This window comes from Loktanella sp. M215 (assembly GCF_021735925.1).
Taxonomy (GTDB): domain Bacteria; phylum Pseudomonadota; class Alphaproteobacteria; order Rhodobacterales; family Rhodobacteraceae; genus Loktanella.
Map to the genome: position 1 here is coordinate 284,248 of NZ_WMEA01000004.1, position 171,935 is coordinate 456,182.

General features: G+C 59.3%; 167 protein-coding genes, 9 pseudogenes and 1 other annotated feature (1 of these 177 running past the window's edge). Of the genes and pseudogenes, 72 read left to right on the top strand and 104 right to left on the bottom strand.

Going from position 1 to position 171,935, the window contains the following annotated elements:
* Positions 1–777 carry the 5' portion of a TRAP transporter substrate-binding protein DctP gene (dctP, locus tag GLR48_RS21465; protein ID WP_237065375.1) on the bottom strand. The gene continues 195 nt to the left of window position 1, outside the view, so the window shows 777 of its 972 coding nt (coding positions 1–777); its start codon is at positions 775–777; its stop codon lies beyond the left edge, outside the window.
* Between the two features lie 379 nt (positions 778–1,156).
* Here dctP and GLR48_RS21470 point away from each other — a divergent pair, with 379 nt between their 5' ends.
* A complete protein-coding gene (locus GLR48_RS21470; RefSeq protein ID WP_237065378.1) occupies positions 1,157–1,768 on the top strand; it encodes a flavin reductase family protein in 612 nt (203 codons plus the stop codon).
* 13 nt (positions 1,769–1,781) lie between these two features.
* Here the strand turns inward: GLR48_RS21470 and GLR48_RS21475 are convergent, their stop codons facing one another.
* Genes GLR48_RS21475 through GLR48_RS21520 form a run of 10 tightly spaced genes read right to left on the bottom strand, consistent with a single transcriptional unit; the run spans position 1,782 to position 10,397 of the window.
* Positions 1,782–1,937 (bottom strand): hypothetical protein, encoded by a 156-nt coding sequence (locus tag GLR48_RS21475; RefSeq protein WP_237065380.1) that lies wholly within the window; start codon positions 1,935–1,937, stop codon positions 1,782–1,784.
* Positions 1,934–2,896, bottom strand: a complete 963-nt coding sequence (locus GLR48_RS21480) for a D-2-hydroxyacid dehydrogenase family protein (protein ID WP_237065381.1) — start codon at positions 2,894–2,896, stop codon at positions 1,934–1,936. The genes GLR48_RS21475 and GLR48_RS21480 overlap by 4 nt, the downstream gene beginning before the upstream one ends.
* Before the next feature lies 1 nt (position 2,897).
* Complete coding sequence (locus tag GLR48_RS21485; RefSeq protein ID WP_237065383.1) at positions 2,898–3,674, bottom strand: enoyl-CoA hydratase/isomerase family protein; 777 nt, start codon at positions 3,672–3,674, stop codon at positions 2,898–2,900.
* Complete coding sequence (locus GLR48_RS21490) at positions 3,671–4,585, bottom strand: acyl-CoA dehydrogenase family protein (RefSeq protein ID WP_237065386.1); 915 nt, start codon at positions 4,583–4,585, stop codon at positions 3,671–3,673. Before GLR48_RS21490 ends, GLR48_RS21485 begins: the two co-directional genes overlap by 4 nt.
* Complete coding sequence (locus tag GLR48_RS21495) at positions 4,582–5,751, bottom strand: acyl-CoA dehydrogenase family protein (RefSeq protein ID WP_237065388.1); 1,170 nt, start codon at positions 5,749–5,751, stop codon at positions 4,582–4,584. Before GLR48_RS21495 ends, GLR48_RS21490 begins: the two co-directional genes overlap by 4 nt.
* Before the next feature lie 4 nt (positions 5,752–5,755).
* Positions 5,756–6,514, bottom strand: coding sequence for an ABC transporter ATP-binding protein (locus tag GLR48_RS21500; RefSeq protein ID WP_237065391.1), 759 nt, complete (start codon positions 6,512–6,514; stop codon positions 5,756–5,758).
* A complete protein-coding gene (locus GLR48_RS21505) occupies positions 6,514–7,686 on the bottom strand; it encodes an ABC transporter substrate-binding protein (RefSeq protein WP_237065393.1) in 1,173 nt (390 codons plus the stop codon). Before GLR48_RS21505 ends, GLR48_RS21500 begins: the two co-directional genes overlap by 1 nt.
* 28 nt (positions 7,687–7,714) lie before the next feature.
* Positions 7,715–8,758: a branched-chain amino acid ABC transporter permease gene (locus GLR48_RS21510; protein WP_237065395.1), complete on the bottom strand. Its 1,044-nt coding sequence runs from the start codon at positions 8,756–8,758 to the stop codon at positions 7,715–7,717.
* Positions 8,758–9,630, bottom strand: a complete 873-nt coding sequence (locus GLR48_RS21515; protein ID WP_237065399.1) for a branched-chain amino acid ABC transporter permease — start codon at positions 9,628–9,630, stop codon at positions 8,758–8,760. Before GLR48_RS21515 ends, GLR48_RS21510 begins: the two co-directional genes overlap by 1 nt.
* Entirely contained in the window at positions 9,630–10,397 is a 768-nt protein-coding gene (locus GLR48_RS21520; RefSeq protein ID WP_237065401.1) for an ABC transporter ATP-binding protein, read from the bottom strand. Before GLR48_RS21520 ends, GLR48_RS21515 begins: the two co-directional genes overlap by 1 nt.
* Before the next feature lie 202 nt (positions 10,398–10,599).
* Here GLR48_RS21520 and GLR48_RS21525 point away from each other — a divergent pair, with 202 nt between their 5' ends.
* Positions 10,600–11,484 (top strand): MBL fold metallo-hydrolase, encoded by an 885-nt coding sequence (locus GLR48_RS21525; protein ID WP_237065403.1) that lies wholly within the window; start codon positions 10,600–10,602, stop codon positions 11,482–11,484.
* Positions 11,485–11,494: 10 nt separating this feature from the next.
* Here the strand turns inward: GLR48_RS21525 and GLR48_RS21530 are convergent, their stop codons facing one another.
* Positions 11,495–12,406 (bottom strand): LysR family transcriptional regulator, encoded by a 912-nt coding sequence (locus GLR48_RS21530; protein WP_237065406.1) that lies wholly within the window; start codon positions 12,404–12,406, stop codon positions 11,495–11,497.
* 152 nt (positions 12,407–12,558) lie between these two features.
* Between GLR48_RS21530 and GLR48_RS21535 the strand changes: the two genes are divergently transcribed.
* The 4 genes from GLR48_RS21535 to GLR48_RS21550 are packed head-to-tail and all read left to right on the top strand — an operon-like array spanning position 12,559 to position 15,923.
* Positions 12,559–13,005 carry a hypothetical protein gene (locus GLR48_RS21535; protein ID WP_237065408.1) on the top strand — a complete coding sequence of 149 codons (447 nt, stop codon included), beginning with the start codon at positions 12,559–12,561 and terminating at the stop codon, positions 13,003–13,005.
* The gene (locus GLR48_RS21540) at positions 13,002–13,451 is read left to right on the top strand and encodes a MaoC family dehydratase (RefSeq protein WP_237065410.1); all 450 of its coding nucleotides are present in this window, start codon (positions 13,002–13,004) and stop codon (positions 13,449–13,451) included. The genes GLR48_RS21535 and GLR48_RS21540 overlap by 4 nt, the downstream gene beginning before the upstream one ends.
* 4 nt (positions 13,452–13,455) lie before the next feature.
* Complete coding sequence (locus GLR48_RS21545; RefSeq protein ID WP_237065413.1) at positions 13,456–14,694, top strand: CaiB/BaiF CoA transferase family protein; 1,239 nt, start codon at positions 13,456–13,458, stop codon at positions 14,692–14,694.
* Positions 14,691–15,923: a CaiB/BaiF CoA transferase family protein gene (locus GLR48_RS21550; protein ID WP_237065414.1), complete on the top strand. Its 1,233-nt coding sequence runs from the start codon at positions 14,691–14,693 to the stop codon at positions 15,921–15,923. The genes GLR48_RS21545 and GLR48_RS21550 overlap by 4 nt, the downstream gene beginning before the upstream one ends.
* A 20-nt stretch (positions 15,924–15,943) precedes the next feature.
* Here the strand turns inward: GLR48_RS21550 and GLR48_RS21555 are convergent, their stop codons facing one another.
* The gene (locus tag GLR48_RS21555) at positions 15,944–16,729 is read right to left on the bottom strand and encodes an alpha/beta fold hydrolase (protein ID WP_237065416.1); all 786 of its coding nucleotides are present in this window, start codon (positions 16,727–16,729) and stop codon (positions 15,944–15,946) included.
* 80 nt (positions 16,730–16,809) lie between these two features.
* On the opposite strand from GLR48_RS21555, the gene GLR48_RS21560 reads away from it, so the two are divergent.
* From GLR48_RS21560 to GLR48_RS21570, 3 genes are all read left to right on the top strand, one after another.
* Positions 16,810–18,423, top strand: a complete 1,614-nt coding sequence (locus tag GLR48_RS21560) for a GMC family oxidoreductase (protein ID WP_237065418.1) — start codon at positions 16,810–16,812, stop codon at positions 18,421–18,423.
* Positions 18,424–18,450: 27 nt separating this feature from the next.
* A complete protein-coding gene (locus GLR48_RS21565) occupies positions 18,451–18,759 on the top strand; it encodes a Mu transposase C-terminal domain-containing protein (protein ID WP_237065420.1) in 309 nt (102 codons plus the stop codon).
* Between the two features lie 908 nt (positions 18,760–19,667).
* Positions 19,668–21,998, top strand: coding sequence for a multicopper oxidase family protein (locus GLR48_RS21570; protein ID WP_237065423.1), 2,331 nt, complete (start codon positions 19,668–19,670; stop codon positions 21,996–21,998).
* Between the two features lie 286 nt (positions 21,999–22,284).
* On the opposite strand, the gene GLR48_RS21575 is transcribed toward GLR48_RS21570, so the two are convergent.
* From GLR48_RS21575 to choX, 8 genes and pseudogenes are all read right to left on the bottom strand, one after another.
* On the bottom strand, positions 22,285–22,782 hold the full coding sequence (locus GLR48_RS21575) for an RES family NAD+ phosphorylase (protein ID WP_237065426.1): 498 nt from the start codon (positions 22,780–22,782) through the stop codon (positions 22,285–22,287).
* Complete coding sequence (gene parS / locus GLR48_RS21580; protein ID WP_237065428.1) at positions 22,779–23,273, bottom strand: type II RES/Xre toxin-antitoxin system antitoxin; 495 nt, start codon at positions 23,271–23,273, stop codon at positions 22,779–22,781. The genes GLR48_RS21575 and parS overlap by 4 nt, the downstream gene beginning before the upstream one ends.
* A 209-nt stretch (positions 23,274–23,482) precedes the next feature.
* A pseudogene (locus GLR48_RS21585) lies at positions 23,483–23,785 on the bottom strand (integrase core domain-containing protein); the annotation flags it as partial.
* A gap of 4 nt (positions 23,786–23,789) precedes the next feature.
* The gene (locus GLR48_RS21590; protein ID WP_237065430.1) at positions 23,790–25,196 is read right to left on the bottom strand and encodes an IS30 family transposase; all 1,407 of its coding nucleotides are present in this window, start codon (positions 25,194–25,196) and stop codon (positions 23,790–23,792) included.
* Positions 25,197–25,242: 46 nt separating this feature from the next.
* Positions 25,243–26,180 (bottom strand): annotated as a pseudogene (locus GLR48_RS21595) (IS3 family transposase); the annotation flags it as partial.
* Positions 25,777–25,893, bottom strand: a sequence feature (AL1L pseudoknot). It overlaps the preceding pseudogene by 117 nt.
* 307 nt (positions 26,181–26,487) lie before the next feature.
* On the bottom strand, positions 26,488–27,525 hold the full coding sequence (gene choV / locus GLR48_RS21600; RefSeq protein ID WP_237065438.1) for a choline ABC transporter ATP-binding protein: 1,038 nt from the start codon (positions 27,523–27,525) through the stop codon (positions 26,488–26,490).
* Positions 27,522–28,352: a choline ABC transporter permease subunit gene (gene choW, locus GLR48_RS21605; RefSeq protein ID WP_237065450.1), complete on the bottom strand. Its 831-nt coding sequence runs from the start codon at positions 28,350–28,352 to the stop codon at positions 27,522–27,524. The genes choV and choW overlap by 4 nt, the downstream gene beginning before the upstream one ends.
* Before the next feature lie 96 nt (positions 28,353–28,448).
* The gene (gene choX / locus GLR48_RS21610) at positions 28,449–29,369 is read right to left on the bottom strand and encodes a choline ABC transporter substrate-binding protein (protein ID WP_237065461.1); all 921 of its coding nucleotides are present in this window, start codon (positions 29,367–29,369) and stop codon (positions 28,449–28,451) included.
* Positions 29,370–29,447: 78 nt separating this feature from the next.
* Here choX and betI point away from each other — a divergent pair, with 78 nt between their 5' ends.
* From betI to betA, 4 genes are read left to right on the top strand one after another with little or no spacing between them, the layout of a single operon-like run.
* Entirely contained in the window at positions 29,448–30,005 is a 558-nt protein-coding gene (betI, locus tag GLR48_RS21615) for a transcriptional regulator BetI (RefSeq protein ID WP_237065821.1), read from the top strand.
* Positions 30,002–31,510 (top strand): choline-sulfatase, encoded by a 1,509-nt coding sequence (gene betC / locus GLR48_RS21620; protein ID WP_237065463.1) that lies wholly within the window; start codon positions 30,002–30,004, stop codon positions 31,508–31,510. The genes betI and betC overlap by 4 nt, the downstream gene beginning before the upstream one ends.
* 45 nt (positions 31,511–31,555) lie before the next feature.
* A complete protein-coding gene (betB, locus tag GLR48_RS21625; protein ID WP_237065466.1) occupies positions 31,556–33,010 on the top strand; it encodes a betaine-aldehyde dehydrogenase in 1,455 nt (484 codons plus the stop codon).
* Entirely contained in the window at positions 33,010–34,668 is a 1,659-nt protein-coding gene (gene betA, locus GLR48_RS21630) for a choline dehydrogenase (protein ID WP_237065469.1), read from the top strand. Before betB ends, betA begins: the two co-directional genes overlap by 1 nt.
* Before the next feature lie 97 nt (positions 34,669–34,765).
* Here betA and GLR48_RS21635 read toward each other — a convergent pair whose 3' ends face one another.
* Complete coding sequence (locus tag GLR48_RS21635; RefSeq protein ID WP_237065471.1) at positions 34,766–35,005, bottom strand: hypothetical protein; 240 nt, start codon at positions 35,003–35,005, stop codon at positions 34,766–34,768.
* Between the two features lie 44 nt (positions 35,006–35,049).
* Entirely contained in the window at positions 35,050–36,234 is a 1,185-nt protein-coding gene (locus GLR48_RS21640; protein ID WP_237065480.1) for a ParB/RepB/Spo0J family partition protein, read from the bottom strand.
* Between the two features lie 47 nt (positions 36,235–36,281).
* On the opposite strand from GLR48_RS21640, the pseudogene GLR48_RS25805 reads away from it, so the two are divergent.
* Positions 36,282–36,548, top strand: a pseudogene (locus tag GLR48_RS25805) (transposase); the annotation flags it as partial.
* 370 nt (positions 36,549–36,918) lie between these two features.
* On the top strand, positions 36,919–37,239 hold the full coding sequence (locus GLR48_RS21650) for an H-NS histone family protein (RefSeq protein WP_237065482.1): 321 nt from the start codon (positions 36,919–36,921) through the stop codon (positions 37,237–37,239).
* Here GLR48_RS21650 and GLR48_RS26010 read toward each other — a convergent pair.
* From GLR48_RS26010 to GLR48_RS21675, 5 genes are all read right to left on the bottom strand, one after another.
* Entirely contained in the window at positions 37,236–37,688 is a 453-nt protein-coding gene (locus GLR48_RS26010; protein WP_336886670.1) for an SOS response-associated peptidase family protein, read from the bottom strand. The genes GLR48_RS21650 and GLR48_RS26010 overlap by 4 nt on opposite strands.
* Positions 37,689–37,711: 23 nt before the next feature.
* A complete protein-coding gene (locus GLR48_RS21660; protein ID WP_237065492.1) occupies positions 37,712–38,296 on the bottom strand; it encodes a hypothetical protein in 585 nt (194 codons plus the stop codon).
* Between the two features lie 465 nt (positions 38,297–38,761).
* Complete coding sequence (locus GLR48_RS21665) at positions 38,762–39,061, bottom strand: hypothetical protein (RefSeq protein WP_237065494.1); 300 nt, start codon at positions 39,059–39,061, stop codon at positions 38,762–38,764.
* A complete protein-coding gene (locus GLR48_RS21670) occupies positions 39,058–42,114 on the bottom strand; it encodes an efflux RND transporter permease subunit (RefSeq protein ID WP_237065496.1) in 3,057 nt (1,018 codons plus the stop codon). Before GLR48_RS21670 ends, GLR48_RS21665 begins: the two co-directional genes overlap by 4 nt.
* Positions 42,111–43,400, bottom strand: coding sequence for an efflux RND transporter periplasmic adaptor subunit (locus GLR48_RS21675; RefSeq protein ID WP_237065497.1), 1,290 nt, complete (start codon positions 43,398–43,400; stop codon positions 42,111–42,113). The genes GLR48_RS21670 and GLR48_RS21675 overlap by 4 nt, the downstream gene beginning before the upstream one ends.
* Positions 43,401–43,547: 147 nt before the next feature.
* On the opposite strand from GLR48_RS21675, the gene GLR48_RS21680 reads away from it, so the two are divergent.
* The 3 genes from GLR48_RS21680 (at position 43,548) to GLR48_RS21690 (ending at position 45,980) form a co-directional block, all read left to right on the top strand.
* Positions 43,548–43,994, top strand: coding sequence for a GbsR/MarR family transcriptional regulator (locus GLR48_RS21680; protein WP_237065499.1), 447 nt, complete (start codon positions 43,548–43,550; stop codon positions 43,992–43,994).
* A gap of 80 nt (positions 43,995–44,074) precedes the next feature.
* Entirely contained in the window at positions 44,075–45,433 is a 1,359-nt protein-coding gene (locus GLR48_RS21685; protein ID WP_237065501.1) for an efflux transporter outer membrane subunit, read from the top strand.
* An 82-nt stretch (positions 45,434–45,515) separates the two neighbouring features.
* Positions 45,516–45,980 (top strand): GbsR/MarR family transcriptional regulator, encoded by a 465-nt coding sequence (locus tag GLR48_RS21690; RefSeq protein WP_237065502.1) that lies wholly within the window; start codon positions 45,516–45,518, stop codon positions 45,978–45,980.
* A 125-nt stretch (positions 45,981–46,105) separates the two neighbouring features.
* Here GLR48_RS21690 and GLR48_RS21695 read toward each other — a convergent pair whose 3' ends face one another.
* From GLR48_RS21695 to GLR48_RS21720, 6 genes are all read right to left on the bottom strand, one after another.
* Positions 46,106–46,669, bottom strand: a complete 564-nt coding sequence (locus GLR48_RS21695) for a PqiC family protein (protein WP_237065504.1) — start codon at positions 46,667–46,669, stop codon at positions 46,106–46,108.
* Position 46,670: 1 nt separating this feature from the next.
* Positions 46,671–49,115 carry a PqiB family protein gene (locus tag GLR48_RS21700; RefSeq protein ID WP_237065506.1) on the bottom strand — a complete coding sequence of 815 codons (2,445 nt, stop codon included), beginning with the start codon at positions 49,113–49,115 and terminating at the stop codon, positions 46,671–46,673.
* Positions 49,112–49,747, bottom strand: a complete 636-nt coding sequence (locus GLR48_RS21705; protein ID WP_237065507.1) for a paraquat-inducible protein A — start codon at positions 49,745–49,747, stop codon at positions 49,112–49,114. Before GLR48_RS21705 ends, GLR48_RS21700 begins: the two co-directional genes overlap by 4 nt.
* Complete coding sequence (locus tag GLR48_RS21710; protein ID WP_237065516.1) at positions 49,714–50,352, bottom strand: paraquat-inducible protein A; 639 nt, start codon at positions 50,350–50,352, stop codon at positions 49,714–49,716. The genes GLR48_RS21705 and GLR48_RS21710 overlap by 34 nt, the downstream gene beginning before the upstream one ends.
* A gap of 655 nt (positions 50,353–51,007) precedes the next feature.
* On the bottom strand, positions 51,008–51,460 hold the full coding sequence (locus tag GLR48_RS21715; protein WP_237065518.1) for a hypothetical protein: 453 nt from the start codon (positions 51,458–51,460) through the stop codon (positions 51,008–51,010).
* 173 nt (positions 51,461–51,633) lie between these two features.
* Positions 51,634–52,575 carry a LysR family transcriptional regulator gene (locus tag GLR48_RS21720; RefSeq protein WP_237065520.1) on the bottom strand — a complete coding sequence of 314 codons (942 nt, stop codon included), beginning with the start codon at positions 52,573–52,575 and terminating at the stop codon, positions 51,634–51,636.
* A 415-nt stretch (positions 52,576–52,990) separates the two neighbouring features.
* On the opposite strand from GLR48_RS21720, the gene GLR48_RS21725 reads away from it, so the two are divergent.
* The 5 genes from GLR48_RS21725 to GLR48_RS21745 all read left to right on the top strand — a co-directional run bounded on the left by GLR48_RS21725 (position 52,991) and on the right by GLR48_RS21745 (position 55,541).
* Entirely contained in the window at positions 52,991–53,737 is a 747-nt protein-coding gene (locus GLR48_RS21725) for a TetR/AcrR family transcriptional regulator (RefSeq protein WP_237065528.1), read from the top strand.
* On the top strand, positions 53,734–54,156 hold the full coding sequence (locus GLR48_RS21730; protein ID WP_237065530.1) for an SRPBCC family protein: 423 nt from the start codon (positions 53,734–53,736) through the stop codon (positions 54,154–54,156). Before GLR48_RS21725 ends, GLR48_RS21730 begins: the two co-directional genes overlap by 4 nt.
* 66 nt (positions 54,157–54,222) lie before the next feature.
* On the top strand, positions 54,223–54,705 hold the full coding sequence (locus GLR48_RS21735) for a VOC family protein (protein WP_237065532.1): 483 nt from the start codon (positions 54,223–54,225) through the stop codon (positions 54,703–54,705).
* Entirely contained in the window at positions 54,698–55,237 is a 540-nt protein-coding gene (locus GLR48_RS21740; RefSeq protein WP_237065534.1) for a GFA family protein, read from the top strand. The genes GLR48_RS21735 and GLR48_RS21740 overlap by 8 nt, the downstream gene beginning before the upstream one ends.
* Positions 55,230–55,541: a DUF6958 family protein gene (locus tag GLR48_RS21745; protein ID WP_237065536.1), complete on the top strand. Its 312-nt coding sequence runs from the start codon at positions 55,230–55,232 to the stop codon at positions 55,539–55,541. The genes GLR48_RS21740 and GLR48_RS21745 overlap by 8 nt, the downstream gene beginning before the upstream one ends.
* Before the next feature lie 1,144 nt (positions 55,542–56,685).
* Here the strand turns inward: GLR48_RS21745 and GLR48_RS21750 are convergent.
* From GLR48_RS21750 to GLR48_RS21765, 4 genes are all read right to left on the bottom strand, one after another.
* Positions 56,686–58,890, bottom strand: a complete 2,205-nt coding sequence (locus GLR48_RS21750; protein ID WP_237065544.1) for a hybrid sensor histidine kinase/response regulator — start codon at positions 58,888–58,890, stop codon at positions 56,686–56,688.
* Complete coding sequence (locus GLR48_RS21755; protein ID WP_237065554.1) at positions 58,887–60,035, bottom strand: FIST N-terminal domain-containing protein; 1,149 nt, start codon at positions 60,033–60,035, stop codon at positions 58,887–58,889. Before GLR48_RS21755 ends, GLR48_RS21750 begins: the two co-directional genes overlap by 4 nt.
* Positions 60,036–60,071: 36 nt before the next feature.
* Positions 60,072–60,767 (bottom strand): LuxR C-terminal-related transcriptional regulator, encoded by a 696-nt coding sequence (locus tag GLR48_RS21760; RefSeq protein WP_237065555.1) that lies wholly within the window; start codon positions 60,765–60,767, stop codon positions 60,072–60,074.
* A 103-nt stretch (positions 60,768–60,870) separates the two neighbouring features.
* Positions 60,871–62,634 carry a PQQ-dependent methanol/ethanol family dehydrogenase gene (locus GLR48_RS21765; protein WP_237065558.1) on the bottom strand — a complete coding sequence of 588 codons (1,764 nt, stop codon included), beginning with the start codon at positions 62,632–62,634 and terminating at the stop codon, positions 60,871–60,873.
* Between the two features lie 210 nt (positions 62,635–62,844).
* Between GLR48_RS21765 and GLR48_RS21770 the strand changes: the two genes are divergently transcribed.
* Together GLR48_RS21770 and GLR48_RS21775 are read left to right on the top strand one after the other, a co-directional pair.
* Entirely contained in the window at positions 62,845–63,813 is a 969-nt protein-coding gene (locus GLR48_RS21770) for an ABC transporter substrate-binding protein (protein WP_237065560.1), read from the top strand.
* Positions 63,810–64,421: an ABC transporter ATP-binding protein gene (locus tag GLR48_RS21775; protein WP_237065562.1), complete on the top strand. Its 612-nt coding sequence runs from the start codon at positions 63,810–63,812 to the stop codon at positions 64,419–64,421. The genes GLR48_RS21770 and GLR48_RS21775 overlap by 4 nt, the downstream gene beginning before the upstream one ends.
* 18 nt (positions 64,422–64,439) lie before the next feature.
* Here GLR48_RS21775 and GLR48_RS21780 read toward each other — a convergent pair whose 3' ends face one another.
* From GLR48_RS21780 to GLR48_RS21800, 5 genes are read right to left on the bottom strand one after another with little or no spacing between them, the layout of a single operon-like run.
* Positions 64,440–64,964 (bottom strand): sel1 repeat family protein, encoded by a 525-nt coding sequence (locus tag GLR48_RS21780; RefSeq protein ID WP_237065564.1) that lies wholly within the window; start codon positions 64,962–64,964, stop codon positions 64,440–64,442.
* A 3-nt stretch (positions 64,965–64,967) separates the two neighbouring features.
* Entirely contained in the window at positions 64,968–65,756 is a 789-nt protein-coding gene (locus GLR48_RS21785) for an ABC transporter permease (protein WP_237065565.1), read from the bottom strand.
* Positions 65,753–66,472, bottom strand: coding sequence for an ABC transporter ATP-binding protein (locus GLR48_RS21790; protein WP_237065573.1), 720 nt, complete (start codon positions 66,470–66,472; stop codon positions 65,753–65,755). Before GLR48_RS21790 ends, GLR48_RS21785 begins: the two co-directional genes overlap by 4 nt.
* The gene (locus tag GLR48_RS21795; RefSeq protein ID WP_237065582.1) at positions 66,469–67,425 is read right to left on the bottom strand and encodes a PQQ-dependent catabolism-associated beta-propeller protein; all 957 of its coding nucleotides are present in this window, start codon (positions 67,423–67,425) and stop codon (positions 66,469–66,471) included. Before GLR48_RS21795 ends, GLR48_RS21790 begins: the two co-directional genes overlap by 4 nt.
* 2 nt (positions 67,426–67,427) lie before the next feature.
* Positions 67,428–68,465, bottom strand: coding sequence for an ABC transporter substrate-binding protein (locus GLR48_RS21800; protein WP_237065584.1), 1,038 nt, complete (start codon positions 68,463–68,465; stop codon positions 67,428–67,430).
* A gap of 267 nt (positions 68,466–68,732) precedes the next feature.
* On the opposite strand from GLR48_RS21800, the gene pedF reads away from it, so the two are divergent.
* The 6 genes from pedF (at position 68,733) to GLR48_RS21830 (ending at position 74,819) form a co-directional block, all read left to right on the top strand.
* A complete protein-coding gene (gene pedF, locus GLR48_RS21805) occupies positions 68,733–69,428 on the top strand; it encodes a cytochrome c-550 PedF (protein WP_237065592.1) in 696 nt (231 codons plus the stop codon).
* Positions 69,428–70,330, top strand: coding sequence for a substrate-binding periplasmic protein (locus GLR48_RS21810; RefSeq protein ID WP_237065594.1), 903 nt, complete (start codon positions 69,428–69,430; stop codon positions 70,328–70,330). The genes pedF and GLR48_RS21810 overlap by 1 nt, the downstream gene beginning before the upstream one ends.
* Positions 70,331–70,349: 19 nt before the next feature.
* Positions 70,350–70,898, top strand: a complete 549-nt coding sequence (locus GLR48_RS21815; RefSeq protein ID WP_237065823.1) for a CoxG family protein — start codon at positions 70,350–70,352, stop codon at positions 70,896–70,898.
* A gap of 23 nt (positions 70,899–70,921) precedes the next feature.
* Positions 70,922–71,404, top strand: coding sequence for a (2Fe-2S)-binding protein (locus GLR48_RS21820; RefSeq protein WP_237065596.1), 483 nt, complete (start codon positions 70,922–70,924; stop codon positions 71,402–71,404).
* A gap of 159 nt (positions 71,405–71,563) precedes the next feature.
* On the top strand, positions 71,564–73,927 hold the full coding sequence (locus tag GLR48_RS21825) for a xanthine dehydrogenase family protein molybdopterin-binding subunit (RefSeq protein WP_237065598.1): 2,364 nt from the start codon (positions 71,564–71,566) through the stop codon (positions 73,925–73,927).
* 103 nt (positions 73,928–74,030) lie between these two features.
* Positions 74,031–74,819 carry an FAD binding domain-containing protein gene (locus tag GLR48_RS21830; protein WP_237065606.1) on the top strand — a complete coding sequence of 263 codons (789 nt, stop codon included), beginning with the start codon at positions 74,031–74,033 and terminating at the stop codon, positions 74,817–74,819.
* Positions 74,820–74,873: 54 nt separating this feature from the next.
* Here GLR48_RS21830 and GLR48_RS21835 read toward each other — a convergent pair whose 3' ends face one another.
* Together GLR48_RS21835 and GLR48_RS21840 are read right to left on the bottom strand one after the other, a co-directional pair.
* Entirely contained in the window at positions 74,874–75,737 is an 864-nt protein-coding gene (locus tag GLR48_RS21835; RefSeq protein ID WP_237065621.1) for an FAD:protein FMN transferase, read from the bottom strand.
* The gene (locus tag GLR48_RS21840; RefSeq protein WP_336886666.1) at positions 75,734–77,695 is read right to left on the bottom strand and encodes a 4Fe-4S binding protein; all 1,962 of its coding nucleotides are present in this window, start codon (positions 77,693–77,695) and stop codon (positions 75,734–75,736) included. Before GLR48_RS21840 ends, GLR48_RS21835 begins: the two co-directional genes overlap by 4 nt.
* Positions 77,696–77,873: 178 nt before the next feature.
* On the opposite strand from GLR48_RS21840, the gene GLR48_RS21845 reads away from it, so the two are divergent.
* Positions 77,874–78,713, top strand: a complete 840-nt coding sequence (locus tag GLR48_RS21845; protein WP_237065625.1) for an ABC transporter permease — start codon at positions 77,874–77,876, stop codon at positions 78,711–78,713.
* A 331-nt stretch (positions 78,714–79,044) separates the two neighbouring features.
* Here GLR48_RS21845 and GLR48_RS21850 read toward each other — a convergent pair whose 3' ends face one another.
* The 11 genes from GLR48_RS21850 to GLR48_RS21900 all read right to left on the bottom strand — a co-directional run bounded on the left by GLR48_RS21850 (position 79,045) and on the right by GLR48_RS21900 (position 91,838).
* Entirely contained in the window at positions 79,045–81,201 is a 2,157-nt protein-coding gene (locus GLR48_RS21850) for a DEAD/DEAH box helicase (RefSeq protein ID WP_237065627.1), read from the bottom strand.
* Complete coding sequence (locus tag GLR48_RS21855) at positions 81,198–82,508, bottom strand: ATP-binding protein (protein WP_237065629.1); 1,311 nt, start codon at positions 82,506–82,508, stop codon at positions 81,198–81,200. The genes GLR48_RS21850 and GLR48_RS21855 overlap by 4 nt, the downstream gene beginning before the upstream one ends.
* The gene (locus tag GLR48_RS21860; protein ID WP_336886667.1) at positions 82,496–85,063 is read right to left on the bottom strand and encodes a TerB N-terminal domain-containing protein; all 2,568 of its coding nucleotides are present in this window, start codon (positions 85,061–85,063) and stop codon (positions 82,496–82,498) included. The genes GLR48_RS21855 and GLR48_RS21860 overlap by 13 nt, the downstream gene beginning before the upstream one ends.
* Positions 85,064–85,112: 49 nt before the next feature.
* Positions 85,113–85,328, bottom strand: a complete 216-nt coding sequence (gene brnA / locus GLR48_RS21865) for a type II toxin-antitoxin system BrnA family antitoxin (protein ID WP_237065633.1) — start codon at positions 85,326–85,328, stop codon at positions 85,113–85,115.
* Positions 85,315–85,596, bottom strand: coding sequence for a BrnT family toxin (locus GLR48_RS21870; protein WP_237065635.1), 282 nt, complete (start codon positions 85,594–85,596; stop codon positions 85,315–85,317). The genes brnA and GLR48_RS21870 overlap by 14 nt, the downstream gene beginning before the upstream one ends.
* Positions 85,597–85,803: 207 nt before the next feature.
* Positions 85,804–86,280: a hypothetical protein gene (locus tag GLR48_RS21875; protein ID WP_237065637.1), complete on the bottom strand. Its 477-nt coding sequence runs from the start codon at positions 86,278–86,280 to the stop codon at positions 85,804–85,806.
* 80 nt (positions 86,281–86,360) lie between these two features.
* Positions 86,361–87,572 (bottom strand): AAA family ATPase, encoded by a 1,212-nt coding sequence (locus GLR48_RS21880; protein ID WP_237065639.1) that lies wholly within the window; start codon positions 87,570–87,572, stop codon positions 86,361–86,363.
* A 382-nt stretch (positions 87,573–87,954) separates the two neighbouring features.
* Positions 87,955–88,161 carry a 30S ribosomal protein S21 gene (gene rpsU, locus GLR48_RS21885; protein ID WP_237065641.1) on the bottom strand — a complete coding sequence of 69 codons (207 nt, stop codon included), beginning with the start codon at positions 88,159–88,161 and terminating at the stop codon, positions 87,955–87,957.
* A 282-nt stretch (positions 88,162–88,443) separates the two neighbouring features.
* Entirely contained in the window at positions 88,444–88,833 is a 390-nt protein-coding gene (locus GLR48_RS21890) for a response regulator (RefSeq protein ID WP_237065643.1), read from the bottom strand.
* A 30-nt stretch (positions 88,834–88,863) separates the two neighbouring features.
* Positions 88,864–90,108 carry a sensor histidine kinase gene (locus tag GLR48_RS21895; protein WP_237065645.1) on the bottom strand — a complete coding sequence of 415 codons (1,245 nt, stop codon included), beginning with the start codon at positions 90,106–90,108 and terminating at the stop codon, positions 88,864–88,866.
* Between the two features lie 212 nt (positions 90,109–90,320).
* Positions 90,321–91,838 carry an ATPase domain-containing protein gene (locus GLR48_RS21900; protein ID WP_237065647.1) on the bottom strand — a complete coding sequence of 506 codons (1,518 nt, stop codon included), beginning with the start codon at positions 91,836–91,838 and terminating at the stop codon, positions 90,321–90,323.
* A gap of 293 nt (positions 91,839–92,131) precedes the next feature.
* Here GLR48_RS21900 and GLR48_RS21905 point away from each other — a divergent pair, with 293 nt between their 5' ends.
* Positions 92,132–92,386: a hypothetical protein gene (locus tag GLR48_RS21905; protein WP_237065649.1), complete on the top strand. Its 255-nt coding sequence runs from the start codon at positions 92,132–92,134 to the stop codon at positions 92,384–92,386.
* Positions 92,387–92,570: 184 nt separating this feature from the next.
* Here GLR48_RS21905 and GLR48_RS21910 read toward each other — a convergent pair whose 3' ends face one another.
* The 10 genes and pseudogenes from GLR48_RS21910 to GLR48_RS21945 form a co-directional block, all read right to left on the bottom strand.
* Positions 92,571–93,263, bottom strand: coding sequence for a transposase (locus GLR48_RS21910; protein ID WP_237065651.1), 693 nt, complete (start codon positions 93,261–93,263; stop codon positions 92,571–92,573).
* Positions 93,251–93,574, bottom strand: a pseudogene (locus GLR48_RS21915) (TSUP family transporter); the annotation flags it as partial. The pseudogene GLR48_RS21915 and the gene GLR48_RS21910, both read right to left, overlap by 13 nt.
* A gap of 36 nt (positions 93,575–93,610) precedes the next feature.
* Positions 93,611–94,231 (bottom strand): plasmid pRiA4b ORF-3 family protein, encoded by a 621-nt coding sequence (locus tag GLR48_RS21920; RefSeq protein ID WP_336886671.1) that lies wholly within the window; start codon positions 94,229–94,231, stop codon positions 93,611–93,613.
* 9 nt (positions 94,232–94,240) lie between these two features.
* Positions 94,241–95,859 (bottom strand): annotated as a pseudogene (tnpC, locus tag GLR48_RS21925) (IS66 family transposase); the annotation flags it as partial.
* A 59-nt stretch (positions 95,860–95,918) separates the two neighbouring features.
* Entirely contained in the window at positions 95,919–96,164 is a 246-nt protein-coding gene (gene tnpB / locus GLR48_RS21930; protein ID WP_442915861.1) for an IS66 family insertion sequence element accessory protein TnpB, read from the bottom strand.
* Positions 96,106–96,270 (bottom strand): IS66 family insertion sequence element accessory protein TnpB, encoded by a 165-nt coding sequence (gene tnpB, locus GLR48_RS26145; RefSeq protein ID WP_442915862.1) that lies wholly within the window; start codon positions 96,268–96,270, stop codon positions 96,106–96,108. The genes tnpB (GLR48_RS21930) and tnpB (GLR48_RS26145) overlap by 59 nt, the downstream gene beginning before the upstream one ends.
* A complete protein-coding gene (tnpA, locus tag GLR48_RS26150) occupies positions 96,267–96,668 on the bottom strand; it encodes an IS66-like element accessory protein TnpA (protein WP_442915863.1) in 402 nt (133 codons plus the stop codon). Before tnpA ends, tnpB (GLR48_RS26145) begins: the two co-directional genes overlap by 4 nt.
* Before the next feature lie 261 nt (positions 96,669–96,929).
* Positions 96,930–97,181 (bottom strand): DUF6522 family protein, encoded by a 252-nt coding sequence (locus GLR48_RS21935; protein ID WP_237065653.1) that lies wholly within the window; start codon positions 97,179–97,181, stop codon positions 96,930–96,932.
* A gap of 280 nt (positions 97,182–97,461) precedes the next feature.
* Positions 97,462–98,163: a haloacid dehalogenase type II gene (locus GLR48_RS21940; RefSeq protein ID WP_237065655.1), complete on the bottom strand. Its 702-nt coding sequence runs from the start codon at positions 98,161–98,163 to the stop codon at positions 97,462–97,464.
* A 13-nt stretch (positions 98,164–98,176) separates the two neighbouring features.
* Positions 98,177–98,329, bottom strand: coding sequence for a hypothetical protein (locus tag GLR48_RS21945; protein ID WP_237065657.1), 153 nt, complete (start codon positions 98,327–98,329; stop codon positions 98,177–98,179).
* 70 nt (positions 98,330–98,399) lie between these two features.
* Here GLR48_RS21945 and GLR48_RS21950 point away from each other — a divergent pair, with 70 nt between their 5' ends.
* On the top strand, positions 98,400–99,755 hold the full coding sequence (locus GLR48_RS21950; RefSeq protein WP_237065830.1) for a sensor histidine kinase: 1,356 nt from the start codon (positions 98,400–98,402) through the stop codon (positions 99,753–99,755).
* Between the two features lie 33 nt (positions 99,756–99,788).
* Here the strand turns inward: GLR48_RS21950 and GLR48_RS21955 are convergent, their stop codons facing one another.
* The 12 genes from GLR48_RS21955 to GLR48_RS22010 form a co-directional block, all read right to left on the bottom strand.
* On the bottom strand, positions 99,789–100,490 hold the full coding sequence (locus tag GLR48_RS21955; RefSeq protein WP_237065659.1) for a cobalamin B12-binding domain-containing protein: 702 nt from the start codon (positions 100,488–100,490) through the stop codon (positions 99,789–99,791).
* A gap of 225 nt (positions 100,491–100,715) precedes the next feature.
* The gene (locus tag GLR48_RS21960; RefSeq protein WP_237065668.1) at positions 100,716–101,789 is read right to left on the bottom strand and encodes an AI-2E family transporter; all 1,074 of its coding nucleotides are present in this window, start codon (positions 101,787–101,789) and stop codon (positions 100,716–100,718) included.
* Between the two features lie 260 nt (positions 101,790–102,049).
* The gene (locus GLR48_RS21965) at positions 102,050–103,090 is read right to left on the bottom strand and encodes a LacI family DNA-binding transcriptional regulator (RefSeq protein WP_237065670.1); all 1,041 of its coding nucleotides are present in this window, start codon (positions 103,088–103,090) and stop codon (positions 102,050–102,052) included.
* 329 nt (positions 103,091–103,419) lie between these two features.
* Positions 103,420–104,013: a hypothetical protein gene (locus GLR48_RS21970; protein WP_237065672.1), complete on the bottom strand. Its 594-nt coding sequence runs from the start codon at positions 104,011–104,013 to the stop codon at positions 103,420–103,422.
* A gap of 275 nt (positions 104,014–104,288) precedes the next feature.
* Positions 104,289–104,426: a hypothetical protein gene (locus GLR48_RS21975; protein WP_237065674.1), complete on the bottom strand. Its 138-nt coding sequence runs from the start codon at positions 104,424–104,426 to the stop codon at positions 104,289–104,291.
* On the bottom strand, positions 104,423–105,661 hold the full coding sequence (locus tag GLR48_RS21980) for a formate dehydrogenase subunit gamma (RefSeq protein WP_237059319.1): 1,239 nt from the start codon (positions 105,659–105,661) through the stop codon (positions 104,423–104,425). The genes GLR48_RS21975 and GLR48_RS21980 overlap by 4 nt, the downstream gene beginning before the upstream one ends.
* A complete protein-coding gene (fdh3B, locus tag GLR48_RS21985) occupies positions 105,658–106,254 on the bottom strand; it encodes a formate dehydrogenase FDH3 subunit beta (RefSeq protein WP_237059317.1) in 597 nt (198 codons plus the stop codon). Before fdh3B ends, GLR48_RS21980 begins: the two co-directional genes overlap by 4 nt.
* Positions 106,254–109,367, bottom strand: coding sequence for a formate dehydrogenase subunit alpha (locus GLR48_RS21990; protein ID WP_237065676.1), 3,114 nt, complete (start codon positions 109,365–109,367; stop codon positions 106,254–106,256). The genes fdh3B and GLR48_RS21990 overlap by 1 nt, the downstream gene beginning before the upstream one ends.
* A 22-nt stretch (positions 109,368–109,389) precedes the next feature.
* A complete protein-coding gene (locus GLR48_RS21995; protein ID WP_237065678.1) occupies positions 109,390–109,578 on the bottom strand; it encodes a hypothetical protein in 189 nt (62 codons plus the stop codon).
* Positions 109,579–109,657: 79 nt separating this feature from the next.
* A complete protein-coding gene (locus GLR48_RS22000) occupies positions 109,658–110,206 on the bottom strand; it encodes a DUF421 domain-containing protein (RefSeq protein ID WP_237065685.1) in 549 nt (182 codons plus the stop codon).
* A gap of 34 nt (positions 110,207–110,240) precedes the next feature.
* A complete protein-coding gene (locus GLR48_RS22005; protein ID WP_237065687.1) occupies positions 110,241–111,383 on the bottom strand; it encodes a YihY/virulence factor BrkB family protein in 1,143 nt (380 codons plus the stop codon).
* 235 nt (positions 111,384–111,618) lie between these two features.
* Positions 111,619–111,915: a PRC-barrel domain-containing protein gene (locus GLR48_RS22010; RefSeq protein WP_237065689.1), complete on the bottom strand. Its 297-nt coding sequence runs from the start codon at positions 111,913–111,915 to the stop codon at positions 111,619–111,621.
* Between the two features lie 279 nt (positions 111,916–112,194).
* On the opposite strand from GLR48_RS22010, the gene GLR48_RS22015 reads away from it, so the two are divergent.
* Positions 112,195–113,397: a hypothetical protein gene (locus GLR48_RS22015; RefSeq protein ID WP_237065691.1), complete on the top strand. Its 1,203-nt coding sequence runs from the start codon at positions 112,195–112,197 to the stop codon at positions 113,395–113,397.
* A 265-nt stretch (positions 113,398–113,662) separates the two neighbouring features.
* On the opposite strand, the gene GLR48_RS22020 is transcribed toward GLR48_RS22015, so the two are convergent.
* The 9 genes and pseudogenes from GLR48_RS22020 to GLR48_RS22060 form a co-directional block, all read right to left on the bottom strand.
* Positions 113,663–114,529: an alpha/beta fold hydrolase gene (locus tag GLR48_RS22020; RefSeq protein ID WP_237065693.1), complete on the bottom strand. Its 867-nt coding sequence runs from the start codon at positions 114,527–114,529 to the stop codon at positions 113,663–113,665.
* Positions 114,530–115,911: 1,382 nt separating this feature from the next.
* Positions 115,912–116,490 carry an N-acyl amino acid synthase FeeM domain-containing protein gene (locus GLR48_RS22025; RefSeq protein ID WP_237065694.1) on the bottom strand — a complete coding sequence of 193 codons (579 nt, stop codon included), beginning with the start codon at positions 116,488–116,490 and terminating at the stop codon, positions 115,912–115,914.
* On the bottom strand, positions 116,487–117,041 hold the full coding sequence (locus tag GLR48_RS26015) for a methyltransferase family protein (protein WP_237065696.1): 555 nt from the start codon (positions 117,039–117,041) through the stop codon (positions 116,487–116,489). Before GLR48_RS26015 ends, GLR48_RS22025 begins: the two co-directional genes overlap by 4 nt.
* Positions 117,042–117,321: 280 nt before the next feature.
* On the bottom strand, positions 117,322–118,728 hold the full coding sequence (locus tag GLR48_RS22035) for a sensor histidine kinase (protein WP_237065698.1): 1,407 nt from the start codon (positions 118,726–118,728) through the stop codon (positions 117,322–117,324).
* Between the two features lie 241 nt (positions 118,729–118,969).
* A complete protein-coding gene (locus GLR48_RS22040; protein ID WP_237065700.1) occupies positions 118,970–119,545 on the bottom strand; it encodes an IS630 family transposase in 576 nt (191 codons plus the stop codon).
* A gap of 382 nt (positions 119,546–119,927) precedes the next feature.
* Complete coding sequence (istB, locus tag GLR48_RS22045) at positions 119,928–120,737, bottom strand: IS21-like element helper ATPase IstB (RefSeq protein WP_237065702.1); 810 nt, start codon at positions 120,735–120,737, stop codon at positions 119,928–119,930.
* Positions 120,734–122,254, bottom strand: a complete 1,521-nt coding sequence (istA, locus tag GLR48_RS22050; protein WP_237065704.1) for an IS21 family transposase — start codon at positions 122,252–122,254, stop codon at positions 120,734–120,736. Before istA (GLR48_RS22050) ends, istB (GLR48_RS22045) begins: the two co-directional genes overlap by 4 nt.
* Before the next feature lie 140 nt (positions 122,255–122,394).
* Positions 122,395–122,586, bottom strand: a complete 192-nt coding sequence (locus tag GLR48_RS22055) for a hypothetical protein (protein WP_237065853.1) — start codon at positions 122,584–122,586, stop codon at positions 122,395–122,397.
* Positions 122,567–122,968, bottom strand: a pseudogene (locus GLR48_RS22060) (transposase); the annotation flags it as partial. The gene GLR48_RS22055 and the pseudogene GLR48_RS22060, both read right to left, overlap by 20 nt.
* A gap of 124 nt (positions 122,969–123,092) precedes the next feature.
* Between GLR48_RS22060 and GLR48_RS22065 the strand changes: the two are divergent.
* Positions 123,093–123,782 (top strand): glutathione S-transferase family protein, encoded by a 690-nt coding sequence (locus GLR48_RS22065; protein ID WP_237065711.1) that lies wholly within the window; start codon positions 123,093–123,095, stop codon positions 123,780–123,782.
* 76 nt (positions 123,783–123,858) lie between these two features.
* Here the strand turns inward: GLR48_RS22065 and GLR48_RS22070 are convergent, their stop codons facing one another.
* From GLR48_RS22070 to GLR48_RS22080, 3 genes are all read right to left on the bottom strand, one after another.
* Positions 123,859–124,611: a molybdopterin-dependent oxidoreductase gene (locus GLR48_RS22070; protein WP_237065713.1), complete on the bottom strand. Its 753-nt coding sequence runs from the start codon at positions 124,609–124,611 to the stop codon at positions 123,859–123,861.
* Positions 124,608–125,447 carry a cytochrome b/b6 domain-containing protein gene (locus GLR48_RS22075; protein ID WP_237065715.1) on the bottom strand — a complete coding sequence of 280 codons (840 nt, stop codon included), beginning with the start codon at positions 125,445–125,447 and terminating at the stop codon, positions 124,608–124,610. The genes GLR48_RS22070 and GLR48_RS22075 overlap by 4 nt, the downstream gene beginning before the upstream one ends.
* Before the next feature lie 61 nt (positions 125,448–125,508).
* The gene (locus tag GLR48_RS22080; RefSeq protein WP_237065717.1) at positions 125,509–125,973 is read right to left on the bottom strand and encodes a hypothetical protein; all 465 of its coding nucleotides are present in this window, start codon (positions 125,971–125,973) and stop codon (positions 125,509–125,511) included.
* A 605-nt stretch (positions 125,974–126,578) separates the two neighbouring features.
* Between GLR48_RS22080 and GLR48_RS22085 the strand changes: the two genes are divergently transcribed.
* From GLR48_RS22085 to GLR48_RS22100, 4 genes and pseudogenes are all read left to right on the top strand, one after another.
* The gene (locus GLR48_RS22085) at positions 126,579–127,433 is read left to right on the top strand and encodes an alpha/beta hydrolase (protein ID WP_237065719.1); all 855 of its coding nucleotides are present in this window, start codon (positions 126,579–126,581) and stop codon (positions 127,431–127,433) included.
* 154 nt (positions 127,434–127,587) lie between these two features.
* Positions 127,588–128,295 (top strand): haloacid dehalogenase type II, encoded by a 708-nt coding sequence (locus tag GLR48_RS22090; protein WP_237065721.1) that lies wholly within the window; start codon positions 127,588–127,590, stop codon positions 128,293–128,295.
* Between the two features lie 343 nt (positions 128,296–128,638).
* Complete coding sequence (locus tag GLR48_RS22095) at positions 128,639–129,373, top strand: transporter substrate-binding domain-containing protein (protein ID WP_237065723.1); 735 nt, start codon at positions 128,639–128,641, stop codon at positions 129,371–129,373.
* Between the two features lie 4 nt (positions 129,374–129,377).
* Positions 129,378–129,818, top strand: a pseudogene (locus GLR48_RS22100) (amino acid ABC transporter permease); the annotation flags it as partial.
* Positions 129,819–130,835: 1,017 nt separating this feature from the next.
* On the opposite strand, the gene GLR48_RS22105 reads toward GLR48_RS22100, so the two are convergent.
* Positions 130,836–131,366: an MgtC/SapB family protein gene (locus GLR48_RS22105; RefSeq protein WP_237065725.1), complete on the bottom strand. Its 531-nt coding sequence runs from the start codon at positions 131,364–131,366 to the stop codon at positions 130,836–130,838.
* A 293-nt stretch (positions 131,367–131,659) separates the two neighbouring features.
* Here GLR48_RS22105 and GLR48_RS22110 point away from each other — a divergent pair, with 293 nt between their 5' ends.
* The 5 genes from GLR48_RS22110 to GLR48_RS22130 all read left to right on the top strand — a co-directional run bounded on the left by GLR48_RS22110 (position 131,660) and on the right by GLR48_RS22130 (position 135,487).
* Positions 131,660–132,346 carry an SRPBCC family protein gene (locus tag GLR48_RS22110; protein ID WP_237065727.1) on the top strand — a complete coding sequence of 229 codons (687 nt, stop codon included), beginning with the start codon at positions 131,660–131,662 and terminating at the stop codon, positions 132,344–132,346.
* A gap of 1 nt (position 132,347) precedes the next feature.
* On the top strand, positions 132,348–133,529 hold the full coding sequence (locus GLR48_RS22115) for a zinc-dependent alcohol dehydrogenase (RefSeq protein WP_237065729.1): 1,182 nt from the start codon (positions 132,348–132,350) through the stop codon (positions 133,527–133,529).
* A gap of 20 nt (positions 133,530–133,549) precedes the next feature.
* Entirely contained in the window at positions 133,550–134,308 is a 759-nt protein-coding gene (locus GLR48_RS22120; protein ID WP_336886672.1) for an SDR family NAD(P)-dependent oxidoreductase, read from the top strand.
* A gap of 1 nt (position 134,309) precedes the next feature.
* Complete coding sequence (locus GLR48_RS22125) at positions 134,310–135,095, top strand: SDR family NAD(P)-dependent oxidoreductase (RefSeq protein ID WP_237065319.1); 786 nt, start codon at positions 134,310–134,312, stop codon at positions 135,093–135,095.
* A 176-nt stretch (positions 135,096–135,271) separates the two neighbouring features.
* The gene (locus GLR48_RS22130) at positions 135,272–135,487 is read left to right on the top strand and encodes a hypothetical protein (protein WP_237065734.1); all 216 of its coding nucleotides are present in this window, start codon (positions 135,272–135,274) and stop codon (positions 135,485–135,487) included.
* Positions 135,488–135,542: 55 nt separating this feature from the next.
* On the opposite strand, the pseudogene GLR48_RS22135 reads toward GLR48_RS22130, so the two are convergent.
* Positions 135,543–136,739, bottom strand: a pseudogene (locus tag GLR48_RS22135) (IS256 family transposase).
* A 153-nt stretch (positions 136,740–136,892) separates the two neighbouring features.
* Between GLR48_RS22135 and GLR48_RS22140 the strand changes: the two are divergent.
* Both GLR48_RS22140 and GLR48_RS22145 read left to right on the top strand, forming a co-directional pair.
* Positions 136,893–137,909, top strand: a complete 1,017-nt coding sequence (locus tag GLR48_RS22140; RefSeq protein WP_237065736.1) for a cytochrome P450 — start codon at positions 136,893–136,895, stop codon at positions 137,907–137,909.
* Between the two features lie 589 nt (positions 137,910–138,498).
* Positions 138,499–139,248: a Crp/Fnr family transcriptional regulator gene (locus GLR48_RS22145; RefSeq protein WP_237065738.1), complete on the top strand. Its 750-nt coding sequence runs from the start codon at positions 138,499–138,501 to the stop codon at positions 139,246–139,248.
* Between the two features lie 2 nt (positions 139,249–139,250).
* Here GLR48_RS22145 and GLR48_RS22150 read toward each other — a convergent pair whose 3' ends face one another.
* The 3 genes from GLR48_RS22150 to GLR48_RS22160 all read right to left on the bottom strand — a co-directional run bounded on the left by GLR48_RS22150 (position 139,251) and on the right by GLR48_RS22160 (position 140,220).
* On the bottom strand, positions 139,251–139,640 hold the full coding sequence (locus tag GLR48_RS22150; protein ID WP_237065740.1) for a response regulator: 390 nt from the start codon (positions 139,638–139,640) through the stop codon (positions 139,251–139,253).
* 46 nt (positions 139,641–139,686) lie between these two features.
* Complete coding sequence (locus tag GLR48_RS22155; RefSeq protein ID WP_237065742.1) at positions 139,687–139,920, bottom strand: hypothetical protein; 234 nt, start codon at positions 139,918–139,920, stop codon at positions 139,687–139,689.
* A 96-nt stretch (positions 139,921–140,016) separates the two neighbouring features.
* The gene (locus GLR48_RS22160; RefSeq protein ID WP_237065744.1) at positions 140,017–140,220 is read right to left on the bottom strand and encodes a hypothetical protein; all 204 of its coding nucleotides are present in this window, start codon (positions 140,218–140,220) and stop codon (positions 140,017–140,019) included.
* A gap of 591 nt (positions 140,221–140,811) precedes the next feature.
* Here GLR48_RS22160 and GLR48_RS22165 point away from each other — a divergent pair.
* From GLR48_RS22165 to GLR48_RS22200, 8 genes are all read left to right on the top strand, one after another.
* Complete coding sequence (locus GLR48_RS22165; RefSeq protein ID WP_237065747.1) at positions 140,812–141,543, top strand: BON domain-containing protein; 732 nt, start codon at positions 140,812–140,814, stop codon at positions 141,541–141,543.
* A 133-nt stretch (positions 141,544–141,676) separates the two neighbouring features.
* A complete protein-coding gene (locus tag GLR48_RS22170) occupies positions 141,677–142,843 on the top strand; it encodes an acetate/propionate family kinase (RefSeq protein WP_237065748.1) in 1,167 nt (388 codons plus the stop codon).
* Positions 142,840–145,149: a phosphoketolase family protein gene (locus GLR48_RS22175; RefSeq protein WP_237065750.1), complete on the top strand. Its 2,310-nt coding sequence runs from the start codon at positions 142,840–142,842 to the stop codon at positions 145,147–145,149. The genes GLR48_RS22170 and GLR48_RS22175 overlap by 4 nt, the downstream gene beginning before the upstream one ends.
* A gap of 165 nt (positions 145,150–145,314) precedes the next feature.
* A complete protein-coding gene (locus GLR48_RS22180) occupies positions 145,315–145,500 on the top strand; it encodes a DUF3008 family protein (RefSeq protein ID WP_237065752.1) in 186 nt (61 codons plus the stop codon).
* Positions 145,501–145,713: 213 nt separating this feature from the next.
* Positions 145,714–146,010, top strand: coding sequence for a PRC-barrel domain-containing protein (locus tag GLR48_RS22185; protein ID WP_237065754.1), 297 nt, complete (start codon positions 145,714–145,716; stop codon positions 146,008–146,010).
* Between the two features lie 124 nt (positions 146,011–146,134).
* Positions 146,135–147,424, top strand: coding sequence for an SAM-dependent methyltransferase (locus GLR48_RS22190; protein WP_237065756.1), 1,290 nt, complete (start codon positions 146,135–146,137; stop codon positions 147,422–147,424).
* Between the two features lie 193 nt (positions 147,425–147,617).
* The gene (locus GLR48_RS22195) at positions 147,618–148,073 is read left to right on the top strand and encodes a DUF2231 domain-containing protein (RefSeq protein ID WP_237065758.1); all 456 of its coding nucleotides are present in this window, start codon (positions 147,618–147,620) and stop codon (positions 148,071–148,073) included.
* Positions 148,066–149,556 (top strand): PQQ-dependent sugar dehydrogenase, encoded by a 1,491-nt coding sequence (locus GLR48_RS22200; RefSeq protein WP_237065759.1) that lies wholly within the window; start codon positions 148,066–148,068, stop codon positions 149,554–149,556. Before GLR48_RS22195 ends, GLR48_RS22200 begins: the two co-directional genes overlap by 8 nt.
* Positions 149,557–149,923: 367 nt before the next feature.
* Here GLR48_RS22200 and GLR48_RS22205 read toward each other — a convergent pair whose 3' ends face one another.
* From GLR48_RS22205 to GLR48_RS22220, 4 genes and pseudogenes are all read right to left on the bottom strand, one after another.
* Positions 149,924–150,517 (bottom strand): hypothetical protein, encoded by a 594-nt coding sequence (locus GLR48_RS22205; RefSeq protein WP_237065761.1) that lies wholly within the window; start codon positions 150,515–150,517, stop codon positions 149,924–149,926.
* A 115-nt stretch (positions 150,518–150,632) separates the two neighbouring features.
* Positions 150,633–150,973, bottom strand: a pseudogene (locus GLR48_RS22210) (Crp/Fnr family transcriptional regulator); the annotation flags it as partial.
* 69 nt (positions 150,974–151,042) lie between these two features.
* Complete coding sequence (istB, locus tag GLR48_RS22215; protein ID WP_272911661.1) at positions 151,043–151,840, bottom strand: IS21-like element helper ATPase IstB; 798 nt, start codon at positions 151,838–151,840, stop codon at positions 151,043–151,045.
* Between the two features lie 44 nt (positions 151,841–151,884).
* Positions 151,885–152,466 carry a Mu transposase domain-containing protein gene (locus tag GLR48_RS22220; RefSeq protein WP_237065766.1) on the bottom strand — a complete coding sequence of 194 codons (582 nt, stop codon included), beginning with the start codon at positions 152,464–152,466 and terminating at the stop codon, positions 151,885–151,887.
* Between the two features lie 185 nt (positions 152,467–152,651).
* Between GLR48_RS22220 and istA (GLR48_RS22225) the strand changes: the two genes are divergently transcribed.
* Positions 152,652–154,118 (top strand): IS21 family transposase, encoded by a 1,467-nt coding sequence (gene istA, locus GLR48_RS22225; protein WP_442915867.1) that lies wholly within the window; start codon positions 152,652–152,654, stop codon positions 154,116–154,118.
* Positions 154,115–154,930, top strand: coding sequence for an IS21-like element helper ATPase IstB (gene istB / locus GLR48_RS22230; protein ID WP_237065770.1), 816 nt, complete (start codon positions 154,115–154,117; stop codon positions 154,928–154,930). The genes istA (GLR48_RS22225) and istB (GLR48_RS22230) overlap by 4 nt, the downstream gene beginning before the upstream one ends.
* On the opposite strand, the gene GLR48_RS22235 is transcribed toward istB (GLR48_RS22230), so the two are convergent.
* The 5 genes from GLR48_RS22235 to GLR48_RS22255 form a co-directional block, all read right to left on the bottom strand.
* Positions 154,927–155,316 carry a WGR domain-containing protein gene (locus tag GLR48_RS22235; RefSeq protein WP_336886668.1) on the bottom strand — a complete coding sequence of 130 codons (390 nt, stop codon included), beginning with the start codon at positions 155,314–155,316 and terminating at the stop codon, positions 154,927–154,929. The genes istB (GLR48_RS22230) and GLR48_RS22235 overlap by 4 nt on opposite strands.
* On the bottom strand, positions 155,298–155,582 hold the full coding sequence (locus GLR48_RS22240; protein ID WP_237065772.1) for a hypothetical protein: 285 nt from the start codon (positions 155,580–155,582) through the stop codon (positions 155,298–155,300). The genes GLR48_RS22235 and GLR48_RS22240 overlap by 19 nt, the downstream gene beginning before the upstream one ends.
* A complete protein-coding gene (locus GLR48_RS22245) occupies positions 155,579–156,472 on the bottom strand; it encodes a hypothetical protein (RefSeq protein WP_237065773.1) in 894 nt (297 codons plus the stop codon). The genes GLR48_RS22240 and GLR48_RS22245 overlap by 4 nt, the downstream gene beginning before the upstream one ends.
* A 308-nt stretch (positions 156,473–156,780) precedes the next feature.
* Complete coding sequence (locus tag GLR48_RS22250; protein ID WP_237065775.1) at positions 156,781–157,515, bottom strand: hypothetical protein; 735 nt, start codon at positions 157,513–157,515, stop codon at positions 156,781–156,783.
* Positions 157,516–157,691: 176 nt separating this feature from the next.
* The gene (locus tag GLR48_RS22255) at positions 157,692–157,892 is read right to left on the bottom strand and encodes a hypothetical protein (RefSeq protein WP_237065012.1); all 201 of its coding nucleotides are present in this window, start codon (positions 157,890–157,892) and stop codon (positions 157,692–157,694) included.
* A gap of 283 nt (positions 157,893–158,175) precedes the next feature.
* Between GLR48_RS22255 and GLR48_RS22260 the strand changes: the two genes are divergently transcribed.
* From GLR48_RS22260 to GLR48_RS22330, 15 genes are all read left to right on the top strand, one after another.
* Positions 158,176–159,801 (top strand): hypothetical protein, encoded by a 1,626-nt coding sequence (locus GLR48_RS22260; protein WP_237065777.1) that lies wholly within the window; start codon positions 158,176–158,178, stop codon positions 159,799–159,801.
* Positions 159,767–160,651 carry an alpha/beta fold hydrolase gene (locus GLR48_RS22265; protein WP_237065779.1) on the top strand — a complete coding sequence of 295 codons (885 nt, stop codon included), beginning with the start codon at positions 159,767–159,769 and terminating at the stop codon, positions 160,649–160,651. The genes GLR48_RS22260 and GLR48_RS22265 overlap by 35 nt, the downstream gene beginning before the upstream one ends.
* Before the next feature lie 271 nt (positions 160,652–160,922).
* Complete coding sequence (locus GLR48_RS22270) at positions 160,923–161,867, top strand: lytic transglycosylase domain-containing protein (protein WP_237065781.1); 945 nt, start codon at positions 160,923–160,925, stop codon at positions 161,865–161,867.
* 63 nt (positions 161,868–161,930) lie between these two features.
* Entirely contained in the window at positions 161,931–162,230 is a 300-nt protein-coding gene (locus GLR48_RS22275) for a TrbC/VirB2 family protein (RefSeq protein WP_237065808.1), read from the top strand.
* Positions 162,230–162,523: a VirB3 family type IV secretion system protein gene (locus GLR48_RS22280; RefSeq protein WP_272911655.1), complete on the top strand. Its 294-nt coding sequence runs from the start codon at positions 162,230–162,232 to the stop codon at positions 162,521–162,523. The genes GLR48_RS22275 and GLR48_RS22280 overlap by 1 nt, the downstream gene beginning before the upstream one ends.
* Positions 162,516–164,384 (top strand): hypothetical protein, encoded by a 1,869-nt coding sequence (locus GLR48_RS22285; protein WP_237065783.1) that lies wholly within the window; start codon positions 162,516–162,518, stop codon positions 164,382–164,384. Before GLR48_RS22280 ends, GLR48_RS22285 begins: the two co-directional genes overlap by 8 nt.
* A complete protein-coding gene (locus GLR48_RS22290) occupies positions 164,365–164,850 on the top strand; it encodes a hypothetical protein (RefSeq protein ID WP_237065784.1) in 486 nt (161 codons plus the stop codon). Before GLR48_RS22285 ends, GLR48_RS22290 begins: the two co-directional genes overlap by 20 nt.
* A gap of 143 nt (positions 164,851–164,993) precedes the next feature.
* On the top strand, positions 164,994–166,109 hold the full coding sequence (locus GLR48_RS22295; RefSeq protein ID WP_237065786.1) for a lytic transglycosylase domain-containing protein: 1,116 nt from the start codon (positions 164,994–164,996) through the stop codon (positions 166,107–166,109).
* The gene (locus GLR48_RS22300) at positions 166,106–166,891 is read left to right on the top strand and encodes a type IV secretion system protein (protein WP_237065788.1); all 786 of its coding nucleotides are present in this window, start codon (positions 166,106–166,108) and stop codon (positions 166,889–166,891) included. Before GLR48_RS22295 ends, GLR48_RS22300 begins: the two co-directional genes overlap by 4 nt.
* Positions 166,892–166,908: 17 nt before the next feature.
* Entirely contained in the window at positions 166,909–167,466 is a 558-nt protein-coding gene (locus GLR48_RS22305) for a hypothetical protein (protein WP_237065790.1), read from the top strand.
* 4 nt (positions 167,467–167,470) lie between these two features.
* On the top strand, positions 167,471–168,547 hold the full coding sequence (locus GLR48_RS22310; RefSeq protein ID WP_237065792.1) for a type IV secretion system protein: 1,077 nt from the start codon (positions 167,471–167,473) through the stop codon (positions 168,545–168,547).
* Between the two features lie 33 nt (positions 168,548–168,580).
* Positions 168,581–169,336 (top strand): virB8 family protein, encoded by a 756-nt coding sequence (locus GLR48_RS22315; protein WP_237064673.1) that lies wholly within the window; start codon positions 168,581–168,583, stop codon positions 169,334–169,336.
* Positions 169,333–170,034 carry a TrbG/VirB9 family P-type conjugative transfer protein gene (locus GLR48_RS22320; protein ID WP_237064675.1) on the top strand — a complete coding sequence of 234 codons (702 nt, stop codon included), beginning with the start codon at positions 169,333–169,335 and terminating at the stop codon, positions 170,032–170,034. The genes GLR48_RS22315 and GLR48_RS22320 overlap by 4 nt, the downstream gene beginning before the upstream one ends.
* Positions 170,027–171,337 (top strand): TrbI/VirB10 family protein, encoded by a 1,311-nt coding sequence (locus GLR48_RS22325; RefSeq protein ID WP_237064684.1) that lies wholly within the window; start codon positions 170,027–170,029, stop codon positions 171,335–171,337. Before GLR48_RS22320 ends, GLR48_RS22325 begins: the two co-directional genes overlap by 8 nt.
* 80 nt (positions 171,338–171,417) lie before the next feature.
* On the top strand, positions 171,418–171,906 hold the full coding sequence (locus tag GLR48_RS22330; protein WP_237065800.1) for a hypothetical protein: 489 nt from the start codon (positions 171,418–171,420) through the stop codon (positions 171,904–171,906).
* Positions 171,907–171,935 lie beyond the last annotated feature (29 nt).

A 171,935-nucleotide genomic window follows, 5' to 3' on the forward strand; every position in this document is an offset into this window, starting at 1 on the left:
GCCGATGCGGATGGTGTCTGCTTCGGTCTTGATCGCGGCAGACTCGACCGCGGCCTTCTGGGCATCGCTGAGCCCGTTCCAGGTGTCCAGGTTCATCGCGATGTAGGACACCAGCTGTCCGAAAGTCGGCTCGGTCCGATAGGGGGCGACCTCGTAGTGCTTGGTGGCGCGATAGACGCTTTGCGGGGCGCAGGCGCCGTCCACGACACCGCGTTCGATCCCGGCATAGACTTCGGACATCGGCGTGTTCACGGCAACGCCACCCAGGGCTTCGATCACCGGCACATACGTCGACACCCCACGCAACTTGCGCCCGCTCCATGTGCCGTCGTCGGAAAGAGGCTGCTTCAGATAGCAGTGATACCCGGACGATCCGACCGCCACATTGGCGAGAAGCTTCAGGTTGTGCTCTTGCTGGAAATAGCTGTCGATCATGTCGAACACGCCCGAGCTGCGGATCTTCTCCATATCGGGCTCCATCGCGTTGGTCACGACGGTCAGTGCCTTCGAGTGATAGGCGGGATAGGTATAGATGACGTCGAAGACGCCGGTGCTGGTCGGCGTGATCTGCTCGAACGGGGGAACGCTTTCGGGCCCGCTGATCGCGACTGTTAGATCGACGTTTTCGGCCTCGAGGTTCGATTTGAACTGGGCCCCGGGCATCCAGGCCATGGTGTTGGTTTCGGGCCAGCTGACGATCATGCGAAGCTCGTCCGCGACTGCGGGTGCGGCCACGCAGAACGAAAGCGCTACGGCTGTAGCGGCTTGTTTGAACATGCTTATTCCTCCCTGGAAAAGCGGGGTGACGTTGCTGCCACACCTCATTCTTGTGGTCTGAGCATCGCGGTATGCGCACCTTGCGTCAACGTTGTCGGTTGGTCTGGCAAAGGCGAGCGGGCCCGGTTTGATGGACGAGGCGGGAATTGTCGATTCGTCATGTTTTCAAATTCGGGTCGCCAAATCTGTAATGTTTTCAGCACCCAATACGTCCCGTCCACTAACTACCCGTCAAAGACCCTATCGCAGAACGAAGGCTTAACCCCTCATCATTCCGCATTACGGAAAAGTGGTTACCATCCGCCTGACATGTCTTCACCTTTCTGCCGCTGTCCGGTCTGGTGGGCACAGTCCGTCAAAGCCGCGAAAGTGACTGCCGATGTTTTTCAAGCCGTCAGAGGGCCATGGCCTGCCCCACGATCCCTTCCGCGCCATCGTTGCCCCGCGCCCCATTGGCTGGGTTTCGACGCGGTCGAAAGACGGCAGCATCAATCTGGCGCCCTACAGCTTCTTCAACGCGATTGCGGGCAAGCCGCCGATGGTGATGCTCAGCTCCGAGGGGATCAAGGACAGCATCACCAACATCCGCGACACGGGCGAGTTCGTCATCAACCTTGCGACGCTCGCGCTGGCCGAAAAAATGAATGAAACCTCGCGCGACCATGCCACCGACATCAATGAATTCGAGCCTGCCGGCCTTACCGCCTTTCCATCTACGCTCGTCGCTCCGCCCCGTGTGGCCGAAAGCCCCGCAGCCCTAGAGTGTCGCATGACCCAGATGGTTGCGCTGCCCGATCTCAGCGGCGACCCCGGGGAACGGCTGATGGCCATCGGCGAGGTGGTGGGCATTCATATCGACGATGCCGCCCTTTCGGATGGCATGTTCGACATGGTGAAGGTCGGAACGCTCGCGCGCTGCGGCTACTGGGACTATCAGGTGACGACAAACCTGTTCAGCATGCCCAAGCCCGATTTTACCGGCTCACACTGAGACGCGCATGGCGTCAGTCCTCCGCCGCGCGGTCCAAGACGTCGTCCAGCAGCGCGGTCCGCATCGCCCGGCCCCCCGCATTGATCGGGGGAAAATCGATGGTCAGGATCATGATCGATCCGGCGGTCCCCTGTCGTCTGGTCAGGTGGATCGATCCTGTCGTCGTCATGGCGCAAGGACCCGCACCGGTGCGCCGTCGAGCCAGCCAATGATGGCATCGACCGCGCCGGTGAAGTAGTTGCGATAGGTGTCTTCGGTGACGTAGCCAATGTGGGGCACGGCGATCAGACCCGGCGCGGATCGGTAAGGGTGTCCGGTCGACAGCGGTTCGATGTCATAAACGTCCAGCCCGGCACCGCGTATCGCACCCGTCTCAAGCGCGTCCAGCAGCGCCGCCTCTTCGACCAGAGGCCCGCGGGAAGTGTTCACAAGAAACGCCGAGGGCTTCATCAGATCCAGTTGCGCACGCCCGATGACCCCCGTGGTCGCGGGCGTCAGAGGCAGGTGAAGCGTGACGAAGTCGGATTGCGACAGCAGGTCCTCCAGGCTGTCCGCCCGGCGTATGCCCTGAGAGGTGGCATCTTCCTTCGTGAGGCTCCGCGACCAAGCGACACAGTCCATGCCGAAGGCGGTGCCGTAGCGGACCATCATCATCCCCAGCCGTCCGAACCCGACGATGCCCAGCACCTTGCCGGCAAGGTCGACACCAAGGCCGGTCTGCCATTGCGGATCGCCGTTACGCAGGCCGTCCGCCTCCTGCGGGATGCGCCGAGCAAGGGCCAGGATCAGGCCGAAGGCCAGTTCCGCAGCGGACGGGCCGCCGCCGGGCGTACCGCAGACGGTCACGCCACGCGCATGCGCGGCAGCGATGTCGATGGACTTGTTCACCATGCCCGTGGTGATCAGCAGTCGCAGATCGGGGAGGCGGTCCAGCATACAGGCATCGAACACCGTCCGCTCGCGCATGGCCACGACCACCTCTGCACCCGCGAGCCTTGCTGCGAGGGCCGCGCGGTCGGCGATGTGCTCGTGCAGCACCTCGATCTGGCAACGCGCCTCGACCGAGGACCAGTCGACCATGTCGCGTGCGACGTGCTGATAGTCGTCGAGGATCACAACCTTCGTCATCTCAGCGCCTCTTGAAGACCGGAGGACGCTTTTCGACAAAGGCCCGCTGGGCCTCCTTCGCGTCCTCGGTGCGCGACAGGCCCACGGTCAGCGATTGTTCGAAGCGGTAGGCGTCGCGCACCGGCATCTCGGCCACCGTTCCGAACGCCCGCTTGGCCGCCTGCAAGGCCATCGGGCTTTTCGCAGCAATCTCGCGCGCATAGCTCATCGCGGTCTCCATCAAGGCGTCGTTCGGAGTCACCGTCTCGATGACGCCGAGGCGATACAGTTCTGAAGCGGGATAGCGGCGCGCGGTGAAGTACATCGTCCTGCACCGGGATTTGGAAAAATGCTCCATGATGAAGGCCGCACCCCCGGCAAGGCCGACATTGACCTCGGGCATCTGAAACCAGGCATCCTCGGACGCCAACATGATGTCACAGGCCAGCATCAGGGCGAAACCGGCACCGATGGCCGGGCCGTTGATGGCAGCGATCACCGGCTTCTCGCAATCCGCAACGGCGTAGAAGAACTCTCGCGCCAGCCTGTTGTGGCGGACATAATCCCCTTTCGTCGCGGCGATGCCGGTGCGTTCCTTGATATCGGCCCCGGCCGAAAATGCCTTGGTGGCCGAACACAGGATCACCACGCTGACATCCGGATCGTCCGAGAGAGCATCGAAGATCGCGATCATTTCTTCCCGCGTTTCGCGGGTCTGGGCGTTGACCGGGGGGCGGTTCATCGTGACGGTCGCGATCCTGTCGGCAATCGCAACCTCATGAAACGTATAGTCACTCATGGCGTAATGTCCTGCTGGATGGTCTGTTGAATTCGCTCCGCACCGATGTCCCTGAACAGGCTGGACGCCGTGCCGAGAGACGCGGCATCGCGGCGGATCGCGACAAGGTAGGGGTGCAATTCCGCATCCCAGGTAAAGCCCATGGCACCATGGGCATGGATGACGTTTTCCGCAACCAGCGGAGCCGCTGCCGAAGCAGTGGCCTTGGCGATCCGGGCGAGGGACAGCGATGCGTCCTTGTCCGAGGCGTCGAAGGCGGTCGCTGCCAGATCCACGGCGGCGCGCATGTCCTCGACACGGATCCAGTCTTCGGCCGCCCGGTGACGGAGGGTCTGGAAACTGCCCAGTGGCCGCCCGAACTGCTTGCGATGGCTCAGATGGTCGACGGCACGCTTCAGAAGGGCTTCGGCGGCTCCCAGCATCCGGGCCGCAACAAGCGTCCATGCAATGGACCGCAGATCCGTCGCGATAGTCCGGGCCTCCATGTTTGCCGAGCATATCCAGCCTGAGGCCTGCAAGGGATCGCTCGCTTTCCCGACGCGATCGACGGGGTAGAGATGGGTTAGGCCTGCCGCGGGGACGATCATCTGGCGGACGCCAACCGGAACCGGCCCTGTCACCGCCCCGTCGGCCTTGAGGCTGCCGAAGCTGGCGCGAAGATCGGCGGCGGATCCCCCGTCTTCCTGCAAGGTCGCAAGCACAAAAGCTTCGGCCAGCGGATAGCCAAGCGACTGCCGCCCTGCCTCGCGGACCAGAACGCAGGCCGCGACGAGGTCGATGCCGGCACTGATGGGCCGCAGGCAATCGAGCGTGTCGACGCTCTCCTCCGCCGGGGCAGCCGAGGCGAAGGCGCGGAGGGCGGCTTCGGCGAGCATCACCTCGTCCTCGTCCGGGAAGAACCCCATGGTCATGCTGCACCTGCCCTTGGCTCACGCGGCAATTCCAAGATCCGGTCCGCGATGATGGTAAGCTGCACCTCGGTCGATCCGGCATAGATCGTCTCGGCCTGGGACTTGAGATAGACCTGCCGGAAGGCCGTCCAGTCCGGAGAGGCGAGGAACGACGGACCCGCCATGTCCTGCGCCATCCGCATCATGTCGATGTGCAGTTCCGACCAGAGGACCTTCTGCAGGCTCGCCTCGGCCCCGATGGCATGGCCCGCCGCGACCCTGCTGACGATCCGCAGGTTATGGGCCCGCAACACTTCCAGCCGGGCATGCATCCGGCCGATCAGGGCCGGATCGGCATCCTGGCCAAGCAGTGCAATCATGCGGTCGAGTTCGGCGGCAAAGCGGGCCTGGCGGTAAAGCCGTGTCGTCCCGCGCTCGAACGCGAGAACGCCCATGGCGACGGCCCACCCTTCGTCGACCGGGCCAAGTCGCTGGCTGTCGGACACCGCCACGTCGTCCAGAAAGACCTCGTTGAAGGTCTGCTTGCCGGTGATCTGACGGATCGGACGCACCTGCAGGCCCTCGGACTTCATGGGAACAAGGAACAGCGTCAGGCCCTTGTGCCGGGCCGCATCGGGGTTGGTGCGAGCCAGAAGGATGCACCAGTCGGCATACTGAGCGTTGGTCGTCCAGACCTTCTGTCCCGAGATCCGCCATCCGTCGCCATCCACCTTGGCCCGCGTGCGCACATTTGCCAGGTCCGATCCGGCCTCGGTTTCGGAAAAGCCCTGGCACCAGATGTCCGTACACGCCGCGATCCGGGGCACGAAGCGGGCCTTCTGGTCCGGCGAGCCCCGCGCCAGTAGAATCGGGCCGACCAGTTCGCGCCCGATGTTGTTGGCCCCTTCGGGCGCCATGGCGGCGCCGAGTTCGCCCATGGCAAGGTAATGCTCGGTGATCCCCAGGCCCTGGCCGCCGTATTCCCGAGGCCAGTGGAGGCTGCCGAACCCGGCGGCGTGCAGGCGTTGCTCCCAGGCGATTTCGGCGACAAACTCGGCGCGTTCCTTGTCAACCGGGTTGGATGGCAGTGCAGTGGCTTCTGCCGCATGGTCCGACAGGGCGCCCGGCAACCAGCGGCGCAGGCGGTCGCGCAGGGCGGTCTGATCGGGGGTCAGGAAGATCTTCATGGCGTCACGCGTCGGCGGGCTGACTGACGCCGCCCAGATAGCGGGCGGAAATCTCTTCCCGGCTGCCGATCTGCGACGGCGGACCTTCCCGTACGACGCGGCCGTTTTCAAGGATGTAGACCTGCGTCGCATGGCGCAGCGCCAGCCCCACGTTCTGTTCCACGATCAGGATGGTCAGGCCGGTTTCGGCATTGATCTTGGCAAGGATCTCGAAGATCTGCTCGGCAATCATCGGGGCGAGGCCAAGGGATGCCTCGTCGATCAGGACCATGCGCGGATCGGCGGCAAGGGCGCGGCCGATGGCAAGCATCTGTTGCTCCCCCCCGGAAAGATAGCCCGCCGTGCTACGGCGGCGTTGTCCGAGGACAGGGAAATAGTCGTAGATCTTCGAGACCGCCCCTGCGGCATCGGCGCGGGACCGGGGCGGGGCGGCAAATCCCGCCACGTCCAGATTCTCTTCCACGGTCATGGACGACAGGATGTGGCGCCCCTCGCGCACGTGAAGCAGACCGGAACGGGCGCGCTTGTGCGCCCTCATCGCGGTGACGGAGATGCCGTCGAAGGTGATTGAACCTTGGCTGACGCGCCCGTGCTCGAACTCCAGAATGCCGGAAATCGCCTTCAGCATCGTCGACTTACCCGCGCCGTTCGCCCCCAGCAGGGCCGTCATCGCACCGCTTTCTGCGATCAGGGACAGGTCACTGACGGCCTCGATCGCCTGGCCGTAGACGACGGAAATGTTCTCCACTACCAGGCGGGTCATCAGTTGTGCCGCTCGGTCAGGGAGAAGTCATTGCCCGCCACGTTGTAGCGATAGACGATCCCGTGCGGGATCCGCTGACCGACGAAGGTGATGTCCCCGGCGATCCCCTTACTGTCCCAGTTCTCCAGCGCATTGATGCGCCCGATCAGGTTCTCGCCGCTCAGCTCTTCGCCGGCTTCAAGGGCCTCCCCGATCACCTCGCGCAGGAGAAGAGCCGTCAGCCAGGTCTGCACGTACCCCATGTTGGCGTAGCCCGTGTATTCCTTGACGTCCCATTTCTTGAGACTGTCGCGGATCGCCATCGCATATTCGCCGGTCGCATCCTCCATTGCCAGTTGATAGGGCACGACGCCGACATACCCGTCGGCCGCATCTCCCACGCCGCGCACCATCTCGGGGTCCGAGTTGTAGGCCGTGCCCAAGAAGGTGCTTTCGACCCGGTAATCGCGGGCGGTCTTCAGGATCTCGGGCCAGACGTTGCCGGCATAGCCGTGGAAGATGACATAGTCGGCGGCCGCGTTGCGCAGTTTGATTGCAGAGGCGGTCACGTCGACGCCCGACCACTTGGTCTCCTCCTCCAGCACGATCTCGACCCCCATCTCCTTGGCCGCGGCGCGTGCATTCTCAAGCGGATCGCGTCCGAACTCCGTCGCGGAATAGACGATGGCGACGGTCGGCTTCTCCTTCTCGGTCTTCATATAGGCGAAGAGTTCGCTGAACATGTCGGAGTAGGTGAGACCCGGCAGGAAGTGATATTTGTAGCTCTCTGTGTCCACCAGATCCGAGGCGAAGCCCGTCGCCGACATCAGAATCCGGTAGCTGTCGTTGTTCTCGGGTGTGATGGCACGCACGAAGGGGGTGCCGTCGCCACCGGCAAACACCAGATCGCCGCCCGAGGCCGCGCGCTTGAACCCGGCGACGCCAAGGTCGACCTTGTATTCATCGTCGTAGTATTCGGCTTCGATCGGGTGTCCGGCGATGCCGCCTTCGTCGTTGATGTAGGCGATCGCGGATTGCCAGCCGGCCTGCTGTACCTGACCCGAAAAGGCCAGGACGCCCGACAGCGGCAGGGCGATGCTGAATTTGATCGGCTCCGCGTCCTGTGCCGCCACGGGTGCGGACAGCGCCGCGCTCAGCGCCAGTGCCGCGAGTAATCTTGTCCGGATGCTCATTTTCGTTCCTCCCCTTTAGTGATGCAGGTCATTCGGCTTCAGATTCCGCCACGCTGTCGCGTCTCCCCAACAGGCGGTCGAGTATGCCCTTCAGACCCCGCGGCTCGAACATGAGGAAGCCGATGATCAGAAGGCCGAAAATAATCTCGCGCAGGGGCGACAGCAGCCCCGCGACATTCGCCTGGCCCTGGATCGGAAGCGCCGACAGGATCTCGCGCAGGACCTCGGGCAGCAGCGTCATGAAGGCGGCCCCCAGGATCGAGCCTAAGATCGACGCCCGTCCCCCCACCACGACGGCGGCCAGGAAGAAGACCGACACGGTCAGCGTGAACTGGTCCGGGTTCACCAGCCGAAGGAAGTGCGCCGTCAGTGCCCCGGACACGCCCGCGAAGGCGGCGCCGATGCCGAAGGCCAGAAGCTTGGTGCGCACCACGTTGATCCCCAGCACCTGTGCGGCATAGTCCCGTTCGCGCACCGCGATGAAGGACCGCCCGATGCGGGTGCGGAACAGGTTGCGCGCGCCGACGAAAAGCACCAGGGCGACCAGAAGCACGCCGTAGTAGAACCCCGTGTCGCCCATCCCGAACAGGTCGGTGCCCGGCAGTGATATCCCCCTGTCCCCGCCGGTGACCGAGGTCCACTGCTGAAACAGGAAATACAGCGAGTACTGGGCGGCCAGCGTGGCGATAGCGAGGTAGACGCCCTTGATACGCAGCGACGGGATGCCGAAGATCAGGCCCACCGAAAACGCCGCGACGGCGCCGATGACGACGTTCACGAACAGCGGCGTGCCGAGGTGCAGCATCGAAAGTCCGGCAGCATAGGCGCCGACACCGATGAAGGCCGAATGGCCGATGGACAGCAGTCCGGTATAACCCACGGTCACGTTCAGCCCCACTGTCGCGATGGCGTTGATCGCGACGAGCGACGCCATGTAAAGCACGTAGACCGACGCGTAGGCAGGAAGGGCAATCGCCAGCACAAGGCACAGCGCGCCCGCCACCAGCTCGAATGTCACCGCGCGGGGCGTGGCAGACGTGGACCTGCTCAGGGGGTGTTCCGTGCTGGACATCAGATACGCTCCACCCGTTCTTCTCCGAACAGGCCGCTTGGTTTCACCATCATCACCAGCAGGACGATCACGTATGGCAGGAAGCTTTGCCATGACGCGGACAGGTAGGCTCCGACGATTGTTTCAAGCCAGCCGATGAACAACCCGGCCAAAAGCACCCCGAAGACGCTGGTCATGCCCGCCAGCATGATGACCGCCAGCACGTTCAGGGCCACGAAGCCCAGTTGCGGGGACAGCCCGTTGATCGACGCGGCCAGCACTCCCGCGACAGAGGCCAGAACCGAGGCCAAGATCCAGGCCATTGTGAAGACCCAGCGGACATTGATACCAAGCCCTTCGGCCGTAACAAGGTCGATGGCCGTGGCGCGGATCGCGATCCCGGCACGCGAAAACCGGTAGTACGAGACGAAACCGACCGCAATGATGGCCGCCACCACGAAGGACCAGGCCAGTTTGCCGGGGATCAAGATGTCTCCAAGGAAGATCGGCGCGCGGGGCAGGAAATCGGGCAGCGTGATGATCTCCTGTCCCCAGATCAGCGAGGCGACTCCGCGCAGCACCGACCCCGCCCCCAGAGTCACCATGACCAGCACGACCACCGGTCGCCCGATCATCCGCCGCATCACCAGACGCTCAAGTACGAGGACGATGGCGATCCCGCCGCCGATCGCCACCAGCAGCGCCAGCGACCATTGCAGGCCCAGCGTGTTCATCGCCCAGAGAAAGATGAAGGCGGGCAGCATCATCATTTCGCCCATGGCGAAGTTGAAGATCCGCGTGGCCTTGAAGATGATAACGAAGCCGAGGGCCGACAGAACGTACATGCCGCCCGATGCGATGCCGATAATGCTGAACTCGATGAACTGTCCCATCAGGCGGCACCCAAATAGGCTTCGACGACGTCCGGATCGTTGCGCACCTCATCCGGAGCGCCCCGGGCGATGACCGAGCCGAAGTTCACCGCCACGATGTGATCGGACAGCCCCATGACCATGCTCATGTCGTGGTCGATCAGCAGGACGGAGGTGCCGAAAGCCTCGACCGTCTTGCGGATATAGCGGGCCATATCCTCTTTCTCCGGCGGCGTCATGCCGGCGACGGGTTCGTCCAGAAGCAGCAGCCGGGGCCGCATCACCAGTGCGCGGGCGAGTTCGATCCGCTTCTGCAGGCCATAGGGCAGACCCGAAACCTGCTTGTCGCGGATCTCGGCCAGATCGAGAAACTCAATGATGTCGCGGTCGATCCGTGCGGTCAGGGCGTGCTCCTCGGTGCGGGCGGGGCCAAGGTATAAGGCAGAGCGGAACAGATTTGACCGCAACTGTGCATGGGCGCCCAGCTTGATGTTCTCAAGCACGGTCAGCCCGGAAAACAGGGCGATGTTCTGGAACGTGCGCGCGATGCCCAGACCGGATCTTGCATGGGCAGGCTGGGTGTCCAGCCGTTTCCCGGCAAACCGAATTTCGCCCTTCTGGACCTTGTAGAACCCCGAAATCGTGTTGAACAGCGTGGTCTTGCCGGCGCCGTTCGGACCAATCACGGCGGTGATGCGCCCCTCTTCGGCCGTCAGGGAAACCTCATTCATCGCCTTGACGCCACCGAAGGCGAGACTCACCCGGTCGATTTCCAGCAGCGTTGTCATGCTCTGTCCGGCCCTCCCGACCAAGATGCCTCTCCTCAGGCATCGTGCGGCGTGCAGTGCCGTCCGCAGGGCCAGACTAAGCTGAAAGGCCAACCCATCAAAAGCGGGATGCCCGCAAAGGATGTTTCCGTTTTACGAAACTATGTGGAGGTATCATTGCCAATACCGTAAAGACGGGATGACCAAGACAGGAGGAAAGAGAATGCTGCGTATCGGACGTTTCGAGATTGAGCGCGTCGAGGAAGTGGTGCTGCGCGAACCCAAGGCTCTCTTCGCCGCTTGGGACGAGGCGCGGGTGGACCCGATCCGCGACTGGTTCGTCGGCGATTACTACGATCCCGAGGATGGCAGTTTCGCGACCTCGATCCACACCTGGCTGGTGCGCGACGGCGACACCACGATCCTGATCGACACCTGCGGCGGCAATCACAAGCCCCGCCCCGCCTCACCACGCTTTGACGGTGTTGATCTGCCGTTTCTGGACAGGCTGGCCGAAAAGGGCGTGACACCGGAAAGCGTGGGCTATGTGCTGCTCACCCATCTCCACGTCGATCACGTCGGCTGGAACACCCGGCTGGAAGATGGCACATGGGTACCCACATTCCCGAACGCCAAATATGTGATGACGTCGATTGAGCGGGACTGGCGCGACCCCGAGCGCGGCGCGAAGGGCAAGTCAGAGGCACCCACATATCCGTTTCTCGACAGCGTCAAGCCGGTGCTGGATAACCACTCGAATGTCGAGATCGTCACCGGCGACGAGGAAGGATATCTGCCGGGCATCGATTTCATGCCGGTTCCGGGCCATGCCCCGGGTATGATGGGCATCCGCCTGCGCGATGGCGGGGACGAGGCGCTGTTCATCGCGGACGTGATGCACCAGCCGATACAGGTCTCCAATCCCGGCTGGTCCAGCAAGTATTGCGAGAACCCAGATCTTGCGACCGAGACCCGTGCGAGGGTGCTGGCCCATGCCGCCCACACCGGATGCCTGATCCTTCCCGCGCACTTCGGCGGCACCCACTGCGGCTATGTCCGCCGCGACGGGGACGGCTACACCTACGAGCCGAGCAAGGTCATGCCCTGAGGGCCTGTCCTCAGTGTCCCAGTCGCGCCCTGAACTCTTTGCCCAGGAAATCTACGAACGCGCGCGTCTTCAGGGGAAGGTGCGTGCTTTTTTGGAAGACAGCGTAGATGCCGCTTTCGAAGTCGGTAAAGCTGATGTCGTAGTCCGCAAGGATCATATGTAGCGACCCGTTGGCCAGCTGGTCCTTGACCGACCAGTCGTTCATCATGGCGATGCCCAGCCCGCCCTCGCAGGCGGTCAGGATCGCGCGTCCGTTGTCCGATTGCAGGAAGCCTTTCACCTGCACCTCCTCGGCATCGTAACCGTCCTTGCGGAACCGCCAGATCGAACCGCCGAGGTTCAGCCGATAGCTGAGACAGGAGTGGTTCATCAGATCGCGCGGACGCTGGATCGGCGGCATTCCCGCCAGATAGCCCGGGGTCGCAACCAGCAGACGGCGGCTGGTGGCCAGCTTGCGCGCGACCAGTGAACTATCGGCCAGCTTGCCGATGCGGATGTCGATGTCGATGCCCTGGCTCACGATGTCCACGGGAAAGTTCGACATCTGGAGATCAAAGCGGATATCGGGATGCTGCGCCGTGAAGCGTTTGAGGGCCGGAACGATGTACTGCTCGCCCACCAGCATCCGTGAATGGACCCGAAGGACGCCCTGGGGCACGGCGGTCAGCTGTTGCACAGCATTCTCGGCATCCGCGATCTGCAGAATAATCGCTTCAACCTTGTCAAAATAGATGCGCCCGGCCTCGGTAAGGCTCAGCCGGCGGCTGGTCCGGTTCAGTAGGCGAACCCCCAGTTCGGTCTCAAGATCGTTGATGTGACGGGAGACCGAGGCCGGCGACAACCCTCTCTTGCGCGCCGCGGCCGACAGCGATCCGCTGTGGACGACACTTTCGAACACCTTCGCTGCCTTCAGCCACTCCATCGCGTCCTTCCGGAATTCTCAACATTACGGTTCATCTTTTCATATGACGAACAGATGCTCCTTAGACATTTCTCTGTCCAGCCCCAAAACGCCTCTCTACCCTTGCAAGCAAGTCCGGCATGCACGTCGGGTTATCAGGGGAGTACATAACGTTGGCGACGGGAAGGTATGTCAGTGATCTGGACACGGGCGATCGCCTTGGGCCGATCAGCTATCAGTTAAGTGCTTTCACGGTCAGGGAATACTGCCATTCCGTCGAACTCGACCATGAGATGTTCCTTGGTATCGACTCGCCCATTGCGCCGCCGACGCTGGTGCATCTGGACAAGCTGAAACTGTACGAGGCGGCCTGCCCTGAAGGCACAGGCCCCCATGCGCGGGTGCATGTCGAATTTGACGCGACCTATCACGCGCCCGTTCCCGTCGGGTTGAGCGTGGAGGTGTCCGGCGAGACCGTCGATCGGTTCCAGAAGCGGGGCCGGACCTATGTCGTGACCGACATCCGGATGAAGGAGGCCGCCACGGGTCGCGCCCTGATCGATTACCGCGACACCGTGATCCTGTCCTACCAGGGTGCCGAACGCGAGGCCGCGCAATGACTGCGCTTCCCGCCCCCGGCGACCGTTTCAGCGCCGCCCCCCGCGCCATGACCCGCGAACGGATGCGGTGGTACGTCGATGCCCAGGCGACGGCCGTGGCCAACGACGGCAAGCCGCGCTTCGGGGGTCCGACGATCCATGACGACGACGCCTACGCGATCAGCCAAGGCCTGCCGGGGATCATCGCTGACGGCATGGTGTCGACCAACTGGATCCTGTCGCTTCTCGTCGACAGCTTCGGCCAGGCAGCGGTGCATCGGGGGCGCCTGAAAACCAAGTACATCCGCCCGGTCTACGAGAATGACGCGCTGCAGTCCCACGCCGAAGTCACCTCGGTCGAACCCGGCGAGACCGGCCACCGGGTTGTGCTGAAGGTCTGGTGCGACGGACCGGACGCCACGCCCGTGACAGTGGGAGAAGCCGAGGTTGTGCTGCGCGATGCATGATCCCATGGATAAGACCCTGCTGCGCGGCATCCGCGTTCTCGACTTCTCGCGCGTGTTCGCCGTGCCGGCCTGCAGCCAGTTCCTGGGCGATCTCGGGGCCGAGGTCATTAAGGTCGAAGAGCCGTTGCGCGGCGACGAGGCACGATACTATGGCATGACCTCGGACGAGCTGGACGCGATCGGCGGCGTCAGCCCGTCGTTCCACGCGTTCAACCGCAACAAGCGCTCTGTCACGCTGGATCTGCGCAAGCCCGCCGGGCAGGAGGCCGCGCGCCACCTGATCGCAGGGTCCGATGTCCTGCTGCACAACTTCCGCGTCGGCACGATGGAGAAGTTCGGACTGGGGCAGGTGGCGATGATGGCGCAACACCCCCGGCTGATCTACGGCGCCTTCTCGGCCTACGGCCCCCGCGGAGACAAGGCCAAGATCGGAGCGAACGACCTTGCCCTGCAGGGGCACAGCGGTCTGCTGCATGTCACCGGCGAAGCGGATCGCCCCCCGGTTCGGGTCGGCACGGCGGCCATCGACCTGCACGCGGGTGTCGCGCTTGGTGCGGGCATACTGGCGGCACTGTTTCACCGCGAGAGGACCGGAGAGGGCCAGCTTGTCGAAACCTCGCTTCTGCGCGGTGCAGCCCATCTGATGAGCTATTTCTACGTCGAGTACTGGATGACCGGCCATGAGCGTCAGCGCATGGGCACCGCCAATCACCTGAGCGTGCCGAACCAGGTCTTTCCGAGCGCCGACGGCTATGTCGTCATCATCGCCCCGTCCGACGAGATGTGGGCTCGGCTGGCCAAAACGCTGGATCCGGACACCCTCGCCCTTCCCCAATTCACACGGATTTCCGACCGGCAGACCAACCGCAATCAGGTCATCGCCGCGATCAGCGCGATCACCAGCACGCGGAGCAGCGAGTCGTTGCTGCGGGAACTTGGTGCGGCGAAGGTCAACGTCTCGAAGGTCAACAGCATCGGCGAGGCCGCCGAAGATCCGCAGCTGGCGCAGATCGGCGGCGTGATCGAAATTCCCGGCCCCAAAGGTTCGCAACGCGCAGTTGCGCCGCCGGTGTCTCTCGGGAAGGCCGAGGCGTTCAGCCATACGGGCATCCCGGTGCTTGGAGCGGATACCGATGCCGTCTTTACTGAATCCGGCCTGAATGAAACCGAAATGGCCCGTCTGCGGACTGCGGGCGCCTTCGGTCCCGTCGATACGGATACCAGAAGGAAGGCGGTCATATGAGCGATCCAGCCAAGGGCTCACTTTCGCATCTCAAGGTCCTCGATCTGTCGCGGGTAATGGCCGGGCCCTGGGCAGGTCAGGTCCTTGCCGATCTGGGGGCCGACGTCATCAAGGTCGAACGCCCCGGCACAGGCGACGACACCCGCGGGTGGGGCCCACCGTTCCATGAACGCCCCGACGGTTCCGCCAGCCAGGAATCGGGATACTACCTGTGTTGCAACCGCGGGAAGCGATCGGTCACCGTGAACCTGCAGGAGCCGGAAGGGCAGGAGATCGTCCGCAGGCTGGCCCGCGAGGCCGACATTCTACTGGAGAACTTCAAGGTCGGTACGCTGGAACGCTTCGGTCTCGGCTACGAGAGCCTCCGAAAGGAAAACCCGCGGCTGATCTATTGCTCGATCACCGGCTATGGTCAGACCGGGCCCCGCGCCCGTCAGGTCGCCTATGATTTTCTGATCCAGGCTCAGGGGGGCATGATGTCCATCACCGGCGAGGAGGACGGAAAGCCGGGGGGCGGGCCGCAGAAGATCGGCGTGCCCATGGTCGACCTCACTACCGGGCTCTATTCGGTGATCGGCATCCTGGCGGCAGTGGCCCGGCGCGCGCAGACCGGCGAGGGTGAATTCATCGACATCGCAATGCTGGACGTGCAGACCAGCCTGCTTGCCAACCAGGCGATGAACCACCTTCTGACCGGCAAGACGCCGCGCAGTTACGGCAACGGACACCCAAACATCATGCCGCAGCAGGTCTTTGCCTGCATCGACGGATACATGGTGCTGGCCGTAGGCAACGACGGTCAATTCGCACGGCTGTGCAAGACCCTGAGCGATGCCGAGCTTGCCGAAGACGAAGACCTGAAGTTCAATAAGGGACGGGTCGCCCGGAGGGACTGGCTGCTGGCCCGGCTGGCGGGTCATTTCTCACGCTATAACCGGGCCGATCTTCTGGAGAAGCTGAATGCGGCGGGCGTGCCGGCAGGGCCGATCAACACCATCCCCGAGGTATTCGACGAACCGCAGGTCAAGGCGCGCGGGATGGTCGGGAGCCTGACAGACCCGGTAATGGGAGAGGTGCCCCAGGTCTTCGGCCCGATCCGTATGACCAACGCCGCCTTCCGCCCCGACCGCCCGCCACCGATGCTGGGCGCGGACACCGCGGACGTGCTGGAGGGGCTTGGAATCGGCGCCGAGCAGCTGGCCATGCTGCGGGCGAAGGGGATCGTCTGATGAAATCGCAGGCCGTCAGCTCAATGGGCGTCGAGGAAGGCTCGTACCGCTTCGCCAAAGGCTTCGGCCGTTTCGATGTGAAGCATGTGCGGCGCGTTCTCGACGATCTGCAGACGCCCGCGCTGCACCCCCGCCGCAAGTCGTTCCATCGCCTCGCGTGGCGTCGCAACATCGACGCCGCCCGCCAGGCAGAGAGTTGGCTGCACGATCAGGTGCAGGCTGTCGGCGAGATCGAAGTGCGAGATCGACTCCCAGGCGCGGGCAAACTGCACTGGGTCCTGTCCCAGCAGAACTGCGAAAGCGGCCTGCGCCGCCGGATCGGTTCGGAATCCGCTGGTAAACCAGCGTTCGATCGCCCCGTCCGCCACCGCTGCCATGCCGTTTTCAATGGCGGATCGACCACGGGCTCGCAGGCTCTCGCGGTTCTCTGGCGATATGCGCGGCGGGCAGGCGCCGGCGACAAGGTGGCTGACAAGATCGGGACGTGCCAAGGCCAACTCCTGCGCCACCATCCCGCCCATGGAAACGCCGACAGTTACGACCGGGCCGCAATCGATCCGTTCGAGCGTCTCCGCGACCCGCTCGGCATCCTGCGCCAGGGTCATCCCTTTAGGGCGCGCTTCAGCCACCCCGTGCCCGGCCAGATCAAAGGCAATGACGCGAAAGCCGGGATTAAGGGCCAGGGCCAGTCTTTTCCAGCAGGTGTGGTCCAGCCCGATGGGATGGAGACAGGCCAGAGGTATGCCGGAGCCGGAGCTGTCGAAGGCGGGAGCGGCTATGTTCAGGATCGGACCCTCCGTTTGCAACTTCGTGTTGGCTCAAGGCTGACACGGATGACCGGACCGGGACAAGCCCGGGCGGACGGTATCTCCCGGACACCGAGACCATGACGGAACAGACCTATGACTTTATCGTCGGCGGCGGAGGCTCGGCGGGATCGGTACTAGCCAATCGGCTGAGCGCGGACGGAACGTCCCGGGTCCTGCTGCTGGAGGCCGGCGGACGCGACAACTGGATCTGGTTTCACATACCCGTTGGATACCTCTTCGCCATCAGCAATCCCCGGGCCGACTGGTGTTTCAACACAGTGGGCAATGCCGGGCTGAACGGACGCGCCTTGGCCTATCCCCGCGGCCGCGTCTTGGGTGGCAGTTCGGCGATTAACGCGATGATATACATGCGCGGCCAGGCCGCGGATTACGATCACTGGCGCGATCTTGGGCTGAAGGGCTGGGGCTGGGACGACGTCCTGCCGATCTTCAAGGCCCACGAGGATCACCACGCCCGTCCCTCGGATTATCATGGTGCCGGAGGGGAGTGGCGGGTCGAGTCCCCGCGGATAAGCTGGCCCGTGCTCGACACCTATCGTCGTGCGGCGGCTGAAGCGGGCATTCCAGAAACCCGCGACTTCAATAGCGGCGACAACGAAGGCAGCGCCTATTTCGAGGTGAACCAGAAGCGCGGGCGACGCTGGTCGGCGGCGCGCGGCTTTCTGACCCCTGTGATGCACCGCAGCAACCTCGAGGTCCAGACGGGCTGCCTGGTCGATACTATCGGCATCGAGGATGGCCGTGCCACGACCGTGACCTGGCAGCAGGACGAAGCGATGCACACCGCCCGCGCCCGTGGAGAGATAGTGCTGGCCGCGGGCAGCATCGGGACGGTCCAGATCCTGCAACGCTCGGGGATCGGGCCCGGTGAGATGCTGCGCAAGCTGGGCATTCCCGTCATCGCCGACCGGCCCGGGGTCGGAGCGAACCTTCAGGATCATCTTCAATTGCGCATGATTTACAAGGTCACTGGGATACGCACCCTGAACGAGACCTACTGGAACCTTGCCCGCCGCGCCTGGATGGGCGTGGACTATGCCGTGCGGCGGCGCGGCCCGATGACGATGGCCCCTTCGCAGCTTGGCGTGTTCGCCCGGTCGGGCAAGGACGTCGCGCGCGCCGATCTCGAAATGCATATCCAACCCCTGTCGCTGGACAAGTTCGGCGATTCGCTGCACCGGTTTCCGGCAATCACGACGAGCATCTGCAATCTGCGCCCGCAAAGCCGGGGCCACGTCGCGATCACCAGCCGGGATCTTGGGGCGGCGCCCGAGATCTCACCCAACTACCTGTCGGTTGACCGCGACCGCGAGATCGCGGTGCGCTCCATTCGGCTGGCGCGCCGGATCGCAGCCGGGCCCGCCCTCAGCGACTATCGGCTAGAAGAATACCTGCCGGGGCCGTTGGTCGATGATACCGACGAAGCCCTGATCCGCGCAGCGGGCGAGATTGGAACGACGATCTTTCACCCAGTCGGAACGGCCAAAATGGGACACAGAGCGGACCCCGGAAGCGTCGTAGACGACCGGCTTTGCGTCTTCGGCGTGGCCGGTCTTCGGATCGCCGATGCATCGGTAATGCCCACCATCACCAGCGGCGACACAAATTCGCCGACGATCATGATTGCCGACAAGGGCGCGCAAATGATCCTCGAGGATTGCCGAACCTGACAACCCCTGCCCTACCGTCAATAGACGATGAATGGCACCGTCGCCTCGATCGTCGGACAGGATAAACCGCGTAAGGTTCTACGTGACAGCATCCGCCTCCTCGGTCGTCGGTATGTCGAGCCCACTTTGGCGGCCTTTGTCTGCGAGATGGTCGCGGTGCTCTACGATCCCCGCGATCTAACCGAGGTGCATGTCTACCACGAGGGCCGGTTCGTCTGCCGTGCCCTCAGCCCCGAACATCTGGCCGCACCGGCGCTGCGGGACAACCAGCGGGCGCGGCGCGAAGCCCAAGCAACGCGACACGGGCACGCCCACCATCATGGAGGTTGCCGATGACGACCACGGTATCCGACTTCCCGACCGACGATCGTCCGAGGGCTCCGGCTCCACACCGCTGACGATTGGTTTCCTTGCGAGCAGCCATTCTTGGCGAGCCGCGAGCATGCACGCTTCGTAGAGTTTGCCGAGGCCTGTGCTTACTACCGCTACATCGGCGTGTGTCATGGGCGGCCTGGGATTGGAAAGAGGCGATCGGCGCGCGAATTCGCCAGTTTCCCGGATCTGCTGGGCTACGGCGCCATGAAACCCGTTCCCCCGGCGCTGGCGGAGCAGGTCACACGATGCCGGGCCGCTTTCTAAACGGTTGCGGTCAGCAACACGCCCAAGACCATCGACATAGTGCTTGGCGCCAATATCGAGAAAAATCGACTATGCCCGACTGACGGTTGCAGCCGGATCGCCGTCCGGCGTGAAGTATCAGGCGGCACGCTCTGCATGTCCCTTCGTCATCGTCGACGGGGCCGACCGTCTAACCATGAAGTTGCTGTAACACCTCCGCGACCTGGCCGATCGGCGCGGCTTCGGGCTTAACCTGTTGGCTCGAAGGGTGAAAATGTCGGCGGGCAAGATAATGTCTGCAATGATCTCCCATCATCAATGAACTGCGCAAAAAATGTGTGGAGTTCGCATCTGGAACTCTATCGCCGTGTTACCTGTCGAGGGCCGTGTTTCTGGGGCAGATCAAGAACCAAGCATCAGACCTTGGTCTGAAGCCTGCGAGCGACCTTAGGGCGGTGACCGCGCCCGGAAGACTGTTATGATTTATCAAATCAGATTTACGTTTTGTCATTTACTTTCGGAGTCGCCTTCATGCGGTTTCCGAATTTTTTGCTGATTATCAGATCCGGGGAGATTTCAGTCGCGGATCTTTAACTCAACGAAACTTCATAGTGAAGGTTCACACTATGTATCTTTCTAGACATGAATCCAAGCGCCGTCAGCGGGAGGCCCAAAACGCCCGCAACAACAGGGCGGAGGTCGTCAAAGCGCTCTCCACGGGTCAGGTCAGTCGTCGCGAATTAATGAAGTGGGGGGTGTTCACAGCAACCGGCGCATTGACCAACATCAATGGCCTCAGTCCATTTGCGGGCAGCGCATATGCGAAGGGCCAATTGACGGGAGTTCCGAGGAGCGAGACCTTCGGGGTGCTGCCGTTTACGCAGAAAATGACACGACTTGAGCTACAGGAGCCGCTCCCTCTGACACCCATCATGCGCGGTGGCGAGATCGATGTGGCCTTCCCGGCCGGAACAGGAGAACTTGCCGGCCGCCGGATGTCCTACCATACCGATTTTCTGATGTCCGGAAAGCAGATGTATATCAATCCGCGGACTGGCATTGGTCCATATGAAGGTCGGCCACCCGGCGCCTATTTTGCCCATCAACGCTGGGCTGAATATCTGCCGAAGCAGGCTTACGTGATGTCGCTGGCACCCGTGGGTCCATCTTGGAACTTCCATCCTGATCTGCCCTATCAGTTGGCGGACCAGGTCTGGACGTTCACCAAGGGCCAAGGCCGTGAGGCCACCACCAGGCCCCCTCTCATCAAGCTGCGCTACGGGGAACCTGTTCTGTTCCGGCACTACAACATGCTGCCGGTCAATCCAGCGCAGAACGGGGGATTTGGCAGCACATCTCAAGCGACGCACAATCATAATGCTCATAACGCCTCAGCAAGCGATGGCGCGTCGAACGCCCATTTCTTCCCGGGCCAGTTCTACGACTATCATTGGAGCACGACGCTAGCCCGCGCCGACACGATCAATACCGATATGACCGACAGACGGGCATCCGGCCCGGACGGCCAGGGCGGGCTGGTGCATGTGAAAGGTGACTTCCGCGAGCTTCAGGGCAGTCTGTGGTTTCACGACCACCGCTTCTTCTACACAGCTGAGAATGTCTACAAAGGGCACGTTGGCATGGTGAACTATTACAGCGGTCCTGACCGCGGTAACGAGGTGTTGGACGATGGCGTCAACTTGCAGTTCCCCAGCGGCTCTCTCCTGGATTGGGGCAACATCGACTTTGACGTGAACCTTCTGATTTCGGATGCCGCAACGGATCTGGAAGGTGAGTATTTCTTCGACATCTTCAACACCGATGGTTTCCTCGGTGACCTCATGCTCGTCAACTTCAATTACAAGCCATATATAGATGTTTTACCTCGCAAATATCGGTTCCGGCTATTGAATGCCTGCATGTCGCGGTTCATTCGCCTGCAGTTAAAAACGGCATTTGGGAATACCGTCCCTATGGAGGTCATCTCGGCCGACGGAAACCTGCTGGAGAGGCCCGTCACGGTGAATATGCTCGACACGATGGGCGTTGCGGAGCGGTTTGACGTCGTCGTCGACTTCAGCCATTTCGACGTGGGACAACGGATCAACATGGTCAATCTGGTTACACACAAGACCGGCCGCGGTCCCAGCGGTCTGGTCGATTACAAGGCCGCCGATAACGGGAAGTCCGGCGATCCGGCGACGGGTTCCCTTCTCCAGTTCCGCATTGTCGACCAGGTCGAGAGCGTGGATGTGCCGGGCGTTATCCATTACGCAACTCAGAATGACCGCAGTCGGATCCCCAGCCGTCTGACGGAGCAGATCCCTGTCGTCGAACCCACACGGATAAGGTTTATCGAACTGAAACGTGGTGAGGAAACCCCGGTCGACAGGAGAACCGGCGAATGCAATCCATCCTGTCCACGCCGTGAGGTGTATCCTTGGTCGATGCGTGTCAATGGCAACAAGATTGGCGGTTTCAATGCCAATCATATTTCCGAGCTGATCCCGCGGCCGGGCGAAATTGAGCATTGGGTCCTCAGGAACCCCGGAGGTGGCTGGGACCATCCGCTTCACCTGCATTTTGAAGAGGGGGTAACCATTGATCGTGGAAAGGCTTCAATGTCGAAAACCGAAAAGTTTGCCCGCAAGGACGTCTGGCGCCTTGGTGAGCTGGGCGAGGTCCGAATGCAAGTTCAGTTCAGCGAATATGGCGGCGCGTACGTCAGTCACTGCCACAATACAGTCCACGAAGACTCAGCCATGATCATGCGGGTCGACATTTTGACTGATCCGAACAACCCTTACTCGTCGCGCACGCAAGCCGCGGTCATTCCCACGCCGAACCCTACTCCTGAAGGCGTGACCTACACGACCCCGGAAATCCTGGCCGCTGGGAATCCATTTGATCGAAAGTTCAACCCATTCCCCAACATCCCCCCTTTGAAGGAGGATTGACAGGTTTTTAGACTCAGCCAATGACAAACGTGGTAGCGGCGCAACCAAGGCTGAGAGTCACTTAAGAAACACCCGGAACCTGTTCAGATAAACCGAACCACTTCTGACTACCCGACCAGTCCTCAGAACTTTCGGCGGATGACGGCTCTGTTGATGGCGTGGATGCCCCTCCCGACGGCATCAACAAAGCCGCGTAGCACCTCAAGTATGGAGCAGTTGGCAATCCGGTGACGCCATTCGGAAATGTCTTGGCCTATTTGTAACTTCGTCAAAGATAGGAATTCGTTCATCTGTGAAGTCTTGGATCAAGGCCGAAGCGTTCTTGTTGCACATCCTCAAAATATCCCTTGGCGCGATCCGCGTCAAAAATCAGGTTCCAGCTATGGCGTGATACCGTCGACGGCAGAAGGGAAAACAGATGAGCGTTCAAGAGCTGGTCGCCATAGCTCTGCTGGCCCGGACCGTGCGATCCCGGAACGAGCCAGTTGGGGTTTGGCACGTCAGTTGGTTGGACCACATAGATATTGTCCATATCCGTTATTCTTGCAGAGGTGAGAATGTGGACGGTCGTGTCGAGAACCTTGAAGCCTTTGTGAACGGCGACTTCCAGAATGGCTGTCGCAGGATCGACCGATGTGTAGACAGCCCGCACACCCTTTGAATTCCAGCGCCCTCCGACACGATAGGATCCCTCACCGGTGTTCCATGTCGTAGCGTGACGTTCTTGATCCAATCGCCAGAACCGAAGGTCCCCATTTCCAAGGGGCGGCGGAAGTGGCGTCACGTATAAACTCCGTAGTCCATGCGGGTCAGGTATTCCTCGACAGCTTCCGCACCGGCAGAAGAGGCAAGGAGATCGATCGGCCTGCGGTTGTCGAGACCTATCGCCGGTTCCAGGGTCCAGGTTTCTGCCGCCTTCTGTGTTCCCATGACGTCGGTTGCCCGAGCGATGATTTCGGCAAAACGCCATGCCCTGCTGCTTTGCTCGGTCGAAAGTACCCTGTCAGGAGTGTCCGCTTTCCGACGTTGCAACGTACGGATGCTGATCCCGATAGCCTTGTTAAGGGCGTCACCGGCGGCAAGAACTTTCACGCCTTCGACGAGATGCAGCAAGGATCGAGACGGGATGCCTTCGACAATCAGATCGTGAGCCTCCAGCGCATTTCGGACCGATCTCTTCATGATCTGATCGCCTCCGAGAAGATCAAATGCCCTGATCGCGTCGTTTTCGGGCGCAGCCGAAATAGTTGAAGGAAGTCCTGAAACGATCGCCATGGAAAAAATCTCCCTATGCCACGTGTCATCATACATACGTCACATGTCGCAATGTTTCAATGCCTCCGCCTGCTAGAAGGTGAAGCCGGTCTCCTTTGAGTCGCCAATGCAACATGGGTAGTGTCCGCGCACGTGGTGTAATTTCAGCGCCGTCGCGGTGTGATCCCGGGTGAACCGCGCCGGGTTTGCCGGAGACCAGTTGCTTCACTTTACGCGACCATATCGAGCGCGGCACGCTGCGCATAGTAGTTGGCTTCAGCCTCGACAGGCGGGATGTTCCCGATGGGTTCAAGCAGCCGGCGGTTATTGAACCAGTCCACCCATTCGAGGGTCGCCATCTCAACGGCCTCAATGTTTTTCCAAGGGCCCCGACGGCGAATGACCTCGGTCTTGTAGAGGCCATTGATCGTCTCGGCCAATGCATTGTCGTAGCTGTCTCCAACGCTTCCAACTGAGGGCTCGATGCCAGCGTCGGCCAAGCGCTCGGTGTAGCGGATGGAAACGTATTGGGCGGATTCAACCGGTCGTCGCAACACCATCGATCATATCCTGTTTGAGCAGCCGGTCGAGAGCTTCTGCCGGTGTCTGCCAGCCCAGCGTTTTTCGAGGGCGCGTGTTCAGCGCATGGGCAACGGCGCTCAGCTCGTCGGCGCCGTGTTGGCTGAGATCCGTGCCCTTGGGGAAATATTGGCGGAGCAGACCGTTGGTGTTCTCGTTGCTGCCGCGCTGCCATGGGCTCTGAGGGTCGCAGAAGTAGATATCCAGGCCGGTATCGATCCGCAGCTGTGCGTGTTGAGCCATCTCTGCGCCCTGATCCCAGGTTAACGAGCGACGCAGGTGGCAAGGCAGGCTGTTGATCATCCCTGCGATGGCATCTCGGACGGCCTCGGCGCCGTGGCCGGCAAGTGCCGGCCCATTCTTGACAGGCTTGGCAACCCCGTGCCCCTCCATACGCGGCAAGTGCAGCAGCATGGTGAAGCGGGTCGTGCGTTCGACCAGCGTGCCGATCGCCGAGCTGCCGAGACCAAGAATGAGGTCCCCCTCCCAATGGCCGGGAACGGCCCTGTCGGCGATCTCTGCCGGGCGGTCACTGATCATCAGGGCATCAGCCATGAATGCCTTGTCGCGGTTCCGGGCGCGTTCGCGGGGTAACCTGAGTGCGCGGCCGGACCTCAGGCAGGCAGAGAGGTCTCTCTTCAGTGCGCCGCGTCCTTGAATGTAGAGAGCCTGATAAATGGCTTCATGGCTGATACGCATTGTCGGATCCTCGGGGAAGTGCACCTTCAGGCGCTGCGAGATCTGCTCGGGGCTCCATGCAGATGACCAGCGTCGGCTCTGCCGGTGAACGGCCCGACGCCCTCTCCATACCACGACAGGTCCATCGAAGGCGATGCCGTCCGGCGTGGCAATGAGGCCCGAAAGGCGATCCTGCACGTAGGTGCGCAGAGCAGGGTTGACCGCGAGCTTGCTGATCTTCGGACGCCTGGCCGCCCGATCTGCGTGCCACTGCGCGGCAATGGCCCGATAGTCGAACTCTCCGCCGCGTGTCGCCGAATTGCGCCTGATCTCGCGAGAGACTGTGCTGGGTGATCGGCCCAGCTTGCGCGCGATCGCACGCACGCCCGTGCCCCGGGCGCATTCGAGAGCGATTTCTTCACGTTCTTGAAAGGATAAGCCGCGACTCTTCAGCGAAGAGGCAGATGGCGCGAGATGTGTGGGAGGCATTCCGCCAGAACTCCGAAACCATCGGGTTCCGACCGGAACTGAAACACCTGCTGCGACAGCGGCTTCCTCGCTGGACAGCCCTGCCGCAATTTCCCGCCAGAACCTGCACAGATTCTCACGCTGCCAGACCGGCGGTCGACCTGGCGAGGATAATTTGCGTCGCGTCGAGCGCTCCGACTTCCGTCCTGCTGTGGTCATCAACACCTCCAAATTAAGAGTGTTGCGACGACCAGTTGAATCCGCCTTGGGACCCGCGATCGCTGTGATGCACCAGGCTGCCGTCACCATCGGGGCGTCGTTTGTAGAGTGCCTGCTCCAACGCATCCAGAACGAAGTCCGTCTTGGCCGACCCTGATACCCGCCAACCAACGATGTGATTGGCGAATGTGTCTATCACGAAGGCCACGTAAACGAAGCCGGCCCAGGTCGAGACATAGGTGAAGTCGCTCACCCACAGCATGTTCGGTGCCGGTGCCCGGAACTGGCGGTTCACCTTGTCTTGCGGACATGGTGCCGCTGTATCGCTCTGCGTAGTCTTGATGACCTTGCCACGCACAGCCCCACGCAGCCCGATTTGGGTCATCAGCCGCGCCACCGTGCAACGGGCGACATCGAAGCCTTCCCGTCTGAGCTGGTGCCAGGCTTTGCGCACGCCGTAGACTTTGAAGTTGGCGTCCCAGATCCGCTGAATCTCGGGACGCAACGCTGCATCCCTTTGTTGTCGCGCCGACGCCTTGGACGGATCGGCACGGATGGCCAGGTGCGCATAATACGTCGATGGGGCGATCGGCAGAACCCGGCAGATCGGCTCGACCCCATAGACGGCACGATGATCGTCGATAAACCCGATCATCGCTTCAACGGGCGGTCGAGCTCCGCCTGAGCGAAATAAGCTGATGCTTTGCGGAGGATCTCATTCGCCTGACGCAGCTCTCGGTTCTCGCGTTCAAGCAGCTTGATCCGATCGCGCTCGTCGCTACTCGTGCCACCCGCCGCACCAGCGTCCTTTGCGGCCTTCCTCAGCCAGACTGCAAGCGTCTGCGGAATACAGCCGATCTTCGGTGCAATCGCCGCTATCGCGGCGCCCTGCGTTTCATAGGAACTCTGGTGTTCCAGCACCATCCGCACCGCGCGGGCGCGGACCTCCGGTGAATAGCGGTTGGCCATCTTGCTCTTTTCCATGACTCTCATCCTTCTCAGGTTTCAAGTCTCCGGCAAACCCGGCGCGGTTCAGTGGCCGGATGCCCCGGAATCAGTGGCCGGATAAAATCGGAATGGGTGGCCGGATACTTTCGGAAGCAGTGGCCGGATGACTCCGGAATACGCACGGTTAGCCCCGTTCATCAGCTGAGTTGCGCAACAGAGTCCGAGCAGTCAACAAATGACCGCCCCACGAAACGTAGGCCATAATGGCTCATAACAGGTCTGCCCCTCGAGGGGCGTCATACGACCCCGCCATTACACTTCTCAGCCGCAAATAGCGTTGCTTTTATCCTGCAGCAGCAACTGTCGGACGATGCTGCCCTCCCAGACGCATCAGCAGTGAAGCCTGCGTGATCTGACCGATGGCGACACCGTTGGAGGTGACGTTCAGGCTGCCATCCGATGTAATTCGGTCTATGATCTGCTGCACTGGCGTTTCAGCATCTACGGCAAGGCCCTCGACCGTACCGTGGATCATCACATCGCGGGCCGTCAGCACGCCCAATGGATTCATGTGGGCGACGAATTCTGCCACGTAGTCGTTGGCAGGCAACGTAAAGATCTCGCGCGGAGTCCCGGTCTGCACGATCCGTCCACCTTCCATGATAGCGATGCGGTTCCCAATTTTAAACGCCTCGTCCAGATCGTGACTAACGAAGATGATCGTCCGACCGCGGGCCTTTTGCATGTCGAGCAGTTCGTCCTGCAACCGGGTGCGGATTAGGGGGTCAAGGGCGCTGAAAGGTTCGTCCATCAACAGGATCGGCGCGTCGGTCGTAAAGGCGCGGGCAAGCCCGACCCGTTGCTGCATGCCGCCGGATAATTCGCCAACTAGCGCATCGGCACGGTCGGCAAGACCGACAAGCTTCAACTCTTCATCGACGCGCGCCCTCCGCTTGGCCACGGGTTGCCCGCCCAGTTCCAGCCCAAGGCCAACGTTGTCGCGCACCGTCCGCCAAGGCAGCAGGCCGAACTGCTGAAAGACCATCGCTACATCGTGCAGCCGGAGATTGCGCAACGCCTTGGCGTTGGCGTCTGTCACGGATTGCATGCCGTCGCGCGTCCTGACGCGCACATCGCCACGCACCACGGGGTTCAGTCCGTTGACGGCCCGCAACAGCGTGGATTTGCCGGATCCGGACAGCCCCATAAGGACAAGAATTTCGCCCTCTTCGACCGTCAGACTGCAATTGTGAACGCCCAAGACCTGCCCCGTCTCTTTACGAATCTTGGATCGTTCATCGCCGGCATCCATCATGGGCAGGGCGCTATCTGGCGCATCGCCGAACACGATCGAGACATTGTCGAATTCGACGGCACTCATGATTTTACCCTCAGGATGCGGTCAAGGATGATGGCCACCACTACGATGATGAACCCGCTTTCGAAGCCGAGCGACGTATTTACCTGACCCAAGGCGCGTAGCACCGGGACGCCGAGGCCGTTCGCACCCACCAGTGCCGCGATGACAACCATCGACAGTGACAACATGATCGTCTGGTTCAACCCGGACATGATCTGCGGCGTGGCCGAGGGCAACTCGACCTTCCACAGCAGTTGCCGCCTGGTCGCGCCAAAGGCCTGTGCTGCCTCGATCAAGGGCGTCGGTGTTGATGCGATACCAAGCTGCGTCTGCCGGATGGATGCTGGCAGAACGAAGACCACGGTGGCGATCAGCCCCGGCACCGTGCCGATCCCGAAAAAGACGATGGCCGGGATAAGATAAACGAAAGTCGGCAGTGTCTGCATCAGGTCGAGGACCGGCACGACAGATTTATAGAGGCGCGGGCGATGCGCCATGGCGATCCCGGTCGGGACGCCGATTGCCATGCAGACCACACAGGCCGACAGCACCAGCGCCATGCTCTGCATGGTTTCCTTCCAGTAGTTCTGGTTGAGGATGAAGAGGAACCCGACGAGCACGAGCAGGCAGGTCTTCCAGTTGCGCTGCAGGATGTAGGCCAAAGCCACGAACACGGCGACCACGATGTATTCGTTGGGCGCGAGCAGGAGGTACTCGACCCAGTCGATCATCCATTCCATCACGGTGGCGAGTCCGTCGAAGAACCACCCCATATAATCCTGCATCCAGTCGAAGACGGCTTCCGCAGCATCGCCCACAGGGATCTTGTGGTCAGTAATCCAGGTCATGCGAGTCCTTTGACGCCAGAATGGAACGGAACGGACCGGGGGCGACCCGCCGCTGCCGCACGGACAGAAGCGACGGGCCGCCCCGGACGGTCAGCCTCAGTAGCCGAAGGCTTTCGAGACGGCGGCGGCGCCGTCGCCACCGTCAACGGTCGTCACGCCATCGACCCAGGCCATGACCGCGTCCTTGTTTTCCTTCATCCAGGCCAGGGTGGCGGCGTCGGGATCCATGCCGTCATCCAGGATCTGGCCCATGATGCCGTTTTCCATCGGCAGCGTGAACGCGAGGTTCGACAACAGCTTGCCGACGTTCGGGCATTCGGCTGTATAGCCCTTGCGCGTCACGGTATCGACAGCACCTTCCTCACCGAAGAAGTCCTCGCCGCCCGGCAGATACTTCAGTTCGAAGTTCGCGTTCATCGGGTGCGGCTCCCAGCCCAGGAACACGACGTCCTGCTGCTTGTCGTAAAGGCGGCGGACCTGCGCCAGCATGCCCTGTTCGGATGACTCGACGACTTCCATGCTGTCCAGACCGGAATCGGCCTTCTCGGTCAGCGACACGAGATAGCCGTTCCCTTCGTTGCCGGGCTCGATGCCGTAGATCTTGCCGTCGAGGTCATCCTCGAACGTATTGATGTCGGCGTAGGTCTTCAGACCCTTCTCGTAGGTATAGGCCGGCACGGCCAGCGTGTACTTCGTGCCCGTCAGGTTCGTTGCGACCTTCTCGATCTCGCCACTTTCGATGTAGGGACCAATGGCACCCGCCTGCGCCGGCATCCAGTTGCCAAGGAACATGTCCACGTCGTCGGATTCGAGCGAGGCGAAGGTTACGGGCACCGACAGGATCTTCACGTCGGTCTCGTAGCCGAGCGCGTTCAGCACCTGTTTTGTGGCCGAGGTGGTCGTCGTGATGTCCGTCCAGCCCACATCCGACATCGTGACGGTTGAGCAGGCGCCCTGCGCAAGGGCAGGGGTCGCGGCACAAAGTGCCAGTACGGATAGAGCGGTCTTGAAGGTCATTGGCAAACTCCCGGTTTATTGTTGATTGATTGGTCAATGGATAACAGGTTACACGCTGCGAACAAGGAGACAACCAATATGCCGAAAATTGGAATGGAGCCGATACGCCGCGCGGCCTTGGTCAAAGCAACGATCGTCGAAGTCGGTGCGGCTGGGACATTGAATATCACTGTCAGCCGAATTGCCAAGCGTGCTGGCATGTCGACGGCATTGGCCCATCATTATTTCGGTGGCAAAGACCAAATTTTTCTCGCTGCGATGCGCGAGATACTGCGGCAATACCATGAGGAGGTGCTGATCGCATTGCGGCGCATTCCAGACCGGGCCGAGGCAATCGTTACAGCCAGCTTTGCGCCGTCCTGCTTTGATTCGGGCACGGTCAGCGCCTGGATGAGCTTTTACGCGCAGGCCCAGACCAACCCCGCAGCCCTGCGCCTTTTGCGGCTCTACCAGCGGCGGTTGCGCTCCAACCTGACCCATGCGCTGCGCGGTCAGGTCGCCGATCCCAAAGGGGCTGCCGACCTGATCGCGTCCCTGATTGATGGCGTCTACATTCGACGGGTCTTTGCTGCCGGTGACACCGATGGTGGCAGCAAGGTTCTGGAATTTCTTCGCACGTTGAAAGGTGCCGCATGATTCAACCGAATATCCTGATCATTATGGTCGACCAGCTAAACGGGACGCTGTTTCCCGACGGCCCCGCCGACTGGTTGCACGCCCCCCACCTCAAGGAGCTGGCCGCCCGCAGCACTCGGTTTCGCAACGCATACTCGGCCTCACCGCTCTGCGCCCCGGCGCGGGCGTCATTCATGACGGGGCAATTACCCAGCCGCAGCGGCGTTTACGACAACGCGGCAGAGTTCGCATCTTCGCTGCCGACCTACGCGCACCATCTGCGCAGGTCCGGCTATCAGACGGCTCTCTCCGGCAAGATGCACATGGTCGGTCCCGATCAGCTGCACGGGTTTGAAGAACGCCTGACGACCGATATCTACCCGGCCGATTTCGGCTGGACCCCTGATTACCGCAAGCCGGGCGAACGGATCGAATGGTGGTATCACAACATGGGCTCTGTCACCGGTGCCGGTGTGTCCGAGATCACCAACCAGATGGAATACGATGACGAGGTCGCCTATCACGCGACCCGCAAGCTCTACGACCTTGCCCGTGGTCACGATGCGCGGCCATGGTGCCTGACCGTCAGCTTCACGCACCCACATGATCCCTACGTCGCTCGGCGCAAATACTGGGACCTCTACGAGGACTGCGAACATCTGCTGCCAGAGATCGGCCCGATCCCCTACGAAGAACAGGATGCGCACAGCCAGCGGATCCTCGACGCCAACGATCGCGACAACTTCGATATCACCGACGACCACATCCGCACGGCCCGCCGCGCCTATTTCGCCAATATCTCCTACATCGACGATAAAGTGGGCCAGATCATGCAGGTGCTGGAAGATACCGGCCAGGACCCGATCATCATATTCGTATCCGACCACGGGGACATGCTGGGCGCGCGTGGTTTGTGGTTCAAGATGAGCTTCTACGACGGCTCGGCCCGCGTGCCCCTGATGATCGCCGCGCCCCAGATGGAGCCGGGTCTCGTTTTCGATCCGGTCAGCAGTATCGACATATGTCCAACACTCTGCGCCCTCGCCGGTGTCGATATGTCAGAAGTCATGGCGTGGACCGAGGGGCAATCCCTCGTAACGCAAGGGCAAGGCGTCAAACGCGACGCTCCTGTCGCAATGGAATATGCGGCTGAAGGCACCATTGCACCGATGGTGTCCCTCCGCGATGGAAAGTGGAAGTTCAACATGTGTGCTCCGGATCCGGACCAGCTCTTCGATTTGGACGCGGACCCGCACGAACTGACCAACCTCGCCCAACACCCGGACCATCAGGACACCCGCCTTGCGATCCGCGCGAAAGCCGAGGCGCGCTGGGATCTCGACCGCTTCGATGCCGACGTGCGCCACAGTCAGGCCGGGCGCTGGGTCGTCTACGAAGCGCTTCGCAATGGGTCCTATTACCCTTGGGACTATCAACCGCTGCAAAAAGCGTCAGAGCGTTACATGCGCAACCATATGGACCTCAACGTCCTTGAATCGAACCAACGTTTCCCCCGCGATGAATGATCTGCATTCATCTGGCCAGATAAACTCCCGCCGGAGGCCCCCACAATGAATACACAACCCACCGCCAGCCACTTCATCGGCGGCGCATACGTCGAAGACACCGCAGGTGAGCCGATCGACGTGATCTACCCCTACACGGGCAAGGTCATCGCCCGCGTGCACGCCGCCACCCCCGCGATCATCGACCGCGCGCTCCAGTCGGCCAAAAACGCGCAGGCCGCATGGGCCGCGATGACCGGCACCGAACGCGGCCGCATCCTGCGCCGCGCCGCCGACATCATGCGCGACCGCAACCACGACCTTTCGGTGCTGGAAAGCTATGACACCGGCAAGCCCTTGTCCGAAACCACCGTGGCCGACGCAACCTCCGGTGCCGACGCGCTGGAATACTTCGGCGGCATGGCCGCCACGATCACCGGCGAACACATCCCGCTCGCGGGCGGCGACTTCGTCTATACCCGGCGCGAACCGCTGGGTGTCTGCGTCGGCATCGGCGCGTGGAACTATCCCACCCAGATCGCCTGCTGGAAGGGCGCGCCAGCACTCGCCTGCGGCAATACCATGGTCTTCAAGCCGTCAGAGACGACACCGCTCTGTGCCCTCAAGGTCGCCGAAATCCTGACCGAAGCCGGCGCACCGCCGGGCGTCTACAACGTGGTGCAGGGGATGGGGGCCGTGGGCGCGTCGCTGATCACCGATCCGCGCGTGGCCAAGGTCTCGCTGACAGGCTCCGTGCCGACGGGGCAAAAGGTCTATGCCGCCGCCGCCGCAGGTCTGCGCAACGTCACGATGGAGCTGGGTGGCAAGTCCCCGCAGGTCGTCTTCGACGATGCGGACCTTGAAGACGCCGTCTCCGGCGCGATCCTCGGCAACTTTTATTCTACGGGCCAAGTCTGTTCCAACGGCACGCGCGTCTTCGTGCAGCGCGGGCTGGTCGATGCCTTCTTGAAACGCCTGACCGAACGCCTCGCCCATGTGGTGATGGGCGACCCGATGGACATGGCTACGAACTTCGGCCCGATGGTAAGCCGCACGCAGCGCGATCTGGTCGAGGCCTGCATCGCGAAAGGCGTCGCCGCCGGCGCGCGTCTGGTCCACGGCGGCACGCGTCCGGACCGCGACGGCTTCTTCCTTGACCCGACCGTTTTTGCCGACGTGACCGACGACATGGCGCTGGCCACGGACGAAATCTTCGGCCCCGTCATGTCGGTCCTTACCTTTGATACCGAGGAAGAAGCCCTGCGCCGCGCCAACGCCACGCCCTACGGCCTCGCCGCCAGCGTGTTCACCAAGGACCTGACCCGCGCCCACCGCATGGCAGCTGGGTTCGAGGCAGGCACCTGCTACATCAACACCCACAACCTCGCCCCCGTCGAGGCTCCCTTCGGCGGGTCCAAGATGTCCGGCGTCGGCCGCGAGAACAGCAAGGCCGCGGTGGAGTTCTACACCCAGATCAAGGGCGTCTACGTCGCCATGAACCCGGTCGAGGCGCCGTTCTGATGCAGGCTGACTACGTCATCATCGGCGCGGGCAGTGCGGGCTGTGCCATCGCCTACCGGCTGGCAGAGGCGGGCAAGGATGTGCTGATCATCGAACATGGCGGCTCCGACGCTGGGCCTTTCATCCAGATGCCCGCGGCCCTGTCCTACCCGATGAACATGAAGACCTACGACTGGGGCTTTCGCACCCAGCCGGAACCGCATCTGGGGAACCGCACCCTCGCCACGCCGCGCGGCAAGGTGATCGGCGGGTCGTCCTCGATCAACGGCATGGTCTACGTGCGCGGCCACGCCCGCGACTTCGACACCTGGGCCGAGATGGGCGCGCAGGGCTGGGCCTATGCGGACGTGCTGCCCTACTACAAGCGGATGGAGCACTGGCACGCCGGCATCCACGGCGGCGATCCGGATTGGCGCGGCACCGACGGGCCGCTGCACGTCTCCCGCGGGCCGCGCCGCAACCCGCTGGTCAAGGCCTTCGTCGAGGCGGGCCAGCAGGCGGGCTATCCCGCGACCGACGACTACAACGGCCAGCAGCAGGAAGGCTTCGGCCCGTTCGATGCCACCATCTACCACGGCCGCCGCTGGTCCGCCGCCAACGCCTATCTGCGCCCCGCGCAGAAGACCGGCCACGCCCGCGTCACCCGCGCCTTTGCCCGGCGCGTCATCATCAAGGACGGCCGCGCCACCGGGGTCGAGGTCAAGCGCCGCGGCGTGACCGAAGTCATCGACGCAAATGTCGAAGTCATCATCGCCGCCTCCGCCATCAACTCGCCGAAACTGCTGATGCTCTCCGGCGTCGGCCCCGCGGCGCATCTGGCGGAACATGGCATCCCGCTCGTCGCTGACCGTGCGGGCGTCGGGCGGAACCTGCAGGACCATCTGGAGCTTTACCTGCAACAGGCCGCGACCCAGCCGGTGACGCTTTTCACCTACTGGAAGCTTTTCTGGAAGATGCTGATCGGCGCGCAATGGCTCTTGGGCAAGCGCGGCCTCGGCACCTCGAATCAATTCGAAAGTGCGGGCTTCGTGCGGTCGCGCGCCGGGGTCGAGTATCCCGATATCCAGTTCCACTTCCTGCCGCTGGCGATCCGCTACGACGGCAAGGTCGCCGCCGAAGGCCACGGCTTTCAGGCCCACGTCGGACCGATGCGCTCGCCCTCGCGCGGCAGCGTGACGCTCGCCAGCGCCGATCCCGCCGCCGATCCGTTGATCCGCTTCAACTACATGTCCGACCCGCAGGATTGGGAGGATTTCCGCGCCTGCATCCGCCTGACCCGAGAGATCTTTGCCCAAGAGGCCTTCACCCCCTTCCGCGGTCACGAGATCCAGCCGGGTGCCACGGTGCAGTCCGACGCAGAGCTTGATGATTTCATCCGTGAACACGCCGAAAGCGCCTATCACCCCTGCGGCACCTGCCGGATGGGTGCTGCGGACGATCCCCTCGCGGTCGTCGATCCCCAGTGCCGTGTCATCGGTGTCGACGGCCTGCGGGTGGCCGATAGCTCGATCTTCCCGCGCATCACCAACGGCAACCTGAACGCCCCCTCGATCATGGTCGGCGAAAAGGCGGCGGACCACATCCTAGGCCGCGATCCTCTGCCTGCGGCGAACGAACAGCCCTGGATCCATCCCGACTGGAAGACCCGTCAGCGGTAACACCGACGGTTGATTGGCACCTTTTTCAAGTCTTGGTACCGTGGCGTCTTGACCGCACGTGGATTTCAGTCGGCAGACTTTGGTCCAGGTCGGGACCCTAATCCGTAACGCGCGCGTCGATCCAGTCGATTAGCATGTCCGCGACTTGGAGATTGTTCTTGTCTTGTATGAACATGTGGGTGCTGCCGTCGATCTGCATGTCGGGAGGCGCAATGAAGGTGATGTCGCCCCCGGCATCTTCGATCTGCGCCATCTCTTTGGCGCAGGCCCCCGCGGGGCTGTCCCCTATGCAGTCACCGAACATCACGAGGATCGGAACGTTGGCCAGAGCCTTCACTCGGGCGTCGGTCAGGTTGAAAAAGCAGCTGGTCTCGAGCTGAATCAGCCGCCTGATCCAATCTGTTGTTTTTCACGACCTGAAAATTTGCTCACCCTCCCGCAAAGCTGGAAGGCCAGCAGGTGCAACGCCAGTTTCGGATCGTCCAGCATCGCGTTCTGACGTGCGCCTGTGCCGATCCGGTCCAGATCGCCGCGCAAGGTGTCAGAGATAGGCGATTTCGGCGCTGACTCGGTCGTGGCATGGCGCGACGGCTGCAAGATACCTGCTTCGACCGCTGCGGCCTTGTCCTCGGCCCGAATGAAACCGGCCTCGACCATCACCCTGCCGTCGTTGGTGACATAAATCACGACACCGCTTGTGGCCCGCTGCTCGTCGGTAAAGTCGCCGTTCCTCTTGGTCTGCAAAGCGTCCAGCTCAGTTGTGCCTTCCTCGTCCAGTGCATCGCCGTTCGCCAATTCTGCCAGTGCGTCGTAACGCTCGGCCTCGGCCTCGGCCTCGGTCAGTTCGCCTTCGACGGGATAGACCTTGCCGAATTTGCGGTCCTGATCGAATTGATAGCTGATGTAGCTGTCGGTGATCGCCTCGGCCCATTTCCAGCCGTGTGCGGCGGGATAGTCGGCGGCGGTCTGGGCCAGCTTGGCGGCGAAAACCTCGTCCAGAATGGCGGGGTCGTCAAAGGTCGTCACGTCAGCAAACAGGTCGCCACCCATGCGACCTCCTGCGGCCCTGTAGTCTGCCTCTCCGACAAACACGGCGCGGCGGTCGGTGCCTTTGACGCTGCCGGGTTTCAGGCGGGTCTTGATGGTGTGGTCGTTCAACCCGCCGTAGCCTTTGGCGATTTGCTCCATGTGAAGGGCCAACACCTCCAAGGTCAGGGCCTCGTCGTCGCTGATCGTGAACGCGGCGGCTTGGGACAGGCTCACGCTGCCGTCCCGCAAAGCGTCCAGCACTGGGGCGGGCAGAGTGGACAGGGCCAGACGGCGGTAAACGTGCTCCTCGGTGACGCCATAGGCGACGGCAATGTCTGCGACCTTCACGCCGCGCTTCTCCATCACGCCAAAGTCGCGGATTTCGTCTGCGGGGTGCAAGTCCTCGCGCTGCGCGTTTTCACTTGTCGCCCAAAACGCGGCGGTCGCCTGATCGGGGGCCATGCGGACGGTGACGATCTGAAACCGGGGGTCGTCCTGCAAAAGGGCCAAGGCGCGGTAGCGGCGTCCGCCCGCCACGATCCCGACCTTGCCAGTGGCATCGCGCAGGCCTGCCGGGCTTTGAGCGCGCGGCCGCGTTCAGTGGCCCTGGCCAGTTCTGGGGCGTCATGCGCAAAGCCCCAAAGGGCGGCAACCTGCATCCACTTGAGGAAAGCACCAACCGCATCATCGCCAAGGTAAGGGCCAGGGTCGAGCATCCCTTCCGTGTCATCAAATGCCAGTTTGGCCATGTGAAGACTCGCTACCGCGGCCTCGCCAAGAACCGGGCTCAGCTCTTCACGCTGTTTGCGCTCGGCAACCTCTTCCTCGTGCGACGGAAGCTGATGGCATGAGGACGAGTCCGCCCGGAAACGGGTGTCAGGCCGCAAGAGCGGCATTGAGAGCATGACTTAGACCGCTTTCGCCTCCGAAAGGCGCCCCCAAAAGCGCTCAGGCGGCAGCCTCAGCGCAGCTGGGAACGTTGATCAGACGTTCCTATGCAGTGTCTTCGCTTCTGGTGCGTGATCCAACTAGCAGTGGCAATCGTGTGGCACGCAAATGTGGCTATGATCGGCCATTCATTAAGATATAGAGAGAGGAGCGAGTTGCTGGATTGCTTCGGAAAGAAACCGAAGAAATTGTCCATTTCACTTGACCCTGCATCTTATTGAATGGCAACAGCGGCACACCGCATTGGAACGACAATGAAACAAGGGAAAGAAAATGGCAGACATCGATCTGGACAACATGACGCTGGACGAGCTCAAAAAGCTCCAAAAAAGTGTGAACAAGGCCGTCGACGGGTACCAAGACAAGCAGCGTAAAGAGGCACTTGCCGCAGCTGATGCCGCTGCACGTGAAAAGGGGTTTACCCTGTCGGAGCTGACCGGTGGACAGGTCAAGAAGACCAAAGCCGTTTCGCCGCCGAAGTACCGTCATCCTGAAAATCCCGAGCAGACCTGGACCGGCCGCGGTCGTCAGCCGGACTGGATGAAAGACGCGTTGGAAAACGGTCAGTCCAAAGAAGAATTCCTGATCGTTTAATCTGCCAGAGGAACTGTCGGTCCGGCGGCCGTCATGCCGCCGTGGTCAGATTTCAGCGCCTCTACGCTCTGATGGACCACCATACGCTCGACCGGAAAAGGTTTGATCAGCGCAAAGGCCCCGTCCGGCGTGCCGGTCAGGCTCTGCGTGTAGTCCGCGGGGGCGAAGATCATCGGCATCCGGTCTGGGTGGGTGTCCTTCACCAAAGCATTCGGTGTTGTCGTGACCATTGAGCTGGTCACCATCTCGCACAGATCGCCACCACCGTAGTTCCCATTGTAGGACCGCCAGTCGCCTGTCAGGGCAAATGGTGGCTGCTTATTTTGGCCCGCTATATTAAACCAGACGTATGTCGCGGGGTTGTGGCCCTCCGCCTCACGGAAGATCGTTTCTGGGCACAGAGAGCGTCGATCTCTGAAGTGTTCGGCATTCCTTGGAAAGAATATGATGCGTTCTGCGCTTTAGGTAATGCTCATCTGACGTGGTCGGAAATCTGGACCGTTGTAAAAAGATCATCTTTCGTTCTGGACGGATTTTGAGCCGTGGAACGGATCTCTGGCCGCCAAGTTCCGATCGCGAAAACCAGCGACACGGCAAAGCCCATCTCAAGAATTTCCTCGATTGCGACAAAGACGCTGCCGTAGAACGGATTGAGATAAAGACCAAGTGCTGCCGCTTTGCGTGGGGCTCCGTCAAGAATGACACCACCCACTGCCATCAGCAATCCGACCGCAATGGACCAGGCCCAGCCCGTCCGCCGGTTCAGCCCATACCAAAATGATGGAAGTGCTAACAGCAAAAAGCGTAAAACGACGCCGAGCACAGCCAGCATCGCTCCGGCAGAGACTGCCTTTTGCCACATTGGAGCCACGCTGCTAAATATTGCGGTCTGCAAAATCCCGGGCTCAAAAAAGCTGTTATGAATATCGAGTTCACGTAGACAAAACAGGACCAAAATCATTGGAACTGGCCACCATATCGATAGGTCGTCCAAGCCGAATCGCCATGCCGAAAAGACGGCCGCCAGCGCAAATGCGCCCAAGCCTGCCAATTCCACGCCCCCCTTTTCTGACGTAAGGGTTGGAATCCATCCAATTGACAGCGTTGAGATGATAAGACCGCAGCAGATGGCAGTCAGTGTCCACGTAGAGATTCTCATCGGTTCAATGATTTCCTTATAATTGGTCAGGTGCGGAACGCTCAAAAGCCCTGGGGCGGACGCCACACAGAGTCACCAATCAAACCACGCATCGTATGCTTTCCGTCCGTCCCGGCAAATCCAGAAACGTGAAAATGGGGAGGCTTCCTTCAAAGGTTCACCTTTTCCAACGCGCTCGCGATGGCGTCATACGACGGATGGCTGTGGTGTCGCGCTAAGCGCCGGTAGTACCGCCGTTGTTGCCGAAGAGACGATAAGGGGTAGGCGCGACTTGAGCCGCGCGGGAAGTGCAGCCAGAAATGATCGCCAGACACGGAGACGTCGACGACCAGAACATTGGCGGTTTCAACTGTCTGCACGTGGTCACGAGGCATCGGCAATCCGGGGCTGAGTATTGAGGAAAAGGCCAATACCCCAATGAGAGACAGCATTGGTAGAAAGACCCATGGCAGTGCGTGTCGCCGTGGTCGTGGCCGCATTCACACCTTGCGGTCGTTTGCCATCAGCCGAACTTTTCGACGTCGCGAAAGTCCCCGAGATGTCAGCGGTCGTGGCTGGCTCCCCCGCCGAAGCCGCGCCTGCAAGGCAGACCACGACTGCGATCAGGCCGAGCAGAGCGCCCTTGCACAGGCAATTTTCGCGCGTCGGGTCTGACTTGCTCATTTTGCCTCCTCCGGCACGGGCTGGTTGGCGCCGAACGTATTGACCAGCATGCCACGGGCTTTTGTCTTGAGGCTGTCGATCACGCTGAACAACGACGGCACGAACAGGAGAGACAGGACAGTGGAGAGGAGCAGGCCCCCAATTACCGCGACCGCCATGGGAGCCCGAAACTCACCGCCTGTCCCGACCGCAAGGGCCGAGGGGACCATGCCTGCCGTCATGGCGATGGTCGTCATGATGATGGGGCGGGCGCGTTTGTGGCAGGCGTCGAGCATGGCAGCTGCCTTGTCGACGCCGCCGGACATGGCTTCCAAGGCGAACTCTACCAGCATGATAGCGTTCTTGGTCACGATCCCCATCAGCATCAGGAAGCCAATGATGACCGACAGGCCAATACCGGAGCCATAGATGTAGAGTGCGAAGATCGCGCCGCCGATGGCGAGGGGAAGTGACAGCAGGATGGTGATCGGGGTGACAAAGCTGGAGAACAGCAGCACCAGCACGACATAGACCAGCAGGATGCCCGCCCCCATCGCGATGGCGAACTGGCCGAAGATGTCGCCCATGACTTCGGCGTCGCCGGCGCTCTGGATCTCGGTGCCTTCCGGCATGTCCGTCGCAATCGGGAGGGTATCGATAGCTGCCGTTGCCTGACCCAGAAGGGCCCCACCTGACAGGTCTGCTTCTACGGACGTGCGGAACTGCCGGTCGTAGCGTTCGATCGAGCTCGCACCCGTCGACAGCGCCACGTCAGCGACGGCTCCCAGCGGGACCGGTGCGCCGGTCGTGCTCGGGACGCGCAATCCGCCCATCAGTGTCAGGTCGTTGCGCACGTCTTCGGCCAGCCGGACCAGAATCGGCACCTGACGGGTGCCTGTGTTGAACTGGGCGACGTTTGCCCCGCTGTCGCCGATGGTCGCGATGCGGATCGTGTTTGCGAGTGCTGCGGCGGTGACACCCATTTCAGCGGCCAACTCGGACTTCGGAGTGATCTGAATTTCCGGCCGGGTCAGCGATGATGTGGTCGATGCGCCTGAGACTTCAGGCAGGCCATTCATCGCTGTCGCAAATTGCTTGGCCGCAGCGGCTGCAGCCTCTTCGGTATCGCCAAGCACGCTCATCGCGATATCACGTCCACCACTTTCATTCAGAACCGTCAGGCGGACATCTGGAAAGTCTGTCAGCATCGCGTCGATCTGATCCTGAATGACAAAGGAGGTTCGCTCGCGATCGGCCTTCTGGCCGAGGTTCACCACGATGTTGGCTTTGGTGTCGGAATTGCCGTCCACGAACACGTTCGTGACTTCAGGAATGTCGCGCACGATGGCGGTCACGGCCCGTGCCGCAGCGCGGGTCTCATCCATGCTGGATCCCGGTGGCAGCTCCAGCGAGATGTTGGTGCGCCCGGTGTCCGCAGGCGGCACGAATTCCGTGGGGAGCAGTGTGGCGGAGAAAATCGAGCCTGCGAAGATGCCAACACCCAAAAGCAGCGTGATGGTGCGGTTGCGCAGGGTCCAGCGCAGGATCGCCATGTAGCTGCGCATGACGAAGCCGTCCTTTTCCTCTTCCTCCGGTGCTACGCCGTCGCGCAGGAAGTAAGCGGCCATCATCGGCGTGATCAGCCGCGCGACCAGCAGCGAGAACAGGACCGCTACGGCAACGGTTAGGCCGAACTGCTTGAAGAACTGCCCGGCGATGCCCGACATGAAGCTGACGGGTGCAAACACGGCGACGATGGTAAAGCTGATCGCGATCACGGTCGTGCCGATCTCCGAGGCAGCTTCCTCCGTCGCCTCGTAAGCCGGTTTGCCCATATGGATGTGTCTGACGATATTCTCGATCTCGACGATGGCGTCATCGACCAGAATGCCGGTCACAAGCGTGATCCCGAGCAGTGAGACAGTGTTCAGCGAAAATCCGAGATAGTTCATCACGATGAACGTCGGGATGATCGACAGCGGCAGGGCAACGGCGGTGATCAGTGTCGCACGCCAGTTCTTGAGGAAGATGAACACGACGATGATCGCAAGGGCCGCCCCTTCGTAAAGGGTGTCCATGGCCGAATGATAATTGCCTTCGGTATAGATCGTGGCGTCGTCGATCAGTGAGAACGTCACGCCGGGGTAGGCTGCCTCCAGACTGGCAATGACGTCCTTGGCATTGTCGCCGGCCACGAGGTCGCTCTTGCCCGTGGCGCGGAACACCCCGAAGGCCACGACGGGATTCCCGTCGAACATGGCAAAACTGGCGGCATCGGCAGATCCGTCACTGACCGTCCCCAGATCGTCGAGGCGCACTGTGCGACCGGATCCAAGCGTGATCGGCGTCGCGGCCAGCTCGTTCAGGGTGGCGACGGCCCCAAGGGCGCGAATGGAAAATTGCTGACCCGCAAGGTCGCCCTCGCCACCGCCCATATCGACGTTGACCTGGCGCAGTTGCGTATTCACGTCAGCTGCCGTCAAACCCAGCGCCAGCAGTCGGTTGGCATCGAGGTTGACCTCGATTGCCTGCTCGGCCCCGCCGATACGGGTGACCTTGCCCACGCCTTCGACGGCACTGATCTCGCGCGCGGCAACTTCATCGACAAAGTAGGAGAGTTCTTCGATGGATTTGGTGGTGTCACTGACGGCATAGGTCAGGATCGCCTGTCCCGTGACGTCAACGCGCTGGATTTGCGGCTCCATGGCACTGTCGGGCAGCTCGCCGCGCACGGACGCGACGGCGTCCTTGATATCGTTGAGGGCGCGGTCCGTATCGGTCTCGATCGCGAATTCAACCGTAATGCTGGCGGCACCGTCAGTGGCCGTCGCGGTGACGTGCTTGACGCCGGAGACATCGGACACCGCACTTTCAATCGGACGGACAATCTGCGTCGAAATCTCGGAAGGTGCGGCCCCGGGCTGGCTCACACCGATGGAAACGATGGGAATATCGATGTTGGGCATCTGCGTGACCGGCAGCGAAAAGAAGCTGACCATGCCGACGATGCACAGGACGAGGAACAGGGCGAGGGACGGAACGGGGCGGCGAATGGCCCAGGTAGACATGTTCATTGGTCGGCACCTTTCGCAGCGGTTGCAGCAACGGCGTCATCGGCATTCGGAGCCGCATCTGCAGGGGGGGCTTCGCGAGGCTCCGTGATCGGATTGACGATATCGCCATCCGCAAAGAAGGCCCCGGCCCGTGCAATGACCATGTCTTCCGCCGCAAGACCTTCGACGATTTCCCGGTAATCCTTCCAGATCAGGCCTGCCGTGACCGGACGACGTTCGATGACGCCGTCAACTACCCGCAAGACGTAGGTGTCGCCACTGTCATTCAGCACGGCAGTGGTCGGAACGGTCATGCTGTCGCGGCGGGCGGTCTCAATGGTGCCGCTGGCGAACAGACCGGGCCGAAGGGCAGGGTCCGCTGCGACTTCGACGGTCACGATCGCCAACCGGTTCAGGCGATCGACGGTGGGGGAGATACGCAGGACGGATCCTGTGACGGTCCCGACGCTGGCAATATCCAGCTTCACCGGATCGCCGATCGAGACCGCACCCAGCGCGGATTCGATAATCTCGAGTTCGACATCGACGGCACCGTTCGCGATGATGCGGTAAATCGGCTCGCCCCCGGATGCGGCGATTGCGCCGATCTGGCCGTTGCGCGCTGATACGATGCCGTCCACGGGTGTGGTGATCGCTGCATGATCGAGGTTCAGTAGGGCGAGGTCGAGTTGGGCCTGCGCCTGATCGCGCTGCGCCCTTGCGACGGCGAGCCCGTCGGTGGCTGACGCAAAGCCTGCGCGGGCCGTGTCGGCTGCGGCGGTTGCATCATCCAGATTGGCCTGTGTTCCGGCGCCGCGGTTCTTGAGCTGCTGGACGCGCGTCAGCTGACCTTCGGCTTGAGTCAAACCCGCCTGTGCAGTGTTGATCTGGCTTTCCGCCTGACGGATGCTTGCCTCGACGCGCGTGACTTCCGCCTGCGCCTGCATGACCTGCACATCCAGATTGCGGGTGGCCAACGTGGCCAGCACGTCACCGGCAGTCACGCTCTGACCGATTTGCGCGGTCAGCGTGTTGATCGTAAAGCCACTGACCTGCGGATAGATCAGGACCTCTTCGCGCGCCACCAGCGTCCCGGACACCGGCACCTCGCCGATGACCTCGGCCATTGTTACCGGTGCGACAGTCACGGTGGGGACTTTCACTTCCGTGACAATATCCGCTGCGGCCGCTTCCGCGAAAACCGATGTGGCGAGTATCGACATGGCCATTGCGACCACGACCGGTGCTGCGCACAGGATCGTTGACAGTCCGGATTGCCCGCGCGGGGCCGTTCTCAAAAGCTGCATTCTGTGTCTCCTGACGAGGCGGACCGGGGCATTCGGTCGATAGAGTCGGGTTGAGCTACATCGACTGGTTCAATCGGTCAACCTGTTTGTTTGGTATTGACTGAACGTTCCGAATTGTCTTATTGCGCTGGGTGAAAGGATATCATCATGACCTGTGCACTGACCAAGACGCGCGAAAACTTCATCGAGATGATCGGGCTGAGCGTGCAGGACTTCGGTCTTCGGCGTGCATCGGGTCGCATCCTTGGTCTGATGGTGTTCGATGGGGCGGAGATGTCGGCTCCGGCGCTGTCGGATGCATTGGGTATCAGCAAGGCCAGTGTGAACACGGGTTTGCAGGAGCTTCAGTCGCGCTCTGTCATTCGCAAAATATCACATCCCGCGGATCGCACGACCTACTATCAACTCCATCCGGATCCTTATGGCGACTTGATGCGTCAGGCCGCAGACCAGTCGCGCATGTCCGGAGAGGCCATCCTGCAAGCCCGGGAAGCCGTTCCTTCAACAGATACCGAGCGGCGCGATCGGCTCAGGTGTTTTGCGGGGTTTTATACGAAAATCGCGGCGGCGCTGGATGCTGCCGGACATCACTGAACGGGCCGGAAGAGACCTGCCGTTTATAATCAAATTTTACCTCGCACCGCCGCAACGATATGCGTCGACCGGAGACCTTCATGCTCAAATCATTCTTTCTCGGCAGCGCTGCTCTTGGTGTCCTTACCGCATGCGCCACGGTCGGGCCCGACTATGCCGCACCGCAGACGCCGCTTGCCGTGTCGTTCGCCGGAGGCGGCGTTGATGCGGGGGACGTGACGCAGGATGCGTGGTGGGAACGTCTTGACGACCGGCAGTTGAACGCTTTGATCGTGCGGGGCCTCGCGCAGAACATCGATATCGCGACGGCGCTGCAGCGTATCGTGACCGCTGAGGCGGGCCTGCGGCAAACAGGATCAGCCGCACAACTCTCCGGAGGCGTAGATGCACAAGTCCAGCGTGCGGGTGGAGACAACATACCCACCGCCACGGCTGAGAGGGCCACGTTCGGTGCCAGCTATATCCTTGATCTGTTCGGCGGCGCACGACGTGGCGCACAGCAGGCGGCGGCCGGGGTCGAGGCGGCCGCGTTCGATGCGGGCACCGTCCGCCTGGCCTTCCTGTCTGAAATTACATCGAACTATATCGATGCCCGCTATTTCCAGCAGGCCCTGGCCCTGACGCGTCAGAATATCGGAAGCCGCCGCCGCACGCTGTCCTTGGTCAAAAGCCAGGTCGAGTTTGGGGTCGTCTCCGATCTCAACCTCGCGCAAGCGCAGGCGCAGGTGGACACGGCCATCGCGGCGCTCCCGCCCTTGGAAGCGGCGTTCGAGGCCAGCGTATTCGCAATCGCCACCCTGCTGGCGGAACCGGCCCAGCCTCTACTGACCATGATGCAGAAAGGTGCGGCGCAGCCTTACCCCGGCAACGATGCAACGGCAGGGGTGCCGGCGAACCTGCTGCGGAACCGTCCTGACGTCCGCGCGGCCGAGCGCCGCTTTGCCGCCGCCGTAGCGGGTGTCGGTGTCGCTGAGGCCCAGCTTTACCCGTCCATCACGTTGTCCGGATCGGTCACGGCAGCGGATGCATCCGCATGGTCATTCGGTCCGGCTCTCTCTTTCCCCGTTCTCAATAAGAGATCTCTGCGTGCCAGTCGTGATGCCGCCATCAGCTCTGCCGCGACCGCACAACTGGACTGGCGTGCACAGGTCCTGACGGCCGTGCAGGACGTACAGACAGCCCAAAGCAACCTCTCGCGCAAGCGGCGCGAGATCGTGGCATTGCGGGCCGTTCAAGTCTCCAATGACCGGGTTTTGACGCTGAGCCGCAGCAGTTTCGATCTTGGTGAACTGAGCCTGCTTGATCTGCTTGACGCGGAACGTGCGGCGGATGCGTCGCGGACTTCGCTGGCCGCAGCCGTACGCGACGCGGCACAGTTCTGGACAGCCTTGATGGTGGCGACGGGACGCGGATGGGTCACGTCGCAACAGCCTTCCTGACGCATGACCTTGAAGTTCGGTCAGTCATGAACAAATTGTTGAAACAAGGCATCGATACTGAACTCATTCAAAAAGGCCCCCAATGACTGTCCGCAACCAGACCGAAGTCAGAGAAGAGTTCATCGAACGCATCGGGCTGATTTCCCAGAACGATGGCCTGCCGCGCATTGCAGGACGTGTCCTGGGAATGTTCATGTTCGACGGTGGCGTCAGATCATTCGGTGAGATCACCGAAAAGCTTCAGGTCAGCAAGGCCAGCGTCAGCTCCGCGACCCGCATTCTTGAGGACCGGTCCCTGATCAAGCGCGTCGGACGTCCGGGGCAGCGGCAGGATTATTTCCAGCTCGTCGATAATCCGTTCCCCGAAATGCTCGAAAACATCGCCGCAGGCTTGAAGAAGTCGAAGGCGGAGGTCGACGAAAGCTTTGCGCAGATCGATCCGGAAAATGAAGGCGCGATCGCCCGTGTGGGCCACTACGTCAAATTCTACGAAACCCTTATCGCCATGGCGGAGACGGCGGCTGCAAGTCTCGCGCAGCAAAAATAACTTCTTGCACGTGGCCGCAGACAGCGGGATCCACGCGATCACTTAGATTCGCCAAACGCTATGATGTTTCGCAAAGAAAATCGAAAGACATAGTCCGAAAACGACGATAGCCTGATCGAGAACTATTAACGTCCGAGTTGGCGGGCAATATCCTCGGCCAGTTGCGCCACGGCCAGTCCCTGCGCCGCCACGGCACCCGGAACATCCCGTGTCGCCATCGGCACTGTTAAAGAGAAACTGCGAGTCTGATCCGAGTACTCAATGCCGTCGCCGCCAATAAAATATTGCCCCGCAAGACGGAAGTTGCCGGTGACGGCACTGCCCAGCATGTCCGACACGCGCACGTCGACCGCCACATCAGGTAGGCCAGCGAACGGCCACGGGTCCGGCCCTGCATTGACGGCAAGAATGTCGCCGACACCCTGCGTCAGGGCCAGGGTCACGCTGCGCGCGGGATCGTCGGCAGACAGCAATTTGCCGTCGGAGGTGATAACGCCGGGGGCGGTTTCCAGCGCGATTTCCTCGGTCGCAGCATTGGTCGGCAGTGACACCGTGCGGATCATTACCGATCCCACGCTGGCTCGCAAGGATGCGGTCGGCGCCACGCTGGGCATGTTCAGCCGGGTCACGGTGCTGCCGCAGGCCGCAATCAGGGCAAAGGCAGAAAGTGTCAGGATCGGTTTCAGCATGTTATCGTCCCGTGATCAGTGAAGATGGATTGCGCTGGATTGCGCGCGCAAGGGATGACACCGCATCCGCCGCTGCTTGGATGTCGCGCAGGGTGGACAGGGTTTCGGCGTTGAACCGCGACCGGTCGCCGTAGGATGACAAGACCTCGCCGGTCGAAGTAACGAGAAGGCCGGTCTGGCGCGACAGTTCTGGGAGACTGTTTGCCGCTTCCTCGATCGCGCGGGCCGCATTGTTGGCCGACAGAAGGGCCGCGTTAACGTTTTCCACTGCGCCGCCTTCGCGGATGTCGTTGAGGAACAGTTGCACTTCGTCCAGGGCCGACGACAGGGACGCGGGCAGGGCGCGGGCCTGCGGCGTGTTCACCAGCGCGTCGATGCTGATCAGGGTCTGTTCGGCGGCGACCGACAGGCCCTGCAGGTCCATCTGCGATGCGTTGGCCGACAGCGTGTTCAGCTGGTCGGTAATGGCAGGCAGCTGAGCCGACGCCGTATCGAGGTTTTCTGCAGCCGAGGCCGCAGCCGCGATCGCAGTAGTCAGCTGGCCGGTGACGTTTTCCGCGGTCAAGTCCGTCAGGATCTGGTTCGCGCTGGTTGCCACGTTGCGTAATTCGCCTGGTAAGGACTGCACGTCGCCACTGGCGATCAGGTTGCGGGCCTCGGCCAGCAACTGGTTCAGGAACACTGGCACTTCTGCGATGTCGGAATTGCTGGCGACACCTTCGATGGCGTCGAGCGCCTCCGTCGCCTGACTCAGCAGCGCCTCGACCTGAAGGGCGTTGACCTTTTCCAGCAGTGCCTGTGCCTGCGCCGTGATTTCGGGCAGGTTCTGGGTGCCGGTTTCGACGTTGCGCGCTGTGCGCGTGATGCTGCCCACCAGGTCGGCGTTGCCGATCTGGTCGATGACGCCGTTGACCTGGGTTAGGATGGTCTGCGCCTGCGCGACCACATCTGCCACCTGATCCGGAATGCCCTGCATCGCGTCGCCGCCGACCAGCCCACGCGCGTCCGACAGCAAGCCAGCGACCTGTTCCGGCACCTGCATCACGCCATCGGACCGGACCAGCGCATTGGCACTGTCCATCAGGTCGATGGCAGAGGTCATCAGATCCTCGATCGGCAGGTTGTTGATCCGGTTCAGCACGCCCTGCGCCTGATCGGCGACGTCGGTGATGTTGGACACCGTCGTCGGGATCGTCGGAAAGGGTTGCTGGGTCACGTCCAGCGTGGCGGGGGCAACATCCGCGACCTCTACCAGCTCAACGATCAGCGATCCGGACAGAATATTGCCCGTCACCAGGCGCGCTCGCAGGCCCTGATCCACGAAATCCGCAAGCAGAGCCAGCGCATCCTCTGGCGTGGCATCCTCTCCTAGCCCCAACCGGCCGGGTTCGATGGCCAGCACGGTGCGTAGTTCGACCTTGGCCTCCGTCGCATCCTCGACCACGACGGCACCCAGATCCGCGACCTGACCGACCCGCAGGCCCTGGAACCGGACCTCTGATCCGACAGTCAGGCCATTGACCGATCCGTCGAACATCACGGCCACGTTCAGCTTGGGCCGGCCTGCGTCATTGAACAGACTGCTGCGGGCGGTCTCCTCGTCGGTGAACAGATCGAAGATCTGACCATCCTTCACCGGATCGCCCCCCGATACCACGGTATCGAACGCGATGCCGCCTTCTAGCAGCGACGCCAACGACCCCACATTCAGCGCCAGACCGCCGGACCCCAAGGACACGCTGAAACCTGCCGTGTCCCAAAACCGGGTACTGGTCGTAATGATCTTGTCATAGGGGGCATTGATGAAGGCGCTGACCTCGACCGTTAAACCGTCGTCTTGCAGGATGGGCGCGCCAAGCACACCAACTTCGATACCCTGATGCAGCACCGGCGCACCTGCCGACAGCGCGCTGCCGTCGTTCGTGCGCAGCACAATTTTCGTGCCCGCCTGCCCGGCAGACGCAAGCGGCGCTTTCTCCAGCCCGGTAAAGCTTTCCTGGGCCACATCGGCCTGTATATTCCAATCGCCGGCGATGTAGACGCCCGACAGAACGGTATCGAGCCCGCTGACACCCCGCAGCCCGACCTCAGGCCGGACGACCCAAAAATTGGCGTCTGCATCCAGATAGGGTGCGATGTTTTGGTCGACGCGAGCGTAAACAAGGACTTCTTTTAGACCGGGCGCAAACTCGACCCGCTCTACGGTGCCGACTTCGACATCACGATATTTGATCTTCGTTTCACCTGCAGTGATGCCGCTGGCGTTAGCGAAGGTGATCTCGATTTCAACGCCGCGGTTGGCAAAGGATTGCCACGCGACCGTCACCGACACGATCAGCGCGAGGATCGGCACGATCCAGACGAAGGACAGCCGCCGCCAGATGCTGGGCTTGGCCTGACGCACGTCGAGGTCGGCGGGGCTGGTTTGAGAATTCTCATCAGTCATGAAACAGTCCTGTCTGCATCCCAGATCAACCGGGGATCAAAGGCCAGTGCGGACAGCATGGTGAATACTACCGACAAAGCGAAACTGAGCGCTGCGACGCCCGGATTGATGGTCGCCACTCCGCCCAACTGTACGAGGGCAGAAAGGATCGCAACGACGAACACGTCAATCATCGACCAGCGGCCGATGAATTCGACCACATCATATAGTTTGTGGCGCTGATGCATCTTCAAGATCTGCTGTCGTTGCACGCTGATTGCGAGATAGGCGATGGCAAAGAACTTGCCGACCGGGATCATGATCGACGCAACGAACACGATCGCCGCGATGCCATAGTTGTGGTGTTCAACTAGTTGCACAGCACCGCCGATGATCGTGCTTTCTGAATGCTCGACCAGCGTGCTGGTGATAAGCATCGGATAGATGTTGGCGGGAATGAACGCGATGATGCCCGCAATCAGCCAGGCCCAAACCTTTTGCAGGCTTTGGGTATCGCGGCTTTCCAGCGGGCCGTGGCAGCGCTTGCAGCGCACGGCACCGCCTGCGTGGACCTGCCCGCAGCGGGTGCAGGCGATCAGCCCGGCTTCGCGCGCCGTGATCAGGCCTTGAAGCCCGTGTCCAGTGCTTTCCAAATTGCATACCTGTTCATGATTTGATCGTTGAAGACAGTCAGGATGACCAGCCCGACAAAGGCCCAGAAGGCGGGTCCGACCGTGACCGTTGCCAGCCCCGCGACCTTGACCAGCGCCACGGTCACACCGACTATGAAAATCTCGGCCATGGACCAGGGTCTCAACTGTTCGGTCAGGGCGAAGGCGACCCGCGCGCTGCGGTGCGGTTTGGCCCCGCGCACCAGCGGCCCGATGGCATGGATCAGCGCCAGCAGCCGCACCAGTGGCAGCACCACGATGAACAGCGCCACGGCAATCGCAAGCGGAATGCCCTTGCCGGAACTGAACACCATGATCGCGTGGATCACGCTTGTCGCGTTGTGCTGGCCCGAGACGTCAAGGTCGAGGAACGGAAAGCTGATCGCCGCGAACATCAGCACCACGGCCGCACTGGACAGACTGACTAACCGCACGATCGCGCGGGGTTCGGACGTCATCAGCAGCACGCCGCAGCGCCGGCAGTAGGCCCGCGCGCCATCCGACAGGTCCTGTTCGACATGCAGCGTGTCGCAGTGCGGGCACGCGATCAGGTCGTCCAGAGGGGATAAGACGGCAGTGTCGGTCATCATTTGGTCCAACCCGCGGTGAGATAAATTTACGTAAATACAACCGACACCGCTTAACAGCGACTAGAACTACCAGTGCATTTTGCGCCGCGTCTTGATTACCGCCCACGACGCAACAGCCCCTCGGCCTCTACAGACTCTAAAAGCTTTTCCAATGCCATCGCAATCGAAGCGTAGGACGGGTGCCAGTGCAGATGAGCCATGCGGCGATAGAATCTGAGGCGCTGTCGAAGACTGAAAAGCGGATATGCAGCGCTTGTGCCGTATGCAAAGTGCAGTCTGAAGTGATCCTTGGTTGCGACAGCTCGGACGATCATCACATGTCTCCTACCTGCTTGGTGTTGAGTCTTTCACGCGGTATTGCGCCGTTAACTTAATCGCATCAGTTATCGTCAGATCCGGACAGCCCGCGGGTGACCATCTTTCCAGCACCGATTGTGCCATTCACGGCCGTCTTGGTCACAAAGCTGGTCGTGTCCACGACGCCGTTGTCGACACCTCCTGTCGAACAGCCAGCAATCGCCAGCAGGATGCAGGGGGAACGGCCGCACTGCTGCTACGGAAATTGAAATTGGTCATGGCTTTAAATTCTCCGTGGAGATGGCGTGATCGTGTCACGCGGAATTGCTTTGATGACGTTGAACGAAAGGCGCGCTTAATGCGTCGTTTGGACTGGCGCCTTGACGTCGGCGTCAAGGCCGCGGCTCGAAATCATGCCAAGTTTTGCACTGGCCCTTAGCGTCGTATCGTACCCAGCTTCTGCTGCGGCAGCGTGACGCGACGGATCGAGGTCATACGGCAGGAAAACCAGATCGTCAGGCTCCGGATTGGTCATATCCTGCACATGGAAGGCCAGGCCTTCACGTTCCATCCGGTCCAGAAAGACCAAGACAAGCGTTCCGTGCATCCACGACAAAGTCGGCAGCTTCATCAGGCGATCATAAACCATTTCAGCGACAGCAGCGTGTCCCGCCACAAGCAGCGTTGGCCCAGCAAATGCACCGCATATCTCAAACCCCAGGGGTTCGCCATGTTTGGAGTCGGTGATTACTTCGACGAGCGCCGCATCAGACCTTGCAGGCCCGTTGTACAATTTTGCTGCCATCATGTTGCGTCTCCTGCACGTATTTCTCAAGAGGGAAGGATTGCGCCTCCCCTCCCGTCCCACCTGTCCTGAATACCGAGGGCGATACTCGTTGAACGGCGGGAACTCCAAAAGGCATAGCTGTGGACGGGTACATGAGTAAAATTCAAAATAATCGGGTATGAGGCGAGTATCGCTCACTTAACGTCCGGATGGGATTGTGCGCCCAAAACATCGACTTCGTGGTCTTCACTGATGTCGGCCAGCTGTGCCAAGACTGCATCACCGTCAGCTTCCGCCTTGCCGCTTACGATCGTCAACGCCGCTCGTAGACCCTCTGCCAGTTCGGTGTCCAGATCGTCGCGCCAGACGGCCCAGACGGGGTAGGGGAAGCGGGGGGCGTCCGGCACCAGATGAAGCTGTCCATCATCCAGGTATTTCTTGATGTATCGTGCTGGCAGGTAGGCCGCGGACTGTCGGTTGACAACAAAGTCAGCTGCCATCGCGCCGAGGGCCAGGCTCAATCCGGAATTGGCAAGCTCGGGGAGCTCCAGGGCATGTGCCGTGACAAATTCAGGGCCCCAGTCGACAAAAACGTAACGCCCTTGCATATCCATGGTTGGGTCCGCCCAAGATGCGACGAGAACCAGTTCTTCCTCAATGATTTCCTCTGCTACAAGGCCCGGTCGGAGATTGGGCATGTACATCAGGCCGATATGCATCACGCCTTCGACCAGAAACCGGGTCAGACGATCCGGCATGCCCATCTCTGCGCGGATGTTCAAATCCGGCATATCCCGACGCAGTTGATCGATCAGCCGAAATCCGAGCCGTGGCCAAAGCGAGTATTGCGCACCGATCGACAGGCTGCGCTTGAAACCTTCGGGAACCGCAACTTGCTGCCTTGCCTCCTCCCATACACGGATCATGGACATGGCATAGCGCTCGAACTCGCGTCCGGCAGCCGTGAGCTCCGCGCCGGCCTTCGAGCGTGTGAACAGCGGCTTGCCCAACGTATCCTCTAAACGTTGGATCCGCAGAGATACGGCAGACTGAGTGACAAACAACCGGTCCGACGCTGCAACAAATGACCCCGTCGCACCAACTTCAAGAAAAGTTTTGAGAAGAGTGATGTCCATAAAGACGATTGATAACCGTCCGCAGCGCCGGTGAACAGGGATGCTGGAACAACAGTCAAATACTATCGTTTGCTGGCTTGTCACCAGGGTACCAAGCCGCCTTTGCGAATTTTGATATTTCCGCTCAGAACCGTTGTATAAGGATCGATGTCCAATACGTCTTGGGAGGGACGTAGCGGATGCGCTCGGCGGTGCTCTTTGTTTCTGATGTAATGAATGAGCGCCGCCGATGTATCCAAGAGAATCGCGTTCAATACTGCAAGTCTGTTCCGAAAACAGTCCTTTTTCGCAGGTAGAAAACTGAGAGCGTACCTGCATCACACTATGAGGTAAGGTCTGCTGTACAAGCCGTTTTTCCTTTCTCCGCGATAATTGAATAGTCCGCTTCCGGCCAAAGCCTGATATCAAGTTTAAAATGCGCAAGCGACGGCTTTTGGCGTCGCCGCAGCACGCCATTTTCGAAACGATTGACAACATACCAACCGTATGGTATGTGTCACCTATGCCAAGACCAACCAAACAATCCCCCGAGCGCGGCGATGCGCGCACACGCCTTCTGGAAGCCGCGCGCGACGTGATCCGCAGCAAGGGGTTCGCCGCAACCTCAGTCGATGATCTCTGCCGATCTGCCGGCGTCACGAAGGGTGCGTTCTTCCATCACTTCAAGACGAAGGACGCGCTTGGCGTGGCAGCAGCTAATTTCTGGGCCGAGACAACCAGCGCACTCTTCGCCAGCGCGCCTTACCATGAGCATGACGATCCGCTCGACCGGGTTCTGGCCTATCTCGATTTCCGCAAAGCGATCATCGGCGGCGAGACATTCGAATACACCTGTCTCGTCGGCACTATGACGCAGGAGGTGCATGAAAGCGCGCCTGCGATCCGGGAGGCCTGCGCAGCCAGCATCTTCGGCCATGCCGCCACGCTTGAGGCTGACATAGAGGCGGCGCGCAAACAGCGTGACATTGACGCTGACTGGACTGCCGAAAGCCTTGCCCTCCATACGCAGGCTGTCCTTCAGGGTGGGTTCATCCTCGCCAAGGCCACTGGAGATCCAGACTTCGCCCGTGAAAGCGTTGATCACCTTATCCGCTATGTGCGCGGCCTGTTCGGGGTGCGACAAAATCAAACTGAAACCAACCACAAGGAGAAATCATTATGATCGACCAGCAAATCACCGTGGAAACGACAGTTGCCGCGCCCGTTGAAAAGGTGTGGAGCGCCTACACCACGCCCGAAGACATCACGCAGTGGAATTTCGCAAACGATGATTGGTGCTGCCCGCGCGCTGAGGTGGATCTGCGCCCCGGCGGCCAGCAGGTCGCCCGTATGGAGGCGAAGGACGGAAGCATGGGGTTCGATTTTCGGGGTGCTTTCGAGGAAATCGAGCCGCACAAGTCGCTCACGCTTGTTCTCGACGACGGTCGCAAGTCTCGCACGACCTTCGCCGAAAACAGCGGCAAGACCCGTGTGTCGACCACCTTCGACGCCGAGGCGCAAAGCCCGATCGAAATGCAGCGCGACGGGTGGCAGGCGATTCTGAACAATTTTCAGGCCCATGTCGAAGGCAATCACGGCTGAATACGGGCGAGGCCGTCCGGCCTGAAAGCTGAACCCCAAACCACAAGGATAATGGAGGAGTTATCGATGGAACATGCCTCAAAAGTGCGGACCTGCCTCTGGTTTGAGAAAGGCGGACATGACGCCGCGAAGGAATACGTAAAGCTAGTGCCAAACAGCAGGATCGAAGCTGTGCGCGAAAACGGCCAGCCGGACGACCCGATGGTTGTCGAGTTCACGCTGGCGGGTGCGCCGATGATGATCTTGACGGGCGGGCCGTATTACAAGCTGACGCCCGCCGCGTCGATCTCTGTGCTGACCGAGGATCAGGACGAAACGGATCGGCTCTGGGCCGTGTTGACCGCGACAGGCGGTGAGGCGGGACGGTGCGGTTGGCTGGAGGACCGCTTCGGCGTGTCTTGGCAGATCGTGCCGAAGCGAATGCCGGACCTGCTGGCCAGCGAAGATTTGGACGTGGTGAGCCGCGTGAGCGAGGCGATGATGCAGATGGAGAAGATCGACATTGCTGCCCTCGAAGCGGCTGCCGCGAAGGAGCCAACAGATGGGTGAGGCAACACAGATCGGATGTGCCTGTGGCCAGACCCACCTTGAAGTCGAAGGGAGGCCCATCGCAAGCGTCGAATGCTGCTGCAACTCCTGCCGCGAGGCGGCGGGGAGGATGCAGGGTCTTGAGAGCGCACCCCGGACGTTGACCGATCACGGCACGACGCACTTCATCATGTATCGCAAGGATCGCGTGCGGTTTCTTGCGGGGGCCGCAAACCTGGCCGGGTTCCGCCTGTCGCCCGAGGCCCCCAGCACGCGGGTGATCGCCACCTGCTGCAACACGCCCGTCTATCTGGAGTTCAAAGGTGGACACTGGCTGAGCCTCTACAGTGGACTCTGGCCGTCCTCCGGAACAATGCCTGAGCCCACGATGCGCACGATGGCCTCCGATCTCCCGGAAGGTGCCACGCTGCCAGACGACATTCCTAACGCGAAGAAGCAGAGCCTCGGCTTCTTCGCCAAGCTCTTCGGGGCCTGGGTCGCCATGGGGTTCCGTAACCCAAAGACGCCAAATACGGGAGAGATCAATGTCTGACGCCGACGAGAAAATCGAGATTGAGAGCATCACGTCACCGCATCACGTCCAACGAGTGCACAAGGCGAAGTTCATGGCCATGCGCGATGCCTTGCTTCCGGTGCTGCCGTCCGAGGCCCCCGGTATGTCCGTCGCCGAGGCCAAGGCCGCGCTGTTGCCGAACCTGTCACACGAATTGATTCCGGGCGGTGAGAATGCCGGATGGTGGCTGAAGGCAGTGCAGCTCGACCTTGAAGCCAAGGGCGTGATCCAGCGCAGCGGCAAGGGACCGGTCCGGCTCTTCAGAACAGGGAAACCGACATAGCACGATTGTCCGATAAACCCGGTCGATTATAGATGGCGGCGGCCCCATAGCTGACATTTAAGCAACGCGCAGCACTCGTAAGTTTGGGCTCGAACCGGAAATTCGCCGCATCCCTCGCGAACGACCGCTATTGATTTAGCTTAGGATTCCACATTCTCCCGCAAACAACCCTACCTGTTTTATGTTCCTGCGTAGTCGCGTTCCGTTAATCGTGCGTTTTATGGACTGCGATCTGGGACTGTTCAAGATTTTTTTCGGACGGAGTATTGGACAAAATTCTGAAGCACCGAACCACTATGATTTCGACTGCTCTCGTTCGTCGATGTATATCTGAACGGCCTGCATGATCTACATCATTGCGCTAGCTAAAAGGCATGCGACACCGCGCGTCACGACGAGCTGGCCGGGAAAGGTGAAGTCTGCGCCCTATGTCTTGTGGAAACGGTCGTTGTGATCTGCGATCTTCGCCCCGCAGTCAATCTCGGCCTGTTCTTTTGCCGACAGGGTAATCTGATGATTCACGGGCCTTTGTCCTCTGTGTTGGTGCCACGTGTCCGGTCTGGTGTCGAAACTTGGGCGAGGGGTCAGACGAGGAAGCGCTTCAGCGCGCCGCTCTTATGAAACCCTGCCTCCGGCGAGGACAGGCGGGGAACCGGCGGTCCCTTTCTTTCTTTTCTTGGCGGTGCAGCCGCGTTCGGCGTAGTCCGAACCCCGCGCCGCGCCCCAGCGTTCTGAACCCGTCAGGGCGCATCGACCTGAACCAGGACGACCACGACCGCAGGGGCGCGCACTTGCTCGGAGCGACAGGGCGCGGGCTATGCGGACAGGAAGGAAGGGCCGGGATGTTTCGGGCGGAGGCCGGTCTGCCGGCTGCAGCCTGAGAAGCGCGGTGGCACTCCCACAGGACGGGGCAAGGGCAATGGCCTTCAATCTGTGGAGATGAAAATTATACCCATCGAAGCTTCTGCGTACGAGCGGTGGCAAAACTGTAAATTAAAAAACTAGCATTTTTTCTATCTGACACACTTGAAGTTGGAGATCATAGTCAGGACATATTTTCTTCATTTAAACGGGATGCTGACTATACGGGGTCAGGTTTCGTGAAAGCAGACTTGCACAGTCAGCCGGCGGCCAAAGCGTCATCTCATCCGGGATATTTTGTGGATTTCAGAAAAAAAGCCAATGCCGTTTGATCGACAGGTTTCAGAAGCAGATTGACATTTGCTTGCGCGCAAGCCGCGCCTAGGTCAGGTGTGCGGTCTGTGATCAGTAAACGGCAGGGGATGGGGCCGAACTGCGCCCGCAGACGCACAGCTAGCGCCAGTCCCGCATGACCGTCGTTACTGGGATCGTCGATCAGCATTGCATCAGGCGTTAACTCAATTTCGGACAGCAGGGTAGAGGCTTCTGCACCGCTGGCTACGTCCAGCACCTCGACACCCCAGCGCTCCATCTGTCCTGACAAGTCACGGCGCATCGCGCCGTCGGCCTCGACCAGAAGCACGATCAGACCTGCCATGTCTATTGCTTTGGCAGGTACAGGTAGCGCCACATTGCGGTGCAAACCATTTGGGCGCGGGACCGTTAGGTGAAAGCAGGTCCCGCGCCCAACTATGGTATGCATGCCGTGGTGATGATCGAGTAGCGCACAGGCGCGTTCCACGATGGCAAGCCCCAGACCAAGTCCGTTACCAGTATTAGCAACGGGGTCAATACGATGAAATTCCTTATAGATGTTTTCCTCTTCTGAATGCGGAATGCCGGGGCCGGTATCCCAGACCTCGATTCGAACCGCATCACCGTCGGGGCGGGTGCCTACCAGAACGCGGCCTGCGCGCGTGTACCGAATTGCGTTCCCAATCAGATTTTGCAGTATTCTGCGGAGATAGCTTGCATCGGTCTGGACCAGCGCTTTCGAAGGCAAGATTCGCAGATCCAGCCCCTTGGCCTTTGCGGCGGGTCTTAACTCATCGCCCAACTGCCTTAGTACACGGCCCAGATCTACGGCGCTGACCCGGACAGGTGCATTGCCGGATTCAAGCTGGCTGATATCCAGCAGCGCCCCGATGATATCCTCCACACTGTTCAGCGCATTCAGCGCCTTGGACAGGATTTCAAGCTGTGCGGGCGCCAGATTATCATCGGCTACCGACGCACAATAAAGCTTTGCCGCCGAAAGCGGTTGCAGCAGATCGTGGCTGGCGGCGGCGACAAACCGAGATTTCGATGCATTCGCCCGTTCCGCATCCGCCAGTGCCACGGCGATTTCCGCCGTGCGCGCTTCGACCCGCGCCTCCAGCAGATCATTTGCCGCCCGCAGCTCAGCCGCCGCCAGGCGTTCGGCGGTCACATCGGTAAAGCTGATGACAAAGCCTCGGTCTGGCATTTCCTGCGCAAAGATGTCGAACACGCGTCCTCGCCGCTGGCGCACCTCGAACCGCAGGGGCGGTCGGGGGACAGTGTCTTCGACCCAGGACAGTACTTGTGCCGGCCGAATGTCGGATTGGATGAGCAATTCGTCCTCCAACCGTCGGAACAGAAAGTCGAAATCGGCGCCGACTCGAAACTGTGTCAGTCTGATCGACAACATGTTGGCGACTTGCTGATTCCAGCCAACCAGGCGGTTCTCCTTGTTGAAAATACAGACACCTTGGTGGATGTGGTCCAGCGTCGCCCGGATCAGGGCGGTATGGTCGTCCATCAGGCGGGATCGCTCCTCACGTTCTAGCCGGATGATGTCTGTGACGTCGGTCTGCATGATGACGGTCTGACGGTCCGGCGTGCGCTGTTCTGATACTTGCAACCAGCGATCGCCAGCCATGTGGACGTTGAAGGCGACAGAATCGTCGCCATGGCGCGCCATACGTTGCCGCACCCAGTCATCAGGCGTAACTCGGTCTGGCAGCCGCAGGCTGGGGCTGCGCGATACAAGGTGTACGTATTGCGCAAAGGTCATGCCGGGCTTCAGCGCTTGCGCTACACTGGTCAGCGCGCTGGCAAAGCGGCTGTTACACAGCACTAAAACGTCGGCTCGGTCGAAAAGGGCAAAACCTTCGCCGATGGTCTCGATCGCGTTGGCCAGATCGCTGCGGGCGGCATCGGTGCTTTGCTTGGCCGCGGCCAGCTCGGTGTTGGATTGGTTCAGCAGCGCAAGTGCCAGTTCAAGTTCGCGCGTGCGGGCGCGGACTGTATCCTCCAGCAAGACAGCGCGTTGGAATTGGGCGTAGGCCGCGTCGGAATCGTTATTCATCTGCTCGACCCGCCGGATCAGCGCAGCAGAGATTGTCAAAAGTTTCTCGTTCTGGCGGTCGATACTGTCGACGGGATTGATCAGCGATTGGGTGGTCATCTCACGATCGCCCCCGGCGGATAGATCGCTACACCGGTCATTGTCTGGTTGATGTGCAACCCATTGTGCTGTTCGCCATAGGTCGAAAAGCCGACAACGTTGTGCTGCGCCAGCACTTGGCTGACGGCGCCGGTCTGCTGCTTCTGCTCCGCCTCAATCCGGCGCAAGATGCAATCAAATGCGATGATCGTATCCGGCACGGAGGTCGCGGACAGCGCGGATAATTCGCGCCCCAGATGATCGGCCATCGATTCCGACGTCGCCAGCGTCAGCACCATACCTTCGTCGATGGCCGAGAAGAACACCAATGCGCCGTCGCCGGTAACGCGCTGGATCGCCCGGACATGGTGCCGCCCGCCAAACCGAACGACGACTGGATGCGAGGCAAAGGTAAAGGGATCGAGCTGCGCTGGATCCTTGCCGAGCAGGCGGGCGTATTCGGATGCGGCGTTTTCGGCGTTGATCTCGTGTACAATTCTGGCCTCGGGATCGGCGCGGGTAACCACCATGCGCCGGTCGGTCGGCGTAAGGTTGTCGAGGCTGAAGACCTTCACCGGGCAGATCGTGCGCACGCAGGTTATAACGGCGACGTTTTCCATGACTTTACCATCATAGCCCACGGCCGTTGTGGTGAACCGTGTTCCGTCCCCCGATGATCCGCCGAAGAGCGGCACCTGACCTAGCCCGTGCATAACCATGGCAACGACTGCGTCCTCGCGCCGCGACAACCCATCGATCAGCAGGATCGCGAACTCGTGGTTCCAATGCGGGGCCACGGCTTTCAGCGCCGCGCGCTTTCGAATGATGTTGCGCACCGTCTTGTTCGGGTCCAGCGCGTGCAGATCTGGAATAAGAACTGTCTCGGTCTCGAAATGACTGACGGGCAACCCGATCGCAACGATACCACCTTCGCGATAGCCTTCGTTAATCTCTCCTGCAGTAATGCAGCCGATGACGGTGGTGCCGGACAGCGTATCGGTTAAGTCGGCGATCAACGCGGCAAATGCTGTGGAAGGGGCGGCGAAGACGGCGACCAGCGACAGCGGGTCTTCTCCCAGTTCGGCACGGATACGTGTTGCGGCATCCGGGCCAGGGTCAGCTATGTGAACCCGGCGCACCAATGCACCCTGTTGCGCGACACTCATGAAAATCCACTCCCAGAGATGAACGAGACTGATGTGTCAGGGGATTTTTTGCAACAGGTTGGAATAGCTTGCCTCTTGCGCGATCAGGACCGCCTGCGTGCGACTCTGCACGCTCAGCTTGCGCATGATTGCGGTAATATGTGCCTTTACAGTGGTTTCAGCAATGGACAGGTCATAAGCAATCTGCTTGTTGAGTTTGCCTTCGCAGATCAGTTGCAGGATCGTGCCTTGCTGTCGGGTAAGCTGACGCAAGCGCGCGACAGCGTCCTCCCGGTCGGTAACGGGGACTTCGGCACCTTCGGTCATATCGATGTTGTCGGGCAGCCAGGTCTGACCCATGGCCACCGCCTGAAACGCTGCGCGAAAGGTGTCGCGATGGGAATGTTTTGGCACAAATCCTGAGGCACCGGCTCGAATCGCGGCGCAAATGATCCGGTGATCGGCCATCGAGGACACAACAACTAGCGGCACCTGCGGCACGCTACGGTGCAGCCGAATCAATCCGTCAAGACCGGTTACATCAGGCAGGTTCAGGTCCAGTACGATGACATCCGGGGCAGGGCCATTCTGCGCAGCTGCCAGCGCGGGTTCAAGACGATCAAACACATTGATTGTTTCAATTCCCGTTACGGCCCGCAGGGTCAGGCACAAGGCATCACAGAACAGCGGATGATCGTCGATGATCATCGCGGTAGCGGTGCTGCCGAAAGGATGCTGGGCATCGGGGGGCATCGGGTTATCCTCTGGCATCAGACTGACGCGGTGCGGCCTGCTTCGCAAGACTGCGTCAGATGGTAGTTGGGCGCACCTTTGCAGATGCGCCCGGTCATGAAGCTTAGTTGGCGGCCAACTGCCGGGGCAGCTTGAACGTCCACAGCATGCCACCTTGATTCAAGTAGCTGACGGTTTGCGCGACCTCGCCACCCCAAAGCGGCACAGCACCGCCCCAGCCCGACATGATCGCAACATACTGCTCGCCGTCTTCTTCCCAGGTCACGGGCTGACCCACGACTCCAGATCCGGTCTGGAACGACCACAGCTTTTCGCCCGTCTCGTCATCGAAGGCGATAAACTCGCCTTCCGGTGTGCCGGTGAACACCAGACCGCCGGCGGTGGACATCACTCCGCCCCACAGCGGCGCTGGGTTCTTGAACTCCCACTTGATGTCACCGGTATCGGGGTCGATCGCCTTCAGAGAGCCAATGTAATCGTCATACAATGGCTTGATGGTAAAGCCGGACCCGAGATACGCCGCGCCCTGCTTGTAAGTGACGGGCTCGTTCCAAATATCCATGCCCCATTCGTTGGAAGGCACGTAGAAATTGCCGGTGTGTTGGCTGTAGCTGACCGGCATCCAGTTCTTGCCACCAAGGAACGACGGCACGGCAAAGACGGTCTCACCCTTGGCCCCATCAGCGGCGGCCGTGGGATCGCCCGGACGGTTTTCCTCGTTGAAGATCGGCCGCCCGGTGTCATCGATACCCGATGCCCAACTGATCTGCGTGACAAAGGGGCTGGCGCTGACAAATTTGCCGTCCTCACGGTTCAGCACGTAAAAGAATCCGTTACGGTCCGCCGTGCCAAAGCGCTTGTTGCCTTCACGGTCGGTGTAGGCCACGACTTCGTTCACGCCGTCGTAATCCCAGCCTTCACGCGGTGTGGTTTGGAAATGCCACTTGATCTCGCCTGTTGCCGGGTCGAGACCGACGCGGGAGGCAGCATAAAGGTTGTCGCCGGTGTTGCCGTCGACGGGCGTGCCCGCATTGCGCAGGTGGCTATTCCAGGGCGACGGGTTGCCTGCGCCGAAAACCAGTGTGTCCGTGTCTGCGTCATACGATCCACCCAACCAGGTCGCACCGCCGCCCGTCTTCCACATGTCGCCAGGCCATGTCGCGTTGAGCGTACCGGTCATGGTGGATTCTTCGCCGTTCAAAGTGCCCATATGGCCTTCGATCATTGGGCGGGTCCAGACGATCTCTCCGGTTTCCGCATTGCGCGCCTGCACTTCGCCAACGATGCCGAATTCACCACCCGAATTACCCGTGATGACTAGGCCGTTCACGATGATCGGTGCGGCGGTGTATGAATATCCGGCTTTGTAATCCGCGATTTTCTGATTCCACACCACGTCGCCAGTCTTGCGGTTCAGCGCGACCATGCGCGCGTCCAGCGTACCGAAATAGATGTTGTCACCATAAATCGCTGCACCGCGGTTCACTACGTCGCAGCAGGGCAGAATGCCTTCGGGCAGACGGGCGTCGTATTGCCAGACTTCCGCGCCGGTTTTCAGGTCCACCGCATAGATGCGGGAATACGACCCGGTGATATACATCATGCCGTCATAGATAATCGGCTGAGTTTCCTGACCGCGCTGCTTTTCGCCGCCGAGGCTGAAGGCCCACGCTGGTACCAGATTGGCCACGTTATCCTTGTTCAGCGTTTCCAATGGGGAATAGCGCTGAAGACTGCGGCCCATCCCGTTGGTGACGATCTGCGTCGTGATCGTGGCATCGTTGGCAATGTCGTCTTCGGTGACTTGTGCCTGCGCCATGCTGCCCGCCAATATCATGGCCGTTGCAGCGGTAATGAACCTGTTCATCCGCGTTCTCCTCCCGGTTGATGTGTCGTTTTCTCCCCGGTCCTCGCCGCGTAGGTGACGCTGGGTCCGACCTGCGGATACTATCGGCGTGAAGGCGTTGCGGTGAAATGACACCATGGTCGTAGTCGGAGGCACGTGAACTTTACGGCTTAGGTCTCATTCCCCTAACTGTGTGATGATATAAGTTGTGCGATGACAGGGGAGACTTTCATGACAATCCAAACTGCGGTGGCTGCCGTCCTTCTGGCCCTGACCGCCACCTTTGCCAGCGCGCAGGACGCCACGATCCGTGTCGCGGTGCAGGAATCGGGAACAGTCAACTGGGAACTGGACACGATCAAGCATTACGGGTTCGACACCGAAAACGGCTTTACCCTCGATGTGCAGGGGATGGCGGGGGGCGACGCGGCACAGATCGCATTTCAGGGCGGGGCGGTCGACATGATTGTCAGCGACTGGATCTGGGTCGCGCGACAAAGGGCGGCGGGCGCAGATTTCGTGTTCATTCCCTACAGCCGTGCTGTGGGAGGCATGCTGGTGCCTGCCAATAGCACCGCACAGACGCTAGCAGATATGAAGGGCCGCAAAATCGGTATTGCGGGCGGGCAACTTGACAAAAGCTGGATCATCCTGCGCGCCTATGCCCAGCAGGAATACGGCTTTGACCTTGCCACTGAGACGGAACAGGTCTTTGGCGCTGCGCCGCTGATCATGAATGCGGCCACGACAGGTGAAGTCGATGGCGCGATCAACTTCTGGCACTTCTTGGCCAGGATGAAGACCGCGGGAATGCGGGAACTGATCTCTGTCGATACGGCCGCCGCCGCGTTGGGCCTTGATCCTGCGACGCCGCTGCTGGGCTACGTCGTGCGCGGCGACATGCTGCGCAATCAGCCCGAACTTGTCGCAGGCATGGCCAAGGCCAGTGCCGCGGCAAAGGCGAAACTCGCGTCGGACACCGCGGCTTGGGCGCGCCTGCGTGACCGGATGCGCGTCGATGATGATGCGCAATTCGTGGCCTTGCAGAACGGGTTCAACGCGGGCACCCCCGCACCGGGTGCCGTCAATCTGGACGCCGCCGACAAGATGCTAAAGGTCATGGCGGATCTGGGCGGCACGGACCTGGTCGGCGACGTGACCGCGCTGCCGGACGGCCTGTTCTATACCCCGGCCGAATGACCGTCGTCAGCCTTGATCTGCCAGGATTTTCGTTTGGTGGGACCCCGGTGCTGGGTCCGCTGGCGCTGACCGTGGATCGTGGCGAGACACTAGCCCTGACCGGCCCGTCCGGGATCGGTAAATCCACCTTGCTGCGGATCATCGCGGGCGTCCATGCCGCAAGCGGCACACGCCGGATCACCGGGCGCGTGGCGTTCGTGTTTCAGGAACCGACGCTGCTGCGCTGGCGCACTGCGCGGCGCAATATCGAGATTGCGGCGAAGATCGGTGCGCCCATGGCGTTGGCCGCCTTGCGAGAAGTGGGCCTTTCGGATTTCGCGGATCGCTTTACGGATCAGTTGTCGCTGGGTCAGCAGCGCAGGCTGTCGCTGGCCCGCGCCTTTGCCTGCGATCCGGACCTGATGTTGCTAGACGAACCTTTCGTGTCGCTGGACGCCGCCGCCGCGGATGACATGATGACCCTGTTCGCTGCCCTACGCGCACGGCACAATATGGCGTCCATACTGGTTACCCACGCGACTGATGAAGCTCAACGCCTTGCCACGCGCATCCTGACCCTGTCGGGCCACCCCGCGACGATAACAGCAGACACCTTTGCACCGGCCTAAGGTGCGACTTTCACAGCCTCAATTCACAGGTGCATACCGCCAGTTGTCCGCGTCCGGAGTGACCTCGTCGGGATCGTAGCCCGCCGCCTGTAACCTTTGCGCAATCGGCAATCCTGTCGCGGCCGCCCGGTCGATCAGGGCCCGCCCGGCCGCCGCGTCCTGCGCCACGCCATAGCCGCGCAGTAGCGACAGGCCGTAATTGAATTGACCGACGGAATCGCCCGCCTCGGCCGCCTTGCGATCCCACGCCGCCGCTGCATCAGGGTCGTATTCCCCACCAAAGCCGTTGTTGTCCAGATACCCCATCCATGTCATCGCTCCGGAATAGCCGTCGCCTGCGCAGGTCTCGAACGTCTGCCGTGCCGCACCGTGCCGCCCAGATTTCGTCATCAGATATCCCGCCGCGCAATTCGTCATGCTGGTGCGGCCCTGTGCTATATCCTCCAGCACCTTGTTCATCGTCAACTCTTCGGGGTTTGTAGTGCCATATTCGTCCGCCACCGCTAGACCCGGCAGCATCATCAAGGCCAGAACATATCGCATCGACTATCCCTTTCGCGTGATCATGCCGCGAGCCGGGTCATAGCCACGGATCGCGGCACCCATGAAGACGGCCAGTGCCAGCAGGGTCCACCCCAGCGACGGCCCGTCAAGCTGCCCGTAAAGTGCAAAACGGACGAGTTCGACGCCATGGGTAAATGGGTTCACTGCACATAATCGGTACAACAATTGAGACGATTCCGCCATCTTCCACAGCGGGTAGAGGGCGGATGAGAGAAAGAACATCGGGAAGATGACGAAGTTCATGACTCCCGCGAAGTTTTCCAATTGTTTGATGAGGCTGGACAGCGCTAGCCCCAGCGCGCCCAGCATCAGGCCTGTGACAGCCAGCGCGGGCAGCGCTGCGACATATCCCAAAGGCTTGACCGTAATCCCGAAGGCGGCCGCAATCGCCAGAAACGCATAGACCTGCAGGATCGAGATCGCGGTCCCCGCGACCAGCTTGGCCCCCAGCAGGAACCAGCGGGGCAGCGGGGCGGTCAGCAGTAACCGCATCGACCCCATTTCGCGGTCGTACACCAGTGACAGTGACGACTGCATCCCGTTGAACAGCAAAATCATCCCGCAAAGACCTGGGACGATATAGGTCTCGTAGCTGATATAATTCGTATAGGGCGGGATAATCGCAAGGCCAAGGGCAGCACGAAATCCAGCCGCAAAGACCAGCAGCCAAATCAGCGGCCGTACCAGCGCCGCAACAAATCGCCCGCGCTGCTGAACAAAGCGCAGCGCCTCGCGCCCGACAATGGCCCGCAGGGCGATCCACCAGATCACACAGGCACCTGCGTCAGCCGCAGGAAAATATCCTGAAGGTTGCCACCTTCGGTCAAGACAGCACAAGAGGCGTCGGCGAGAACCAAGCCTTTGTGTAAAATGACGACCTGATCTGCCGGACGCACCTCGTCCGTCAGGTGGGTCGCCCAAAACACAGTTAGTCCGCGCTGCGTGCAAAGGTCATGGACATGATCCACGATCCCTGCGCGCGAAGCGGCGTCAAGACCGACTGTGGGTTCGTCCAGTAGCAGCACTGCGGGCTCATGCATAAGCGCGCGCGCTATTTCGCAGCGCCGGCGGTGGCCGCCATTCAGGTCCCGCGCGCGCTCATGCGCACGTTCCTTCATGCGCATCACATCAAGCACCTCGTCAACGCGGGAGGTCGCTTTGGGCCCCGCCAGCCCATGCAGCGCCGCAAAATAAAGCAGATTACGTCGCACGCTCAGATCCAGATCAAGCGTACTTTGCTGAAACACCACCCCGATTTGCGCCATGGCGCGGCGCACATCAGTAGCCAAATCATGCCCTGCGACCTTGATTGTCCCATCGGGCGTGGTGAACAGTCGCGTCAGTAATCCAAACAATGTGGATTTGCCCGCCCCATTCGGCCCCAGAAGAGCGCAGAAAGTGCCCGGCGTGACCGCGAACGTGACATCATCCAGCGCGCGTTTTGCACCATAAGAAAATCCGACATGGTTGACCTGAAGTCCGCTCAATCCATCACCCGCAAGGCCGCACCCCACGGGAAACGTCCAACCGCAATCGTCGTCTCAGCTGTTTCGTTCCCTACGTCGATGACAGTCACGTCACTGCTGACGCCGTTGGTAGTGAACAGCTTCGTCTCGTCCGCGTTGAAGGCCATGTGCCAGACGCGCCGACCGGTAAGGATGTAGCGTTCGACGGCGTAGGTTTCAGCATTGATGACTGCGACGTGGTTGGCAGGACCAAGCGCTACGAAGGCGGTTTTTTCATCTTGCGTCAATACAAAGCCGACGGGCTGGATCAATTCCGGCAGCACACCTGGGATTTCAAAGCGTATCTTGGCCAACTCCGTCTGGTCGGAGCTGGCAAAGACCGTGACGGTACCGCCGATCTCGGCACTGACCCAAAGCTCAGTGCCATTCTTAACGAAGCTCGCGTCGCGCGGTCGGCTGTCGACAAGGGTATTGGCGTAAATCGTCTTGGTTTCCGTATCTATCCAGTGAGCCATGTTCGTCGTCTCTGACGTGGTGATAACGCTCTTACCGTCCGGTGACACAGCCATGCCTTCAGGTTCTATCCCGACGCTGATCTGTGCCACGACAGTGCGGGTTTCCACATCCACCACGGTTGTGATCGCGTCGTCTTCGTTGGCGATGTACAGGTGTTTACCGTCCGGGTGCAGTACGAACTGCTCCGGGTCCTCGCCCGAAGGCAGATCGTGCAGGATTTCTCCGCTAACCGGGTCGATGACCTGAACCGTGTTGCTGGCAGATGCGCAGACGTAGACAACCGAGAAATCATGCGCAAAAGTTATGCCGCGCGGACGTTCGCCGACTGGAATCGTACGCGTAACCAGCAGCGTACTGGCGTCGATCACGCTGATTGTGTCGTCACGTTCGTTGGTCACCCAGATCTCGTCGGCAACGGCTGGGCTTGCGATCAGGGCCAATAGGGCAAGGATTTTCAATTTCACTCTCCGAAAGCTGTGCAGGTGGATTCGGGCCGGTCACCGCCCAGCGTGTCAAGTTCCGTCACCGGATGCAAAAAACCCTCCAGCGGAGCTACAGCGACGATGGCCCGGGCATCCACCAGCGGAATTGGCTGGCGCAGTTGCCCGTTCCAAGCGCGGAACGACAGGGGCCGCCCCTTGAATCCCGCTAGCGTAAAGTCAGAGGACAGCATGTAGGTACGCAGTGACGCCACGTCGGCGGTGCCTGTGCGTGTCACCGCTTCCCCGATGGCGCGGATCGCGGCCCAGGCGCTGTAATCCGTGGCGCGCATGCCACGGCCGGCCAAGTCGCGAAACCGGGACTGCAACTGCTCCGCCCCCCATTGCTCGACGACGGCCGACCATGCGACAGGCGTCAGTCCCTCTGAACCGCCGACGGGACGCGGGTTCCAGGTGTTGTAATTGAGATAGCGTCCAAAATCATGGATTTCATCCGCGACCAGCAACATATCGAAGTCGCCCAGTTTTTGCGTGAAAGTTGGCACTTCGTCGCCCGTCGTGCGCCGGATGTCACCGGTAAAGCCCCAAGGCGCATCGCCACGAAGGCGCAGCCCGAATTTTTCCGCGCTATGTCGCAGCGCATCGGCAAAAGCCACGTCCACAGGGGTCGGACCTGTCACGAGCGCCACATCGGTCCACCGCTTGGTTACCAGAAACTGTGCCAGCGCGTCTGCGCGCATGGCAAAACTCGGGACACTGTGAAACAGATTTGGGCGGCAATCGTCGCCGCGCAACCTGTCATCCGCGGCGGCCACGTTGAAGACCAATGCCTCCGGATGGGCGTCGGCCACAGCCAGCACAACCGGGGCCGGTGCCTGCACCACAATCAGGCCGGTGACATCAGCACTGGCCGCCAACAGTGCCTCTACGGTCGTCTCTGTGATCTCGGGCAGAGAGTATGAATGATTCAGGAATTGTCCCGTCGTGGCATTATCCGCCAGCCCCAGCCGGGCGCCTGCGATGCCAAAGTCGGCTGGGTCGGGGTCAATATCGGACAACGTGGGCGGTTTTCGGTCATCCAACCGCAAATAGGTTATACCGACGTCGACTTGTGCGGCAGCCGTTCCAGTCCAACCTGCGATCACTCCCGCAAGACACCATTTCCACATCACGGACTCCTCTTGGCTGCGACGTTAACACCCGCTCCTGCGCATGTGGCATACGACCAAGGTCGCCCTCCCTGAGGGCATGGCACAAAGGTCCAATACCGAACAGGACGCGATGCGGTTTATGACTTGTGCCGACGCATCTGGGAGGAGACAAAAATGACATCCGCATTCCCGCGAGGGGCGGCATTTGCCGCTGCAATCGCCCTGTTTACTGGCACCGCTTTTGCCGCTGGCCTGCCACTCGGGATTACAGAGGTCGACAACGCCGGCCTGCCCGATGTGGGCGACGAATGGCTGACCGAAAACCCGTACCGCGATGCGGGCCACGATGTATGGGTGCGTGCGATTGAGGTTGGCGAGAGCGCCTTTACACAAAACTGCGCACGCTGCCACGGACTCGGCGCGATTTCCGGTGGTCTGGCTCCCGATCTACGCATGCTTCAGGCGGCCGATTACGACGATGAATGGTTTACTGAACGTTTCCAGCAAGGCATGACGCAAGGCGGAATTACCAAGATGCCGGCCTTTGCCGATGTTCTGAGCCAGAAGACCGCTTGGGCGATCCGCACCTATATTGAAACGCGGCCCGACGATCAGGCCGTGCTGACCGAAAGCGCCGCCCTTAAGGATCTGCGCGACGAGCTGGATCAATGGGCTAAGGGTGAAGGCACCCCGGACGACGAAGCTATGAAAACGAAGCTGGACGACATCGCAACCCGCATCCCAACCCTGTCGGGCGCGCCGGTAGCTGACAGCGTGGCCTTCCACGCAGCGTCACAGCTGGACGGCACACCAGCGTCCTACGGCAAGGCAGCAGAGACGCTGACCGTCGGTCTTTCGGTCCATAACTGATGCTTGCGCGGCCTTCCCTTGCCCTTGCAGGTTTGACCTGTCTGGCACTCGGCTGGACCGCGCCTGCCTTCGCCGCCTGCGAAGGCTACGTGCCTGAACCAAAACCTCAAAACGCCAGCCGTGACATCGTCGGCCAGGATCTGGACACCATTCAGGCGCAGGGGTTCATTACCTTTGCAGCCTATGAAAATTTTCCGCCATGGTCTTACGCCGAAAATAATCAGCCTACCGGTGTCGACATAGAGATTGGTCGCCTAATCGCTGAATCTTTGGGGGTCGAAGCCCGCTTCGACCTCGTGCCGGCCGGCGAAACGGTCGAGGCCGACTTGCGAAATTGGATCTGGCAGGGCCCACCGACGGGCGGATCTGTGGACAACGTCATGCTGCACGTTCCCTATGACGTAAACTTTGCATGCCGCGTCGATCAGGTCGTATTCAATGGCCAATATGCAAAAGAAACCATCGCAATTGCTTATAATAAAACGGATTATCCAGATTCCCCTCCAGTCCCTGCATATTTCCGTTACGACACTGTCGGCGTGGAAAATGACACCATAGCGGACTTCTATCTTGCGGGTATCGGCAATGGAATGTTGATCCCTAAGATGAAGCATTACCCGACTGTTGCCGCTGCAATGCTCGCAATGGCCGCCGGCGACGTGATGGCAGTGATGGGCCCCCGGGCACAGCTTCAGGCGGGCCTGACCGCAGATGGCGACGTCCACCAGCCGCCATTGCCGGGCCTTGCGGTAGGCACCTGGACTGTCGGACTGGCCGTTCACACACGCTATCGCTACCTCGGCTACGCCGTTGACGATGCAATCCGCGCTGCACTCGACGACGGGCGCATTGCTGAAATCTTTGCAAGTCATGGCCTCAGCTACGATGCGCCACAGCGCTAAAATAACAGGATTACCGGACATGGAACTCAAAGATACTCGCGACATTTCTGCGCCGCCGGAGGCGGTCTGGACAGCGCTGCTAGATGCTGACGTGCTACGTCGATGCGTACCCGGCTGCACCGACATGGACGGCAATCCAGACGACGGCTTTACCGCCACGGTGGTGCAGAAGGTCGGTCCGGTGAAGGCGACCTTTAAAGGCGAGGTGACGTTGAACGACATGAAACCACCGCACAGCCTGACGATCACCGGTCAGGGCAAGGGAGGCCCTGCTGGTTTTGCCTCGGGCGGAGCGGACGTGGTGCTGACACCGGACGGGACCGGCACGAAGCTGAGCTATGACGTGAATGCCAAGGTCGGCGGCAAAATGGCGCAGCTTGGCAGCCGGATCATCGACGGCTTCGCGCGCAAGATGGCGGACCAGTTCTTTGACGACTTTAAAAAAGCCGTCGAGGGCGGCGACGCCGAAAATGCCAACCACGACGACACGTCGGTGGCGGAAAAGAATAAAGACACTATCGCGGAAAAGAAGGGCTGGGTCAAACGCCTGATCGGATCGAAGAACTAAGGAAATTAATTGAAGGAAAAACCATGAAGATTTCGATGGTTGTGAACGGTCGTTCGGTTGCTGGTGATGTTGAGGGCCGGACATTGCTGGTGGATTTTCTGCGTCAGGATCTGCATCTGACGGGGACGCATGTGGGGTGCGACACGTCGCAGTGCGGGGCGTGCACGGTGCATGTGGACGGGTTGCAGGTGAAGGCCTGCAGCATGTTCGCGGTGGAGGCGGACGGTGCGGAGGTGGCCACGATCGAGGGGGTGGCTGCGGCTGACGGGACGCTGTCTGCGATCCAGCAGGCGTTCCAGGATCACCACGGGCTGCAGTGCGGGTTCTGCACGCCGGGGATGGTGATGGCGGCGGCGAGTTTGCTGAAGGAGAACCCCAGGCCCAGCGAGGCGGAGGTGCGGCACCACCTGGAGGGCAACATCTGCCGCTGCACGGGCTACCATAACATCGTGAAGGCGATCATGGCGGCGTCGGGGCAGGAGATGCCGGCGCTGGCGGCGGAGTGAGTTTGCGGGGGTGAGGGTGGCCGGGGGGCATCGTCCATTGTTCTTGAACCAATGGCGAACAATGACGATCCCCGGCTTCGCCTCCCCCCGAAGTATTTCAAACCAGAAGAAGCAGGGGGAGGGGCGCATGCGTCCGACCTGCAGGGAGAGGACCAGATCATGCCCAAGGACAGCGGAATCGGTGCCAGCAGCAAGCGGCGCGAGGATGTGCGGTTCCTGACCGGAACCGGCAATTATACGGACGACATCAACATCTATGGCCAGCTGCACGTGCATTTCCTGCGCGCGGATGTGGCGCATGCCAAGTTGAACGGTGTGGACACGGCTGCGGCCGCGGCGATGCCGGGGGTGCACCGGATCTTTACGGGTGCCGACTTCGAGGCGGTGGGCGGTCTGCCCTGCGGCTGGCTGATCACTGACCGGCATGGGGCGCCGATGCAGGAGCCGCGGCACCCGGTGCTGGCGCAGGGCAAGATCCGGCACGTGGGCGAGCCCATCTGTGCGGTGGTGGCCGACACGCTGGCCCAGGCCCGCGACGCGGCGGAGGCGATCGTGCTGGACTACGACACGCTGCCGGCGGTCATCGACATGAAGGAGGCGGTGAAGGCGGATGCGCCGAAGGTGCACGACGATCTGACCGGCAACCTGTGCTATGACTGGGGTTTCGTGGAAGACAACCGGCAGGCGGTGGACGACGCGATCAAGGGGGCTGCGCATGTCACCACGCTGGAGCTGGTGAACAACCGCCTCGTCGCCAACCCGATGGAGCCGCGTGTGGCCGTGGGCGAGTACAACCGCGCCGACGACATGCACACGCTGCACACCACGAGCCAGAACCCGCATGTGATCCGGCTCTTGATGGGGGCCTTCGTGCTGGGCATTCCGGAACACAAGCTGCGGGTCGTGGCCCCCGACGTGGGCGGCGGGTTTGGGACCAAGATCTTTCACTACGCGGAGGAAGCCTTCTGCACCTTTGCGGCCAAGGCGCTGAACCGGCCGGTCAAGTGGACCAGCACGCGGTCCGAGGCCTTCATGTCCGACGCGCACGGGCGCGACCATGTGACCAAGATCGAGCTGGCGCTGGACAAGGACAACAACTTTGTCGCGGTCCGGACCGAGACCTATGCCAACATGGGGGCGTATCTGTCGACCTTCGCGTCCTGCACGCCGACCTGGCTGCACGGCACGCTGATGGCGGGCAATTACAAGACGCCGCATATCTACGTGAACGTGAAGGCGGTGTTCACCAATACCGTCCCCGTCGATGCCTATCGCGGTGCGGGCCGTCCCGAGGCCACGTTCCAGCTGGAGCGGGTGATCGACATGGCGGCGCGCGAGCTGGGCGTCGATCCGATCGCGCTGCGGCGGCAGAACTTCATCACCACGTTCCCCTATGCGACGCCCGTGGCGGTGGAATACGACACCGGCGATTACCATGCGACGATGGACAAGCTGATCGACATCGCGGACTTTGCGGGCTTCGACGCGCGGCGCAAGGCGAGCGAGGCGACGGGCAAGCTGCGCGGTCTGGGCGTGAACTGCTACATCGAGGCCTGCGGCATCGCCCCCAGCAACCTGGTGGGACAGCTTGGCGCGCGGGCGGGTCTTTATGACGCGGCCACGGTGCGGGTGAATGCGACGGGGAGCATCAGCGTCATGGTCGGCGCGCACAGCCACGGGCAGGGGCACGAGACGTCCTTCCCGCAGGTGATTTCCGAGATGATCGGCATCCCCGAGGACCAGATCGACATCGTGCACGGCGATACCTCCAAGATCCCCTTCGGGATGGGCACCTATGGCTCGCGGTCGCTGGCCGTCTGCGGGTCCGCGATGGTGCGGGCCGCCGAGAAGGTGATCAACAAGGCCAAGAAGATCGCGGCCCACCTGATGGAAGCCTCTGAGGGCGACATCGAGCTGAAGGACGGGCGGTTCAGCGTGGCGGGCACGGACAAGTCCGTGGCCTGGGGCGACGTGACGCTGGCGGCCTATGTGCCGCACAACTATCCGCTGACGGATATCGAGCCGGGGCTGGAGGAGACGGCGTTCTACGACCCGGCCAACTTCACCTATCCCTCTGGCGCCTATGCCTGCGAGGTGGAGCTGGATCCGGAGACGGGGCATGTGAAGATCGAGCGCTTCTCGGCGGCGGATGACTTCGGCAACATCATCAACCCGATGATCGTGTCGGGGCAGGTGCACGGCGGGATCGCACAAGGCATCGGTCAGGCGATGCTGGAAGGCTGTGTCTATGACAGCGACGGGCAGCTCTTGAGCGCGTCCTACATGGACTACGCGATGCCGCGGGCGGAGGATGTGCCGTTCTACACGGTGGACCATTCCTGCCAGACGCCCTGCACCCACAACCCGCTGGGCGTGAAGGGCTGCGGCGAGGCGGGGGCGATCGGCAGCCCGCCGAGCCTGGTCAATGCGGTGCTGGACGCAATCAACTCGGGGGGCGGCAAAAAGGTCGCGCATATCAACATGCCGCTGACGCCGAGCCGCGTCTGGGCGGCGATGCAATAGGGTGAGGGGGTGTTCCGGGGGCCAGCCCCCGGACCCCCGAAGTATTTTTGACCAGAAGAAGCAGGGGACTGCGGGGCTGGTCACAGGACAAGGATAAAACATCATGTATGCATTCGAGATCGAACGGCCCACGACGCTGGCTGATGCGGTGGCGGCGATTGCGGGCGGCGGGCAGGCGCTGTCGGGCGGGCAGACGCTGATCCCGACGCTGAAGGCGCGGCTGGCGGACCCGGGGCGGCTGGTCAGCCTGCACAGCATTCCGGAGCTGAAGGGGGTCTGCACCGACGACGCGGGCCGCATCTGCATCGGCGGGGCCACGACCCATGCGCAGGTGGCGCGGGAGGCGGCGGCGGGCTATCCGGCGCTGGCGCATCTCGCGGCGCGGATCGGCGATCCGGCGGTGCGCAACCGGGGCACGATCGGCGGGAGCCTGGCGAACAACGACCCCTCGGCCTGCTATCCGGCGGCGGCGCTGGGGTCCGGTGCGGTGATCGTGACCAACACGCGCGAGATCGCGGCGGACGATTATTTCCAGGGCATGTTCGCGACCGCCCTGGAGGAGGGCGAGATCGTGACGCAGGTGAAGTTCCCGGTGCCCGTGGCTGCGGCCTACGAAAAGTTCATCCAGCCCGCGTCGCGGTTCCCGCTGGTGGCGGTCTTCGTGGCGCGGTTTGGCGACGGCGTGCGCGTGGCGATCACCGGCGCGTCCGAAGGCGGCGTGTTCCGCTGGACGCAGGCCGAAGAGGCGCTGACCGCCCGCTTCGACCCCGCATCCCTGGACGGCATCGCGATGGACCCCGACACCATGATCGCCGACCTGCACGGTGACAAACCCTACCGCGCGCACCTCTGCAACGTTATGGCCAAACGCGCGGTGAAGGCGGCGATATAAGCACCATTCGAGAGGTATATGACCCCCCGTCGCACGGATGCGGCGGGGGTTTTTCTATGCGGTGGTGAGGTTACCTGCGGTGTCAATCAGGCGCGCCGTCACGCCAGGCAGGCGGGACAGGGTCGCGCGGATCGCCATGCGATCCATCAGGCAGAACCCTGTGGACAGCGCGTCTGCCATAGCGGCGGTAGGGGCGGTGATGCTGACTGTGGACCAGTGCGGCGCGGCACCGTCGCGGGACAGGATATGCGGCTGACCGCCGACCATCAGCGCGGCGGGGCTGGATGTCGCGATCGCTTGTCCGGTCAGGGTGGTTTGCGCCAGCACACCGAACGCCGGATCGGCGATTGCGACATGCCAAGGGCCACCTAATGCGCGGTATTCGCCAATGTTGATCAGAGCTCTGGTAAAGCCTAGGGCGGCCAATTCGGCGGTGACGACATCCGTTGCAAAGCCTTGAGCGATTCCGTTGAAGGTCAGCGTCTGACCGGAGGCGAGGGTAATGCCGCTTGCATCCAGCGTCACAGCCGTCCAGTCGATCAAACGCCGTGCGGCGGCGATGTCACCGCCCGTGGCAAGCGCCGTCCACAAAGATTGCACCGTGGGGTCGAAACAGCCAGAGGTCAGGGCATGAACCTGTCCCGCTATCCGGCAAAGGTCAAGCATCTCTGGCGGGAGGGCGGGCAGTATACCTGTGGCGTTCAGCAGGGTCAGTTGAGAGGCGCGGTAGAGGCTGAAGAGCTTCTCCATCCGCATCAGGGTGGCTCGGACCTGTGACAGGGCGGCGTCAGACCCTGGCCCGGTCAGGGTGACTGATACATCGGCCCCAAGTGCCGTGCCTTGCCACACGGATGCCTTTGACCCGCACGGACAGACGAGTGTGCCAGCGATCAGGGTGAGGAAGCGGCGGCGCTTCATGCAGCTTTCCTGCGGTCGCGGGCCGCTAGGATCAGCGGGACGCATTGTTTCGGGTCGTCGTGAATCGTCACGCAATCCAGGCATTGAAAGCATTCATCATACTGGATCTCTCCGGTTTTCTTAATCGCACCGTATTTGCATTTGACGCGGCACAACTGGCAGGGTGATCCGCAATCCGCACGGCGGGGAATCCATGACCGCGTGCGGATCATACCACCAATCGCCATGACGGCCCCCAAGGGGCAGACGTAGCGGCAAAAGCCTTTGAACGTCACCATACCAAGGATAAGCCAGAAGGCGGCGTAGATGACGTAATACCAGTCCCGGACAAAGAAGACGGTGATGGCGGTCTTGAAAGGTTCGATTTCCGCGACCTTGTCAGTGCTGTCGGGGGCTATGAAAATCGTGGCGACAAGGCCCGCGAGCAGGACGTATTTGATCCACTTCAGGCGCTGGTCCCATGTCCGGTTGACCTCCCATTGCGGCAGGCGCAACAGGCGACCTAGATGGTGGGCAAATTCCTGCAACGCACCAAAGGGGCAAAGCCAGCCGCAGAACAACCCGCGCCCCCACAGCACAAATCCTGCTATGGCGACGACCCAGATCAGCGTTCCGAACGGATCATAAAGCAGAAAGTTGAAAGACCCGCCAAAGACCGTGGTGCGGATTACGCCCAGCACCGTGACGATGCTAAGTTGCCCTTGCCCCCACCAACCGACGAAGCCCAGCACGAAAGCAAGAATTGCCAGGCGCACCGGTGTAAAGCCCGTCAGTGCAGCAAAGCGTTTTTGCCCGGGTCCCAGAACCACAAGCAGGCCCATAAGGAATACGCCCAGTACGATCAAGTCGGATTGGCGATTGCGCACGGCGCCCGCAAAGGGGCTCTCGGCGACCTCCTCGACCGGGCGTAGATAGAACCGGTCCGGTGTGGCATGGGTCGCGGTAAGAGTGGTCTGACCGATTTGCGGCATGAATTGACCGTGTTCACGAATTGCTTGTACGTTCAGTGTCCATTCACGCGTCGGATCGAAGCCAAGACGGCGGTCGGTGCGCAAGATGATCGCAGTGCCCTGCGGCGCCTGCGGTGACAGAGTCACGAAGAGGTCCGCGTCGCGCAATGCGATGGGGAGTTTGTCCTGTTCTGCCGAAAGCCAATCCGGAGATGTGTTACGGACGAAGTCAGGACTCACAAGGCCGTGGCGGCCCGCATCGATCAACAGGATTGGTTCATCCGTTTTGGAAATACGCTGGAATGCTTGCAATTCTCGCAAAGTTTGCGGACTGAGGGCGGCTGCGGCGATAGATTGCGCGCCAATATCGACGACGTAGAGATCCAGATAGACGCCATCTGGATCGGCCTGTGCCACAGGGTCGTCGTTCACGAAGACGGTGCCCGCGAAGGCGGCGTTGACCTCTTTGTTCAGGACAGTTTTGCGGGTCACTAAGCCGTCTGCGACCAACGCGTTCCAATCGAGGTCTTCGGTGTACTCCGGATTTGGATATGCAGGCGGCGCCGACGCCACGCCCTGCATCTTTTCTCGGGCCACAGCGCGAGTCGCGGCAAGGATGCTTTCGTGTGCGATACGGATAGAAGCCGTCGCCTTGGTCACACCGTCCAGATAGATCAGCGCCGATCCTTCACCTGCGCCGCCATAAGGATTGCCGACGACAAGGCTCTGATTGATCGACAGACCACGGTATTGCTCAAAGAATTTACGAAGGGGCGCTTCGCCCAGCCCCGAAACGAAGATTGGCTCGTTATGGGAAATCAGGCGTACGTCCATGAAGGTGCCGTTCAGGTCCAGCATAACAAAAATATTGATAGGCGCGCCGGAAAAGCCGGGCAGTGGTGCCATTTCTTCCGTTTCAAAGACATAACCGGCGAGTGCACCACCAGAATTGAGCAGCTCCCAAACACCCTTCTCGTTTATCGGCTCTCCGATGGAAAAGGGCGGCATGACGAAAGGTTCAAGATCGGCCTTGGTCAGTTGCGCATGAGCGGTCTGCGGCCCGGCAAAGGTCGCCAAGCAGACGGTCAGACACAGCAAAAGAATACGCACGGCTCCACCCATGTGCCGACACTAAGAACAGGAAAGTGGAACGAACATAGGACCAAAGTCGCGGGACGGAGGCGGAATGTTGACGCTGGTCAAGGCAACCCGCACCATACAGTGGGGAGTGACGCATTTGCACCAAAGGATAACATCAACCTCAATCACGGCAGCGTCTCTGCTTGCGCTGATTGTACTGTGGGCCGTTGCCGCCTGGTGGATCGATACGCCACGCACATTTCCGGCACCGCACCGCGTCGCGGCGATTATGTGGACCGAGGCGGCGAGCGGCAAACTGCTGCACCATCTGATCCCAACTCTGGTGCGTGTCACGCTGGCGTTCGTCATCTCAATGTCAATCGGAGTCGTGCTTGGGATCATGCTAGGCACGATGCCGCGCCTAAACAGATGGCTAGACCCATGGGTTGTCGTGGCGCTGAACATACCTGCGCTGGTGGTGATCGTGATGTGCTATCTTTGGATCGGGTTGAACGAAACGGCGGCGATTGTGGCCGTCAGCTTCAACAAAACGGCAACGGTGATCGTGACCGTGCGAGAAGGGGCGCGGGCGCTGGATCGCTCATTAAAGGATATGACCCAAATCTTTAGCCTGTCGAGGATCGCCCGTCTTCGCCATGTCGTGATCCCCCAGCTAGCGCCTTATCTATCGGCAGCAGCGCGCAACGGCCTTGCAATCATCTGGAAACTAGTTCTTGTCGTCGAGTTTCTGGGACGACCGGACGGTATCGGTTTTCAAGTCCACCTGTATTTTCAGCTTTTTGAAGTACCATACATCATGGCCTACGCCTTGTCCTTTATCGTGGTCATGTTGGGGATCGAATACGGGATTATGCAACGGATTGAGTCCAAAGCAACGCGATGGAGACAAACCGGTATAATTTTCAGCCGCCGTTCATTGGTGTGAATTTCCTGAAAAATGTCGAATGAAATTAACAATTTATTAAAGCAATATGATTTTCATTTATTGACCAAGCTGTAGTCAGCCAACACTTCAAACGTGCGTTTGATGGACAAACGCGATGTTGGTCCCAGACCGCCTTTGTGACGGGTAGTTGGACAACATAATTTTCGGACGGGTTTCCGGACAGATTATTCTGTCGGGGGCACATGACGAAGTCGCTGAAGCCCAGAGGATGGTCCTGTCGCTCATTGGATACGCCCGGATCTTTAGTGACCTGAAACACAAGTCCCTCCAGCTTTGTGCGATGTCATAGCCTCGCGCGCTCAAATCTTCCTTATTTCGTTAGCAAATCGTGACAGAGGCGAGTAAGCATGTCAGCCTTGAGTCGGCTAGACAAAGCGTCTTGGATCAGCAGATCGCGGGTGAGATGGGGATGAAATTTCTCGAATGACAAGATCGCGTCGCGTGGAATGATTTTGTCCATCTCCCCGTCAGCTAGCTTTTGCAAAACGGAGCGTAGATCCGCCTCGTCATGGGACAACTCTAAAAAGCCGTCATACGCTTGAACTTTGAAACCCTGCGACTGCAATGCTAGGGCTAAAGTAGTAGTCACAGCCGTGCCCGTTTGCGTTGCTACAATCCAAGCGCCAAGCGCTTGGTCGACAATCTTGGTCCGGTAAAACCCCAACCGTTTATATTCACGGCGCCCTTCCTCCAGAAGCTGGACCGCTGCAGTGTCCAGGTAGACAGGCACCGTGTCACCCGTCAGCACCGTGAACATCCGCGCAATGACGACATCATGGATATCGCCCGGATCACCTCCAAAGATTGGAACCGTCCCGCCAGGGGCAGGGGCCAATGAGATCACCTTGTCACGGTCGTCGACCTCGACGATCCGCCAACGTCGGCCTGAAAAGATAAGAAGCATCCCCGGTGCCAGAACGTTGTCGACTGGTAACGTACCAATCTCTCGCCCGCCCGCGAGCAGGCGGTATTCTTCGGGTGTCGGGAAAACAGCGTAAAAAGAATAATGCTCCACGATCCGTTCACCTGCAGGACCAAGCAGCAGCAGCTCGTCGGCAGCTTGTTCTATCAGACCTGTATCAGGATTGCCCAAGGCCCGCAGCACAGCGCCGAAAGTCTGCGGGTCAACAACGCGGAATGGACCTTCGCGACACAGAACACGGAACAGGCGAGCCGCCGTGGCACCACCACGTTCGGCAATGATCGACAGAATCTGATGCACCAACGTAGACAAATGCAGGGCACTCGTCCTTGGAGGCTCACACCAGTTTTCAAGCAGCAGTTCAATCATGGCGATGGCTCGCACGAGTCTTAGCCGCAGGCGATCGCTGAGATCCGACGTTCCTTCGATCTTCGCTTCGATCGCGTATTGCCGCAGAATAGCCGGGACTCCCGCCCGCCGCCCCGATCGGCCGAGCCGCTGGCGTAGCGCCGACACCGTGAAGGGTGCGCCGATCTGAGCGACGCAGGCGATATCGCCAATGTCGATGCCTAATTCCAAAGTCGACGTGCAGACGGCGGTGGTCGGCAACTGGCCATTCTTCAAACGTATTTCGACAAAGCTGCGGTGTTCGCGCGACAGGCTTGCATGGTGAGGATAGAATTCCTGCGGGAGGGCCTGACGTTCGCACAGGTGTCGCAAGGCATCAGCATAAAATTCGACCTGTCCACGTGCTCCAGCGAAGACAAGGTTGTCGCTGCCGCGCAGACGGGTGAACAGCTCTTGAGCGACTTGGGCCTGCGCAGAGCTATCACCTTCTGCGCCGGTCGTGTAGCCTTTCAACTGCAGGCGCAGCTCCGACTCGCCGCCATCGGCCTCGATCAAATGTACAGAGTTCGGGTTGTCAGGCTGAAGATAAGCCCGCGCAAGGTTCAAATCACCCAAGGTCGCAGACAGACCGATCCGGCGTAGTCGCCTGCCGCGTGCGAGGTCCAGTCGAGTCAGCAAGGAACGCGTCTGAACGCCCCGTTCACTATCGAGCATCGTGTGCATTTCATCCAGCACTACGGCACGGGTGGCGGCGAATAGGCGCGGGATTTCGGCACCACGTCGCACAAATAGCGCCTCCAAAGATTCTGGCGTGATCAGTAGCACACCGCGCGGAGCCTTGATCGCGCGAGCTTTCGACGATTGGGCAATATCGCCATGCCATGGCGTCACTGGCAGTTCGGCCTCATCACAGATCATGGTAAGCCGTGCCGCCTGATCGGTAATCAGAGCCTTGAGCGGTCCAATATATAAGAGGTCGAACCCGCCGACATCAGAAGGCCGGTCGAACACGTCGGATAGCAAAGGCAGAAACGCCGCCTCAGTTTTACCACCGGCCGTCGCAGCTGCGATGATGACGTCGGCGTCACGCCCCAGAATGGCATCCGCGGCGCGGACCTGGATGTCACGTAATTCGCGCCAACCCTGACCCCTGATCCATTTCTGAACCGGACGAGCAAGCCGGTCAAACGCAGTCACAGTTTGAAGCTAGCCAAATCATCGTCGGCAGCAGGAGCCGATGACGCACCGGTTGCAGCGTCGATATCGCTCATATCGTCACCGGTTTCGGGGGCGACCTCAATTCTTGCAATCAGATCGTGCCAGTCTGTGCCGGGGTTCTGTTGAAGCACAGCCAGCAGGTTAACGAAGGCCGTGACGGTGTTGCGCGGCGTCCGAAAATACGCCTCACCGATCCGGTCCTGACAGTGGACCATGAAAGCTGTCAGCGCCTCATCTGGGACAGGGTTGTCTGGCTGCATGACAAGGCGGACATTGGTCAGCAGCACGAAAAGGTCTTCGGGGGTCAGACTGACCAATCTCAGTACCGGACCTGAAAGGTCTACAAGGCCGCCTTGTGCGAAAGTATTTTCAGCAAGTCGCGATTGCAAAGCCTCGTAGCTGTAAAGCCCACGCCGCGTATGCATCAGGAATTCTGGCGTGCCGCCGAGTAAAAAGCCCAAGTGCGCTGCGGACCCCTGAAGGACATCGTTGAGGATGCGCAGGATCTGTTCGTAGTTGGCATTGCGTGCTTGCGATGACGTCAGTTTGAACAGGTTAACCATCTCGTCCAGACCGACAAGCAAGCCCTTGTATCCTGCGGCACGAACAAACTCGGCCATCAGCTTTAGGTGGTCGTAAACATTCGCGTCATCGACGGTTCCGCGGACGCCGAGTGCCTTGCGCGCATCAGTCCGGGTGGCAAATTCACCTCGCAGCCAGCGCAGTGCCGAAGATTTTAGTTCCTCATCATCGGTCTCGTGCCCTTCCCAATAGCGCCGGACAACTTCTGAAAATTCAAATCCGCCCGTCAACTCTTCGAAGTGGGCCAAGCGCTCTCGAATGACGTTGCCGGTCTGCACGCCCCGTGCCTCGGCGTCCTGCGCGGCCTGGCCGACAAACCGTTCAACCACACTGGCCATCGCGCCCCCATCGGGTTTTGTCCGTGTTGACAGATTTCGAGCCATTTCAGCGTAAAGGCCTCGGGCCTGACCGCCTGTTGCATGAAGGCGGCGGTCGGGCGCAAGATCGGCAAACATCACGACAAGCCCCTTTTCCAGCGCGATCAGCCGGACAAGGTTCATGAAAAATGTCTTTCCGGACCCATATTCCCCAATTACGAAGCGGATCGCCGCACCCCCGTCTGCGATCCGTTCTACATCGCGAACCATTTCTTCGATCTCTCTGGCCCGACCAACCTGGATGTGCCGCAAACCCTGTTTGGGAACGACACCCGCCCGCAAGGCCTGAACGATGGCATCGCGCTCGCGAGGTTTCAGTTGGGACATGGGCTTTTCTCCATTTGCGTGCGCAGGGTGGCTGCGATCTGTGGTTCGATGTCATAGCCGTCATAAGCGTCGATCAGCGCCTCGTCATATGTGTCGAATGCCCATTCGTTGATTGTCTCCAAAACACCCGCCGACATGAGCCCTTCGGCACGACAAAGTCCGTCGAAAGTCTCCGCGTCCAAATGATCTTGTGTCAGCAACAGGCGCACGATCCGCGTGTGTGCCGGATCAAGACCAAGGATCGAAACTGCCGACGGACTCGAGTCCTCCGTTTCCGCATTGACCACTGACAGCGTGCTGGCGTCGTCTTGAAAAATCGAACCCAGAACTGCGGACACTCGCGCTGTATCGGTGCGGATCGCGGCAACCCGGTCAAGATTGAGGGGCGCCGGACCAAAGCGCACAGGCCCTGTCGGGATCACTTCTCCGGAAGCACCGGGGCGCGCTGCGCGGACCGCAACTGGATCGGCCGCCTCGCCTGCGTGCAAGTCTGAATAGACAAGTCCCGCGTCAATACCGAGAGCGCGATAGGCCTTTTCTAGGCTTGCGACCTCATCGGGCGAGACCTCTCCGTCCGAATGCGCAGCTGCCACCAGAGCCGCGCGAAAGGTATCGGCTTCTGCTGGCGATGCCTCTTTCAAACGCTTACGTAGCATCGCCAAGTCAAGCGGGACGGAAAGGAACCACATCAGATTGGCCATCAGATGACGGCGCTCGTTGTCGGTCGCTAGAACTTCAGATTCGACCTGTGCGATCAGGGCGGTTCGCTCTGACTCGGCAATCCGACCGTCCGCTTGCGCGACATGAGCCCCCAGAGCAATCCGCAACATCGCCGCGACATATGGGGGTGAAACAGTCTCAGGCTCGTCTGTTTCTTGTCCCAGATCGAAAAGGACCACTGGTTCTTTCGGTTTGGGAAGACGAAGTGCAAACCGGGGGTCCGGGGCCATACCAATTCCGATCCGGATCAGCATGTCAGATACGTCGCACAGGTCGCGTTTACCCGGCTTATCTGGCCGCGCGCCAGTGACCCGTTCGATTGCGTCAAGCACTGGAACCAAGCTACCATTTGCGATGATACTTTGCGCCCACTCCATCAGATCATCGCGCGCCGGGCAGGGAAACTGCGACCGTATAGCGGCAGGCAACATCAAATGGGCACGCAGCGTATCGGCCGCCGACTCGTCACGTCCCAATAATCGACTGTAGGCATCTAGCGAGTTCATGGCTTCGTCAGCAATTTCTTGCGCAATTTCAATCGGTTTGCGGAGGCCCGAGACGTCAAGTACCCGGCTCCCGTCCACTTCTGGAGTCAGGTCTGCTGTGAATTCACCTGAGGCTGCCTGGTACGTAGCTGACAGCGTCTTGCGAGGCTTTGTCACTTTCAGCCCGTCGGGAAAGCGGTCTTTGAAAAGCTGTGTGAACATGGCTTCAAATGCCGTAGATGCCCGTCGCGCCGGAGTCCGCAAAATTTTCTCAGGATGGCACAGGAACCACGCAAGCAGCCAATCGGCGGACAGGGCTTCACCGCGTGCGATACGTACACCCAGGCCAATCGCCAAAGGCAAGGGGACGTCCCAGCCATTGCGGTCTACGGTAAGAGGATCCTCTGGCACAGGATCTAACTTGACCATGGCGACCGCCACAAAGTCGCCAAGATACCGTTGTGCTGAATGGTTGTCTGCGAAAAGCGCTTTCAGACGCAGTACCTCGTCAAGAATAATGCGCCGTTCCGCCGGGGTCGGATCGTCTGCGACGAAACGGCGTTCCAATCCGTAGAAATAGAGGAACATGTATCCAGCATCGACACTGGGGTCTCGCCGCCCGCCCGCTAGCCAGTCCAGATAGGTCGCGCGGTGGGATGGCCCGATATCAGCATAGCCGGGCCAGTATGGCATCCGCGCGGCAGAGTAGGTGCCTGCGCGGCTAACTGGCAGAGAGGGGTCAATATAGGCTCTACACGATTCCTCAAACCCGCGACCAGAAACCCGTGGGGCCACACCGATATAAAGCATTCCACCTATGCCCCTACCCGCAACTTCGGCGCTATCGTCAGGACCAATCCAGCCCCGCTGGCGTGGAACGGCTGGGGATTTGGCTGGCGGAGCGATTTTGACGGGCATCGGCGGAGCCGCAGGTTTTGGCCACTGGTGCGCTTGTGACGCTCCCGGCAGCTCTACTAATGGAAGGGCTGGAGGCTTTGATGATAGGGCAGGGGGTACAGGCGCGTTTGTTGTGAGACCGGATCCAGCACGCATCAGCGGTTTTACGAGGGGTTCATGTCTGTCAGCCGAAGAAACAACCTGAGGTGATGTGCCAGCATTGCCAACCACACGCCGCCCAATCCTCCGTTCATTCCACCATGTCAAAAGAATCGGAACGACCAAAACTATTACGGCCTGTAAGAGCAGGCTAAATCCAGACAGTGGACCAATAATTAGTAAACCAGCAATCAAGACACCAAGCAGATAGACCACCACGATCCGCAGACACCTGAAGAGAAACAAAAAGAACCTGCGGATCGGCCTGACCCCTTTATGGTTTAATACGGTCATTCACCAGCGACCCTAACGACAGTCCACCAATCCTGCGAAGATAGAAATGCTACTGAAGCCGCTCGGCAATCCACATCTTGATCAGCGCCTGACGGGTGATACCAAGCTTTTGAGCCTGTCGGTCCAGCCCGGTAACAACCCAGGTTGGAAAATCCACGTTGACGCGCTTCGCTTCAACATTGAGCCTACGGGCTTTTGACCAATCGACACTGGCGGACATATCTTCTCCCGCATCGAAACGTTCGTCGAATTCAGTCGATTTCATAGTAGTCGATCTCCTGCTTGCGGGCGCGCCGGACTGAAATGATCCGCACGCGGCTGCTCCGGTATGTATAAATCGCCGTCCAATGCCTGGCCCCGATCAAGCCGACTGCCAAAAAGCGCTGCTCGTCGGTGACGTTCGCAGGGGCCTCGATAAGATATGGATCGTCCCACAGGGCCTGAGCCTCATCAAAATCAATCCCGTGTTTCTCACGGTTCGCAGCGCTTTTGTCGGGGTCATACTCGAACTTCATAAACAGAATATAACGCAAAAAAGTATAATTACTATATCTTTTCATGTACCTTCTGCGGGGAAAATCTGCGAAGTGATCAGCATACCCCGGTTTGCGGACAAGGACACAGGGCACGAAGGCCACAAAATCGGCTTAGGGCATCGCACATACTGTTTTCTCCAAATGAGGGCATGTCTGATATTCATTTTCGTAACGCTTTGGCCTAACCCGGATTTTGTGCCCGGATCACGGTACCCGCACGAGGCCGAGCACGATCAACAAGGCCATAAGCGGGGCCTCGACGCCCGCGGCGCGCAACACATGGTTATGTGTGAGCACCTTCTGGAGATCGGAAGAAGACATGTTCTTACGATAGCCATCCCAGACAGCTTGGAGCGCCTCCATCGCACGACCAGCCGGGGGATCAGCGCGCTCATGGCCCTCGAAATGGCGGAGCAGCAGGCCTTCGTGATCTGGGCGCTGCCAGATGGCGATGAAACCCTCCCGGCGCAGCAGATCTTCGGCGCGGTTCGCATGGTCGGGCATCTGGCCGCGCAGATCGGCATCCAACATGATCACCTTGGCGACGCAGGCGGCCTTGGCCTGCTCCCTGCGGAAGCCCTCAATGGCCCGGTTCGCCAGCCTAAAAGGGTTTCCGCCACCCCGGAGGTTCTGGGTGACCATGAAAAACCTCTTGTCCTGCGCATCGGCAAGCTTCTGCAACAGGACGCCGTATGACTGCTCGCTTTCGCCTTCACAGGCCAAAAATATCCGGGATCTCTGCGGGATGCCGCGCCGCTGTCTCATCCGATGCTGGGCACGCCGCCGTAAACGCCTCCCAAATACTTCTGAAGGATGTTGTCGTCACGGCGAATGCCTTGGATATCGGCCAAGCGATAGACTTCGGTCGCACCGGACGGAGACTTCTCACAAATGACCACCTCCTCCTTGAGAAGGTCATCAAGCAAGGAAACAGCGTGGCAACTCATCCAAAGCTGGGCACCGTGGGGATTGCGGTCAGGATCAAAAAACCAGCGCAGGATTTCCGGCAGGATCGCGGGATGAATTGCGACATCTAGCTCATCCACCAATGCTATGCCGCCCAATGCCAGCGCCCGGTGGAGGAGGGGGTAGATCTTGAAGAACTGCTGCGTGCCGTGACTTTCGATGAGCAGCGGCAAGGCACCGTCTAACCCGGCATGAACGAAGCGCGCCACCGGCCCGCCATTCTCGGCGACGATATGAACTTGGTCGACGCCCAGATCTATTCGTCGGATGTCCCTATTCAGGTCCAAGAGCAGCAGGTCATTTCGCGCGTATTGCTTAAGCAGATCACTGTCCGATTGTTCGAAGCGGGTCAGAAGAATGTTGGAATCGATCGCATTCGCAGAGCGGATAAAATTCAGGGCCAGCGCGTTGTTGAGCTGTCCCAGTGTAGAGATGACGCTGGCATCGGGACGGAGGATCGACTTTAAAACCGACAACTCCTTGGAAGTAGCTACCCACTTCGCAGCCTTAACTTCCCCGTCCTCATTCCGCTCGAATATACGAGACATGCGGGCAGTCGCGGACGGCCTGTAGTACAGGCTTTCCAAAATGACGCGGTCTCCCTCGGTGTCTCGTGATGAAAGCTCAAGGGTGTAGACGTAGGGACATGTTTTCGACAAATCTCCCGTCATCATCCCATCGAGTCCGGCGAATGTAAGCGAAAGACGCGTAATCTTTCCAATCATCTCCTTGGTTTCGAATTTCTGGTAGAGAAGGGCGTTCCCGGCCTGCTGTTGAAAGCTCGACTGTATGAACCAGGCCGCGAACGCCACTGCCCGTAGGACGTTCGACTTGCCTGAGGCATTGGCCCCGTAGATCGCCACGACCGATGGCGCCCTCAGATCGGATCCATCGTGGATCGGAACCAAGCGGCCAGGTTCATCGGGTACCTTGCGGCCGACGGTGAGATCAATGACCTGCCGCTCGCGGACGGAAAAGAAGTTCTCGATCTCTATGCGGTACAACATGCAGTCCCTCTGTGCCGTAACCTACAAGGCGAAAAGCATTTTTCAACGAAATTCTGGCAAAAGCGCGTTTTGAAATTTACAAAATGGTTCCATTCAGCAGGCAGACTTATGGAGCACGATCGGATAGTCCTCAGATTCATTCGAATTCTCGATGAGAGCACATGAGGCCATGGCGCAGTCGGCAGCGATTTCCGCGAAGATCGGACTTTTGATAATTCTGAATGTGGCGGTGCCACGGTTTGAGAATTGTATATTACATAATTCTCATTATGCGATATGTCAGTAATTCTGACCCAAATGGCGCTGCTACCTAGAATTTATCCGTTTCGGTGCCGTACCTAGAACGCTCGTTGCGATTTGCCTCTGAGCGATTGCCGTCTGGTTACAACAGGCCTTCGCGCTCCGCCTTCTTGCGTGCCAGCTTACGCTGCCGGCGGATGGACTCCGCTTTCTCACGTGCCTTACAAACGGACGGTTTCTCAAAATGTTGCTTCAGCTTCATCGCGCGGAACACGCCTTCGCCTTGCAGCTTCTTTTTGAGGACGCGCAGCGCCTGATCGACGTTATTATCGCGGACACTAACAAGCATGTGGAGCTTCACAATCTTGGAAATTACAGCGGCAACAATATAAAACGTTTGACTTTAAGCAAGTCCGCATTGAGGACGTTGATATTTTGAGGCAGCGATGACAGTTGAGACAAGGTTAATGTGGCATTGATGCAGATCTGTTGCCAGCGTCAAATCTGCTCCTGACTGAGAGGCCGGTCGGAAACTTAAAAATGCCACTACAGCGGAAAGATTGGCGGCGCCGCGCGGCGTTGGGTCAGCGAAACTCATTTTATATACAAATCAGAGATATCCAGCCACTTTTCATGCAAGCTGTAACTGCTTGGCAATATCCCCCAAAATCTGAGCGATGTGTTCTGTTGGATAGGGCTTCGGAAAAAACTTTGATCCCTCTGGGACATGCATATCTTTGAGGTCCACCTTGCCTGATGCGATAATGATCGCGACCGGCGGCCAGCGATCACGCACGTAGGCGGCGAGCTTCATACCGTCCATGGAGCCGGGCATGTCGATATCGGTGAACAGGATGCCGATGTCGTCATGCAGCTCCATCAAAATAATCGCGGCATCAGCGTTAGATGCGTCGTAGACCTTAAATCCTGCGTCTTCGATCATGTCGACAGCTTCCATGCGGATCAGGGGCTCGTCCTCGACAACCAGGACGGCCGGCGGCACGTGGGCTGTAATGTTCATGCTTACTCGTCCTCGGAATTTTTTTGGGAATCACGCTGTGAGACCTGACAGGGGTGCTGTCAGATTGAAGGCCAAACCAGTCGGATCGTAATTGAGTTCCGCAACACCGTAAAAATAGCCTGCGAGAGCCTGTTCGATCATCCGGCTGCCAAATCCGCGCCGTGTGGGTTTGGCGACTGCGGGCCCGCCGCTTTCCCGCCATGCGAACGTGAACCCAGCAGCGGGCAAATCTTCATTGGCTGTCCAGACAATGTCGATGCGGCCCCGGTCGTTGGACAGCGCCCCGTATTTTGTAGCATTGGTTGCGAGCTCGTGCAGGGCCATCGTCAGCGCCAGCGCTTGCTTCGAACCAATTGGAAGGTTCGGCCCGTAAATGCTGAAACGGTCCTCACCTGTGTGATGCGGCATCAGGGCCGCCTCAACGACGTCCCGGATATACGTTTCTGTCCATGTCGAATGGATCAACCTGTCATGCGCTTGCGACATCATGCTGATGCGAGACTGGATTGCAGTGCGTGCGTCGTCGAGACTATCCGATTGTCGCAGCGTTTGCGATACCATGGCATGCACCATCGCCAGTGTATTTTTTACACGGTGGTTCATTTCAGCAAGCAGCAACTGACGCTGCTCCTGCGCCACCTTGATCTCGTGGATGTCGGTGCAACTGCCATACCAGCGCTGGATTCTGGCGGTCGTATCCCGCATCGGCTGCGCACGGCCCAAAACCCAGCGATACTCACCGGAGTGATGCTTCAAACGATACTCGATCTCATAAGGCTCGCCCGACTTTAGACTGCTGCGCCATGCCGCCCAGGCCCGGTCCTGATCGTCGGGGTGAAACATCCCGTTCCACGCTTCACCGTCCGTCGAGCCCTCTGGCACACCGGTGAACTCATACCAGCGCGCGTTGTAGTAGTCATGGAACCCATCGGGCATCGTCGACCAGATCATCTGATCGACAGAATCCGCTATCGCGTGGAATTTCGCTTCGCTGTCCTGCAATTGGCGTTCACGTAACTCCAACTCTTCCAAATGGTGCCGCGCCTCATGCTGCCGCGCCCGCGCGGAAAGGGCGGACCTGACGGCGCGCACCAGTTCTTCGGCGTGGAGTGGCCGCGACAAGAGGACAACGTTGCGCAGCGCGTCCACGCGCGTCATCGCCCGATCAGAACGCCGACCCACTCCCTTATTGGCCAGCACGATGAACGGTATGTCGGACCAGGATGGCTGCGCGTCCAGCGCCGCCGTCAGGAACGCGACATCGTCCGCGGCCAAAGCCTCTTCCGTCAGAAGGACGACGCCGATGTGGGCACCAACAAACGTTGTCAGGTCTGCGAGGCTCTGAGCCGTGACGGACGTCAGACCGGCGTTTGTCAAAAGCTGCGACGCAACTACCGCGTCCCGCCCGTGGGGGGCTAGGACGGCAACGGATGTTCTAAGATCAGGCGGACTTTCATCAGCCGAACCACCTGGCACGTCATCCTCTGTCACTTGGCACTGTCTTCGTTAGCGCCGTCGAGCGACAGCAGGTCGCCATTCGTCGGCGTATAGACCGGTGTGCCGGATAGAATGCCGGTGAAGTTGCGGATCGGATCACCGACCACGATGCCATTGGCATCGATCCGGAATTCCCGGATCGTACGCTCATGATCCGACGTCCGTGTCTTGATGACAGCAATGGATTTGCGGACCTGACCTCCGGCCTCGAAGAACCGCAGCATCATAACCGTGTCCGCAAGATAGCTGATATCGACATCCGAGCGCAGATCGCCGGTGATGCCATGCTGTCCGAGGATCATCAGGCACACCACGCCCTGTTGTGCCAGATAGCTCAGCAACTCATGCATCTGCAGGACGAGAAAGTTGTCACTGGGCATGGCGTGCAAGTAGGCGTTGAGGCTGTCGATCACGACAACGCTGACGTCGTCCTCCTCCACCGCCGTCCGCACGGCACCCGCAAACTGCCCCGGTGACAACTCCGCCGGATCAATCTGGCGGATTTCCAGAAGGCCGCCATCAATGAATGGCTGCAAATCCATACCGAGGGCTTTGGAACGGATCATCAAGGTCGACAGTCGCTCATCGAACAGAAAGTAGGTGGCCTTCTGACCACGTCGCAGGGCAGCAATCATACACCGCACGGCAGTCGTTGTTTTGCCGACACCAGCTGGCCCCGCCAGCAATGTATTGGTTCCGGGGAAAAGGCCCTCACCCAGCAGAGCATCGAGTGCTGCGAGGCCTGTCGTGACCGGCTCACTTGAAAAGCTACGTTTGTGATCGGCTGCGACCAGGCGCGGATAGACACAGATCCCACCCGGTTCGATGGAAAAGTCGTGGTAGCCGCCATAGTATTGCACGCCCCGCATCTTGACGATGCGTAACCGCCGCCGCTCGGAACCGAAATCACTGACCAGCTGTTCCAGCGAGATTACGCCGTGGGCGATGGAGTGCAGCTGGAGATCACCGGGTTCGGATGTGCGATCGTCGAGCATCAGGACGGTGCATTTGCGGCGCGCGAAGAAATGCTTCAGCGCCAGGATCTGACGCCGGTAGCGCAAGGGGTTCTGCGCGAGAAGCCGCAGCTCCGACAGGCTATCCAGCACGACGCGGGCCGGGTCGGTCCGTTCCACGAGGTTGATGATGCCCCGGATCGTCTCTCCAAGCTCGACCTCGCTGGGATGCAACAGGGACTGCTCATGGTCTGCGCCAAATTCGTTTTCGGCGACCATCTCGAAGAGATCGATACCATCGAGCGTCCATCCGTGCGACTTTGCCACGGCCTGCAGTTCGGTTTCAGTTTCCGACAGCGTGATGTAGAGGCTGCGCTCACCCGACTGGCGCCCCTCCATCAGGAACTTCAGTGCCAGCGTTGTTTTACCAGCGCCGGGTGTCCCCTCCACAAGATACAATCTCTCAGGCGTCAGACCGCCGCGGAGCACTTCATTCAGGCCCGGGGTACCGGTCAGAAGCCGGGGTTGGGTCCCCCCCCACGTCGTATCTGGCATAAAATGGATCCGTCTTCATGATGCCCATCGACGAGAGATGGACCAGGCAAAGTTCAGCAGACGATAATGCCTTTATGTCATCTAATCCAGCCATGGAATTATGGCAGATCATTAGTAAACGCAGTTTAAGAACAGGTAGATACGAGCAGGAAGACGTTCGGCAATGTGTCTGCTGCCACCAATCTGTCTGCAAACTGATGTACATTAGCCTGACAAAGGTGTTTTCGAATTATCGTCTTCGATAACGACAGTTCTTTTCATGACAGGCTCAAGTGCCGAGGGGATTTATCACGATGAATAAAGAGAGTAGCGCGCCCGAAGAGGAACAATGCGCTGGGATGGCAGCGCTTTCCATCTGTGAGGCCCTTCTGTTGGCACTGAAAGATCAACGTATTTTACCTCAAAACGAGTTTGCCGGCATTTTGCAGGATGCAGCAGCTGCGCACGAAAATGCCCCGGGCTCTGAAGCCGAGAAAAATACGCACCGACAAGTCGCTGCGCTGATCAATCGCATAAATCTAGGCGAAAAATCGGGTCTTAAGCCGTAACCAAGTCACCGATCGACGTGGAAGTTATGACCCCCGGTCGAAAGGCTCAGGTCTTGAGAGTATGAAAGCCCGTGCCAAGGCTATGGAATGATGTCAGTTTCGAAGTCGCGCTGAAATAATGCAGCGACATCCGGCAGCTTTTCAGCTACTTAGTTCACGCTGAACAACACGATCCTGCGACAAGTTAGCAGTTTGCCGGCCTGATCCTGTCCGTTGCGGCGGCGCATAATGCGGCCAGGATGAGGGACAACAAAGCCCTGAGGCGGGCCAGGATCTTGCGGATGTTGTGGCCGCAACCACAAAGCACGGCGAAGACCGCATCGCCGAACGTCCCCTTGAGCGGGCATCGCGACAGACGTCCGTCAGTTTTCATGTGTCCAATCTCTGGTTCTATGGCGCTTCGCCGCCTCAGCAGTGTCTTCAACTTTGGCGTCAGGCCCCGGCGCTTGCCGCTGATCAGCACTTTTGTCGTCGATACACCGTGGCCGCGATAGCCGCGGTCCACGACGGCCAGATCCGGAGGCCGACCGGTCAGGATCGCGACCTGCTCCAGGGCTTCGGGCAAACGCCAGCGGGTCAAGCAGGACGGATCGACAGGGAGACGGTGCTGGAAGAATGTCTCACCGGTGAAGTGCTGGTCGTAAGGGTTCTCGACCCATCGGGCGACGACGGCGTCGTCGGACAGACGATAGGCATGTTGGAGAGACAGCAGCCCCGCGACTAGGCGCGGCGATGGTGCTGGCCGCCCTGTCGTGGCAGGAAAGAAACTGGCCCATTCGGTTTCGAAGAACTCCCAGTCAATCAGCTTTTCCAGTTTCGCCAATGCGTGGCGAAGATCGATCATCTCAGTCAGGCGGGGCGCATGAGCAGAAGCCATGGCACGGTACCGATGAACGCATCCCCCGGCGTCGCCAGAAGAAGCCCCGCACCGATCAGCCCGCCACATGCCGCGACCGTCACAATGGTCCGAAGACGCAACGCTCCCTCTGCTTTGATGTCATCCCGGTATGCCCAGGCACTTCCGATGTAACCAGGCAACGCCGTCAGCGTCGCCGTCGCGTTGGCCATGATTGGCGGTACGCCAAGCCAGACCAAAGCCGGAAAGCTGAGCAACGTTCCGCCGCCAGCGACAGCATTCACACCGCCGGCTAATAGACCGGCGATCACAAGCACGAAAGTCGAGAACATGCGTAAGCATCCGCCGAAGGCCGCCGCTGTGCCCTATCAGACGGGCTTCGGAACCGCTTTTGGTTTGCGTGGCTTTGGTGCCCATTTTTTGGCGAGGCGCTCAAAGTTGTCGAGGATGCGGCCGATCTCTGCCTCATCTGGGTCGAACTGTCCGCCATACCATTCCAGCATCCGGTCGTGTTCCTCGTGCTTGGGATCGGTCATTGCATCAAGGAATTCAGCATAACCGGGCACGCCACCGACATCTTCCGGGGGACAAGCACCGATAGCCCTGACAAGGCGCGGATATGCGGCGCCCGGGATGGCGTCATCGATCTTCTCGACCTTGACCACATGGTGCCAGTTGTCGCCGAAGTCATAGACGTAATGAATGGTTTTGGTGCCGACATCTTCGAGCACATCGAGCAAGCTTGTTTTGCTGGCGGGCAGCGGATCATCGTAGTCGTATTCAGGATCTGGCACGCCCCAGCCGACTCCGCCGGCCCGGAACTCATAGAGATGGCTGTCGGTCCATCCCATGGCGGCTTGGATCACATCATGTAGGCGGTTCAGCTTGATCTTGAGGGGCACATCGAAGCGCCGGAGCACCTGAGGTGCGACATCGGATAATGTGACCTTGAGGCGCGCGACCGGTATCATGCAGCAATCCTCCCCCATTTGCGTTGCTGACTTCCAGTGCCATGGCAGCAGCTCTGGCAGCCGTGACACGGGCAAATCCGGCAGGCGCGCGAGCACATCGGCCATCCATGCCTGCGGATCGATATCATTCATCTTTGCCGTGACGATGAGGGTATACATGAAGGCCGCCCTGTCGCCACCGCGCTCTGACCCTGCAAAAAGCCATGACTTTCTGCCCAATGCGATACCGCGCAGAGCGCGTTCGGCGGCATTGTTCGTCAGGCAGAGGCGCCCGTCATCAAGGAATGCGGTGAAGGCCTCCCAGCGACCTGTCCCGTCGAGCATGTAATTGATCGCCTTGGCGACAGGGTTGTGCTTTGACATCCGCGCCCGCTCGGCCAGCATCCAGTCATAAAGATCCTTGACCAGCGGCGCGACCCGCTGGCGCCGGACTTCATGACGCGCTGCAGCTGACAGGCCGGTGATCTCGCGCTCGACAGCGAAGATGGCATCGATCCGGGTCACAGCGTCCAGCGCGATGGGCGAGATTTCTTCTGCCACCTTTTTTGCCCTTACGGGCGATGGACTTGATGTCGGCCAGCTCGAATAACTTGCGTCTGGCATGGCTCCAACACAGCGCAGAGCGCACCGGGCCCGGACTACGATCTGCCAGATACAGGTCATTGTAGCCGCCATAGACGTCCGATTGCAGCACACCATGCCACCCGGCCAAATGCCGTGTCGGGTGTTCCTTGCGACGATCTGTTGAGAAGTGGAAGAGCGCGGCAGGCGGCGCACCCCCATCCCATGGTCGGTCATCGCGCACATAGGTCCAGAGCCGCGCAGTCTTGGTGCCGCCGCGCGCCAGAAGCGGCACGGTCGTGTCGTCACCATGCAAACGGCCACCGTCCAGCACGTGGCGCGCGATCAGCGCATGAATGGGGGCCAGTGCTATACAGGCATGACCGATCAGATCAGCCGGTGGTAGACAGGCTGAGATCGACACCTTCCCGCGCAATCCGATCGGATTGGCGGTTCAGTGGTTGGTGCTGTCCATACTTGTCGAAAGCAATCATGGCGATCAGCTGCGGCCCGGCCCAACCGCGCGGAATGGCGTGGAAAGGCGCTGGCGGCTGGCTGATCTTCTCGCATGACCGACAAGTGAACTTTTCGCGGACGGTCTGGATCACCTTCCACTGCCGCGGAATAACTTCCAGCGTGTCGGTAATGTCTTCACCCATCTTCACGATGCGGTCCGAGCCGCAGCAGGTGCAGTTGGTCGGCGCCTCAACCACCACACGCTCGCGCGGCAGATGCTCGGGAAAGGGTTTGCGCACCGGCTTGCGCCGCGTGAAGGCGCGCACGGTGCTGGCCTTGTCCTGCGCTGCGGCTTGTTCAGCCGCCAACGCATCCTCGGTGGCAGCTGCTTCCAATTCCTCAAGCTGCAATTCCAGCTGATCGATCAGCCGCGCGCGACGCTCGGAAGAGATGCCGTATTTATCGCGCCGCAACTTTGCGATCTCCAGCTTCAATTCCTGGATCATTGCTTGCGTGCAAGAGGCCAGGGCGCGGGCCTGTGCCAGTTCGACCTCCGCCGCGTGCGCGCGGGCTGTCTGCGCGGCAAGGGCGGCACTCAATCTGGCGATTTCGGAAGCGGCATCTGACATGGCAAATATTTACCACAGACAGCATGAAGCGCCAATAAAAACAGGCGTTTCACCGTAATTTACCCAGCCGTTTTGGGCCTCTGCGTCCAGCGTGGGTTTCTCCAGTCGATCCCTTCCAGAAGATAGCCGAGCTGGGCGGCGGATATCGAAACAGCCGTCCCATCCTGGCTGACCGGCCAGATGAACTTCCCCGCCTCAAGCCGCTTCAGATACAACGACATGCCGACACCGTCATGCCAGAGCAGTTTAACCAGATCGCCTTTTTCGCCCCCGGAAGCAGAAGATCTCACCGGTATGCGGATCACGTCCAAGGCCCTGCTGGACCGACAACGCCAAGGTATTCATCCCGCGCCGCATGTCCGTCACGCCACCCGCGATCCACACGTTCGTGCCCGCCGGAAACGCGATCATCGCCCCACCGACAGACTGTTGAGCAAACGCGCTGCAGCCTCCATGTCAAAGTCGGACGGGATCGACACACGACAGCGCGCGCCAAAATCGACAGTCATCACAGGTGCCGGCGGAGCCGGCATATTATCAGGATCAGGCCCACCTGGAGCTTCGTCGATGTTAAAAACACGCAAAAACTTCGGGCCAGAACTCAGCAAACCATGCCGACAACGATAGCGCCAATCGTAAAGCTGGGACCGCGAAACGTCATGGCGCCGCGCGACCTCGGCCAAGGTCACGCCATTGACAAGGCTTTCCTCAACGATCCGGACCTTCTCGTCATCTGTCCAGCGGCGACGCCGCCCAGTATCAGAGACTGATAAAACTTGAATGCGGGGGGTGTTCTCGTGTGCGTCCATAAGAACACTCGATAAACAATCACACCCACAAGCAGCCAGACGGCCCCCGGCGAATGTTTACGAACATGCAGAGGACCTTTGCGTCTTAAAAAGCGCTTGTCACTCAAAGTTCGATTGGTCTGCAACTTGGTACGTTTTGCGCGTCAGTTGCGTGAAGGTCGCCCTGCAACGCAGGTGCGATAGGGACAAAGGACCGGCCACTGCCGATTGATACGTCTTTGGCCGATCCATGCCCGAAAACCTTTCGGACCTCTGCCTCAGTCATGGACCGATCCGGGCGCGGGACTGTTTCACGACAACGCCCTCTGCATCACAGGTCAGTCGCACCCGCCACTGCTTTGTCCAGAAGGTAACACGCTGCCGGCCGGCATCGTCTCCCTCTCCGGTTTCAGACAGGATGCGCACGTCGCCATCCCGCATTTTCCTGCGCAAACCGTCAGGCTCCATTGCGAGCAGTGGCGCCAAATCGGCGCCGTCGACCGTGACCTGACCGTTTGCTAGACTGAGTTTCATGTTTCTGGTTGGCCTCTCGTGAACCTTGCAAATTCAGGCTGCCATCAGGTCGTCGCCCGGACCGAAATACTCGTAATGAATGCGGTCCAGTGCCACGGGGCCTGTCACACAATATTCTAGAAACGCTGTCGGTCCACCGTTTTCGCACCCTGCCCTGAAGGGGCTACTCGACGGTCTGACGTTCATCCGTCAAAAGGACTATCCGGTGCGCGGCACGCACGCCGCCTGAACACGGGTTACTGCCGGTCTGCGAGATCGCCAGTAACTTCCCCAGACGTATTTACGTTGTCTGCGACATCCCCCAACGGGCGAGAATCTGATCCACAATTTGTGACATGTCATCGGCAATGATGTCAGGCACCGGAACGTCCTCGACACGCATCGCAGCATTGCCGGGACGTCTAACCAAAGCCGCCGCACATCCCGCTGCCTGTGCGCCAATCGTGTCCCACAGATGGCAGGCCACCATGCACAGGTCAGTGACGTTCACGTTCAGCGCCCCGGCGACCATGTTGTAGGTCTCTGGTGCAGGCTTGAACCTGCGGATCTCGTCCACGCTGAAAGATCTTTCGAAATATTCCGAAATTCCCGCGCGCTCCAGCGGCGTGGGAGACGCCGCCGGCGGCGAATTTGTCAGCGTCACCAACCGGAACCCGGCGTCCCGGAGTTTTTCCAATGCAGGACGTACATCCGGCAAAGCTGGCATCGATCCGATGTGACGTTTCAGATCGTCGACATCGCTGTCGGCAATCGCAACGCCCTCGGTCTCGCCCACCATCCGCAGGACGCCCCCGGCCAGTTCACCGAACGGGGCATAGAGACCCGACACCGTCAACGCCTGCGAATAGAGAACCAGCTCTGCAAACCAATTTCGCATCTTGGCGGGATTGCCGAAAATACGCTCGAACACAGGCTCCAGCGTTGTCAGGTCAAGAAGTGTCTCGTTCACATCGAATACGATGATGGAAGGTGCTTGGGACATGTCGTCTCCTTTTTCAGATTACATAGAGATCTGGCGGTGCTTGTGCGACGACGCAACCTTCGAGCTTGTCACCGGCACTAAAACCAGCACGAACGACTTGATCGCATTTCCGATTCGGGTGACGTTGCAAAAACACGAGATGCGTCGGATAGGTGATCTGCAGCACGGCGATTTGCCTGCAGTGTGGGGAGACTACGATGTCACAAACGTCCTGTCCTGCGACCGGGGCCAACTTGGTGCTCCATGACCTGCCAACTGCAGCACTGAAGGCTGCGGTTCAAGCTGCAAACATTGGTGTGTGGCACTGGGATCTGACGTCAAACATCATTGACTACTCGGATCTCGCGCGATGCATCTTGGGACTATCACGCTCCGGCCCGGTCACAACTGAAACTGTGCGAGCTCTGACCCATCCTGAGGACTTGCCTCGCACCAGGGAGATTGCACGACAGGCTCTCGACCCGGATGTGCGCGGCTCGGAGGTCTATTCCTATCGCATCATTCGTCCTGACACAGGCGAAACACGCTGGATACAGGCCCATGGGCTGGCCCAATTTGGTCTCGTCAACGGACTTCAGGCAGCAGTGACCTATTCCGGTTCGATCCAGGACGTGACAGAAAGCCGTGTCTTGCGCCAGGCGTTGGAGGATCAGAGCGCCCGCCTCCAACTCGCGATTGAAGCGGGTGACCTTGCGGTCTGGGATCTGGACATCGCATCGGACACGATCAGCCCTTCACCCGAGATGAACCGCTTGTTTGGCTTTCCGTCCGACGCCACGCCGAGCGCGGAGGACTTTCGGAGACTCTACGCACCCGGGGAAGAAGACCGGCTGAAGGAGGTGAGTGCCGCGCAAATGGCGGACGGCGGCACGAAGGTACAAAGCGAAGTACGCTACGTCCTGCGCGACGGTCGGGAACGGACGTTTCTCCTGCGCGCTGATATTCAGCCAAAAGAGCCTCCGTTTACACGTGCTATTGGCGTCTTGATCGATGTGACCGATCGCGTGCGGCGTGAGCAACAAGTGACAACGATTGCGCTGGAGATGCGCCATCGTCTGAAGAACGCATTCGCGGTCATCAGTGCGATCGCATCGCGCAGCTGGCCAGCCAGCGACAAGAATGAAGGCCTGAGATGGTTTAAGGGTCGCCTTCAAGCCATCAGTGCAGCAACAGATCTGATGTTTAGGACCGACGCCGAAGCGTTGCTGGTCGCAGACCTGGCAGATCGCATTATTGCACCCTACCGCCACCCGGATCACGACCCAATCACGTTGGAGGGGCCGGATATTTCAGTACCTCCAGCCCTCGCCACGCCTTTGGCGATGGCGCTGCATGAGCTTGCTACCAATGCCGTGAAATATGGCGCCTTGTCTGTACGCGAGGGTAAAGTCACCATCCGGTGGGAGGTCCTACCAGACGGCAGCATCCGCATTGTCTGGCAGGAGATTGGAGGCCCACCGGTCAAGGCTCCCGCGCAAAGTGGATTTGGCTCAACTCTGCTCAGCAACGCTCTCTTTCCACCGCCGCACCGGGTCGAACACGATTTCAATCCGGACGGTGTCAGATATTCCATCGAGATACGGACGGATTAGACACTAATCCGCCGCTGTGGCGCAGGGCATCAATCAAGAAAAGTTGGGCGGAAGGACTGTCACAACATCCGAGTGATTGCGACGCGTCGTGGTGGTATCCAGCATTGCGTCGAGCAACGTTTCCGCCCGCTCGAAATGATCCGCGTACGCCGTCACACTGAGGCGCTCGATAGGGAGAGCCTCGATACCTACGAGGGCACCAGAAACGAGAATTTTCATATCGGGCCGGTGCAATTTCACCATCCGCACCGTTGTATAAAGCGCGTGCATCGAAGAACTCGACCCGATCGAAAGACCCAGGATTTCCGCGGGAGAGTTCACAATTTCTGCCAGTAGGTCAGCTACGTTCACGTTGGCCACAAGCTGAATGTCCCAACCTTTCGCGCGTTGCAGATCTGCTGCCATCTGAACGCCGAACGTGTGGTCGTCGCCGGGAACGCTCGCGAAGACGGCTTGCTTCCTTTTCTTGGTAATGACGACATCAGCTGGCTCGGAAGTCGTTCGGAGCAACGCTTCCATCCGCGCAGTCGCCACGCGAACGCTCATGAATGTCACCTCATCCCTCAGCCACAAGGCGCCGAGGTGATCCGCGACTGGGCGTAGGACATCGAGGCACAGCTCGCGCCGTGTCAAATTGGTTGGAAACAAGCTCACGATGGCCGCGCGCCCGCCCGCAGCGCCTCCGAACATAAACTGTTGACCGAGCCAGTCCCGGTCTTCGGTGCACAGTTGCAATTCACCATTCCCACTTAGAACTGGAACCCAACATCAATTTCGAACTTCTGTTCCCAAATTGGATACTGTTGCGTTCTCCCAATCCTCTGCGTGTAAAGCCCACGATCCGACATCTGGAGCCCAGCAGAAAATTGCAGGTTCGCGCACCGCGGTTGAGATCCGTTCCCATCGGACCTCGACATTTTGCTTCACGGCCGTCGGAAGTGTCGCTTCATTGCGCCCGCTTTACTGCTCACGCGGGGCAGATTCTCCAGCACCCAAAAAATTCGCGACGACCTTCATTCCTTCGATATTGTCGGCGACGACCTTGAACACGATGAGGACCGGGACGGCGATGAGGGCACCGGGGATTCCCCATAGCCAGCCCCACGTCACCACAGTTAGGAAGACCGCAACGGTATTCAATTCCAGCCGTTGCCCGAGTAGCGCAGGCGTTACAAAACTTCCCTCCAGGGCGTTCAGGATGAGATAGGCGGCCGGCGCCAACGCGGCGTAGGAGAGGCTGTCGAAGGTTAGAATTGACAACGCGCCCACCAGGGCCACGCCGATGAGGGCGCCGACAAAGGGCAGGAAGTTCAGCAGGAAGACCGCAGCTCCCAAAATATAGGCGTTAGGCATGCCGATCACAAACAGCGCTAGACCAACACAAATTCCCAGACCCGCATTGATCAGCGCGATGGTCAGCAGATAGCGTGATACGCGTCTTTCAATGTCGTGGACCATGGTCAGAGCACGCTTTTTGTCGCTGAGCGTCCGGAGCGACTGCAGGATCTTGATGTAGAACATGTGGCCCGAAGCAAGCAGGAACCCCGCCAGAACCAGCGCCACGGCGAGGGTAGCCCCGATGCTGCTGACAACGCTCAGTGCACCGCCGACCGGCGTCGGCCGCTGAACGACCACTTCCTGCTTCACAGGATCGGACCCGGCAACCTCCGCAACCGCTTGGCTGGCTTCTCGCACCTGCTCAAATTTCTGGAAGATGCCACTGAGCTTAGTTTGAAGCTCGAACCGCATTGCGTCTGAATTGTCCATCCAACCCAGAATAGTGGCGCTGGAATAGTAGATCGCGACCGCAATGGTGCCTGCAGTCGCGCCGATGAGACCTAGAGCGGACACCCAGTGCGGTACGCCAATCCGGGCGAGGCCACGGGATATCGGAGACAGGGTCAGGGTAATCAGAAAGCCCAACAGGATCGGTAGAAGGAAGTCCCGGGCCACATAGCATGTCGCCGAAAGAGCGATCAGAGTGACGACGATCAGACTGCGGCGGATCGCCTCGATATGGCTGGTTCGCTTCATGATAGACCTGACAGAGATCAGCTGACGTTGAGTGACCGAAAACTACGTAAAACTTTATCGGCGCTTCTGGTTTCATTCAATGAGACGGCTTTGTTGTAGCAAAGCCTTCTTCAATACTGAACAATCAGTGCTTGTCGCACTCCGCGGCAATGTCACTGGCTTCAAAATTAAAAATGTCTTGAAGCCAAATTCGTGAAACGCCAAAATAGAAATCCTCGCCTGATTTATAATAAAACTGTTGCGACCTGTACCGCGACGCATCAAACCCGGGTAAGCGTGTCACCCAAATCGATACGGGGCGTCAATTGCACCCGCTCCTCCCCCGGATCCTGACCCAGGACGCGTGCTGCGATAATCTTTGCAGCCCGGTTCCCAATCTCGAACCTGCACGCGTCCATCGTGGCTAACTTGCGCGGCAATCCGTCCAAAATCTCGAGACCGTTAAACCCGGCCAAGCCAATCTGACCAGGAATATTCACGCCTTTATCCAAGAGGTACATCAACCCACCTGCGCCGATCATATCGTTAGAATAGTACAGAAAATCGAGTTCGGGATGCCTGGCTAGCATAGCCTCGGTCATCTCTCGTCCCTTGGTCAATGCGGACCCACCGGCATAGAAATCGTGGTCTACAATCTCTATGCCGGACTTGGCCAGCGTACACGTGAACCCTTCAAACCGCTTGCGCGCACGGTAATCCAGCGGCATCTGCGTCCCCATGAAGCCTATTTTGCGATAGCCTGCTGCGACAATGGCCTCTGCCATCTCTCGCCCCGCGCGCCGGTGCGAAATGCCGACGCAGGCATCTATGGGATCGCCGTCAGTATCCATTATCTCAACCACTGGAATGCCAGCCCGCGCCAGCATCGCCCGCGATTGATCCGAATGCTCGAGCCCAGCGATAATAATGCCGGCGGGCCGCCAAGACAACATCTCGAACAGCACCTTCTCCTCGCGCTCAGGACGATATTCCGTCACGCCAAAGACTGGCTGCAGGTCGGTATCATCCAGCGCATCGGAAACACCGGACAGGACTTCCGGAAAGACCATATTCCTCAGAGACGGAATGATGACGGCGATCAGATTCACATGGCTCGACGCCAGCGATCCGGCAATGCGGTTGGGGACGTAACCCAGTCGCTTGATCGCGTCCTTGACTTTGTTCCGGGTCGTAGCACTGACATCTCTCATGTCACGCAATACGCGACTCACAGTCATTTCGCTGACGCCCGCCACCTCGGAGACGTCGCGTATCGTAATTGGTCGGCGTGGTGGCTTTGTCAACGGAACGGTCCATTCCATGGTGCTTGCACGATCCTGGCCAGACGCGCATTTTTTGTTCGAGTGCACCACATTGTCCCAAATCTGTTCTCAATTCAATAATTCTACATCAATCGGATAAAGGTCCATCCGAAACCGACAATAAAACCTATGGTTGAGGCAAGGCTTTTAACAGTGACCGCCCTGTCACGCGTACCGATTGCTTTCTTTGCAGGGGGGGATGCCAATCCACATGATCAAAAGGGGTCTTTAAGAGCCTTCGATATAATTTCTAGAATCAATCTATCGCTGAAGGTCGCAGATGGCGCCTTAACGCCACCTGCAATTTCCGTATTTCAATCCGCTGACGATCAGTTCGTGGCACCACCGGTGTTAGTGCAGATCGTGACAACTGCCATTACCATGTCAGAGGACATGCTGCCCATGCTGCCTCCCGTCGCGTCGGCGCTTGTTGTTGCGCCACCAGCGGGCGACGTCGCGCTATCTGTTGCAGGAGCATCGGTGGATGCATTGCTGTCTGTCGACATACTGCCATCGCTCGAGGCGGTCGCGTCAGTGGTCCCGTCAGATGGCATCGTGCCATCGGTCGTGGCACTGCCATCCGCATTTACGGTCGCATCGGATTGCGTGTCCGTCGCTGGTGCATCCGTCGCCATCGTGCCCGTCGTACTGCTGTCAGTTGTTGCAGCAGCGGCATCGGTTGATCCTGCGGCAGCGGCATCCGTCGTGCTACCATCAGTGCCGCTGGTTGCGCCCGCACCCATTGCTCTCCCTTTACCCGCGGAGGCCAGGGTCGAAGCAGCGGATTCCTGATCTGCTGGCGCCAGCGCCAGGAATTGCTCACAGGTCATCATTGCGCCGTCAGTATGTGCTGCAGCGAATACAGGCGATGCAGCCCCAAGCATTGCGATCGCGCTGATGCCACTCATAAGTGTCAGTTTCATGTTTCGGTTCTCCTCACCAAAGTTGCGCATGGCGAACGCCAGCGCATGTAGGCCAACGCAAAAATAAAGCAAAAGTTGCCTGCCTCAAAATAATCGAGTTTTGAACGGGCTAGGCATGATGGGCCAATGGTTTGTTTTGACGCCGATCAGGTAGCAGCCTGCGGCTGCGCGGTACGCTGCATCTTCAGGGTCAGGAAACTTGTCGGCAATGCTGATATATTGCCTCAAAAAATGGGTTCTCACTCTGCCGCGATGTGGCCAAAAGCTTAAAAATGTTATCGATTGATTCTTTCTAAATGCAGGTTCGGGGAATCGAACCGCGCCGTCATTGCCACGGTTCCCGCCTGCATGGCAAAGAAGGTAAAGGTCGCGAGGACAATTGCCGTGCCGGCCCCCATCAGAAACGCGGTCATTTGTAGGTCCCTCCGGTGCGTCCTTCGATCTGGTCGAGCCAGATTTCGTGGTGTTCCTTGGCCCAGTTGCGGTCCACCTGACCGCCCCACATCGCCCAGAACGCGCCCTGCATGCCGACGGTCCCGATGTAGATGTGGCCGATGAAGATAGCGATCAGCAGCAGACCGATGATAGCGTGGATCAGCATGGCCCAGGACAGCGTCCCCAGCGTCGCCCAATAGTAGGGGAACATCAGGGTCACGCCGCTGACGACCATCAGCGCACCGCCAAGGATCGCCGACCAGAAGATCAGCTTTTGCCCGGCGTTGAACTTTTTCGCGGGAATATGGCCACCGTCCGTCGCCATGCCACCCAGATGGCGCAGCCAGTGCAGGTCACGCTTTTCGGGAATGTTGCGCCCCATCCACATGACCGCCATCAGGATGATCCCGATCGCAAAGGACGGGAAGAACATCGTGTGGCCCCATGTCGAAATCCAGCCGACAGCGCCGATAGCCGCCTCGCCGAAAGGCGCAAACAGCGTCTTGCCGAAGGCGATGACCAGACCGGTCAGCGCCAGCCCGATAAAGCTGACGGACGTCAGCCAATGTGTCGCCCGCTCGAACAGGTTAAAGCGGCGAACCGTGTGTTTGCTGCGCCCATGGGCGATCGGCACCCGACCGCGGACAGCAAGGATCAGCGCCAGCAGAAAGCCCATGCCAAGGATCGCCATCGCGCCCAGATGTGTCGCGATGTCGGCAACACCCAGCCGCCAGTCACGGCCGAAGGGACGTTCGAACAACGCCGCGTTCGGGTAAGGCAAAGATGAAATCCCGACCGTGCGCTCTGCCGGACGCAGCATGGCGCCAGTGTTATCGCCGTAGATGGACCAGCTCTCGGTGAACTTGTCACCGTTTGCCATCGGCGCGTTGGTCATCATCGTGTCCGGCACGACGCTGTAGTCGGGCCGCGCTGCATCGGGCGACGGACCGGTTTGGTAACGTTCCGCCTGGAACGTCGTGCGGTCCGCAAGGGCCACGCCGGTTAGCAGGCCGCTGGCCGCATCCTGCGCGCCCATCTGCTTGCCGTTGTATTCGGTGACACCCCATCGGACCTCTGGCACCGTGCGGGCATCGCCGTCGAAGATCTCGTAGATCTGCCACACCAGCGCGATGGCAAGGATGAAGGCGACGATCGCGCCGCCAATCCGGTAGCGGGTGAAATCCCGCCCGTGAACAATGACCTCGTCGCTCATGCGCCCTGCTCCGGATAATATGCAGTTTTCCAGCCCCATGCACCGGAGCCGAAGCCACGGGCCACGACGCGCTCGCGGTAGATTTCGCCGATCACGTCACCGTCACCAGCGAGCAGCGCGCGGGTCGAACAGACCTCGGCGCAGATCGGCAGCTTGCCTTCGGCAATGCGGTTGCGACCGTATTTCTTGAACTCCGCCTCTGATCCATTTTCTTCGGGACCACCGGCGCAATAGGTGCATTTGTCCATCGTGCCGCGCGTGCCGAACAGGGTCGCGCGCGGGAACTGCGGCGCACCGAAGGGGCAGGCGTAAAAGCAGTAACCGCAGCCGATGCAGGTGTCCTTATTGTGCAGCACGACACCGATGTCGGTCTGATACAGGGTGCTGACCGGGCAGACCGCGACACAGGGCGCATCGGTGCAGTGCATGCAGGAAATCGCAACGGATTTCTCTCCGGGTTGGCCGTCGTCGATGGTCACGACGCGGCGGCGCACCATGCCCCAAGGCACCTCGTGTTCATTCTTGCACGATGTGGCGCAGGCATTGCATTCGATGCAGCGGTCCGTGTCGCAAAGGAATTTTAAACGTGCCATCAGACAGCCTCGATCCGGCAGAGTGTTGCCTTGGTTTCTTGCATTTGTGTTACGATATCATACCCGTAGGTCTGGATCGTGTTCGTCGCCTCGCCAAAGACGTAGGGTTCGGTGCCGTTGGGATACTTCGTGGTCAGGTCTTCACCCATCCAGAAACCTGCGAAGTGGAATGGCAGGAACACCGTACCTTCACCGACGCGCGGGGTGACCAGCGCCTTGACCCTGATCCGACCGTTAGGTGATGCAACCCAGCAATCGTTGCCGTCGGTCACGCCTGCACGGTCCGCGTCGGCGGGGTTGATTTCGACGAACATCTGTTGCTGGAACTCGGCCAGCCACTTGTTCGACCGGGTCTCGTCGCCGCCACCCTCGAATTCCACAAGCCGGCCAGAGGTCAGCGTGATCGGGAAATCCTTGGCGTAGTCGACATTCTGGATGCTTTCATACAGCACCGGAACCCGCCATTTGCGCTGATCCTCGTAGGTTTTGTATTCCGGCAGCAGGTCGCGGCGCGCGGTCAGCAGCGGCTCGCGGTGTTTCGGGATCGGGTCCGGGAAGGTCCAGACCACCGTCCGCGCCTTGCCGTTGCCATAGGGCGCCAGACCGTGGGCGATCATGACGCGCTGGATGCCGCCCGACAGGTCGGTCTTCCAGTTCACCCGCTGAACCTTGTCGCGTAAAGTCGCATTATCAGGGGCATCTTCTTGCGGATTGTCCGCCAGATAGGCTTCAATTGCTGTCATGGCGTTGTCAGGATAATCGCCAAAACGCTGGGCAATAGCCGTCTGGTCGCTACTCGTTTCTGCGTTGGCTCCACCCCAGCTTTCATCGATATCGTCAGATCCACCACTCTGCCCCCTCAGTGCAGCCAGTGTCAGTTGGCTCATCGCTTTGTCCGCGTCGGCTTCGGTCATGCTGAACATGTCGTATTTAAAGCGGTCGGCACCTATGCTTATGATAATCAGCCTTTCTTTCGCGGTCAGCTCGTCGGTCCAGCCCAAAGCATCCAGCATGCCCAGTGTACCTTCCGGGTAGCCATCCTCGATCTCGCTCCCAGCTGGAAAGCTGTCCTCGGCCAGCAGGTTTTCTCCATCATGTTCCACACCCCAACGGGCTCTAAAAGGCAGACCACCCTCTGCTACCGGTTTTGACGTATCGTACAAAATTGGTGTGCCGGGATGCCCGTCCTTGGGATTCCCCCATGCGGGCCAAGGCAGGCAGTAGTATTCGCCCAGCACCGGTTCCGACATGCCCTTCAGCGTGATGCTGTCGAACTTGTCCTGATGCTGCATGTGCAACTTCAGCCGTTCCGGACTTTGGGCGGTATAACCGATCGTCCAGGTGCCCTTGTTGATCTCGCGTAGCAGGTCCTCGGCGAACGGTTCGTTGTTCTGGACGCCGATGTGTTTGAACATCTCGTCGGCAAAACCGAAGGCTTTCGCCAGCAGATAGGTGATCTCGTAATCGCTTTTCGCCTCGAACAGGGGATCGAAGACCTTGTCACGCCATTGCAGCGACCGGCTGGAGTTCGTGACAGAGCCGTGGATTTCGGCGGTCGACGACGCAGGCAGCAGATAGACGTTGTCTTGCTTGTTGGACATGATCGCGACCTGCGTCGGGTGCGGGTCGATGACGCAGAGCACATCGACCTTGTCCATGGCCTCGCGCTGCTCCGGCCCGCGGGTAATAGAGTTCGCGGCGTGGCCCCAGAACATCATCGCCTTGACCGGGTTCGGCTGGTCAAGGTTTTCTGCGGGTTCGAGGATCGCGTCCATGTAGCGGGACAGTGGCATGCCCTCGGCTTGCATCAACTCTTCTGATTCGAAGCGCGACAGCATGTAGTCGTAATCCACATCCCAGACTCGGCTCCAGTGCTTCCACGCGCCTTTGGTCAGACCGTAGTAGGCTGGCAGCGAGTCGCAGGACACGCCAAGGTCCGTGGCACCCTGCACGTTGTCGTGGCCGCGAAAGATGTTGGCGCCGCCACCGGTCTTACCGATATTGCCCAGCACCAGTTGCAGGATCGAGGCGGCGCGCGTCTTGGACGACCCGACGGTGGACTGCGTCAATCCCATGCACCAGATCAGCGTGCCGGGTCGATTTTCGGCCAGTGTCCGGGCGACGCGCGCGGTCTGCTCTGCCGGAATGCCGGATACGCGCTCGACCTCTTCCAGCGTCCAGTGTTGCACCTCCTCGCGGATCTGATCCATGCCCCAGACGCGTTGCTTGATGTATTCCTTGTCTTCCCAGCCGTTCGCGAAAATCTCGCGGACCAGACCCAGCAAAAAGCCAATATCGGCGCCGGGCCGGATGCGGACATATTCGTCAGCGTGGGCGGCGGTGCGGGTAAAGCGGGGATCGACGACGATCATCTTGCCGCCGTTCTCGCGTCCCGCAAGGACGTGCAGCATCGAGACCGGGTGCGCCTCGGCGGGATTGCCGCCGATGATCAGGATGGATTTGGCGTTGCGGATGTCGTTGAAGGTGTTGGTCATGGCGCCGTAGCCATAGATGTTCGCCACGCCGGCCACCGTTGTCGAGTGACAGATCCGCGCCTGGTGATCGACGTTGTTGGTGCCCCAGAACGCCGCCAGCTTGCGGAACAGGTAGCTCTGCTCGTTGGAAAACTTGGCCGATCCCAGCCAGTACACCGAGTCAGGCCCGAATTCCTCGCGGATACCGTTCAGCTTCTCGCCCAACTCGCTGATCGCCTGATCCCAGCTGATCCGGGTCCACTCGCCGGCGACCTTTTTCATGGGATACTTCAGACGGCGGTCACCGATCGCGATCTCGCGCATGGCGGCACCCTTGGCGCAATGCGTGCCCTGGTTGATCGGGGATTCAAACGCAGGCTCCTGCCCGACCCAGACGCCATTCTCGACCTCTGCCCAAAGCGAGCAGCCAACCGAGCAGAACTGGCAGATCGTCTTGTGGTAGGTCGTGGACAGCGACGGCGTCGCCGGGGCGGTCTGGGCCTGCACGACCCGGCCAGCGCTGCTGCCGACGGCACCCAGTGCCAGTCCGGCCAGTCCGGAATTGCGCAGAAATTCGCGTCGAGTGCTGCCCACTCGGGGCGTTGAGACGGTCGGAGTCGTTGTACGGCGACGCAACATCACAAGGTCTTCCTGTTGGGGGTCAGCTGCGGGACAGCCGATAGTATGTGGCAACGTGATCCGTGGTCACGAATTGTGGCTGGCGCGGATCGACGGGCAGAACGATGGGTGCAGCGGCTTCTGCCGTGCCGGCACCAAGCGCCAGACTGACAGAGGCCAGTGGCACTCCCGCCAGCAAGCGGCGACGGATCGGATCGAGTTTATCGGGCATTGAACTCACTTTGTAAGAATGAAAAAATCGTAGTCCTGTGCCGCAGGGAGGCAAGGATAAAATAGTACAAATCCGAGCGCTACTGATCTATCGTAAGGTCGGTGACCGATGAAAGACCTGCTTGCGCATAAGCCCCCGGAGTTCCGTCGTCTTCGCGTGCAATTACGCTGAAAGATCCGTCAGTTTCGAGGATGACGGCGCTCGCATTTTCGATAGCACTGGCCGCGCTTTGACGGATCACGGTCATCAGTTCGACCTCGGTGATCCGTTCGCGATGCAGTGCGCCGCGGCAGATGGCACCATCGCGCACCAATAAAGTTGCGTCCGATCGCACTAGCTCCGCTACTGTTGAAGACCGGACCGATGACCACGCCACGATCCATTGCAAACCGATCAACACCGCGAGCGCTAAGAGTCCCTCGGCAAGAGCCACGCTTTCAGACAAGAGGATCGACGCTAGCGTCGATCCGAGGGCCACCGTCACGATCAGATCAAAGGCGTTGAGTTTGGCAAGCGTGCGCTTGCCTGATATACGCAACATGATCAGAAGTGCGGGATAAGCTAGCACGCCCACGATCAAAGTGCGGGCGAGACCGGACCAGTTCTGAAATAGCATTTCACTGATCATTTGGAACTTCCTGTTATCCGAAGGCAGTACCCCTTCACACTTCATCTTTGCTGTTCATGCGGTGCGTTCGTTGCGAGATCGTCCAAGCCAGAGTTGCGCCTATAAGTGCGGCACCCAATGATAGCGGTTTCCTGTCCGCACTTCCTTGTTGCCTATTTCGCGAGACATACTTGTTGTCTTCAGCCGAAGACGCATGCTCATCTTTGCTCTCTGTCCAGTCACAACCTGCGAGCTTATCCGGGCGGGTGTCGGCCTTAACGGCCCCGCGTTGGCCTTCCGGCTGTGCCGGCCCGGTGGTCGTATCCTTGCGGGTCTGATGCTCTATTTCAGAGTTCAGCTCAGCCCCTCCGAGGATGATGAACGCAGACAGCCAGAGCCATGTCAAAAGGATGATGACACCACCAAGCGTGCCGTAGGTTTCATTGTAACTTCCAAAGTTTTGCGCATAGAGGGAAAACCCGATCGTTCCCACAAGCCAAAGGATCGTCGACAAGACTGCCCCGGGGCTGACCCATCGCCACTTTGGATCCTGGCGAGACGGCCCGAAGCGATACACGATGGCAAGTCCAAACATCGTCAGAACAGCCAGCAACGGCCATTGCAGCCAGGAAATCGCAGTCTCAAAACCATCTGGCAGGCCAAACAGACCGACGACGGCTGGGAGGACAAGGATGACACCAAAGGCCAGCAGCAGGCCAAAGATGAGAAACAACGTCAGCGCCACACCTGTCGCGTACAAACGGACGAAACCGCGTGTCTCGGTCTCGTCGTATGCGATGTTCATCCCCTCCATCAGGGTCATCATCCCCTTGGTGGCACCATACAAGGCCAGCAGAAAGCCGATAATTGCGGCAAACCCCGTCGCCGTTTCACCGCCGCCGGTGACCTGAACAATCTGATCCTGAATAATCGCGGCCGCGTTTTCCGGGAGCAGACTGACGATTTTGCCGAGCTGGTCAGCGATATCACTGGGGTCAAGGACGAAGCCGACGATTGCAACGAGTGCCGCTACGGCGGGGAACACCGCGAGAAGGCCAAAGAATGCGACGCCAGCTGAGACGACTGACACGTGATCATCCGACACCTCGGATTTCACCCGTTTCAGGATGTCCCACCACCCCGCTGTTGGGATCTCAGCAGGGTTGGTCGCTGCCTGCCCGCGCATGTCGTTGGCCATCGTCAGTCTCCGATAAAAATGGGCCGGCAAAAGGCGACTAACAGTTTAGTCACCGTTTCGTACCTAATTCAGGCTGAGGTTTCAGGCTGAGGTGAGGTTTTGCTATCTATTAGGATGGTAAATCAAGAGTGGCGAAGGTCTGCGTGAATAGATCCTGCTGCCGCCCATGTGCGACTTCCAAATGCAAGCAGTGCCCGCAGCCGAATGGCTACGGACACAACTGGTGTCAGGATAATCAGTCTTGATATTCTGGCAGATCCTTGAGCTGATCTTTCGTCATAGTCGTCGTTGCATGCGCCTTGCCATTCTCGTCACGCATGAAGTTCAGCTGTGACACGGGAAGCGACACGCGCTTTGCACCGATGCCCAGAAAGCCGCCCACATCGACGATGACGTTTGTCCCGTGTCCCGCACCATCGGTATGAACGACATCGCCAATATGGTTATCGTCGGGTCCGTAGACGTTGGCGCCGTCAAGGTTTGCGGCTGAGATTTCGTCCGTGCGAAGCGGAATGTGCTTGGAATGGTCCATTGTCGTTCCTCCATAAATATCAATGTTGCAATGACTGAACGAAGGCCGTGGCACTGATGTTCCGAACATAGGAACCGCGAAAGTGGCAATCGCCGCATCTCTAATAGTGATTTAGGGTGTCGCCCAAAGGCTCTTGCCCTACCTTGATCACGCGGGTCATGCTGAGCCATGATGCACGACATGGTTTTTACCACGGCGCTTGCTGCACACCGATGAAGTTGAAAGACGTATGCCGTCTGATCGCAGCGAGCTCATTGAAATATAGGAAGGAAACGAACAATGGGCATCGCTGACGATGTAAAGAAGCCGATACCGATTATTCTGGGAATCGTAGCGGTCGTGGGCTGGATTTTTGCTTTATTCCTATTGGGCGATCGGACCAATCTGCGGACGGATTTGGCTGATCAGACCCAAGCCGTTGGGACGCTGGAAGATCTGCGCAGCGAGGCCTCAGCGCTAAATTCCGAGACGGATGCACTCAGCGCTCAGCGCGACAACATCAATGCGGAGATCACGACGCAGCAAATAAGCCTGAGCAAGCTGCAAGATGAAATCGCGGCAGCGCAAAGCAGCCTCAATCAGACCAGGGCCGAGCAGTCGGCTATCACAGACCAACTAGCCCCGATGCGTGAAGAAATTGCAGGGTTCGAGACGGCGCGGGCCGAAGCAGAGAAAAATGCAACAGAGGCGACGCAGGAGCTCGCCAACGTGGGTGATCGTCTGACGGAAGCCCGAGCTGCCCAAGCAGAATTGCAGCAGCAGCTTTCCGTCCTGACGGATGACACGGCGCGCTTGGCACAAGAGGCATCCGACGCGGAGGCGCGCGTGCAGGAAGCACGTGATGCTGAGGCCGCCTCTCAGGCGGCCGTTGCCACTGCGACCGAGGAGCTGACACGTATGACGGAAGAGCGCGAGGCCCTCTCGAAAGAGCTTGATGACATGACCCAACGTCGGGATCAGCTCGCAGCCGACAACACGGCAGCAGAAGAGCAACGTCAATCCGTGCAAGCGATCGTGACCCAGCTGTCCGATGATCTGGCCTCCCGAAGCCAACAGCTTTCCGAAGTGGAACAGCGCATCGCGGCCCTTCAGGCGCAGGGTGTGCAGGCTCAGGATCACGAAACGCAAGGGCAAGACGCGCCGGAACAGGGGCAAGACACCTCTGACGAGACAGCGCAAACAGAGTCCGACGATCAGGCCACCGCAATGCTTGAACCTGGGTCTTATTCCGGCGGTGCCATCGCCATGGTCCTTACAGACGACGGCCAATTCACTTTGACGAATGCAGACAGCGGCAAAGAAGCGACCGGTCGTTACGAGGCAACCGACGGTCAGATTACCCTGTCTGACGCTGAGGGTGACATCGGCACAACAGTCTTCCCCATGACCTGTGGCGTGCAGCGCGGGGAGACCGGTCTCTCAATTGCACAAGTCGACGATCAGGTTTGCCCGCTGGCTGGACTTGAATTGCAGCCCCAGTAAGCAAACGATTCTCACTGATGCCGCAAAGGTCGTAAAGGCAGGATGAGAAATCGTCCTGCCTTATCTGCGTCATGGCGTCGACTTTAAGTCGTTTATACACTGCACATTATTCCTAAGTTGATGCGTAGCCCTGCCGTAAATCATCTTGCCAGAAAACAAAGTGTATCGCTCAAATACTAATTCGACATTTGCGAAGCAGCGAAATATTTTCATCAGCCCTTGAACATTGCAATCGCTGTGAAAGGCAATTTTCGGTGAATTAGAATTAGAGAAATGACGTGCCACCTGCAAGGCTTCCATCGAGAAAGCTTCTCAGCGCTCCTGTATAAATGTCGGGCCATTCAATCTGTGGCGCATGACCGCAGTGCTTTACGACTTGCAGCGCACAATGCGGCATCAAATCCACAAGAACCGCGGAGTGGTGAAAGGGCGATAAATTGTCGTTCCGGCCCCAAACCGCAAGGGTGGGCGTCTGGATCATGGGCAGTTTCGCCAGCAAATCGTGACGGGGCCCCTCGAGAAAGCCCTTTGGTCCGACGAAGCTTTTCAACTGTCCAATGAAAGCTTTCCGCGATGCTATGTCGGCGAAGAGTGAAATGCGCCGTGCGGAAAATGATGCCAAACGGCTGCTGTTTCCGCTATGGATGGCATTCAAGAGGATCCGGAGACCAGACGCACCTGGTCGTGTAATCGCCTGCCCCATGACGGCTGGTAACGACGTACTGAAATCGATCATAGTATCTGACCCGATGCCGGCGGGCGCAGTAAGCACAAGGCGGCGCAAGCGATGGGGTGCGGCGCAGGCGATATCGAGGGCGATGCGACCGCCAAGGCTCCAGCCGCTCATATCCACGACATTCAGGGAAAGCGCGTCGAGAACGTCCAGGACGTGATCCCGCATGGTATCTGGGGCATAGGTGCAGTCGGCTGGCTTTGATGTTTTTCCGCTGCCGAGAAGATCGATAGCGACCACACGGCGGTTCTCCGACAACGCCGGAAGGGTCTCCGACCAGTCCTCAATGGTGCCACTCAGTCCATGCAAAAGTGCGAGGGGAATGCCACCCTCACCCACGCTCCAATAGCGCGTCCGGATACCGCCCGAGGTGATAAACTGGTCTTCGAATTGTGACATGTTGCGGTCTTTCCAAGCAGTGGCATCGGTTCGCACCGAGAGCTTAGTGTTGCAAACGCAATTGACTCGGTTGTGCACTGTGTCGGACTCACGGACCTGACACGAGCCTCAACCTCTAACTTCTCTTAGAAATTTCACGTGTTTGTTGATTGCGTATGGGGATCTAACATTTTGCCTGACGGGCATTTCAGGAGGTAACCGCACCGGTCAAACGATACTGCGGGACAGCCCTCACCTGCGGAACCTGCGCTGATGAACGATGCCGTCAAAATGTAGCTGCCGAGAAACCGCCCTGAAATGTAATGAAAAGCTGCGGCATGTCGCTTATGTAGACCCGCTGTCTTTCGGTGACAAAGCGTTGAGCATTTCGGTTGCCCAACGGCGTACACACAAATCTTTGGCCCCTCCTTCGGATAAGAAGATGCGGCAAGCGCGGCGGATACGGGCATCCGAATGCGCATACGCATCGGCTCGGATAGCACGCGCCCATCCGAGCCGCAGCTCACGAGTCAGAACAGAGTGGCTAGTCGGGCGCAGCGTCATGCCGATTAGTTTATAGCAATTTCAGATTTGCGTGTAGCAGAACGTCAGGTCTTCGACATGCAGGGCAGTCAGATGGCGTTGTCCGACGCTACCTCAGCAAATCTGAGGCTGCGCGGTCTGTCTCATAATTAGGCTTATCGGCGTCAGACGTTGTAGCGGGGCGGATTCTATTCTGGGTTGCGACAAACCCCCCTATCTTGGTTAAAGATTTTGCAATCTGCCTCCGACGGCCGAGCGCTCCGCCACTGTTCAGAATCACTTTCTAATCGGACAGGCGTGATAGAAGAGTTCTTTGTCGCATGATGTGTGATTATGTTAAAGAAACTGCAAGGCTTGAAGAAACAAAAATCCCAGTGCGGCAATTATAGTTCCAGTGGCAGCTATGCGAAATATTACGATTAATCTTTCGATATTTTTTATTTTATTTATTTTTTCGTCATAAATTGGGCAATTTTTCTTCATCGTCTTCTGCCTTAAGATGATAAGAGTAATAGAAGATTTTGGCAGATTAATAAATTTTCATAACCGGTGTTGTGCAACCTTAGCAGCAATTCATTGCACTCGTCCCGGCCGTTATGACAAGCGCTACGTGAGCTTCAAGCCTTTCTCGCGCCCTTCTTGGCGCCTGCCTCATTAAGTAGTGCGCGCTAGTTTTCTAAGTGATATCGTTGATTGGCCTGATTACGATTGACCGATCGGGAATCCATCACATGAACCTCCCTCACCAATCTCTATGTTGAAAGGGAGCTCGGTATCAAGCGACTGCCTAATACCCCGTCCGTCCTGACAACATTCCTGTTTCGCAGGGCACCTCATCGCGATCAGCGGTGACTGGTATATCAGATCCGATTAAAACCCTTATACTGGCCGTTCCGCAGATCGACGCCCATGAGAACTAGATTTTTCTTCAGATCACCGTAGGGACGCGGCTCAGATATCTGTCTGAAGCCGTAAATCCTGTTGTACATATCGATCCGGCTCTCCAGTACAGATGCCACTCCAAATTCAACAGCATTTTCCGCGACGAAATCCTCATAGATCCGCAGGGTCCGCCGGGCAGCAAGCAATCTCAAGCGCCCGATATGGGGATCTACGGCGAGCCGGGCGGCGTCAGAAATGATCATGCCGGACTTTATCTTGGGCATTAGAATGTCTGCAAACGTTGCCATCGTCGCTGAACGGTGACAGGCCTCTGTAAGAAGATGAAGTCTAATTGTGCTGACAATTTGTCCGCTCGATAAAACCATAAATATATGGGATGTATCTGTTGCATCGTATTGATCGGTGAAAATCTCGTCATCACGGCTTTCGATTAAGCCGTCCGCAAGATAACAGCGATACCGGAATGCCCCAACTGCTCTGAGATCATTCTCGCACTGCACTTTTGCGACGTCGAAATTTCGCGCTAGTATGGTCAATTTCGAGACCAGAAATTAGGCAGGCAGAAACCTGTGCTACTGCGATAGGTCAAGTAGGTATCGCCATGAGGGCCGGTCCTAAGTGTCTTTTCTTCCTTCATAGCTGAGTAAATATAGATGACTACTAGTGTGGCGGAAACAAGAGCCGAAGCTTGGCTCATTGTCGCGATAGCACAGCCTGACCAGAAGAGCGTGTAAGAAACATAGAATGGATGCCTGACATACGCCCAGGGGCCGCTTGTAATAATTCCGCTAACGTGAGCGCCCTCATCAAATGCGAGGGGCAATTCCTTCTTTTTGCTGTGCAAAATTGCCCAGAAAAACAGGGCGAAGGCAACCAGCATGAAAGTCAGTGGCGCAGCGGCATATGCGAGTCCCCAGACGAAGGCGTAGGTCATAAGTGTGATTATGCCGATCAACGACAGCGCAGATATGACGTACATGCCAGCGGGGTATTTTCCAGGTCGAAAGTGCTGCTTGGTTGCAGCTGCAATGACAAGAAAATAGGAGACCGCGATGAAGCCGATTACAAAATCAATAGGTGGAGGCACTCAGCAACATCCTTAAAAACTTGATCATACGAAACAGCCGAATGATTTCACTTAAGCGGCCAACGACACAGAACGAGCTGCACAGAACCTCTCCACGATTATCGCTGATTCGGAAACAGTCCACGCAGTCTGTCACAATCTATAGGTGTGGCGAGGCCGATCATCAAGCCTGTTGTGTTTTAATTTTAGCGCCGTCTCCGCCCCATTGAGGCTCTTCTTGTATACGGGATCCCAAACACCTTCGGCTGACGCATTCGCCCTTGTGAGTATTGACAAAGACCTATCTCACTAGGGTGGTCTGCTGCCAATCTGAGCTGGCGATCTGGTCTGTCTGATCAACCTCATCGCAGGGCACCTCGACGTAGAACGTTGTCCCGACGCCGAGTGTACTTTCGTAGTCGATTGTGCCGCCAAGGGCCGCTATAATTTCCCGAGAGATGTTCAAACCAAGTCCCGCCCCGCCGAATTTGCGTTGTTCTGATGAATCGATTTGCGTGAACCGGCCAAAAACCTGATCCTTTGCGCCGTCAGGAATTCCGATCCCGTGGTCGCGGACCGAAATGCGAGCCCGTCCCTTGTCAGCGACAAGCCAGATATCGACATCACCGTCGGCTCGCGAAAACTTGGCTGCGTTGGAAATCATATTCCCGACCACCTGCATCAGCCTGGATCGGTCGGTATCGGCATACACAAGCCTCCCGGTCACTGTATCGGCCACCAGTCGCACATTATACCGTTTCGCGAGCCCTTGATGAGACTCGATGGCATCCGTGATGAACGCACCCAATTCGATCGTCTCTTTTTCGAATTTCATCTGTCCTTCTTCGAGCTTCTGCATATCCAGAAGATCATCGACGAGCGTCGCGAGACGCTGCGTGTTCCGGCCCGCTACTTCCAGCAATCTTTCCACTTTGAGTGGCAAGTCGCCAAATTTTCCAGAGTTGACCAGATCCAACGACCCCTTGATTGACGTCAGAGGCGTGCGGAGTTCGTGACTGACGATGGCGACAAACTGCGACTTCACGACAAGAGCCGCTTTCGTACGCGCATGCTCCATCTCGAGGTCTTCAAGTCGTTTCAAATCTCGCCGGTACAAGCGCAGAAAGCAAAGCGAACAGTCGATCACGAAATACATCGCAAACAGGACCGTAAAGAACTGGAGCCATGGCTGCGGTGTAAATGGCGGATGGTCGACCAAAAGATCTATGAGGGTGATCGCAATGAACGATGCACCGTAAACAACCATCCGGATCGCGAGTGCAATTGCTATCTGATGGTTGTTTATAGCGGCATAGAGCGCCGCTGAGAACAGACAGAACAAGGCCGTAAACAAACCGACACCGTCTTCTGTCTGTCCGACCCAAATCGCATAAATGCTAATGGCCGAAGCACTTACGACAGTATTGGCAATGAAGCCCGCATAGGCATACCTCGTCGCTTGTCTGTCGTCCGGGGCGATCCGATCGACCTTTCTGGCCAAAGTCAGGTCGACGTACTCGCACATCATGCCGACCGCAAAGAACAATTCGGCTCGCCAGGGTGAAAAAAACCATCCGGTCAGCAGAGCCACCGATGCGATGATGCCTTGTCGCTGCCACGTCAGTAGCTTCACCGCGCGGGCGTAGTCCTGTATGTTCCTGAGGATGTGGTCTGTGTCTTCCTGACGCGATGCCATTTGCGTAGTCATGATAGCTCATCTTTTATGCGGCAAACGAAATCAACTGCGGTCACGCACCACATGAAGTTGATACTCCTACAATAGCAACCCTTCACAGGAGCGCCCCACTTCAACCTTCCGGCGTGTTGTCACGAGGCCAGGCTCCCTCAGTGTTCGGCGTCCAAAAAACTCTGTGGTTCGCTCGTCAGACTGCGCGTTTCTGGGCGAGCTGGTAGCGCCCGATCACCGTTGCTTTTGGCTTATACCGGCTCTACGTCAAAACCCGAAAGTTCTCGTGGGTTATGACACTGAAGTTGTCTGAGACCTTGTCACGGAATTTCGTCCATTCCTGCGGGATGGTCTCACGCATGAATGCAAGGATGGCGTCGGCGAACTGCTTCTGACTTGGGTAGTAACGATTGTGGGTCACGTATTGATGCAAGACGGCCCAAAGCCGTTCAATCGGATTGAGGTGAGGGCAGTAGGGCCGCAGCTGGATCAGATGGATACGGCAAGCTGTCCTGGCGAGGAAATCTCTGACATCGGACCCTTTGTGGTAGGCGGCGTTGTCCCAGATGACATGAATGATGCGCTTGTCAGGGTTGCGCGCTTCGATCTTGGTCAGAAGCTGCACGGCACTGACCCCATCAACGGTCATGGGCTCGACAAAGGGTGCATAGAAGGTTTCAAGGTTCACAGCCCCATGAATGTTCACACGACCGCGCCCTGCCGTGCTGAGGACCGCTGGATTTGATCCCACCCTCACCCAGCCGAATGCTGGCTTGGTCTGGTATTCCGGATGCACGGCATCGGCGAAGTAAACGACTTTATCTGCTGGTATGCGCACGACTTATCTACCACCTGTTTTGGGCAGGCGTTTCGCGTCGTCAGAAAGCGATGGGCAGGATGCCGGAGCTAACAGCGACAGCTGACCAAGCTCTTATCCGCGCGTCAAAGGCGCATACCGGCATACGTCGAGAGATCCCTGTTTCTGTCGCACGTGAATACGGCAAACGCCGCTCTCGAACCATCTTGGGGGATTTCTCTGACCGGCTCCGGCACCTTGGCCATCGCATCATCTGCGTTCGGGTTTCTTTTGTAGCGCGACAATCTGGATGAGAGCAGCGCGACAATCAGGATGATAATCCTTGGCCGCGACAGGTTGAGGTTGGCTGATCAGTTTGTCGCGGGCAAGAGATATATGGCTGTTGATTGTCGCGGAGCGTCAATCAGGCATGCCTGTTGTCGCCGGTGCTGTCCATTTTTGTTGCGCGGCCTGATCCTGTTGCCTTTTGGGCCGCTTTTCGTCGATAGCTTTCAACATTCATCTCGAAGATTGTGGCGTGGTGGACCAGTCGGTCGACGGCGGCCAATGTCATGGCGGGGTCAGGGAAGATTGTATTCCATGCACCGAAGGGTTGGTTTGCGGTGATCAGCATGGACCGCCGTTCGTATCGGGCGCTGATCAGCTCGAACAACACGCTGGTCTCCGCCTGATCCTTGGTCACGTAGGCGATGTCGTCGAGGATCAGCAGGTCAAATTTGTCGAGTTTGGCAAGAGCGCTTTCCAGCGCAAGGTCGCGTCGGGCCTGCTGAAGCGTCTGGACCAGATCGGTTGTGCGGGTGAAGAGCACGCGGTAGCCATTCTCGATGAGTGCCCGCCCTATGGCGGAGCTGAGATGGCTCTTGCCGACCCCCGGCGGCCCGAACAGCAGGATGTTGTCACCCTTTCCGACCCAGCTGTCACCAGCGGTGATGGCGTTGACATGCGCCTTGGACAGCATGGGAACGGCGGTGAAGTCGAAGGTGTCGAGTGTCTTGCCGGGAAGCAGGCGTGCCTGGGCAATATGGCGTTCGATGCGGCGGCGGTCGCGTTCTGCCAGTTCATGCTCCACGAGAGCACTGAGCAGACGGGCCGCACGCCAGCCTTCTTTATCGGCCTGTTCGGCAAAGCGCGGCCAGAGGGCCTTGATGGCGGGCAAGCGCAATTCGTTCAGAGCAAGGGTGAGACGGGCGGCGTCGATATCGCTCGATGTCATGCCGCCACCTGCGGTGTCATCGGCGCATTGCTGAGAAGCTGGTCGTAGGCCGACAGATCAGCCAATTGCACTTCGACCGCGGGCAGGCTGTCAGCCGAGGGTAGGAAGAGGGCCCGCAAAGCTTCGATGTCAGGTAATCGTTTCTGACGAAGATCCTCTTCGATCCGGACGGCCAGTTCGGCCTCGCAGCCACGATCATGGGCCAGTGCCAGAAGGTCGACCATCATGCGGCAGACCACCCTTTCTGTTGCCCGTTCAAGCATGACCGCGAACACGTCACGGAAGGCCTGCCGCGGAAACAGCTGGTCGCGGTAGACCAACCCCATCAGTGCCATGGGCTTTTTACGCAGCGAATGGATGACATGGTGATAGCTGACCACATGCTGATGTGGGCCATGGCGTGTTGCGCGGGCGCGCGGCAGCGTCACCAGGAAGGTCGCACCGAGAAACAGATCAAGCCGATCATCGTAGATCCGCGCCCGCAACTGATGACCGATCAGCTGGGATGGCACGGTGTAGAAGACCTTGCGTAGCAGGAAGCCGCCCGATGATGTGACGCGCACCGTGACCTCTTCATAGTCGGTGGTCCGCCGGGCGGGCAAAGGGTTGAGGCTGGCGCGCTCAATATCGATGCGCTTGGCATTACGCGCATTGATCCGCCCCACGACTTCGTCGATGAAGCGGCGATAGGCAGCCAGATCCTCGAAGTTGTGCGACCCACGCATGATCAGCGCATCAGTAATAGCCCGCTTCAGGTGGCCATGAGGCCCCTCGATCGCGCCGTTCTCGTGGGCCACACCTTTGGTGTTGCGCGATGGCGTCATGCCGTAATGGTTGCACAGCGCATCCATACGGTCGGTCAGATCTTCCTGGGCGGAGAGCTCCAGGTTCTTGAATGCGGCCGAAAGGCTGTCGGTCCGGTGTTCCGCAGGCGCACCCCCAAGAGACCAGAGCGCGTTCTGCAAGCCTTCGGCCAGCGCCATATAGCTCTCTCCGCCCAGCACGACATGGGCGTGCTCGAAGCCTGAATAGGCCAGCCGGAAGTGATACAACCGATGTTCCAAGGGCTGATCCGCAACGCTCACGCCATGCTTGTTCATGTCGGTGAAGTCCGACAGGCCCATCTTGCCCGGCACATGGATCTGCCGAAAGATCACCTCCTGTTCGGGACCATGCTCAGCACGCCATGCCCGTATCCGCCGCTCCAGCGTGCGCCGGATGCCGGCACTCAGATCAGGATATCGGCGCAGAAGTTCCTCGAAGATCGCAACTGGCCGCAGACCGGGAGACGACTTCAGCAGAGGCAGCACCTGGGTGTCGAAGATATCCGAAAGCGGGTCCGGGCGACGTCTGCCCCGCGGAGCCTTCTTGTGGGATGGCAGGATCAAATCTGCCTGCAGGCGATAGCCGGTGGCCTGGCTGAGACCAGCCTTGGCAGCGGCCACCGGAACGGATTGGGATTGTCTGAACGTCATAAAGAGCCTCGTCTGTTGATCAGTGACATGGCGGCCCGGCATGAACGATCTCCCAACACGGAAAAATCGTCTTCTACCTGAACCGGTCACGACCGTCAGACCCACCCATTAGGGGCGAAACGCGGGTTTGGGGCCCCTCCGGTCGGGCTACGCCCTCCCTACGTGCCCCCAAACCCGCGTTCTCATCCTGATTGACGCTGGATTCTCACCTTGATTGTCGCGCTGCATTCTTTCCTTTCAGTTCCTGTTCCGGTGTTTTCTTCATTGCTTCTACAATGCTGTGCAGCAGCCTCGTCGCTGACCGCCACGCCGTTTATGGCGGGCAGCGGCGCGGTTGGGGGGAGCAGATAATAGTCACGCTGCACCTTCAGCACCAGTCGGCTCGGTGATCTGGGCGATGGCCCAAATAAAGCCGACAAGTTCCCGAGCCACCGCCGCATCAGCCAGTGCAGACTTCTTGCCCCGCGCCATCAGGCGGCGGTAACGGCCACACAGGCGGACCTACGCTTTCCATCCGATATCGTTCGCAGCCTGAGGGATGCTCTCCTGACGCAGCATCATTTGCGCGCCGATCTTGGCCGGGGTGCGGTATGACCAGGCTGCCTCGATCAGAACCGATCGGGCCAGCACGTTGCCCGCCTTTGTGATCCCTCCCTGACGGCGCGTCTCTCCACTGGACCGTCCTCCCGGCACAAGGCCGAGGAACGCCATCAGCTGCCGCGGTTTGTCAAAGCGGCGAATATCGGTGATGCTAGCCCCTGCCTGTCCCCACAGCTTGGTGAGTGGGAACCATCTCTGACTTCCGCTAGAAAGACCTGAAGGCCAAACCCATCAACATGTCGGGCCTGAAACCACGGCCCTGCCGCCAATGGAGAAACCTATGCTGAAATTCTATTTTCACCCCTCGCCGAACCCTGCGAAAGTCGCTCTTCTGCTGGAAGAGCTTGGTGTCGCCTACGAGGTCGTGCCTGTCGACACGCGCAAGGGCGAACAGTTCAGCGAGGCTTTCCTTGCAATCAACCCCAATGGCAAAACGCCCGCGATGACCGACGGCGCGGCAAAGCTTTTCGACAGCACCGCGATCCTGCTGTATCTGACGCAGAAGTACGACAAGTTTTTGCCGGCGAAGACATCAGAGATGCAGGCGCAATTTCTGTCATGGATGATGTTCGTGGCCAGCGGCATCGGTCCGTACTCGGGCCAGGCCGTGCACTTCAAGCACTTTGCGCCCGAGCCGAAGGACTATGCTGTCAACCGATATGACTTTGAGGCAGAGCGCCATTGGGGTCTGATCGACAAGCGCCTGTCCGAAGGCAAATACATGATGGGCGATACCTACACTGTTCTGGACATGGCTGTCTGGGGTTGGGCGCGTGCCGTGCCGTTTATCCTTGGTGCAGAAGCGTGGACCGCCCTTCCCAACGTGAAGCGCCTGCTTGACGAGATCAACGCGCGCCCCGCCGCAAAGGCCGCGGAAGCGCTGTCCACCGAGTATTCCTTCAAGAAGGACATGGACGACGCGGCGAAGGCAGTGATGTTTCCGCAGAACAAGCGTCTGACTCAGGCCTGAGTGCCAGGGGTCCGGTGCGCATGGCACCGGACCCCACGCACGATCCTGGCGTGTTCAGGCCGTGACACCGATCTTGTTAGATCCCCGCATACCAGTCGTAATCGCCTACATCTTCCCAGAACCCGCCTTTGCCTCTCCCCAGGCCCTCAAGGCTGGCCACGACTTCGACACCCATGATGAACTTGGCATGCTTATAGCCCAGTTTGCGTTCGACCCGCAGGCGGACCGGTGCCCCGTGACCGACCGGCAAGGGCGCTTCGTTCATCGTATGGGCCAAGATCGTCTGCGGATGCATCGCACTGCGCAAATCTATCGACTCGTAATAAGGGGTCCCGTTGAAATCATCGGCACAGCGAAAGATCACGAACTTCGCATCCGGCTGTAAGCCCGCGGTGCGCAGAATTTCGGACAGGGGCACCCCGGTCCATTTACCGATGGCAGACCAACCTTCGACGCAATTGTGCAATGTGATCTGGGTACGCTGCGGAAGCATCTTCAGTTCGGCGAGCGAGTATTGCGCCGGCGTGGTGACCAGTCCTCCGATCGGCAGCGACCAATCAGAAAAGCCGTTGCGCATCAGCGCAGCATAGGCTGGATCGTTCGGCATTGTGTTGCCGTTGACCCTGAAGTCGGGCGACATCTCTGTTTCGGCAAATTCCGGCGCCAGCGCATCGCCGACCACAAACGGTCCGATCCGGGTGCCCAGCCACTCGCCTGCCCCAAGCACCAGTTGTTTGAAAGAGGGCGTGGCACCAAGGCGATCGCAACCGATCAGGACCGCCGGAGCCGCCAGCGTCAACAGGCTGCGGCGTGTCAGAAGCTTGCTCATTGGCCCTTCTCCTTTGGCAAGCGGAACCGGCCCGTGATCATCGATCTGACTTCGTTGAAGGGTCCTGCCAGCAGGACCATGATTATGTGGACTATAAAAAATCCGACCAGCAGCGCCATGAAGATAAAGTGCAACGATCGCGCAGATTGCCGACCGCCGAACACGTCAATCAGCCAAGGCATCAGAGCGGTCGCAGCCGGTGACATGGTCAGACCCGTCAGCACCATGCCGGGTAGCAGGATCACCAACACCGACAGATAGGCGAACTTCTGCAGTATATTGTAGCGCAAAGCTGCGAAGCCTTTGGGAAAGTTCAGCGTGGCGTGATGCTTGATGTCGCCCCAGATATGGCGGGGCCGCAGCTCCTCTCGCGTGGGTAGCAGATCCCGCCGCGTGTGCCCGTTCCACAGACTGCGCAGCGCATAGATCAGCAGCGCCCCGGCGAACAGCCAGGCGAAGGTCAGGTGCCATCGGCGCGCCAGCGCCAGGTTATAGGTCGAAGGGATCGTGGCCCAGCCGGGAAAGGCGCGGTTGCGCACAACACCGCCGCTGTCAGTCCACTTTCCCAAAACTCCCGTCGTCTTGATCTGTTGCCCCGCCACAGTCAGCACACCGGCATCGGCAGTCGCCCCGATTTCCAGCCAGGCCGGATCAGGGTTGGCCCCGTAATTGCCCCAGTAGAGGCGTGGATGAGCGTTGAAGATCATCAATCCGCTGCCCAGCATGATCAGCAGCACTGCCGCGTTGGTCCAATGCCACAGCCGCGTCGAAAGTCTGTGCCGTCGCACCAGATCACCGCCGTGGGGCGAGGTGTCGGTGCTCTCATGAAGTGCCATCTGATGCCTCGCCTTTCTGGCCAATGACCCCGTCCTGAAAAGAGCGGGGTCGGGGTTGGCATCACATGGAGTCGTGCATCACATCCATCACCATCATATCTTCCTTGCCGACACAGGCCTCTTCCATCTTCATCATAGCCTCTTCGGTCATGGCACCGTCGGCTGCCATCGCCCCGTCGGCTGCCATCGCACCATCTGCGGGCATCGCTCCGTCAGCAGCCATCGCTCCGTCAGCAGCCATCGCGCCATCAGCAGCCATGGCACCATCGGTTGCAGGTGCTGCCTCGGTCGCCATCGCACCATCGGCGGGCATCGCGCCGTCAGCCGCCATCGCGTCGCCGGCCGGCATGTCCTTCATTGCCGTATCAATGGCTGTCGCTGCCGCCATCATCCCATCCATGTCCATCGCCATCAGTTCGGCGCAGGTCATTTTGCTGACGTCCATCTCGCTATGGGCGGCGGCAAACAGCGGTGACGCCGACAGCGCGACAAGGGTTGTAGTGCTCAGAAACAGATTGCGGATCATGATAGTCCTCCCGGATCGTGGCCGCGCTCCATGCACGTCCTCCTCAACAGATCATACGCCCGGCTTAAAAGTGCGGCGCAAATTTAATGCACGATCACCAGAACTTGAGATGCCGTCATCTCCCTTGAGAACTTCAAGCTCCGCCAGCACCTGCAAAAGGGGTACCACCCAAAATTTAGCTGTGAGCGCATCCAGGCGCCGAGTGTCCTACCAAGGTCCGCTGCGGAACTAGGTTTGTGTCAAATGGTTCTCCCGATTGCGGTAGCTCCTTACGACAAAACGCTCCACCGACTTTGCGCTGTGCACGTCCGGCAACGCACCTAAGGCGTCACGTAACCGTGAAGCCAAGGTATTGCGGCAACCTTCCATATGGACTGACCGTTGGGCCACTGAAACATTCCAGGAGACACCCAATGAATTCCTTTAGGACACTCGCGACAACAGTCACTTTGGCAACCATTCCAGCTTTTGCGTTCGCGCAGGACACCACCGCGCCGAACACAGATGTTCCCGAAGTCGTATAGGAAAAGACCACCCAAGAATTCATCGACAGCCTGAAAGGCTCTACTCCGATCAACCAGCTGCCCTATGACGAGGCCCGTCAGGTGCTGATCGACGCGCAGACAAAGGGCGACACCGCAATGCCCGATGCGGACGTACAGGAGATGACCCTGAATGTCGGCCCCACCGGCGAGGTCAAGGTTTATAAAGTTCGGCCCGCTGGTACCGAAGGCAAAACGCTGCCGGGCGTTGTTTACTTTCACGGCGGCGGTTGGGTGCTGGGGAACTTCACCACCCATGAGCGGCTGATGCGGGATATGGCGACGCAGACGAACGCGTCAATGGTATTTGTCGAATACAGTCCTGCGCCCGAGCAAAAACATCCTGTCCAGCTTGATCAGGATTATGCTGTTCTGCAGTACGTCTCGGAAAATGCCGCAGAGTTTGGCATTGATGCCAACCAACTTGCGATTGCAGGTGACTCCGTCGGCGGCCAGATGGCGGCCGTGACGGCCGTGCGCGCCAAGGCCGATGGCCCCGCGCTTGACGCAATGGTCATGTTTTACCCGGTCACCACCGCCGACCTGACCAGCCACTCCTATGAACTGTTCGCTGACGGCCCGTGGCTGTCCAAAGCCAGCATGGCGTGGTTCTGGGAAGCTTATCTGCCCGAGGGCACCGATAGTGCCGATCCGATGATTTCTCCGCTAAACTACGGCGCAGAAGATATCGCGGACCTACCGCCAGCGCTGGTCATCACCGATGCAAACGACGTGCTGCGGGATGAAGGCGAGGCCTTTGCATCAAAGCTGACATTGGCCGGGGTCGAAACGCAGAGCACGCGTTACGATTTTACGACGCATGATTTCGTGATGCTGAACGCCTATGCGCAAACGCCCGCGACAACAGCCGCGATCACCGAGGCCGCGAACTTCCTGAAGGATCACTTCACGAAGTAATGGCTCAGACGCTCCCGAAAGCCCGCCCTCTAATAGGGCGGGTTTTCAACCGGAAAAGCTCGGATCACGGCCCTTCCAGCACGTCCCGTTTCAATACTGACGGAACCAACCTGCAGCAGAGATCACCAGCCGTTTAATCCGATAGAGGACTCCCATGGCCCAAGCCCACTCCCCCTCCATTATCGTATTCGATGTCAACGAGACCCTTCTGGATCTGACGACACTGGAACCACTTTTTGAGCGGATGTTTGGGAAGGCCGGCATGATGCGGGAATGGTTCGCCCAACTCATCCTTTACTCCGAAGCGCTGACCCTGTCCGGTATTTACGTTCCGTTCGGCGACCTTGCCGCTGGCGCACTTCGGATGATCGGTGAAACATCCCACTTAACGGTGGCTGACGGAGATGTGGACGAGTTGGAATCACTCATCGGCGCGATGCCGGCCTATGCCGATGTGGCTCCAGCACTGGAGGCCTTGAAGGAGCGCGGATTTCGGCTGGTGACTTTGACGAACTCTGCGCCTGGCGCTGCACCGACGCCACTCGAACGGGCAGGCCTCGCAAATTACTTCGAGCGGACCTTCTCCGTGCAAGACGTCATGCGGTTCAAGCCTGCACCGGAAACCTACCGGCATGTGGCAAAGGAATTTGATGCCGAATTGTCCGACCTCTGCATGGTTGCCTGTCATCTCTGGGATACGATCGGCGCTCAGGCAGCAGGCTGCGCCGCCGCTTTGGTGAGGCGACCTGGAAACGCACCGATGCTCGTCCCAGGCGTGCCCACGCCCAACATCGTGGTCAATGACATGCATCAGCTCGCAACGGAGATCATTCAAAAATGGTCCAGGAATTTGATGGCGTAATTGGCTTTTAAAAAGGTACAGCGTTCTTACTGATGAGAACGTGGCATGTCGTGGAGAGCTTATTTGAGTCAGCACCCTTTGATATCGAACAAATCTAGGTTTATCCCTCAGATGTTCGAGACACCGGCGGCGCAGAAAACCGCGCATCTCAATCATCCCAGCTTTTACCCCAAGCCTTGCCAGTCCAGCTGACAGCGTTCCGCAATAGCGGCCAAAGCCGGAAAATGCTTCCGAACTCTCCGAGGTTCGTTTGTCGCCCGTCTTGACTGAGCAACTCCCATTGAAGCGGAAAACTACCATGTTACCTGTTATTCCATCACCGAATGTGGGAAAGGAACGAACCATGATGAAACCGATCGCAATCGCGGCCTTCGCGCTGGCCTCTACCCTTGGCACGGCACAGGCCGACACAATCAATGTCGGCATGTCGGGCGGCTATTTCCCCTTTATGTTCGTCAAGCTGGACGAATTGCAGGGGTTCGAGGTCGATTTCATGAACGCCGTCGCCGCAGAGACCGGCGACGACGTGAACTTCATCACCATGTCCTTCTCGGGTCTGATCGGCGCGCTGGATTCCGGTCGCATCGACACCATCACGTCGGACCGCGAGGCGAAGTTCGCCTTTTCGCAGCCTTACGTCTTTGACGGCGCGCAGGTCGTGGTGAAGGCGGGCAACGAGGACACGATCACCGGCCCCGCCGACCTGTCAGGCAAGACCGTCGCCGTGAACCTCGGGTCCAACTTCGAAGAGCTGCTGAACGCGCTGCCCAATGCCGCCGATATCGACATCAGGACCTATGAAAGCAACATCGCGCAGGACACGGCCCTTGGCCGCGTCGATGCCTTCGTGATGGACCGCGTCTCCTCTGCCCAGCTGATCGCGGAAAGCCCCCTGCCGCTGGCCCTCGCAGGCAAGCCGTTCAGCGAAATCCGCAACGCCCTGCCCTTCCGCAACGACGACGCGGGCAAGGCGCTGCGCGACCGGGTCGATGCCGCCATCACCACGCTGAAGGACAACGGCACGCTTGCCGAAATCTCGAACAAGTGGTTCGGCACCGATATCACGGTCGCAGAGTAGAACCATGCGGGCGCTCGACGTCGACTACATGGTGAGTCTGGTGCCCGTCCTGCTGGGCTACGTCCCACTGACGCTGTTCATGGCCTTCATTGGCATGATCTGTGCCTTGGTACTGGCCTCGGTCATGGCTGTGGAACGGGTGTTCCGCATCCCCGTCCTCGACTGGGTCGTGCGGCTCTTCATCAGCTTCTTTCGCGGCACGCCGCTGCTGGTGCAGCTTTTTCTGTTCTACTACGGCCTGCCGCAGGTGTTTGCCTTTATCGGCAACATCAACGGCGTGACCGCCACGATCATGGGTCTGACGCTGCATTTTTCAGCCTACATGGCCGAAAGCATCCGCGCCGCGATCCTTGGCGTCAACCGCAGCCAGTGGGAGGCCTCGCAGGCCGTCGGCATGACCCAAGGCCAGATGATGCGCCAGATCATCCTGCCAAACTCCCGACGACCTTCACTCTGGCCGTCGACCGCCGGTCCAAAAGCGGGCGAATGGCAGCGTCGACATCCCCGAAGAAGCCAAAGGCGCGCACATGGCTTGTGATCCAGTCCGGCAGTGATTGGGTCCACGTCGCGTCAGCATACGTGTAATTCGAGGCCCCCAGCGTGGCGACAAACAGTTGTGCCGTGCGCACCTCACCGCTCTTGGGATCGATCACATCGATCGTGTGTCCTGCGCCATCGACGAACAGACGCTCCCCGGCCGGATGACGCTGGCGCATCACTGGCGACAGCTTGCCTTCCCACCGGGTATAAAGCTCGCAAAACCGGGAACAGCCGTAGCCTCAGGATGGTCGGAGCGATATTCTTCCCATAACAGTGACAGCGTCACGCCCTTGCAGCGCAACTCGCGGCGACACGTTGGGTGTTCTGGTCGGCCCCATCAAACAGACGACGCTCGAGGTCCGTGTCGGACATCTCTGGGGGCAGTGGCCAGCTCAGGCCCAACTCAGCGGCACGATCAAGATAGCCCTGAAAGGTGGTGCGCCCGATCGCCAGGCTCGCCGCAATTTGACGTCGACAGACCCTCGGATGACAGCCTTAACACATCTCGTATTTTCCGCATCGGCATTCTCTTCATCGGGCTTCCTTCGTGCCAAAAGGGCGGAAGGCAGCCGGTTACAGATTGCCTCGCAGCAGCACGTCACAGGGGTGGGCGCATACCCCGGAATCGGTGGGCGGATGAAATCGGAACGGGTGGGCGCATCAAATCGGAATACGCAGAGGAGCTGAAGGCGTCTCTGGGGCGCTGCCGTTATGACCGTGGCACGGCCAAGTCCATCCACATGCTCCGGGAACGCCACCAGAGACGTACCTCGGGGCATGCTAATGGATCGGTATGATATCGGTTTGATAAGGGGACGCCCGGTGTCCTCGGACACTACCAAGAGATGATGGGGGACCTGGGTCACGCCCCAATTCTGAAATGGACAAGAGTCGCTGCTCACATGTTGCGCAGACGATTGCTTTAAAATCTTTCGATGGACTTCAGAAGTCCGATGATGAAAATCGCCAAAGCTGTCGCAAGCACTGCGATCAGCCAAACGCCCAGACCCGCCGCAGTTCCGATTGCCGCGGCAAGCCAGAGGCTAGCGCCGGTTGTCAGACCTTTGACTTCACCGCGCGTGAAGACAATAAGGCCTGCCGCTAGAAAGGCCACGCCGCCCGTCACAGCCTCGATCATGCGGATCGGGTCGAGGCGCACGTTGTCCCCGAAATCCTGTCCGACTAGATCCAGCGCCAGCAGGCAGTAGCAGGCCGAAGATAATCCCACCAGCATGTGCGTCCTAAGGCCGGCAGCTTGATCATTGCTTTCGCGTTCAAAGCCGATGACTGATGTCAAGACCACGGCGCCGATGATCCGAAACATCAGGACGGGCCAAGGCAGACTGCTGTGGCCCGAAAATTCGTGTGAAAGTGCATCGATGATGTTTGCCATTACACGTGCGAACTGCCCGAGATCCCTTTCAGTTCCATGCCGCCGGAATTTCAAAGCCAAGTTTGCGACGCCACCATCACAGGTGCTCAGGCGATTTGACCAGATAATTCAGCTTTGAAATGGTAGTTTTCGCTTCTGCCCGGAAACAGAGCACGTCGGCCAGCAAGACTGTGAGTCTGAATTAACTTCAATAGCTTTATTCACTTTAAGGCATCTCGGTGGAACGATCTGCCCGAGAGTGCATTGTGCATGTAGAGTTTCCGCGTTCGTTGTTCCATTGATACTCGGTAACACGGGCGTCCCCTTATTAATCCGATATCATACCGATCCATAAGCATGCCCGGAGGTACGTCATGGTAGATCGTAGCATTGGAAAATGGCGCAATGCTGATTCTGGTCCATCAAGGGCCGGTGGCCATTCACAAGCTGTGTGGCTCACGCTTGGAATGGCCGCCCTCATCGGGACCGCAGGACTATTTGCCCTTGCACGCTCCAAGAGCGACAATCTGGATAGATTTCCAGACGACGCGCCCGGTCGGACCGCCCGACAATCGTACTTTGGAAATTTTGCCGTTACCGGAAAAACCGTGACGATCGGCAAGCCTCGTCATGAGGTCTACGATTTCTATCGCAATTTCGGCAACCTCGCCAGATTCATGGAAAACATCACATCCGTACGGACCGTCGGCGACCTGTGCCACTGGGAGATCGATGCGCCGGGCCAGAGCGTGGAAATTGTCACCCGGATCGTCTCCGATCGAGCCGGCGAAGAAATCGCGTGGTCATCGACGGAAGGCTCTCAGATCGAAACCCGTGGCAAGGTGTTGTTTCGCGATGCGCCTGGCGAACGGGGCACTGAAGTCGAGGCTATAATTGCCTATGATCCCCCGGCCGGAACACTGGGTCGCATGGTTGCCAAGCTCTTTCAGCGCGAGCCAAGTGTTCAGGGTCGCAGAGACCTTAAGCGGCTCAAGATGATCATGGAAACCGGAGAGATCGCGACAAACCGAAATCGCAAAACCGAACAGGAAGGTCAGTGAAATGCGCGCTTTGACTTGGCAGGGAAAGCACGACGTCCGGGTGGAAACGTTGCCCGATCCTGAAATCGTCAACCCACGTGATGCGATCATCGAAGTGACCTCGACTGCGATCTGTGGGTCTGATCTGCACCTCTACGATGCCGTCATACCTGGGCTGAAATCCGGCGATATTCTGGGTCATGAATTCATGGGCCGTGTGGTCGACGTGGGGCCGGGTAGTACGTTGCAAAAGGGCCAGCGGGTTGTCGTGCCCTTCACGATTTCCTGTGGGGGGTGCTTTCACTGCAAGCAACTGCAATTCTCTGCCTGCGCCAATTCCAATCCTGTCGACAACCAGGATCTGACTGAACCGCTTTACGGTCATGCGTTGAGCGGGCTTTTTGGATATTCGCATCTGACCGGAGGTTATCCCGGTGGTCAGGCGGAATACGTTCGTGTGCCCTACTCCGACGTCGGACCCATCGTGATCCCCGACGGGATGGAGGACGATGACGTGTTGTTCCTGTCCGATATTCTACCAACCGGCTGGATGGCCGCGGAAAACGCCCAGATTGAACAGGGTGACACGGTCGCCGTTTGGGGGTGTGGGCCCGTCGGACTGTTCGCAATCCAAAGTGCCCTGCTGATGGGCGCGCACAAGGTGATCGCCATCGATCATTATCCCAATCGCCTGAAACTGGCCCGTGACCTTGGTGCCGATGTCATCGACTACAAACAGACCCATGTTCTCGAGGCCCTGATGGAAATGTCAGGTGGCATGGGGCCCGATGCTGTGATCGACGCCGTCGGTATGGAAAGTCACGGCATGACGCCCGATGCGGTCATGGATGATATCAAGCAGACCGTCGGGATTGGGGCCGATGGTGGTCACGCGCTGAGAGAAGCGATTTTGGCCGTCCGCAAAGGGGGACGTGTCTCGATCCCGGGTGTCTATGGCGGATTCCTCGACAAGTTTCCGTTAGGCGCCATGATGGAAAAGGGTCTGCAGATCCGGACCGGTCAGACCCACGTGCAACGTTACCTCAAGGAGCTTTTGCAACGCATCGGTGAAGGGCAGATCGACAGCCGCTTTATGATCTCGCACCGTCTCCCGCTGGAAGACGCCGCACGGGGGTACGAAAATTTCCGCTATAACCAGAATGATTGGACTAAGGTCGTTCTGAAGCCGAGCACAGCGTCATGAGTACCGCACAATTGGCCGTCGTGACCGGCGCCTCGACCGGCATTGGTCTTGAGCTGGCAAAGCGGTTTGCATTGTACGGGCACGACCTGATTGTCTGCGCCAATGAATCCCGGATCGTAGAGGTGGCAGAACAATTACGCACGCAGGTCAATGTTGAGGTGGTCGAAGCCGACACGGGGACAAGAGCGGGTATCGATGCGTTGTGGTCCGCGATCGGGGACCGGGACGTCGATTACCTGTGCGCCAATGCCGGTATCGGGCTGGGTCATGCCTTCCTTGAACAGGACTGGGACGACGTCAAACCCGTGATCGATCTGAACGTCGCCGGCACCACGGCGCTCTTGCACCGGACGATCCGGAAAATGCGCCAACGTGGCGAGGGACGTATTCTCATTACCGGCTCCATCGCAGGGTTAATGCCCGGTAGCTTTCAGGCGGTATACAACGCGACGAAGGCCTATCTCGACAACCTGAGCTGGGCCTTGCGGAACGAAGTGCAGGACACCGGTATTACCGTGACCTGCCTGATGCCCGGACCAACGGATACGGAATTTTTCAGCCGTGCCGGGATGGAGGACACGCCCGTCGGCCAAAGCGACGGCAAGGCCGATCCCGCGGCCGTGGCGAAGGCTGGTTATGACGCGATGATGCGCGGCAGCAGCGGCGTCACGCCCGGCATGATGAACAAGATCCAGGCCGCGATGGCCAATATCCTGCCAGACAGCGTCATGGCGCAGCTTCACCGCCGGATGGCCGAGCCAAACAGCGGAGGGAAATAACATGTCGACGAAGGGTTTTGCCGTTGTCACCGGTGCATCCAGCGGTATCGGGTATCAACTGGCCCGCATCGCGGTCGAAGACGGCTACGACCTGCTGATCTGCGCGGATGAGCCTCAGATTGAGGAGGCTGCCGAGAAGTTGCGCCGCCTTGGCGGGATCATCGAGGCTGTGCAGACCGACCTTGCAACAGCTGACGGCATGACCGCGCTGTGGGACAGGATCGGCGAGCGCGAACCCGACCTGTTTTTTGCCAACGCTGGCCGCGCCCTTGGCCGGGCGTTTCACGAACAGGACTGGGACGATGTCGAAGCATTGATTGACCTCAACATCTTTCAGACAACCAATACGCTGCACCGTGTCGGACAGCGTATGGCCAGGCGGGGTCAGGGTCGCATTCTGGTCACAGGCTCTATCGGTGGCTATGTGCCGGGACCCTACGACGCCGTCTATGACGCGACCAAGGCCTATATCAACAGCCTGTGCGCTGCGCTCGGCGATGAATGGGAGGGCAACGGCGTCACGTTGACATGCCTGATGCCGGGACCTGTAGAAACGAAGATCTTTGACCGTAACGATCTCGGCGATACGCCCATCGGTCGCAGCGACAACAAGGATGATCCCACGCAGGTCGCGCGTGCGGGCTATGATGCCATGATGCGTGGTGATCGCGCCAAGGTCCCCGGTGTCGCGTGGACGGTATCAAAAATGCTTTCTGGCATCGTGCCTGGCAGCATAAAGGCCATGCTGCACAGGAGCCAGGTGGAGCCTGATGGCAAAAGCAAGTAAACGTGACGACACTTTATGAAAACATCAGGCGATATAGATTTTGTACGTGCCTTCAATCAGATAGCGGACGCAGTTAATGCAGCACTTCATGATTGTTGACGGTGCACTGCCACCCCACCAACACGGCTGATGGAACTCAGCTGGTTTGCCTGATCTCAAGATGGATATCTCAACCGATGGCACCGTTTGACAGCACTCTGCACCTGCGACGCGACCCCTACCGCTTTGTCGGCAAAACATGCGCCAAAATCGGCAGTGACGCGTTCAAATCGCGCTTGATGCTGGAACCGACAGTATTCCTGAGCGGCGTGGAGGCGGCGCGCTTTTTCTACGATACGACCGTATTCAAACGCCACGGCGCGGCACCCGGCTTTCTCAAGAAGACGTTGTGATCGTGTCCCAATGCTTGGTGTAAGAAGCGCGACCCTTGGAGAGGTCCGAGACTGATCAGGAGGCCACGGCGGGCAGCCTGACGGTTGGATTGTCGGTTACGCGTGCGAGAGTTTCAAGCGACATGTAGCGCCGCGCCACGGCCCATTCGTCGTTGGTCTCCAACATGAGCGCACCGACCAGCCTTATGATTGAGGCATCGTTTGGAAATATCCCGATGACATCGGCCCGTCGCTTGATCTCACGGTTTACCCGTTCGAGTGGATTTGTTGATGCGATCTGCGTCCAATGCTCGCGGGGGAAGGACATGTAAGCCAGCACATCGTCGCGCGAGGTATCCATAAGGGCACCAAGCTTGGGCTGTTTTTCGCGGAGCGCGTCGGCGACAACATCCCACTGCGCCTCGGCTTCAACCTTGGTGTCCTAGGCGAAGATCGTCTTCAGCATCGCCGCGACAGCCATGCGTTGCTTGGCCGGCGCATGGGCGAGCGCGTTCCGCATCCAGTGAACGCGGCACCTCTGTTGAGTGGCATTGAAGACGCGGCGCGCGGCGGCCCTCAGTCCCTTGTGGTCATCGGCGATTACGAGTTTCACGCCGCGGAGCCCACGGTCAGCAAGGCTGCGGAGAAAGTCGGTCCAGAAGGTCTCCGCTTCGGACGGGCCGGTGGCAACGCCCAGCACTTCGCGCTTGCCGTCCTCGTTCACCGCCACGGCCACTATCACGGCACGGCTGACGATCCGCCCGCCCTCACGCACCTTGAGGTAGGTGACATCCAGCCAGAGGTAGGGCCAGGCTCCTTCCAGCGGCCGGGTCAGGAAAGCGTTCACCCGGTCATCAATCTCAGCACACAGGCGGCTGACCTGGCTCTTGGACATGCCGCCTGCGCCCATGGCCTTCACAAGATCATCGACCGAGCGGGTGGAAATCCCTTGAACATAAGCCTCCTGAATGACCGCAACCAACGCCTTCTCAGCGGTGCGCCGAGGCTCCAGGAAGCTCGGCAGGTAGCTGCCTTTACGCAGCTTCGGGATCTCCAGCGAGATCCGCCCCGCACGCGTATCCCAATCCCGTTCCCGGTATCCGTTGCGCTGAACCTCGCGCAGGGGCGAGCGCGTGCCCTTCGCAACACCCGTGTGCAGTTCCACCTCCACCTCCATGATCCGCTCAGCTGCGTAGGACAGCATCTCGCGCACCAGATCCGTGTCAGCCTGCTTTTCAATCAGCGCGATCAGCGCCATTCTGTCGTCGGTCATCGTCGTCTTCTCCGGTTATGGTTACAGGTCTCGCAACCCGAACCTTCTCCGAAAATCGGCGGTGACCGCCAGCATTACCGCCGGCCGCGCGCTGCGCTACGCCGGAGGCTCCGCGCGCGGCCTCTTACACCAACTGGTGGGACACGGCCGACGTTGTTTGGCGAAGGTGGTGTTCAGGGGCTTGACGACGCGGCACATCGGCACCGCAAAGCGTTGTTCCTTGACCTTGTTGGTCCGGGCCGCACTGACGATCTGACCCTACAAACAGTTGCCGCCATAGATGCACTTCTGCGAGAACCGGGACGGATCGTCCTGCAGAATGCGTTTGAACGTATTTTGACACGGAGTGTTTGCGACTGGGTGGGCGCGCCGCTGACCGATGCGGAAATTCCCGCGCACAGCCGGATGCTGTCGCATCTCTTCGAACATGCGGGTACTGTCGATCATCGCCAGCTTCTTGCACGGCGGGCGCGCAAACGCGCGGACCGCTGGGCTGCGGAAAGGATTGCTGACGCCCGGTCTGGCGGAGCAGCGACACGGACCGGATCGGTCGTTGACCGAATTGCTCAGTGGCGTGATCTGGAGGGCAATTTGCTCGATGAGCATGTCGCAGCAGTCGAATTAATCAATGTGCTCCGGCCCTTCGTGGCCGTCTCGGCTTTTCTGACTTTTGTCGCTGTGGCACTCGCCACCCGCCCGCTGGAAGTTTCGGCTTTGCGTCTCGACCCTGCATACACCCTATTGTTTGTTCAGGAAGTCCGGCGGACTGCTCCGTTCTTTCCGCTCCTCGCGGCACGGGCGCGTGCTCGGACGCAATGGCGCAAACATGACATCGCAGCAAATGGGCTCGTTGCATTGGACATCTGGGGCACCAACCGGGATTACAAGGTGTGGGATGATCCTGACATCTTTCGCCCAGACCGCTTCAGGACATGGTCCGGTGATCCCTTTACGATGATCCCGCAAGGGGGCGGCGACCATGCGGCCAATCACCGATGCCCCGGCGAATGGGTCACGCAAGATCTGATGGTTGCGGCAACGCGCATTCTGATTGAGCGAATTGATTGGCGGACACTACCAGATCAAAATCTTGACCTCGATATGTACAGACTGCCCGCCCTTCCCAAAGATAACGTTATTATTGAGATTCCTAAGAGATCACACCCATAAATAAGTACCTGCGGCACTTTCCAATAACATGCCCGTCTCAAAGACAGTATTGCGGCAGAGTGAAGAGGCTGCACGATACGTGTTCGACCGGTGAAGCGTCGCCAGCCAACTCGCGTCGAGTTACGCAGGCTCAGAACGGTCCGTCGTGATGTGGACTGAGTTTCCGCCCAGACCTTCAATGTGCGTGCGGGGTGCCGATAATGCCTGATAGCGTTTTCACTGGGGCACCTTTTTTAACGACGTCAACCATCCGGATGTAGCTGGCAAATCGTACGAAATCGTACATCCTATTGTTTTAGGAATCTGTTTTGTCAGGATGCCGACAGGAGCATCTGCAAAAAGTTATCGGATCACCTAAGGTCTCGTACTTATATTGCATTACCCCGAAATTTGATATGCAGGTGCTCCGACCTCTTGCCCGACGATCAATAGATCGAGGATCAAGGATTTCGGAGCCAAAGCGTCCCTATTTGATTTCTGGTAAAATTTTCAGGGACGGCTAGTGTACACCCAGTGGGCGTCACATGGTCCGGGCGACGCCGAATAAACGGTCTTGCGTCCAGCGCTCTTTCAATCGGAGAGCGTATCTATGGCAAAACGTCTGACCTGCCCCCCGGGACAAAATAATCTTATCCATACTCTGCCCCGCGACGATCGCGCTTTGCTTGAGCCTCACCTCAAGCAGGTGATTTTGGAAAGAGGGTTCGTTTTGGAAGAGCCGGATCAGGCCATCGCTCTGGTCTACTTTCCGACGTCCGGCGTCGGCTCCACCGTTGCCTTTACGGACACTGGACGCCTGATCGAGGTCGGGCTGTTTGGCAACGAAGGGATGTCGGGAACGCCGGTCACGTTGCAGGCGTCTCACTCGCCCCATCAATCGTTCATGCAAGTTGCCGGCGAAGGATTCGCGATCGACGCCAGCACATTGCGGACCCTTCTGGACCAGAACCCGACGCTACAGCGCCACCTGCTGCGTTACGTGCAGGTCATGATCACCCAGACATCGCAGACGGCCCTGTCGAACGGACAGTCCAAGCTGGAGGAGCGGCTGGCACGGTGGCTCCTGATGTGTCATGACCGAACCAGAGGTGACATCATGGAACTGACGCATGAGTTCTTGTCGGTCATGCTTGGTGTCCGCCGCGCGGGTGTGACAGTCGCAATCCATCTGCTTGAAGGCAAAGGGCTGATCCGCGCCAACCGTGGACAGATTATCATACTGGACCGGCATGAGCTGGAGGACCTCGCTCAAAGCGCCTATGGCACCTCGGAGGCCGAATATGCGCGGCTGATCGGGTTCTCGCCTGCCGAAAACGTGGAGAAGACTGAACAGCGCTGATCTCAAGAGCCATCTGACACAGAACCCCGCGACGGGCCGCTGAAAAGGTTATGAACAATGCTGCCAACACGGCCCACGACTCTTGGCGCGATTTGCGGCTTCAGAATAAGCGGGACATGCCGGAATTCCGGCAAGATCTCCTCTCTTTCGTAACTCGTAAAAAATACGAAGGGAATACCAAGAGCGTTCAGTCGGCGTGCTGCGTCATAACTGAGTCCGTCCGCAAGTTCGACGTTTAGGAGAGCCAGATCGAACTCTACTTGCCCGATGAGATGTAAGGTTTCGGCAAGCGACGACGCTACCCCCGCAATCTGCAGGCCTTGGCGGATCAATTCACAAGTGACATCCGCGGCCACAATAATATCGTCTTCGGCCAAAAGAATTCGGTACATCGCGTTTTGGTCTTAATTATTGATTGCCATGGGGGACCCGCGCACCTTACGATCGTCGTTTTTCAAGATGAGTCAGCCCATTGGTGATAATGCCAAGAGGTATACCGGACGCCCGGCTCATTTCGTCGGCGGTGAGGCCCAGATCGACAAACGTTACCAAAATCTTGCCTAAAAATGCTTCGCATTCCGAACGCGAACTCATCTCGAAAAGATCAAGGGTCACCGGGCGCTTCTCGTGCGCGGGCAAAGCATGAGCGCAAGGCACATCGAAGTTCATCATCTTGTTACTCCGAGCTTACAAAGCTTTTCTGACTAACGAGCCGCAACAAGGGAGCACGCAGTCCAGCAGATTATCGTTGTCACGTAGCTGCAAGCGTCAGTCGCTGATCATTGAGAAAAAGCGGGAGCGAATGAACGCCTGCGCTGCAGCCACCACATCAACCGTATCGCTCACCGCAGACCGTCCTGGGGACATACCCGCTTTTCGAACGCCCTGAAAATCACACTGGCTGAAGTCACCCTCTGGGCTGACGCCGCGGACAGACAGTGAAAAATTCAAAACTCTCTGATCATCAACCATATCAATACCCCCATCTCAAAGGATTGTCTTTGGCAGAGCAGCTGTTTCAGCATGTGAACGTATAGGGATTAACATATCGGCTGACTTTGTGTCAACGTCAGTACGAATTCGTACCAAGATTGGTATCGCTGATTAAATGAAGTCAGCATAATTATATATATACTTTAAGGTTTAGCTCAAAAAATAGGATTATTCCAAAAAGTTGGCCAAGTCCTTATTATCTCGCCGTCTCGGTCCGGAAGCCTGAGATTCCCGTGGCGCATGGCCTTTTCAATGGGTTTTGCAGGACAAGAGCCATGTAGGTGTTATGGCCCTTTCCCGTCGTGGGGCTGCAATTAACTGGTTTGGGGATGACAAATGAGGCTATCACTGGCCAGATGTCTGCCACTTCACGTCCAAAGGGTCTATTTGATGGAGTTTGGTTCAGTATTGACATCACTGCTCCGGACACGTCGTTTCATATTGGCGGATTATAGCTCAGTTCGAAACCGTACATTTGGGAACCAGACCCTCCTTTATAAATTTGGTTCTTCGAGTGCGACGCCATGCGAGCGCACTTCACTATCGGCAACGCTAAAGGAGGAATGACCGATGCCTGATCGTTATGGAAATCAATCCGGGCGGACCCGCAGCCGCAATGAGGGCCGCGACGGTCCTGCATATGGACCGGATCGCGGCGAGAACGAACATCGCAATATGCAAGGCGGGTCCGGCACCTATACAGACGGCTCCGGAACCTCCGATCGTGATGAGGGTCACGTCAGCGGTCCCGAATGGATTGGCAACATCGGCGACATGCAACGCAGCCGCTACGCCGATCGTGACGACAATAGCCAGAGGAAATTTGATCCGCAGTCGGACCGTGGCTATCGGGGTCGACCCGGGCGCGATGACGACCCCGACTATTACCGTAGTACCCCCCCCCGCGGCAGGGGTTACGACCGTTCCGATAAAAGGTCTGATCGTGAATTTATGGACCGGGCCTCGGACGAGGTCTCATCCTGGTTCGGGGATGATGATGCAGAACGCCGACGCGAGGCGGATCATCGCGGGCGCGGCCCGAAAGGCTATCAGCGTTCCGACACACGGATCGAGGAGGATATCAACGACCGCCTGACGGAAGATCCGGATATTGACCCATCGGACATTGAGATCAAGGTCGACGCTGGAGAGGTCACACTCGACGGTACCGTCGACTCAAAACGCGCCAAGCGCCATGCTGAGGATTGCTGCGACAGCGTGTCCGGCGTGAAACATGTTCAAAACAACCTGCGTGTCAAAGACAAAAACGCGGAAGGCGCCACACCCTCGACGGGGCTCTGATCACGTATAAATCCGCTTAGCTCGCCGCCCACCGCCGGACGGCGGGCGGCACTTGAGACGACAGGCATCGGCATCAGCCCCGGCACTGCCGAAGTCGTGCTTTGTCTCAATCGTCCGACGACAGGAAGAAACGATGGTTGATATCCTCTGTCTGAATGTTGGCTCCTCAAGCCTGTCGTTTGTCGCATTCAGCGAAACATCCGCAGGATTGACGCAATTGGCCGACGGGGGTGTCGATCTGTCCCGTGAGGCGTCCCTACAGATAAACGTCGAAGACAAATCTGGCATGAAGTTCATCGTCCCCGATCCGTCTGACTTTGACGACGCCGTACTCGGGATCATTGATAAACTGAAGTCGGCGGCTGTTTTGGGATCAGGCTACGTCGTCTCGCATCGCGTCGTTCACGGGGGCAACCGAACATGTGCGGCAGAATGGCTGACGCCAGATCTCGCACAGCAACTCGATCTGCTGACGCCGCTCGCTCCTCTCCACCAACGTAAGGCTCTGGGACCGGCCCAGACCATTGCAAAGCAACACCCCCATACACCGCAGGTTGCGGTCTATGATTCCAGCTTTCATGCCACCCTGCCCGACCTTGCCCGTGCTCTTCCCCTGCCGGATGCGCCCGCTCTTCAGGGCATCCGCCGGTTCGGGTTTCACGGGCTGTCCTATGCCTGGGTTGCACGGTACATGGCTGAGGTCGCTCCGTCCCGCAGGCGCATTGTGGCACTGCACCTCTCCGGAGGCTGCAGCGCCTGCGCGATGAAAGACGGTCGCAGCATCGACACAACAATGGGCGCAACCCCACTTGACGGACCTATGATGGGAACACGTTCGGGCGCTGTGGACCCCGGGCTCGTGCTTTATCTTCTGCAGGCCCGCAATCTCACCCCCGACGATGTGGCACACATGCTGTGGCACGAGAGCGGACTGAAAGGCGTGTCCGGCATCAGCAACGATCTGCGCGATCTGTTGCCTTCCGACGACCCTCGCGCCGAACGTGCCACCGGTCTGTTCTGCCGAAAAGTTGCGAAAGCCGTGGCCGAAATGACGGTGAGCCTGGGGGCGCTCGATGCACTGGTATTTACCGGCGGGATCGGTGCCGAGCAGCCCCGGATTCGCGAAAGAATATGCGCAGACCTGGCCGTCTTCGGGATCCAGCTGGTGCCGGAAGCCAATGAGGCTTGCGCAGAACTGCTGACAGCCCCGGATGCCTTCATTGAGGTGCGCGCCGTCGCCTCTCAGGAAGAATTGATCATGGCTCAGGAGACCCAGAACCTGATGCGGAGCGCCCGATGACCGACATGCTCAAGCGCATTGATGCCTGGTGGCGCGCCGCGAATTACCTCGCGGCTGCCCAGATTTACCTGATGGACAATCCTCTCCTGAACCGCCCGCTTGAGCGCGATGACATCAAGCCCCGACTCTTGGGGCACTGGGGTACGTCGCCCGGTCTGAACTTCGTGCAAGCACATCTGAACCGAATCATCATAGATCGCGATCTGGACATGCTGTTCATCGTAGGGCCCGGCCACGGTGCTCCTGCCGTCCTGGCCAATGCGTGGCTCGATGGCAGCTATTCCGAAACTTACCCCGATGTAGGACAGGACGAAACCGGTCTGCGCCTTCTGTTTCGTCAGTTCTCTTTTCCCGGAGGCGTACCCAGTCACGCGGCCCCTCCCACGCCCGGCTCAATCCACGAGGGCGGTGAACTTGGCTATGCCCTGGCGCACGCCATCGGGGCCGCCCTCGACAATCCGGACCTCACCGTGGCCTGCGTCATCGGCGATGGCGAAGCGGAAACAGCGGCCATGGCAACGAGTTGGCAATCACATCGCTTCCTGCTTCCGGGGCGTGATGGCGCGGTTTTACCCATATTGCATCTGAACGGCTACCGCATCGCCGCACCGACCGTGATGGGACGGATGACCAATGCGGATCTCTGCGCCATGTTTACTGGTTTGGGCTGGGCACCTTGTATCGTCTCTGGCGACGATCCTGACGTCATGCATCGTTTCATGGCTGAAACACTCGACCGCGTGTGTGACGTGCACGCTGCCATCCGTGCCGGCAAAGCGGAACGCTGGCCCATGATCGTGTTGCGTAGCCCGAAAGGCTGGACGGGTCCCGACGTGGTGGACGGTTTGCAGGTCGAAGGCACATTCCGCGCCCATCAAGTACCGCTGACCGAGGTCCGCGAGAATGAGGCGCATCGGGTTCAACTCGCAGACTGGCTGCAAAGTTACGATCCGGCGGCTCTGTTCCCCGACGGCCGTCCCAATGCCGACATCCGTGCGTTGGCGCCCCGCGGTCCGCACCGGATCGGGGCCAATCCACACGCCAACGGTGGCCGCCTGCTGCGTTCGCTTGACCTGCCGGACCCTGCGTCTCAGGCACTCACCTTGGACGCGCCCGGCGGGACGACGGCGAGTGCGACGCATCAGCTGGGAAAATGGCTGGCCGACGTCATGCGCCGCAATCCCCACAATTTCCGCCTCTTCGGTCCGGACGAGACCCAATCCAACAAGCTCGACCCGGTGTTCCAGGTGACGGCCCGGAAGGCTACGGGAGAGGTGAAGCCTTCGGATGTCGACGTGACCGCGGATGGCCGGGTCATGGAAGTGCTGAGCGAACATCTCTGCGAAGGGTGGCTGGAAGGCTACCTGCTGACAGGACGGCACGGGCTGTTCAACAGCTACGAGGCCTTTATCCATATCGTCTCATCCATGGTGAACCAGCATATCAAATGGCTGCGCAGCGCCAGGGAGGTCCCATGGCGCGCACCCATCGCTTCACTAAATTACCTGCTGACGAGCCATGTCTGGCGGCAGGATCACAACGGATTCAGCCATCAGGACCCCGGGTTTCTTGACCACCTCGCGACCAAAGGGGCGGACCTTGTCACTCTTTGGCTCCCGCCGGACGCAAATACGTTTCTGCACGTCGCCGACACCGCCCTGCGAAGCCGCAATCGGGTCAATGTCATCGTCGCAGGTAAGCAAGTCGAGCCGCAGTGGCTGGACATTGCCTCGGCCCGAGACCATGTCGCGGCCGGTTTCGGGGTATGGGCGTGGGCCGCGAATGATAACGATCCCGAGGTCGTATTGGCGGCCGCCGGCGATGTGCCAACCCTCGAGATGCTGGCTGCCGTGCATATTCTGCGCGATTACCTACCCGACCTGCGGCTGCGTGTTGTCAATGTCGTAGCTTTGATGGCGCTGCAACCCTCACCCCTTAATCCGGACGGGGCACCGGACGCGCAGTTTGATGGCTGCTTTACGACCGACAGGCCGGTCATTTTCGCCTTCCATGGCTATCCGGGTCTGATCCACGAATTGACCTACCGCCGCACCGGGCACGCCAATTTCCATGTTCATGGCTACGCCGAGAAAGGTTCGACAACGACGCCATTCGACATGACCGTCCTGAATGGTATCGACCGCTTTACGCTGGCCCTTGATGCGGTGACCCGAAGTGGCCGCGAAGGGTCGGAGGTAGAGCGTTTGCGCTATTACTGTCACGGCTGCCTTGCAGCTCACCACGTCTATATCCGTGCGCATGGCGAAGACCTGCCAGCCATTGTTGATTGGCGCTGGAGGGTCTGAACCAGATCTTCCTTTGGCCCAGCCGTACGAAAGGGCAAGGCTGACCCGTTCCGACGCCTGCTTTGGCTGCGCTTGATGCTTCGGAACAATTAGCCGCATTACCTCGTTACTAAAACGTTTCAGCGCCGTCATCCCGGCGGTGCCCGTACCGGGAGGGTACGCAGAATGCCTGCCAAATCCAAAGCACAACAAAAGGCTGCCGGTGCAGCCCTCTCCGCAAAGCGCGGCGATACGAATGTCAGCGACCTGGAAGGCGCTGCAAAGGACATTTACGACTCAATGACGGAAGAAGAACTGAAGGACTTTGCGGAAACATCGCGCAAAGGGAAACCTGAGCACAGCTCCGATTGATCGCGACAGGTCAACCCGGCTTAACGCGTAAGATAACTTTGTACAGTTCCGCACACACTCCTTGGGTGAGGAACCATTTTCTGCAAATCCCGTTGGACCCAGAGAAATGTGCGAATGGAGGAGCGGCCCGCTGACGTCAATCCGAGGCTTTCGCAATCATGAATGTTTATCATGATTGACAGGACGTGAGGCTATAAAATCGTGGAGGTTCAGGTGGAATATTCAAAGTACACGCCTCTTTGCGCCCAGGAGGTTTATTCCCTGAAAATTGAAGGGGCCAGCGTCTATGGGCCTGATGACAGCAAGGTTGGTGACGTGTCTCACGTCAGACCAACAGGACAACAGGCTCAGGTTATTATAAAAGTTGGCGGGTACAAAGGATTTGGTACAAAAGCAGTTGCCTTGAAACTTGCAGAATTGAATTTTATGCGCAGCACGGATGGTGATATTATTGCAGTGACGCCTAGAACAGGCAGCGAATTAAAGCATCTCCCACTATATCAGGAATGATGGGACATTGTGAATTTGCAGCTTTTCAGCAAGCAGGCCTTGACCTCACAAGGATGTCGCTTTTTCATTCCGCTCACTAGACAATTTTGAAGGATCAAAGAGCAGCAAATCTAAGGACGGAAAAATGTGGAAAGCGCTTTTGGACAGAGCCTTGCGCAGACTAATTGTCACGGGATCGCTCGGGATTACATGGCCCGACAAAACGACGACTGTCTATGGCAAGACCAACAAGATTACGCCCGATCCCGTCATACAGGCGAGGATACACGATCCCGATCTCCCGCGGCGGCTTATCTTCAGCCCCGACAAGGCCCTTGGCGATGCTTATACTGACGGGCACCTCACCTTGAAAAATGACGATTTGGACGGATTGCTGGCGCTTCTTTTACGCAATCGCCAACTGGGTCACACCACTCTGCTCATGGATGCCGTGCGAAGGATTTCGAATCCATTGCAGCATACCCTGGCCCGTAACCCATTGCGAAAATCGCGTGAGAACGCTGCGCATCATTATAATCTGTCGTCCAAGCTTTACGATTTGTTTCTCGACAGTGATCGCCAATACTCTTGCGCTTATTTTTCAGATCCAGAGATGAGTCTGGATGCCGCGCAGGAGGCCAAGAAACATCATATTGCCCGCAAACTCTGCATTCGGCCCGGGGATCGCATTCTCGATATTGGCTGTGGCTGGGGCGGCATGGCCCTGACGCTGGCCAAGGACTACGGTGTCAGGGTGGTCGGCATCACCCTGTCCGATGAGCAGCACCGGATAGCTCTCGCACGGGTGGACGCCGCCGGACTGTCAGACCGGATCGAGATCCGTCTGCAGGATTATCGGGACGTCCAGGGACCTTATGAGCGCATTGTCTCAGTTGGCATGCTGGAGCATGTGGGCGCACCGCATTTCCAGGACTATTTCGCAAAGGTTCGCGATCTACTGACATCGGACGGCGTGGCACTCATCCATACCATCGGAACGGCCACACCGCCGCGAGCCACGAGCGCCTGGATCCGGGCAAATATTTTTCCTGGCGGCTACCTTCCTGCGATGTCGGAAATCCAGCGTGCCGTCGAGGGCAACCGGCTATGCACCACGGATGTCGAAGTCCTTCGTTTTCATTATGCATACACTCTTCATCACTGGCGCAAGCGGTTTGAAGCGCACACGAACGAGGTCCGCACTCTGTACGACGACCGGTTTGTGCGGATGTGGCGGTACTATCTGACGGCCTCCGAACGCTCTTTCATCGATGAGCGTTTGGTGGTTTTCCAATTCCAACTGGCATCCGACAAAAAGAACGTCCCTTTAACACGGGACTATCTTTATTCTGATACCCAAGAACGTGAGGTGGCAGAAAGACTGTACCCGGGTAGATTTCATGTGCAGGGGGAAAGGCAACTCGAATCCGTCTGATATCTTCTTGTCAAGATTTTTCGCCGGTTCGGTGGCTTCCTTGTCAATTAAGACAACAAGACTGGTCTTTTAATTTGCATCCTCCCCCTGCCCCATCGTGTCAACCGTATCTATCCTGCAGCAGGGTTTAGCTGGAACCGTTACTACTCTCTCACGTTAATAATTCCTAACAGACTGGATTGGATAATTTGTTATGAGTGACATACAACCAAAGTCCACAGCCGCCATTGCAGGCCATCCTGTTCACGGCATGCTGGTGGTTTTTCCCATTGTGTGCTTCATCCTCGCGCTCGTCACCGATCTTGCGTATTGGCAAACCAGTAACCTGATGTGGCAGCAATTCAGCGCCTGGCTGCTTTTCGCTGGGTTGGTCTTCGGCGGGTTTGCAGCCCTTGCAGGAATTATAGATGTGGTCGCTAATCCGCAGATACGCGCGATCCCGCGGGTCTGGCCGCATGCGATTGGCAATATTGTCGTACTCCTCTTGGCCCTCTTGAACAGTCTGGTCCACGCAAGAGACGGCTGGACGGGCGTGGTGCCTTGGGGATTGACGTTGTCTGCACTGACCGTAGCACTCATGCTTGTCACAGCATGGCTGGGCGCGTCCCTCGTTCACAGATACGGCGTGGGAGTATCGCACCATGGTTGACTACGAGCGCTCTTTTACCGCCCGGCTGCTCGCGGCGTGCCTTACGGCGTCCCTTGCTGTGCCGGCTCTCGCGGAAAGTGAAGATTTCGATGTGGCGAGGCAGATTGGTGCTGCTCCGGTTCTGCCCGCTCCCCAGCAGTCGTTGCTGCCCAGTACGAAGGTAGCTGAAGTCATCGGCTGGAACGGTGGACAGACACCAACGGTGCCCGAGGGCCTGACGATTACATCTTACGCCACTGATCTGGTGAACCCGCGTACCGTTCATACTCTTCCCAATGGCGATGTTCTGGTTGTGCAGGGCCAGAAGCCACCCGGAGAACCGAAGTCGCGGCCCAAGGATTACATCAGGGGTTGGATCATGGCGATGGCACATGGCTCTGGCGAGGATACATCCAAGAAGGACAGCAACCTGATTACCCTGTTGCAGGATACCAACCGGGACGGTGTTGTCGACAATCGGGTCGATCTGTTGACGGGGCTGAACGCGCCGTTCGGCGTCGCATGGATCGATGACACTCTTTACGTGGCAGCGACCGATGCGATTCTGTCCTATCCATTTCCCCTGGGTCAGACGCAGATCACCGCAGCCCCGACTGTTCTGACTCTACTGCCGGGCGGGCCAATCGATCATCACTGGACCAAGGATCTCGCCCTCAGCCCGGATGGCACAAAGCTTTACGTCGGTATCGGATCGAATTCGAACATCGTGGAAAATGGCCTGGAAGCAGAGCGCGGACGCGCCGCCATTTGGGAGGTCGACCGCATGTCAGGCGCAAGTCGCCCTTATGCCACAGGTCTGCGGAACCCCAACGGCCTGACGTTTGAACAAGATACTGGGACACTTTGGGCCGTTATCAATGAACGAGACGAGTTGGGGCCGAACCTCGTGCCGGATTACATGACATCCGTCACCGATGGAGCGTTCTATGGCTGGCCCTGGAGCTATTACGGCAACCACGTTGATATGCGCGTGCATCCCCAGCGCCCGGATATGGTGGCCAAAGCCATCGCACCCGACTACGCTCTGTCCAGTCATGTGGCCCCCCTCGGTATGACCTTTACCATGAATTCCGCTATGCCTGAGACCTATGCCAATGGCGCATTCGTCGGCGAGCACGGCAGCTGGAACCGCGACAGCTTTCATGGATACAAAGTAGTTTATATTCCGTTTACGGACGGCGAGCCCTCAGGCAAGGCTGTCGATGTCGTTACGGGATTTCTAGATGGTGACGCGACTCGTGGTCGCCCCGTCGGTGTCGGACTCGACGGTACCGGAGCATTGCTGATTGCGGACGATGTGGGCAATACTGTTTGGCGTGTGGCCGCCTCAGACGGAAGTGTGACACCACAGATCGTCGCGACCGACGGCGTTCAGGCGGCGACTGTGAAATCCGGTGTAGAACCGAACGCTTCACAAGTTCCCTCCACGAGCATTGCCGGTCCTTCATCTCCTGCTGGGACGACGGATGAAATCGCGCGCTAAACCGGTGCTCGTCTCATGTTCTGCGGCTGCAATGCAACTTCGGGAAAAGTCATCCTTATCCTCATGTTCATTGGGTTAAGTTCCTTCAGAATGTGAAACTGATTGCGATGCGACCATTCAGTCTACCACCACATTAAGAACAACGGGCAAGCCTTTAGTGAGCGTGGTTTTCCATACGAAAAAATGGCTCAGCGATGTCGCGAAAATCGTCGCTTTTAACAGCTTATCGGAGATTTCAACGAAAGCGTCCGACAAAATATCAATGATACCGGATTAAGAGCGCAAATAATGGAATACAGATATCCTTGGATCCTGCAGGTCGCGTCGTGACGCCACCTGCATAGTCTACTTTTTGATCTGTTGACGATCAGTTTGTGGCGCTGCCGGTATTGGTGCAGATCGCCACAACGGCCATGACCGTGTCGGAGGACGTACTGTCCATGCTGCCACTCGTCACGTCGGTACTGGTTGTTGCGCCACCATCGGTCGACGTTGCGCTATCCGTCGCGGGAGCATTGGTGGAGGCAGTATTTTCGGTTGCCATACTGCCATCGCTCGACGCGGTCGCATCAGAGGTCCCGTCGGACGGCATCGTGCCATCCATTGTGGCAGTGCCATCAGAATTTGCGGTCGCATCGGATTGCGTGTCCGTCGTCGGTGCATCCGTCGCCATCGTGCCTGTCGAAGTGCTGTCAGTTGATGCAGCACCGCTGTCGGTTGCTCCGGAGGCAGCGGTGCCCGTCGTGCTACCGTCAGTGTCGCGGGTTGTACCCGCCCCCATGGCTCCCCCTCGCCCAGAGGTCGCCAGAGTCATCGCAGCCGCTTCCTGATCTACAGGTGCCAATGCCAGAAATTCCTCACAGGTCATCATCGCGCCGTTCGTATGGGCTGCAGCAAAAGCAGGTGCTGCAGCGGCGAGCATTGCAATCGCGCTGATGCCACTCAAAATTGTCAGTTTCATGTTCTAGTTCTCCTCACCAAAAGTGCGCAGGCCGAACGCGAGCGCATGCGAGGCAACGCCGAAACAGCCTAAAAGTTGCCGCCGCTCCATTGATCGAGACTTGAATAGCTGGCTTAAAGCCTTCCTGTTTTAGAATAGCAGGGAGATCCATGATTTCTGCCCGGCCTGCCCTCATGGAAACCAGGCCCGCTCCCTCAGTCTGCGCAGGGACCGGTTGATATGAACAGACGTCAGACCCAATGCATCGGCGAGGTGAAACTGCGTCAACGGGCAGGCGTATCCCGTTCGATCCGCCATGCCCACGAATGTCAGCCGTGACCAGAGTTCCAGCAGGAAATGAGCGAGGCGCTTGTCCGCGTCACGGCGGCCAAGCCTAACCAAGTGTTCGACAACCATCGCCTCGTCACGCGAGGCGGCCCACAGTATGGCCGTGGCCAGTCTGGGGGTTTCGGAGAAGGTGTAAATGCTGGATCAAATTTCCCCAGAAGTGCTGGCGTAAAATTCCCCACCTCACGGGTTCGGCGATCAGCCGGAGTATTGATTGGCGCCTCCGATTTTGGGCCGCCGGTCACGGCGTTTTGGCGGTGGCGGCGGTGTGATGTTGGCATGCGCCCGGGTATGCTCCGGGATCAGGTCTGCATGGTGGCGCAGCCGGTAGCTGGCCCCCTCGATCTGGACGACAACCGCATGGTGCAACAGGCGGTCGAGCAACGCAGTAGCGACGACGGGATCGCCAAAGATTTCGCCCCATTCCGCGAAGCCCCAGTTTGACGTCAGGATCATCGCACCCTTTTCGTATCGCGCGTTGACCAGCTGGAAGAACAGGTTGGCACCACCGCTGGTAATCAGCAGATAGCCGATCTCATCGACGATCAGCAGGGATGCCCGCGCATAGAACCGGATCTTCTCGACCAGGCGGCCTTCGCGGTCGGCTTTGCTCAAGGCCTCGATCAGCTCGGCCAAAGTGTTGCGATAGACACTCCGGCCGGCTTTCACGGCAGCGACACCGAGAGCTGTAGCGAGGTGGCTTTTGCCTGTGCCCGGTGGGCCGAGAAAGTGCAGCACCTCGGCCCGCCTGATGAACTCAAGCTGCGCCAGCGCCATGATACGGTGCCGATCCAGAGAAGGCTGGAATGAGAAGTCAAAGCTCTCCAGCGTCTTGATCGGCGTCAGGCGTGCGGTTCGCAATCCCACGCCGATGCGGCGGCCTTCCCTGAGGGTCAGTTCTTCGGCCAGCAGCTCGTCGATAGCCTCGATGGCGCTGATCTCGCCTTTTTCCAGGCGGCTGAGAGTCTGGTCCAGTGTTTCGAGGGCGCGGGCCATGTGCAAGCTGACGAGGCTTTGGCGAATGCGTTCGGTCACAGGGGTCATGGTCGGCCCTCATGAGCTTCGGCCAGACGGCGACCCACGGCTTCGTAAAAGGCGAGAGGGCGCCGTGCGACCGGGGCATTGGCTGATGACGGCAACAGCTGAACAGCCCGCCGTGCCGGTGGGATGGGCTTACGATGGCTGGGATCGATCCGACGCTGGTTCTTGCCTTCCAGCACCGGGTAGATGGCGATCAGTGCGCCGTCCTCGAAGATGCGGACCTCGACCGGATGGTTCTGGACTTCGACAATCCGGCGCTTGGTGGTGTCGGGAACGCTGTATTGATTGCCGCCTACCGCGACCATGCCCTCTTGGCTGATCCGCCGCTCCACAGTCAGCACCGCTTCATAAGGGTGCGCGGGCAAAGCCAGAAGATAAGGTGCCTCTTCGGCAAAATGCTCATCCACGATCCGCTTTGTGGTCGCATGCTCCCGAGGGTTGGCGATAGTCGTGCGCCACTCCTCGAACTGGGCATTCAGATCTTCCATGTCGTGGAAGCTGCGTCCTAGGAAGAAGTCCTGCCGGATATAGCGGAACGGCCTCTCGTGTTGAGCGACAACCATCTTGGCCGGTGCCGACAACCACCTTGGCCGGTGGGGCTGGACGGAAGACGGGCTTGCCCGTCTGGAGGGCAGCCCCACCGGCCTGATTGATTTTGGGAATAGGTGCTGGTCGCTGCGGGTTGGTAAACTGGGATCCTCTGCTGTCAAACGGAGGATCCGGATTGGCCTATCAACTCATCACCGACCAGCAATTGAGAGTATACATGACCGACCTCCAAAATCACAGTCAGCGCACCGCGGCTGCCCGCGCCGGGTTCAGTGAACGGACCGCCCGACGTTTCGATGCTGACCCAACCCTGCCTTCCAACCGCAAGAGTGTTCACGCACGCACGGTGCCGGACCCCCTTGAAGACTACTGGAAGAGCGAACTTCTTCCTTTGTTGGAGAACGACAGTGCGTTGCAGGCTGTCACCCTGTTGCGTCATCTTCAGGGCGAGCATCCCGTGGCGTTTCCAGACGATCGTATCCGGCGGACCCTGGAGCGGCGGGTGCGGCAGTGGCGGGCGCTGAACGGTCCTGAGCGCGACATCATCTTCCGCCAGACACCGGAACCGGGATACATGGCTCAGTCCGACTTCACCCATGCCGATGAACTGCGGGTAATGATCGCGGGACAAGCGTTCCCGCACCTGCTTTACCACTTCGTCATGGTCTACAGCCGGTGGGAACATGTCGGCGTGGTTCTCGGCGGGGAAAGCTTCACGGCGCTGGCCGAGAACCTCCAGCAAGCCCTGTGGTCACTGGGCGGCGTGCCGCAAAACCACCGGACCGACAGCCTCTCGGCCGCATTCCGCAATCTGACCATCGATCAGCGCGAGGACATCACCAAGCGCTATGATGCCTTTGTCGGCCACTACGGCATGGATGCCAGCCGTAACAACCGGGGTGAGGCCCACGAGAACGGTGCGGTGGAATCCCAGAACCGGCATCTCAAGACAGCTATCGATCAGGCGTTGATCCTGCGCGGCAGCCGCGACTTCGCATCCATCGAAGACTACCGGCGCTTCGTCGACATGCTGGTTGCCCGGCGCAACAAGCAGCGGGGGATGCCTGTGCAGGCGGAGCAGACGCACCTGAAGCCTTTGCCGCAGCGGCGCACCACTGACTTCACCAAGATCGTGGTGCCTGTCACCCGCATAGGTGGCTTTCTGGTCAAAAGCATCTTCTACAGCGCACCGTCACAGCTGATCGGTCAGCGCCTGCGTGTCCATCTCTACGATGATCGCATCGAGGCGTTTCTCGGCGGCACCCTCGTCGTCAGCCATCCCCGGGCCCGCGGGCGCGGCGATGGGCATCGCGTCCATGTCATCAATTACCACCACGTCATCCATGCTCTGCGGCGCAAGCCACAAGCCCTGTGGAGTTCGATCTACCGTGACAGCCTGTTTCCCCGCACCGAATACGCCGAAGCGTGGAAGGTGCTGCAGCGGGACCTTCAGCGCCGCGACGCCTGCCGCCGAATGGTCGATCTGCTCTTCATCGCCCATGAACAGTCCTGTGAAGCGGAGTTGGCGCATTTGCTGGCAGCAGACCTCGACGCTGGTCGCGTGCCGGATCCAAAGGCCCTGGTGTTGCTGTTGGCTCCAAAGGCCACAGCATTGCCGAAGGATGTCGCTGTCGCCCATCCCTCTCTGGACAGCTTCGATGCGCTGCTGGGGGCAAGCGCATGAGCGCCCGCGAGATCGACATCCATACGCTGCCCAGCATGCTGACCGCGCTGCGACTGCCCAGCTTCCACAAGCTCTGGGCCGAGATTGCCACCCGCGCCGATACCGAAGGCTGGCCAGCCGCTCGCTTCCTTGCCGTGCTGGCGGAATTTGAACTGGCAGAGCGGGACATGCGCCGCATCCGGCGCCATCTGAACGAGGCGCAACTCCCCGCGGGAAAGACATTGGCAACCTTCGACTTCAAGGCCATACCCACCTTGCCACGTGCTCGCGTCGAGGCCTTGGCAGCAGGCGACTGGCTGGATGGTGGCGGCAATCTCATTGCCATCGGTAATTCCGGCACCGGCAAGACTCATATCCTGTCCGCTGTCGGTCACGCCCTGATCGAAGCCGGGCATCGCGTCTTCTACTCCCGGACCAGCGATCTGGTGCAACGGCTTCAGGCTGCAAGACGCGATCTTGTTCTCGAAACGGCCCTCGCAAAACTCGACAAGTTCGACCTCATCATCCTCGACGACATCACCTACGCCCACAAGGATCAGGCTGAAACCGGTGTCCTCTTTGAACTGATCGCCCGGCGCTACGAATATCGCAGCATTGCCATCGCAGCCAATCAGCCCTTCAGCGGCTGGGATCAGATCTTCCCGGACAAGGCCATGACCGTCGCGGCTATCGATCGCCTTGTCCATCACGCAAGCATCCTCGAGATGAACGCCGAAAGCTTCCGTCAGCGGGCCGCCGCCTCGAACCAGAGAGCGCAGGCCGAAGCACCAGCGACAACCATCACCGACAACCAAAACGAAGGAGAAACCTAACCCAAATCACTGAACGACACGCCAACCTCAGCGGCCTCAGAACCGGCCAACATGGTTGTCGCGCGCGGACAAGCTGGTTGACGCTCTACAACGGGTGACATTTCTGGATGGTTGCACCAGACGTAACCCTGTTTCGCCTTACGCTTGGCTACCTCTGATAGAGCATCGACCGCTAGTCCCTCGTCTGGAAAAAAGCGCGTTGTAGTCGAACCTGGGGAACCGAGCTGACCGGATTCCGCGATAAGTGCAGCACCCCCGAATAGATCAGGCTGAACGGTCACAAGGTAGAAACGGCGGACGGCTCCCTCGGGGTCCGTTCGGCGCAACCACAAGACGGTCGGAAACATTTCGATCTGCTGCGGATCGTTCACTCTGACGGGCTCCATTTGGCGCTGTCATTCAGGAAGCGTTCGTATCGCTGTGTGGTGTTCTGCATTTCCTGAAACACCCTGACGCGCTCGGCATCGAGGCAGGCGGTGTAGAGGGATGCATCCCGAAAATACTGGTCGAACTCGTCTTTGAACTCTTCGCGGAAGTCGTGGGCCAGCTCCGGTGTCGTCGGCGTCGGCGCGATCGGTGGATCACACCATTCAGCACAGGCAGCGACGGGGCTAACCACTGCCAGCATGGCGAGGATCACAAGCCGTTTCATCTGTCGATGGTCCCTGCCCTGACCGCCTGACCGTGAACGGCAAGCTGGGCCGCAAAACGCGGGACGTTGTAGGTGGATTGGATCGCAGCCACGCGCTGTTCATAGGCATCGGCGCCTATGGCACGGCGCAGATCGCTTTCGTGGAAAACCCGGTTAGCGGAGGGCGCGTGTCGCGCCATTAGCTGAACCGGATCGGTGCAGACGGGGGGTGGTGCCGCTGGCGCCGGTGCTTTGGGCTTGTGCTGGAACGTGGGCTTGGCCTTACGAACGAAGGCTACAAGCCACGACAGGGGCGCTATGGCCCGGTCATTTCTGGCGTTCAGCATGTGAAACCCTTTCCAAAGAAACTGCGTGTCCATGCCTGCGGCCTCGGTGCCTTTCTTGGAATCTTCGATGATCGCGGCAAAGGGCGTTTGATAGACTGACCCTGCCCCGTCCAAAATCTGAATGATTGAGGTCGTATCATTATTACTTTTTGTTCTTGTATATAGAGAAGGCGGCGGCTGACTGCCGGTTACTCGTTTTTCATGGAAAATATCGACGGTTTCAGCCGGGGCCAGATCCTCGTCAGGGACGGCATTTTCTTCCGCGTCATAGACCTTGGAAAATGTGAAAAGGTGCCGGTCATGGTGGCGGCGCTCGATGGTCAGTCCAAACAGGTGCGCCAGCTCATCCAGGGCGGAACGGATGGTGCGGTCGCTAATCCCGGTCATGGCCTGTAACTCCTTCATCGTGAAGGCGGCGAAGCCGCGCGGTGCGCCTCTGAATTTGCCGTCATAACTGATGTAGCCTGCCAAGGTGGTCGCGATGCGCAGTGCGGCCCCTGTCATGGGGATCCGCGCGAACAGGCGCATGAATTCCCCGCTGTGGGGGATGGTCGATGTCGTCACGGGTGTTTTCCTCGCTCGGTGAAGCGAAGCGGTGATCGGGCAAGTTTCTCCTGTTCGCACAGGTGCGTTTTTTGTTGCTCGTCATGTCGGGAGGGGATAGAAAAGAACCAGTTGCAGTTTGGTCGATCCAGGGACGCCAATCCCTCGACTTTAAAATCCCCCCCGCAGGTTTCCGCCTCGCGGGGGTTTCTATTTCTGAATTGTCGTTTTGGGTTTGGTCGTGATTTCCTTTTCGGATGAGTAATAGACAAACTCCGTGTCGAAGCTTGCCGCGATTGTTCGGGGCGGCGGAATGCCGCGAACTCGCTTCAGTAGTTTACCTGCTCGTGACCGTAGGTCCCGCTGTAGTCCTTCCACTCGACAAAGATTGATCGGTTGTTGACTGACGGACAGGAGCCGCCATAGCCCTCGGTCCCAACGTGTGCCGCAGGCAGGTCCGACAGGCTGGCATTGCGCCATTGGTAATCGCCTTGGGTGCCATAGCTGCCAATGCGGACCGACGATGATCGTGTGCAGTCACGGTCTTTGCCTACTTCACCCTGGCGAGCGTGCACGTCGAACACACGGATCGAGCGCACGAAGTCATAGATCGGGTCGGAAATATCCACGTCGGCCCCCTGCCCCGCGACCAGTTGAAGGATCGCCGCGGCGTCTGGTCGATAGTCGGGATCGCGGAACACCGCTGGAATGGGCGCAAGCGCGGCCTCCTGACTGCCGGTGGGAATAGACTGCAGCGGACGCTGGGCGTCAGGAAAGGTTGCTTCATAGAGCCGCTGCAGGGGGCTGCTGGGTTCACCTTCGTAAGAGGCCCCCATCGGACAGCGCCAGATTTGCAGCGGCGGCTCTATCGGCCAAGGGGTCACGCGCCGGATGAACGTGGCGTAGGCTAATGTGCATTCGGCAGATTTGGGCCAGCCGCCCGCCAGACATAACAGCATGGCGCAATCCACGTTGAACGCCGCGTTCGCTTCGCGCGGCGCGTTGAAGATCGCAACCGCTGCCACAGCGGCAGTGAGTGTTGTTGATCTTAGAAGGGTCAGCATCAAGGACCTCCTGAAACTCATATTTATAAGTTTGTGACATTTCTATAAAACTATCACGGGAGGTTCGTAAAGCGGTTTGACGGTTGCGATTGGTGGAAGGATGCCCGACCGTTCCGCCCGAACATCTACATATTTGCACATCGCCTGGACGTAGGTGCGGCTTTAGTGATCGAAATTCAGTCGTAAATTACGTCTTTGCACGGCTGGTCCTTCCACATTGGCGCGGTCTGACCCGTATTCCATTCGTAGAGCCAGCCGACAATTTTGAGGGTCTTTCGATCTAAAATGCGCTTGATCGCGTGGGCATGTCTTAGTCTGACAATGACTTTTTCAGACGTTCCACCAGACAACTCGCGGTTGCGGTCGTGTTTTGCCATTATGGTGCCTTCTCATGATACGCAGCGTAATTTCTACCGGTGGGGGTGAAAAAGACATGCGGGCTCGCCAATAGCTAGTGACACGACGACACGAACGACATGAAGTGAAACGTTCAGCGACAGGAAACGACACCAATTACGTTAAGGCGCTGAAATAAGTAGAAATAATAAACTGCTCTTCTGAAAGAAATCTTGACCTTCGGGGGATGAAGCCGCGAACGATGTCGTGTTATAGAACACCCCCACATCGACATAAAATGACACATCAGACCGGAAAGTGTTGATGGTTAACGGAAAACATTACATCGAGCCTCCCACCGGCGATAACGATTTTAGATCGCTCATTCAGGCAGCGATCGCCGCTGGTGTTGGCCGGGATGTGTCGGCGAATGGCGAACCAGCTGAACCCTGGACGGCAGAAACGCTCACGGCGGCTATCAACCAGGTTGAATCGGGTCGAAGTATGATCGACCTACGAACCGTGCAGAGGTGGCTCGCTCCGCAGGGTCGTGGTGGCATAAGCGTTCCCAACTTGCGCCGATTGGCAATGGTATTTGGGTGCGGCGATGCCAGCAAAGCAAGCGCGTGGCAGGTCGCTTTGATGCGGGCGCGTGGGCGCAAAAGATCCGAACCGCGCAATGGTGCAGATGATAGCTCGCCCGATGATTCAGCTTATGATCCAGCCGCGATTCCAGCAGGCGATGTGCCAATACGAACCCCTAGTCTGGCAAGTTCATGGGAGGCTTGGTTCAGTCGCGATGACACGCTCAAGCTGTCAATCTTGATCTGGGCGGCCTACGCTGTGAACGGTCTCGTGAACGGAATCTTGGGTCTGCTGTCGGTCAGCTACAGCGTGACACCCGATCTTTCCAAAGAGGTCGGATTTCTTTGGGCACCAACTTGGACCGTTTTGCCCGCACTGATCCTGCCGCTGTTCATCATGCGGGTGAGCTTCAGTCTGACGCACTGGCGGTCGTATGGGCGCTGTCGTCTTTTGGGTGGATCGTCTTGCTATACGCGCACAGAAGAAGATGCGTCATTATGGGACGCTCGAATAGACAGGACCGCCTTCCCTTTCTGGATGATCCTCGTGCTGTGTCTTGGTGGCGTTTTTCTTGCCCAGTGGGTTGGGATATGTCTTCGGCTCTACGCAGAAGGTGAGGCCGGTATATACCAGATTGACAGAAACCTTCTGACCCTCGTTCGGCCGGAATTTGTTGGTCAGGGTGCGTCGGCTGTCGTTTCCATGTTTGGTTACCTCTACTCCGCTCTCTACGTGTTCATATTTCTGACTGCGCTCATGTTCCTTTTTATCATGGCCGGGGATTATGAATGGCTGGCCCACAACAATGATGGTGAAATCGAGCAAGAAGTTGCGATCCAGGAGGGGTCAAGGATCGCGATTTCAGCCTTTGATTCAGCGCTTTTGATTGGCTGGGCCGCGATTGCGATCAAACTTCAGGCAGCTTATCTATCATCGGATGCGACAAATATCGCGCTTTGGATTTTCCACGATCTGACCGGCGTCCTGCGGTTATCGGCCGACGTCAACGGGACCTTGCCTAATACGTCTGTCTCACATTTTACGACGTTTCTGTTGGTTGCGGTCGCCAATTTTGCGCTGTTCGTTTGCGCTTCGCGGGTCAGCAGGGGTCAAATGGCGCTTCGCCAACGTGCCCAAGGCGGTTACGTACCAGCGCGTCCCCTGTTCGGATACGTCCCTTGGAAGACGTTCGCCATTGTTCAGGTTTTTCTTGTTTGCACCCTTCTATCTATCGGGCAGGTCCAGGGCTTTTCGCTTGCGCTTGTCTGCTCTGTGGTGCTTTCGATCTGGTGTCTGACAAGACGCCGCACTCGCTCTGGGACAAAATATCATGGAACAAGCACCATTTTACACTGCAATCGCTGAAGGTCCGGAGGGCGGTCAGGCCTTTTGGGCGCGTGCTGAAGATGGAGTGAGGTTACGGCTTGCTCACTGGCCAGTTTCAAGCGCGGCTCGGCGTGGCGAAGGGACTGTCTTCATCGCACCGGGGCGTTCCGGCTACATTGAGCGGTATGGCCGTTTGGCTAAGCGGTTGGGAGAGGCAGGATTCGGCACGTTCGTCATTGATTGGCGCGGTCACGGGTTGTCGGACAGGCTGACCGAAGATCCAAAAATCTGCCACGTCGAGCGGTTCACCGACTATCAGCACGATCTCGACGCCATGATCCAGGCAGCCCGCGATCTTGACCTGCCGCGGCCCTGGACGCTAATCGGCAATTCGATGGGCGCGGCAATCGCCCTACGCGGTCTGGTCCGGGGAGTCGAACTGAAGGCTTGCGCCTTCGTGGGGCCAATGTGGGGGATCACCCTACCGCCGCCCGTTCGTTCAATCGCGGGCGTGTTGTCCAAATGCGCGCGACTGAGCGGGTTCGGAAATCGCTTTGCACCGGGACAGAGCGGGCAACCCTATGTCACAAAAGCCCCCTTCGAAGAAAACACGATGACGGGGAACGCGGACGAATACGCTTACTGGCAGTCGCAGGCGAAGGCTCATCCGGAACTGATGATCGGTGGCGTGAGCTTCGGCTGGCTCAACGAGTCTTTGAAAGAGTGTCGTTCGCTCGCTTCGATGCCTTCACCACCGATCCCTTGTCTCGCTTTCTGCGGAGAGGCCGATGGGGACGTGGATAAGGAAGCGATCCGCACCCGCATGGCGGACTGGCCGAACGGCAACTACGTCCCTGATCCCGAAAGGTCGCCACGATCTTTTATCTGAGCAACCAGAGATCCGTGAGGCGGTGATCGACCGAATTCTCAATCTCATGGGTCACATTAACCCGTGAAAGCTTTGATTCGCGCGTTTTGCCGCTTATGGATAGTTTTGAAGACGAACCAAACTCAATGAGCGTACTCATAGATTTCAGTGAAATTTATATGTTGTGCGCATATTTATAAGAATGTAGGTTGAAGGTGCCCAGGTAGGGTGCCTGACCCTTCATACAGAAGGACCACAGGCGTGGATGTAGATTTACAAAAAGAAGCGCCAAATGTGGTCATGGAACCAGAGTTTCGACAGCTGCTTCGGATGGGGTATCAAGCTCAGGTCCTTTGCGTGGGAGATGCCTACTACAAAGCAGCCGTCTGGTATGGCGAGTGGACAGTCCGCGTCGTCAGCGATGATGGAAGCGTCTCAAAAACACTGGTCGTATTTCCGCGCCGAGCGGGCGAAGTTCAAGAAATCAAAATCAAAGTCTTCCGGACGATCAACGGCTGCGCATCGTTTATGCACCGAATGGGTTTCGCAGACTTCACTCTCCCCTTTTTCGAGGGGGGGCAGTCGAACCATACCCTTCCCGATCAAGCTGGGAACAGCAGCGAAAGCTAACCTCCCGCATCATTGCCTGATTGCATGTTTCCTCCTGTCGTTCAGCAACCCTGCGCTCGCGGATAACGCTTGGGGCGGCATCGGCGGCGGCTGGAAAACCATTGGCGGTGATCGAGAACCGCAGCCTTCAATCTCAACGTCAAATGCCCCGGTGTCGGTCATTGGTGCATCGCCAGAGGGGCAAGTCCTGCCTGCGGCGTTGGCCGCTGTGCCTGTGTCGGTTGGCACGAACCGTGCGCTGGTCCGGTCTGTAGCATCGCGCTACGCCTCGCATCCCATCGTGAAAGCGGCCGGGATCGACCCGCGCGAGTTCATCATTTTCTTTGACGTGATGATCCAGACCGAAAGCGGCTTTGACGAACACGCCCGCAGCCCTGTCGGTGCAATCGGTCTGGCGCAGCTCATGCCCGGAACGGCGCGGATGCTCGGCGTCGATCCCAACGACAGGGCGCAAAACCTTGACGGTGGTGCGCGGTATCTGATCGCCCAAATCGCAGAATTTGGAACGCTCTCGCTGGCCTTGGCGGCCTACAACGCAGGCCCCGGCGCGGTGCGAACCTACAAAGGCGTCCCCCCCTTACCGGGAGACCGAACGGCATGTCTCTAAAGTCATGTCCAATTACGAGCGCCAGTGGCGGCGCATTTCCTCACAGGAGTAACCACCGTGAACATGAATGTTTACCGGGCGGGCGCGCTTTGCGCCGGCGCCCTGATCCTTTGCGCCTATGGCACAGATCTTGCGGCGCAAGATATCGACTTCACGAAGGCCGAGGACGCGGGCAACCAGGTCGTTGCCTTCATGCGTGGCCCGCTTGCGACCATTGCGTTCGTGATAGCACTTGCTGCGGCGGGCTTCATGGCCGCGATGAACCGGATCAGCTGGGCGTGGCCCGGTGCCGTGATCCTCGGGGCCGTGCTGGTGTTCGGCGGTCCCGCGTTTGTCGATAGCCTCCGGTCGATCCTGTCGTAATGGAAGAAACCGTCGTCATAAAAGGGCTGACCCGGCAGGCCAAAATGGCTGGCCTTCCCCTGCCCTACTTTATGGCGGTGGTCGGCCTGACCGTGCTGCCGTTCATGATCACGAAGGCGCTGCTGTGGCTGCCAACCTTCGCGATCTGGTATTTCGGCGCACGGTCGATCACCGCGATCAACCCCAACGGCCACCGTCTGATTGCCATGCGGTTGCGTCATGTGCCGCAAAGCTTTGGCCGCACCCCGGTCCGTTTCCAACGCTCCACAAAGGGCCGTGCATCCGATGTATGAACTTTATCGCAAGATGCCCTACGGGGTCGAATTTGACGACACGACGATGATCCTGCGCGACGGGTCGGTCTGCGCTGCATTTGAAGTCTATGGCATTGATGCGGACACGTCGGATTCCGCTGACGTGCTGGACCTGCGCGCCCGCGTGTCCCAGATCCTCAATGGTCTGGACGAAAGTTTCAGCTTCTTCATCCACCGCTTCCGGCGCGACGTGCAAATCAGCGGCTACACCAAGCCGGTGCATCCCTTCGCCCATGCGGTCGATGATGCGTGGTTCGACGGGTTGAACGCCAGCCAGCCGAAAGAGGCCGTGATTGTCCTGACGATTGTGCGGGCGAACAATAATGCGCTGCGGGTGCCGCTGCTCGGCAAAGCCCTCAAGCGGGTCGGACGGAAAAATCTGGCGGAACTGGCCGGATCACTATCTGAACTGACGTCTGTGTTTGCCGACGCCCTGAATGTCACCTTGTCACCGCTGTCTATCTCTGACGGTGCGTTCGGGTCGGCCATGGCGGTGCTGAACTTCCAGCCCTACGCGTCCATGCGCCGTGGTCTTATGACGCTTGTGGCGCAAGACGTGAGCGACGTGTCGCTGGAATTTGGTCTGGACGGCATTATCGATGTGAACGACGGCGAAGCGGTCGCGGCAGTGATCAGCGTCAAGGAAAACCCGACCGCCACGACGCCCGGCGCCCTTGATGCCCTGGGTGCGCTGGACGACGTTGTTGTGGTGCAGAACTATGCGCCGATCCACCGCGACAACATTGTAGAACAAGCCCGCACCCGCATCCTTCAGATGCAGGCCAGTAATGACCTGGCGCAACGTGTGGAAAATCAGCTTGTTGAGGCCGTAGACCGGATCGAGTCGGGCGAACTCGGCGTCGGCGAATATCGCCTGACGATCCTCGTCCGCGCACCGGACCGCAAAGAACTCGACGCCCGCGTGTCGGACGTCATGAGCATTTGCCAGCGGGCCGGGTTCCGGATGCTGCGCGACCGTGCGGCGACGGCCACGGAACTTCTGTCGTGTCACCCCGGCAACGGCCACATGACGGCCCGGTCGTCTTATGTGACTTCGGAGACGTTTGCCGATCTGGCGAGCCTGCACGGCGCTGACATTGGCGCAGGCGTTGGCGAAGTGCCATGGAACGAACCGATCACGGTTTTGGAAACCGAACGCGGCACACCCTACCGCTTCAACCTGCACCCGCGCGGTCTGCCGGATGCGGAACCCACGAACGGCCACACCCTTGTTCTGGGACCGTCGAACGGCGGCAAGACGACCACCACCCTGTTCCTCGCGGCGCAAGCTCTGCGGCACGGCGGGCGGCTGATCGCACTGGACAAGGACCGGGCGATGGAAATGCCAATCCGCGCAATGGGCGGCACCTATGCCGCGGTGAAGGTGGGCGAGCCGACGGGTCTCAATCCCCTGCTGACCGAAACCGGCCCGCGTGGTGAAGCCTGGCTTCTCGGCTGGTTCTCGGCCCTGCTGGAACATACCGGCAAGCCCCTGACGCCGACCCAGAGCCAAGCCCTCAAAAGCGCCATTCGCCAGAACGCCTCCGCGCCGGGCAACCTCAAGAATTTCTCGCAATTCGTATCGCTGATCGGTGACGCTGACGACGGCAACGACCTTGCCCTACGGGTCCGCGAGTGGGGGCCTGACGGGCGCTATGCGTGGGTCTTTGGAGAGAGTGACGATGTGCTGGTCAACTTCGGGGCCAACGACGTGACAGCCCTTGATCTGACGGACGTGCTGGCGGCAGGGACGGAACGCACGGCCATTCTGGCCTACCTGTTCCGCGCCTTTGAGACGGTCCTGGAAGAAAAAGCGGCCGATGGTGCTGCTGGTCGATGAAGCGTGGCAGGTTCTCGATGATCCCTACTTTGCAGAGGAAATGAAAAAATGGCTCGTGACCGCGCGGAAGATGAACGTGGTCGTGGTGATGCTGACGCAGTTCCCGTCACAGATTCAGCAATCGGCAGCAAAGTCGATCCTCGAAGGTCTGCCGAACCAACTGATCTTTCCGAACCATCGCGCCGAACCCGGCCACTATGACGGCATGTCCATGTCGGACGGCGAGCTGTCCTTCATCCTCTCCAAGTCTTTGCAGGGTCGCAAGGCGCTGCATCGCACGGATGCCGGATCGACGATCCTCGATGTGGACCTGGGGCGGCTCGGCCCGCTGCTGACTGTACTTGGTGGCGGAAGGTCTGGGTCTGCCCGGTTTGGCGACGACTACCGCGACCGGCCTGACTTCTGGCGTGACCAGAGACCTTCCGATGATCTTGAAACATCCCTTGAAAGGCGCGCGCATGTTTAAGGCACTTTTGCTTCTTACCCTTCTGAATGGCTTGTCGGCCTGTGCAGAAAATCAGGGTCGCCAAACAAACTGCTGGTCCTCAAACGCGCTGGCATTTGCCGCGTCTGCCGCTCCGACCGCAGCTTGCGATTGGACCCCCATCGGTGGGTAAACGGGTGCGCCGTCCCGCCATGGCGCTTGCGCTGACCGCCTCCGGGGCGGTGGCGCAAGGCGTGCCGGAAATTGATGTGGCTGCGCTCGCCCAGATGCAGTCGATCAACGCGGGCGAACAAGCCCAGATGGTTGAGCAAGCCCAGATCAGCGCCACGCTGACCCAAAACCTCGGATCTCGAGCGGATCAGATCGCCGCCCTGCAGGACACCATCAATATGCTGCGCGGATCGTCGGCCATGACGACGGACCTCGAAGGCTTGGACGGCATGGTCGCAAGTGCCGTCTATGCAATTGAGGACAACAACCCCTACGCGGGGCGGTTGTTCGGTGACGCTCGCGAAACCATCGAGTCGATGATTGCCCAGACGGCGGTGAAGTTTGGAAGTGACCCGGCGCTGGCGGCAATCGGGATCAACGCGGTGGAGTTTCGGTGCTGGTTTCAGGCGCTGGTCAAGCAGGAAAGCCGGTTTCAGATCGGGGCGCGGTCTCCTGCGGCGGCCTTCGGGCTGACGCAGATCATTCCCGGCACGGCCAAAGACCTCGGCATTTATCCGGCCTACTACACCGATCCGCATCTGCAACTGGACGGCGGGGCGCGCTACCTGATGCAGCAAATCCGCACGTTTCGGTCGATGCCGCTGGCACTGGCCGCCTACAACGCTGGCCCCGGTGCCGTGATGAAATACGACGGCATCCCGCCCTACAAGGAAACGCAGGATTACGTCAAAAAGATCAGCGGTTTTTACAACGTCTATGCCGCCCAGATCAGCGGCGCAGACCAGACCGGGACACTGGCGCTGGCGGATATCTCGATTTCTGAAATGTCGAACATATCGGACGCGGCCATGTCCTACGCCGGTTACAGCCAGGAAATTCTGATCCAGTCGCTTTCGCGGCTGCAAGAGATTTTGCGGCGTATCTCGCTCTCGGCCTCGGCCAAGGAAGCGATGGACCTCAACAGCTATGCCAAGGCGGAAGTCACGCGCATGGCCGGTGTTCTGACCCGGCTCATGGCGGTGAAGCGCAAGGCAGAATGGGCGCAATATGGAACGCTCTTTGCGGCCTACGCCCGCGACCGTGAATTTTTTGAAGGGATCACAGAATGAACAAGCTGCTCTCGACCGTTGCCGTGGCTCTGGCGCTGGCTGGTGGCTCTGCCACGGCGCAAGGTGTTCCGACGATTGACGTGTCCTCCATCGCCCAACTGCAACAGATGTTGGCGGAAGCCCGGTTGCAACTGAATGAGGCGGTGTCCCAGAACCTCAAACTGGACGACCAGACCTTGAAGCTGATCGCGCAAATCCGGCTGATGGAAGATCAATACAAGGCGCTGACGGACGGCTTTGCCGAAGGCAAGCTGCTGCTGTCTGGTGACTGGTTCAAGGACCTGCTGCCGGAAATTCCTGACCTGCAAGCGTCCTTGCAGGACGCCATGGCTGGCAACTGGAGTGCGATCGGTGCGGGCGGGAAAATCGGTGGACGTTCGACCACGGACATTGTCGGCCAGATTTTTGCGAGCGCCGGCACTTCGACCACGCAAATGACGGACCTCGCCAACAGCGAAGATCCTGGGGCGGCGCGGATCGGTGTGCAGGGCAACACTGGCGCGATGATGGGTGTGGCTGCGGAAGCCTCGCAAGAGGCGGCTGGAAAAAGCCTTGAACGGATCGAAGAGCTGACCGGCAACATTCCCGACACGCAGGGCATGAAGGCGGCAATCGACCTGAACACCCGCATGACTGCCGAAATGGGCATGGCGCTGGCGAACATCTGGCAACTCGAAGCCGCCCAGACCATCGGCCTCGGCCAAGCCGGTGTCATGACGGCGGCCACGCTGGCGGACGAACAGAAATATCTCGACCTGACCCCATCGGAAACGGCGGACTAATGAAAAGGAACCTCACCATGAAAACCCTGCTGCTGACCTGTGCTGCTGTCGCCGCAATGGCCTCCCCTGCTGCGGCCCAACGGTTCCAGACGGAAGCCCGTGACGGCGTGCGCTACTTGGTGCCGAAAGACGAAAGCACGCAGAACGATTTTGCAAATCTGATCCAGTCGCGGGCGATGGAAATGGGCTTCTTTAGCTGGCCGATCCCCACGGAAAAAGTTGCTGCCGACCAAGCGAGCCGGCCGCGTCAGGTGTCGAGCTGCTCCGGCCACAATCCGGACTACAAGCCCGCACACGATTTCACGGCAAAGGATGACTGGCGTGAAACAAGTATCGGACAAGCCAAGGCGTTCATCTACGAATGGATGGCCTACGACAATGCGATCAAGGCCAAAGACTGCACCTGCGATACGCTCAAAGCGGATTGGCCCGTCGCTGTCGCGGCCTTTGATACCTTGACCGAAGGTGTCGAAAACCACCGGATCTATCCCATAACTCCTGTCCGTATGCGCGACCAAATCAAAAAAGATTATGACCGCATGTGCGACATCACCATGCTACTCGAACTGGAATAACTGAATGGCAATCGTCGCAGACATTATGGGTTTTATCGACACCGCAGTAAGCGGTGCCGCACAGGATACCTTTGTGGCTGTGGCGGACGGCTATGGTGGGATCATCACAATTCTTGCCGTCATGGCCTTCATGGTATTCGGCGTTGCCGTGGCTTTAGGGGTAGTGACGGCACGAGCTGGCGACATGACGCAACTGGTTCTTCGGATTGTGCTGATCTTCACGTTCGGACTGTCATGGGCCAACTTTGAAGTGATTTACGACGCGCTGACCAATACGGGCGATGGTTTGGTGACTGCACTTTTCTCGGCAGCCAACGGCGGTGCTGCAACTTCGTCGATTGACCAAGCAGAAAACTTTTCCGCGCAGGCACAAGAGACAGCCTCATCGGTGATTAGGGCTGAAAGCGCAATCGCGCGGGGCTTTCTTGGTGCAATCATGTATCTGCTGCTGGCCCTCCTGCAAGCGGCCTACATTCTGGTGGCAGGATTCGCCAAAATCATGATCGGTATTCTGGTCGGGCTGGCACCCTTCGCCATTGCGGCAACATGCCTGAACCGAACGCAGTTTCTTTTTGAGGCATGGGTGTCGTCGTTAATCGGTTACTTCATGTATCCGGTCGCCGCTGCCGGTGTGATGGGGTTCGTCGCAACGGTGGCAGAACGGGCGTTTTTGGCACAAAGCGAAGAAACCTTGATCGGAATTACTGGCGTCGTCGTCATTATTATTGTGGGCATCTACGCTTTGCTGACGATCCCGCAGGTCGCCTCGAACATCACCGGACAACTGAACCTCGGCGGCATCGCCCCGCAGGCATTGAGCATCGTCAGCCGTCCGGGAATCGCTGCCGGTGGGTTTATCAAGCGGTCGGGTGCGCAGGTTCTAAGCGGTGCCACCACTGGCGGCGAAACTGCCCAGCGTGCCGCCCAGACCCGCCGCTTCGGATCGGCCATGGACATGAAGCTGGCGAACGTCGGCGCGAAACTTTCAGAGAACGCGGCTGGGCGTTTCGTCCAGCGACGGCGCGACGTGCAATTTGCCCGCGCGTCCAACGAACGCCTCCGGGCCAAAGCCAAAACTTAACCGCAAACGCGACCTCATAGATTGGAGAACGGCATGACCTCGCTCACTGCTGAACAGAGAAAGATTCTCAAAAGCCCACTTTCAAAGGTCGAACCGCATGACCGCGCCGACGTGGAAAAAGCGGTCGCTGCGGCCAGTGAAGCGGGCGGTTCCTACTTCATCGCTGAAACGATCCTTGGGATGCGCCAGCGGGAAAAGCGGGCATGGGCCGTGGCCGTCGTCGGGATGGTTCTGGGGCTCGCCGGGGTCGGCATGGGGGCCTACGGGCTGGCTCATAACGAGACCCAAGCCTACCTCGCAATCGTGGACAAGGACACGGGCGTGGTGGAGCGCGGTGTCAGCGTTGACCGCGCCAGCGTGGACCAGCAACAGGCGGTCGTGGAAAGCCTGATCTACGCCTACGTCATGGACCGCGAAACCTACGATGCGGACGACAACGAATATCGCATCCTGTCCGTGTTCAAGCGGTCTGCGATCCCGGTTCGCCAGTCCCTCGAACGGTTCTGGACGCCGGGCAATGCCAACTATCCGCCCGAAAGCTACGGCGTGGACGGCACCGTCGATGTGTCGATCAACAACGTCCTGATGATCGACAACGACACGGCACAGGTCCGGTTCACCAAGACGCTGCGGCGTCCCAACGCCCCCGTCCAGCGCGGCGATTTCGTCGCCACCGTCACCACCAACTTCAATCCCAGCACGGTCGATAACAACCTGCTCCTTTGGCAGAACCCGTTCGGGTTTCAGGTCACTGGCTACCGTGTCGCATCGGAAGGAACGCGCGAATGAACAAGCTGCTGTGCGCCGCCTTGTTGGCGGCACTTGCCACCCCTGCCCTCGCGGAGACAACGCCGCGGTCCATGCGCGTCGATGCGCGGAGTGCTGTCGCGATCTATCAGGAAGGTCAGGTTTACAAGATCAACACTCAACTGCGCCGGGTCACGCTGATCACGCTGGCCCAAGGCGAACGCTTTGTGGATTTCAAAGCCGGTGACACGGAAAGTTTTCAGTTTGCCGACACGGGCGGCGGCAACGCCATTCTGGTCAAGCCGGTGATCGCGGGGGCCGTGACCAATGGCGTGATCGTCACGAACCAACGGTTCTATCTGGTCGAACTGCACGAAAGCGCCACGGCGCGTCCGCACTATTCGGTTAGCTTTCAATCGCCTGCCGGAAGCACGGCGGCGGCGGCGCAATCCTCGGTCCCTGCGGGGAAACCGCAAACCTATGTGATTTCCGCCGCCACGAAGGACGCCCAGATTCAGCCGGTAAATGTCTATGACGACGGCAGGCGCACGTTCTTCACCTTCAGCCCCGACGCGCCGATCCCCAGCATCTACCGGGCCGACGCTCAAGGCCGGGAATACATCGTCAACGGGCGCACGGATGGCACGCGCGTGACGGTCGGATCGCGGTCTGACCGCTGGGTCATTCGCTACGGCGACGCATATATCTGCATCCAGAGTGGGAACGTGACCAATGGCTGATGCAGTGGCAAACCGCGCTGCCCGCTTGAAGGGTGGCAAGAAAAAGTCGAACGTCCCTGCCCTGCTCGGCATTACATTGGTCGTCGGTCTTGGAGCTGGCGGGGCCGGGGTAGCCCATCTGATGGGACGGGATGGATCGGTGACGATCCAGCAACGCGACACGTCGGATGCGTCCGAGTTTCCGCGCAATTCTTCTGACGGCATGACCTCTGTCATCACGCCAGAGCCCGCCTTTCCAGTGACAGAGGCCGGCCCCTCTGAAGCGGAAATTGCGCTGCAAAAACGTCTGGACGAAGTGAACCGCCTGCTGGATGCAGCCCGCAATGAGGCACCCGCCGCCCCGGTCATCGATACGGCACAGCTTGACGCGCTACGGACACAACTTGACGGGCTGGCGGTTGATATGGCGGCACGGTCGGCGGAAGTGCAGGACCTGACCATTGCGCGTGACCAGCTCACCCGTGACCTTCAGCGCACCCAAGCGGAAAATTCCAGTCTGCTGCTGCAACTCAATCAGGCCAGTGACGACTCACTGGCCGAACAGATGATGGCGGAGGAAAGGCTGGCGCGGCAACAGGAACTCGAACGGCGGCGGGCGGAAGCGGAATCCATTCGGCAAGCCCAGATCAACAGTCCCATCGACGGCATGTCAGGCGGCGGGACGGAAAGCGAAGGCCGCGACTATACCGGCGATGAGGCGTTCATCCGTGCCGGGTCCGACAAGATCGCGCCAACGCAATCGCGGGTCATCGGTGCGCCGTCCAATACCGTCATGCAAGGCACGGTGATCGAGGCCACGCTGACGACCGGCATCAACTCGCAACTGTCTGGCACGATCACGAGCACGGTCTCCTACGACATTTGGTCATTCGACATGAGTCGGGTCCTGATCCCGCGCGGGTCCCAGATGTTCGGGCGCTACTCGAACGAGGTGGCCGTTGGTCAAAAGAGGGTGCTGGTCGCATGGGACCGGGTTGTCACGCCGAACGGTCAAGTGGTCGACCTTGAAGCCTACGGGTCGGATCGGCTGGGACGGTCTGGTCTGACGGGCAAGGTCAACAGTCGGTTCCTGCAACGGTTCGGGTCTGCGGCGCTGATTTCGGTATTCAGCGCGGCTCCGGCTGCTGCTGCGGCAAGCGTTCAGAACGATGAAAGCGCGATACTGGCAGAGGCCGTCAGCACGGACGCCAGCGACAACGCCAGTGCGGTGATCGAAGAATACCTGTCACTGGCGCCGATCATCACGGTCGAGCATGGCTCGGTGATTATGGTCATGGTCACGAACGACATGGAGTTGTTCTAGTGTCCTCTTACCTCGCGGAATATCTCAAGCCGTTCGATCCCCTCTCTTTCAGGACCCTACGGTGATTGAAGTCGTCATAAATGGTGATGGTCAGTGCTACGTCGAACGACAGGGCTTGGCCCAGATGGTGCGGGCCTCTGAACACGACATTACGCCGCGAAGCGGCCAAGGACATTGCACAGCAAAGCGCGAATGCAAGCGCTGTGGCGCTGACGGAAAAAGCGCCATTGCTGTCCACGTCGGTTGAACACGCCGGGGATGATGCTGCGCGTCCGAGCGGTAATCCCGCCCGCGTCAGCCAGCGGCACGGTGTTGTCGTTTCGGATATTCAGACCGGGCCATACCGGCGAGCCGCGCACCCTTTTTCCTTTCTCCGAGATGATGTGACGGCTTCTCAAGATGAAGAGCGGATAGAAAAGCTGCGCCACATTGAGGTTATCGCCCGGGCGGGAAGCGTCGATGATTTTTTGAAGGAAGTGCTGCGGCTGGAACTGAACATCGTGATCGCGGGCGGCACGTCCACCGGGAAAACGGAATTGGGGGCGGCGTATGCTCTACCTGATCTCTGACTACGAACGGGTAGTGACGATCGAGGATT

Excerpts from the sequence above, each read along its gene's own strand:
- GLR48_RS21485 (WP_237065383.1), bottom strand. The coding sequence starts at position 3,674 with ATGAGTGACTATACGTTTCATGAGGTTGCGATTGCCGACAGGATCGCG.
- GLR48_RS22175 (WP_237065750.1), top strand. The coding sequence starts at position 142,840 with ATGACCGACATGCTCAAGCGCATTGATGCCTGGTGGCGCGCCGCGAAT.
- GLR48_RS21745 (WP_237065536.1), top strand. The coding sequence starts at position 55,230 with ATGTCTGACGCCGACGAGAAAATCGAGATTGAGAGCATCACGTCACCG.
- GLR48_RS21760 (WP_237065555.1), bottom strand. The coding sequence starts at position 60,767 with ATGCCCCCCGATGCCCAGCATCCTTTCGGCAGCACCGCTACCGCGATG.
- GLR48_RS22280 (WP_272911655.1), top strand. The coding sequence starts at position 162,230 with ATGGAAGAAACCGTCGTCATAAAAGGGCTGACCCGGCAGGCCAAAATG.
- GLR48_RS22170 (WP_237065748.1), top strand. The coding sequence starts at position 141,677 with ATGGTTGATATCCTCTGTCTGAATGTTGGCTCCTCAAGCCTGTCGTTT.
- GLR48_RS21825 (WP_237065598.1), top strand. The coding sequence starts at position 71,564 with ATGCCCAAGGACAGCGGAATCGGTGCCAGCAGCAAGCGGCGCGAGGAT.
- GLR48_RS21970 (WP_237065672.1), bottom strand. The coding sequence starts at position 104,013 with ATGAAACTGACACTTATGAGTGGCATCAGCGCGATCGCAATGCTTGGG.
- GLR48_RS21520 (WP_237065401.1), bottom strand. The coding sequence starts at position 10,397 with ATGACAACGCTGCTGGAAATCGACCGGGTGAGTCTCGCCTTCGGTGGC.
- GLR48_RS22240 (WP_237065772.1), bottom strand. The coding sequence starts at position 155,582 with ATGAAACGGCTTGTGATCCTCGCCATGCTGGCAGTGGTTAGCCCCGTC.
- GLR48_RS22270 (WP_237065781.1), top strand. The coding sequence starts at position 160,923 with ATGTGGTCATGGAACCAGAGTTTCGACAGCTGCTTCGGATGGGGTATC.
- GLR48_RS21860 (WP_336886667.1), bottom strand. The coding sequence starts at position 85,063 with ATGACCGTATTAAACCATAAAGGGGTCAGGCCGATCCGCAGGTTCTTT.
- betC (WP_237065463.1), top strand. The coding sequence starts at position 30,002 with ATGATTCAACCGAATATCCTGATCATTATGGTCGACCAGCTAAACGGG.
- GLR48_RS22315 (WP_237064673.1), top strand. The coding sequence starts at position 168,581 with ATGACCTCGCTCACTGCTGAACAGAGAAAGATTCTCAAAAGCCCACTT.
- GLR48_RS22090 (WP_237065721.1), top strand. The coding sequence starts at position 127,588 with ATGGCCCAAGCCCACTCCCCCTCCATTATCGTATTCGATGTCAACGAG.
- GLR48_RS22275 (WP_237065808.1), top strand. The coding sequence starts at position 161,931 with ATGAATGTTTACCGGGCGGGCGCGCTTTGCGCCGGCGCCCTGATCCTT.
- GLR48_RS22250 (WP_237065775.1), bottom strand. The coding sequence starts at position 157,515 with ATGCTGACCCTTCTAAGATCAACAACACTCACTGCCGCTGTGGCAGCG.
- GLR48_RS21715 (WP_237065518.1), bottom strand. The coding sequence starts at position 51,460 with ATGATGGCAGCAAAATTGTACAACGGGCCTGCAAGGTCTGATGCGGCG.
- GLR48_RS22160 (WP_237065744.1), bottom strand. The coding sequence starts at position 140,220 with ATGGTTGATGATCAGAGAGTTTTGAATTTTTCACTGTCTGTCCGCGGC.
- GLR48_RS22165 (WP_237065747.1), top strand. The coding sequence starts at position 140,812 with ATGCCTGATCGTTATGGAAATCAATCCGGGCGGACCCGCAGCCGCAAT.
- betA (WP_237065469.1), top strand. The coding sequence starts at position 33,010 with ATGCAGGCTGACTACGTCATCATCGGCGCGGGCAGTGCGGGCTGTGCC.
- pedF (WP_237065592.1), top strand. The coding sequence starts at position 68,733 with ATGACATCCGCATTCCCGCGAGGGGCGGCATTTGCCGCTGCAATCGCC.
- GLR48_RS21750 (WP_237065544.1), bottom strand. The coding sequence starts at position 58,890 with ATGACCACCCAATCGCTGATCAATCCCGTCGACAGTATCGACCGCCAG.
- GLR48_RS21830 (WP_237065606.1), top strand. The coding sequence starts at position 74,031 with ATGTATGCATTCGAGATCGAACGGCCCACGACGCTGGCTGATGCGGTG.
- GLR48_RS22325 (WP_237064684.1), top strand. The coding sequence starts at position 170,027 with ATGGCTGATGCAGTGGCAAACCGCGCTGCCCGCTTGAAGGGTGGCAAG.
- GLR48_RS21675 (WP_237065497.1), bottom strand. The coding sequence starts at position 43,400 with ATGCAGCTTTTGAGAACGGCCCCGCGCGGGCAATCCGGACTGTCAACG.
- GLR48_RS22205 (WP_237065761.1), bottom strand. The coding sequence starts at position 150,517 with ATGAAACTGACAATTTTGAGTGGCATCAGCGCGATTGCAATGCTCGCC.
- GLR48_RS22310 (WP_237065792.1), top strand. The coding sequence starts at position 167,471 with ATGGCAATCGTCGCAGACATTATGGGTTTTATCGACACCGCAGTAAGC.
- GLR48_RS21550 (WP_237065414.1), top strand. The coding sequence starts at position 14,691 with ATGAGCGATCCAGCCAAGGGCTCACTTTCGCATCTCAAGGTCCTCGAT.
- GLR48_RS21730 (WP_237065530.1), top strand. The coding sequence starts at position 53,734 with ATGATCGACCAGCAAATCACCGTGGAAACGACAGTTGCCGCGCCCGTT.
- GLR48_RS21740 (WP_237065534.1), top strand. The coding sequence starts at position 54,698 with ATGGGTGAGGCAACACAGATCGGATGTGCCTGTGGCCAGACCCACCTT.
- GLR48_RS21935 (WP_237065653.1), bottom strand. The coding sequence starts at position 97,181 with ATGAAACTCAGTCTAGCAAACGGTCAGGTCACGGTCGACGGCGCCGAT.
- GLR48_RS21920 (WP_336886671.1), bottom strand. The coding sequence starts at position 94,231 with ATGGGGGAGGATTGCTGCATGATACCGGTCGCGCGCCTCAAGGTCACA.
- GLR48_RS21980 (WP_237059319.1), bottom strand. The coding sequence starts at position 105,661 with ATGAGCGACGAGGTCATTGTTCACGGGCGGGATTTCACCCGCTACCGG.
- GLR48_RS21890 (WP_237065643.1), bottom strand. The coding sequence starts at position 88,833 with ATGAACATTACAGCCCACGTGCCGCCGGCCGTCCTGGTTGTCGAGGAC.
- istA (WP_237065704.1), bottom strand. The coding sequence starts at position 122,254 with ATGCCGGGCCGCCATGTCACTGATCAACAGACGAGGCTCTTTATGACG.
- GLR48_RS21470 (WP_237065378.1), top strand. The coding sequence starts at position 1,157 with ATGTTTTTCAAGCCGTCAGAGGGCCATGGCCTGCCCCACGATCCCTTC.
- choX (WP_237065461.1), bottom strand. The coding sequence starts at position 29,369 with ATGACCTTCAAGACCGCTCTATCCGTACTGGCACTTTGTGCCGCGACC.
- brnA (WP_237065633.1), bottom strand. The coding sequence starts at position 85,328 with ATGAAATCGACTGAATTCGACGAACGTTTCGATGCGGGAGAAGATATG.
- GLR48_RS21820 (WP_237065596.1), top strand. The coding sequence starts at position 70,922 with ATGAAGATTTCGATGGTTGTGAACGGTCGTTCGGTTGCTGGTGATGTT.
- GLR48_RS21510 (WP_237065395.1), bottom strand. The coding sequence starts at position 8,758 with ATGTCCAGCACGGAACACCCCCTGAGCAGGTCCACGTCTGCCACGCCC.
- GLR48_RS21685 (WP_237065501.1), top strand. The coding sequence starts at position 44,075 with ATGCTCAAATCATTCTTTCTCGGCAGCGCTGCTCTTGGTGTCCTTACC.
- istB (WP_237065702.1), bottom strand. The coding sequence starts at position 120,737 with ATGACATCGAGCGATATCGACGCCGCCCGTCTCACCCTTGCTCTGAAC.
- GLR48_RS22080 (WP_237065717.1), bottom strand. The coding sequence starts at position 125,973 with ATGATCCGCAATCTGTTTCTGAGCACTACAACCCTTGTCGCGCTGTCG.
- choW (WP_237065450.1), bottom strand. The coding sequence starts at position 28,352 with ATGACCTGGATTACTGACCACAAGATCCCTGTGGGCGATGCTGCGGAA.
- GLR48_RS22195 (WP_237065758.1), top strand. The coding sequence starts at position 147,618 with ATGAGTGACATACAACCAAAGTCCACAGCCGCCATTGCAGGCCATCCT.
- GLR48_RS21775 (WP_237065562.1), top strand. The coding sequence starts at position 63,810 with ATGACCGTCGTCAGCCTTGATCTGCCAGGATTTTCGTTTGGTGGGACC.
- GLR48_RS21990 (WP_237065676.1), bottom strand. The coding sequence starts at position 109,367 with ATGTTGCGTCGCCGTACAACGACTCCGACCGTCTCAACGCCCCGAGTG.
- GLR48_RS21905 (WP_237065649.1), top strand. The coding sequence starts at position 92,132 with ATGAATAAAGAGAGTAGCGCGCCCGAAGAGGAACAATGCGCTGGGATG.
- GLR48_RS21940 (WP_237065655.1), bottom strand. The coding sequence starts at position 98,163 with ATGTCCCAAGCACCTTCCATCATCGTATTCGATGTGAACGAGACACTT.
- GLR48_RS21855 (WP_237065629.1), bottom strand. The coding sequence starts at position 82,508 with ATGTCCCAACTGAAACCTCGCGAGCGCGATGCCATCGTTCAGGCCTTG.
- GLR48_RS22155 (WP_237065742.1), bottom strand. The coding sequence starts at position 139,920 with ATGATGAACTTCGATGTGCCTTGCGCTCATGCTTTGCCCGCGCACGAG.
- GLR48_RS21570 (WP_237065423.1), top strand. The coding sequence starts at position 19,668 with ATGTATCTTTCTAGACATGAATCCAAGCGCCGTCAGCGGGAGGCCCAA.
- GLR48_RS21530 (WP_237065406.1), bottom strand. The coding sequence starts at position 12,406 with ATGGAGTGGCTGAAGGCAGCGAAGGTGTTCGAAAGTGTCGTCCACAGC.
- GLR48_RS21810 (WP_237065594.1), top strand. The coding sequence starts at position 69,428 with ATGCTTGCGCGGCCTTCCCTTGCCCTTGCAGGTTTGACCTGTCTGGCA.
- GLR48_RS22305 (WP_237065790.1), top strand. The coding sequence starts at position 166,909 with ATGAAAACCCTGCTGCTGACCTGTGCTGCTGTCGCCGCAATGGCCTCC.
- GLR48_RS21770 (WP_237065560.1), top strand. The coding sequence starts at position 62,845 with ATGACAATCCAAACTGCGGTGGCTGCCGTCCTTCTGGCCCTGACCGCC.
- GLR48_RS21670 (WP_237065496.1), bottom strand. The coding sequence starts at position 42,114 with ATGAACATGTCTACCTGGGCCATTCGCCGCCCCGTTCCGTCCCTCGCC.
- GLR48_RS21725 (WP_237065528.1), top strand. The coding sequence starts at position 52,991 with ATGCGCAAGCGACGGCTTTTGGCGTCGCCGCAGCACGCCATTTTCGAA.
- GLR48_RS21490 (WP_237065386.1), bottom strand. The coding sequence starts at position 4,585 with ATGACCATGGGGTTCTTCCCGGACGAGGACGAGGTGATGCTCGCCGAA.
- istB (WP_272911661.1), bottom strand. The coding sequence starts at position 151,840 with ATGGCCCGCGCCCTCGAAACACTGGACCAGACTCTCAGCCGCCTGGAA.
- GLR48_RS21735 (WP_237065532.1), top strand. The coding sequence starts at position 54,223 with ATGGAACATGCCTCAAAAGTGCGGACCTGCCTCTGGTTTGAGAAAGGC.
- choV (WP_237065438.1), bottom strand. The coding sequence starts at position 27,525 with ATGAGTGCCGTCGAATTCGACAATGTCTCGATCGTGTTCGGCGATGCG.
- GLR48_RS22200 (WP_237065759.1), top strand. The coding sequence starts at position 148,066 with ATGGTTGACTACGAGCGCTCTTTTACCGCCCGGCTGCTCGCGGCGTGC.
- GLR48_RS21960 (WP_237065668.1), bottom strand. The coding sequence starts at position 101,789 with ATGAAGCGAACCAGCCATATCGAGGCGATCCGCCGCAGTCTGATCGTC.
- tnpB (WP_442915862.1), bottom strand. The coding sequence starts at position 96,270 with ATGATCGCGTTTCCGGCGGGCACGAACGTGTGGATCGCGGGTGGCGTG.
- GLR48_RS21845 (WP_237065625.1), top strand. The coding sequence starts at position 77,874 with ATGTTGACGCTGGTCAAGGCAACCCGCACCATACAGTGGGGAGTGACG.
- GLR48_RS22285 (WP_237065783.1), top strand. The coding sequence starts at position 162,516 with ATGTATGAACTTTATCGCAAGATGCCCTACGGGGTCGAATTTGACGAC.
- GLR48_RS22110 (WP_237065727.1), top strand. The coding sequence starts at position 131,660 with ATGGTAGATCGTAGCATTGGAAAATGGCGCAATGCTGATTCTGGTCCA.
- GLR48_RS22180 (WP_237065752.1), top strand. The coding sequence starts at position 145,315 with ATGCCTGCCAAATCCAAAGCACAACAAAAGGCTGCCGGTGCAGCCCTC.
- GLR48_RS22015 (WP_237065691.1), top strand. The coding sequence starts at position 112,195 with ATGGGCATCGCTGACGATGTAAAGAAGCCGATACCGATTATTCTGGGA.
- GLR48_RS21700 (WP_237065506.1), bottom strand. The coding sequence starts at position 49,115 with ATGACTGATGAGAATTCTCAAACCAGCCCCGCCGACCTCGACGTGCGT.
- GLR48_RS21910 (WP_237065651.1), bottom strand. The coding sequence starts at position 93,263 with ATGGCTTCTGCTCATGCGCCCCGCCTGACTGAGATGATCGATCTTCGC.
- GLR48_RS21515 (WP_237065399.1), bottom strand. The coding sequence starts at position 9,630 with ATGGGACAGTTCATCGAGTTCAGCATTATCGGCATCGCATCGGGCGGC.
- GLR48_RS22255 (WP_237065012.1), bottom strand. The coding sequence starts at position 157,892 with ATGGCAAAACACGACCGCAACCGCGAGTTGTCTGGTGGAACGTCTGAA.
- GLR48_RS22190 (WP_237065756.1), top strand. The coding sequence starts at position 146,135 with ATGTGGAAAGCGCTTTTGGACAGAGCCTTGCGCAGACTAATTGTCACG.
- GLR48_RS21690 (WP_237065502.1), top strand. The coding sequence starts at position 45,516 with ATGACTGTCCGCAACCAGACCGAAGTCAGAGAAGAGTTCATCGAACGC.
- GLR48_RS21505 (WP_237065393.1), bottom strand. The coding sequence starts at position 7,686 with ATGAGCATCCGGACAAGATTACTCGCGGCACTGGCGCTGAGCGCGGCG.
- GLR48_RS22075 (WP_237065715.1), bottom strand. The coding sequence starts at position 125,447 with ATGGCACTTCATGAGAGCACCGACACCTCGCCCCACGGCGGTGATCTG.
- GLR48_RS21480 (WP_237065381.1), bottom strand. The coding sequence starts at position 2,896 with ATGACGAAGGTTGTGATCCTCGACGACTATCAGCACGTCGCACGCGAC.
- GLR48_RS21965 (WP_237065670.1), bottom strand. The coding sequence starts at position 103,090 with ATGGAATGGACCGTTCCGTTGACAAAGCCACCACGCCGACCAATTACG.
- GLR48_RS22125 (WP_237065319.1), top strand. The coding sequence starts at position 134,310 with ATGTCGACGAAGGGTTTTGCCGTTGTCACCGGTGCATCCAGCGGTATC.
- GLR48_RS22070 (WP_237065713.1), bottom strand. The coding sequence starts at position 124,611 with ATGAGCAAGCTTCTGACACGCCGCAGCCTGTTGACGCTGGCGGCTCCG.
- GLR48_RS21650 (WP_237065482.1), top strand. The coding sequence starts at position 36,919 with ATGGCAGACATCGATCTGGACAACATGACGCTGGACGAGCTCAAAAAG.
- GLR48_RS21695 (WP_237065504.1), bottom strand. The coding sequence starts at position 46,669 with ATGCTGAAACCGATCCTGACACTTTCTGCCTTTGCCCTGATTGCGGCC.
- GLR48_RS21495 (WP_237065388.1), bottom strand. The coding sequence starts at position 5,751 with ATGAAGATCTTCCTGACCCCCGATCAGACCGCCCTGCGCGACCGCCTG.
- GLR48_RS21765 (WP_237065558.1), bottom strand. The coding sequence starts at position 62,634 with ATGAACAGGTTCATTACCGCTGCAACGGCCATGATATTGGCGGGCAGC.
- GLR48_RS22300 (WP_237065788.1), top strand. The coding sequence starts at position 166,106 with ATGAACAAGCTGCTCTCGACCGTTGCCGTGGCTCTGGCGCTGGCTGGT.
- betI (WP_237065821.1), top strand. The coding sequence starts at position 29,448 with ATGCCGAAAATTGGAATGGAGCCGATACGCCGCGCGGCCTTGGTCAAA.
- GLR48_RS22010 (WP_237065689.1), bottom strand. The coding sequence starts at position 111,915 with ATGGACCATTCCAAGCACATTCCGCTTCGCACGGACGAAATCTCAGCC.
- GLR48_RS22290 (WP_237065784.1), top strand. The coding sequence starts at position 164,365 with ATGGTGCTGCTGGTCGATGAAGCGTGGCAGGTTCTCGATGATCCCTAC.
- GLR48_RS21900 (WP_237065647.1), bottom strand. The coding sequence starts at position 91,838 with ATGCCAGATACGACGTGGGGGGGGACCCAACCCCGGCTTCTGACCGGT.
- GLR48_RS21500 (WP_237065391.1), bottom strand. The coding sequence starts at position 6,514 with ATGACCCGCCTGGTAGTGGAGAACATTTCCGTCGTCTACGGCCAGGCG.
- istA (WP_442915867.1), top strand. The coding sequence starts at position 152,652 with ATGACCGACCTCCAAAATCACAGTCAGCGCACCGCGGCTGCCCGCGCC.
- GLR48_RS21835 (WP_237065621.1), bottom strand. The coding sequence starts at position 75,737 with ATGAAGCGCCGCCGCTTCCTCACCCTGATCGCTGGCACACTCGTCTGT.
- GLR48_RS22265 (WP_237065779.1), top strand. The coding sequence starts at position 159,767 with ATGGAACAAGCACCATTTTACACTGCAATCGCTGAAGGTCCGGAGGGC.
- GLR48_RS22320 (WP_237064675.1), top strand. The coding sequence starts at position 169,333 with ATGAACAAGCTGCTGTGCGCCGCCTTGTTGGCGGCACTTGCCACCCCT.
- GLR48_RS21840 (WP_336886666.1), bottom strand. The coding sequence starts at position 77,695 with ATGCCGCCCTTTTCCATCGGAGAGCCGATAAACGAGAAGGGTGTTTGG.
- GLR48_RS22115 (WP_237065729.1), top strand. The coding sequence starts at position 132,348 with ATGCGCGCTTTGACTTGGCAGGGAAAGCACGACGTCCGGGTGGAAACG.
- GLR48_RS21680 (WP_237065499.1), top strand. The coding sequence starts at position 43,548 with ATGACCTGTGCACTGACCAAGACGCGCGAAAACTTCATCGAGATGATC.
- GLR48_RS21525 (WP_237065403.1), top strand. The coding sequence starts at position 10,600 with ATGCTGCGTATCGGACGTTTCGAGATTGAGCGCGTCGAGGAAGTGGTG.
- GLR48_RS22065 (WP_237065711.1), top strand. The coding sequence starts at position 123,093 with ATGCTGAAATTCTATTTTCACCCCTCGCCGAACCCTGCGAAAGTCGCT.
- GLR48_RS22035 (WP_237065698.1), bottom strand. The coding sequence starts at position 118,728 with ATGACTACGCAAATGGCATCGCGTCAGGAAGACACAGACCACATCCTC.
- GLR48_RS21780 (WP_237065564.1), bottom strand. The coding sequence starts at position 64,964 with ATGCGATATGTTCTGGCCTTGATGATGCTGCCGGGTCTAGCGGTGGCG.
- GLR48_RS22020 (WP_237065693.1), bottom strand. The coding sequence starts at position 114,529 with ATGTCACAATTCGAAGACCAGTTTATCACCTCGGGCGGTATCCGGACG.
- tnpA (WP_442915863.1), bottom strand. The coding sequence starts at position 96,668 with ATGGACGCACACGAGAACACCCCCCGCATTCAAGTTTTATCAGTCTCT.
- GLR48_RS21560 (WP_237065418.1), top strand. The coding sequence starts at position 16,810 with ATGACGGAACAGACCTATGACTTTATCGTCGGCGGCGGAGGCTCGGCG.
- GLR48_RS22130 (WP_237065734.1), top strand. The coding sequence starts at position 135,272 with ATGGCACCGTTTGACAGCACTCTGCACCTGCGACGCGACCCCTACCGC.
- GLR48_RS22095 (WP_237065723.1), top strand. The coding sequence starts at position 128,639 with ATGATGAAACCGATCGCAATCGCGGCCTTCGCGCTGGCCTCTACCCTT.
- GLR48_RS21720 (WP_237065520.1), bottom strand. The coding sequence starts at position 52,575 with ATGGACATCACTCTTCTCAAAACTTTTCTTGAAGTTGGTGCGACGGGG.
- GLR48_RS21475 (WP_237065380.1), bottom strand. The coding sequence starts at position 1,937 with ATGACGACGACAGGATCGATCCACCTGACCAGACGACAGGGGACCGCC.
- rpsU (WP_237065641.1), bottom strand. The coding sequence starts at position 88,161 with ATGCTTGTTAGTGTCCGCGATAATAACGTCGATCAGGCGCTGCGCGTC.
- GLR48_RS21880 (WP_237065639.1), bottom strand. The coding sequence starts at position 87,572 with ATGTTGTACCGCATAGAGATCGAGAACTTCTTTTCCGTCCGCGAGCGG.
- GLR48_RS21590 (WP_237065430.1), bottom strand. The coding sequence starts at position 25,196 with ATGACCACAGCAGGACGGAAGTCGGAGCGCTCGACGCGACGCAAATTA.
- GLR48_RS22145 (WP_237065738.1), top strand. The coding sequence starts at position 138,499 with ATGGCAAAACGTCTGACCTGCCCCCCGGGACAAAATAATCTTATCCAT.
- GLR48_RS21565 (WP_237065420.1), top strand. The coding sequence starts at position 18,451 with ATGAATGGCACCGTCGCCTCGATCGTCGGACAGGATAAACCGCGTAAG.
- GLR48_RS21710 (WP_237065516.1), bottom strand. The coding sequence starts at position 50,352 with ATGACCGACACTGCCGTCTTATCCCCTCTGGACGACCTGATCGCGTGC.
- parS (WP_237065428.1), bottom strand. The coding sequence starts at position 23,273 with ATGGCGATCGTTTCAGGACTTCCTTCAACTATTTCGGCTGCGCCCGAA.
- GLR48_RS21755 (WP_237065554.1), bottom strand. The coding sequence starts at position 60,035 with ATGAGTGTCGCGCAACAGGGTGCATTGGTGCGCCGGGTTCACATAGCT.
- GLR48_RS21995 (WP_237065678.1), bottom strand. The coding sequence starts at position 109,578 with ATGCCCGATAAACTCGATCCGATCCGTCGCCGCTTGCTGGCGGGAGTG.
- GLR48_RS22235 (WP_336886668.1), bottom strand. The coding sequence starts at position 155,316 with ATGGAGCCCGTCAGAGTGAACGATCCGCAGCAGATCGAAATGTTTCCG.
- GLR48_RS21815 (WP_237065823.1), top strand. The coding sequence starts at position 70,350 with ATGGAACTCAAAGATACTCGCGACATTTCTGCGCCGCCGGAGGCGGTC.
- GLR48_RS22005 (WP_237065687.1), bottom strand. The coding sequence starts at position 111,383 with ATGGCCAACGACATGCGCGGGCAGGCAGCGACCAACCCTGCTGAGATC.
- GLR48_RS22260 (WP_237065777.1), top strand. The coding sequence starts at position 158,176 with ATGGTTAACGGAAAACATTACATCGAGCCTCCCACCGGCGATAACGAT.
- GLR48_RS21975 (WP_237065674.1), bottom strand. The coding sequence starts at position 104,426 with ATGACCGCGTTTCTGATGGGGGCCGGCACGGCAATTGTCCTCGCGACC.
- GLR48_RS22330 (WP_237065800.1), top strand. The coding sequence starts at position 171,418 with ATGGTGATGGTCAGTGCTACGTCGAACGACAGGGCTTGGCCCAGATGG.
- GLR48_RS21665 (WP_237065494.1), bottom strand. The coding sequence starts at position 39,061 with ATGAGCAAGTCAGACCCGACGCGCGAAAATTGCCTGTGCAAGGGCGCT.
- GLR48_RS22150 (WP_237065740.1), bottom strand. The coding sequence starts at position 139,640 with ATGTACCGAATTCTTTTGGCCGAAGACGATATTATTGTGGCCGCGGAT.
- istB (WP_237065770.1), top strand. The coding sequence starts at position 154,115 with ATGAGCGCCCGCGAGATCGACATCCATACGCTGCCCAGCATGCTGACC.
- betB (WP_237065466.1), top strand. The coding sequence starts at position 31,556 with ATGAATACACAACCCACCGCCAGCCACTTCATCGGCGGCGCATACGTC.
- GLR48_RS22000 (WP_237065685.1), bottom strand. The coding sequence starts at position 110,206 with ATGATCAGTGAAATGCTATTTCAGAACTGGTCCGGTCTCGCCCGCACT.
- fdh3B (WP_237059317.1), bottom strand. The coding sequence starts at position 106,254 with ATGGCACGTTTAAAATTCCTTTGCGACACGGACCGCTGCATCGAATGC.
- GLR48_RS21540 (WP_237065410.1), top strand. The coding sequence starts at position 13,002 with ATGACTGCGCTTCCCGCCCCCGGCGACCGTTTCAGCGCCGCCCCCCGC.
- GLR48_RS21545 (WP_237065413.1), top strand. The coding sequence starts at position 13,456 with ATGGATAAGACCCTGCTGCGCGGCATCCGCGTTCTCGACTTCTCGCGC.